The following is a 230686-nucleotide window of genomic DNA, read 5'->3' as shown; positions in this document are numbered from 1 at the left end:
AAGCTCGTCCCATCTGTAACGCAGTCCATGCCTTAAATGACTTTAGTTTGACTGCTCATATACGGAAGGTCGCTGGCTTCTTCGAGATTAATGATCAACTTCATCACTTCAACCATCCCCTCAGGCTTATCAAGTTCAATTTCCTTATGATAGGACTCGATCGAAGTGGTCCATTTCTCCATTAATTCCTGGTTCAACAACGTTTCCTTCATTTGTTGTTCAAATGGCCTTTTCTGATTAAGCTCGAATACAAGCTTTTGTTCATTTAAATACTTTAAATTAATTTCCTCCTGGCCGGGAAGCATGGAATGGACGAAAATCGGCAGCCTTTTTCGTAATGCTTCGCTTATGGTGACACCGCCCGGCTTCGTAACGATGGCATCAACCTCTTCATAAAGCTTATTCATTTCAACTCTTGATGAGATGTAGGATAAAGGCTTGATATGAGCCAAATTCCAAGATTGGATTTCATCATACAGTTTGTTGTTATTGCCACAAAGTACGAAGTAGTCGAACTCGGTCGACGTCTTTAATTGGGCAGCTATATTCAAGATCCCGCCCAGGCCGCTATTCCCCCCCGATATCAAAATTTTAGGGCGATCCGATGTTTTTGGTTCACTGGCGATTTTAGTGATGTCCTCATGGACGGGGATGCCGGTGACCATCATCTTTTGTTTTGGTATTTCACGCATGCTCATTAACTTTTCTTTTGCTTCTTGGCTAGGGAGAAAATGGGCATCTATCCCTTGTGTCCCCCACACATTATTAATGAAGTAGTCCGTGTATACATTAATGATGGGGATATTGCATTTCCCTTTTATCTTTAACTGGCTCAAAAGATAGGAAGGAAAACCATGTGTACATACGATTAAATCGGGTTTTTCCTCAGCTATCAATTGTTCCATCTTTCTTAAGAATATAGTTTGATACCATTTGAATGCCCATTCCTTCGATGTTGGAACATAGAAAAGGTTTTTATAGGCGAGGTTATAAGTTTCTGGTGCATACCTGATCCATTTTAGGTAACCAGTTGTCACCATTTTTTCTAAAGAATTATTTGTATAGCTTATCAAATCCACTTTTTTAAAAGCGATACCGTTTGAATGCTTCTTCAACATATCCATTAATGCCTCAGCAACTTGATGATGTCCTGACTGCATTCGAAAGAGAGGTAAAAACAAAATCTTTTTCATACGTGTCATCTCCTAAGAAATCATACTTTGAATACCATATTTCATATAGACAAATACTAGCAGGCTCGGAACGGAGATCCTGCTACAATAAATTATCATCTTTGCTGTACACGTTCTTGTTGTCGAGAATTCCAATGATAGTTCAAAGTATAATAAGTCTCCATTGATAAACTTATTTTCCAATAGGAAATCAGTGCTAACGCTTCATGGAAAAGAAGTGACTCTCAATTACTGGACTTTTGTTTCTTTCTTTTAATATATTTGAAAGTGCCATATAATACAAAAATAAATAAGAAAAAGACACCTAAATACGGAACATATTCAGGGTTTATATTGAATGCATTCCCCATATAATATCCAGCCACTATAAAGGGGACAGTCCAGAGGAAAGTGCCCAATAAGGAAAGAAAGAAAAATTTACGGAAAGGGATATTGGATATCCCAGCAAAATAAGGGCTAATTTGCCGCATCCCAGGTATATAAAATCCAAATACGATCGTCTTTTGGATATTTTCCATATAATTTATTTTTGCCTTTTCCCAACGCTCATTGGTAATCCCAACGTACTTACCATATTTATTTATAAATGGGTACCCCACATATTTCCCACAAACGTAAGCTACGAGCATCCCTATAAAAGCACCCAGAAAAGCAGATAATACCGATAGCCCAAAGGCGAGTTTATCTTGGACGATCAACACTCCAATTAAAAAAAGGAGCGATTCTTCAGGAGCGGGAATTCCAACGATACCGAGGAACAAAAAAAGAAAAATGATCAGGTATCCATATATATTAATGAAGTGTAAAATCGTATCGATATTCATGGTACCCCCAGAATTTATATGTCTCTTAACGTAACAAACTTCGTTCCCTTTTCTTTACTTTCGCGTAAATAAATTTCCAAGTTTTCAATCATATGCAGTGGTGCCTCCTTATCCGCTCCCAATGTTTCACCACAGTCATGCAGTAGTAAAATTTCGCCTTCATTGGAAGTTGTCCGTAATCTCTCAAGCAGGTTATTTCTGCAATTATCCACTTTCCAATCACCAAAGATGGCCGACCACATGATCACCCTATAGTTCTTGCTAAGAATAGGTGTGAAAATATTGAAATGTCCCCATGGAGGCCTATAAAAACCGACCTTTTCCTTCGTACATTCAGTTATTGCCTTTTCGGTCATACCCAATTGCTTCTTTAATTGAAATGGTGAAAGGACCCAACTTGAAACATGGTCAAAATGATGGATTCCAATCACATGCCCATCCTCATGCATTCGTTTAATGATTTCAGGATTCTTCTTCACCTTACTGCCAACCACAAAGAACGAAGCTTTTACTTCATACTTATTTAAAAGATCGAGCAATCTTATTGTATATTCAGGGTTGGGCCCATCATCAAAAGTTAATGCTACCCCGCCATTTTTCTTTATATTTTTGGTTATTCCCAATCCGAATCCACGGATAAGCACCGTAGGAACTAACGTATATAGTAGAAATAGAGCCAATAAAATAGTAAAACCGACCATCCATATAACCATCACGTAAAAAACCGATCCTCTCCATTTTCATATCCTTGCTTGAATTCACCTAATAAACTGCCACCTTTTCAATATAAAGGGATTGTAATGTAAATTCAATTAAACAATGAAACGATTTACATTTTCGTAAGGGCTCTGCCCACAGATCCATACTACTATCCTTTCCCCATCTTATTGTATTATTAACTTACTTCTATATTCGGGGAGATTGACGGCTCGTTTATCGAATATTGATACAAGAGGCTACCATTCCCTTTGATTAAAACATTATACCAGCCTTGTGCCTTAGTTTTAGCCGGCTTTTAGCCCCATTATTTATAACGGAGGTGGCCGGGCTTACATCCAGTCATGGATTAAGAGGCTCTATATGGGAAAATGATTACTATTAGGGATGACTGAAATGGAACATCTTAGCTGTAGGTAACTGGCACGATTGATAAATGCCGATTTTTTTCTGGAAAATTTAGTTCTGGGGACTGTGTTTAGGATATGCAGCTTTATGAGTAGAGGATAGGATTGTTGATCAGGTGAACTTAATTTGAAGTTTTCTATAAAAATCTGCTTCATTTGTCACAAAATTCTACATTTAATGTACCAATATCCCAAAAAGAAATTGAAGCGTTCCATTTTTGAAACAGGACAACAGCTTAACCATTTCAAGTTCAGCAGAAATGCTAACTTTGTATATTCCAGATAGTTAGTTACATGGATTTACTTACCTATTTTTTCCAATACAGCATATGGAATGACACATCTTTGACTCCCCCCTAATCGTTATCCGGTTTCGCTGCCTTGGATGGGGTGAGCACTATATACGTTTCGACGAATCTATTGATGTTTCATGTGCACAGGAAAGAAGTTGCTGGAAATTTGCTGATGAAAAAGAAAATGAAACCTTATAACAAGATTTCATTAATTCTCACAAAATCATATTAATAGGGAGTTAGTTTTCCTGGAATATATTACGTTTTATTTTCTTCTTCCAGTAAGCTCTTCATCACTTTTGCTGGATTACCTGCCACAACTGAGAATGGCGGCATACTTTTAGTGACGACGGCTCCAGCTCCAACTACGCAGCTCTCCCCAATTTCCACTCCAGGTAAAATGATGACCCTCGCTCCAATCCAACAATTATCCCTGATAATTACCGGTTGGATTGGACTGTAATCGTAAAATCTTCCCACGTCCTTGTGGAATTGCTTGTTTCTTGTATAAACTATGCAATCAGGAGCCAATTTAGAATTTTTGCCTATAACTGCATCTGCACCTACTAGGCAGTTAATTCCAACAGTGCATCCATCCTTCAATATAACCCCTTCCTGAAGATTAGCCCCTCTTTCGACGCTAATTCCTTTACCGAATTCCACAACAATCTGTCTCGCTACAAAGTTCCTGAAGTTCCTTCCTAGTATTTTACCGAAAGGATGATCCGATTGAGGCAATAAACCGCCTATATTTCTTAAAACCATTTTATTAAGTTTAATCCAATATTTTTTATAAAAACCATATTCCATGTACCCTTTTTCATTTCTATTCATGTTTTAAACTCCGTTTTCCAAATGAATTTTACCCCATATATCATATAAGCACAGTAAAGGGCATGGGCCATACCGTATTAGCTTCAAGATTCTATTAATATAAGTTAATAGAATCTGATATTTCACTCCTTTTTCTGTAAATGTTTAACGCCTTGCACGCTCATTAACCTTAGCAGTACCACGATTACATAGACTGCTTCAAACCCTAATTTATGGATAATCGCAGCAAGAATAATCACACTAGAAAAAACTATTTATAAGACCAATACTTCCTTTTCCTCATACCTCACGCAATAAACTTTGCATTTCCATAATCACATAATTGAGTTGGCTCATGATACAGGGACCTTCCAGTCTTGATGATTCCTTTCGTTGGGCTATATCACCCATTTTTCCGATAATAGACCATTGTTTGTTTTAATAAAAAGCTTTCTTTAAATCATTTTTTATCATCTGCCTGCTGTGGTGGATGTCTTTCCTGCTTGTGAAAAGCTGATTATTGTTGAGATTTTCTTCGTTCACTCCATTAATTGCCCCAATGATAAATTTCATGCCCTTTTACCTGCAGGAATAGGCAAACTCCAAAAGAATAGTTATATCTGTTTGCCACTTCTTGCATGATAGTTTTATAATACTGTTATTTTCAGAATTCGCGGTTCCAATTTTGAAATGACATTGACCAAAATTGATATGATCCTCTGGTTACTTCTACTTCTTAACTTGCCATTCTTGTTTATGATTCGTCCGTGCAGAGTTCACTGACGCAATTACATCATCTATCCAAAAAAAAAGGCCTTCATCAGAAGGCCTTTCAGTTTGTAGACAAAAGGGGTTCGGAATTAAAAAATTCCGAACCCCTTTTGAAATTCCTTTGAAATTTTAACCAAAGGTTACGAGATTTGGGCTCTTCGAGCCGCTATGTTAAGCCGTTTTAGGACCTTGCCATGTCCAAGTGGCCATCTTCTTTACATTCATGGCAGCGAAAGTAAGCATCGCCTGCATCGACAATTTTTTAAGTCCCCTTAAAGTAGTCCAACGCATACCATGCTTTTCTTTTGCATCTGCGAATACACGCTCAATCGTTTCTTTGCGTTTCGCATATATAGGTTTTACCTCTTGATGATGACGCAGATGATCTGCTTCTTCCACATATGCTTGCCAGATATGCCGTGTCACTACTTTTTGATGGTCTTTGCTTTCCGTACACCGTGATAAAAATGAGCATGTTGCACAAATTTGTTTGGGCGATTTGTACTCGCGATAGCCCTCTTTATTTGTTGTTGAGTACTTTAAAGTTTCTCCCGAAGGGCAAAGGTAACAATCAAAGTGTTCATCGTAAACATAGTCATGTTTGCGAAAGAATCCTTCTTTTGTACGAGGACGTGTATAGGGTAAAGCAGGTGTGATTTCTTTGTTAAATAGGTAGCTTGTAATCGCTGGTGTTTTATAAGCTGCATCTGCGGCAACTGCTTCTGGTTTTCCAACTTTCTCAATCACTTGCTCAACAAGTGGCTCCAAAATATGACTGTCATGTGTATTACCAGGTGTTACAATCGTTCCCAATACAAAACCGTTGCCGTCTGCGGCCGCATGGAATGAATAGGCAAACTGTTTTGTTCGTTCATCTTTCACATAGTAGCCACTCTCAGGATCCGTAGTACTTTCTTTAATTGCTTTGGTTTCTTCCTTATCAAATTTATCTGGTGGAAAAGGCTTCTTTCCATGGTTTTCACGATCTTGATTGATTTCTTCTTGAAGACGTCCTTGATACGCTCGTGTTTCTTTACGAACGATTTTCTTTTCAAATTTCCGTTTATTCGCACTGGCTTTCACATGTGTGGAATCCACGAAAACGTGTTCTACACTTATTACCTTTTTATTAGCAGCTGTCATTAAAATGCGACAGAAAATCTGTTCAAACAGGTCTGTATCTTTAAAGCGTCGCTCATAATTTTTTCCGAACGTAGAGAAATGAGGTACTTTATCATGGAAACCATAGCCTAAGAACCAACGGTAAGCCATATTGGTTTCAACTTCTTCAATCGTTTTACGCATGGAACGAATACCGAAGGTATATTGAATGAAAGTCAGTTTAACTAAAATAACTGGATCAATACTTGGGCGTCCTACCTCTGAGTACATATCTTTCACCAAGTCATAAATGAAAGTGAAGTCAATGGCAGCCTCCATTTTACGAACCAAATGGTTCGGTGGCACCAGTTGATCTAAAGTAATCATTTCAAGTTGATCTCGCTGAATAGAATCATGTTTAGAAAGCATCCTCATCACCTCAAGTTTTAATACTTCAATTTTAAAACAAAAATGACTCCAGTCAAAAGTGTTCTATCTAAAAGGTAAGACAAAATTGATTGGAACGGAAGGTACGAGACTCCTGCGGGAAAAGCGCGTCTAGGGGAGACCCCGCAGGCAAAGCCGAGGAGGCTCCCCGACCGCCCGCGGAAAGCGAGTGCCTGGAGTGGAAATCAACGTCTAAATTGTACAGGCCATAAAAATAGACAAACTCGATTTTCATCGAGTTTGTCTACAGTCTGAAAGGCCTTCATCAGAAGGCCTTTTTTGTTGGTTTCATAATTCCGCACCCTTTCCGTGAATGGCTGCCTAGCCTCCCGCCGCAATAATCTAGCGGGGTCCCTCAGTTTCTTGAATAATGCAGGAAAAATCATCTTCAGGGGTGGGATGGTATTACTTTAGTTCTCTTGCTTTTCTAGGTACTGCCTCATTTTTTGCATATACTCCGGTCCATCCATGGGGTCTTTCACGATCAGTTCGATCAAGCACAGTTTTTCACCGTTGAGATCCTGAGCATTTGAGATGGCATCATCCAATTCCCTGTTCGTCTCGACCCTGGCAGTGAAGGCTTCCTGGCCAAATGCTTCAGGCAATTTTGTATAATTCCACGCTGGTATCTCATTGTATTTCTGTTTTTCGATATCAACCTTGACGTTCAAGAATTTTTCGATCGTATAGCCGTCATTGTTGAGGATGAAAATGATAGGTTTACAGCCATTTTCCAGCATCGAACTTATTTCCTGTGCAGTAAGCTGTATCGAGCCGTCACCGGTAAACAATAGAACACGGCGGTTTTTATCCGCAATACAAGCGCCGAAAGCAGCAGGTGTGGCATACCCGATGCTTTGCCATCCTCCTTGCGCTATATAGGTCACACCCTTTGGCAGCCTAACCTGTGACATGCCATAAGAGAATGTTCCCGTTTCCGTGACCACAATGTCATCTTCCTTTAACATTTGCTGAATCCGGGGATAATAAGAAGCCGCATTCAGTGGTGCGGATGAGTCACCAGCCATTGTGTCATATGGGAACGCGATGGCTGTAACCGATTCCTCCTGCCTGAAGCCGATGTCCTTGAGTGCATCCAGGATATCCTCCGCCTTGACGTTCATATAACTGGCTGCACCCACTTTCAAGGAATCAGGTTGGATTTCGACCATTTTCAGCCGATCAAGCTTTGCTGTCTCTTTTGAGGTATTCGTGTCAGACCAAACCGGCCCAACGGCAATGATACAATCCGCTTCTTCAACGGTCTTGGTCACTTCCTGACTGCCGAACGCCCCGCCGTAAACACCGATATACTGAGGATGGCTCTCATCGAAACCGCTTTTCCCCTGCATTAGCGAAGCGACCGGTACATTAAACCGTTCAGCAAGCTCCTGCACAGATTCTCCAAGGTTATACCGCAGTGTTTTCATATCGACAAGCAGTGCAGCTTTCTTTACCGGCTCTAGCATTTTTTGTATCTGCTCGACTGCTGCCTGCAGCGCGACCTGGTTCGTTTTGGCCTCGTTTTCCAATGGCTCACTGTGAGAAAGCAACGGTTTTGTAACAAGATCGATAGCCACTACCATATAAACCGGCTTTTTCTTTGACTTCGCGATCCTGATGGCTGCCGGTATCTCCCTAGCAGCATTCTCGGGTGTAAGAACCACTGTATAGCCCGTGATATGCTCATATACTTTACGAAAAACATCAAAATCTCCATCCATTAACGTATGATGGGCAATCGCCTTCTTTTTTTGCATCATGGACTTTGGCGACCCCACGATATGAATGAGCGGCACATCCTCACTGTAGGCACCCGCCACTGCATTACATGCGCTCATTTCCCCAACACCAAAAGTGGTGATCAATGCCGAAATGCCCTTCACCCTGGCATAGGCGTCCGCTGCGTATCCAACATTGAGTTCATTTCTTCCATTAATGAATTCAATCCCCTCATATTCCTCCAGGGTATCTAGCAGTGAGAAGTTATAGTCTCCGGGCACACCAAAAATTTCCGTAATTCCTTCTCCTTTTAAACAATCGTATAAATACTGTCCCAAGGTTCTGTTTTCCATCAAATCAACACTCCTCCGAATTATTCATCTCTACTATATTTATACCCAAACATTAGTAGGTTAACCGTATAAGTGTCCAGGTAATGAAGACAAGCCTTGCTACTCTATTACTCTCTGGAAACTTGTAAGCAAACCTTACGGGGCAGAGACTATAGTAGGAAATGATTCATTTCCAAATCAAAATAACTGAAAATTCTTGATTTACCTCGCTTTTTTAATTTATATTTGAATTAATGGAAAGAAGGACTAGGAGGAACATGATGAATGATCATAACGTAAAAAGAATTTTGGAAAGCATCATCAGCACTTCCAATAACAATATCACCGTGACAGATGAAAAGGGATTCATTTTATTTACTAATCCAAACCATTGGTGGATCTATGGAATTGAACCTGACCATTATCTTGGAAAATCCGTTTATCAGCTTGAAACGGAGGGGATCCTCTCACCTTCAATTTCCGCAATGGTCTTGAAAGAAAAAACACCTGTCCAAATCATGCAGCATACAAAAACGGGAAAAATCGTCATGTCGACAGCTTACCCCATCTTTGATGATGATGGTGAACTGATTCGAGTCGTCAGTTATACCCAAGATCAAACGGAAATCAGGAAGCTCCAGGATCAATACGGCCAATTGGAGAAAAAGGTCCAAGAATATCAATCCGAGGTAGAAGAGCTTAGGGAACAGGAAGAGCTGATTTACCGAAGCAAAGAGATGCGGCAAATCGCCAAAACGATCCTGCGTGTTTCCAAAACGGATGCCACTGTCATGCTACTTGGCGAATCGGGGGTGGGAAAGAGCGTTTTTGCCCGAAGGCTCCATGATCAAAGTTATCGCAGGAAAGAGCCCTTCATCGAAGTCAATTGCAGTACCATACCAGAAAGCCTCTTTGAATCGGAAATGTTTGGGTATGAAGCAGGGTCCTTCACAGGGGCGCAAAAGCACGGGAAGGAAGGCTTGATTGAACAAGCTGATAACGGAACGCTTTTTTTGGATGAAATCGGCGAGCTGCCTCTGGATATGCAAGTGAAATTATTAAATGTACTGCAAGAGAAGACGTTTAAAAGAGTCGGCGGAAAAAAAGAGCATAAGATTGATTTCCGGCTTGTAACGGCAACCAATCAAAACCTTGAGGAAATGGTCGAAAAGGGTGCTTTCAGGCTCGATCTGTATTACCGCTTAAATGTGATTCCCGTCCAAATACCGCCTTTACGAGAAAGAAAAGAAGATATTGCTATCCTAATCAATCATAATCTCGAGATCATCAACAAGAAATACAACACAAATAAGAAATTGCATCCTTCCACATATGAAATCCTGATTCACCATAAATGGTCCGGGAACGTGCGAGAATTGGAAAACCTTATTGAACGGCTCATTTTGACCTCGGAAGACTCCATCATTTTCCCAGGCTTCCTCCCCGCTCAATTGCATGGACAGGATTCTTTTGGGAATCAAGATGATACCTTGATGCTCGATCAAATGCTGGTGGACGACAGTGACCTTAAGACTGCTCTTGAACAAGTGGAAAAGTGGATGTTGATGAAAGCGAGCAAACAATGTAACTCCACATATGAAATGGCAAAATCCTTAGGCATCAGTCAGCCGTCGGTCGTAAGGAAAATGAAGAAATATAAAGGTCAAGTGACGTGATACCAACAAACCATGTACATATTAATATGGGACTTTCATAAGAACTTCCCTTTCCTCTCGCCTGTCTGTCACAATATGTTGCCTTTTTTCTTCCACGTTGCTGCCATAAAAATCGGGTAAGCCCGATCTGCCCAGCCGCACAGGGAAAAGAGCTATCCCTTAACTGTCATTAGGATAACTCCGGTAATTACAGGATGTGAACCCCAACTTGGATCTTCCGGCTTATGCTTGATTCAAGTTGAGTTTCTCATCGATTGAATTTCTTTGACAAAGCGCTCGGTAAACCCCGACTGAATGCGCTTTAAAGCCTATCGGCGGTGTTGACATTCCCTTCGGGGATGACTGGTAGATGAAAATCTCCACGGCATTAGCACGAATCCCAACGGGCCCGCCTCTTTTTGCGGCATCTGCCATTCGTTTCATATTATCAGATCCACATAATGGTTACCCTTCTATAGCCTGACAAGATACAACTAACCCTTTTTTGATTGTTGTTAACATGTCCCTCCCCCTCTCCTATCAATTTGTAAGACCATTCCACATTCAAACATTCGATTCCAAGGTGCGAATGTGGTGATTTTTTCAAGTTTGATTCCTTTAAAACTATGTAAAATCATTTCATGGTAACGCCTTATTAATCGATTATCTCTCTCTCTATTTACAACTCCCGCTTCATTGTTCAGATTAAAGTACGTGAGATTATAATTGGGGAGAAAATCGGCTACCATGTCCATTCGAACTTCCGTTTGGTAAAAATAGTCATCTAGTAAATGATACATGATATTTTCCTCGATGATGTCCGCCTTGCCATTTAGAGCGACAACACCTTGACAAATGGTTGAACCAAGTGTGTTACAATTCGTATTCCATCCTTTATAGGACAACAATTTATCCAGTATTCGTTCTTCATCCAAAAGTGTGATCAACTCCCGATCTCCCCCGTTCGCATAGGCAGCATCGGCAACCACCACTTTTTTTCCGGATTCTATAAACGTCCTGATAGAATCAACAAAGGTTAACATATTTCGAAAACTTGTGTATGTAATATCTTTTTTATGTTGATCCCATGCCTCTTGCATAATACGGCCTGGCGTATTATAAGCAAGTATTAAATCCGCATCTTCAGCGCTCGTTACTAATTGACAGCCTGCCGCTAGTACATGTGATTTTAAACTTTCAGCGTAAGGGCGATCCTCATACATGGGAATCAATTGGGGCCCAAGCGAACTACTCCAAATCGGATAAATCTTTGGCCTTTTCCCCATCCATTCATTATATACACGCGCCAATAAAGTCGCTCCCACCTCGTCCGCTCCAGGATACATATGCACTTGCTTATACAAGCGTAATTGTTCTATCTTCTCAGCAACCTTTTGTTGGTCCATTGCCGTGTATCCATATTCTGCGCTATCATCTTGAGGAATTGATAAGAATGTAATTACACCTTCCTTGACAAGCTCTAACATACTCGTGTTTATCATGGAATTGAATGCTCGTCTCGATTCATAGTCTTGTATGTATGACTTGGGCAACAAGGATACAATCTCTTGTAGCTGTCTCTGTTCTTCTTCAGACAACTTCTCGCGAATTTTTTTATCTGATAAGTAGGCACGCATGAAAATTTCACGGCCCCACTTTTCATAATAGTCGGGTTCTTCATCACTTGAGCTGTATTTTGGCGTACGCATAATTAAATTGGAGGCATAAATGGGCACGTGTGGATATGCTTTATGTAGGGTTCGCATTCGTTCCATCCACATAGTCACAGTATCTATTGATAAATCATGCAAACGGGAAGGCAGTAAACCTCCATACACCAACATATCGATGCTTAAAATCATAGCATCTGCGTTACTCGCAGCTTTAGTCAACCAATTCCATAACTGGCTCGTATTAGCTGCAACTTTTTTGGCCCCGAGTAATTCTTCACTTGGGAGGATTACTTCCATATTTGATGAAGAACGGGCAATGTTTTTTATGTAATCAACATTACATGGTCGCTCATCGATGGGTACGTAGACAATTTTCATGCGATTACTCCTTTTTAAACTTCTTTCTTGAAGCGATGAATTGAAGTTTCCTTTCTACGTGTATAGCTGGTAGCTCATGTCCAAATTCTGGATATACTTGGATGTGCATCTCACCGCCTAAATGATGATATAAGGCAAATCCGCTGGAAGGCGGGCACACCCTATCTTCCAATCCTACTCCGATTAATGAAGGGCACGAAACAAAACTCGCTAGATTCATACAATCGACATAGCTCAAAGCGTCAAAAACTGCTGAACGGTTTTTCTGTAAGGGATCATGCAGTTTAAAATAATGATTAACTTCCCGATAAGGACCTTCTGTTGATAGTTGAATGGATCGTTTAAAATGAGTAAGAAAAGGAACATCAGCTAGTAAGTACGAGATGCCTTCTTGCAAGGCAGCTGTCGCAACTGCTAGAGCGCCCCCCTGACTTCCTCCCTCTACAAAAACATCCGTCTTTCCTGATAATTCCCTTATAACATCAACGCTTCTATAACAATCCATATACACATAACTGAAGTAATAGTTATCCGGATCTGTAATTCCAAGTGTCATCCAACCAGAGGAACCTCCATTCTTGTATGGATTGTGATCGGGTGAACGAACATTTTGCCCTCTGACATCGACTAACATCACGGGAATACCTTGAATTAAATATTTGAATGCGTAGTGCGGCTGAAGAGTGTTCCAATTATATCCGTGAAAGATTACAGCTGCAGGCGATTTTGGATGAACATCTTTCTCAGGTTTTAAATAGGACGCATGTATACGTGAATTTCTGAACCCATTGAAGGTCACATCATACAGTTCTACGCCTGGAACATAATAGGAAACTGGTTCTATAACAATATTTAAACCTTGCAGGGCACTTTCATTCTTCCGATTATTCCAAAACTCTTCAAAATCTTTTTTCTTTGTTTGTTCAGGTCGATACATCTGCAGTTGCTCAAGTGATAAATCAATGAGATTCAACGTGATTCCTCCATAAGCAGGTGACCAGTATTTCAGTAGGTGTTGTGGAATGGTACGGCATTCGGCTTCATCACTTCTTTTACATAATATTTTTTTGGCTGATCACTTCACCATTATTTTGCATTTCCTTTAACAGGACATCCAGTAAGTAAAATGCACACACTTCACTAGCTGAATGACTATATCCTTGTATATCATCAGTGGCAGGAACGAGCAGGTGAATATCAGAAACAAGCGCGACAGGAGAGTCTTGTTGACTCGTAATTCCAATGGTCGTTGAGCCCATATTCTTAGCGCTTTCCATCATGTTCACTATATGGGCATCATAGCCTGATGTACTTAGACCGATTACAACCGTTTCTCGATCTAGTACGTGCGTAGATATCTCCATTTGGTAGAGATCTGAGAATGCGTCTGCTTCCATACCAAGTTTCATTAGCTTATATTTTAATTGCTTGGCAACAAGGGTCATTTCGCCTGCACCGTATAGAAAAACTTTTTTTGCTGACACTAATCGATCTTTAAATTGCTTAATATCTTCTAACTCATTGAGCGTATCGAATTTGTTGAACATTCTCGTATAAGCTTGTTTCACTGAACTCAAGCTCGTGTTTTCTGTTTGTTCGTATAATCGAGTGCTCACAATGGCTTCTTTCGCCATTAATCGCAGTTTATTGTAAGACCCGATTTCTAGCTTCTTGCAAAATCTTGTAATCGTCGCCTCTGACAAATTTAATTGACGTGACATCTCGGATATCGTTTTGTTTGGCATGCTTTCTAAATTTAAAATGATGAATTTGGCGATATTTTGCTCGTGTTTCGTTAATTTATGTGTATTGGATTCGATAATCGTCGTGATGCTTTTTAACGGTTTTAAAGACTCTTGGAGCAAAAAGTGACGAAGCGCTCCGATCATGCCTGCATCATTAAGATTCCGGGCGATTTCAATTTGCACTTTATCTAACACGGCAGGCATGATATCTTTTTCCAACTGTGCCATGATAAGGGGATATAAATACTCTTTTTGTGCTGTAATCCCCCCGCCAATTATGATCATTTCTGGATTCATCATATAAGCGATGGTTGTGATTCCTTTGGCCAAATAGTAAACGAGACGATTGATTTCCTGGATGCAAATCTCATCATCCAACTGTGCAAGAGCAAAAATTTCTTTCCCATCAATCTCACTTTCAGGTATTCCCTTACGCTTGGCAACATTTCTCACTAATATTCTTGTTGAAGCTAAATCTTGAAATTGACTTCCTTCTATTGGGATGTAACCGATCTCGCCAGCACTAAAGCTGTGTCCAGCCTGCAATTTATTGTCAATGATATAACTGCCGCCGATACCGGTCCCTATCGTTAGACAAAACAAACTTTTCGCATCCCTGCCAGTACCAATCCACGACTCCGCTAACCCTGCGCAGTTCACGTCATTTTCAACTTCAACTGGTAATTGAAAAAATGTTTCTAGTTCTTTTTTCAATGGGGTACCTGTATAATCCGGAATGAAGGAAGAGGCATATAAAATCTCCCCTTTATTCGAATCCACTTGGCCGGCCGTGCTAATGCAAATACCGCTAATCGTATGCTGATTAATGAGGGTCTCCCCTAATCGTTTTACCTTATCAAGAATCGCCGGGCCACCCAAATATGCTTCAGTTAGGCATTCATATTTCTCTACAAATGTCCCTTCTTCAGTTAGCACACCGTATTTGAGTATGGTTCCCCCGATATCAAATGCTAAAAATCTCCTCAAAATTCTCACCTTCATTTCTAAGAAAAGAGCAATCGTTGGTCGTTAATTCCCTTTCCTTTTCACGCGAATCGTTTTTATTTGTTTAGGATTAAATGCTATCGTTATTTGTGCTGATGTTTCATATTTTTCAGCTAATATTCCTGTAAAATCCACTTCATAAATGGAGCTTGGTTCAAACCCAAGATTTAATCGTGTCAATTGCCGTTCATTAGTTGGATTAAACATGCGAATATCAAATGTATTCTCTTCTTTTTGTATGAAAGAAGAGAATGCAATGGTAGAGGAAGATTGATTGAACAACTTCCCTCCCTCTTTCAATACATATGATTGTTGGGTCAAGATTTGCTGACGCATTACTTTTGCAGTATTCAATGACTGATGACTTGTCCCTAAAACCAAGCCATATTCAAATTCATACGTCCCTAAACACTGAGCACCTGGCGTTTCGAATCCAGGTGCTGCACCATTTCCACGGGTACGCAAATCTCGTCTTGATAACCAACCAACACTTCTTACCATCGTTAGGAATATGAAATCATTTCCTTGAAAATGATCCACTTCATACTCTTGCAAACCCCTATGCACAAGTTGATGCTCCATTGCCAATACAGTTGAAAGGGTTGGATATTGGTTCATGACCGCTTCTTTATTTTTAGGCATATCCCATACCTTTTCCCTAATCGTTTGCCGTTTTACTAAATCAAAAGCTGTATCCCCATAGCTTTCATCTGCTTTTGATGTTGCAAAGCCAATTCGAAGCTTTTGGTCTTTTGCCTGATTATGAATTACTGTTTTGAATGATATAAATCGTCGACCTTGATGAAGTGTGATTGTCGTCGTCATTTTATTCACAACATATTCTTCGCTTGGACCTGTTCGATTTTCATTCAAGGAAGCTGGTAACTTCATTTCATAATGAAGCGTCATGGATTGATATGATTTCCCTTTTACAATATCGCTAACACCCTTTACAATCGCCAGACTGTATGGATCATTGACAGGCGGCGAATAGTTATACGCATCCCCCGCATCTAACGAGGAAAGAAACTGATGCTGATTTTCATAAACTTTATTTGTTTCTAAATCTGTTATGATTATTCCATTATTGCTGCATTGAATATGATAAAATTCATTGTCAATTTCACTTTCATCCACGATTTTGATTCCCTCAGCTTCCATGCAAACCCGCTCGATCCGAATTCTTTTGGTCTCCACTCCATCAAAGGGTAAGACGAAAGAAACATCATATATTACGTATTCAGCATAATGAGGCTCAGCTAAAATATGGCGTAAAAACACTTCCCGTTTTTCTTTTTTTATAAGATCAATCGCTATTTCTTCATCCTCGTAAATGAGGGTGATTCCGCCTAGATCGAGAGCCGCTGGAATGAGAATCTGGGTTTTCACAGGATAGATGCCTGCAACAGGTGTGTTATTCATTACATAAAGATAGTCATTTTCTATCTTGTCATTCAAGTATTCAAAAGGATATTCATTATTCAATGTGTCTTTAGAAAATTGACGAATCGCACTTAATACTTTTTGTGTCCTCGTTTCCATCTCAGTATGAACTTCATCTACACTACAACCACAAATACTATCATGTGGCTGGTTTTGTAAAATGAGTTTCCACACGTATTCGATGAATTGGGATGAATTCGTATTCCCGTTTGTCCACACATTCAACGCTTCCAATGTACCGATGGCTTGATCCTCACACATTTGATTTTGGTTTTTCAGATAAGAACGTGTTGAATATACACCAGGTAAAATAAATATTTTTGAAGGGTCCCGTTGCTCACCAACGATTGTTTCTACCGGTTCTTTTCCTGAGAATGATTGCACATAATGGGACATTAATGATTGCTTAAATTCAATTTCCTTATAGCAGGCATTTAATTCATTGATCCGTTCATTTATATCTGGACATGTATAGGTATGATCCGCTCCGTTCATGACTAATGCACGTCCATACGTCAAATATGGGGAATTGCTTTCTAAATAGGTTTTTGTCTTTTCAACATAGTCATCATGCTTCAAGAAGGTCTGATAATATCCTTCAAAAAGAGGCAGCACAAATGTAAAGACCTTACTTCCATCTGCACCTTCCCACGTATTTTCGAATGCACTTGAAATGGCCCCTCGCCATACGATGGCCGTATCAATGTTGTATCCCTTGAAAATTTGGGGCATTTGGCTGTTATGGCCAAACGTATCTGGCAAATATCCAATATTATAGGCAGATTGATAGGCCTTTGATTTTTTGATGCCAATTTCCAAGTTCTTTAAGATCGATTCACCGGAAACGAGAAACTCATCAGCTAACAAGTACCACGGTCCGACTTCAATCTTCCCTTCTTTAATGAATGTTACAAGACGCTCATATTCATCTTGGCTTACAATTTCTTGATAGTCCTCTAAAACGATGGTTTGTCCATCCAGAAAAAAATTATCAAGATTTCCAGAATCCAATAACCCTTGGACATAACACAGCCCATTTCGTAATTTATAACGGAATTCTTCAAACGTTTCGTACCATTCACGATCCCAATGTGTATGATTTAACACATGTACCTCTTTAATGTTTTTCATATTTCACTCCCCCATCTCAACAAGCTGTTGCTTAAGGAATGCGCCATCGATTTTATTGAGATCTACATTATGTGTAATGGAGTATGCGCACGCTAGCCCCGCTGCTTGTGCCATATCCCGAATGGTCGGTTGGATACGCAGCGACGCCTGCATGAGAAATGTGCTTGAAACATGGCGGCCGACAATGATCAAGTTATTCACTTCATGGGTAATCAATGATCTGTATGGTATTTCGTAATACTCACCACGAGAGAACCGAGCCTTTTCCACCTTTTCTTCACTGACGCTATGCACGTCAATATACCAATCGCCCCTTGCGATACCGTCATTAAATCGGGCGCGGTTCACATAGTCCGTTTCCGATAAAACGTATTGGCCGATAATTCGGTACGATTCGCGAATGCCCAGTTGAGTTGCTTCCTTCAATAAGTAAGCATGCTTAAATCCAGGGATATAATTCGTTAAGAAGTTTGATAATCTGCGAATCATCATGCGCCCTTTCGAAACTGCTTCCGAACGAAGAACAGGATCTGTCGTTTGATAAATATCCGGGATATGAGGGCAATTAAAAGACATGACTGTAGGTTTTCCAGGTTGGGTGAATGCTTGGAAATAGCGTAAATCTTCTTCCTCTAAATCGCCATTAAGCAAGCCCTTTTGAAAAAACGATTCCAACACATGACCGTTTCCTGGAACCATTACGATTTCGAAGAACATGGGGTTTTTAATTTGGCAAAACTTTTCGTTTCGAGATAAGATGAATTCCCGTAAAGCGGCTATATCAATGCCACCCATTTCGAACCGGAACGATATTTGCTGGTTTTGTCCGTCTTGGTTACCCGATTCAACTGGGACTGCAGCTGTTCTCGATAGAACCGCATCTGCTGTTGCATCGACAAATGTCTTTCCCTTGATCGCCACTAATCCGTTGCATGTGTTTACGATGATATGGGTAATTTGTTTGCCTTCTTTTAGACAATCTACATAATTGGCATCATATAATAGATGCCCACCACGCTCAATAATCAACTGCTCCAATACATAGCTTAACGTTTCAACGTTAAACCAACTACAGGCAGTGGTCCCATCAAACGTATCGATTTGCTCTTTATGTAACCGCTCGATGATTAATTGATTCACACGCTGTCCTTTTACAAAAGTCGGCATCATCGGAGAAACTAACGCATTCGTTTGAGTACCTCCTAAAGAAATCGTTTTCTCTATGACAAGTGTCTGTATGCCTTCGTCTAAAGCGGCGATCGCTGTTGCCGCCCCGCCTGTTCCTCCTCCAACCACAACGCAATCAATATCCCAAATAATCGGCAATTCCCGACCAAAAAATGAGATTGTTCCCACCTTCACTCACCTCTTCCATTTAGAATTCGTGTCGTTTTTTTTAGACAGTTCAGCATCAATTTACCTATTAAATCATTACAATTATCCCTTTACCGCACCGTCCGTTGCCCCGGAAATAAAGTATTTTTGCAGCCAGATAAAAATTAATAAAGTAGGAATTGTCGTTAATATCGAAGCCGCACTTATTAACTTTAGATTTGAGCCATCGAAATTTTGTGAAAGCTGAGCTAAACCAATCGACAGGGTATACATGCTGCTTTCCGTGGAATTAAGCAACGGCCATAAATAATCCCCCCACGTACCCATGAAGGTGAAGATGGCCAGTGTAACCAAAGTAGGTTTCACTAGTGGTAAGGCAACTAAATACCACACTTTAAATTTATTCGCACCGTCCAGATAGGCTGACTCTTCAAGCTCTTTTGGGATTCTTAAAAAGGCTTGGCGCATCAAGAATATACCAAAGGCCGTTGATACTTGCATGACGACCAAGCCAATATGTGTATTTTGTAAGCCAAGGCTACCGGCAAGTTGGAATAAAGGCGCCATATACAGTTGAAAAGGCACCATCATCGTGGAAATGATTATTGCCAACACAACACTTCTCCCCCTAAAGTCCATACGTGCTAGCGGGTAGGCAGCCAAACTGCAAAATAACAAATTTAGTGGAATCGCTATTACCGTTACCACCAGGGTGTTTAAAAAGTACCTACCGAAATTGGCTTTATCAAAAGCGGTTACGAAGTTTTCTAGAGTAGGGGAAGCTGGAAGTATACTGCTGTAAATCCCTTCATTTGCTGCTTTTAATGACATGAACAAGGTAATCAAAAAAGGACCTACAGTGAGAATCGTGATAAAGATCATTAGAGTATAGAGCCACATTCTTTGATTGAATCGCTTCGATTTCATCATGTTCTCTCCTATCTATTTACGCTCTTAAATCATCTTCGCGGCTACTAGTTAATTTCATTTGAAGTAAGGATGCCCCAATAGCGAGAACTAATAAGACTATTCCTGCTGCCGAAGCGATGCTGACATCTAAATTCATGAATTTTTTGTATATATACATAACAAGAGTGGTCGTCGCACCAGAAGGCCCGCCACCTGTGGTTAAGGCAATTTCTTCAAACACCTTCATACCGGCGATGATTGTCATGACAGATACCAATGTAACAGACGGTGCAAGCATGGGAATGGTAATGTTCCTAAATTGTTGGAAAACGGAAGCACCATCGATACTGGCAGATTCATACACATCCTTTGGGATGGATTGCAGACCTGCTAAATAGATGATCATATAATATCCAAGCCCTTTCCAAACCGTGATCATCGATACTGCGAATAACGCTGTGGAAGATTGAATGAGTAGGTTTGTTGGAGAATCAAAGAGACCTAGCTTAACTAAAATCCCTGAAATGATTCCACTTTGTGAGTACAGCATTTTCCACATCAATGCCGCTACAACCATTGGTGTTACAACGGGCAAATAGTAGAGAATGCGGAACGTGGAAACGCCCCTGATCTTTTGGTTCACCAACACCGCCAAAATCATCGGTAAAAAGACATTCAGTGGCAGCACGATGATTAAGAAAATGAACGTGTTCAATAACGCCATCCAAAAATTAGCATCCGTAAAAATCTCTTTAAAGTTACTTAATCCAACGAATTCACCCGTACCCGCAATGATTTTATAGTCCAATAAACTCCATTGAAAGGCTTCTAAGATGGGTATGATGAGGAATGTTCCCAAAATTAAAAGTGATGGTATTAAAAAGAACCACGGTGCCACATGTCGCATACTTAGTCTACTTTTCTTTTGCGTGCCGACTTTCACTTTAGCATTTGGAAGTACAACAGGTCCCCTGCTCATGTTTCTCTCTCCTTTTAAAAAAGAAGATAGCTTTTTTTACAAAGCTATCCGCTTTTCCCTTCATTAAAATGTCACTTTTTCATCTGACTTTTCAAATGCTTTATTCCATTCTGATGATAGTTGTTTGACAGCTTCTTCAGGTGTTAGCTTGCCTTGTAAGTTTTTAACAAAAATATTCTTAGTCGATTCACGTAATTCAGCGCTACTTTCCGTTGGTGGAATTAGTACCTTTGCACGCTCTAAAGACTCCGATGCCTGCAGCATACCAAGTGCCTTCGGTGATTCCCCAGGATTTTTAAAGTAATCATCCTCTAAAGAATCTTTCGTAGCAGGTAATACTGTTCCTGCCGTTTTCGAAAATTCCAATTGGTTCTCTGCATTGGTAACAAATTCAGCCAGTGCAACAGCCGCTTCTTTGTTTTTTGTTTTTGCCGGTACTGCGAAGTTCATGACCGCAACGTTCACTGGTGCACTTTCAGACTCTAACGGTTGACCGGCTTTGGATGCTTTATATACGTCTGGCGCACCAGATTCTATTGGTCCTAAAAACGTTACGCCACCTTCCAGGAATGATGTATTACCCGCCATGAACAGCTCTTGGCCCGTTTTTAACGATCCTTCCGCTGTTTCTTGAGGAATTAATCCTTCCTTATACATCTTTTGTGTATAGGTGAAATAGTCGATAATGTCTTTGTTAGTTTCAAACACTGCTTTTCCATCTTTCACCATCGATTTTCCGTTTGAAAGGGAAACCATTTTTTCCATAATCGTATTTCCGTCATTGATTACTGGATAATAAGAAGGTTTTCCTGTTTTGTCCGTTATAGCCTTTGCCGTATCATAGATGCCTTTTATCGTTGTCGGCAAATCTTCAATTCCTGCTTGGTCGAAATGATCTCCGTTATACCAAGAAATTGTTGTCGTTAAATACCATGGCAATGCGTACAACTTATCTTCATATATACCTGATTTGTATGGGCCTTCTACGAACGAATTTTTCGTTTTATCGCTTACCATATCCGTTAAGTCCAATAAACCGCCTTGAGCTGCAATATTAGACATATAGTGTGGATTTAAGTTGACCACATCCGGAACATCTTTACCCGTAAGCGATGTTAGTACTTTTTGTTCCATTTCATTTTGGGGAATGTCCTCTATCGTGACATCCAAATCAGGATGAAGCTTTTCAAATTTTTTCTCAAGCTCATCAAAATATGTATCAAATGGCTCCCCTGCCAATGATGCCGTCCATAATGTTACCTCACCGCTCAACTCTCCAGATTTCGATGTGCTCGTCTTCTCGGCCCCTTCCTTATTACACCCTGCCAATAAACTCATTGAAAGTGCAGCCGCCAAAGTACCAGTAACGACCTTATTAATCTGTTTTCCCATTTCCAGTCCCCCTTTTAATCTACTTGAAAACGTTTTCTTATCAATAATAATAAAAGAGAATTAATTCCATTTCAACGGTTTTCGAAAATTAATTTTTAAAATTTATAAATATTGAAAATAATTTTCATTTTGATCTTTCTTATTGAATCCCTCGTTTAATTCGGTCCAAGCCTTTTGTATCGAAGACCATCTCAAAACTATACTTACACTTCGCAGAGTCCGCATCAAACTGGCCTGTTATTTAAAGGCTGTTATTCACCAAGTAATGCAATGTGGATGATTGCCCCTCCCTTGAACGTTTTTTCATTAATGAAAATTAATTTCATAAAAATGAATAAAAGAAAAATTATTTAAAAATCCAGTTGTTAAATATGTAAACTTTGTTTATAGTTTCCTTGAAAGCGTTTTCTTATAATTCCGCCTATGATACCCACTTTGCCTTTCATCCGTTTGTCCACCTAGAACTAACTACAGCAGGGTAACCAATAAAACGAAAAGGAGCACATATTATGAGTAGAAAATTGAGAGTGATCAATAGCTCTATTTTTGCTTCAAGCCTAGTTTTATCATCTTTCGGATCGGGGAGCAGCGTTACAGCCCAACATCCAAGCACTTCTGTCGATATATTGACCATCAAGGATCATTCTGGGGATCACATGATCATTGGCGGGACGAACCAACTTGCCAACGAAAACAAATTGATCGTTTTTAATGACACCTTCAGCTATTACACGGAAACAAAGAAAGGCAGTAAAGAAGTCATCCTTGAAAAGAAGGGATTAAATACATATCGGGTGAAAGCTAAGACCGATGGTGATAGCCCGATTCCCCGGAATGGCCTTGTTCTTTCAACCGGTGCTAAGACAACTGCCGAGATAGATTCCTTCCTATCACAATTAGAAAGCGGAGAAACAGTTACCTTATTGGAACCTGTCGTGAAGAAGGAAGAAAAAGTCGCTAATGCAATCGACCCTACAGCGGCATCCAATCCAGCCGGAGCACCATTCGATGGATTTAGAGGCCCTGATCAATTGATTGTATATCACCCATCTTTTGGAGAAACAACTAAAACCAATGCATATGGTTACGAGATTACCGTTGAAAATGGGTTCGTTACGAAATTAGGAGGCGGAGGTTCCCGGATTCCGGCAAACGGATATGTTGTGAGCGGACATGGGATAGCAGCGAAATGGCTTACATCCCATTCGATTATAGGCTCTAAAGTCACTGTAGATGAAAATGGCTCTGTAAAAATCATTCAAGATGTTGATAGTTATGCATATCAAAGTAAGCAAGCCATTAAACAAGCTAAAGCATCTATGGAAAAATCCAAAACTATTTATTTGGATGTTGCTATGAATAAAGCGAAGAAGTCGATCTCCAATTCTGAAAAACTATTAATTGAAGCAGAGACTATAAAAGAAAGAGACCCCGTTAAAGCACTTGACCTCACACGGCAAGCGACCCAGTCTGTTTATGACGCCTACTATTATTCTTTGCCATCGAATGTAGCGGAACAACGCGCCATTTGGTATCGTCCGGAGGAAACGACACTTGAGGGAGTCAAACAAGTACTTGACCGTATGGAAGAGGCGGGTTTCAATTCAGTCTATCTTGAAACTACATTCCATGGCTATACGATTTATCCGAGTAAAGTGATGGAGCAGTATGGTATGCCAGGACAGCACCCAAGGTTTCAGAATGGCGAATACGGTCGTTATGGTAACGATTTGTTAGCTGCCTATGTGAAAGAAGGAAGAAAGCGAGGGCTTACGGTTCAAGCATGGACAGATGGCTTTATGGTCGGTGAAAGCAGCTTAGGAACTCCCCCAGCATTTAAAAACCACCCTGAATGGGCAGCCGTCCAACGACAAAACAATACAGGAGAACCACTCCCTGATACATCAAGCAAATACTATTGGTTGGATATCGCACAACCAGAAGTACAGAAATTCATGCTAGCCATATACAAGGAAATGCAGCTAAACTACGATATAAAAGGTTTGAATATAGATTATATGCGCTATCCGCATCATGATTTCGAGAAAAGCTACGGCTTTAGCACAAAAGTTCGTGCTTTGTATAAGGAACGGACTGGTAGTGATCCATTCACCCTCAACCCAGCGACAAACCCAGAACAATGGGAAGATTGGACAACTTGGTTGCGTACAAAAGAAAATGAATTCGTTGAGAAGTTGCATGATCAATCTAAAGATATTAACCAGAAATTCATGATGACAGCAACACCTGAACCAGGGCCAGAAGCGGTATTGATCAGCGATTGGAAAGATGATATAGATGGTGTCATCCCACAGGCGTATGGGCATGACTTCAATAGTATTCAAAAAACCGTTCAAGACAGCAAAGAGCTAATGCCTGATGGGACGATGTACTATACGGGAATATATTCTTTCTACCATCACCTTGATGAAATGATGAATGTGGATGATGTCCTATCTGCAAAACATGGTACGTCTGGAGCGAATATGTTCGCTTTCGGACAAGCCAGTGCCCCTTCAGTTGATGCATTAGGGAAAGGACCGTGGCGTGAAAAGGCTCTAAACCCTGGCGAAGAACCGATTTTGGCTGCTCAAACCGTATTAACAGAAATCGAAAGACAAATAAGTGACGTATATTTGGAGCAAGGAGCTCTCGATAAAAAAGAAGGTAAGGCTTTAAAACAATCTCTCAATCGATTAAATAAAGCCATTGATAAAAATCCAGAACACATGGATAAAGAGTTCAATTCAGTCATGGAACTAATCGATAAGTTAATGGACAAAAATAAGCTTAAACCAGTTGTAGGAGATAGGATAAAAAAACAACTCGGAGAAGCAAAAGAATGGATGGACTACTCATTGAACCATCAAAATCCTTCAAATTGAAGCGTATAAGCATCTTTTTTCCCTTTCATTGGAAATCCACTTATAATGAGTAAGAGGAACATATTAACATGGGTATCCATGACAAATTAACACGTGGAGGTAATGCAGATGAAAGTTGTCGCAATAGTGGGAAGTATTCGTAAAGAGTCTTATAACCTAAAGCTTGCCAAATATATTCAAACAAGATATCAAGATCGGTTCGATCTCGAAATCTTAAACATTCGTGATTTGCCTTTTTATGATCAAGATATTGAAAACGATCCTCCTGCCGTCGTGAAAGAGTTCAAAGGCAAAGTGGCCGATGCAGACGCAGTTCTTTGGGTAACACCTGAATACAATGGGACGATTCCCGGCGTATTGGGCAATGCCATCGATTGGTTATCACGTGTGGATAAAGTCTTGATTGGCAAACCATCATGGATCATGGGTGCGTCAATGGGGCAGCTAGGAACGGTTAAAGCCCAACTGCATTTACGTGATATCTTATTCGCACTAGGTATCTCCTCACCACTCCTACCAGGAAATGAAGTGTATGTAGGAGCCGTGCATGATAAGATCGACAGTGACGGAAGCCTTACACACGAATCGACTGTCCAATTCATCGATACCGTCGTAGATAACTTCATAGACTGGTATAATCATCATACTCGTTGAGGAATTTCAAATAAGATAACCGTTTATTTTGAGAATTAGAAAAAACACCTAAACTTACCTGCCTCCCATATATTGGGGACAGGTAGTTTACCTTTGCCTGAATGCTTATATCGATACATGGAGTGAGTTGGAATTTGCACTACTTTAGAATTGAAGTCTAGGTAAGGTATGAGATAAATATTGCTGTAAAATAAGCCAAAAAAACACCCCGTAAACGTTAGGTAAAAGTCTAACATTTACGGGCCAGTTCAAGTTTGCCTACATTAAATTTTCCAGTATTAATTTTGTCTGAAGAGTTCTATGTTTTTAGTATTTTTGGTAACTTATTGCACGGTTGTTGTGACAGAACCATGAGTATATTGGCCGGATTCACTAATATCTTTGGCTAAAACTGTGACAATATCCCCTTTATTTAAATTTGGAACTTGTACTGAATATACATCCGGGGAGTATTTATTTTTTTTGACGGTAGTAACCCACTTCCCATTTACATATATGTCATAAGTCGAGGCTATCTCCATTGTTTCACCTTCAATGGTGACGCTGTTTCCAGCTTTAAGGTTATTAACAGTTACTTTATCTTCAGGTCTACTCATATCACTTACACTGAATTCTTTTCCTTTAGTTACTTGGCCGGACGAATCTTTTGTATCCACTCGCAAAATATCGCCTGGCTTTAATCCTTCGCCTGGATAAGTGAAACTTGCTCTATTACCCCAAGCTTTATAATAGAAATAATAGATATTAGCTGATCCTTCATATTTGTCATTACGGTAAAAGTTGAGAGTTAGATCTTCCGCTGGATGTTCAACTTTTATTGTATTTTCTCCTGCATATGCTTCTAGAATAGTAATTTTACTATGGACTGAAGGACTAGATTCAGGAGTGGGATTTGAGTCTGGATCATCTGGCAGATGGCCTATTGCACTTCCGTTATTGTTCTCAGCCACTTCCTCCTGTTTTGGTTTCTCTTCCGGTTTAATTCCTGAAGTGGGATTTGAATCTGGATCATTTGGCAGGTATCCTACTGCACTCCTTGCATCTGCGGTGCTGTAAGCAAACCCCGATACTAACATGGTCACTACTGGTAAAGCTACGAATATTTTTTTCATTTTAATTCCCCCTTATTCATATTCAATATTTAGTTTATATGGTAATCATTAATAATCTTGTCATTTATCATGAACTTTATTTAACAAGTTAAAAGAGTTCCGGAAAGTTGAAAGCTTGCAATGATACTTTCCTTTGAGCGTTGACTCCTTCCGAAGGCTTTAGAGAGGAAGACGAATGAAAGGATTCGATGCCCTGCTTCTTGAGCTAAGTTCTAATAAAGCATACGAAATATAAACTGATCCTTGATCACTGTGAAGCATCAATCCTTCTGGTTTACCCAGCTCAATAGCTTCTTTCTACTACCTTTACAACCACCTTCGGCTCCAACTCCTTTGGATCTCCCGGTACTTTTTTGGATTCCAATTAAGCTTTTATCAAAATAGTACTTGGTTCCTATCTTTTTTCATTCTTAATTGCCTCCCACTTTATTTCTTCTTTATGCGTAATGCAAAACTCTTGCCCAAAGAAAAACATCACTAGATGAGGTTCCATGTTTTTGGGTGTTTTAGTAACTTATTGCACTATAGTTGTAACAGAACCATGGACGTACCGGCTAGTTGCATCCATATAACTGGCATAAACTGTTACAATATCTCCTTTATTTAAATTTGAAACTTTTGTTGAATATACTTTAGGGTTAACTTTATCTTTTACAGTAAATATAACCGGCTTTTCATTTACATATATTTCATAATAGGGGGCCATCTCCATTGTATTACCTTCAATTGTGACGTTATTTCCAGCTTTAAGGTTATTAACAGTTACTTTATCTTCAGCTACTTCTTCCTGTTTTGGTTCCTCTTCCGGTTTAACTTCTGAAGTGGTATTTGATTCTGGATTACTTGGCAGATGGCCTACTGCACTCCCATTATTGTTTTTAACTACTTCTTCCTGTTTTGGTTCCTCTTCCGGTTTTACTTCTGAAGTGAGATTGGATTCTGGATTATCTGTTAGATGGCCTACTGCACTCCTTGCATCTGTGGTGCTGTAAGTAAACCCCGATACTAACATGGTCATGACTGGTAAAGCTACGAATATTTTTTTCATTTTTATTTCCTCCCTATCTATATTCAATATTTAGTTTATATGGTAATCATTAACATTCTATTAATAGAAGATTAATAAATTTGTAATTTAATATTAACTTTATTTAACAAGTAAAAAGAGTTCTGGAAAGCTAAAGGCTTGCACGGATACTCTCCTTTGAGCATTGAAGCTCACGTACCTTTTATAAATTAGAAATTCCAACGTATGCAAGGCGCTTTCAAGAATATTGAAGGATAAAAAGGTTCCGGAATAGGTATCATTCCGAAACCATCTGTTGAGTATTTGCTGTTGGCGCTTGTTTTATCCTCTTCCAGCTTGGAACGAAGGATATTTTGTCATCCCGCCATCGGCGAACAACGTGATGCCCGTTACATAACTGGATTCGGAGGAAGCCAGCCATACAGCAACAGCGGCAATTTCCTCTGGCTTTCCGATGTACCCCATCGGAATCATGCTTTCGAGGTCTTTTTTCTTTTCGGGATCTTCCAGTTTTTCTGCATTTATTGGCGTGGCGATGGCACCTGGACCTATGCTGTTGACCCGAATTCCTTTTGGCGCATATTCAAGGGCCAAGGTTTCCGTAAGCAATTTTACGCCTCCCTTGCTTGCTGCATAGTGAACGAATAGAGGCCATGGAATCATTTCATGTACACTGGACATGTTTATCACATTGCCTTTTACATCATTCTCGACATAATATTTGATTGCTTCACGGCAGCCGAGGAAGTTGCCGGTCAAATTGGTGTTTATCACCCTATTCCAATCGCTTAACGGCATCTCATGAGATGGAACGGGATTTTCTATTCCTGCATTATTGATGAATACATCAAGCTTTCCGAACTTCTTTACTGCTGATTCAACAAGATTAATTACATCACCTTCAACGGTGACATCCCCTTTCACTGCTATCGCTTCCCCGCCGTCTGCTTTTATTTCTTCCAATACACTATCCGCTTCCTCCGGTTTCGAGCGATAATTAACCACGACCTTTGCCTTTTCCTGAGCAAAGCGAATGGCCATCGCTTTCCCCAAACCAGTTGACGAGCCTGTTATCACAACGACCTTGCCTTCTAAATCCTTATACATTCCATCACCCTCCAATTAACTTTTTGCCAATCCAAGCATGACCCCTGCTATGATGATCAATATTATTCCGATAACGATTCCAATTAGTTGGTGTTTCGTTTTCTTCTCGCGCAATATGATGATTCCGCCTAGCGTCGAGATGACAATGCCCATTTGTGACAGCGAAAAACTTGTAGCGACTCCCACTCGAGGCTGGGAAATGAATAAAAACATGTTTCCAGCAGCCCATATCAATCCGGGAATGATATTTCGAATGGCATATTTGTTAAACGGTTTATGTTTAAACGTCAATAATAGTCCACCTATCACCATCCCTATCGCTTGAGGGAATAGTGCTGACCAGCCATCTACATCAAAGAGCCGGGCCACGACCACATAAACCAAGTAACCGAAGGTGGAGATGAGGAGAATCATGATTCCTTTTTTCAAGTTTCCCGATTTCCCCTCTTTTGATTCTTTATCTTCCAAAGAGGTCAGGACAATTCCGATAATGATGAAAACTAGTGCCAAAACGCCTAAAATGACCGCCTTCATCGTCGACCACTCATGGAAAACGATGACCCCGAATAACGTGGTCGAAATGAGCTGCAACCCAGTTGATATCGGCATCGTTTTGGAGACCCCCATTAAATCGATGCTCTTTAGCTGATTGGCTTGTCCAACCGCCCAAAACAGACCAGACACGACGCCGACGCCAAATACCAAAAGGGAAAGCTTGATATCGGCAAAAATATAAACGCCGATTGAGAATATCAAGGCCCCGATCGTTGTTCCCAGTGTCTGACTATAAGGTCCGCCTCCCAGCTTCACATTAAATAAAACGATGCTTCCCCAAAACACTGCCGGCAAGAGCGCTAATACTATATCCATCTTCAACCCCCATATATGTATGTCCAAACTAAAGCAGGAAAATTTCACTTAGTCTTTTTCTTAATATGTTCTCACTCCGTGAATTGAGCCTTGGTAATTTTTAGTTTGGTCATTAATCGATAGGGATCGATATCTTTTTCGGAGATATAAGTGCAGTTTTCATTGATATATCTCTATTTTCGGAGATATAAATGCAGTTTTCATTGATATATCTCTGTTTTTCGGAGAAATAACTGTTTATAAGGGCAGTTTTTATTTTTTTGAATGAAGTGCAAAAAAAAACTGCAGACAAAAAGTAAGAAGCAACCCTGAGTTGGGTTGCTTCTATCATGATATGACAATTATTTCTTCAAATGATACGGAACGGTCGTAACCACTACATTCCTTCTATAAAGTAAATACGCACGAATCAGTAAACTAGATTGGTTATGGAGAATGTTGTGCCAGCCCTTCTTCGGAATGAATTGGGGGATGATCACGGTTACTTGATAATTGGATTCACTGGCCTTATGCTCAACCGTATCCACAAATTTAGTCAAGGGCTGAATGATGCTCCGGTAGTAGGAATGAAGCGTGACAAGCCTGATATCAGGCTGCCATTTCTTCCATTTTTCTTCGAATTTCTTTTCATCTTCCCTTTCAAAGGAGATGTATACGGCAATGATTTGATCTGCCGAAAGGGACTTGGCATAATTCAAGGAATTCTCAACTACATGAGTGATACCGGCAACAGGAACGATGATAACATTTCCTTGGATGGGCAGGGTCTGCTCACAGGTAGTGATGCGCAATTGATCGCCTACCGCATCATAATGTCTCCTTATGCGATGGAACATGAAAATGATGATCGGCAGGAAGATCAAAACAGGCCATACATGAACGAATTTTGTTAAAAAGAAAATGATCGTGACAATAAAGCTAATCATTGCCCCAATGGAATTAATCGTTAACTTCACGATCCAGCCTTTTGGCTTTTCCCGGATCCATTTAACCATCATCCCCGACTGCGACAAGGTGAATGGAATGAAAACACCTACTGCATAAAGGGGAATGAGATTCTCGGTATGCCCTCCAAAAGCGACGATCAGGATAATCGATGCAAGTCCAAGGATGATGATTCCATTGGAATAACCTAGGCGGTCTCCCCTTATCGTAAACATCCTTGGAATGAACTTATCCTTGGCTAAATTGACCGCTAGCAACGGGAAAGCGGAATACCCCGTATTGGCAGCAAGAATCAGGATCAATGCCGTCGTGCCTTGAATGAAGAAATACATGAAATTCCGTCCAAATATTTCTTCGGCGATTTGGGATACCACCGTTACTTCTGCGCTTGGAACAATGCTTAAATAATAGGCCAAAAATACAATCCCCGTAAATAAGACAGCTAGTAACGAGCCCATCGCTATTAAGGTTTTGGCTGCATTATTCGGTGCTGGATCTTTAAAGTTGGGGATTGCATTGGAAATCGCTTCGACGCCGGTCAAGGCGGAGCTGCCTGATGCAAATGCCCTCAGCAGGATGAATAAACTGATGCCCGCGACTGGGGTTCCGATCGAAGCATGCAATTCAGGTGAGACATCCCCAGTCAGGATTTTGTATAGTCCCACCCCAATCAGGATGAATAATGCTAAAACGAACAGATAGACAGGATAGGCCAATACAGAAGCCGACTCTGTCACCCCTCTTAAGTTAAGGATGGTAAGCAGGATCACAAAAATGATGGCAATGCCGACATTATAAGCATGCAGGCTGGGAAAAGCGGACGTGATGGCATCCGTGCCTGCAGAAACGCTCACGGCCACCGTCAATATATAATCCACCAATAAGGATCCGCCAGCGATCAGCCCTGGATTTATGCCCAAATTGTTTTTTGAAACGACATAGGCGCCTCCGCCATGCGGGTAAGCAAAAATGATTTGCCTATAGGACAAGATAAGCGCCGTTAACAGGATCAAGACCCCGATGGCAATCGGTATGGAATACCAAAATGCCGCAGCACCAACCGTGATCAAGACGATCAATATTTGTTCCGGACCATATGCGACTGAGGACAGAGCATCAGAAGATAGAATGGCCAACGCTTTTGTTTTGTTAAGCTTTTGATCACCCAGTGCATTTGATTTTAAGGGTCTTCCTATCAAGAACCTCTTTATTGATGATAACATCAAAAATTCACCCGCCATGTTTTTTAGTAATAAGTTTAGGTTACCCTGCTAAAGCAAAAAAACAGAAAAAAATAAAAATGCCTGCAAGTCATAACTAAATAGACCTGCAGACATCAATTTTTTTGTCTAACAAGCTCCACCTTCCTTCTCATATAACGCTTACGAGGTTAGCTGTCGGATTCGGACCTAAGAGTAGCCCTACCTTGGAAGGATTCACCCCTTGGATTATACAATAATCCCTATAACGGGTCCCCCGCACCAAATGGTTTAAGCGATTTAGAAATATGAAACTGTTGATTATCATACTCCCGTGAACTGGAAAAGTAAATGAAAATTTTCCTTGTAAAAAGAATATTTTTTTGCAACTAAGGTTATGTTGATAATCTATGCTTCCTACGAGATCCAAGCCCAGCAAATTCAGAAAGGATGACCGTGATTCGTATGGCTAAAAATACAATGAAACCGATCCTATCGGATGAATTTTTAGATGAAGTGGTTAAAGAAATCAATGAACAATTTGGCGGGCCCCTAAATGAAAATAAGCATCACCTCCAGCATCCGGACGATGAAGAAAGAAGCTGAATTTCCCCTATCCTACTGGATGTTTCGTACTTATCCATAGCGCTATAAAAAAACTCCGGTTAATTCAACCGGAGTTTCAGACTGTAGACAAACTCGATGAAAATCGAGTTTGTCTATTTTTATGGCCTGTACAATTTAGACGTTGATTTCCACTCCAGGCACTCGCTTTCCGCGGGCGGTCGGGGAGCCTCCTCGGCTTTGCCTGCGGGGTCTCCCCTAGACGCGCTTTTCCCGCAGGAGTCTCGTACCTTCCGTTCCAATCAACTTTGTCTTACCTTTTAGATAGAACACTTTTGACTGGAGTCATTTTTGTTTTAAAATTGAAGGATTAAAACTTGAGGTGATGAGGATGCTTTCTAAACATGATTCTATTCAGCGAGATCAACTTGAAATGATTACTTTAGATCAACTGGTGCCACCGAACCATTTGGTTCGTAAAATGGAGGCTGCCATTGACTTCACTTTCATTTATGACTTGGTGAAAGATATGTACTCAGAGGTAGGACGCCCAAGTATTGATCCAGTTATTTTAGTTAAACTGACTTTCATTCAATATACCTTCGGTATTCGTTCCATGCGTAAAACGATTGAAGAAGTTGAAACCAATATGGCTTACCGTTGGTTCTTAGGCTATGGTTTCCATGATAAAGTACCTCATTTCTCTACGTTCGGAAAAAATTATGAGCGACGCTTTAAAGATACAGACCTGTTTGAACAGATTTTCTGTCGCATTTTAATGACAGCTGCTAATAAAAAGTTAATAAGTGTAGAACACGTTTTCGTGAATTCCACACATGTGAAAGCCAGTGCGAATAAACGGAAATTTGAAAAGAAAATCGTTCGTAAAGAAACACGAGCGTATCAAGGACGTCTTCAAGAAGAAATCAATCAAGATCGTGAAAACCATGGAAAGAAGCCTTTTCCACCAGATAAATTTGATAAGGAAGAAACCAAAGCAATTAAAGAAAGTACTACGGATCCTGAGAGTGGCTACTATGTGAAAGATGAACGAACAAAACAGTTTGCCTATTCATTCCATGCGGCCGCAGACGGCAACGGTTTTGTATTGGGAACGATTGTAACACCTGGTAATACACATGACAGTCATATTTTGGAGCCACTTGTTGAGCAAGTGATTGAGAAAGTTGGAAAACCAGAAGCAGTTGCCGCAGATGCAGCTTATAAAACACCAGCGATTACAAGCTACCTATTTAACAAAGAAATCACACCTGCTTTACCCTATACACGTCCTCGTACAAAAGAAGGATTCTTTCGCAAACATGACTATGTTTACGATGAACACTTTGATTGTTACCTTTGCCCTTCGGGAGAAACTTTAAAGTACTCAACAACAAATAAAGAGGGCTATCGCGAGTACAAATCGCCCAAACAAATTTGTGCAACATGCTCATTTTTATCACGGTGTACGGAAAGCAAAGACCATCAAAAAGTAGTGACACGGCATATCTGGCAAGCATATGTGGAAGAAGCAGATCATCTGCGTCATCATCAAGAGGTAAAACCTATATATGCGAAACGCAAAGAAACGATTGAGCGTGTATTCGCAGATGCAAAAGAAAAGCATGGTATGCGTTGGACTACTTTAAGGGGACTTAAAAAATTGTCGATGCAGGCGATGCTTACTTTCGCTGCCATGAATGTAAAGAAGATGGCCACTTGGACATGGCAAGGTCCTAAAACGGCTTAACATAGTGGCTCGAAGAGCCCAAATCTCGTAACCTTTGGTCAAAATTTCAAAGGAATTTCAAAAGGGGTTCGGAATTTTTTAATTCCGAACCCCTTTTGTCTACAAACTGAAACTCCGGTTAATTCAACCGGAGTTTTTTTGGCTGCCCTGCCTTTCTTTGACGACTCGTCCAAACCGTTTTAGCTTATCCTCATAGAATGATAAAGTAGTCATCACCAAAAGCAGCAAGAAACTAACCTTAAACAGCAATGATGATACTACTTGATTTAAGTCTTGAATAAGGTAAGCATGTTTTTTCCACTTCATGGGCTTATAGGTGCGTTAGCCTTAGATGACAAGCCAGCGTATCCATATTCCCCCCGCCAATTTCCCACCAGGTCCATACCGTAGTCCACTTTTTCACTCCTTCCGTCCCTGGGGCTTAATGTTTGGGTTGATGAAACCCAATGGGAAGACTTATTGACGTCCTTACTTTTAGGGTTATCTTAATTTCAAAAGGAGGGATGAAAAATGTATATGCATCATTCACCCAGAATGGGTATCATTCACACAGAATTGCCATATCTAGGGATGGCCGCGCAAGTATACACCGGATTTTTAGAATTTCAAAAGGATGTTGAGACTGTGCAAGAAACTGAAAACAGACAGTCGCTTTCCGCTCCTATAGATAAGTTTGAATGATCTCATGGCATTAACTGCCCCCATCATTCTTCATAGATACGATCTGAACCGACCTATTAAAGGCCGGTTTTTATTATTCAGCATACACACGCGTCCCATCAAAAGATGTTTAATTACAGATAAGAATTCCACATAATAAAGTTGCCTGAGTGGAATAAATTTACTTTTTTACGAATCATGATATATTAATATAGTTTTTTAGCACTTAAAGCGTTCAATTAAAAAAGATTGGTTTGTATACATAACCATGGAAGGGCCTTTATCAAATGGAAAAGACGCATCATTTGCCAAGGCATGTCCAGTTTATGGCCTTGGTCGGACTGATTGGAACAGGGATCTTCAAGGGAAGTTCCGATTCATTGAATATGGCCGGTCCAAGTGTCGTGATAGCCTATTTAGAAGCCCCGAATGAAATTCAGGGCTTCTAAATATTATCCACTTATCCCCAAAAATTGAAATTCCCGAAGATTTTATCCTGATAATCCTGCCTTTTTATTATATTTTCACCATACATATGTTAAAATATCCAATGAACCAATCATCCTACAAATTTGAGGTGTATTTGTTGTCCATATCCAAAGCAAATCGTTTATCACTTGTCGAACAGGTCGTTTCCCAAATCGAGACATTAATCGAATCCGGCGAATGGGAGATTGGAAGTCAGATTCCGCCTGAAATGGATTTGATCAAACAATTCGATGTAAGCAGAAATACATTAAGAGAAGCGATACGATCTCTTGTTTATGCAGGACTTTTAATTACGCAACAAGGAAAAGGAACATTCGTCAAATCAGCAAGTGCCTTGGGCGCCGCATTTCAAAGAAGGATCCAACGATCAAGTTTATTTGAAACGTTAGAGGTGCGTCATGCCCTTGAAAGGCAAGGAGCCCAATTGGCCGCTGCTAGACGCGATCAAGAAGATATCGAAAAATTACGGCTGCACCTAACAGCCTGCAGCAAAGCGGCAGAAGCCAAAGACCTCAAGGCATATGAGGAAGCGGATATACAGTTGCATAAAACGATCATGGCTTCCTCACATAATGGCTTATTGATTGACTTGTACGAACATATGGAGGATTCCTTGCATGATTCGATCCATCAAATCGCTGGGATGAGTCCTGATGCGAATTTACACTTAAGCATCCATTGCAATCTAGTTGAAGCCATCATCGACCAGGATGTGGAGCGGGCAATCGATTCGGTGAATGGATACATTGCACATTTCAAAAAATTCATAGACTAAGTACGGAGGAATATTATGGCCATGCAACAAGCGGTAAATCAGCTAGAACAAAACAAACTGAATAGTAATACCAAACTTGGACTGCTCATCATCGGAATTATCCTACTCGCAGCCAATCTAAGGGCTCCCCTTACATCAGTCGGTCCCCTTGTAACATCGATCCGCGATGCATTGGGAATCACCAATGCACTATCTGGTTCTTTAACGACTTTGCCTTTGCTCTCTTTCGCTTTATTATCTCCATTTGCACCTAGGATAGCCCGGCGTTTCGGGATGGAGCTCACCTTATTTGCATCTTTGATATTATTAACGGTCGGAATTGCAATACGCTCACTTGGCGGTGTCCCGACATTGTTCATCGGAACGATTTTAATCGGGCTTGCCATCGCAATTGGCAATGTTTTGTTACCTAGCCTGATCAAGCATAACTTTGCAAGAAATATCGGTTTGATGACCGGAGTTTATGCCGTTTCCATGAATTTATGCGGGGCCATGGCATCCGGCATCAGTATCCCCATTGCATCTTCATCGAGCATGGGTTGGGCTGGTGCCCTCGGATGCTGGGGCATCCTATCGCTCATCACCATTTTCTTCTGGATGCCGCAATTAAGACGGCCATTTAAAGGGGAAAGAAACGTACAAACCGTTAACAAACAAAAAAACACGAATCTGTGGCGTTCAGGGTTAGCATGGCAAATTACGTTTTTCATGGGCTTACAATCCTTCATCTTCTATACAGTCATAACCTGGATGCCTGAAATCCTCGAGCAAAAAGGGCTTAACGCCGATGAAGCCGGCTGGATGCTATCCATCATGCAGCTTGCCGTCATTCCCATCACCTTCATTGTGCCGATTTTAGCCGGGCGTCTCCAGAGCCAGCGTATATTGGTGGTCCCGCCTGCCGTCTTCCTTGTTGCGGGGATTTTCGGCATCCTATATGGAAGCGAGCTATTGATCCCGGTATGCATGATGCTGATTGGGATTGGAGTCGGAACCATATTCAGCTTATCGATGATGTTTTTTAGTCTGCGCACACGAAGTACCCATGAAGCGACGGAATTGTCAGGTATGGCCCAATCATTCGGGTACCTCCTAGCTGCCGTTGGACCCGTGTTATTCGGCTGGCTGCATGACATGACACATAGCTGGACCATTCCATTATTAATGCTAGTGATCATATCTGCCCTAATTTTCATCGTTGGGATGCGTGCAGGGAAAAATGAATATGTAACAGCTCATTAACTACATAAAAAAATGATCCCAGTATAATATTGGGATCATTTTCTTTAGTTAGGTATTCACTGTGGCAAGATGCTTTCCACCAAAACTAAACTGAAGGATGGCCGTGTTCCTGTAGGGGCACACCTCTAGCTCGATCATTCATTTTTTCAGCTACCAAAGTAGTATCCTGAAAGAGTACCAGAAAGTCAGCAATTTTCGTTTGTGATTTTGATTTTGTGTTTTGTGTTAGGAAGTAGCTACAGGCATCCTCTAAATGGCCATGAATTTATGGTGGATTGTATTCGCCTTAAAACTTCTGTCAGCAAAGCAAGATGACTCATTAACCATCTTGAGTGAACAAAGTAATGATCTGAATGAACTGACGAGGTAGTCTATTCGTAGCATACTGTAATTTATAAACTTTTCATATTTAGAGGCAGAAAGTAGAAGATCTTGGCTCATTGCGTTAACGAGGTAAGGCATCATGCTTGATTTTTTTGAATCACGTTTGGGAACGGACCGATTCAAACATGAAAAAATTTCACTAGGTCAAACAATGTCATCTTCAAAAGGGTATAAGATATTGGGGTTTAAACCATACCTATCAATAAAATTCTTTCTGGTAAATATCTTGATTTCTTTTAATTCGGAAGGTGTTGGAAATGATGACACTTTGTATATTGGAATGTGCTCTATATTAATCAATTGCCCTAAGTCAGTAGTTATTAATATATCGAATCCATTTTTTCTAAAGAGTGAATCTATATCAGAAAAGTCCATTACATAGATATTCAGCCGGTTTCCAAAATGATGTTTTAAGACTTCACGAATATAATCTTTCTCGACATATGAACGGCAAACTAAAGCCGCTTCGATAACCATCTGATTTTTTTTCCTTAATATAGAAGCTTGGACCAACATGAATATTTCCAAAATTTCGATATCTTCAAAATATATAGAGAACTTTCTCGAAATATCTTCTGCTATTTTTCCAATCATCCCAAATAGAGGGTTTTTTTCGAAATACGGAACGAATTGCAAGATATTATTTATTCTCGTATCTGTCTTTAATATCAAATCAAAAGTGATTCCGCGAAGTGTTTGCGCAAATTGGTACATGAAGATGTCGTCCTGGGAAACATCCAAGCCAATTTCTTTTGATAAATTATCAAGAAAATGATTTAAAGGCCTGCCACTGTCCGAATTAAGCTTGGAACGTATGTACCGGAGTTCCTGTGTACGATTTAAAGACATTTCTTCACTCATTAAATATAAAGAAAAAAAGAATATTTCTTGAATTTGTGTCTCCCTATTCGGGATTTTTTCCATGAAGTTGAATAATTTCTTTGATATTTCAAACACTCTCGATCCTTCGTTTTCATCGATAACCGCTTGCGGGATGGTTACAAAGCAACTATGGGCTATGCGAATGTTAGAGATATGAAGGATTATCGCCAATCTTTGGATTGCCCCCATATGTAAGGAGGTCCTATGCTCCTTCAAAAGCTTCAATACTTGTTCTTGAAACTCTTTAAGATCGAAGGATGTAATGAATTCATTTAAGTTCCCTGACATATACTCAACATACTGCATAATGAAGCGCCTGATCTTTTTTTCATCACCAACGATTTTATACGGACTATAAGTTAATTGAACTCCGGCACTTTTCACTACTTCTTCTATCTTCTCAAGCTGCCTGTACACTGTGGAACGGCTGATATGAACATGTTGTGTAATGTAATTTATGGTCACTCCATTATTAAGAAGAATTAATTCCAAGGTTTGAAAATAGGTATTTTCACTTTTAAGATGAAACCAAAGCTCTTCTATGGTACCGTTTTTCGGTTTAATTAGTCTTACACCTTGAACTTCATTTTTTTCAATTTTCCATTCTGGCGGAAGTGTTGAACCAGTATGTAATAAATCCCTCCATAATGTACTTTTTGAATAACCTGTTTTTTTTGAGAGCTCGTTTAAACTGCACCAGGTATCTTCATAAAATAAATGATACATAAGTTCTGAATAACGATCATTAAATCGATTCATACTATCACCTTTAACTTTACTAATTTTCATATCTACTAAACAAGCTTTCGACACAGGTACTTAAGTACCAAAACTCCCTTCATCATAAAAAAAATTAACATACTCACTACTTACAACCCAAATTTATCACATTTTCTACCTGATGTCGTTTCATATGCAACACATGAAATTCAAATATTGAAACTTGACAAGTCTTTACCCGTTCATTAAAATTTCAAAAAAAACACTTAAGTTTACATTATCCTATTGGATTGTTCCCGCTTCATAGGACAAAGATCTCCTTGTTACATCAATAATGGCCTAGTATAAGCAAAGTAAAGGAGCAGGTAATCAAGAAGATAGTTATCTTATCTTTCAAAAAATGAAATACACAACAAACAAGCATTAGTATTCCAAAATTGAAACAATGTATTTCATTTTAGACACAAGCCTATTACTTTAGCATCACTATTTTGAGGTCTCCACTTATTTACACAGTTACGGTCTTCACAAAATAAAAACACCGGTTTGCAGAAATGATAAAAGAAAACGCAGATGGAGTTTCCCTAAAAAACACTACTCCATCTGCAACTTCCTGGATATGCCACATTTATGATCGTTGGAAAGACCGCTTTATCATGACACTTTCCTGATGCGTGATCAGTTCTCGAATTTCCGGAAAGAAAAAGACTGCGGAGGGTTATCTCCCATACAGTCTGGTCATAGCGGCGTTTCACCTCCATGGCTTTCTTACTGGAAAATACAACGCCCATCAATATTCGTAATGGACCAATCTCTTAGGGAGAATCTTTACAGACTGCAGATCGACCTTTTGCAAATGAGATATAGGGGCTAATTCAAACTTTCCATGCTTACCGTCAAGTGAAAGAAGCTCGGCTGTTAAATCATTTCCATAGATGTAAATAATTTTATATTGTCTTGATTTATAGATCACCTTATCACCAATCTTCATAAGCGCCCTCGTTTCTATTGCAGAATAAAACAGCCTTCCAAAAATGAAATGAGGCTCAATTCCATTTTTGGAAGGGGAAGATTAAAAATATTCATGCGGAATCTTCATTATTTACTACAATGGAATGAAGTTCTATCGCTTTTATATTTTCCACTAACCTTTTTCTTGTACTTTCTATCTCTCTTCCATATAAACCCTTTTGTTTACTTGAAAGATACACCAATTTGTCAATATCTCGATAAATCTTTTTAAACGTCATTCTCATATCCGGCATGCCTCCTTTTATTTGGTAAGGAAGGTTCTTTCCTGATTGTTCCGGGACTTTTATATCTTGATATATGGCTTAGTCCGAAATCTCATTGGGTCATTTTGGATGGTGCTGCAATTTCCTTTACAATCGCCGCTATACGATCCTGGTCTTCTTTTGTCATGGCGGAGCCGGATGGCAGGCAAAGACCTTGTTCAAATAACCTGCTTGAAACACCGATATCGTCCGCGGCGGTGAAAAATGCTGAACCTTTAAAGATAGGCTGTAAGTGCAAGGGTTTCCACAACGGTCTTGATTCTATATTTTCCGCTTCCAGTGCATGGATGATATCAATCGGCCGTGTACCGGTAACTTTTTCATCTATGATTACTGCCGTAAGCCAGCGGTTCCCCCTCGTATCCTTCAACTCAGGCATGAATGCGATTCCTGGTATAGCTCCCAATGACTTTTGATACCGATCAAAAACTCCTCTTCGTGCGCTGACACGATCGTCCAACACTTCCAATTGGGCCCGGCCGACTCCAGCTAATATGTTACTCAGGCGATAATTATAGCCTACCGAGCTATGTTCATAGTGAATGGCCGGATCACGCGCCTGAGTGGATAGAAAAAGTGCTTTATCCAAATAATCTTCATTATCAGAAACGAGCATCCCACCTCCAGATGCTGTAATGATCTTATTTCCGTTTAACGAATAAATTCCCATATCACCGAACGATCCCGTTTGTTTTCCCTTAAAAGTGCTTCCAAGCGATTCAGCTGCGTCCTCGATCAAGGCAACCTTATATTTCCTGCAAATGCTCTGAATTTCCTCCACCTTTGCACTTTGACCAAACAGATGGACTAAAATGACCGCTTTAGGAATCCTGCGTTTCTTCTTGGCTGTATCCAATGCTATTTCCAATGCTTGAGGAGACATATTCCATGTATCGAATTCAGAATCAATGAAGACTGGTTCCGCTCCTTGGTAAACAATTGGATTCGCACTTGCTATGAAAGTAAAGGAAGAACAAAATACGGTATCTCCCCTGCTTACTCCCAATACTTTCAGGGCCAAATGGATTGCGGAGGTACCGGAGCTTACCGCCAATGCCCCATTAGTGCCGGCATATTGCGCAAAGCCTTCTTCCAAAGCCTTTACGTTCGGCCCTAGAGGTGCAATCCAATTCGTCTCGAAGGCTTGTTCAACATAATATTGCTCATTCCCACTCATATGAGGCGGTGAAAGAAAAACTCTTTTTTGCACCATTCCATCCCCTCCTTAGTTAGTGATCCTTGCTGGTGAACCCACGGCAGTTAATTCATCTTGCATGTCTTCAATAACAGTCGAACCGGCACCAACCGTACACCATTCACCGATCTTGATGCTTGGTATCACCGCGGCTCCCGCACCTAACAAGGTTCCAGTTCCTATCCTTACAGCCCCCGTAACCGTTGCATTTGGCGCTATATGAACAAAATCCTTTAGATGTGCATCATGTTCTATGACTGAGGAGGTGTTAAGGATAACCTGGTTCCCGACTTTTGCCCCTGCATTCAAAACGACATTGGGCATGATGACCGTTCCACTGCCAATCATGACATCTTGACCTATGACAGCTGTCGGGTGAATGACCGTCTCGTAATCCATTGGATCCAAATTCAGTTCGTTCACGAGTTTCATTCTTATATCGTTCTTGCCTATTGCAATAATTAACTTACATTCAAAATGGATGAACAAGTCCTTGAAGCTTGAGATCGGACCGAAATACAGTTCCCCCTTTTTTTTCAACACTTTAAATTCATCATCCAATATGGCCATGAGCCGATGTCCATCCAGAGCTCGGATGATGTCTTGGACTACTTTTGAATGTCCTCCTGCTCCGATAATAACGATTTTCTTCAATTCATATCACTTCTCATATCTTTAAAGTTTAGCGGTTCCTTAAGCGGAAAAACATTTAGGAACCCCGTGGTTGGTTTTTAGCATGAACCTTTCACCCAACGAACTTGCGGGTCGTGACATGACCCTCTTGCGTAATGGCCTCTTGTTTACATACCTTGATCAAAGTAAGATATATGATTTTCATATCCAACAAGAAGGATTGATTTTCGACGTACCAAACATCAAGCTCAAATTTTTTCTCCCATGATATCGCATTGCGGCCATTTACTTGGGCCCACCCTGTCATTCCTGGACGGACATCATGCCTCTTTGCTTGTTCTGGGGTATATAACGGGATATATTCCATCAATAGCGGCCTAGGCCCTACAAAACTGATATCTCCCTTGATGATATTTATTAATTGCGGTAGTTCGTCCAAACTTAGTCTCCTAAGAAATCTGCCAAAATTAGTCAACCTCTTTTCGTCGGAAATTAAATTCCCATCCTCGTCCTTTTCATCTGTCATCGTCCTGAATTTATATAGATCAAATGGAATGCCATTAAGACCTGGACGCTGCTGCTTAAATATTACGGGTGAGCCCAATTTTAAGCGGATAAGGATGAAGATGAGCAGCATGGGCAGCGAACACGAAAGGATCGCCAGACTAGATATCAATAACTCGAAAGACCTTTTCATTTTTTCCTCCCTATTTCTTCATGCCTAGCTAGGATATTGTTTAATAGGATACATAATGGTTACTTGCTGTAAGCCTACTTCTATTTATAGAAAGTCCATTCTCGGGTTCATGCATTCATTACGATACGTGAATTTCATTGCCTACCCTATTATTTGCCAAACACAGCATTCTTTCTTTTAACGTTTCTTCGCTCATGACATCATAAGTGCTGATAATATCCTGAATGGCATGCCAATTTACATCCCTTGGTTTCCCAATATGGATTTTCGGATAGACCTGCTCTTCATAGACTTCATCTGCTCCAAGCAGTTCTTCAAATAATTTTTCCCCAGGCCGGATTCCTGTAAAGGTTAGCCCAATGTCTTCAACCTTGTAACCGGAAAGTTGGATGAGTTTCTTAGCGAAATCGACGATTTTGACCGGTTCGCCCATATCCAGCACAAATACCTCTCCTCCTTTTGCCAAAACCCCTGCCTGAATGACCAATCTCGAAGCTTCTGGAATGGTCATGAAATAACGTACCATTTCTGGGTGTGTGACGGTCAGAGGTCCGCCCTTTTTTATTTGCTTTTTAAAAAGGGGAATGACACTGCCATTGCTGCCAAGAACATTTCCAAATCGAACCGTTACGAATTTTGTATGACTTGATGAACTTTTGTATGAAATCATCATCTCGGCTATACATTTTGAAGCGCCCATGATGCTTGTCGGATTCACGGCCTTATCGGACGAAACCATGACAAAAGTGTTCACGCCACTCCCTTCCGCTGCATCCGCTACATTCCTCGTACCTAGGATGTTATTTTTCAACGCTTCTTTAGGATTGGACTCCATAAGCGGGACATGTTTATGGGCAGCTGCATGATATACGATCTTGGGTCGATGGTGGTCCATTACTTCAAACATCCTCCTTCGGTCCTGGATATCAGCAATTTCCGTGACAATCTCTATCTTGTCTTCATAAATCTCCAGCAATTCCATCTCAATCGCATAAATGCTGTTTTCACCATGTCCAAGCAAAACGATTTTAGCTGGGTTATATTTCATGATCTGCCGACATATTTCCGATCCAATCGAACCTCCTGCCCCTGTTACCAGTATCGTACTTTCAACGATCGTTTCTAATATCCCTTTATCGTCCAATTGAACGGGAGAACGCCCCAATAAATCCTCCATTTGTATATCTTGCAATTCATTTATCGGAACGTTCCCATGTACGATTTCTTCAAGACTTGGGACGATTTGGGTCTTTACGGTTGTCTTCGTGCATTCGGACAAAATGGTATTCATATCTTCTCTTTTCAAGGAAGGAATCGCAATGACGATATGCTCAATCTTATATTCCTCCACCACTTGTGAAATATCGTTTGTTGTTGCCACTACTGGTATATTGAAAATCTCCAAGCCCAGCTTCGTTTTATCATCATCAACAAATGCAACTGGCACTAATTTTATATGATTGGATTTCAACAATCTGCTCGTTATCATCGTCCCTGCTGATCCAGCGCCGACAATCAAGGTTCGTTTGTTATCGGATGGCCGCTTGATTTTAGGATTAAAGTATACCCGCCATGCCAGGCGGGAGTATCCGATCATGACCATATAGAGGATCCCTGTAATAAAAAGCTCCCTCAAATAAAGATAATGGGTAAAGTACAGCTGGCAGATGGATGTACTGATCAGGGCAAATGCCATCGCCCTGAACAAATGGAACATTTCACTGGCAGTGACGTATTCCCAAGCCTTTTTATACTGTTTCAAAAAAGCCGTATAGAAATAATGAAACAAAAGCAAAACTAGCCCACCAATAAGTGCGAATGCTGGTATTTCATCAAGTGGATTCAATAACCAATAACTTAAAAAGACAGCTGTCACAACAATCATCGCGTCAAATAAGACTAATGTGATAAGCCGGTTATAATATGTCAAATCTACTTCTCCTCATTAAATATTTTTAATCAAAGAAACGATTCCTTGACTTTCATCCCATACAAAACATTTTCCGCATTTACATGAAAGGCATTCACCACTGCTTGTCCCATGTTCTTTTCAACCAACTTATATGCTTCCCTGATTTGAAAACCTCTGTTTCCTACATTGTGGGCATCCGATGCAATGAAATGAGTAAGACCCGAGTGAATTAAATATTTGGAAAATCTTCTTGTTCTCCATCCGAATTTACCTGTGATGCTCCCAGCAGTTAATTGTGAATACGCCCCCTTCCAGATCAGTTCTTCTAAAAGGTGTGGATTTCTTATTATTTCTAAATTCCGCTCTGGGTGAGCAATGATTGGCGTGATTCTTTTCATTTGCAGATCATAGATCAATCGCTCCGTATATCTTGGCACATGGTTTGAAGGAAGTTCGAGAAGCATGTATTGCGAACCATTCAAGGCCATGACACTATTATTATCGTAATCTTCCAGAAGCTCATCCGATATCCTAATTTCCTGCCCCGGCCATACTTTAAGCGGGATGTCGAGTTCATCTAGCACTCGATTTAATTGCCATGTCTTGCGCTCGACCTTTTCTTTATCGTTATCATATTTCCCCTTATAGTAATGGGGAGTTGCAATGATGTCGGTAATTCCTTGTTCAACCGCTTTTCTCGCCATTTCGACACTTTCCTTAATATTTCCAGCGCCATCATCCAACTCTGGTAATATGTGACTATGAATATCAATCATTGTTAGTTTCCTTCCTTAAACCCAACAAAAAGATGAATTTCTTATTTACCATAGTAATAATATTCGTCTGAGTACTTTTGTTTTTTCTTATTCAGGATTGCTCCTAAAAGCTTGGCGTCGGCTTTCTGAAGCAACTCCTTCGCTTTTTTTGCTTGCTGTATTTCCGTACTTCCGCTGCTAACCACCAAAACAACTCCATCTGTCATATTCGCCAGGATTTGAGCATCTGTAACGGCATTGACCGGAGGCGTATCCAGAATAACCAAATCATAATTCATTTTTGCTTCTTCCAATAAATTCTCCATTCCATTCGACCCAAGCAATTCCGATGGGTTCGGAGGAATAGGGCCACTTGTCAACACATCCAAATTTGGGTAAATGGAAGATTGTATAGCTTCCTGCAATTGATTTTGCTTTGTTATGATATTCGTTAATCCCAAGAAGTTCTCCATGTTAAAGTTCGTATGGACACTGGGTTTCCTCAAATCTGCATCGATGATGAGGATGCGTTTTCCCTGCTGTGCAAAAACAGCTGCAACATTTATAGAAGTGGTTGATTTCCCTTCACCAGGGTTTGCCGAAGTGAAAATCATCGACCTTATGTCTTTTTCCACTGCAGAAAATTGAAGATTCGTCCGGATTGTCCTATATTGCTCCACAACCGGAGATTTCGATTTCAACATGGAAATACTGCTTCTTTTTTTAGCATCTGTCATTTTATGCCGTTCGTTGCGTGTCAAGCTATTCACCTCTTGAGGTTGTGATTGCAATACAAATCCATCATTTCCATTTCTTTTTGTTTTCCATTAAATTAACGATGCCAAGCATCGGCATCTCTAGATGTTCTTCAATATCAGACTCAACCTTGATGGTATTGTCTAAAAATTCGATTAGGAATGTAACTACTAAACTGATAACCACACCTGCAAAAAATGCTTGAATCATGTTGATGATCGGATTCGGTTTTATAGGTGCGGTATTATCTCCAACATTTCCTTTCGATAAGACATTGACATTGTCCACATTCATAAGCGTTTTTATTTCCTCTTGGAATATGACCGGTATTGTATTGACGATATCTACAGCAAGTTTGGGATCGCTGGCTTCAACTTTTATCGTAAACAATTGTGAATTACCCTTACTGACGATTTCGATTTGTTCCGATAACGCAGAATTTGAAATGTTAAGATTCAGTCGGTCTTTAACCTTTTCAAGCATCATTGGACTTTTTATGATTTCGCTGTACGTTTCAATCAATTGAATATTAGTTTGAATCTCACCTACCTTGTAAAGGTCTGTATTATCTTTGGATTGATTGACCAGGATTTGTGCAGATGCCTGGTATACAGGTGAAAGGATAAAAAGGCTAACGGCTCCTGTTATCACAGTTATTAGGGTTGTGATGATAAAAATGAGTGCTATGCGTTTTTTTACCATTTGAAAAAGATCTTTTATACTTAGTTTCTCCCTCATTCAATCAACTCCAATCCTTCTAAAAATCTTTCCGTTTGTCTCATTCATGTTCTTGATATCTATAACTTTGAAATCTTTTCTGATATCAAGCCATTTTCCTCCATCACATTTTTGGAATCGAAAATCAATGGAGCATGTTCATGGATGCTTTTCCAGTCAAAACAGCTGTGCGGTGTTCCGATGACCACAATATCGGCGCTTCGAAGAATGGCAGCATCGTATTCCGCTACCGGTTGGATTTGTCCATTGATCATGATTTCTTTGGCATAAGGTTCAATGACGGTAAGGTTCCGGACCTTGTCTTGTAACCGTTCAAGCAAGTGAACGACCGGACTTTCCCTTAAATCACCGATGTCACTTTTATAAGCAACACCTAAAACCACAATATGTGAGTATTTCATGAGCTTGTCTTTGGCTGCAAGCAGTTCAAGGATGCGGGTGTATGAATAGTGGAGCATTCCGTCGTTAATTTCCCCAGCCAGTTCAATCATTTTTGCTCGATGACCATGTTCTTTTGCTTTATATAGCAAGTAGTATGGATCGACCGGTATACAATGTCCTCCCACGCCAATTCCAGGGGTGAATTTCATGAACCCGTATGGCTTTGAGGAAGCGGCATTAATCGTTTCCCATACGTCAATTTCCAACTCTTTGCATAGAACGGTCATTTCATTGACCAAAGCCATGTTGATCCACCGGAATGTGTTCTCAAAGATCTTGCTTAATTCGGCTACACGGATGCCATTGACCCGATGAGCGGTTTTTCCGATAAACAGGCACGCTAAATCCGTACAGCTTTCCGTTATCCCACCGACAACCTTTGGCGTGTTACTTAAATTAAAGTTTTTATTTCCTGGATCGATTCTTTCCGGAGAATAAGCTGCAAAGACGTTTTCCCCAATTACATATCCTTTTTCAATTAATGGGGCACAAATATATTCTTCTGTTGTTCCTGGATATGTTGTACTTTCTAAAATGACCATTGTACCTTTCTTCACATGTTCAGCAATGACTTGCCCTACATCCTTGACAAATGAAATATCAGGTTCTTTCGTTTTATTGATAGGAGTCGGGACACAAATCAAAATAACATCCATCTCTCCCAGGAGGTCCATATTCGTTGTTGCTGAAAATCTTTTCTTTTTGATCAATCCTGTTAACTCCGCACTATCTACATCATTGATATAGTTAATTCCGTCATTTAGGTTCCCCACTTTTGTCTTGGAAACGTCGAAGCCAGTCACATTATAGCCTTTGGACGCGTAATGGCAGGCCGTCGGAAGGCCGACATACCCCAATCCAATCACTCCAACTTTAGCCGTTTTATCCACTATTTTTCTCCGCAGAACCTCATTTAATGAATAATGGACATTATCCATATGCCCGTCTACTTCTTGGATTACCTCTGTTATCATGGTTCCCTCTCCTCCATTTTTTCCTTTTTAATTTAAAACTGTAACGCCTGAGGAATCAGGACATTACACTCGAATGAATCATGCAGGAAAACTCACACTTTAGACCCACAACAAAGGAATGTACGTGTACCCTATAAAAAATCAGGTTGTTATACTCACCAGTGACTCGATTGAGCATCCACTTTGTATGTTTTTCGGTAAACATTTTTCGTTCGCAGTAATAAGGTAACATAATTATTTTCAATGGCAGTTTCAGTTTTCGAATGCGCCGTTCTATTTTTGATACGCCTTCAAGTCGAAACGGTTATTTTCATTTCCGTCCTGCCCCACATTGATGATTGGCAGCAATTTATTAAAGCTTTGGTGTAAGTTTTCTACTTGATATAATTAAATCCGCTGCTGCAAGAACCAGTTAATTATGATGAAATTTTTTTAAGGATAGGAAATCCCCCGATTGTTTGGCCTTGGTCACAAGTGCCTGTTTTTTCGGGGGATTTCTCCATTGTGCCTAGTTATTAACGTAAAGGACTATTTCTTTTCAGAAGCTTTCGCAGTCATATCTGTCCATTTATCAATCAGCCATTCCTGCTTTTCTTTAGTGTCCGTATTTTCATACTCCACCCTGAAAGGTCCCTTCCCTTCCAATACATAATATCCATTTCCTTTTACACTTTTTCCAGGTGCAAGTTTTGTCCCCAAATTATCCCCTGGATAGATCTTCAGCTTTTTATTGTCTTGATTCCATACCGACATTTCAAAAGCATCCACATGCCGTTCTTCTGCCGTTTTATTTGTTGCCTTCAGCTGTATCTGTAAAACCTGCTTGTCTTTCTTATCTGGATGTTTAAGCTTCAAAGCCTTTTCTATCTCTATGCTTACGCCAGATACGGTTTTCTCTTGCCCTGTTTCTTTTTTATCCGTTTCGTCGTTAGTGGAAGCATTCGTTTGCTTATGCATTTCTTTCTGTTCATCCCGGGCTTCCTTTTCTCCTGAAATGCAGCCTGTCAAAAATATGGTTAAAGTCAATATACAAATCCAAATGCTTGGGAAGCTTCTCTTCAATCCCATCAATTCACCCCTTTTAAAAAACGAAGAAATACCTGACCCATTAAGAAGGCTTTCAAGTATGTAAGAAGGACCCAGCTCCTATAGGAGAGTCCTTCTTATTCCTTTGATTATTCAACTATTGTTTTTGCGACTTCTCGTCCAACTACGAGAGGACCATTATCAACTTCAATGACATCTCCGGCTTGCAGCCTCCGAGTCACCCCATTTTCATCCTCAATAAATCGGCTGTAAATACGGTAACTTCCATCCGGATTGATGACTCCTGCTCCAGTTTGAGTAAGAGAAACTGTTCTCAGTGGCTTTCCGTTAACTATCAAACGGAGATTCTGGGTCCCTTCCGGTGCTATGCCCGTAACATAATCTGCATTAGGGGCCACAGGATTCACCTGCAGTTTAACTGCTTCCTTGACTACCGTAATATTGGCTTGCAAGTTCGACGGAGTCCGTAGACCGTAATCAACCGTAACGATATCGCCTGCTTGTAAGGTTATATTATTTCCATTCTCGTCCACCCCAACATATCTGCTGTAAATACTGAATGTTCCATCTTGATTGACAGGTGCCGTACGCAATGGTACACCATTTATCAGTAAGCGTACGACCGTTGCTCCTTCCGGCGCAGTTCCAGTTATCGTTTGGGCATCTGGATACACAGGATCAATCTTTACAGGTTCACTAGGCATGAACTGCACGACTCTAACAGATGAGCTCTTGCTGACATTCCCTGCCGCGTCTGTCAGGGTGACTGATATGATCGTATTGACAGGCTGATTGGGAATCGCAACCTTGAATTTTCCGTCTGGACCCACTACCCCCGTATAATTATTGGAATTAATGGTGACCGTGACATTTGCTTCGGGTTCACCGCTTCCTGTCACTTCTTTACTGTTTGTTGTCACTTCATCCAGTCTCGGTGCATTCGGAGCCGTTATATCCTTATCCAATAAATCTTTTGCTTTGTTCAGTAAATCTTGCAGGCGGTCTTTTTCGGCACCTCCCGGAAGCTTATTGACCGCTTCTTGGGCTGTGTCAATCGCCCCTTGATTCGTTGTCTCTTTCAATGTGTTGAACTTATCATCCGTGAACAGATCTTCGACTTTGTTCTTCGCATCGTTCAAGTCTTTTTCGACTTGTTCGTTCTTGTTCAATAAATCTTGGGCGTTATTCAGGAGCTCTTCCAAACGCTCTTTTTCCGGGCCGGCTGGCAATTTATCGACTGCTTCTTTCGCTTCGTCTATCGCTCCTTGATCCGTACTTCCTTTCAATGTGTCGAACTTATCATCCGTGAACAAATCTTCGACTTTGTTCTTCGCATCGTTCAAGTCTTTTTCGGCTTGTTCGTTCTTGTTCAATAAATCTTGGGCGTTATTCAGGAGCTCTTCCAGTCGCTCTTTTTCCGGGCCGGCTGGCAATTTATCGACTGCTTCTTTCGCTTCGTCTATCGCTCCTTGATTCGTACTTCCTTTCAATGTGTCGAACTTATCATCCGTGAACAGATCTTCGACTTTGTTCTTCGCATCGTTCAACTCTTTTTCGGCTTGTTCGTTCTTGTTCAATAAATCTTTCGCTTTGTTCACTAAATCTTGTAATCGATTTTTTTCCGAACCGGCTGGTAATTTATTGACTGCATTTTGGGCTTCGTCAATCGCCGCTTGATTCGTCGAACCTTTCAATGTGTCGAACTTACCGTCGGTAAAGAGATTTTCCACTTTATTCTTCGCTTCAGCTAGTTCTCTATTTGCTTGACCTTCAACATCCCTTCCCAGTTCAATAGACTTTGTTTTTCCAAGTTCAATATTGAAGACGGGGTTTAAGTTTTGTGAACTTACAATACTACCTGGGGTGGCTACGTCATAGCGATAATTAGCATTCCAAGTGAAATCCTTGCCATCCGTACTCACATAACTGTTAGACGTATTCGCCAATAGCTTGACCATGCCCGTATCGATATTCATCGTCAGGGAGGTAGACAAATTATCTATGGCTTGACCATTAATCGATGATAAAATGACTTTCTCCGGCTTCTTAAAATTCATTTTCCCTACATTTACCACTTGTATAGCATGTCCATTTTCCGTACTCACTTGAAGCTCTGAGTTTTCATTGATCTCAGTTGCTCCATAAGCTAAAATCATTGGCGCTGTCTCTGTACCCGTTCTATTCATCTCGACTTCTGCACCTGATTCAATAATAAATGATTTCAGAATCCCTTTGCCTGTAACTCCCTTTAGTCCATCAAAGTTCACCTTTGCATTTTTTCCAATCGTGAAATCCCCATTACCCTCTGTTGGATAAAAGATCCCATACCCACTTTTGCCTGTTTTGATTTCTACATTAGCGTCAGGTGCAATCTTGAATTGAGGAGTTTTTGAAATTGACCAAATGAGGGCATAGCCATTATTATGAAAAATTTTAGTATCACCTTCAATATCAATACTTCCAACTTCCGCCATCTCTTGGGCAGGTGATGACCCTGGCATTATGTCATTAGTAATACTAATCACATTAGTTCCTTTAAAAATTGCTTTCCCGTAACGGTTCCAAATCATTTGTGGTCCTAAATACGATACATTTTCGAATACTTGTTCGACATTTTTTGATGCATCGTCTATTGTAATGAATCCATAATAATTTTTTCCTTTAATTTTAAGGTCCTTTACAGTGACATTCCGCAATATATTACCCTTTCCATAGTAGAGCCCTCCTGTTTATCCATTCGCTCCTGTTTCCGATAATGTAAAGTTATTTCCTTCAATCAATATGTTTGATTTTTTCGCTTGAATGTTAATGGGACCGCTTATATCGATGTTTTGTCCAAGTATGATTGTCGTAATTCCATTATCAGCTTCCAGCGCAGCCTTTAATTGTGCGAAGTTGGTAACGACGGCTTCATTGGCCGCCCTAGCTGTTGCCGCTTTACTATCTGATTGGGGTTCCTTTGTTTGTGTACGCGATTCCTGACCTTTGGCCTCAGACTCTTGTTCATTCATAACTTCCTTATTTGGTGTAGATGATTCCTCCGCAAATCCTACTGTTGGCATTACTAGTGAACTTGCTAACAAAAATGATGTGGTCATGACGTTAATAGGTTTTAACACTTTACTTTTTTTCATATGGATTTTCCCTCCTAAAATGGTAATTTTGGTAGATGACAAATTTATAATACTATTTTTAGGCAAACACATTGTTCCAATAATGGTGAATAAAAATTCATTTTTGAAACTGCATGTATGCGTAAAAACTTATATATAGTGATTTTGTTTTATATAAAGGTGAAAGATGAAAAATAGAAGGTCGAGGTTCCACTACTTCTGCAAAAAAAAGCACAGCTACATATTAAGTAGCTTGTGCTCATCATTGGCATGAATTGTGTTCTATTACCTAAACACATTTGTATCTTAAGTTTGAAAAAAACATTGGCATATTGGATATTGAATGCATGTGTGAGCGAATCGAACCTTACGTTTTCGCTATTTCCATTCCTTTATTTTTCCCTCCTCACCCATACCCTTTATTTCCTGTGGGCACTTATAAGGAAGCAGAGTGAAGTAACGATAATGAGAGTAATTTTCAACGCATTAATTTCTTGTTTATTCAATAGTAGGTACATTAAAAATAGGACTAAAAAGGCTTGGATGAAATACATCCGATTTTTTATAAGGAATGCCCCTGCTTGTGACATCCATAATAATAAAAAGGCAAATGGCTTCGACATAATCTTGCTCCTTTTATTTGATGGCAACCATATACATACACGCATGAGTTGAATTTTGAATACTAACGAAACTTTACAACACTGATTGGCTGAAACTCACATGCTACATAGGAAAAACTTAAACGGCCTGTCCCCAATAAATCAAGGAACAGGCCGTTTAAGTGTGTTGATCCAAGCCTCAAGGCCTTGAATCCATCCAGCACGAGGGTAATGCATCTTCTTTTAACAATGGGATTAGGGGAAGTGTTTCCGCACTTCTATTATAGTCTAATATATTTTGCCAAACCCATCGTTCCAAAAATGAAACGGTTTGATTTACATTTCAAATTCTGCTTATTTTTCTGCGCTGCTTTACTGGTGGATATCGACGTATCGTGTCACTTTAAATAAATAGAGTGAAATAGGAATGTATTTCCAGGTATGAAATGGCAAAAAAAAAAAGATCGTAGAGAAAAACCCCTACAATCGTAGAGGAAGGCGGAACGGCCTTCCCCTGTAACCTTATGCGAATTTCTTCTGTTCTTCGTCCTTAAAAAAGCTCTTCATCGCGTGGAAAACATCCGCCTTTTGCTTTAAGATGAAATATCTGAACTTTTCATTATCGATATTCTTATAGGCTGTCATTAATGTAGAATGGCGATTGTATTGATTGACTTCGCCATACCCGAACATATTGGAAAGCTTCATGAGTTCCTCCACAAGCTTGACGCATCTAACATTGTCTGATGTGAGATTGTCACCATCGGAAAAGTGAAATGGATAGATATTGAATTTCGCAGGGTCATACTTATGATCAATAAGTTCTAATGCTTTTCGATATACGGACGAACAAATCGTACCGCCGCTTTCCCCTTTTGAAAAGAAATCCTCTTCCGGAACGACTTTCGCTTCCGTATGATGGGCAATGAATTCGATTTCAACCGTTTCATATTTCGTTCTCAGGAATCGGTTCATCCAAAAGAAAAAGCTCCGCGCCATATACTTTTCCCATAGCCCCATACTTCCGGAAGTATCCATCATTGCCAGCACAACAGCTTTGGAATCCGGCTTTTCGATTTCATTCCACGTCTTGAATTTAAAATCTTCCTTATAAATCGGATGAAAGCCCGGGTCGCCGCTTAACGCATTCCGTTTAAAAGCGGATATCATCGTTTTCTTCTTATCGATATTCCCCATTAAGCCTGTCTTGCGGATGTCGTTGAATTCGATTTGTTCAAGCGTATGCTCCGCCTGCTCTTTTTTCTGGAGATTAGGCAGTTCCAGCTGACTGAACAGTGCTTCCTCCAATTCCATCATCGAGACCTCTGCTTCATAATAATCCTCGCCCGCCTTGTCACCTGCTCCTTGCCCTTTACCTGCTCCTGAGTCGGATGGGGAGCCGTCCCTTGCGACCACGTCTCCCACCTTACTATCTCCATCCCCTTGACCTACATGTTTGTTCTTATCATAATTGTAACGGATCTTGTATTCATCCAAGGAGCGAATGGGAATCTTGATGACATCCCGGCCGTTTGACATGACGATACTTTCTTCGGAAATTAAATCAGGTAAATTATTCTTGATCGCTTCCTGCACCTTTTCCTGATGACGCTGTTGATCATCATAGCCTTTTCGATGGAGGGACCAGTTTTCCTGTGAGATAACATATTGTTGATTATTCTCTTCCGACATTCTCTTCCCCCCTTAAAAATGTTTGCACGCTTTTCATCATTCCTTCATATACTAAATTAGTGTGAGAAAACCCAAAGCATCCCGGTTTTAATTTACAGAAAATAACAGTCGATAAAAACATACTAAAAGAAAAGAAATGTATTACTCTATCATATGCAGGGTTGCCGGATAATTTACAACAAAATTCAATAATGGATGTTTGCCTACAATCTGGACAAGTCACGTCCTGCTTAATTAGGCGCTTTAAGCGTAAATTTGTGATTCAAGAGACTTCAGTTGGTTTATTTCATCGCTGAGGATATACGAAAGAGGAAAACGGAAGCAGCTTTACATATAAGGATAGAGCCTCCGAATCATTTAAGCAGCTAAAAGGCTCCACAACAAAAGGATGCTCCATTAACATCCTGGACCATCCTTTACCTTGGAAAAATTACGATCGTAGTGCTATGCGTCAATCTTTATCTACCTCCACCTCATGCTGAACCGTGCCAGGGCGTTTATCCCACTCTTTCAATTCTTCATTGGTCCTTTGATTTTCCATCTGCTTTCCAAGTTCTTTCATTTCTTCATAATCCTTGGCCATTGAGCTGTTTTCCGGAACATGCTCTTTTTTCAGTTCTTCTTTACTCATTTTGACATCACCTCTACTTTATTGATACCCAATATTTCCAAAATCAAAACGTAACATATCTAACATGAAGATGGGGTATAGATAAGACAGAATAGCAAATCCAAGGAGGTGCAAGTATATGCAAACAACTACACTTTATGTAAAAGAAGCGACATCCGAAGGCCCCATTTTGAATTTGGAATCGATCCTTTTGAAAACGGAAGGTGTGGAGCGTGCGATCATCGATGTCGATGATGGCGAAATAAAAGTCGATCACAGTGAAGACACACTTTCATCAGACCAACTCGTCACTCTTATCGAACAATACGGCTTGAATGTAACTAAATGAATAGTTCTATGGACTATGTCTTGAACATACTGGGCTAATCAATATGGGCCCAGTATTTTTTTGCAAGTTCTTCGCAAGAAAATGATTAACCCCTACCCAATATTGAGGGTAGGGGCAGGATTGATTACCGATTTAACAGGCTGCCGACATAACGCAGTAAATCATTGGCTGAAGTGGAATTATACCCATGCTCATCGATAAGTCTGGTAATGACTTCGTTCACCTTCTTCAATTGCCTTTCATCCGGTGTCTTCGTTGAAGTCGTGATTTTTACGACATCCTTTAGATCTGCGAATAGCTTTTTCTGAATGGCTTCTCGTAAGCGATCATGTGAATTATAATCGAATCGTTTTCCTTTCCGCGCATAGGCAGAAATACGGATCAATATTTCTTCTCGGAATGCTTTTTTGGCATTCTCGGAGATACCGATTTGTTCTTCAATCGAGCGCATCAATTTTTCATCCGGGTTAATTTCTTCCCCCGTCAACGGATCGCGCAGCCTTGATTTATTGCAGTATGCCTCGACATTGTCCAAGTAGTTATCCATCAGGATCTTAGCCGACTCTTCATAGGAATAGACAAATGCTTTTTGCACTTCGTTTTTGGCAATTGCATCATATTCTTTCCGGGCGAGTGAAATGAAATTCAAATAACGCTCCCGAAGTTCATTCGATATGGACGGATGCTGGTCAAGGCCTGCTTTCAATGACATAAGTACATCCAAGGCGTTAATGGACGGATTTTCCTTCCGGATGATCGTAGACGATATCCGGTTGATCACGTACCGAGGATCGATTCCGCTCATGCCCTCGTCCTGATATTCTTTTTTCAGCTCATTGATGTCAGCGGAATTGAAGCCCTCCACATTTTCCCCATCATACAGCCTCATTTTTTTCACTAAATCGATATCACCCTTTTTCGGATCCTTCAGGCGGGTCATGATGCTGAAGATCGCCGCCACCCTGAGTGTATGGGGGGCAATGTGAACATTGGAAACATCGCTCTCATGAATCATTTTTTCGTAAATCTTTTCTTCCTCGGTAACCTTCAGATTATATGGAATCGGCATGACGATGATCCTGGAGTGCAGGGCTTCATTTTTCTTGTTGGAAATGAACGCCTTATACTCCGTTTCATTCGTATGGGCCACAATGAGCTCATCCGCACTGATGAGTGCAAATCGTCCAGCCTTGAAATTCCCTTCCTGGGTCAATGAAAGCAAATGCCATAAAAACTTTTCATCACATTTCAGCATCTCCTGAAACTCCATCATCCCTCTGTTCGCTTTGTTTAACTCGCCATCAAAACGATAAGCCCTCGGATCGGATTCAGATCCATATTCGGCAATGGTTGAAAAGTCGATCGAGCCCGTCAAATCAGCAATATCCTGTGACTTGGGATCGGATGGACTGAAAGTCCCAATCCCTACACGCTTATCCTCTGAAAGGAAGATACGTTCGACGATCACATCTTCAATCCGGTTTCCATACTCCGTTTCAAGCCTCATTACATTCAGCGGCGATAGGTTTCCTTCAATCCTAATGCCATATTCCTCATAAAAATCATTCCGTAAATATTGTGGGATGAGATGCAGCGGGTCTTCATGCATCGGGCATCCTTTTATTGCGTATATCGCACCTGTTTCTTTTAATGAATAATTTTCAAGCCCGCGCTTCAGCAAAGAAACGAGCGTGGACTTCCCTCCTGAAACGGGGCCCATGAGCAGCAAGATCCGTTTTCGCACATCCAGCCGCTTTGCTGCCGGATGAAAATATTCCTCGATGAGCCTTTCGAGTGAATCTTCGAGGCCAAACAACTGACCGCTGAAAAAATTGTATTTCTTTGAACCATTTACTTCCTCTATCCCTGCATCTCTGATCATGTTGTATACACGTGAATGAGCAGATTGAGCAACTAATGGCGTTTCTTTCAATATGTCTAAGTACTCTGCGAAGGTGCCTTCCCACTTGAGCTTCTGTTCATCTTCTCTAAATTTTTCAATTTTCTTTAATATATCCATTTAAGGAACCTCCCCCTGTCACTTTCAGAGAATACTTAAATCTATGCTCCAAGTCTGACAAACATGTCAGACTTTAAAAAGTCACAGGGCATGTTTCCGATGTCCCCTCACATTTTAATTAAAGGAAAAGGCTTGATCCTTGAACAATCGATGACAAATCCGCCCGCAAGAAAAATTGTGTGCACTCCTGCTAAAAATTAGGGTATACTAAGCCTATACTAAAGTGGGACAATTTGGGTAAAGGGAGGTCACAGCATGGGCACAGTTATTATCGTTGCAGTAGCTCTTACATTTTTAGCCGCTATCTTCACTGCTGGGTATGACGATAAACCAGGTGTGAAGTAAAGGAATAACACCCTATTTTTTAATATTCCCAGCAAAGGGGCCTGATCATTGGTTGATCAGGCCCCTTTGTTTATTAGAGGATTTACGGCTATCTTTAAACAGACAAATTGTGGCAAAGCAAAAAATCCCTTGAAAAAACCAAGGGATTTTAAACTGCAATTATTTTTTCAGCAATAAATACATGAAATAAGGGGCACCGATCAAGGCAACCATGATGCCTGCAGGAATTCCCTCTGGTTCGACTATATTACGTCCTATTGTGTCGGCAAGGAGCAATAGCCATCCGCCGATCAATACGGCAATCGGAATGAACAATTGATTTCGAGGTCCGACCAAGGATTTCGCTATATGAGGTGCCATAAGTCCGATGAAGGCTATTCCGCCCGTAACGGAAACGGCAGCAGCAGCAAGTGCGACAGCTGTTATGAGCAAGACGACCCGTTCCTTTTCAATCGATACTCCCACTCCGATAGCGACCGGTTCGCTTAAACCAAGCAGATTCAACCGATTCGCTTTGTATAAAGTGAATGGAATGAGGACGATCAACCAAGGAAGGACTGCCCAAATGAACGGCCAATCCGCTCCCCAAATATTTCCGGCCAGCCACTTCACTATGAAATCGACCTTGGCCCGTTCCGCTGAAGATATGAGAACGATCATCAAGCCAGAAAGCGCCATGGAAAAACCAACCCCGATCAATACGAGCCGAACCGGTTCAAGGCCAACCCTTCGCCTATATGAAAGAAGATAAATGATACAGGCTGTCAGCATCGCACCGATAAACCCGACTATTGGAACCATATAAACAAATGAACCTGCATCTATAGGGTAAAACAGAAAGAAAACGGCAATGGCTACACCTGCTCCGGAGTTAATCCCGATAATTCCTGGGTCGGCTAGATCATTACGGGTAATTCCCTGTAAAATCGCTCCTGATAGTGCGAGAGCCATTCCTGCCAATAGGGTGATGATGATCCGTGGCAACCGGACGGAAAATAAAATGAATTCCTCTTTAAAGGTCCCTTGTCCAAGAAGCGTCGGAATCAGCCGCCCTATGGAAAGATTCGAATAGCCTAAACACGTACCGATGATGATGGTAATGATGATGAGTGCGGTTAAGGCACCGATTAGCCAACGCTGTTTTTTGATTAAAGCTGAAGAGATCATGAAAATGCTTTCCCTCCTTTTCGTACGATTAGGAGGAAGAAGGGCAAACCTATCAACGCAACAATCGCGACCACTGGTGTTTCATACGGAGAATTGATTGTACGGCCGATCGTATCGGCCAAAAGCATGAAAGCAGCTCCTAAAACGGCGGACATCGGGAGGATGAATCGATAATCCGTACCTACGATGGCCCGGACCATGTGTGGAATCATCAACCCGATGAAAACCATATTTCCGACTAACGCAACCGCAGCACCTGCAAGCAGAATGACGACGACGAAAAGAACCGCTTTGATTTGTGCCGTCTTTTGACCTAACCCCACCGCCACTTCTTCACTGAGACTAAGGATGGTGAGCTGTCTGGAAAAAATGAAGGAGACCAGGATGCCTATTATGATAAACGGAACGATTACCTGAAGCTGCCCCCAAGATGTTCCAATATTCCCGCCGGCAGTCCACATCGATACATCTTTTGATATTTTGAAATAAATGCCGACCCCTTCCGCTACGGCAAATAGGAAGGCTGAGACCGCTGCACCGGCCAATACGATTCGTAATGGGGAGAAACCGCCCTTCTTCATCGCAGCAATACCAAAAACCATGAGTGTCCCGACAGCGGCACCAATAAAGCATGCACCCATGATACCTAAGTTATTAGCTGATGGAACGAGTGCCAGCGTTATCGCCAGGGCTGCATTTGCCCCTGCCGTCAATCCAAGCAGTCCGGGATCAGCAAGCGGATTCCTCGTAATTCCTTGCATGATGGCGCCTGAAACGGCAAGTGCCGAGCCGACGAAGATTGCCCCCACCTCACGAGGAAGGCGGATTTCCCGAATGATGGAAATCTTCTCACCGGTAGCATTCGATGTCAGGGCTTGCCATACATCCTTGATGGTCGCATCCGCTGCACCAAATACCATCGCTATGATGAACATGCCGATAAAAGCAACGATCGCTATGATCAGTTTATATGTAAATGGGATGAAACGTTGATTATCATTAGTCATCTGTCTCTCTCATCTCTTTTTTTATAGAATAAAAGGAGAGGGTTCAGACTCCCTCTCCCTCGCTGTATCATTTACCAAGAAAGCTTTTTGAAAAGAAGTCCAATTGGTAATCTAATGTTATTGGATCATTGAAGTAGAATTTTTTTGCATCAGCTTCAAATAGTTTATTGTTTTTAACCGCAGGTATGTTTTTGAACGTATCAGTTTGTTGAAATGAATTATCTTGATCTTTGTTATTGCTCAAAATGACATAATCACCGGCATAGTCTTTCAGGACTTCCAATGACAAGGCAAAATACCCATCCTTCAATGCCGTTTCTTTTACCTTTTCAGGCATGCCCAATTTCATTTCCTGATAAAGGATTTCCGTTCCACGGCCCCAATTATCGCCGTATACATAGAACTGCTTGTCAAACTTTTCAAAGACGGAAACGGTGGCATCTTCACCAATTTTAGCCTTGATTTCATCGCCAGTGGTTTTTGCCCGTTTTTTGAAATCATCCACCCATGCTTGAGCTTCTTTTTCTTTATTCAATAGCTTGCCAATTTCGACATGCTGTGTTAAATAGTCCACTTTCCCGTATGTATAAGTTACGGTCGGAGCAATTTCTTTTAATTTATCGACATTTTTAATCGTGGATAGACCAATGATCAGATCCGGATTCAAATCGATGATTTTCTCCAGATTATCGTCCGTTACTTCCTCGACGTCATCCAGCTTGAAATTCGGGTTCATTTTGGACCATGAGTCAACCCCGACAAGGTTAACATCCAAAGCCAATACGCTGCCTGCGAATGAAGATAGCACGACTACACGCTTAGGATTCGCAGGCACTTCGATGGGACCATTTTCAGATTGATAGGTGATGGTGCCCGATTTTTCCTTTTTCGTATCCGAGATTTTCTCTTTTTCCGTTGACTCATTATTACCACAAGCACTAATAATTAACACTAACAGCAGGATAAACGGGATCAGAATCTTTTTCATTTGGTGTTGAATCTCCTTTTAATAAATTGTAGGTGCTGCACATTGGTTTGTTCGTTCGTTGATCTCGTCCGATTACCGCATCAATATGGAATACATCCTTAAGCACTTCATGCGTGATGACCTCTTCACAATCTCCTGCTTTCACGACTTCCCCGTCTTTTAAGGCAATGATATAGTCGGCAAAGCGGGCCGCTTGGTTTAAATCATGAAGGACCATGACGATCGTACGTCCCTGTTCTACATTCAGCTTCTGTAAAAGCTCCAAAACTTCTAGTTGATGTGCCATGTCCAAATATGTGGTCGGCTCATCAAGAAAGATGATTTCCGTTTCCTGAGCCAATGCCATCGCAATCCAAACACGCTGCCGTTGACCTCCCGAGAGAGCATCCACCGGACGGAACTTGAATTCCTTCGTACTAGTGACTTCAAGAGCCCAATCAATCACATCGTAATCTTTTTGGGTCAGCCGCCCGAATCCTTTTTGATAAGGGAAGCGGCCGTATGAGACAAGCTCTCCGACTGTCAATCCGCTTGCACTTTCGGGCGTTTGCGGAAGGATGGCCATTTTTCTTGCAAGGATCTTTGTGCTTTCTTTGGAGATATTCACACCATCCAATACAACCGTCCCTGCTTGATTGGGGATGATACGGGTGATCGCTTTCAAAAGTGTGGATTTTCCGCACCCATTTGAACCGATGATCGTTGTGATTTTTTTATCTGGAATTTCCACACTGAGATCTTTTACAATTAAACGTTCACCATACCCAATGTTTAATTCCTCTGTATATAGGCGAACCATTATTTCAACCTCCAATTACTGAAAAATAGGTAAGTAAAAACACGAGTGAAAATGATTATCATTATCCATTACTTAATTACTATAATTCTATCCAAATATATTGTCAATAGCATTTCATGGGTATTTAAGAAGAAAGTTAAAGAGGATGAATAAACTGAAATTCCTTTTACCAATTAACCGAAAAAAAACAGAAAGATCCAGGAAAATTCCGGGATCTTTCTTGATTGAGTCACGCCATTTTCATTTAGCTAGATTACTAACTTATTGAAAAGGCAAAAAATACGCATTAGGTCTTAACGATCACTTAATGTTTTTTGAATCCTTGCTTCTCCACGTAATCTTTCATATATAGTCGGCTTTTCTTTTCAAGCATACCGGCCATTTGTCCTGTCCAGGTATCTTTACGTTTCCCATTGGTCCTTTGCTCGTAATAATCGGAAATCGTTGCGTTGTAGCCGCCAAGCTGATTGATGAATTCCTGCTTATCCTCTTGATAGCCATTTTCATGATAAATATTGGACTGCGGCAATCGCGGCTTTTTATCAGACCAGTTCTTAGGATATCCGACAACAAGTGCAAATAAAGGAATGACACGATGCGGTATATTCAATATATCGGATACTTCTTGAAGATGATTCCGGATGCCTCCGATATAGCAAATGCCAAGATCCATCGATTCAGCCGCCAATGCTGCATTTTGAGCTGCCAGGGCAGCATCGATACAAGCGACCATGAATTTTTCGGTACTTTCAAGTGATTCGGTCACGTCCGTGCCTTCCATCTCTGAAACGATATCCTGCCGATATAAATCGGCGCAAAAAACGAAAAGATGACCATTCTCTTCCACATAAGATTGCGGCCCGGCCAGTTCAGCAAGCTTGGCCTTCTTTTCCGCATCGGTTACACCGATGATGGAATACGCTTGTATGTAACTGGACGTGGATGCAGCCTGGGCGCACTCCACAATCGTATGAATTTGTTCCTCCGACAAGGGCCTATCCTCAAAAGAACGAATGGAACGGTGATCTAGAATCTTCTCAATAATCGTATTCATTATTCCCACCCCTTATAAATATGTAAACAAACATCCACCAGCGGAGCTGATATCCCCGATGATGGATGACGGTGACATTCAGTCTTTTGTTTTCAGATCCAATTCACGGTAGTTCTGCTGCCTCAATGCTTCATATACCAAGATCGCCGCTGTATTCGATAAATTCAGGGACCGTACTTTATCGGTCATTGGAATCCGCAGGCAACGATCCATATTCTCCTGGATCAGGTCTTTTGGAAGCCCTGTCGTTTCACGGCCAAAAATGAAGAAAATTTCACTGTCCTGATCACTGTAATCAAAGCTTGAGTGCGGCTGTTCCCCGAATTTCGTCAAGTAATAAAATTCACCGCCGGCATTCTTTTCGAAAAACTCTTCTAATGAATCATAATAATGGATCTTCACATTCTCCCAATAATCCAGTCCTGCCCTTTTGAGCTGCTTGTCATCGGTCGAAAAACCGAGCGGACGAATGAGGTGCAAGGACGTATCAGTCCCTGCACATGTTCTTGCGATATTGCCTGTATTTGCTGGAATCTGTGGTTGATATAAAACTACATGTATGGCCACTTCATTTTCACCTCTAGTTTAAACTTCACCTTAATTATACCATTAAACAAAAAAGACTAAAAATCAATCAGCCTCCATCCAAAATCACAAAAAATTTATAAACGATGTTCGGTGTATATCTGGTCGAGTCCTCATACGTCCAATACCGATGACGGCTGTTCATCGTATGGGCGTTAACGAGCGGCATCCCATCCTGATCCTTCGCCGTCACGATCAGGTTATGGTCGAACCGTCCGTCCCCTTCGAAATCAATACAAAGGATATCACCTAAATTCAATTCCCGTGCCGACTCCACTTGCTTCGTCCTGATGACATTTCCCGCTTTTAGCAGATGATATAAAGCATTTGCCGTCGTCCATGTGTAACTCCAGCTTTTCCCCCTGATCCACCACCCCTTATTTTTGTTTGGGGCCCCCCACATCGGAATACCCCCCGCATGTAAGCATTGTGAAATGAAATTCGTACAGTCATCGGTGAATTTGTAATAATCGGGATTGAATTCATTCCACCAACGCTCGGCATATTGAACTGCCCTCATCCGCTCATACTTATAGGCAAGACGCTCGGCTCCCGCATCCCATTTTGGCTGTCCCCCTTCCGTTTCGAAAATCGGGACCAATTCACGTTCATCGACCAGATACCCATTTCGAAACCTGGCTTCCCTTTCTTCCATTTCTTCTTCGATATAAAATGAATCCTCCTGTTTCAATAAATATTGCAGATGCACTTGATAAGTCAGGACTGTATCACTGTCTTCCTTTTTCTTCGAATGAACTTTGCCTGCAGCGTTCACCCTGACAATTTCCGCCTCACGGCTCCTCATCAATTCCTTTTTCAAATGGTATTTCCGTTCACTGCGTTCCTGATTATCGGAAGTATAAAACTCGATCCTTTCCTGTAGAAGCCGTTGCAATTGTTTCCTCAAGTTCATGCCCTCCTTCTTACCTTCTATGCTAATGTGTATGTATGAAGGCATGGACAAAAACACAACTTCGTAATTGTTAAGAACCCATTTTGTCAGCACCATCGAAAAAAAAGCCGCCCCCATAATGGAGCGGCTTCTTCATATATCATTGCGTTTCCAAAGTAAACTGCAGTCCCTTCTCGATTTCGTCCAGAACCTCTGCATCCATTTCCTTCATTCTCGCCTCTTCCAGTACGGAAACAGCCTCTTCGCGGCCAATTTTCCCCACTGCCCAAGCTGCCGTTCCCCGTATGACCGGACGCGGATCTTCCTTCAGGACCTTGATCAATAAGGGCAAAGCCGTTACATCCTTGAAGTGTGCCAAAGCTAATATCGCATTTCGTTGAATGGGTTTTTTACCGCGCCAAGAACCGGATACATGTCCATACGTCTCTTTGAAATCCCGATTAGAAATCGTCAGCAGCGGTTTCAACAGCGGCTTGGCCAATTCCGGGTCAGGTTCCATTTCTTCATGTAAATGAAAATCGATTCCTTTATTCTTTGGACAGACAGTCTGGCATGTGTCGCATCCATACAAACGATTGCCTATTTTCGTCCTGAATTCGTCCGGAAGGAACCCTTTTGTCTGGGTTAAAAAGGCAATGCAGCGCTTGGCATTCAGTTGCCCTCCCTGAACGAGCGCACCTGTCGGACAAACATCAACACATTTATTGCATGTCCCGCATTGATCTTCCATCGGCTGATCAGGCTCAAAGGGCAGATTGGTAATCAAGTCCCCCAAATATACATAAGACCCGAATTCCGGTGTAATGATCATGCTATTTTTCGCACTCCAGCCAACCCCGGCGCGCTCCGCCACCGCCCGATCGGATAATTCACCCGTATCAACCATCGATTTCGAGACTGCTCCGGGCGCTTTATCAGTAATGAAATCCTCCAGTAACTGTAATTTTTTTCTCAGCACGGCATGATAATCCGTTCCCCAGGAAGCCCGGCAGAAAATCCCCCGCCGTTCACCTTTTTTACTTTGAGGAGCATTCTTCAATTTCGAAGGATAGGCCAGTGCAATCGAAATGATGGATTGCGGTTTATCGAATATCAATTCCGGCCTGACTCTTTTTTCGATATCCGGTTCCTCAAACCCGGATTGATACCCCAACTCTTGTTGACGAATGAGCCGACTTTTCAACTCGGTAAAGGTGGTAGCCGATGCAAAACCGATTTTATCGATACCGATCTCTTTACTATATAAAATCACTTCTTGCTTGAAAGTATTCATATCCATGATTATCACCTACGTTCATTAAGTATTCCCGTCGAATCTTGCATTCATTTCAAACCATTGCTATCTATGATAAACTAATTGCAATCATTTTTGGAGGTGAAACGCTTGGAAATTAACATATCCGCTGATCTGAGCAATAAAATCCCTGGATTCAAAGTAGGGATCATCACATATGACAATATCGAAGTAGGCCCCTCGCCACAAATGGTGAAAGGGAGACTGCAATTATTTCAGGAGGCTCTCTTCTTCGACCTTGAAGAAAAGGAATTGAGCGATTTTTCCGGCATTAAAGAGTGGCGAGCGATTTTCAAGGCGACAGGAACAAACCCATCACGTTATCGCCCTTCCGTGGAAGCCCTATATCGCCGCGTCAAAAAACAGAATTACTTGGCGCCCATCCATTCGGCTATCGATTTAAATACCTTTTTCTCCCTTTTATATGAGGTGCCGATCGGTATTTATGATGCGGATAAATTGGCGGGAAAAATCTCGATTAAAATCGGCGAGAGTGCCGATGGCTATGTCGATTTGAACGGCCGCTTGAATTCACTGGATAATATGATCGCTTCAGCCGATCATGAAGGTCCATTCGGCAGTCCTTACGTTGATTCAGAGCGAACGAAAGTCACCGAGGAAACGAAAAGAGCCCTCCAAATCATTTATTTACAACCTAAGACACCAATCGAGGAAGCCCGTCAACTAACGAAATCGCTGATGGACATGTTCCTTGAAATACATGGCGGTGAAGGAACTTACTCGATTATAGAAGGATAGCCAACATTCAACAGACATAACCCCTGCCGATATCGGAAGGGGTCTTTTTGAGTCATTCAGAAAAGACTTTTAGACAGAAACCATAAAAAAATCCCACTGTAAACAGTAGAATTCTCATGATAATATTTAAACGCAAAGCTTCGTTCTCCAGGTAACGAAACCCTACGTTATGAGTATGTATTGGAGCGGGTGAAGGGAATCGAACCCTCATCATCAGCTTGGAAGGCTGAGGTTTTACCACTAAACTACACCCGCATGTGTTTGTAGAACTTTGTCGAATCACCAACAAAATCAATTATATAGTGTAATGCGAATAAATGCAATAGTTCTTTTTAAAATTATTAATATTTATGACAGGTACCGATCCTATATTCTTTGATTCTAGTAAAGATGATAAAAAGTCCCCTGAATCAGTGAACTTTTTCTATCATCCCCATTGAGAGCTTAAGACCAAATCACTTCCATTAGCCGCGGGTAAACCTGCTGCGCCGTTTCCAATAGCATGATTAACTTCCTGAACGCAAGATCCGGGATGAACTCACCTTCGATCGAGTATGAATAACGGATGGAAATGGTCCCGTTTTCTTCATACAGCTTTGAATACCTGAAGTTCGCATTATATTCATTTAACAAAGTATGTACAGCCTGCTTCTTATCGGGATTTTTCAACTCGGCGACATTAAAGCAAAATAAGTCGGCCACATTTTCATCTTGATTGAAGGCAAATACTAGCAGGACCTTCCAGCCATCCTTTAACTTTTGCTCCGCTCTAAAAAAGGTCGTGCCATCTTCATTCAGTTCATTCATATAGATTTTCTCACTAGTTAAAAAATCACGAAATTCAGCAACGTTTGACATGGTTCATCACCTTTCTGTATGTATGTACATTTTATACTGAAAATTGGCATTTTTACAGTCTTTTCTAAAAATCTAATCTAAAGGCTCATGCATGTTAAGCAAAACGGGCCTCTTTCGATTCGATACCGAAAAAGGCCCGTTTTCCTCAAGCTTAATCTGAAAACCGATAAAATTTTTATAGCTTAGCGAACATGGGCTCCGCGACTTTTACAAGCTGCTTACCGAGGTTCGTTCCTTTAAATAAGCCTAAAAATGCATCAGGCGTATTTTCAAATCCTTCAATAATCGTTTCCTCATACTTCAGTTTTCCTTCTTGAACCCATTTCCCTAATTCCGTCGCACCTTCTTTGAAGCGGGAAGCATAATTTCCGACGGTGAACCCTTTCATGGTGGCACTTGTTTTGATCATGGCCGATTGCAGACGAGGCCCTACATCTTTCCCTTCTGCATTATATGAAGAAATCGCCCCGCATAGCGGGATTCTGGCATTTGTATTCAATAGAGTGAACACGGCATCTGTGACTTCTCCGCCCACATTATCGAAATACACATCGACTCCATCAGGAACAGCTCGTTTTAAATCATCCACAAAACTATCTTTTTTATAATTAACGGCTCCATCGAAGCCTAGCTCATTCGTCAAGTACTCTAGTTTTTCATCCGATCCGGCGATGCCGACGACCTTCGCGCCTTTAATCTTGGCTATTTGTCCAACAGCCGAACCAACGGCACCTGCCGCTCCGGAAACCACGACCGTTTCACCTTCTTTTGGATTACCGATATCAAGCAAACCGAAGTAAGCTGTCAACCCTGTCATTCCAAGAATCCCCAAATAGGTTGTGACTGGAGCAACTTTTGGATCGATTACGCGGATTTCCTTTTCCGTGACGATTGTATATTCCGCCCAGTCGATATTGCCAACAACCACATCTCCCTTTTTGAAGGAGTCCGATTTAGACTCCACCACTTCGGCCACGACGCCGCCAGTAATGGGCTTATTCAATTCAAATGGTGCAATATATGATTTGGTATCTTGCATTCTTCCTCTCATATAGGGATCTACCGATAAATAAAGCGTCCGTACTAAAATCTCTTGGCCTTTTGGTGTGGGAACATCACTCTCCACAAATTTAAAATCTTCTTTCGTGGGCATACCTTTTGGACGATTTGCCAGGGTGATTTTTTGTTGTTTGGATTGTGTCATCATTCGTTCCTCCTTGATTTATAAATACGTATTATCAAAAAAAGCGTATCACCGATAAAGTTCCTTAGTCAAAGGATATGACTTCCTAATGCTTCCATTCCACTTCACGTAAGCTCTTCCTGTTTTTTTGGTCTTACGTCCCTTTGGGGAAGAATATCGATACATCATCCGCAGCCCGTACCTTATTCGCTTTTGGTATCTCTCACATGTCCCTTACTATTTCCTTTTGCTGTGCCAGTCATTCGTACTAGTGATTCTGTATAGAAAATAGGCATCCACATTAGTTCATTTTCAACTATTTCACATAAAATATCATGACTTAATTTAAATGGAGGTTTAGAAATGAAAAATAATAACTCATGGCAACAGCCAAACTGGGGTCAATGTCCACCACAACATTGCCCGCCGCAATATTGTCCGCCCAACGTTAGTCCTACTCAATATGACCCGCCGCAGGTTTCACCAACAAAGCAATACGTTAATACAAACGTCTCGAACACGGTAATACCTGTAATCCATCCATCTCATACCAAAACGGTGAACAAACATATCAACACGTATAAACATTATTTCCCGCATACTCAATCTGTAGTGAATGAGTGCTGCACGCAAAACCTCATTTGTGAAATGCCGCATAATCCTTGCCCTCCGCATCCTTGTCCGCCAAACTCTTGGCACTCCCCAATGCCCTATCGGTTCTGACCATTAAAAAGCCCCTATAAGGGGTTTTTCTAATCCCTTCTTTTCCCTTACGACATCGAACTTCTGAAATACTGAACCGAAAAGATCAAGGGGAATGGTAGATGACTGTATAGTATCTTGTATAATCCTGACAATCGATATTTGTGGTGACATTTCCTTTTTCAAATATTATTGCATCCGTTATTTCGTTACTTTCAACCACTTACTGACTTCTTGCTTTCATACTGAATTCGTCGAACCAGGGGAGGTTTAGCATTAAACGATCGTCAATATACATATTTTCCTACAGCTGAAACATGAAAAAGGTCTCGGAAAGAAAACCATTCCGAAACCTTTTTGTTATCCCAATTTAACAACTTCCCTTACATGTTTGTTTGAGATTCTCCTTCTTTTTTAGGTCCCGGTTTTAGGGCAGAAGCCCATAAAACCGTAAGTCCGCCTATGCCAATGCCTACTAAAACAGCAGTAGGATGATTCCAGCTTAGCCCCTTGTCAAAGAAAAATAACTCACGCAATCCATCAACCATGAAGCGCATCGGCAGCCAGGAATAGATCCAGTTAGTATAAAAAGAAGACATCAGCTCTGGGGCCATCGACAGTAGCGGGGCTCCAAAGAAGAGGATAATGACGAATAACGGCAATCCCTTCATCCCCAGCCAAGAAAGGGCAGCCGAAATCATTAAGAAGAAGCTGAAATAAGCAATGGATAGGAACCAAGCAATGCTAGTGAAATGGGGAATATGCATCCCCACTGCATCAGCCATCCACGTCAAACCAAAGCCTACCAAAATGGCGAGCACAGCACCTATGAGCACCTGTACCAATTGATTCGCCAATTTTTCTCTCCGGTTTGCAAACGGAAGTTTATTCAGCATGATAGTAAGGAAAGCGGCACCAGCTATGCACGCCATCCAAAGCGGCTGGAATAGCGACACGGGCGCATTCCCATTGGCGCTATGTGTTCCTGTTTCATTTACATTGGTTACATTCTTTGTAATCGGTGTTGCTAACGCAGCAGCTTGCTTTGTCGTTAGTGTACCTTCTTGTTTTTCGAATCCGGTTAGAATCTGGCTGCGGATATTGGTATTCATATTGTCCACGATTCCATTTAGCATTTGTCCCGCAAGAGTGGATGCCATCGTGTTCATTCCTTGGTTCACCAAAATTTGAATTTCAGGTGATGAAGGCTTTGGAGTCTGAAGAGATGCCTGCTTTTGACTGAAGTCTTTTGGAATGACCAATGCCGCGTAATATTCCCGCTTGTCTAAACCTTGCTTAACTTCTTTATAGTTTTTTACGGTAACCCAATCCACAACGGGTTCTTCATCTGATTTAGGTTCAGCTGAAGTTTTAATCATGTCAGCCATTTTCTCACCCATATTTACCTTTGTTTGATCGGGAAGTGTCACTCCTTGATCTTCATTAACAAAAGCAATGGGCAGGTTTTTTGGTGTTGGATTCACCGACGGAATCAACGTCAGGCTAAATATAAGAACAACTGCCAATGCAATTATGGGTGCTAAAAACACCATTTTATTTTTTACCATTTTCATAAATTTATCTCCTTTTTCCTTTTCTTTAACCATCCAGCACTCCTTGTTCCAAAGTAATGCACACAGTGTTGTTTTATTATCACTATGTAAATTATAATTAAATAAGGGATTTACGCAATAAACAATATCGAAGCTTACGTCCATTACTTAACACAAAGTCATATATTGTTCATTATTATTGAAAAAAAGAATGAAAGTTGGTAGTTTGCCCATGTCTGATCAAAAAACGGATAGACGCATAATCCGGACAAAAAGAATGATACGAGACGCCCTCACACATTTAATGGAAGAAAAGGGATTTGAACGAATTACGGTCAGAGATCTAACGGAAAAGGCCGATATTAATCGCGGGACTTTTTATTTACACTACCAGGATAAATACGATCTATTGAAAAAGAGCGAAGACGAAATCATTCAAGAAATGAAAGAATTTTTCAAAGAATTAAAACCAAAAATGCTCGTTGATTCCCAATTACTGAACGATCCGATACCTTTAGTGAAGTTATTTGAGTATATAAAAGAAAATGCCCAATTCATGAAATTAATTTTAGGTCCAAAAGGAGATCCTGCCTTTCAAGTGAGAATAAAACAATTTATGAGAACCAACTTTCTTGAAAAAGCGATGAAAAACCTGAATCATGAGTCACTCTTAGTTCCCATTGAGCACCTGATGGCGTATGTCACTTCTGCCCATCTTGGTGTCATTCAATACTGGTTGGAAAACGGCATGCAGCAGCCCCCTCAAGAAATGGCCTCAACACTAATAAAGATATCGTACTATGGTCCGGTATATGTGGCTGGTCTTAAGGAGGAATTAAAACCTCAGATTGACGGCGGCAGTGGCGAAGCAACTTAACCAGATTAATCGCCTATATTCAATCAAACAAAAGAGCGTGTTTTAAAACCCACTAAAACACGCTTTCAATACAATTGAATAAGAATGCTTTTCCCCCGTACAAGCTTATATATGAGACTACCTGACCATATTTCCTCCCTTTTTGTCTATACCTTCATGTTCATTCAACTTTTAGTCGATTTCTCCAGTAATAAAAAATTGACTTCCTTTCATCACGAACCTAATATGGGTAAGTCAGCTTTATGGAAGGTGGTTAATGATGAACGTTCAGGCCCTTTTGCAAATGAATACGATATTTATTAGCATCCTAATTGAATCCCTTCCCTTCATTCTATTGGGGGTCCTTATCTCTGGAATCATTCAAATCTTTGTGTCGGAAGAGATGATTGCAAAGATCATACCGAAGAATCCGATTTTATCTGTTTTATCCGCAATAGGAGCAGGGATTTTCTTTCTTGCATGCGAGTGTGGGATCGTCCCGATTACCCGCCGCTTGATTGCTAAAGGCGTTCCTCTTTCAGCAGCGATCGCCTTTATGCTTTCTGCACCTATATTGAATCCGATTGTTCTGTTTTCAACCTATATCGCATTTGGAAATGATTGGAGCATGGTTTTCTATCGTGGCGGCACTGCACTATTGGTTGTGCTACTCATTGCTTTCATCATTTCTTTCCAATTCAAGACCAATCAGCTAAAAACTGAACACATCGTGCATACACATCAGCATTCCCTTACTGTCAAAGGCAAGATTACAGGAATGTTCAAGCATTCGATCGAAGAGTTCTTCTCTGTAGGAAAGTATTTAATCATCGGTGCACTCTTGGCCGCTGCCATACAGACCTTTCTGAAAACATCCGTATTGCTTGATATCGGTCATGGAAATCTATCCGGGAATGTGGTCATGATGGCTTTGTCTTATGTGATGTCCCTCTGTTCTCAAGCAGACGCTTTTGTGGCAAGTTCTTTTAGAAGTACCTTCTCCCCTTCTTCTCTTGTTGCTTTTCTTGTGTTCGGGGCCATGTTCGATATTAAAAATACCATCATGCTTTTAGGTACCTTCAAAACAAAGTTCGTTTTATGTTTGTTGGCTTATATTTTCATCGGGGTACTAGGTTTAACCTTATTGTTTATTTCTTAAAGAGGGTGTTTTTATATGGGAAGATTATTCATATTACTTGGACTGACTTTTTTATTCATGCACTTACACGCCTCAGGGAATATATCGAAATACATTAATATGGAGTATTCTTATGTTTCACAGATCGCGATCTATATACTGGCCCTTTTCACGATAATGGGGGCCTACTTATTTTTCAAAGAAGAGGATCAGGATCATTGTGATGATTGCCAGTGCGGCCATGATCACAACCAGGATAACAAGAAATGGAAAAAGGCCGTGACATATACCCTCTTTTCACTTCCCATCTTCACTGGACTCTTTTTGCCCGTTGCCACAATGGATTCCAATATCGTGGAAAAAAAGGGGTTCCACTTCCCTGTGTATGATGACTCGGATGAATATAGCCAGCATCAATTCCTGCAGCCAGACACCAGCCTTTATTACGGCAAGGATGACTATTTAACCTTAATGGATCAATCGCTCAAAAGCTTAGGCAAGCATGATAGCCTTCGGCTGACCGATCAAAACTACCTTACCGACTTGGAAGCGATCTATTACTCTCCGGGCAAGTTCACCGGTAAGAAAATTACGTTGACAGGATTTTCGTATCATTCAGATGATCTAGCCAAGAACCAGGTATTCCTGTTTCGCTTTGGGGTCATTCATTGTGTCGCTGACTCTGGGGTATTCGGCATGCTGATCGAATTTCCTGAAGGGATGGATCCTAAAAATGATGAGTGGTATTCTGTGACAGGTGAGGTGGAGACCATGTATTATCAACCTTTCAAGAAGACCATCCCCGTTCTTAAAGTATCATCACACAGCAAAGTGGCTGAACCCGATGACCCCTATGTATACAGACAATATTAAGACAAATTCAAAAAGGGAAGGAGCATGCCCCTTCCCCCAAACTGGAGGCAAAACTCAACGGAAATCGAGTTTGCCTCCAGTTTTTTTAGTTTTATAAAATCAAATAATTCCCTCCCGATGCATGCGCTTAGCTTTACAGGGGCGTTCAGGGTGCCATCTGCGCTCGATGTCTTGTCTGGACACGCATTTGTTAGGCGGGAACACGGACACTCGTTCATTTCTAGCCAAGGTCACGTCTCTTGATCAAGCTCACACTAATTCTTTTCAAGCTCATCCAGCCATTGCTTTGTCGCCGTGGCCATTTCCCTTTGCTGTTCAATAGCGGAAATCTTTGCTTCCTTATCTCCTTTTTGTTTTCCGTACATTCCAAACTGGGCGTGGTTCCCCCCCTTTATTTTATGCATGGTCGTTTCTTTTGAAAGCAAGTGTTCATTTTCTTTAATTTTTTCGACCGTTGACAGCCCGTCGTATTCAGCGTACAAGGAAAGGATCGGCATGTCGATGTCGGTAAAGTCACTTGACTTACTAGGATAGGATCCGAGGAAGATAATCCCTTCCACCTCATCCTGATGCTTATAAGCGTAGGAAGCGGCTGCCACTCCTCCTAGAGAATGTCCCCCGATATACCATTGTTTCATTTGCGGGAATAACTTTTTGGCATCCGCTGCCTTATTCACGTCCAATAGGGCAAAATGGAAGGCAACGTCCGCAATCAGAACCGTGTACCCTTTTGCTGCCAATTGTTTCGAATAATAGGCATAGGCTTCAGGCTCTACTTTAGCTCCTGGATATAGGACAATCCCAGTCCCATTGCTCTTCTTAGGTTCAATCACGACAAACCCGTCTTGAACCTTCCATTCCTTCTCGTTGACTAAAGCATGCAACTGCTTGGTTGGTTTATATGTTTGTTCAGACCAAATATAGAACCCCCCAAAAGCAATCAATAAGACAGCAATCAGACTTATAAGACCATATTTTATTATTTTCTTCATCATTACCTCACCTTAACCATTCATTTTAACTACAATTCTAATCATACCCATCAGCGATTATAAATCAAGGAACATCCTCATTTCACAAAATGGATTATAGGCACCATGAAAAATGCCTAGGGCGGATTGTGACCGATGGGAATATTCAAAAGGGAATTGGTTATATTAACCTAAAAAGAATATAAGGGGAAACACCATGAAGAGCGTAGAGAATTTATCGGATTCCCTAAAAATTAATATAGCTTCCATACAGAAATCCTTCCATTCGAATAAGGAATTGATCGTTCGAACGATTTCCCCACCTCTACTAGAAGTGAGGAAGGAAATTTGTATGGTTTATTTAGATACCATCGTGGATAAGGCTGCCATACAGGAGCATATTTTGCGCCCATTGTTGCATATGAACGTAATTTCTGCTGCTCATCCACTCAATGACATTACCAATACCATCGAAATATCCAATATCCATGTGATTAATACGAAGACTGAACTCATCAGTCACCTGACGAACGGAAAGACGATTGTCCTGATTGACGGGATCGATCGATGCATATCCGCTGATACAGAAGACTGGAAGGACAGGGCATTTACTTTTCCACAGTCCCAGCGGGTCTTGAAAGGGCCACAAATCGGGTTTACGGAACTTGCTAAAAATAATATCTCCTTAATAAAAAGAGGACTGAAAAATGAAGACCTCGTGATAGAGGAACAAACAATTGGAGAGGAAACGAATACAAGCATCTCCCTTATGTATCTTGCGGATAAGGTCGATCAGGAAATATTGGAAACGCTCAGGAAAAGGGTACAATCGATCGAGCTTTCATCCATCTTGGATTCTTCCTATATAGAAGAAAGCATCAGCGGCGATCAGATAACATCTTTTCCCTTGGTATTCACCACGGAGCGTCCGGATGTTACCTCTGGTCATTTATTGGAGGGGAAGATTGCGATAATTTGTGACGGATCTCCAAACGTCCTCATCGTTCCTGCTCTATTTATTCAATTCTTGCAATCACCTGAAGACTATTATGAAAAATCATTGTTCGAAATGACCCGATTGATAAGGATCTTTTCTTTCATCGTATCCATTTATTTAATCCCGTTATACATTGCCCTTACCTTGTTCCACCAGGAGCTGATCCCAAGTGAACTATTAATCAATTTGGCGGCCCAGCGCCAAATCGTTCCTTTGCCTGTCGTGCTGGAAGTGATTGTGTTCATGTTATTATTTCAAGTGGTTTTAGAGAGTTCGATACGCTTGCCCACGGGAATCACGTTGGCCTTTTCCATCATCGGAACATTGATATTAGGGCAATCTGCCGCTGATGCAGGATTGGTCCAGCTTGCTTCATTGGTCGTCGTTTCAGCTACATATGTATTGAATTTCGCTGTACCGATCCACCCCTTTGCCAATAGCGTTAAAATGATCCGGTTTATTTTCGTGTTTTTAGCAAGTATATTCGGCATATATGGAATCATGCTCGGCACATTTGTCCTGGTAAATCATTTATGCAGTTTAAACAGTTTTGGGGTGCCTTACTTATCCCCCATCGCTCCAGTGAAAACTGTCGATTTAAAAGACACATTTGTCCGGCTTCCATTAAAAAAAATCATCAACACGACAAAAAAATACAGCAAAGATGACCTGATCAAAAATCATAAAAAATGAGGGAAATGAATGAAATACCTCTATTTAATTTTTATCATTTTATCCGTTGCATCCATTTTCTTCTCTCAAGAGGACAAGCATGAATTGAATCAATCGTCTTTCTCATTTGCACTTGGGATTGACTATGAAAAAGAAGGCTATGTCGTGTCTTTACAACTCATCAATCCAGGAGAGATTTCCGGTGAAAAACTATTGAATAACTCTCCTTACATCGTGTATAAGGCAAAAGGGAAAACGATAGATACCGCATTGGAAAAGATATCGATGAATACATCCAGGTATGTGGACTTAAAACAAGAGCAGATCATCGTGTTGGGGGAAGAATTGGCACGTAAAGGCAGAACGAAGGAAATAGTTGAATATATCCTCCATTCCCCTGATATACCGGCCAATGCACTGATCATTACCACTAAAGGCAACAAGGCCAGTGAACTACTGGAGATTTTTTCACCTGTCGAAGGCTATTCAGCACTTGAAATTACGAATACACTGAATAAATTAGGAAAACATGTCCTGCAAAATGCGAGCGAAATAAAAGTGGATTTATTAGAAGAGGGAAAAGATAGTTCATTGCCTTATATCGTATTAAAGGGCGATCTCCAAAAAGGAATGAGCCGCGATAATCTCGATACGACAAACCCTGCCCACATTGTATTTGGCGGGTTTGGATTATTTAAAGATGAGTATCTGAAAAAGTACCTGGATTACAGGGATTCTTTATTTCTCCAATTGCTTAACGGAAAATCATCAGGATTCATAATAGAATCAACTTGTCCGGAAGGTCCAGAAAAGTTCGCCTTCAAATTATTTAATGGTCATGTCAAGAACAGGGAATATAAGAGGGTCGAAAATAATTACCTTTTTCAATACACCCTTAATCTATCAGGAGACATACGTCAGTACAACTGCCATGGGAATCTGAATGATCCCGACACGATCGAACAGCTCGAAAAGCAAATAAATAAAACGATACAGAAAAAAGAAAACAAGATCCTTTCCATTGCCCAAGGCTATGAAATAGATCCATTTGGCTTAGGTCATTTCATTAAAAATAAGAATCCCAAGTTATGGAACACCCTTGAAGAAGAGTGGTCAACAAGCATCAAGACTGCCCAAATAGAGATCCATTCTAATATCACCATACAGAATGTCGGAAATTACAAGTCAAGAGGTGACTAATATGAGCGGAAAACCCATAGTTGGAATGATAGAAATGCAGTTCGTCATGCTGCTATTTCTCCTTGGAAGCGCCATTATTTTAGGACTGGGGCTTGATGCAGGTGAATATTCATGGCTGGCGAATGTACTGGCAGGCATTACCGGCCTGCTTTTATTCAATCTGTATGTTTATATCTGGAATGAAAATCACCATCAGGGTCTTAATCCTATACTTACTGCTCAATTCGGCAAGCATCTTGGATTTATCATATCCGCTGTCTATGCGGTCTATTTTGCCTACATAGCATCAAGGGTGTTAAATGATATCGTCCATTTCATCAATAGTACATTGTTGCACAATATGCACCCCTTCTTCATTAAATTCACCATATTCTTACTCATTATTTATACGTATTCAAAAGGACTCGAGCCATTTGTACGGTCGGCTGTGATTTTCGGGTCGGTCACCCTTTTATTTCTCTTACTCATTCCTTTTTTCATTGTATTAAGCAGCAATTTTCACATTGATTATATCATGCCCTTCCATTCATTAGACGTTACGAAGATTGTTAAGACCGTCTTCCCTACACTAATTACCTTCCCTTATGGTGAATTGGTTGTTTCTTTAGCGTTGCTTCCTTTCTTGAAGGAAAAAAAATCATTGTCAAAAGGCGGCAGCATCGTCATTGTCATTTCAACCTTTTTACTATCCATTTTTTCTTTTCTAACGATCGGCGTATTACACCCTGATTTAGCTAAGTCTTATTCTTATCCGCTTGTTACGACCATAGAACATATTGGGTTGATCGGTTTTTTCCAGCGCTTGGATATATTGGCTGTCATCATTTTCATGATTGGCTGTTATTTTAAAATAACCGTATTCACATTTGCATCGATATTCGTTGCTAAAGATTGTATGAATAAATGGAAAGTGAATAATAATAGCCTTGTTTCCACGGTCTTCCTTGCCATTATCGCCTTCTCATATTTATATTCCGACAATAACTCCCTCCATGTAAAAATCGGCCTTGAACTTGTACCATTCCTTTTGCATGTACCTCTTCAAATCGTTGTGCCTCTATTGATTCTCATGATCACTTTTGTAAGAGGAAAATTCGCCAAGCTCCCCAGCAAATAAATAAACTGAATGATTGCAATAGTATGAAATAATATTTTATTCGGATTACCATGGTTTTTCCTTCCTATACCTTTATAATTATAAATGCTACATATTTATTTACCACATCAGGAGGAACTTTCCTAAATGAACAATTCGAAAAACTCTATCATTCTTGCGGGAACCATTGTCGGGACCTTATTCGCGAGCAGTTCAGCTTATGCCAGTACTTATCAAGTTAAATCAGGGGATACCCTTGATAAAATTTCCAAAGCCAATCAGACAACCGTCCTGAAACTTAAAGCCGCCAACCACTTGACGGGAAGCCTCATTTATCCCGGGCAGGTCTTGAAGATCGATGGCCTTAACAAGACAACGAAGAAAAGTAGTGATACAACGAAGAAATACGTAGTTAAACTTGGGGATACTCTATCTACGATCGCCAAAAGACATAACCTTTCCCTTAATGCCTTGCTTAAATTAAACCCCGCGATTTCCAATTCAGATCGCATTTATATTGGCCAAGCAATCCGTGTTTCCGGACAAGCCATTTCGACTGGCACGAATGCCAGCAAAAGCAATTCAAGCGACACTTATACAGTCAAACCTGGGGATACTCTTGGCCAAATTGCCAAAGCAAAAAATATGACACTCCAGCAATTAAAATCGGTAAATCGCTTGAGTGGATCACTGATATTCCCAGGACAAGTCTTGAAGATCACGACCACTGCCATTAACAATGGCAACAATGTAAATAAGCAGGCTGTCGAAAAACATGTGGTCAAGCTGGGGGATAGTTTATCTTCCATTGCCAAAAAATATAACCTATCGCTAAATGCCTTACTTAAGTTAAACCCTGCGATCACCAATTCGAATCGCATTAAAATCGGCCAAACCATCAATGTTTCCGGAAAGACTGCATCCTCGGCAGCTAACAAACCTTCCATATCAACGACGAAATCCGCCAAGGCTAATCAAGTTTTGACTACTGGTGCAAAATATATGGGGGCTAAATATGTGTACGGCGCGAGCACATCACGCACTGATGTTTTTGATTGTTCTTCATTCACATTAAAAGCATTTCAGGCTGCAGGCATCTCCTTGCCCCGCACTTCATTGGCCCAATCACGGGCAGGTGCATCCGTATCTTCGAACAACCTTCAAAAAGGCGATTTAGTGTTTTTTGATACAAATGGTGATGGCGTAATCAACCATGTTGGCATTTATGCCGGTAACGGACAAATGCTCAATGCTTCCACATCCAACGGCGTTTCTTATGCAAACATCAATAGTTCCTACTGGGGACCCCGTTTCATAAAAGCGGTACGTGTATTAAACTAACCTATCAAGATACAACTCTATGAACCTAAAAAGGAAAGCGTTCTCGATTTTGGTCCGGGACGCTTTTCCTGTTTCGCTTGATTTCTAATGTTAGCCCTTAAGTTAATTGTCGCTCAGACCTGCTTCCGAACTCAAGTTAAGGGCAGGCACAACTACTGATTGATAATATAGCGAAAATTCTCCATGGATTGATCCTTCACCCTCCCCACACGTCTTCCATGATCATAAAAACTAAAAGGAAATTTAAAGATATGTCCAAAATCCCAACGATTCCTGCTATGGTCTTTTGTCCAATACCCGCACTCCGTTGGCAGCCATTCCGATCGCACCGCCTTTTGCAGCGGCAAATGATCAACGGGTGAGAATATCTTTATCGCATCCCCTATTTTGACATCCCGGCTGCCCCGAAGAGCTTTAACCAGTTTGAGCAAAGGCTGCAGACCTCTATTGAACAAGGAAACATGGCCAGCATCAAATAAAATGTTCAATGCATGAGAAAAAGTGATCATATGTCCTATTAAGTCATGGTGTGATTCCGCTCGATATATGATTGGAAATTGCGCCAATTCTTCCAGCACGAAATGGGAAAGGTCATTTGCGTTCTCAATCTTTGGCAGGCCATCTTCTTTTGTCATTTCGATTCTTTTGACTTCAGAAGCCGAAAAACCGATCCATGAGCGTCCTGGAATCGAGTTTTCGAATGAGAGAATGAGATCTGCTATCCCAGAAAGGCCGACGCCAGAAACGGCCCCGCTTTCTTTCAAGTCACGAAGTGCCAATAAACTAATGGCGCCATAAATGACGTTATGTCCAACCCAGTGGAGTCGATCGATCGTTTTATCAAGTGATTGAAGAATATTGTGTTCAGCCTTTTCCATATCCCATTCACCTATAGGATCAAATTGTTTCCTATCCGTACACTGGCTCTCGATCATTGATTTCACCTGCGAAATTACAAGTTGAGCCAGATTTCCAGTCAGTTCATTATCCTTCACGAAAAAGTGACCAGCAATGGCCGCCGCACCAAAATGCGCTTGCCAAATGTCGCCCGTTTCCTGTTTACATTGGGAAATGATCGATAGCCCTTCCTTCAACATTCCATTATTCATTTTCATTTATCTTCCCTTCCATCCTTCCTATATAGTATGATGCAAAGAACCGTTTTCCAAGTAAAATGGTTTTGACGGACCATGGGAAAAAGCCGTCCATAGACAGCTTGTTGTTTTCAGAAAGGCATACTCATTTCCCCATACAATTCATGATTGCGTGCAATTGCACGTATTGTAATTGCCGAGCATTACTCTCGGTAGTGATGATCAATGGCATGTATCTTACCCGTTTAGAACTTGGTTAAAGAATTTATCCACCGTATCCCCCGTTACCTCTGAAACATGTTTGTATTCATACTTCGGCGAATGGTCTCGATCGATGAGGATGGATCGCACACCTTCATAGAAGTCTCCATGCCGCAAAAAGTTCTTGGCTAGCAAAAGATCGGTTTCGAAGCATTGTTTCAATGTTTTATTTTTGCCGTCGGTCAATTGCTTTAACGTGATCTTCAATGAAAATGCGGATTTGGCAAGAAGCTGCTCTTTCGTTTTCGTGCAAAAATCGCTGCCCTCCCTGTCGAGCGACTCAAGGATCGCTTCAACTGTTACAAACCCAAAGTGTCGATCGATTTCTTTTTGAAAAGAAGCAAGCCTGCTCACTTGAGATGGCTGTGTTCGATATTCATCGATCAGCTGATCAAGCTTTTCATCAATTTTCCCCTCGGACCAATCCGTATGCTCCACTTTTTCATTAAAAAGCTGCATGGTGTCACTTTCCATAAATATGTCTGCACCGTTCATATAGAGTACATCGGGTGCTTGTATAACAGACGCAGTTAAAGCGAGATAACGCCCTAAGTGTCCAGGAGCTTTGTTTAAAAAATAAGCTCCTCCCACATCAGGAAAAAAGCCAATATTCATTTCTGGCATGGCCCACTTCGTCCGCTCCGTTACAATCCGGTGACTCGCACCGTATGTCAGCCCGACGCCTCCCCCCATCACGATTCCATCTAAAAAAGCGATGATCGGCTTTGGAAATTGGTAGATGGACAGATCCGTCTCGTATTCCACCTCGAAAAAACCCTCCGCTTTTCGCATCGCTGACTCAGATGATCGTGCTTCATAGAGTGTCTTGATATCACCGCCCGCACAAAACCCTTTTGTGCCTGCGCCCTTTATGATAACGATCGATACGTTACGGTCTGTCTTCCATTTCATTAATTTTTCACCGATGGCGCGCACCATCTCATGAGATAATGAATTGAGCGCTTTCGGGCGGTTTAAAATAATCATTGCCACGCCATTTTGCTTAATGGAAAACACCACTTCGGCAGACATCCCATCCACTCCTTTTTAGAAATGTTTAAAGTCTGGTTGTCGTTTCTCGACGAATGCGTGAATTCCCTCTTTGGCATCAGCTGTCAGAAACAGTTCGGCAAACCGTTTTCGTTCCCGTTCCAACCCTTGCTCCATGCTGTCGTTGCCTCCTTGAACGATACATTCCACAGCTCGCATCACACTGGTCATGCTTTTTCCTTCTACAAACGACGTTGCCATTGCTCTAGCCGTTTTTAACAATTCAGCTTCTTTTACAGCTACCTGGGCAATCCCACGTTCAACGGCTTCACCTGCAAAAAGGGAACGTCCCGTAAGGATAAGTTCCAATGCCGTTGCCGTATCCGTTATCTTGCGGAGCCGCTGTGTGCCGCCAAAAGTAGGGATAAGTCCAAGCTTTAATTCCGGCAGACCTAGCGTCGCTTGATCGGATAAGATCCTGAAGTGACAGCTCATCGCCAGCTCCAGCCCTCCGCCAAGTGCCGGCCCATTTATTGCAGCAATGACTGGCTTCTTAAGAGCTTCGATTTCATTACAAAGCGCCTGGCCCCCTTCAGCAAGCGCCAACCCTTGTTCCTGATCGCCCAATTTTGAGACGAATTCTTTTATGTCCGCCCCCGCCACAAAGAACCGGCCCGCTCCTGTCATGATGATGACTCTTGTTTCTTCATCGCGCCCAAGCTCCTGCATTAAGGTTCGCAATTCAGCGATACAGGAAGAAGATAGTGCATTTGCGGGTGGATTGTTCAATGTGACCAACGTAATGAAATTTTCTTTTTCGATCTTTGCATATTTGTAGTTCAAAGTTTACCCCTCCCATGATCGCTGTTAAATAGGAAAGACCCCTCCATTGGTTTCTTTATGCCGCAAACAGGTCTTTTGTTGGTTAGTCAGAGTTAAAACCAGCGTTCGGTTACCACTTTTTTTCGTGTGTAAAATTGGACCCCATCTTTTCCGTTCGTTCCAAGATCTCCATAAAAGGAGGCTTTGTTCCCAGCGAAGGAGAAGAACGCCATCGGAGCTGGAACGTTGACATTCACACCGATCATTCCGGCATCAATCTTGTCGCGAAACTGCTGGACGCTTTTGCCGCTCGCCGTATAGATGACAGCGCCGTTGGCAAATCTCGACTGATTGGTGAGTTTGATTCCTTCATCAAGGTCTTTGACTCGTACAACACTCAATACCGGAGCGAAAATTTCATCCTGCCATATTTTCATGTCCGGTTTCACATGATCGAAAATGGTAGCTCCGACATAATATCCTTCCTCAACTTCCGGATTTCTCCCGTCAACCAGTAATGCAGCCCCTTCCTTTACTCCGCTATCAATATAATGGACCACTCGATTTTTGTGGACTTCACGGATCAGCGGACCAACAAAGTTATCTTCCGATTTGCCTTCTCCTGTTTTCAGTTTACGAGTTTCAGAAACGAGCAACTCCATGAATTCATCGGCGATCTCATCGACCACCGCTACGACCGAGCAGGCCATGCAGCGTTCTCCACTGCTGCCGAACGCCGCTCCGATAATGCCTTGAACCGACTTTTCAAGATGGCAATCCGCTAGGACAACGGCATGGTTTTTGGCACCAGCAAGTGCTTGAACACGTTTGCCGTTAGCTGTACCCGTTTGGTATACATGCTTGGCCACAGGCTCGGAACCGACGAATGATATCGCTTTGATGTCATCGCTTTCCAGTAAGCCGTTCACGACATCTTTTGCACCATGCACAAGGTTGAGGACACCCTTCGGGAAACCAGATTCATAGAAAAGCTCCACTAGTTTCTCGGCGAGGATTGGTGTTCTTTCTGAAGCTTTTAGGACAAACGTGTTGCCGCAGGCGATTGCGAGCGGAAACATCCAAAGCGGTACCATCATCGGGAAGTTGAAAGGGGTAATGCCCGCAACCACTCCCAATGGATAGCGCCAGATCGATCCATCGATCCCCTCAGCAATGCCAGGCAGGGATTCACCCATCATTAGTGTCGGAGCTGCAGTCGCAATCTCCACAACTTCAATTCCCCGCTGTACCTCACCGCGGGCATCTTTTAACGTTTTCCCATTTTCCATCGTTATGATTTCGGCCAATTGTTCTTTCTGCTCTTGAAGCAGATGAAGGTAATTGTATAGAAGTCTTGCCCGGTTCGGCACAGGTACCAATGACCAAGTTTGATACGTATGTTGAGCGGCCTGTACGGCTTGATCGACATCCCTTTTCACCGATAGAGGTACATAGGCAATTATTTTTCCGTTGGCTGGATTAATTACTTCTTCGACATCCGTACCGTTGGAATCCACCCATTCTCCGTTGATGTTGTTCTTCATTCTTTTTATATTCGTTGTAATCATCTGCTCCCTCACCTCTCCTTAAAGAATCTTCGTCGCCTGCTCACTTATTTTTTTATAGAGGATGGACATGTCTTTATCACCATACCCGTTCTCCACTGCTTCTTCATACAGATCAAAAAGGATTTTGCTTATTGGCAGTTCCAGATCATTCTTTGCTGCAAGCCCAAGTGCGAAGCCGAGATCTTTTCTTAGCAGCTCTAAAGCAAAACCGGGTTCGTAATTATCGTTTGCGATGAAGCTTTTGTAGTTTCGCTCGTAGATTCGACTCTGACCATAGCTTACGTTCAGCATCTCGAACAACCTTTCAAGATCAAGATTGCTATTCTTTGCAAGGTGAAGAGCTTCACTTACCCCTGCCGTATAAAATCCGATCAAGAGATTGTTGATCAGCTTTGTATTCGTACCGCTGTCGATTTGATCATTCACATGAAAAATATTCTCGCCCATTGCGTCAAACAAAGGCCTGGCCTTATCGAAGACATTCTTTGAACCGCCTACCATGAAGGTGAGCGTTCGGTTTACCGCCCCTATCACGCCGCCACTGACGGGTGCCGCGAGAAAATCAACACCCTTTTTCTTGGCAGCCTCTTCGATGCGGATATTCAATTCAGGGGCTACCGTACTCGTATCGATCAGCATAACAGCGGAATCGACGAGATAAACGAGTCCTTTTTCTCCTAGAAAAACTTCTTCCACTGCCTGAGAGGATGGAAGACTTGTAAGGATCACATCACATTGTTTCACCATAGTTTCAATCGATACGCCAATCGTTCCTCCTGATTGATGAAAGGACATTTCAGCTTCTTTGTTCAAATCCATTCCATACACTGTAAAATTGGAAAGTAGTAAACTTTGCGACATAGGCAGACCCATATTGCCCAACCCGATAAACCCGATTTTTTTCATTAGGCTTCACTCCGTTCACACCTTATATTTTTCTTGATCAGCCATTCTTTCTGCAATTTCACGTTTTTGTATAAACAGATTCCTAAAGAGTGGAACAGCAAGGCTGCGAACTTCTTCCAATAATACTTTTCTGCTTGCTTCACCCGATTCCGTTCCCGTTAAAATCAACACGGCCATCTCTTCAACTCTGCGATACCCCTCTTCACAGATAACGTTCGTCATATTCTCTTTCAGCCGCTCTTTTTCCATCCCGTTCTTTTGTATCGCTTTTTCCGTGCGAATGACCGATGATTCCATCACATGAATTTCCTTCACCATGTCTGCAAGCAAACGGGAATATTCTTGTTCCTGTTGAATGTTGATATTGGCATGTATCAATGCTTTCAAAGATTTGTGAAGAAGCATGTTAGAAAACTGGATGTATTGCCGGTTTCGGTTCACCTCCTCATCAAATAAAGGGTTCAACCATGTGCCGCCGTTTTGAAACCCCTTTTTCATCAATAATTTGGCAATGGTCAGACGGTTTATTTCATTCGTTCCTTCAAAAATCCGGCTAATCCGGGCATCCCGATATAATCGTTCCACTTCGTACTCTTGCATGTAGCCATAACCCCCATGAATTTGTAAAGCCTCATCCACGATTCGATCAAGGATCTCGGAGCAATGAACTTTATTGATCGCACATTCGGCTGCATAGTTTGCCAGTTTTCCCAATTGTTCATCGAGAGGTTCGTCCGTTTCGAATACGTTGTCCAAGCTATCAGCCGTTCTGTAGGCCGCACTTTCCGCTCCATAAATCGCAATCGCCATATTCGCAATCTTTTCTTGTATCATCGAAAAACCGATGATCGTCCGGTTAAATTGTTTACGCTGTTTCGCGTAGTTAACGGCAAGCTCCAATGCTTGCTTGGATGCTCCGATGTTAGAAAAGGAGAGCTTCAATCGCGCCATGTTTAGAATATTCAATGCTACATGATGGCCTTGCCCGACTTTTCCCAGAACATTCTGCGCCGGTACACTGACATCTTCCAAAATTAAAGTGGCTGTCGAAGACCCTTTTATCCCCATTTTCTTCTCTTCGGGACCGACGGAAACCCCTTTGAACATTCTGTCTACAATGAATGCAGTCATGCTGTCATTTGTTTTGGCAAAGACAACATATACATCGGCTACTTGTGCGTTCGTGATCCACTGTTTTTCACCATTTAATAGCCAGGCTGTCCCCTGCTCATTTAAGACCGCCGTCGTTTTGGCGTTAAGCGCGTCTGATCCCGCGTTATTTTCCGTTAAGGCATAAGCACCAATCCATTCTCCTGATGCAAGTTTTGGCAAGTATTTTTGCTTTTGCTCTTCTGTCCCGTAATAAACGTACGGGAGGGTCCCTACACCTGCATGTATATTAAAGGAGACGCTGAAAGAACCGCCAAATCCCATCTTCTCGGCCACAAGCCCTGAAAGCTTTTTATTCAGGGACAATCCGCCATACGACTCTGGAACCTCTACGCTGAGTAAGCCGAGCTCTCCCGCTTCTTGAAACAATTTTTTCACCTTGCCGTGATCATGCCGATCGATCGAATCCAGCAGGGGCATTATTTCGTTTTTGACAAAGAGCTCTGTAGTCTTTGATATGAGATGATCTTCCTCATTAAAATCCTCTGGTGTAAATCCTGCCGTGTCCAGTTTATGAGGAAATAAAGGTTCGTTACATTGAAGTTCACCCATTTCTTTCCTCCTCATTTCAACTCATCGCCCTCTTCTCTCGGGCAGGCTTCCCAGTTTATTGTAAGCCCTTTCAACATTGCTCACATACACTACTTTTTCTGCACAGCTCCTGATGATGATCTTAAAATAAAAAAACAACTTCCAATAAAGAAGTTGTTAAGTTCGAATTGATACGTAAATAAACATGTTTTCCCATGATAAAATAAAAACATGCAGATCAATCGCTCGCACTTAACACCCCCTATCCTCGTAGGTATAGATGTGTGCTGAAACAGGCAGGTCTCCTGGCTTATGATCATCACTCCCCGAACCTTCCCATCTTCATGTTTCTGAAGACAGTGGTTTATCCGGATCGCTCCCAAATACAGTTGCGGGACAGCGTCGGGCTCTAACCGACTTCCCTATTATGTAGATGAAAAAATATCAATCTACACCCGTTTCTACACGTATGAAGTTTTCCAATCAAACATATCAAATATTTAGTAAATTTACAAATATTTGATATGTTTGATTTAATCTATCATTTATAACGGCTTAAGATTCATCCGAATGCACTTAATCTTAATGCCTCGTCCCTCATCAGCCTTCACTGAACGAAAAAGGCTCCATTCTTTCTTCACCAGAGAACATATCTTTAATTTTAATTTGATTATTTTTCACCTCGTTCTCTCCTATGATGATGACATTACGAAATTTCTCTTTATTTGCTTTATCTAAGGCTTTACCGAGCCTTTTCTTTCCCATTTCATATTCCACCTTATATCCTTTATCCCTTAGGTGCCTTGCGACTACTAATGCTTGCTTTTCAGTATTTATCGGGATCACATAAAAATCCACATCATGATTTTCCACGATATTTTCCTTCGAAGATAGTAAGGCCGTATAAATAACATCCAGACCCAATGAAATCCCCACCGTTGAAAAGCTTTCATTCGTCCCGATCAGTCCACCAATGGCATTGTCATACCTTCCGCCACTGCCAATACTTGATTTAATGCTTTTATCAGATAAAAATATCTCATAAATCGTTCCAGTATATATCTCCAGCCCTCTTGCTAAAAATGGATTGAATGTACATTGCTTATCGACACCAAGGAATTCGAGATAAGATTCCAGCTCTTTTAATTCTGCTACTCCCTGCTTAATTTGTTGATTCCGTTCACTGAGAGGCTCGAAATAGCCCGAACTGGCATTATCCTCGGCGGTTATAAAGCGATTAATCGAATTGATGGTTGAAGGCAGCAGCCCTTGTTCCCTTAGCTCCACCGTAACAGCCTCCGATCCGACTTTTTCAAGTTTATCAAGTATCAATATCACTTTATTGATCTTTTCATCTGTTGTTCCAAAAGCCTCAAGCATTCCAGCTAATAATTTTCGATTATTATATTGGATGCTTACCTTTAAACCAAGCTTCCGGAATGCATCCAATGCCATCGTCATTAATTCCGCTTCAGCAACTTGAGATTCTATACCCACTATATCGACGTCACATTGTGTAAATTCACGAAGCCTTCCCGTTTTTATCGGTCCATCCCTGAAAACTTTACCTATCTCATATCTTTTAAAAGGTCTCCTTATGCTTGGATTCATTGCAACTACTTTTGCAAAGGGAATAGTGAGGTCGTATCGCAGCGCCAAATCTCTTTCTCCCCTGTCTGTTAAGGTATACATTTCCTCTAATATTTCGGCACCCCCGCCATACTTGGAAGCTAGCAATTCCGTGTAATTTAATATCGGTGTTTCCAATGGCTTACATCCGTATTGGATAAAAACGTCTTCTATTGTCCTTCTGATGCCTCTTCGTATCACTTCTGTATCCGGTAAATAATCTTGAGTGCCCTTTACGTTTTGGTAATCCATTTTTCTCATCATTCATTCCTCCAATTTTTATTAAAATAAAAAAACCGCACGAGATTTAAGTTTTATAACTTAATCCATGCGGTTTAATGATAAATAGCCTTCCTATATGCCGATTTTTAAAAATCGAATAGCAAGACTACTTTATAGGATGATGTAATTGTGACAGGGAAATGCTCTTCTTAACGGACTGCATATGGGTTCACCTCAAATTTCCATTTAATGTATCATACTGGAAGGGATATATCAATTCTTTTTTATTTCGTTAGTATCGTTGCCGCTGTCGGATGTCATTATTGCAAGTCCTATATCAAAAGACTCGTCACATCAAGCCATAACCCAACATCCAAATGGAGCAGCTGGATGCTTATCTGGATTACAGGTGCACATTGAATATGCCGAAACTCGTAACGAATAGCAAAAATTCGAAGTTATATGGACTGTTTTAGGTTGTGCTATATACAAAATAGCCCCATCAAGGTTTTGATGAGGCTATCTGGATAGAAGTTTGTGCACTAGAAACATATGACTTTAAGACGTTCTTTTTAGTTTTGGACGGCTTTCGTAGAATAATATTCTTCAAGGGTAATTTCGTGGCCCATGATGGTTTGGGCAATTGGTTTGCCTACATAACGAAGGTGCCATGGTTCATATTTATAACCAGTAACCGATTCCTTGCCTTTAGGGTATCGGATTATGAAGCCATGATCCGCGGCATGTGCCTGCAGCCATTTTGCTTCTTTAGTACCTCCAAAGCAATCCTCCGCCGCGCATTTACCATTTCCTCCTGTCACATCAATGGCAAGGCCCGTTTCATGCTCACTTGTTCCAGGTAATGCACTGTACGTAATTGCTTTGGCATACCCATCCCTTTTTACATAATAATCAAACAGGGCAACTTGTGTAGCATGTGATCTGTAAGCAGATACACCGAGAAGACTTATCCCCTGCCTCTTGGATTCCGCAAATAATTCACTAATGGCAACTGCTGCTTCACTGCGCATTTTTCTCTTTTCTGTCTTTTCTATGAAAGTGAACGGTATCGTCGTATACACTAAGTCTTTAGGAACATAGTTTTCTGGTAACTTATTTTTTTTATTGACTAGCACTGGTATGCTTTCAGGCTTTGCAACAACCTGAATGGCGTCAGATGAAGGATTTGATACCTTCACATATTTGCTGTTAACATAACCTGTTTGACCTTTTATGCTAACCTTTAGCCATCCGTTTGCCTCTTTCCCGATAACTTTTAGCTTTGTGCCCTGACTAACGGTGGTTATGATTTTATTGGCAGTAGATGGACCTGTGCGGACATTCAGGTTTGCACTTGCTGTATATATTTTAGTTGCTGAAGAGTTTGATATTTTCACATATTGGCTGCTGACATAGCCTGTTTGACCTTTTAAGCTTACTTTTAGCCATCCGTTTGCCTCTTTTCCCATTACCGTTAGCTTTGTGCCTTGTTTTACGGTCGTTATGATTTTATTGGCAGTGGAAGGACCTGTGCGGACGTTCAGGTTTGCACTTGCTGTATAGGTTACAGTGGCTGCTTTGGCTACACTTGGGGCTAACTCCTTAATGGTTGCCTGGTTAAAGCCAATTAAACCGACAAATAAAACAATGAAAGTAAGACATATTACTTTATTTCGTTTTGTCATATAGAACACCTCAACATCAGGTTATATTTTTAAGCGAAAAATGTCACTGGTATATTGTACTATTTAATTATGTTGGTTAATAAATACAATTTCCCGCATTATCGTCTGCCAACTAGAACATCAACCCTAAATATCATTCTATATAATCGCTCTATTCTGCCCATCATTTCTGCCTGGCTGTTAACACCCATATGGTCCATCCGTTACTTTGATATTCTTCGAGATCTCATGAAAAGTCATGGGATGGGATGCAGCTTGTATGGTATGGAGTTCTGTCTAAATCGTTACCTTACCCATTCTTTGTTACAAGCCGCTTTCTATATGGTAGCCCAAATGTGAGTCCACTCAGTTATATGCCAATGTGGTTATCCTTGTTCCTTAACCTTTCCCTTTATACCATAAGAAAAGGAGCTGATGATCAGCTCCCGAGATTGATATGGATCACTCTTTAGTTGAGAAGGTTATCCTTCAATTAGTCATTACCTTCTAATTTTGCCCACGCGATCTTAGCTTCCATTTGGATGTAATTGATATTGGTCCAATCCTGTTTCTAGGTAGCTTACTTCGCAATGAGCTAATGAATGAAATGATCATTTCATTCATTAGCTCTATATAAACTTTATACTATACTCAGACTGGAAAGTTTCTCCAACTCCAAGCCTATTCACGCCAAACTTCTCCTTCAAATTCCCCGATGTATTATGCGTGTCCGCAATGCCATACCACGGCTCAATGCAAACAAACGGTGCCATAGTACCATCTGAATCGACATGTTTTGACCAAATCCCTACAAAAGGAAAGTCATTGTGACTTACTTGGACGCCATGACCCGATTTATTGGATGTGAGTGTCGTGAGATCCATATTGCTGTATACAAGCGCATCATTTGCAAATAAGGACCTTGTGAGCGGTATCGTTTCAGTATTGTTAACAGCAGCTTTTTCGTGGATAAGAGAATCTTTTAACTCGTATTCAAGCGGATTCTTGTTCTTAGCTGAGGTCAACTTAAGACTGTAGTCATGAATCGTTTCATTCTCTAAGAGCGGAATCTTAAATGCCGGATGCGCTCCAATGGAAAAATACATTTCTTCCTTGCTTTTATTCTCTATCTTCCAACGAACGCTGAGTGAATCCTCTTTAAGTGAATAATGAATAGTGGATTTAAATTCGTATGGATAAACATCGATGAAACGTCCAGCAGACTCAAACACAAAAGACGCGCTATCTGTTGTCAGCTTTTCAACCATGAACTTAACGTCTCGCAGAAAGCCATGCTGTGACATCTTGTAGGTCAGACCATCAAGGTGATACTGATCTTCCTTTAAACGCCCTACTATCGGAAATAGAACCGGAGACACGCGTCCCCAGTATGTGCTATCCCCTGTCCACATGTAGTTTAGTTCATTTTTCTTATGCTTCACTTCACGTACCTCTGCACCGTTGCTTACTATTCCTACCTCTAACCAATCATTTTCAATTACAATCATGTCTAATCCCTCTCATCTTTCTGGATTTCGTTCTATGTAATCCAAAGTGACTGGAAAACGCCATCCAAATGATGACGGCGTTTCCTCTAATTATGGTGCATACATTCATAGAAAATGATGCACTTTTTAAATCCGCTGCTGTCGAAAGTTGGAGAAGTACTTCATTATCTACTATTGTATAAATTTATTCTTCCATATACAATTCTTCCCCCCTTATTTTAGGCTTTAGCTGTATAACGGGGGCATTAGAGAATTTCAGCAGCTTCTTCATCAAGTAATAAAAAAGAATTTTCGTGTTTTTTTAAAATGGTTCCAGGTAATGCTGTTGTAACTGACTTTTCAATTAGCTTTTTTACTATCTCTCTTTTTCTACTGCCATTTACTTGGAGCATCACTAATTTAGCATCTAAAAATTGCCGGCAGCCTAATGTAATCCCTTTTGAGAGTTCTTTAGCTTCAGTGAAATACTTCTGACCTACTGCCTTCGTAGTATTATCAAGGTCTACAACATGGCTAGACAATTCGAATGATATGCCTGGCTCGTTCAAGGCAAGGTGACCGTTCATGCCTAAGCCTAAAATACATACATTGATCGGACCATGCTCTTCTATATATTTATCTGTTTTTTTGCATTCTCCTTCTAAGTCTTCTGCTTTAGCATCGAAAAAATGAATATTTTCCTGATTAATATTCAAAACATCGAAAAATTCTGAATATAGATAATGCTGGCAACTTCCTTCGTCATGGCGATCCATACCTACCCATTCATCGAGCCCGACAAATTTGCAATTAGAAAAATCAACTCTTTTATGTTTTGCTTCCTGAACTAAATAGCGCAATGTTCCAGTTGGCGTACTTCCAGCGGCAATACACAATAATGCATCCGGTTTTTCGTTCACTGCTTTAATGATCATCTCTGCAGATTGCTTGGACATTTCACTATAATCTTTAAATACACAAACTTCCATTATTAATTTCCTCCTAAAGAATAATCATAGTTTCTGAACGGTCATATGCTCACTTACGCTTTAGTTATTGATTCCCTTTGAAAGAATTGGGGAAGGAATTGTTTATGTGCTTCCAACATCTCATCCAATATTTGTTTGGCAACTGTGTCGGATGGCACGAGTGGATTGATCGTCATTGCCAGAAGAGCTGTTTGATAGTTTCCGGTAATGGCCGCTTCACACGCTATTCTTTCGAATGATTTAATTTGTTGAACAAGTCCTCTTACTTGTATTGGTAGGTCACCTACTGTTAGTGGAACAGGGCCATGCTTCGTAATAACACAGTTTATCTCAACAGCAGACTCATCGGGAATGCTCGATAAGGCACCATTATTTCGGACATTTACCGTTTGGATATCACGCTTATCCGTGTGAATGGAGTGAATCAGCTGGACAGCTGCCTCACTATAGTATGCACCTCCACGGCCCTCCAATTGTTTCGGTTTAACAGCTAAGCTCTCATCTTTATATAACTCGAAAAGCTCGCTTTCAAGTTTTCGGACCACTTCTGCGCGTGTCCCCTCATGTTTAGCATCGTCCAGAAGTTGTCGAAGCATTTTATCCGTTTGATAATAATATCGATGGTATCCACTTGGGACGACACCAAGTCTTTCAATGAAATCAGGTTCCCAAGAAAGCGCAGCTATATTTTTCGGGGTTATCCCATCCTTTTCCCTTCCCCCCAGCATACTCATCACTTCTTTGGTTACTTCTTCACCATCGACATAAGCATGAAGACCAAATACCATATGGTTCAGGCCTGCATATTCGACATAGACTCTTTCAGAATCAACCTCTAACATTTTGGCAAGACCTTTAGTTGTACCGATCGGTCCGTTACAAAGTCCGACTACCTTCTTGATGTTGCTGTATCGAAGAACGGCCTCCGTTACCATACCTGCAGGATTCGTGAAATTAATTAACCAGGCATCCGGACATAAACACTCCATTTCCTTACATATTTCTAAAATTACTGGAATTGTACGCATTCCTTTGAATAAGCCGCCAGGACCATTTGTTTCTTGCCCGATCACACCATACTTTAATGGAATAGCCTCATCTTTCATGCGTGCGTCCAGCATCCCTACTCGCATTTGTGTCGTAACGAAATCGGCATCCTTTAACGCTTCTTTTCGATCTAATGTCAAATGGATTTCAATGGCTACACCCGCCTTTTCAACCATCCGTTTTGCTAAATTTCCGACAATTTCAAGCTTGGCTTTGCCTTCTTCTATATCTGCAAGCCAGATTTCGGTTACAGGCAATTCGTTATGTCGCTTAATAAATCCTTCAATTAATTCGGGCGTGTAGCTAGAACCTCCACCGATTGTTGCAATTTTGATTCCTTGTTTCATAAAGTCATCTCCACATCACGATTGATTTTTTCGTTCATATCGCTTTCTTCTCTATATTTTTGCTTATCCCAAATCCTAAAAAAAGGATAATATATGACTAAAGCTATTAAAATATTCACAATCTGCATAACGGCTCCTGAAATTTTACCACCTGTAGCTAAGTACCCGCTGATGATAGGAGGAGTGGTCCAAGGTAACGCAATGCCTACAGGTCGTGCAACCAACCCTGTCTTCATGGCAAAATACGTAACAATAACCAATATGATCGGTGTCATGAAAAATGGAATGAATAGATACGGGTTCAACACGATTGGTACACCGAAAATTACAGGCTCGCTTATATTGAATACACTTGCTGGTGCGGCAACCCTGCCCAATTCCTTCATTTGTTGACTTTTGCTTCTCCAAAGCATCAGCATGACAATGGAAAACAGTGCGCCGGTACCTCCTATACAAATAAATAACTCATAAAATTGCTGAGTGAAAATATTCGGAATTTCTTTACCTACCTGAAATGCAGCTCGGTTCTCATCCATATTCTTAAGCCATATCGGAGTAGTGAAAGCACTTAAAATGGCATCGCCATGCAGTCCAACAGACCATAAAACACCAATTACCGATACGATTACAATCATCCCAAGCAAAGTTCCCCCGACATACTGCATAGGGATGCCTATTATGATAGAAACGATATTATTCATGCTTTCAAAAGGCGTAACTTCAATTAATAATCTAAGTCCCCAGATGACTAAGATCGTTATCGTTCCAGGAATTAGTGCCGAAAATGACTTCCATACAGCAGGAGGAACACTATCAGGCATCTTGATAACAAAATCTTTTTCATAGAAGAAACGATAAATTTCTGTGGAAAGAATACTAATAACTATGGCAACAAATAATCCTTGGCTGCCCAACTGAGCTGTAGGAAGAACTCCTCCAACTTCCAAAGCCTTTTGTGACCCTTCTGGCGTAAACATAACATGCTGCGGTACAGTTAACGCGAAGCAGACCATCGAAAAGACTCCGGTCATTACTGCATCGATGGTTCCGTACTTTTCAGCCAAACGGTATGCTATGCCAAACGAGACCAATAATGCCATAATGTCGTAGGTAACGCTTACAGGATAGGTTAATTTTGTCTGCCAGTTGCCTCCAAACATGTTCTCCATAAATTCTGGATAACCCGAAATAGGCAAGTAGGCGAGAATCAAGAAAAAAGATCCAATGATTAATAGTGGCATGGCCATAATCAGACCGTCTCTTACTGAAGAAAGATGACGTTGATTGGATATTTTGGAAGCGACAGGAGTGATTTTTTCATCCATGAAATTGTAAACATTCCTCATATATAGAACTCCCCTCATTCTTTTTTTATTAGGTTACTACTAACCTTTCAGCTTGTTTCAACACTTCTTCTCCGTTACACATGGCGTAATGCATTTGATTAATCAACTCTACTGGAATACCAACTTTTTCTCCTTTGGCTTTGAATTTGGTTAACATATAGCGGATTTGGGGACCCACTAAAACAACATCATATTTCTCGAATTCCTTCTCCGCCTTTTCTATATCCAAGGCTATGATTTCATAGTCCTTTCCCTGAGCTGCAGCAGCATCTTGCATTTTTTTTACGATGATACTGGTTGACATTCCAGCCGCACAAGATAATAAAATGTTCATTTCAAGTCACTCCCAATTTTAATTTTTATCTTTCTTTCATTTCTTTCAATTCTTTGTAAAGATAAATAAATTCTTCCGCTAAGTCTTTTACTGTGATAGCATTCATTAAATGATCTTGAGCATGAATCAGAATTAGAGAAATTTCAGTATTATTCCCCCCTGCTTCGTTTTGTATGAGATTTGTTTGTATTCGATGAGCAAGTGTTAACTCTTCTTTCGCTTTTTGAAGACTCTTTTTTGCTTGTTCGATCTCACCCGACTTTGCAAATTGAAGCGCTTCCATCGAATGACTCCGTGAATTGCCACCATGCAGGATCATTTGAAAACTAATCGGTAAACTTGCTTCCACATTGACTCAACCTTTCTCTTTAACGGAACATTTCTTGTTCCAAACTTGTTCTTCCATGTATCTACCCTACCAAGAAAACGTTTTCATCCATACACAAAAAACTTCCGTTATAATACGGAAGTTTCAGTTTGTAGACAAAAGGGGTTCGGAATTAAAAAATTCCGAACCCCTTTTGAAATTCCTTTGAAATTTTGACCAAAGGTTACGAGATTTGGGCTCTTCGAGCCACTATGTTAAGCCATTTTAGGACCTTGCCATGTCCAAGTGGCCATCTTCTTTACATTCATGGCAGCGAAAGTAAGCATCGCCTGCATCGACAATTTTTTAAGTCCCCTTAAAGTAGTCCAACGCATACCATGCTTTTCTTTTGCATCTGCGAATACACGCTCAATCGTTTCTTTGCGTTTCGCATATATAGGTTTTACCTCTTGATGATGACGCAGATGATCTGCTTCTTCCACATATGCTTGCCAGATATGCCGTGTCACTACTTTTTGATGGTCTTTGCTTTCCGTACACCGTGATAAAAATGAGCATGTTGCACAAATTTGTTTGGGCGATTTGTATTCGCGATAGCCCTCTTTATTTGTTGTTGAGTACTTTAAAGTTTCTCCCGAAGGGCAAAGGTAACAATCAAAGTGTTCATCGTAAACATAGTCATGTTTGCGAAAGAATCCTTCTTTTGTACGAGGACGTGTATAGGGTAAAGCAGGTGTGATTTCTTTGTTAAATAGGTAGCTTGTAATCGCTGGTGTTTTATAAGCTGCATCTGCGGCAACTGCTTCTGGTTTTCCAACTTTCTCAATCACTTGCTCAACAAGTGGCTCCAAAATATGACTGTCATGTGTATTACCAGGTGTTACAATCGTTCCCAATACAAAACCGTTGCCGTCTGCGGCCGCATGGAATGAATAGGCAAACTGTTTTGTTCGTTCATCTTTCACATAGTAGCCACTCTCAGGATCCGTAGTACTTTCTTTAATTGCTTTGGTTTCTTCCTTATCAAATTTATCTGGTGGAAAAGGCTTCTTTCCGTGGTTTTCACGATCTTGATTGATTTCTTCTTGAAGACGTCCTTGATACGCTCGTGTTTCTTTACGAACGATTTTCTTTTCAAATTTCCGTTTATTCGCACTGGCTTTCACATGTGTGGAATCCACGAAAACGTGTTCTACACTTATTAACTTTTTATTAGCAGCTGTCATTAAAATGCGACAGAAAATCTGTTCAAACAGGTCTGTATCTTTAAAGCGTCGCTCATAATTTTTTCCGAACGTAGAGAAATGAGGCACTTTATCATGGAAACCATAGCCTAAGAACCAACGATAAGCCATATTGGTTTCAACTTCTTCAATCGTTTTACGCATGGAACGAATACCGAAGGTATATTGAATGAAAGTCAGTTTAACTAAAATAACTGGATCAATACTTGGGCGTCCTACCTCTGAGTACATATCTTTCACCAAGTCATAAATGAAAGTGAAGTCAATGGCAGCCTCCATTTTACGAACCAAATGGTTCGGTGGCACCAGTTGATCTAAAGTAATCATTTCAAGTTGATCTCGCTGAATAGAATCATGTTTAGAAAGCATCCTCATCACCTCAAGTTTTAATCCTTCAATTTTAAAACAAAAATGACTCCAGTCAAAAGTGTTCTATCTAAAAGGTAAGACAAAGTTGATTGGAACGGAAGGTACGAGACTCCTGCGGGAAAAGCGCGTCTAGGGGAGACCCCGCAGGCAAAGCCGAGGAGGCTCCCCGACCGCCCGCGGAAAGCGAGTGCCTGGAGTGGAAATCAACGTCTAAATTGTACAGGCCATAAAAATAGACAAACTCGATTTTCATCGAGTTTGTCTACAGTCTGAAACTTCCGTTATAATACGGAAGTTTCAGTTTGTAGACAAAAGGGGGACGCCTGAATTTAAGAGATTAGAACTTTACGAGCCCACTATGTTGTACCGTGTTTTGGACCTTGCCCTGTCCAATAGTCCATCTTCTTTACAATCAAGGCAACGAATATTTTATTTCCAAGCGGTCCAACGCATACCATGCTTTACTTTTGAACCTTCCGAACACACGCTCAATCGTTTCGTTGCATAGACAAATTTCACCTCTTCCAGCTTCCCGTATATTATTTTATGATATGAATCTTGTTACTTTTGTCCTGACTGTATAAAAGTGCCGAAAATTCAGGCACAGTCCGGCAATTTGTTAATTTTTCAACAATATTTTTATCATTGATCATGGTATAGAGAAACTCATATAAGACTTGTAAATCCATTTCATTATTTTTCTTTATATTAAAAAAACAGATTAACTGAACCATTTCATTTCCCCATTTGATCGGTTTTTTTAGTGTACAAAAAGCTAAAAAGGTTTCATAACTAATATGTTTTAATGGGTGGGGGATCGCAATTAAATTACCATACGAAGTTGGTGAAGCCATCTCCCTTTCGATAACTAATTTCGTAATATCCGGGGAAGCGAGTTGTTTAGTAATAATTGTTTGACATATGGACTCAATTACTTCTTCTGGGCTGCTGAGCTCCATCTGTAGAAAAATTAAATCTTCTTTAATAAACTGTGCTATTTCACAATGATTTTTCGTATGGATTGCTTTCAATTTATTTTTAATGGCAATTATATCTTGTTCAGATAATATTGGACTTACCTTTATAAATGGGATCGGAAGCGCAGCATCAATTTGGATGGTGCTAACTATTAAATCGATCGTTTTCAAATCCATTTGTGATAGGGCATAATAACTTTGAACGCCTATAATCGTTAATCGGTCTCCTAAATGTTTATTTAGTCCATACTTCAACAACTGGGCGCTTCCAGTACCTGTAGAGCAAACCACTAAACATCGTATACGTGTGACATTGGCGTCCATACGCTGTAAGGCACCCTCTAAATGAATAGCCAGAAACCCTATTTCTTCGTCATTTATTTCAATTTTTAAACTATTATCAAGAGATTGGGCTGCTATTAGTGCCATCTCAAAGGAGAAAGGGTATTTTTCTTTAATCTCTTTCAGTATCGGGTTTCGTATATTCAATCCATACTCTAAGCGGTTTAACATCACTTTTATATGATTAAATAAACTAGTCCTTAATTCTGGATCTTCCCGAAAATCAATATTCATTTCCAAAAAAATTGCACAAAGCATATCGTCTATCACTTTGTTCATTTCCCTAATAGAGGACGTATCATTTTTTAACTCATTAGGAATGATCTTCTTTCCTAGTAAAAGAAGACATAGATATATACGTTCCGGCTCAGGTATTGTCACATTGAAAATCGATTCTATTTCTTTTAATAAATCAATCACGACGGAACTTGCAAGGGCCAGGGGAATTTCCCTGCTCTTCAGTTCATCTTTTCTAATATAAAGACCCTCGTTAATCCGCTTAATAGCAACAAGAAAATGAATCAGTACATCTTCAAAATCTCTGTCTGAAATATGTATGTTTCTATTAGGAGCGGCATTTAACACTAGATTTTTTAAGTCCCTAATTTGTTTCTCCGTAAAAGATTCTTTAAGTAATGTCTGCTTTGCCATGAAAGAATGGTTTATGTCTCTAATGAAACAATATTCAGAAATACAGGAACGATAATTAAACTCATCTCCCTCAATCTTAAGTCCAAAACTTGACTTGCTTGGTAGGGTCAACTTGTACACAGCCAGCTTTTCCCTTACATCCTTCATTAGTTTTTGAATGGTTGATTTACTGACATACATTTCCTCAGCTAAATCATCCTGCTTTACATAACCTTCAGCAAGAAGTAATCTCCTTAATAAAAAAAGAACTCTTTCTTCGGTATCACCTGGGACTTCCGTTTCCACTCCTTGCCTCTTTTGCTCTTCTTTGATAAACAGGTAGAACGTTTCAGGATCATTAATCTCCAACTTGTAACCAACGCTCCGAATAGAATGGATACATGCTCCATACTGTTTCACTATATCATTGAGCATCTTTATATCTTTCTGAATCGTTCTTGCCGAGACATTTGTTAATTTGGCAAGATGGTGACCAATGATTACATCGTCGTCCCGTTGCATCATGGATCTCAATATTTTGTATGACCTTGAATGCAAGTACATTACCTCCCTATCAATAAATTCCTGACTAAATTCTATTATAGTGATAAATAATTTTATATGACCTTAGAGGCCTAGTTTAACTTTTATATCTATATTGCGTAAAATAGCAAATAAAGGAATCTTCTGCTGGACAATCCAAAAAACCTAATCCGTAATTGGATTAGGTTTTTTACAAGTTGTTTGCTTCTTCTCTAGCTTAATTGGGGAACCAGCCAATCGGTTTTACATCGAGATTAATGTTGATTTGTTTAATTTCTTGGTATTCGTCTAAGCCGTATTTTCCTAAACTGCGTCCAATCCCGCTCTGTTTGTAACCGCCCCATGGGGCCTCGACAAATGTTGGATGATAATCATTTACCCATGTAATGCCCGCTCGTATTTTCTTGATTACACGCAGTGCTTTTGCCCCGTCGTTAGAGAAGACGCCTCCTGCTAGCCCGTAGTCTGTATCATTTGCCAGTTTAATAGCCTCTTCTTCATCTTTAAACTTTTGGATGACAACAACTGGACCAAAGATTTCCTCTTGAACGATGCGCATGTCAGTTGTTACATTGGTGAAGACAGTCGGTGCAAGGAAGAATCCTTTGTCAAGACCGTCATCAACGAGCCGGTAACCTCCTGTTGCAAGTGTCGCACCTTCCTGTTTGCCTATTTCAATATAATTTAAAATACTCTTCATTTGTGCTTCGCTTACTATCGCTCCCATATGGCTTCCTTGTGCAAGACCAGGTCCAACTTTAATTTTACTTGCGCGTTCCACAAAGCATTTTACATATTCAGCATACATGCTTTCTTCAACAAGAATGCGGCTACCTGACGAACATACTTGTCCTGCACCGAAGAAGATACCGAACAATCCGTAATCGACCGCTGTTTCTAAATCCGCATCCGCAAAAACGATGTTAGGTGATTTACCGCCAAGCTCAAGGGAAATTTTCTTTAAATTGCCTGCTGCCGCTTTCATGATCGAGCGGCCAACGTCTGTACTTCCTGTAAATGAAACCATGTCAACATCCTTGCTTTCGGCAATTGTTTGGCCTACGACAGTCCCGCGGCCCATCACCATATTGGCGACTCCTTTTGGGATGCCCGCTTCCTCTAAGATTTCAAACAGCTTCGTTGCTGTAACAGGTGTCACTTCTGCCGGTTTATACACTATCGTATTACCTGCCGCAAGGGCAGGTGCGATTTTCCATACACTCATTAGAAGAGGGAAGTTCCAAGGTACAATCAAACCAGCTACACCTACAGGCTCGCGAACGACCATAGCTTGTACGGGAGCGGGAACTTGGTATGTTTCCCCTTCTGGATGTTGAACCAAGCCGGCGTAGTAACGAAAACACGAAGCTGCATCGGCAATATCGAAAGCCGCCTCTGCTTTAAGTTTCCCGTTATCCATTGTTTCAAGAATCGTTAACTCTTCCGCACGTTCATCAATTTTATCTGCGATTTTATATAAATAGGAAGCACGCTCTTGTGCTGTAAGTCCTGACCAGACTCCGCTTTTGAATGTGTCTTTCGCAGCTGAGATGGCTAGTTCCGTTTCTTCCTTGGTCGCTCGCGGTGCCCTAGCGATGATTTCCTGTGTCGCAGGATTAATGACCGGAATTACTTCATTTGAAGATGAAGACTGCCACTCACCATTAATGTAATTTTTCAGTTCTAAAACTGCCGTTTCTATAATTGTCATGTTTTAGCCTCCGATTCATTTTTTTACCTTGTATTGAAGTATTAAAGTTTTAAAGCAAGTCTGTCTCCCTTCGCCCGTGAGCAGCATGTCAGGATTGAGTTGCGTGATTGGCGGTTTTCTTCGCTAAGGAAGAAATCACGGTGGTCCACTTCCCCATCATCGACAGCTACCTCACAGCTTCCGCACCCGCCGACTTTACATGAATACGGTGCATCAATTCCTTCCCTTAAAAGGGCTTCAAGCAGTGTTTCTCCTTCATGAACCGAGATGGACCGATCGCTATCTGTAAGGTCAACAAAGAAAGGATCTTTGGGCCCATCATTTTTTGCGGCGAATAATTCGAGGTGAATCGCATGTTCGGGATACCCATATGAACTGGCTGCCTCACGATACTGTTGCACCATCTCGAGCGGTCCGCAAAAATAAACATGTGTGCCAATACGATGATCCATCATCGTCGCAGGTGTCATTCTGCTTTTCGCTTCTGCCTGCGAAAAATAAAAAGTGCATTGATCCGGATATTTAGCTTTCAACAGATCATAAAAAGCACATAATTCCGGTGTGCGTGCTGCATAATGGAGTTCAAAGGTTTGGCCTTCAGCAGCCATGTCTTCCATCATCGCCAAAAATGGAGTGATGCCTATTCCAGCTGCATAAAACGCATGATGCTTCGCTCGAAAGCTGAGAGGGAAGTTGTTTTTAGGAAAGCTGACTTCCAGCCTAGTATCTTCCTTTACATAATCATGCCAGTATGCAGAGCCTCCGCGAGACGCCTCGTCACGACGGATTGAAATGGCATATTTCTTACGGTCTCTCGGATGGCTGATAATGGAGTATTCCCTCTCGAAAATCGTTTCTCCGGCCGGCATGAATGTAGTTACATGCGAACCTCCAGTAAAAGCAGGCAATGGGTTTCCATCAACCGGAATCAACTCGAACTGTCTCACGAGTGGAGTTTCTTGAATGATCCTATTTACTTTCATTTGAATATTTCCCACTAATCGCATGATGATCAACTCCCTGCTACTTTTTCTTTGTCGACTGGGATGAATGGGTAACCAATATAACCTTCCCGTACGATTGAATAAAAAGGACCGATTTCAAGACTGGCTCTACAATGGTCACATTCTGCAATCGCTGCTTCTACTGAGACTTCCGAAACTTCGAAGCATTTCATGCAATAAACGTAGCGGCGTTTGGGCCCGATAATCATTGTCTGGATCTCATCTTCAGATAGACCCGCCTCTACCCCAAGCGAGAAGACCATAACAGCATTGTTCCACTCAGCCGCAATATAACATTGCGTCCCCATCTTCTGTGACAAGAAGAATCTCTTAACCTTCTCTTTATCTTCCACACTGTTAATAGTAAGGCACTCGAAAGGCACTGTACCTAATATTTCAGAAGTGAAATTCTTCGCCTTTTCGTACCCGGCTTGATCCGTTATGACGACAAATTTTCTCCGTTCTTTCCGAGGAGTGAATTGATTTACGATTGTAACAGATTTATCAAATAATACTGGACTATTGTACAAGGCACTATCCTCCTTATTTTCTTTGTTCGCTTTACCGTTTTTCATCAATGCGTCTCAAATATTCGACCGATTGTGGAAGAAATGGAGCTATCCCTTTGTATTCAGCCATAGGTTCCGGAATATCCTGGAGCACGCTATATGTCAGATCAAACCACTCCTGGCGCAATGTCAAATCTTCAAGTGGCAGGAACTGGGTGTTCAATACGAATAGAATCGCGTTGCTTCGTGGCATGCGATAAAATTTTTGTTCTTCAACTCGTAAACGAACTAGCTTTCCTGCACTTTCGGGCGTTATCTCAGAACGCTGCGGTTCCCACACATCCATCGTTTCATAATTGACATCCCAACGGTCTGCCATCAGGTTCCAGTTAATCCGAGTCCATGGCTTTCCTGGCTCAATGGATAATAAAAACTTACGAACGCGCTCTGCTAGCTCATCGCCTTTTCGCGATACAAATGGGACAGGTGCATGAATCTCATCGAAAGACATCCCTTTATTCCAGTTGGCTGAAAAAAGGGCTGCATAGGAGACCTGCCCCACTTCCAAATAGAAGTTACTATCGCGATGAACCATTAAGACAAAGTCATTGTGGAAATGACGGCCAATATAATCAAGCGGCTCATTTGGTAGCGTACTGGCATCACCAAACACGAATGATTCTGACTCTCCTAAGATGTGGTTCTTGAACGTCCAGCTGCCTTCATCTTTAATGACCTCGAAATGCTCCGGGTAGCGATCAGTTGCCATGTCGATAAGCATTTCAAGTACTTCCCATTGCATCTCTAATGTGTGTGGAAACGATTGAAACCTTATATGCGGCTGCTCTTGAAGAAGACGCCGCTTCGCTTCCACTTGGAGTCTGTATTCTGGTGTAACTTCAATACAGTTAATGTTTGAGAGTGTTTTCAAATCGTTTGAATAGCGATAGTTACCAGAAGTGAATGGAAACGGAAATGTATCTAAATCAGTGGTCTTGAAATCCAATCTTTGTGTGAACATTGAACAATCTCCTCTCGTTATCAAAATTCTTTATAGTACGTTTTTTTCTATTTGGTTTCCTTTTAATTCAACAGATGAGCGAACTCTATCAACTTCATAACGGAAAATGTATTTAGCTGAAACATAGTAAGTGCCTAACGCGACAAAGTATGTTGGAATGCCTGCTGCTGTATAAAGGAAAAAGTTACTTGATTCAAAAGTCAATGGATTATAAAGTGCCCAGTAAACAATCGTCCCAATAACCACCGTAAAAACGGAAGAGGGGTTAATTCCTTTCCAATAGGTGTAACAGCCTTGTGTGTCATACAGATCTCTTAAAGAAAGGCGTTGGCGCTTAACGAAGAAGTAATCTGAAACGACAATGCCGCCAAGAACAGCCATAATAAAGGAAATGACAGCAATGAATGAACCAAATGCATCGTAAAACGTAGAGCTTAAAAGCAAGAAAATAGCTGGTACCGTTGTTCCCATAGCAATCATCCATGACTTTTTTGGGAATACCGTTTTAAAGCTGACCGCTTGTGAGTACATAAGGAAAATGGCTGCACCAACATTCCCTACCGAAAGCAGAATCAAGCCAATGAAACCTCCCCAGCTACCTGCAATTGAAAACATCCAGTCGGAAGGATTAAGCGACCCGGCAACTAATGCAGCGAGTGCCCCAACTAAAGCAGCGATACAGACGATAATTCCATAGCTATAGAAGCCCGCTTTGAATGCCCCCCCTTCCGTTTTGGATAAACGGCTGTATTGGCCAAGGTATGGAAGCCATGAGAAGCCGAGTCCGATGTTTAATTCCAGGGCGGTCGCGAACGAACGTGAAGTCGTTTCAAACGGTTCGGAAGGAAGTATAGTAGCAACATTCGTGAATCCCTGTCCGAACAAGACTATTGAGAGAAGGCCAAACATGAGAACCAAAAAAGCAGGAACGGCTACTGTCGTATATTTCTGAATAGCTATCGGTCCCCTCACCGTTACCAGAAATGCACAGATAAAGAGTACTATCGCGAAAAACGGCGCTCCCGTTGTTTGGCTTGAGAAAAAGCCAGGCATCCTTATCCAATTAGCAGCCTCTGCCAAAGCCTGGCCAGACATAAAAAGCGCAATCGAAATATAGCCGAGAGTTAAAATAAGAAAAACAAAGAAAAAAATATTGGATCCTAGATAGCCTAGTGAACTTCGAAACCCGACAAAGGTGTCTATGCCGTAGCGCGCAAAATACAAGGTAATGGGAACGATCAACAACATCGGGAAGGCATTACCGAATAAAATCGCTGCCAGTGAGTGCTTTAAATCAAGCATTGTACCTGTATATCCCCCAGTTAACAGCCCAAAAGATGAGAGACCAATAACAACCTGAACTAAAATTAAATCCCTAAGGTTAAAAATCCGGTCACTTTTACTTGCCGGTAAAAACCCAAAGGCCACATCCTTCGAAATGGAGGAATTCTCTTTACTCACACGCTTCTCTCCCAACTATAGATATATTGATTGAATGGAATGGAATTACGGCTGTTCATGTAATAGACAATGTAAAAGTACACTACCTTAAACAAGTACATAGACTAAATAGACAATGATTAAAAGCATGAAAAAAATAGAACCGGTCGCATCCCTCCATTTCATTTTGTCGACTTTCACAGCATCTTCCTGCTCATACGCATCGATCCGTTCATTCAAATCTGAATATAGACTTTTGATGAAGGGATTTTCTGAATGGATATTCTGTTGAAACAGATTCACTTTATTCAAAATGGCTTCTCCCCCCTTTGCCTTCTCTTGTTTAGTCCCTCACTTTTCTTAAATGCAATAACCATGCCAACTAGAAAGGGCCATTATTAAAGCGTTTTCAATAGGAATAATATTCATTTTCGAAACTATTGAACAGTTGTGAAATTTCTGTCATATTGAATCTAGGAGTTTAATGAAAGGCAGGTAGACATTAATGGATTACTTCACCTCTGCACTCTTGTCTATTTATGATCAGCTTATCGTGACAGATAAAAAAGGCATCATATTGAAATCGAACGGAACGAGAAATTCCTTATTCCATACAATTAAATCTGCTAGTGCAGGCGGTTCTATCAAGGATGTCGAACAAGATCTATTTTCTACGAGCCTGGCAGAAGAGGTTATGGCCAAACATGAAAAAAAAACGTTCATGCAATCCTCATGGCAAGGGCTTGAGATGCTGGTGACGGCATACCCGATTGAATCAGGAGAATGGGTTTGGGCCTACAAAGAAATTAACGACTCTTATCCAGATAATTCAGGAAATCAATCCGGGCCAGTCGCAGAATCGAAAAAACCATCTTTTCCATTTGTGATCCGAAGTAATTCCATGCTTGAAGTTCTTCATAAAATGCAAATGGTTTGTGATGTTAGCGCAACAGTCCTTTTATTAGGCGAATCCGGTGTAGGAAAGGAAATGGCTGCCAGGGCCATACATAACATGGGTAAAAGAAGCGAAGGACCGTTCATACCAGTCAATTGCGGCGCTATCCCGGAAAACTTGATTGAAAGCGAACTGTTTGGCTACGTAGAAGGGGCTTTTACCAGTGCAAGAAAAGGCGGAGCCATGGGAAAATTCACACTTGCTCATAAGGGGATCTTATTCTTGGATGAAGTGGGAGAATTACCGCTTAACGTACAGGTCAAACTGCTTCGGGTTCTTCAAGAACGCATTGTCACACCAATTGGCAGTTCCACCTCCCACCCTGTTGACATTCAAGTGATTGCAGCGACCAATAAATCACTTGAAAAAATGGTGAAGAAAGGGGAATTCAGAGAAGACTTATATTATCGCCTTCATGTCGTGCCGATCCACCTTCCGCCGCTTAGAGATCGTGTAGATGAGATCCCCTATCTGGTTCAATTTTTCTTACAAAAGTACAATACACTGTACAATCGAATGATAGCTTTCACCCCGGATGCGATCGACATGCTATGTATCCATCAATGGCCAGGTAACGTACGTGAACTTGAAAATATCGTGGAAAGGCTTACAATTACGAGCAGAACACCTGAAGTGGATGTTACGATGATTAAAGAGGTCCTTCCTATTAAAGAGCCCAAACGGACTTCAACACCTGTTATCGATTTTCTAATGCCATTGCAAGAAGCAGTAGACCTTGTGGAGGAACAACTGATTAACATGGCAATGGAACAATACAAGTCATTGAAATTAGCGGCGAAGGTATTGGAAGTTAGCCAGCCCACTATGAGTAGAAAATATAAAAAAATCCGTGATAAAATCGAAGAGGCACGACTATCACCAGTAAATAAACGGACCATCTTAGAAGAGCAAATAAATAAACGGCTCCGCTCCATTGCCGTTGTGACTGCAGCAATCATTCCCGCTGAGGAGGTTATTCGCCTACAACAAAACACCAACCTCTCAAATTCCTACTCTCAAAAATTGAAACAAAAGCTTACCTTGATCCAAGAAAAAGAAGGCGTAATTGAATGGGTTTTTATATTTAGCATGACGGATGATGGACGTCTGATTCACCTCGTTGCAGACAAAGGCTTTGTAATTGAGCCGATGGAAGAATATATCGGTCCGCCAGAAATGATGAACATTGCTTACCAAGCGTTTAATGGTAAAGCAGGTGTTACCCCCATATACGAAGACAAGTACGGTGAGTGGAAAACAAGCCTAGCACCCATTATTGATGATGATGGCAATATCGTTGCCATTGTCGGATGTGATTATAGCAAATCTTATATTAATTCGGAAATGCAACGTCTCAGTAAGCAACTCAAAATCCTAATTTAAGTTTACATTGCAGGAACTGACCGGGATTGTTCAAACTGGCTGATTGCTATCTGAATTAAATGAAAAAAGCTATTACAGGAGCGCCTTAAGAATAAGCTTTTGTAATTAGCTTTTTTATTAATCGCACATATACGTTATGCCTACAATAAAAAAAGAAAAAACAATATCGCGTTATACATTCCTTATCTAAATTCCATGAGCAAAGCACCGATTCACTAGTAAATAAAACGCGAATTTCACGAGTATAAGCACGAAACTCACGTAGTCATGCACCTTTTTGGGCTGTAGTATTCATAACACAGCCTAGTTTTTTAACTAGATGATACTGTCACTTCTTGCCACTAAAAAATTCAAATCATCCTTAATATCAAGCATATTCTTAGTCTCAAAAGATATCCCATATCCATTATTTTCAGGAAAGCCGTATAAAAAGAGACTACTTTTCCATCTTTCAGAAATACAATTTGATTCATGCATTCATTTACAGTTTCGTTGATGTTCTCCCATTTATAAACGACCGTTTCATTTATCTCTTCTTTCGGGGTATATGGGGTGAAGTCATATACGGTATCCCATTCGAACGGTGTAACATCCGGCAAATGTATTGTTTCAACGGCATGTCCAATTGCTAACACTTCTTCTCTTAGCAACTTTTTGTTTACTTCCTACATTCTTATTAATTTTCATATTTATACCTCACCTTGATCAGCAACATTCCATATATCTGAATTGGCAATTTAGCAGCCTTCTATTGCCAAAGTAACCGCTATCATATATAATAAAATTCTCAGAGGATTGTTACTGTTCGGCAGGCAAAACCTGGATCAATTCAAGTTATGGCAGGGAAATCTGTCTGTAATTTGTTTTGATCCAGGTTTTTTCATTTCAAAATTATTGAAGGATATGTGATAATTTATGAAAATTAAAAAAATATTTAATAATAATGTCGCTTTAACAGAAGATTCAAATCAAACTGAGATGGTCGTCATGGGGAGAGGTCTCGCCTTCCAGAAAAAAAATGGCGATGAAATCGATCCAGTAAATATCGAGAAAACCTTTATTACCCCTTCTAAAGCCTTCGCTGACAAATTATCTGATTTGCTCGATGAAATTCCATATGAAATGATGGAGCTCTCAAAAGATATTATCGAGATGGCAAATGGGGACCTGCAGACAGAGTTGAATGACTCACTTTATTTAACTTTATCCGATCATATTCACTTTGCTGTCACAAGAACAAAGAACGGGGTTCCTATAAAGAATGCGCTTATGTGGGAAGTGCAAAAGTTCTATAAAGCCGAGTACCGTGCTGCCTTTAAAGCATTGAATATGATAAAAGCGGAAACAGGAGTAAGCATGCCTGAGGATGAAGCAGCATCCATTGCCTTGCATCTTTTCAATGCACGGCAAGATGGCTCTGGTATGGAAGAGACAATGGCGATGACGAATATCGTCAATGATGTGACCAATATCGTTAAATATCATTATGGTTTTGATTTTAATGAAGAATCGATGAATTACAGCCGGTTCATCACCCATCTCCGTTATTTCGCATATAGGATTCTGCGCGGTGAGTTAAATGACGACAATAATGATGGTTTATATCAGCAAGTGAAGCTGCAATACCCTCAAGCCGACCAATGTACGAAGAAAGTGCAGGCTTATTTGAAAAAGCAATATGAAATGGAAATGACCACCGATGAGTTAGCCTATTTTATCATTCATATCCAGCGGGTTTCGAATCGGGAAAAAAAATAATGCATTCCTATAGGATTGTTACTGCTCGGCAGGCAAAACCTGGGAAGAATACGAAGTAGATCTTAATCTATTTGTATTCTTTCAGGTTTTTTATTTTATCAAAGGAGAGGGAACCATGGATAATAAACAGTTAGGCAATCGAATCGTCCAATTGGTGGGCGGCGAAGAAAATATCAATTCCCTCGTACATTGTGCCACACGATTAAGGTTCAAGCTGAATGATCGCCAAAAAGCTGACAAAGAAGCATTGAGCACAATCCCTGATGTTCTAACCGTTGTCGAAAAAGGCGGTCAATTCCAGGTGGTTATTGGCAATAAAGTAGGGAAAGTGTATACAGAGATCATGAATAACCATCCTATTCATCATCAAGATCCTTCCAATGAAAATGAAAGCAATGAAAAAGTGGGCATCATCTCAAAAATCTTTGAATATATTTCCGGGACATTTTCTCCATTGGTGCCCGCACTGGCAGGAGCGGGCATGATCAAAGCGCTGCTTGCAATCCTTAATATTTTGAATCTAATTGATATAAATGGAACAACCTATTCCGTATTGAATGCTGCATCAAGCGGTCTCTTTTATTTCTTGCCAATCTTCGTAGCCATTTCCGCCGCTAAGAAATTGAAAGCAAACCCGTTCGTTGGCGGCGCCATCGGGGCAGGCTTACTCGATCCCAATTTCACGGCCATGCTAAAAGCCGACGGGCAAGTAAGTTTCATGAATATTCCGCTGATCGTGACGGATTATTCATCAACCGTTTTTCCCTTGTTAATTGCGATGGCTGTTTTTGCTCCTTTAGAACGCTTCGTAAAAAAACGCACACCGGATACGATTCAATTGTTCTTTGTTCCAATGGTGGGTATTTTGGTCATGGTTCCATTAACGGCCTTAGTGTTCGGACCGTTTGCACAATACATTAGTTTAGCGATCGGGGCTGCCGTTACTTACTTGGTAGCTAAATCAGCAATCTTGACCGGTATCATCATTGCCTGCATTTGGCCAATACTGGTCATCCTAGGTGTGCATTGGGGCGTCGTACCGATCATGATCGATAATTTCTCACGTGGCGGAGATATAATTGGACCCATTACAGCTGCCTCTACATTTGCGCAGATGGGGATCGCCTTTGGTATCTTTTTACGCGCCAGGAAAAATAAAGAATTACGTTCCCTTTCATTTGCGGGTACGTTATCTGGATTGTTCGCAGGGATAACGGAACCGATTCTTTACGGGATAGTATTAAGATATAAAAAGTTAATACCATTATTATTGATAGCCGGTTCGATTGGCGGCGCCATCGTCGCAACATTCAATGTAAGGTTATTTGGATTTGCTTTCAATAGTCTTCTGACCATCCCGGCCTATTCACCTACAATCGGCTATATTAGTGGAATCGGCGCCGCATTCCTATCTGCAGCCGTTCTAGCGTTCCTTTTTGGTACAGAAGGAAAGAAAAAGACTGGTGACGTTAATGCTGGAAAAGCGCCAAAAGACACTGCCTCTCAATCAGAAGCTGGCTCGAACAAAACCTATGAATTATCTGCACCATTAAAAGGTGAGATGATACCTTTGGAAAACGTGGATGATGCCGTATTTTCAAGCGGGGCAATGGGTAAGGGGGTGGCAATCGAACCAGCTGAGGGGATGGTTTCAGCCCCATTCGATGGAAAGGTAGTGACGCTATTCCCAACAAAACATGCAATTGGCTTAATCAGTGATGATGGGATTGAAGTATTGATCCATATCGGACTTGATACAGTTCAATTGGGCGGCAAACACTTTGACGCACATGTTGAAGCTGGTTCAGTCGTTAATAAAGGAGACAAACTGGTAACCTTCGATATGAAAGGTATTAAAGAGGCTGGCTATCAAGCTACAACACCCGTGATCATCACTAACACGGCAGAGTATTTAGATGTTGTACCAACAAAATCAAGACCCGTTACTTTAGAAGATACAATATTAACTATTGTAAAATAATCAAACTAAAAGGAGAGTTCACTATGACACAATTCGAAGCAAAATTCCCGAAAAATTTTTATTGGGGAGGCGCAACTGCCGCCAACCAAATTGAAGGCGGATTTGATGAAGGTGGTAAAGGATTATCCGCGGCTGACTTTGTTGAGTATATTCCTAAAGATCAAAGAACGAAAGATAACGCAATGGAAATCACCTCTGAACAAATTCGAAAAGCACTAAGTGGTGAATCGACGGCACGTTATCCTAAACGTGAGGGCATTGATTTCTATCACCGCTATAAAGAAGATATCGCTTTACTTGCTGAGATGGGCTTTACGGCATTCCGGCTTTCCATTCATTGGGCAAGGATTTTCCCTAATGGCTACGATGAAGTGCCAAATGAAGCAGGCTTACAATTTTATGACAACGTATTTGCGGAATTAAAGAAATATAATATTGAGCCAATCGTTACATTATCACATTATGAAACACCTTATGGCTTGACGGATAAATATAATGGCTGGGTCGGTCGTGAGGTAATCAATCATTTTGTACATTATGCAGAAACGGTTTTTACACGTTATAAAAATATGGTGAAATATTGGATTTCATTTAACGAAATCAATATGATCACCATCAGCCCTTTTACCGGCGGAGGCGTCATATCAGATAAGGAAGCAAACTCCATGCAGGCAAGATATCAAGGTTTGCACCATCAATTTGTCGCAAGTGCACTGGCCACAAAAAAATTACATGAAATCATCCCTGATGGAAAAATGGGGTGCATGCTGGCAAGGATGAGCCATTATCCAAACACACCCAATCCTGCAGATGTCATAAAGGCGCAAAAGGATAATCAGGAAAATCTCTTCTTTACAGATGTGCATGTTCGTGGTGAGTATCCTAAATATATGGATCGTTTCTTCATTGAAAATAATATTGAGATCATCAAAGGAACTGGGGATGACGAGATCCTTAAGCAGCATCCAGTGGATTACATCACCATTAGTTATTACATGTCCATGTTATCCTCCGCTTCCCCAGAAGGAGAGCGAACAGAAGGAAACTTGATGAATTCATTAAAAAACCCTTATTTAGAAGCGTCTGAATGGGGATGGCAAATTGATCCGATCGGGCTGCGTGTCGTATTGAATGAGATGTATGATCGCTATCAAGTGCCCATCTTCATGGTTGAAAATGGATTGGGTGCCTATGATCAGGTCGAAGAAGACGGTTCGATCCATGATCACTATCGGATTGATTACTTAAGGAAACATATCGAGCAAATGAAAGAAGCTGTCGGTGATGGAGTTGAATTGATGGGGTACCTGGCCTGGGGACCTATCGACTTAGTTTCCATGTCAACAAGTGAGATGTCGAAACGGTACGGCTTCATTTATGTCGATAAAGATGACGAAGGCAATGGAAGTTTGGAAAGAAGCCGTAAAGATTCTTTCTACTGGTATAAAAAAACGATAGAAAGTAATGGTGAAGCACTATAAATTGAATGTCGATCGTGTACCGCTCCCCTTCCCTACCGATCCCTAAGCGGGAGCTCGCTGCCCGAGGTAAACATTAAAGGAAAATAGGCCAAGGTGTTAAACGCTTGAGGAAAAACAAGCGTTTAACGCCTTTTTTCTTTTGATCACATGATGTACAGTGATACAACTTACCTGCTTCTTTAATATTGTTGCCAACGAGCTTGGCATGTCTCAAAGTCATGGCTTCTAGACATTCAAGAACAGCTCGCTATCAACGATTAAGTTGGAAATACCTTGCTTGTTTTAGTCTGGTTGTACCTTTGATATTGAATCTTCTTTTGACTTCACTATTTATTCGAAATGCCGGTGTTTGTTATACGGATCTTCATATGAAATTTAATCGGAACCGTCGGGTATCGTTGGTCCCAGGCTTTTTTATCGAAGTTCCGAAAATGGCTCCGCGCCTTTTCTGTGATACCAAGCGGATCAACCTCCAGCTCTTGAAATTTATTCATCATCTTGGTTGCCCTTACCGTCGCTCCTTTACTCCATGCCTGCTCCATTTCCTTCAATGTGCCCTTCCCTACCGATATGCTTGGCGCATCTTTAACCTCTCCTAAAAACGAGACATGAACGTCGACCCGCGGATCATCTTGACTGCCGGACACCTTATATTTCACTTTCGAGCGGATATTTTGAATGGCTATGTATTTTTTGTTCTTCAGGCTGAATTGATCTGTACCTGTTTTGGTCTTTTCGTAAAGAAGTTTAAATAAATAACTTTCCTTATTGGACAACTCCCCTACGTAGTGATCATTTTTAAAAAGAGCAAGGCCCTTATATCGAATATGGTCATGCTTTTTTTCAATAATGGGCAGAAAGGGATCTTGTACAAAGCCGTTATACTGATCCAGGAAGACATGAACCGTCGGTTTCGGGATCATGTCTTTCAAATTTCTCTCCATGAAATCGGAAAGATATTCTGCAGATGTCGGTGCATTAGGATACTTAAAGGTCAACAGGTCCTCTACACTCCCGTCGACTACCGCCATGTACACATCTCTGCCTATATCAGTTGATCGCCCGAGCGGATCGGTAAGCTCAGCTACTCCGTGTTTTGCCAGTTCTTTACTAATTAAAAAATTTTGCAAACGCCCCGTGACGAGCTTTCGTTGGGACTCCAGCTGCTGCTTTTGCAAGATGTCCAGAAAGGTATGGCCAACCGCCGTAAAAAAAGCATCGAGCGGCTGAACATCTATGCCGGCAGGATAGAATGGAGCGGCGGCCGTTCCCTTCATCCGGTGCTCGTCCACATAGTCATAACCAATGGCAGACACATGCTGGATATCTTCAAGTATCTTCGTTTCAATTGAATTATAGAGCAGCAGGATAAGCATAAAAATGCACCAAAAAAGGTATTTTTTCATGACGTTCTCCTCGATTTCCCTTTAATCATTTGATAAAAAAAGATAAACGGAATATACGCATACATGACGTAAAGACTCACCAACCCCATTACAGAATTTAGCTGATCGATTTGCTCGCGGGTTTTCAAAAAAGTAGCCGCCACAGCTGTCATGAAGAGAATGACGATAAGACTATGTTTTTGCTTCAAGCTAAACAGCTGCTTCAAACCTCTAGTGCCTGCCCAAATATACAAACAAACACTATTCACGACGCTAAACAGCCAGAAAGAAAGCCCTAGGAACTCAAACCTTTCAAGGAAAGGAAAATCGGCGATTTGCCAAATGGTTAATGTAGGCCAAATCGACTCAAGTAATTGATTCTTGGAAAAGTACATAAGGGAAACAATCATTATGACTAAATAGCTGATTGTACTATAAGCCGTTCCATAATGCCCCCATTTTTGCGATCGTGGTGCATCTTTTATAAAAGGATAAAAGAAAAAAATCGTTTCAAATCCGGTCAAGCTATATGTCATTGTTTTGGAGGCGGATAACAACTCTGCCGCGGAATGATCGAAAATAGGAAAAAGATGAGATATTTGCATATGCCGTAAAGGGAAACCTAACATGATAAAAAAAATAGGCGTAGTAAATATGAAACTAAGGAAACAAATTCCAACGATGATTCGAAAGCCCCCTATGACATAGACATACACGAGCACTGAGAGAATCAAGGCCATATACCATGTTTCCAATTGCGGGAAAATCCAAACTTGAATCAATTCGGTATAACTGCGAACGACGGAGATGGCCAAAGTCAACAAATAAACGATCAAAGCCAAACTAAGCATCCCGCCAAGCCATTTTCCAAATAATTCCTTGTGGATGACAGTAATATCGTTCGTTCCTTTATTTAAGATTTGATATATCATCCACAAGACAACGTGTATCGAGATACCGGCGATAAAAACAGCGATCCATGCATCATTTCCCACAACTTTAACAATTTCCCGTTGAAAACTGAAAACCCCCAGACCGAATTGCGCAGCGACGATAAGATAAAAAACAAAGAAAGGAGAGACTTTCCGGTTCTCGGATGGTAAGGGCAGCATACAGCACCTCCAAAGGTAAATTAGTCGTCAATATCCCAATCTTTTTTTTGTGAAGCCTCCTGCTGAAATCTCTGACGATCTTGCGCCCTTATTTGCAGAGGACGGAGTGCTTGCTTGCTGAATGGCAGCCGGATGATCGAGTCCTTGAAGTCCTCCACGCGCAATGGATAGATGGGCTCAAGGAATGGGCGGCCGAGAGAAGTTAGCTTTAATAAATGAGAAATAAGCAAAGCAAAGCAGACGGCGACTCCGACAAGGCCCAGCAGATGAGCAAACAAGATAAATGGAAAGCGAATGAGGCGGATCACGCTACTGACCTGGTAGATAGGTGTAGTGAAGGAAGCAAGCGCACCCGTAGCCACGACAATAAGCAGTACATTGCTCGTCAAGCCTGCTTGAACAGCCGCTGTTCCGAGCACTATACCGCCGACAATACCAATTGTTTGGCCAATCTTTGTCGGCAGCCGCGCACCAGCTTCCCGCAAAAGCTCAATCGCCAATTCAAGAAGGATCGCTTCCAAAAAAGGCGGAAAAGGAATGGTTCCCCGTGATGTTATCAGCAAGCTCAGTACATCACGGGGGATCATTTCATAATGATAAGTTAATATGGCTACATAAGATGATGTGGCTAAAATGGAGAACAGAACCGCAAAAATCCTAAGCAGCCGGAAAGCGGAAGCGACATTCCAAATGGAGAGGTAATCCTCAAATGCCGTGAAATAAGTTATTAGTGAAACGGGACCCGATATCGCAGTGGGCGACCCATCCGAAAAAATGCCAACCTTCCCTTCTGCGAGTACGGCCGCAAGCCGATCTGGCCTCTCTGTATCAATTAACTGCGGGAATGGCGAGTTTTTATTATCAGCAATCATTTGGCTAAGAAACGAAGTATCGGCGATTTCATCATAGTCGATTCCATTAATCCGCTGGATGACCGTTTTCACATTTTCAGGGTCGGCGATACCTTTCACATAGACGACTGCGACCCGGGTTTTCGATAGCTTTCCGACCACCAGTTCCTTTACCTGCAGTTCGGGAATAGGCAAGCGTTTACGAACAAGATTTAAATTCGTATCAAGTGATTCCACAAAAGCTTCCTTCGGTCCGGCAACCGTATATTCCGTTTCCGGGGTTGTTACTTGCCGCTTTTCAACGGAAGGCACCGGAACCACCAGGCAGTCCGGTTTCCCTTCTTTTATGTAAAAAATCAAGCTTCCGGTCATTAATTTATTTTGTATATCGGTAATATTGTCCGTTATAGAAACATCATCGATTGGCAATATTGCTTTTATTTCCTCCAAAGCAGAAGGATTCTTTGCTTTAAAGCAAGCAAGGACATCATGATGAATGATCTCAGGTTTCACCAACGTTTTAAAATAGGCAATGAAAAAGGGCGAGTCATGAAGCCTAAAAGTAAGAAAGTCTGCCGACTCTTCACACGCTTGTAAAAGCTTGGCAAGCTCGCTTTTTTGAAAAGCTGAATCAGTTTTCAGCATTCGAAATTCAACCTCTCTTTGTTATTGCCACATTAGGGGAACGGTTAATTCAATAATTTTAATATGGGTATAGCAGACACGCCTTATACACTATTGCCTATTTTTTTCATTAGGCTTGTGACAACGAAATATCTTTAAACGAAAAAAAACTGGAGACTCTCCTCCAGTTTTCAGTTTGTAGACAAAAGGGGTTCGGAATTAAAAAATTCCGAACCCCTTTTGAAATTCCTTTGAAATTTTGACCAAAGGTTACGAGATTTGGGCTCTTCGAGCCGCTATGTTAAGCCGTTTTAGGACCTTGCCATGTCCAAGTGGCCATCTTCTTTAAATTCATGGCAGCGAAAGTAAGCATCGCCTGCATCGACAATTTTTTAAGTCCCCTTAAAGTAGTCCAACGCATACCATGCTTTTCTTTTGCATCTGCGAATACACGCTCAATCGTTTCTTTGCGTTTCGCATATATAGGTTTTACCTCTTGATGATGACGCAGATGATCTGCTTCTTCCACATATGCTTGCCAGATATGCCGTGTCACTACTTTTTGATGGTCTTTGCTTTCCGTACACCGTGATAAAAATGAGCATGTTGCACAAATTTGTTTGGGCGATTTGTACTCGCGATAGCCCTCTTTATTTGTTGTTGAGTACTTTAAAGTTTCTCCCGAAGGGCAAAGGTAACAATCAAAGTGTTCATCGTAAACATAGTCATGTTTGCGAAAGAATCCTTCTTTTGTACGAGGACGTGTATAGGGTAAAGCAGGTGTGATTTCTTTGTTAAATAGGTAGCTTGTAATCGCTGGTGTTTTATAAGCTGCATCTGCGGCAACTGCTTCTGGTTTTCCAACTTTCTCAATCACTTGCTCAACAAGTGGCTCCAAAATATGACTGTCATGTGTATTACCAGGTGTTACAATCGTTCCCAATACAAAACCGTTGCCGTCTGCGGCCGCATGGAATGAATAGGCAAACTGTTTTGTTCGTTCATCTTTCACATAGTAGCCACTCTCAGGATCCGTAGTACTTTCTTTAATTGCTTTGGTTTCTTCCTTATCAAATTTATCTGGTGGAAAAGGCTTCTTTCCGTGGTTTTCACGATCTTGATTGATTTCTTCTTGAAGACGTCCTTGATACGCTCGTGTTTCTTTACGAACGATTTTCTTTTCAAATTTCCGTTTATTCGCACTGGCTTTCACATGTGTGGAATCCACGAAAACGTGTTCTACACTTATTAACTTTTTATTAGCAGCTGTCATTAAAATGCGACAGAAAATCTGTTCAAACAGGTCTGTATCTTTAAAGCGTCGCTCATAATTTTTTCCGAACGTAGAGAAATGAGGCACTTTATCATGGAAACCATAGCCTAAGAACCAACGATAAGCCATATTGGTTTCAACTTCTTCAATCGTTTTACGCATGGAACGAATACCGAAGGTATATTGAATGAAAGTCAGTTTAACTAAAATAACTGGATCAATACTTGGGCGTCCTACCTCTGAGTACATATCTTTCACCAAGTCATAAATGAAAGTGAAGTCAATGGCAGCCTCCATTTTACGAACCAAATGGTTCGGTGGCACCAGTTGATCTAAAGTAATCATTTCAAGTTGATCTCGCTGAATAGAATCATGTTTAGAAAGCATCCTCATCACCTCAAGTTTTAATCCTTCAATTTTAAAACAAAAATGACTCCAGTCAAAAGTGTTCTATCTAAAAGGTAAGACAAAGTTGATTGGAACGGAAGGTACGAGACTCCTGCGGGAAAAGCGCGTCTAGGGGAGACCCCGCAGGCAAAGCCGAGGAGGCTCCCCGACCGCCCGCGGAAAGCGAGTGCCTGGAGTGGAAATCAACGTCTAAATTGTACAGGCCATAAAAATAGACAAACTCGATTTTCATCGAGTTTGTCTACAGTCTGAAAACTGGAGACTCTCCTCCAGTTTTTTTTTCATTTTAATCACTCTTATGATTTTCCATGGTATAAAAGCATCACTGCCCATTTCTTTTGAATGGTGCCAGGTCCAAGCTTGCCCTCCCTTTATTGTTATTCTTTATAGCAGACTTCAATAAAAAATGCTTACGTGAATAATCGTTGCAGCTGATTCATGATGATTCGTTAGCTCGACATGTACAAATAGGCATACAAGTACACTTTATATATGGCCTTGCCATCATATTCCATGGAAGTTCCCACCTATATAAACCGATAATCATACCATGATTGCCTAATGTGGACATTTCAGAAAAACGGTGAACGAATTACAATCACACAGTATAATACAGAATAGGAACAAGAAAGAAAAATAAAGAGGTGTAAACATGTTATTAAACGACTTTATGAGTCAAAATTTCCCGAACTTAGAACTGAGACCTCCCTTGTTTTATAATTGGAAAGTCGGTATCCGTTTTGAATTGGGTGTGGACTATGATAGTGATGATGCTCATGAAAATAGCCCCTATATACAAGGCGTATATAACAGGGCCATCACTTTATTTAAGTCTTTGCATAATCTTGACGATGATATTTTTATCGTTGCTGACGCAGACGATTTTGCAGATGGTTATAAACATAGAACAAGAGTTTTTTCTCGTTATCTGAAAGATAAATCGTTCTTATATCGATTGAACCTTACAACAATTCCATATCATTTTCCTGAAGATGATGATGAAGAAATATATAAAACATATCGATTCACCTTAAAATGCAAAACGTCTGACTTCAGGTACATTTCGATGATAAAAGCCATCTGCAATCAGGATATGGGTATAAAACCCAGTATTTTCAATAGGATCTATTTTATAAATATTAGCAGGAAAACTATATTTTACATATATGATGATAGAGGTTGTGATTTATTGGCGACCACGCCCGAAACTGTAAAAGAAGTTTATCAAAAATACAACGATTGGTTATTGGATTACGACAGAATTGCTATAGACGAGATATTCAAGTAAGGGATTACCTTTACATCACGAAGTCTCGGAAGGAATAATTTTATGTACTTGTACTTACATCGTCCCATTCTTCTTCCATATAATTTACTAACCAATTAAGAGTGTAATGTCTTTCATAGACTACACCTGCCTCTAGCGATGATGGGGTTACCCAATCATTTAATTGTGCCTCTCTGACAGCCCAATGTGCCCTGTAGGTAAAATCAAGAATATCCAATATTTCACCGACGGGCTTTATAGCGGATTTTTCCAGCAGCTCTTGTTTCGAACTAAGTAGAACGGTTTCAAAAACAAAGTCAGCATCACACGTACCCGCTGGTGCATCCAGGTCGGAAATTAGATTTACGGACCAAAGTAGAAGCCATATGCATTCGAGTTTCCAAGAGTACTGAATCCGCTCATTCTCGATGATAGGGTTTGTTGATAAAAACTTTTGCTCCTCTTTCGTGAATAATCCATTGGCATGATACTTCTCAATGAAATCTTCAATTTTTTCTGGCGGAGCCTCCATAGCTTTCGCTGCAGCTATCGATAATGGAATGATTCGGTTTATTATCTCTTCTTTCGTTCTAAGAGAAACTGCTGCTTCATCTACAATTATGGGTAAATGTTTATTTATCGGCACCCTTAGGGATTTTAAAATTTTTTCAGAAGCTTTTTTCCTTTTTTTCGAGCTCTTCATTCCGCACCTCACAAATTGAAAATCTATCCATTCACTATATCAAAAGAGCTACTTTCTCTCAACTGCTCGGCCCGTTTATGCCCCCCATCCCCTCAGTCCCTTCCTCTTTTCCCCAAAAAAAAGCTGCCTTAAAGGCAGCTCTGACTTCGACACATAGGAATAGCTATCTTCATGCAAATCAAGACACTGCCCACTATATTGTTTATATAGATTGGCCCATCTATGGAATAAGGAAGAATGCTAGGCTAGTATTACCTATTGAACATTATTACTCAACTGACCGATATTCTCGACTTCCACAACGATTTCATCCCCAGATTGGACTGGGCAGCTGCCGGATGGTGAGCCTGTTGCCAAAATGTCACCGGGCTCCAGTGTCATTACCTGTGAAAGCCAGCTGATTAGATACGGAATGCTCAGAGACATTTCATTCGTATTGCCGTCTTGGACAACACGGCCGTTTAGAGTGGTCACGATCCGTAAGTTTGTCGGATCTACACCCGTTACGATGCACGGCCCTAGAGGCCCGAACGTATCAAATCCTTTACCCCGCGTAAACTGTGGATCTTTTTTTGTTAGATCTCTTGCTGTGACATCATTGAAAATCGTGCAGCCAAACACATAATCAAGCGCATCTTCTTCTTTTATGTTTTTTCCGCGCTTCCCAATGATCAAGGCCACTTCGCCTTCAAGTTCCACTTGGTTGGTTAATTCGGCTGGAGGAAGCACAATCGTTTCCTTGTCTGCAATAAGTGAAGATAATGGCTTTAAGAATAAAAATGGTTCAACAAGGTTTGCCTCTCCCCCTGTTTCCTTTGCATGCCCTGCATATGTCCACCCGAAATTGACCACTTTGGAAGGTTTTACAGGTTCCAGAATTTTAACATCGCTATATTTCACCTTAACCCCGTCATACTTAATTTCCTTGTTGACTAGTTCGGCGAAACTGCTCGATAATTGTAATATTGAATCATCCTCAACAATTCCGTAATGTATATTGCCTTCTTGATTTTGATAGCGTACTATTTTTTGTGTTTTTTGTAAGACTTGCATTATGAATGAACTCCTTTGATGATAAGATGTACTTACTTCCGTTAATAAAAAATCCGGCTATGCTATACTATATTAACATACCTGTTCTTTCAGGTGAAAAAAGAAATGTCATCGCAACTCCATCTTCAAATAAAGTGGGAAATCAATTTTTGGTCATGATTCCCGACTGTATTTAAGTGGAATCAGCTCACTGATTTTCGTTTTCTGTAACTCTCCTTCCATTTCCAAAACAATAAAACAATCTGGTGAATAATCGGAAATTAATTCCCGGCACATTCCGCACGGACTTACTACTTTTAACCTTCTATTCTTTTCATCAGAATAGGGATGTCTTACTGCAACAATCGTATCAAAGTATTTTTCTCCGTTCGAAATTGCCTTTCCAATCGCGATAGCTTCAGCACATACTGAAACCCGCCCGATATATGCTTCCATATGTACCGCTGAAACAATATCCCCCGACTTTGTTTTTAATGCTGCTCCCACATGATGTCTATCATCTTCATAGAGGGTTGTAATTACTTTTTTAGCTTCATCTATTAATGCAAAATCACTTTCTGTTAAAGGATACGTTTTCATTTCTGTTCCTTCACTCTCCTTTTATGTTTATCGCGTCATAGTGGTCGTATAGACTCTTTTTCCGTGAAAACATGAAACTATTTACCACTTCTCAATGGCCACTGGACAAAACATGGAAAGATTGCCGGTTATTTTTTCACCTACACGAAGGAACAAGCCACTAGCTTCTCCTCCAATTAAGAAAGAACCTACAAGCATTTTGCCGCTATATTCTCCGTCCCAAGTATTCACCGTTTTATTGGGCATCTCTACATATTGTTGATAAACCTTTTGCCATTCTGCGTAATAATCTTCTTCATCTTTTTCGACTAACTTGGAAAAGCTGTCAAAAATCTCTACACTTCCGCCTTCGCGCCCGTAAATTGGCTTTGCTACATACGCTTCATTCTCAAAAGGAAAATCACCTTTTAAATAAGTGGGCAAAAAATGATTACGGATGCTTTCTCTTTCTTCAAAGCTGAAAATCCCGCTATCATCCCGCAGAGACCATATCAATGCTAAAACCGCTTTAGACTGCATAAGGAAGGCGCCGGGCGGATTTATTAATATCACCCTACCATCAGCAATATGTTGTAAAAAAGAGAGACCAATTTCCCTTCCGGCAGAATCTTTATCATCAACTAAGTATTCAAGCGGATACAGTCGATACAAGAAGTTAATCCTATCCCCTTCTTGGTCGAACAGCCCCTCATCCGAAACGATGATATCTTCAATAGCTATGAATTTAGTGTTATGTAATCCGCTATTATTTAAATTGAATAGCACAGTTTCACGGTCTTCATCATGCCAGCCGTAGGAGGTAAAATGAACGGTATCATCATTTGATAGATTATATTGTTTGCTGATGATTGCCCACGTTCTTTTGATATTTTCCTCAAGTTTATTCGGAGATACAAATCCATATTCTTCACATATGATTTGATTAACGATGGATGATTCTATGTATCCTGTCGGTGTATCACAATTCACTTCAACCAGCTTGATTTCATCTTCATTAACAATGAAATCCATTCTTGTAAAGTAGCTAAAAAAATCACTGGGAACATTGGCAGCATCCCAGGTATGGACAGGCAAACCCAGTTGGGACTTCCAGACGTTACTTTCTTGAGAGCCGTCCAGCAGTTTGTGATACATTTTATTGTATACATTCCCTATTTTATTGGTAACACGATTAATCCTGTCTATTTCCCGTTGAGAATATGTATGTATATCATATGACATATATTGGTGCCAATCTTCATCTTCTTCTACACTGCCCCAGGTAAAGCCCTTTTTGACCAGTTTATCGTTAAGTTCAATCCACTTTAACAGATAGTGTGCTTCATCCTTTTTTTCCATATCGTTCTCTCCTTAGATGCATTTTGAAATGGCGATTTAACTGCTTGCCCCACCTTTTCCGCTTCCAATACCGGTGGAACCTTTACTCGATCCACTGACGGCATCATTTTTCGTTGTCTTGGAACCAGTTACCGGAGGAACCACTGTATGATTGCTTGAATTTGTATTGGTATGGGAGCTAGATCCCGAGCCCGAACCTGAACCTGAGCTTGATTCATCTTGTTCTTCGTCTTCCTTGTATTTTTCAGCATTTTTATTAACAGAAGGAGCAGATCCGCAACCTGCTAAAACAGAGCTGGTTAACCCTAAAGTCGCTATCAATGAGGCTAATTTTTGCTTATTCATTTTCATTTAACATTCACCATTTTTCAGTTGTATTTTTTCGAGTATCAGCGATGCATAAGTTAGCTATCCAAAGGTTCTCTATATTCTACGGTTGAAAAGCCCCAATAGTTTCATAATATTTCCTTATTGAAACAACTCTGTCCCTTTCGTTCCAAAAGAAAAAACTGCCTAGAAGGCAGCTCAAGTACTACTCCGGTTTCTTATGTAAAAAAATGGAGTCCCACAGCCAAAGGACAACAGCAGTAGAAAGGCTTAATTTATAGTACTGTTTCATTTTTACTATATCATGGCAGCGTTAATGAGAAAATAGTGTACAACAATAAGTAAAGCAAGTTAAATTTCCTTGGATACTTATTGAGAATAACCTGTTAGGACACTTCAAATGGCGCCACGTATAAATCTTGATCAAAAACTCATCTCGTCTCTTTATGACATGATCTATCTTCAGGAAGTAAAACCTTTCTTTTGGAAACGTAAAGAAACAAGATGGCATGTGTTTGTTAGGCAAAAACAAAAGCACGGTAAGCGTTGGACTACTTTAAAGGCCCTTGGCCAGTTCTTGTAAGAGTGAACCAAAATGTGCAGCCTGCCTTGTCGTTCCGTTCGACTCCTATTTCACCATCATGCAGTTCGATAATGGACTTGGCTATTGCCAGCCCTAGCCCGGATCCACCTGTTTCTCTATTTCTGGATTTCTCCACACGATATAAGCGTTCGAAAACATAAGGCATATCTTCTTCTGGTATCCCCTCGCCTTCATCGGTTATGGATATTTTTATATATCCGTTCTTGTATCTTCTTCCTGTGATTTTCATGGTACCATTCATTGGGGAGTATCGAATTGCATTTTCCAATAAATTGATGACAGCTTGTTTCATTTTTGATGGGGATATTAAAACCGGTTCCGATTGTTCTGGTAAGTCCACTTCTATATTGAGCTTCTTTTCTTCAATTTGAAACAACTGATTTTGGAGTGTCTCAAGGATCAGCTGATCTATATGGTATGGTTGTTTCTCAAGAGTGATCCCATCTGCATCAAGCTGAGACAGTTGAAAGAGTTCGTCTATTAATTCGCTAAGCCGTTGGGTTTCAAGACCTAGTGTCCTTAAATATTGCTTGAAGGTTTCTTTGTCTTCTACGACACCATCTTCAAGCGCTTCGGAAAAGGCCTTGATGGAAGCGATCGGTGTTCGTAGATCGTGTGATATATTTGCAACCAATTGCTTTCTTGAGGCTTCGGATTTAGACAGATTTTCAAAACTTTTTAGTAATTGCTCATTCATATCATTAAAATTCGAGGCCATTGTGTTTAACTCAATAATATTACTTCCGTTTATCCTGCAATTAAAGTCCCCTTCCCGAATTTTCTCGACACCGGCTGATATATCCTGAATGGATTTTAAAATGGGCTTAGTCAGGTACAAATGTACCAGGATGGATATTACTGTAGCAATTAACGTAATGATGACTAACAAATTAAAAATCGTCGGGGGCAGTACCATTTCAACATAACTGAAGATCAAGAAAATCACAATTACCCCAATGCTTGCGATGTTAGCCAAAAGGAGCTGGGTTCTTATTTTCATTCTTCATCCCCGCTTTCAAACTTGTAACCCACTCCCCAAACCGTCTTAAGCATTTGAGGGTTGGATGGATCACGCTCCAGTTTCTCACGCAATCGCCTCATATGGACAGTCACCGTTGTTGTATCTCCCTCAAACTCCATATTCCAAACTTTATCCAATAGTTGGGAGCGGGAGAAAACTTGCTTTGGATGGTTAATCAAGAGCCAGAGGATGTCAAACTCCTTCATGGTCAATTCAACTGGATTTTGACTGAGATAAACCGTTCTTGTTACTTCATTAACCTCTAGCTCCCCGTATTGGACCAGTTTAACTTTGTCTTCCCTATTTTCCGTGTGTAACGGATTTCTTCCCAGCAGGCGGAAGATCGATTTAACCCGCAATATGAGTTCCCTCGGGCTAAACGGTTTGGTAACATAGTCTTCTGCTCCATTTGTCAGTCCCATCAGCCTATCCTGCTCTTCCCCTCTTGCCGTTAACATGATGATCGGTACATCATCCACCTCACGTATTTCCTGGCACACTTCCCATCCAGTTTTATAAGGCATCATTAAATCCAGAATAACCAAATCTGGCTTTTGTTTTTTCCATTTGGCAATGGCCTCCTCGCCATCACTCGCTTCAATGGTGAGGTAGCCCTCCCTTTGTAAATACCTTTTACAAACATCTCTTATGCTGCTTTCATCATCTACAATCAATATCTTTTTTGTCATGATTTCACCTCTCCCTATTAAAAATAATCCTCATGCAATATTGCGCAAGGGGAATATATTGAACGTTCAACAAAAGTGTTTGCAGCGAGTGTTGCGAAACCCTCAAAAAACTATAGACAAACTCGATTCAGATCGAGCATGTCTATAGTTCGAGGGATACCTTATGTATCTTCTCCCATACAACTTGTAAACTAGCTTAGCTTCCGTGATATGTGCTGTAGCCTCCAGGTGCGGCTACAATTGGTACATGGTAATGTTGTTTAGAATCAGTCACTTTAAAACGAAGTGGAACTTCGTCCAGGAATTCATCTGCACCCTTTGAGCCTTGTTTATCAAAGTAGTCGCCTATAAAGAAGTGGATTTCATACGTACCTTGTTTCATTTCCTTTGGTGTAAGCAGTGAACCAACGCGCCCCTCTTTATCCGTTTTTGCCGTGTGTAAGTATTTCATCTTGCCCTCTTCATTCACGCGATATACTTTAACTTTTACATTTGGTGCAGGTTTTCCTTTTACTTCGTCAAGTACGTGTGTTGAAAGCCCCCCCATTGGTTTTGCTGGAGTCGTCGTTTCCTTCGTATCTTTAACCGGACTTTCGTTACTTGCTGCATGTGCTACCTGATCATTCCCTTGATTCTGTTGTACCTGCTCTAATTGACCAAATCCCAGAAATCCTGCACATGATAGGACAGCGGCACCCGCTATACTTGCTACGTATTTTTTCATTCATAACTCCTCCTTATTCTGTCAATATGTATACAATACCTCCCATATGTTATGAAACTCTAACGAAACTATTAATTTTTCCTTAACTGCCCACTTATTTTGCGACCACCTTCAGAAATATTTCTTTGAAAATGAGAAAAAGGCTGCCGCAGCAACCTCCCTTATAAAAATTCTTATATTTTCGTAAAAGTATGGTTGCCCTAAAATAAGTCCCGCGTTAGCTTTTTCGATATATAGTCGAGCTGATTTACCATATGGTTATCGTCAACTTGCACTGCATGATCAGCGTTAAAGAGCTGAAGCTTCTTCAGCCTATAGTAATCCAATAATAATTGATGAAGTGTCAGACCGTTCAGCATTAGGAATTTAGCATCTATCATGGACCGGACCAATACATCATCTTGTAGAAAAATAAGCTTTTCATTAACTGTATTGAATATGCCTTTTTCTTTTCCCTCTTCATAAAAAACCGTCATTTTTTCTTCTCTTCTTTGCATCGCATCCCGCAGTTGATCGTGTAAATATGGATACATGATTTGAAGCTCATTCAAAAATACATCCGAGATATAGGCGGCAAGTAAAATCGATTGTTCGAATGACTGTTGAAAACCCTTTGTAAACGATTCGACCGTATTATTCGATTCGACAACAAGTTCATTTAAATAGTCAACGAAACTATTGACAGACCCTTGGATAACATCTTCTTTGGAAGTGAAATATTTGTACATGGTCGCTTTACTTACATCCATGTATTTCGCCATATCATCCATTCGAATGGATTGGAAGCCATTCTTCCTTATAATGGGGATGATTTTAGTAAGTAATCTTGTTCTCATGTCATTTTGAGAACTTTGATTTTGTTCGTTGTTCGCAGTCAAGTCGTTCTCCTCCTTCACTTTCTTCATTATTACATAAAAAAATAGGGAAATAAACACAGTGAACAAAGTAAACTATTTTAACTATTTTAGTTTACTTAGTTCGTTGTTGGTGTTATTCTATTTTTGATATAACAAACGAAGGGAGCTGCTAATGATATGAGAACACGAAAATTAGGAAATAGTGACTTACAAGTGTCAGCTATGGGCCTTGGGTTGATGGGGATGTCTGGAACATATGGTGCAACTGATGACAAAGAATCCACTCGGACCATCCACCGTGCGCTGGAGTTAGGTGTGACATTGTTAGATACAGCCGATATTTATGGAAATGGACATAATGAAGTGCTTCTTGGAAAAGCATTAAAAGGACGGCGGGAACAAGCCATTATTGCTTCCAAGTTTGGTTTCTTACCTGACTACAGCGTGAGTGGGCACCCGGATTATGTAAAAAAATCAATAGAAGAAAGTCTTCGTCGATTGGATGTAGACTACATTGACCTTTATTATCAGCATCGCGTAGACCCTAATGTCCCGATTGAAGAAACAGTAGGAGCGATATCCGATTTAATAACGGCCGGTAAAGTTCGTTATCTTGGTTTATCGGAAGCCGGTGCTGAAACGATTAAACGCGCTCATGCCATTCACCCAATTTCCGCTTTACAAACCGAATACTCCCTTTGGAGCCGGGATATTGAAGATGAAATCTTGCCGGTTGTGAAAGAATTAGGTATTACCCATGTGGCATACAGTCCACTAAGCCGCGGGATGATCTCTGGGGAATTACGTAAGTTTGAAGATCTTGCTGAAGACGATATTCGCAGATGGTTACCACGTTACCAAGGAGACAACTTCCAAAAGAATCTGGATGTTCTGGAAGAAATAAAAAAAATCGCAGAGGAGAAAAATGTTACACCCTCTCAATTAGCTCTAGCATGGACAATGGCAAACGATGCCTTGCCGATTCCTGGTACAAAGCGCATCAGCTATTTAGAAGAAAATGCAGCTGCCGTTCAAATTCCCTTAACAGCTGAAGATTTGGAGCGTATCGAAGCAGTGAGTCCAAAGGATTTGGTACATGGAGAGCGGATGCAAAGCGAGCAAATGAAACAGACTAATTTATAAAACGGAAATGATTTATCCACGAATATAATATAAAAAATCATGAGGTGTCAGGGAGGATAAGCAGAATGAGACAAGAACGATCTTTAGAAGAAAGAATTCAATATCTTGAGGATATTGAAAGCATCAAGAAGCTACAAGCCACATATGGACATTATGTAGATAAAGGCTGGAATGGCAAGGAAGTGGATTTTGAAAGCCTTCCTGCTCTTTTTACTGAAGACGCCACTTGGAAATGTGCAGCTATGGGTGTCGATTCGAAAGGAGTCAATAATATTATCGATATGTTGAAAGAAGCGACTGCCGACGGTGAACTTGGCATGCATAGCTTCACTAACCCGATCATTAACATTAAAGGAGATCAAGCGACCGGAAAATACTTGTTATGGGTTGGTGTAAAAGGTAACGGTGTAACAAACCTCGTTTATCAAAGTGAGGATGTTGAATACCTACGCACAGATGAAGGATGGAAAATTACCTCTATCAATCTTCATTTTGCTCAATTATTGAATTCTTAACCACAATAAGCCCTCCTGCAGATTGAATGGAATGCAGGAGGGCTTGTTCATTTACGTGAACCGCCATGTTTTGTCACTGCTTGGTTAGCCAGACAACGTAAAACCATACCCAGATATAAACTGTTCCAAGGAAGGTCTAATTTCACTTTCTCACAGTTGACCTCTAGCTCCCGTTACCTGCACCATGAAGAAACCCACCAATCAACTCATCGTCTTCCATATCATATAGAGAACAAGCCATGCAAAAAGAAGAAGCATTATTTACATTTACGTATAAAACCGGATAATGTTTGCACCCACTTTTCAGAGGAATACTATACACTAAAAATAATACCTTAAATGAACCAACCAGACCTCGAGCTGTATCTGACAAAGCGCTCATTTTTATGATTTCAATATGCCCATGATAATAGCTAATAAGAACATACTGTAGAAAACGGCGGCCATATCTCCTCGATTCAATTTTTTTGACAGCATTAAGCGATTTCTAAAAATCACAAAAAACCTTGATATATCAGGGTTTACCCTGGTGTAACCCATAGGTTGCACGGCAATGCGCCCAATACTCGCTTTACTTTAAAGGTGCCAGCTCACCATACTAGGAAACAAGAAAGGAAAGGAATTATTCATGATACTTAGCGAACGATTGAAACAAGAACGGGAAAAGCGGAATTGGTCACAGAATGATCTTGCAGAGAAGATTCATGTGAGTCGGCAATCTGTGTCAAAATGGGAAACAGGAAAAAATTATCCGAGCATCGAAGTAATCATTCATTTGAGTGACTTATTTCATATTACGATTGATGAATTATTAAGGAGTGACGAGGAATTGAAAGAAAAAATAATACGGGATAGTAAGCAATTGGCATTTCCAAATAGAAAGGTATTCTTTGATAGTGTGTTTTTACTTGGATCATTTTTATTAATATCCAAACTCATCATTTTGGGCCTTAACAAATTTGCTGGCACAGACATTACGTTTTTAGAAGGTATGCCAGCTGTGTCGAATTTCCTGCCATTGGCGCTGATGCTTATCGGTGGTATCGGCTCGGATCATTTGAAAGATAAATATGCCCCTTGAATGGAGCGCTGTCTCAATGTCGGGCGGATACATGAATTGATTTTCCCCTTCGGAAACGGGCGCCTGAGGACCTTGAAGGTACCCTAGTCGCCTTACTCGAAGACTCGGAAATGCAATCCGAACGGCCTTACTCCATATTAACTTCGACCTCGAAATTCACCTTCAGTTCGGGAAAATATTCATCCCTCCAGTTTTTTAGTTCATTATAAGAAATAAACTGTTGAAATTCTTGGCCAAAGCCAAATATATCGGCATGGCTTTCCTGCATTCTCTTAAGTACTTGAAAAAACCGCTTTTCAATAACTCTTTCAAGTTCTTCAATGATTTTTTTATTTGTGACTCCATCATTTCTCTCTAAAACGTTTATTTTTATATTCAAGTTGCTAGACAATGACGGTTTATTATTTTTCAACGATGGTGTCAGTCGAATTGAACTGTTTGAAACCATAATACTGGCAAAACCTAAACTCTCTATTTTCCCTTTTTCATTTTTGTTTTGCAGCACACGAATTAATTGGATTTCTTCCGGTCTGAATCTATCCATTAATTCGCCTTTTTTCAAGATATCCGAGCCTTCGAAGATTAATACTGTATTCTTTCCTGAACGGATGACAGGAACGGCGATATCTTTAGTGGAAGAAAACAGGCTCCGATACACTTCCCAAACAGGGGTACTAAAGATCTCTGGAGCCCAGTCAGCCCCTTTATTAAAAAAGTCATAGATGGAAGAAGCATGGACACCCAATTTATCGTTAATGCTTGATAATACATCCTCGACATTTTCATCTGTAATGGCTATTAACGACCTGGACGGAATCTCTTCTGAGCCCATTAAAAATTTTACAATGGCCGATAATTCCTTTTGATTATGCGCCAAGTTGTTTTGAACGACAATTAATCTTATTTGTGTGTAATCAACAGCATTTTCCGAGTTTGTCCTGATTTTCCCAAGTGCACTTGTAATCGATTCGCCTTTCCCTGTTACGACCTTCGATACTTGGCTTTCATTTTTGAGTACAGGTATTTGTAATGTCACTTTATACTGTCCTCCCTGTTCCTTGGAAATGCCCAAGACTAACGGAATGGTGCGCTTATTAATATCTTTGATATCCCAACATCCGCTGAGAAGGATGATCGTCATACATACGATAGAAAGTTTAAATAGTCTATTTTTCTTCATGCCCCCTAACACCTCTATTCGACCAGGATCCATAGATAAATATGGTTATTGGAATGATAATCATGAAAAAAGCTTGAGCACCTGAGCTCCACAAAAAATATTTTTCCAGCAAATATTTGTTTGGAACAACTAACGCGAAAATAAATGCGATGAAAGCACAAGCAATAATCCAATACGAAGAATGCCATTTGAATATTTTTTGCATGATTGTTCCTATCATCCAAAATAAAACTGAATTCGTCAGTATCACTAATCCGACCAGCAACACACCGAAGAATATGGCTTGTCGATTGAATGAAAACCAGCTAATGTCTATTGAGTCCATTGCTTCCAGGAAAGGATTTTTCAGCGTAACGACCGTATCTTGTCCGAAAATGAATAAGGGGATATACACGACTGATAGGAATAATAGCGTTACAATCACCCATGCTCCAAAAAGTTGGCGAAATATCAATTTTGTTTTGGAAGTCATGAACCCCAAAAACAAAAATGAGGAAAATCCTAATAGGTAAAAAAATTTAATATCCACCAAGAACTTGGGTGGAAGATTCAAACCAGGCGTCACATTATGTATATTAAAATTTATTACGGAAGAGAAAATATTCAAAACCACCAAAGGAATAACAAACAGGAAAATGAAAATGGCGGAACGCAAAATTGTTCCTAAACCTTTTAAAGCTGTATATATCGAAATGAAAAATAGCAGCATCAATATTGCCCAATAAGGGGTTCGAGGCAAAAAAATCGAAATGATGACTTCCGTGTGGATGCGAATGTTGAGGGAAGCTAGCGCAATCAAGTTGATCACAAACGGAGTAAGGAAAACAATTGCCGCCCACCTTCCCATTTTCAAATATATATCAATGACATTATGTGTCGGAAAGTAATGTAATCCTTTAATGTAGACCCAAATCAACATTAATTGCAGAAGAGCTTGGCAGATGATGACTTCCCAATGAGCTGTTTTCGTTAACATATATATGAGGTTAGGATATACAACATAGCCAAAGCTTAAATGTATGATAATGAAAACTGCTTCGATTTGTATCCGTTGCGTCACTTTGTTGCTCCTTCTTTTTTAATACGGAACGTCATATAAGGAATGTCGACCGATGTTAAACTTGCCAAGTATATTATGGTGAAAATAAAACCCGTACATACCCCTAAAATACCGAAAAGTGATGCCAATATTAAAATCGGATATTTCAGCAAGCGAATGTACAAAGAATTCTGCATGCCGATGACCGACGAACTTGCAATCACGACAGCCGTGATCACAATCACCAACAAGTTACTGACTAATTTGGCCTCCACCATCGCCTGTCCCAATATGATTCCTCCAACCATTGTAATGGCCGGTCCGACGCTTTTGGGAAGTCTTACAATCGCTTCTAGTATCAAATCAACCAACACGACCATGGCGATCGTTTCCAGAAAGGCCGTTAACGGAATGCCCTCCCTGCTCTTGGCGACAAACAACGCAAGATCCAACTTAAATACCTCCGGATTCACCGACACCAAAGCAACATATAACGCAGGGAGGATCAGCGTGGCCACAAGCCCTATCACTCTAAAAAACCGAAGCATAAATGAAAGGATCGAAGGGAAATTGCGGTCATTTATACTAACTAACATGTCCCAAAGGAGGTTAGGAAAAACAAGCGCAAACGGACAATTATCCAAAAAAAGCACGATTTTGTTCTCTTTTAATGAATGTATGGCCGAAATCGGCAGTTCGGTGGCGAAAAGATGACTGACAGGACTCAACCTGCGTTTACCAAATTGCAAATTGAGGTCATCAATTGTATCAATATCTGATTTAATCCCTTTTAACTGCTGGTCGACCTTGTCAATAAGGGCATTTGGGGTCCTGCCTTTAATATAGAGCATGGATAACTTTCGCTTTTCCAGGTCTCCGACTTCATAGGAACAATGGCATAGACTTGCAGTGGTAAGCCTTTTTCTGATCATCCCGACGTTCGTATTGATATCATCTCCAAAGGCATCCGTAGATGATTGAATCGGACTTTCATTTTTAGGCTCGGAAACGCTGCTCCTCAAACTTTGAACGATGGGATTAACGATGGCATTTTGTTTGCCGTCTTCTGAAACGATCACTAAATTGCCTTCTAAAATCCCTTTAATCAGCTGTTTTGCATCAACGTTCACCCGGTCATTAAGATTTATGAACAAAGCTTTTACTGACGTGTTCGAATCTGCCATTTGCTGAACATATAATTTCGACTTCGTTAAATCGACCAGCGTTTTGAACCCTATTAGAAAGATTTTTGTTTGATCTACTAGTTCTTCTTCAATGAAAAAATCGCCTTGATTGGAAAACGTGGCCTCAATTTCTTTTACTATTTTATTCCTCATTAAATTGCCCCTTAACAACTGGTAATAGATAGATTATTTGCATTAAAGACCGTTTTTATTCGATAAATGCCGACGGACTCAAAGACAGTCATCCTCTGTTTTTTTCAAAAATCTCATGCATCTAAACTGTTTTAGTTCGATAAAAATAGCTGCCTTCTTGGCAGCTCAGTTTGTCTATTTTTATATGTTTTACAATGTTGTGCCTGGAGCGCCTCACGAAGACGCGCATTTCCCGATATCGCCTTGCATAAAAAAACCGTCTTAAAGGCTGCTCCGCGCTTCAGCCTACTTACTGTTAGTTGATTACATCGAATTCAACTATCGTTTAAAGTGAGGAAATCAGCCTCTAAGGTCCAGTTTTCTTAAATCCCCTCGACATTGCTTCCCGGTCGGATGACAACAAAAAAGCCGCCCATTAGCAGCCCTGAACTTTACCACTAATCGTATGCCTGCTTAACAAAAACAAGCAAAGCATCATTTGGTCACCTACTATGCAAAAAGGCGGACGCCGAAGCGATCCCTGTTAGTCATTCTTTCTTATCCTTTTCAAGTAATTCAATTATTCTATCAAGTTTTTGTTCCATATTGCCGGACTTGCTTGGTTGTTTAGCGGCACGTGCTCGAACAACGTAATAAACAGCGTAAAATATTCCTACTAGGACAATCATGATAAAAAACTGATAAATCATGTCGCCAGAATTGATAAACAAGAAATCACTCCTTTACATAATCAAATGATTATACCACAATTTTCAATTTTTTAACTCCGCAGGAAAAGGCGATCCTTCCAAATGGAAGGATCGCCTCAGACTGTAGACAAACTCGATGAAAATCGAGTTTGTCTATTTTTATGGCCTGTACAATTTAGACGTTGATTTCCACTCCAGGCACTCGCTTTCCGCGGGCGGTCGGGGAGCCTCCTCGGCTTTGCCTGCGGGGTCTCCCCTAGACGCGCTTTTCCCGCAGGAGTCTCGTACCTTCCGTTCCAATCAACTTTGTCTTACCTTTTAGATAGAACACTTTTGACTGGAGTCATTTTTGTTTTAAAATTGAAGGATTAAAACTTGAGGTGATGAGGATGCTTTCTAAACATGATTCTATTCAGCGAGATCAACTTGAAATGATTACTTTAGATCAACTGGTGCCACCGAACCATTTGGTTCGTAAAATGGAGGCTGCCATTGACTTCACTTTCATTTATGACTTGGTGAAAGATATGTACTCAGAGGTAGGACGCCCAAGTATTGATCCAGTTATTTTAGTTAAACTGACTTTCATTCAATATACCTTCGGTATTCGTTCCATGCGTAAAACGATTGAAGAAGTTGAAACCAATATGGCTTATCGTTGGTTCTTAGGCTATGGTTTCCATGATAAAGTGCCTCATTTCTCTACGTTCGGAAAAAATTATGAGCGACGCTTTAAAGATACAGACCTGTTTGAACAGATTTTCTGTCGCATTTTAATGACAGCTGCTAATAAAAAGGTAATAAGTGTAGAACACGTTTTCGTGGATTCCACACATGTGAAAGCCAGTGCGAATAAACGGAAATTTGAAAAGAAAATCGTTCGTAAAGAAACACGAGCGTATCAAGGACGTCTTCAAGAAGAAATCAATCAAGATCGTGAAAACCACGGAAAGAAGCCTTTTCCACCAGATAAATTTGATAAGGAAGAAACCAAAGCAATTAAAGAAAGTACTACGGATCCTGAGAGTGGCTACTATGTGAAAGATGAACGAACAAAACAGTTTGCCTATTCATTCCATGCGGCCGCAGACGGCAACGGTTTTGTATTGGGAACGATTGTAACACCTGGTAATACACATGACAGTCATATTTTGGAGCCACTTGTTGAGCAAGTGATTGAGAAAGTTGGAAAACCAGAAGCAGTTGCCGCAGATGCAGCTTATAAAACACCAGCGATTACAAGCTACCTATTTAACAAAGAAATCACACCTGCTTTACCCTATACACGTCCTCGTACAAAAGAAGGATTCTTTCGCAAACATGACTATGTTTACGATGAACACTTTGATTGTTACCTTTGCCCTTCGGGAGAAACTTTAAAGTACTCAACAACAAATAAAGAGGGCTATCGCGAATACAAATCGCCAAAACAAATTTGTGCAACATGCTCATTTTTATCACGGTGTACGGAAAGCAAAGACCATCAAAAAGTAGTGACACGGCATATCTGGCAAGCATATGTGGAAGAAGCAGATCATCTGCGTCATCATCAAGAGGTAAAACCTATATATGCGAAACGCAAAGAAACGATTGAGCGTGTATTCGCAGATGCAAAAGAAAAGCATGGTATGCGTTGGACTACTTTAAGGGGACTTAAAAAATTGTCGATGCAGGCGATGCTTACTTTCGCTGCCATGAATGTAAAGAAGATGGCCACTTGGACATGGCAAGGTCCTAAAACGGCTTAACATAGTGGCTCGAAGAGCCCAAATCTCGTAACCTTTGGTCAAAATTTCAAAGGAATTTCAAAAGGGGTTCGGAATTTTTTAATTCCGAACCCCTTTTGTCTACAAACAGAGGCGATTCTTCCAAATGGAAGGATCGCCTCTGTTTTTATTGGTTTTTCTCATGTCAATTCTTAGAATTTCTTCAACGCTTCAATCATAAAACTCCAAAAGCCTTCGACGTCCAGTTCCAATCCATACTTGGCATTTACTTTTCTTCCCGTAACCCCATGCAAATCAATTAAAGTCGTACCTGCCGTAAACTCTCCTTTCGTTTCCACTGTTATATTCACTTCTTTCATTTTGAACAATTCTGGTGCAACACAGTAGGCGACAGTTAAGACATCGTGTACCGGTGCCCCTGCAAAGTTGAACATTTCTTTGTATGTCGAGGCGAAGAATACTAATAATTCTCCTACTATTTTGGCCACATGATTATCAATTTTTTGCACTTGATCGATGACTTCTTTTGTAGCCAGAGCTTGATGAGTGATATCCAGTCCCATGACCGCTATTGGAATGCCGCTATCAAATACTTTTTTCGCCGCTTCCGGATCTGCCCAAATATTAAATTCTGCAGTTGGCGTCCAGTTTCCAAACGTTCCGCCGCCCATAAGGACAATCTCTTCTATATTGTCCTTGATCGCTGGGGCTTTTAATAAAGCCAAAGCAATATTTGTCAAAGGTCCTGTCGGAAGAATCGTAACAGGTACTTTTGACTCTTTTACAAGGCGTATGATCGTATCGCAGCCATGTTCATCACTCCAGCTTCGAGAAGGTTCAGGCAGCTCCGGACCATCAAGACCTGTATCACCATGAATACCTGGTGCCGTTTCTCGTAAGCGAATCAACGGTTCACTTGCCCCTTTTGACACCGCAACACCGGATAAAGATACTAAATCACAGATTTTCAACGCATTTATCGTCGTTTTTTCAATTTCCGCATTCCCGGAAACCGTCGTAATTGCCAAAATCTCCAGCGATGGTTGTGAAGCGGCCAAAATAATTGAAATCGCGTCATCATGCCCTGGATCACAATCCAAAATGATCTTTTTCGTTTGCATCATACCCTCTCCTTTATAGGAATTACATGACAATCCCCATGATCGTTCCGGAAATTACGGAAGCTAATGTAGCACCCAGCAAAAGTTTCAAAGCGAATTTGGAAACATGATTGCCCTGTTTTTCACTAATGGACTTGATTGAACCTGAAACAATGCCTACCGTTCCAAAATTCGCGAAGCTAACCAAATAAACCGATACAATGGCAATCGTTTTATCAGAAAGGTTTTTTGATATTTCACCAAAATTCAGCATCGCAACGAATTCGTTGGTAACAAGCTTTGTAGCCATTATTCCGCCTGCCTTTACAGCTTCTGGCCACGGAATCCCCATTAAAAAAGCGATTGGTGCAAACAGATACCCGATAACCGATTGGAAGGAAAAATGAAAAACACTGAGAAAGATTACATTGATCAATTCCATCAAGGCAATGAATCCCAATAACATCGCCGCAACCGTGATAACGATTTTAAAGCCATCCATTACACTATCCCCAACCATCTGGAAGAAAGGAACTCTTTGATTCTCTTCCAATTGAATCAAATCCTCATGGTCGTCCAAGTCATATGGATTGATGATATTAGCAATGATAAGAGCACTGAAAATATTCAAGACAACAGCGGTAACAACATACTTCGGTTCCAGCATCGTCATATATGCCCCAACCATCGCCATACTTACCGCACTCATTGCCGAGGTACAGATCGTATATAGCCTTTTTGAAGATAAATGTGGAATTTGTTTAATAATTGTAAGAAATACCTCTGGCTGACCAAGGACAGCTGTAGATACCGCAAAATAACTTTCCAGCTTCCCCATTCCCGTTATTTTACTTAATATCAAACCTAAATATTTGATTAGGAATGGCAATATTTTTATATAATTCAATATTCCAATTAACACCGACATGAACACCAAGGGTAATAGAGCTACAAAGAAAAACGTTGTTGCCCCTTTATTTACCATCCCGCCAAATACAAATTGAATTCCGGAATCTGCGACCGCCATTAGTTTTTCAAAAAATTGGCCTACGCTGGTAATCGCAATCAGGCCAATGCTAGTATTCATCATCGTGTACACTAAAAGGATTTGCACGGCCAACATGATCAGAATTCGTTTATATTTTATTTTCTTCCGGTTATTACTGAATAAAAAAGCGATGATAAAAACAAACAGGATCCCTGTTAGCAAGAATATAAAGTCCATTCGACCATCCCCCTAGAGTGTTAACGCTTTCAACCTTATATAAAAAAACAACTTCTATAAGTCTAGTTGTCTAGTATAACAACAGGGTGAGCTTATAGAAGTGGTGTTGGTGATGCTTACACTCTCAGTTTATTATCACTTAGCTTCTCATTGAAACTTACTGCTATTTGGGTTCCCACTTTAGCATTATGCTTTACTAATTCGATATTGGCTTCAAGGCTTTTACCGCCTGTTAATTCTTTGATTTTCCCAAGTAAGAATGGCGTACTATCTTTACCGATGATATGGTTTTCTTCTGCTTCCCGTATTGCTTGAGTGATGATTCCATTGATGTAATCTTGATCCATCGCATATTGTTCCGGTATTGGATTAGTAATGACAGCCCCGCCCTTTAGGCTTAATTCCCATTTGGTTTTTAATGTTTCAGCAATGACATCTATTGAATCCGTAAAGAAGTTTAATTTATGCTCACTTTCCCTAGTGTAAAACGCTGGAAGGCATTCCGTTTCATACCCTATTACGGGAACCCCTTTTGTTTCAAGGTATTCAAGAGTAAGGGCCAAGTCCAGGATCGATTTAGCTCCTGCACATATTACAGCTACATCGGTTTGAGCCAATTCCTCGAGGTCGGCTGATATATCCATAGTCGTTTCCGCTCCTTTATGAACACCGCCAATACCGCCTGTTACAAAAACTTTGATGTCGGCTAACTCTGCGCAGATCATCGTTGTCGCAACAGTTGTTGCCCCTAGTTGTTTGGTAGCGATAATTTGCGCCAAATCACGTCTCGATACCTTGGCCACATATGGGCTTTTCCCAAAAATCTCTAGTTCTTCATCTGTTAATCCGATTTTGATTTTCCCGTCAATGATGGCGATTGTTGCAGGAACCGCACCGTTATCACGAACAATTTGTTCAACTTCACGAGCCATTTTGACGTTTTGAGGATAAGGCATACCATGAGAAATGATGGTGGATTCTAAAGCAACTACCGCTTTGCCTGACGCTTTTGCTTCTTGCACTTCTGAAGACAGTTCAATATATTTTTTCATTTGTAAATTCCTCCATATCCAATTTAAATTGAGTTTGTGACAATTCTTGCCTAACTGTATATTTTGACATGATCGTTTTATGAGAATTGACCAAGCCCGATTTGATGACAGATTCAAAATCCTTCTTTTGTAACCAAGAATAAATGACACCTGAACAAAATGAATCTCCTGCACCTGTGACATCCGCCACTATGGGCGTTTCAACAGATGGGAAATGCTGTATATAACCGTTGGCACCTCCAGTCATGACCCCTTTTGATCCGTTGGTGACAATAACATTTCTTACTCCTAGCTTCAGCCACTCTTTCACCGAATTTTCCCAATCTTCCCTATCGTTGATTTTGACATTCAAATAAGTTTCCGTTTCATCTTTATTGACAATCAGCCAACTCACTGCGTGCATCTTTTTAGGAAGCCCACTCATTTTTTGAGATGAAACAGGGATAATGACTAAAGGAATATGATGTTTAGCAGTGAACAATCCTAGATATTCTATTGTTTCACTTGGACAATTCAAGTCCACTACAATACATTTGGCGATAAGGAGAAGATCGATATTTTTCAAAAGCAATGCGGGTGTAATATAATCAAACACCTTCATATCGGCCAGGGCTAAAGATAAATCGCCGTTTTTGTCAATAACGGCCGTATAGGAGCCCGTTGATATGCCGTCAATTTTAATGACATGATCCAAATTCATAAAAGGCGAAGAAGATTGATAAATATCAAACCAATCCGCATCATTTCCTCGTGCTGAAAGCAAGATAACTTCTTCCCCTAAACGTCCTAAGTTTTCAGCAATATTTCTCGCAACCCCCCCAACCGTTCTAGAAGATCCTATGACAGGATTGGAGGTTTTTTTAACAATTTCATTTTTGGTATATAATTTTTTATCAATATTCGCTCCCCCTATACAAATAATGGGGGACTTTTGTTTTCCCGCATTAAAAGCAATAGCCAAAATCAACACCCCCTTTTTAAACATTTGTTCCTTTGTTAAACATATGTTTAGTATACGCTTACATTTTAACTTGTCAATAAATTTTAAAAATTTAATTAAATGCTTTTTCCTTATTTTTATTTCCCAGCATACGCTTTCCACTTAACGTCGATATAAAAATCCCCAAAATTATGATTACTACTCCCAACATTTGCAACAAAGTCACCATTTCATTTAACAAAATTACCGAGACCATCATTGCGACTGGCAACTCAACTGCACTCAATATTGACGATTTACTTAATCCTATTTTCGGAATGGATATGCTGAACAGATAAACGGGAAGAATCATTCCAAATAAACCCAATGCCAGACCATATATCCAGAGACCATCACTAAATAGAGTGCCGTCCCAGACTATTTGTGGAGTTTGGAAGACAGCTGTCGTTATGAAAGCAAAGAAAGAAACCATGACTAATCGATTGGATGTTGTCATGGTTGGATTTGCTTTGCCATTAAAAAATAAAAATAGAGAATAGCAAACGGCTGCTCCCAGCCCCCATAGCCACCCTTGAAGAGGTACCTTCGTTAAGTCGACATCCATTAGGCCAGCTGCTGGAATGGTTCCGACAAATAATAATAGTATGGAGATGTATTCAGCTCGCCCAGGAAATTGCCGTTTTGCAATACAAGAAATCAGCATGCCGATCCATGTAAACTGAAATAAAAGAACAACAGCTAAAGATGCAGGCAAATAATTCAAGGAAAGACCATACGAAATATTGGTCATCCCTGTCAAGATTCCCACAGGAATCATATTTTTGATTCCACTGATTTTCAATTTTTTTCTTTGAACGGCAAATATACAAACTGCTAGCATAAAGCCCATGACAAATTGGCTTGTAACTGCTTCCGAGGCTGAAAAACCATCAAGCATAGATAGTTTTATGATTGTTGAAACTACGCCGTAGCTGCATGCCCCAATAACCACAAACAAAGGATAAAAGTACAGTTTACTCATTGGATCTTTCTCCTTTCATATCTCACTACCGAATATATAGGCAATAATGAGTTTTAAAACAAAAGTTTATCACGAAGACAAATGTTTAGTAAATACAGAAAAAGTTAAATTTCACACAAAAAAACCGTAAATTTTCTTGAAACAAGAAATTTTACGGTTTTTTTATAATTTGTTCTAAAATTACACGTAAATCGCTCTGCTTATTGGTTTCATGGAACTGAAGTCAACGTTATCCTTGCCATCAATCCGTATCATCCTTGTAGCCTTCTTCAGCAAGTTCATAAAGAAGCTCATCTGTAATATCTGCATTGGTGTTCCAAGTTTGCAAGGTGATGGAGGAAGCTGCCATGCCAAATCGTAAAGATCGTTCGAAGGATTCATTTTGATTCATGCCGAATAAAATGCCTCCTATCAATGCTTCATCGACTCCATTGTTACACTGAAAATTGTCTTGTAGAGGAAGCAAATGCTCTTGCCTTCCATCATTAGCTGCCCAAAAAATCCCCTGCCTGTCCAAGGTGATGATAACCTGACTGACTCCTCTTTGAATGATTTGCTCGGCTGCTTTCTTACAATCTTCAATCGTAACGACTTCCAGATTGGACATTATCGATATTTCACCACGATTGGCAATCAACAAATCTATGCCCTGTAAATTAGTTGGCATTCTCGATGCCTTAGGCGCCGAAACGGGATTAATCCATAAGGTCAATTTTTCTTTTTCACATCTTTTAATAAGATAAGTCAAGGTTTCTTCCGGAAGGTTGGAATCTGCAAATATTATATTGGAAGAGGCAAGATGCGACCAACGTGCTTCAATCAACTCAATGTTAAACTGGTCATAGATTTGCATATCAGCCACCGCTAAAATCATTTCACCTGAATCATCAAGAATGGATGTATATGTACCTGTCTTTTCCATATTCAATGCCAAGCATTGACTAACATCCACTCCGTATCTTTTTGTTTCTTCCATTAACCATTTTCCTTCTTGGTCATCCCCGATCAAAGTAATCAATGATACTTGGCAGCCTAACCTTCCGAGGTTCTCTGATACATTTCGGGAAATACCGCCACAGGACTGTCTAACCGCTGCCGGGTTGGACGTACCATACTGAATGGGCTTCAAGGTTTGTGACATACGATCAATATTGGCGCCACCAATGCAAGTAATTCGTGACTCTTCCCGCACGATATAGGCTCGCCCTAATATTTCTCCCTTTTTCGTCAGAGTTGAAATATAACCAGCCACTGCTGATCTTGATAGTCCAAGTTTTACTGATAATTCTTGTTGAGATATAAAAGGATTCTCTCTGATTAATGCCAAAATATACTGATCCTTCACCTTATTTCCCTTCCTTCTCTAACATCTGTTGTATGAGTATTTGTGAGTTTATGTATATATAATGCTTGACCCATCCTTCAATACTTATATTTTATAAAATATTTGTGTTAATGTGAAATTGAATCAGTCCTTCTCCTGATTTTATATACTCAATCACATGAATAGAATCCGTTGACTTGCTTCATTCCGATCTTATTTATCCGGTCTTCAAAATAAGCATCACTGTATCGATTTCACCAAAGTCTTCATGATGCGCATCATTGCCCTTCAAAAATTTCGCTCACGCACATTGTTATATAAGAATAGGAACAACAAGTTTGCTTCCTTCCTCCTATTAAAAAAAGTGCCAATTTCTTTTCGATAGAAACCGGCACTCCGTATATCCGCTACATGTTACCGAGCCGCTTTAGGCGGTTGGCATACGTCACATTTACGTTGGTTATTATTTTTGAATTTCTTGAATGTTTTTTCAAAGTTGCTGCCGCAGGTACATTTAAATAGTAACTTTTGCGAAAAACCGTGATATTCCGTCGTTAGCAACTTACTTTCCGAATTGCCCTCAACGAATTCTTTAATTTTGCCAATGGTCCATTGTTTGTTCACTCTCTTACACCTCCAGTTTTTGTATCGCTAAGCGGAGGCTTTTTCTTGGCATCCGTTCAATTATAATCATCCTAAGTTAACCATTATAACATGAATTGATAGGCATTTAATAGCTTGAACTATGTTATGAACTGTACTCGAACCCGCCTCCAAAGATTGTTTTTCTTCGTGGTCATTAAATCATGCCGGCTACCCACTTCAGGCAATCGCCCTAAGGAGCCTCGCACACCCGCTCCCTGAAATATATTGACCAAGCGGGGACTGTGAAACAATTAGTTCGTAAAATGGAGGATTCCATGGACCTCGCCTTCATTCATGAAAGAAAATAACATCCTCTTTTTATTGGAACTAAAAAAGGAATCGGAATTTTTCAATTCCCATCCCGTTTTTTCTACAAACTGAGCGATTAGCAATCGCTTATTGAGGGTGGATTTCACTTTCGATCCAATCAAGCTCTGTTGTTTTTTTCAAACATATCTTTGCATTTGGACTCCAAAAGTTCATTAACGTTTCATGGACATGTTCAATAATGCGGGGAGCTGATAGGTGATTTGCATCATTCGTTGTGTGGGCATCACCGATAAGGGTGACATCATAGCCTAAATCAAAGGCTCCCCTACATGTGGAATCAACACAGTATTCCGTCTGTGCTCCACAAATGTAGAGCTGCGTGACACCTAGCTTGTCAAGTGTTTGTTGTAATGGGGTGTGGCTAAACGAATTCGGCACGCTTTTAAAGAGGGTCACCTCTTGAAGGAGTGGTTTCTCAAGCCTTGGGTGAAACTGCCACCCAGGTTCGCCTTTTTTCAATGGACCTTCTGGCGACTCGTGCTGAATATAGATAATCGGTATTTGCAGTCCTCTTGCAGATTGAATTAAATGGTTGATGTTGTCAATTACCTTATCGCGTTTATAGCCTTCTTCCACGACGGCCGTTTGCATATCAATGATCATTAATGCTTTCTTTTCCACCCGTAAGCACCTCCGTTTTTCACTCGTTTCAATCATAACAAAACTCTGACTTTTTATACACATGAACAAAAAAATATTGATTTTCATGTATATCCAGCAAAGGCGTAAAATTTTAGTTCGAAAGCAATCCTTGAACGTATTGTTTCCCTCCTCATTATTTATAATTTTATTGGTGTGGCTTCACTTTTTCGTGTTGAGGAGCGGAACTTAGGAAGACGAAGATGGTAAGAGGACAAGAAACACAAAAAGATGAGCCAGGAAATGTATCTACTGGCTCATCTTTTTTATGTTTTCCTGGCACATCTCGACAAAACTTGTACCTGAATATTGAAAGTTGCTCTCTCGTTTATTACTTTAATTTGAATGTATGATAAGTGTTAAAAGGCCGCCAATTGGCTGCTTTATCAAGGCGTTAACGACTCGTTAGTTAAAGTTGGAATTTGTTTAATTATTTTCATCTGGATAACCATGTTTGCTGTTAACTAATTTTTCCAATTTTCCCCGATATAGAGAGTCTTTTATTTCTTTCACCCTAAAAGGAATGAGCGGAGAAAGGTATGGGACTCCAACGGATTTTAAACTGATCATATGCATTAATATAAGAGTAGCACCGATAATGATACCAAGATAACCGAAGTAGTAAGCCAAGATAATGATGATAAATCTTAAGGTACTAAATGCTGCTGTGAGTCCTGAATTGCCAAACAGGGTTCCCGTAATGAACGTTAACCCGACGATGATAAGACCTACGGGATGGATCAAGTTTGCTGTAATGGCTGTTTCACCAATTAAGATAGGTCCAATCAGTGCTATCAAGATCACCAGGTTCTTAGGTATCCTGTTACAAGCATCTATAACGACACGAAATAAAATAATGAGTATGATGACTTCCCAAATTGTGGGTAATAGTTCGTTTTTTGTGACTAAGGATTCATAAACCTTTTTGGATAGACGGTCACCTCCGTACTTATCGAGTGCAACATAAATTCCTGAAAGGAATATTGTTGTTAAAAAGGCAAAAAGACGTATGATTCTGATGGAAAACCTTCCATAATTGGTCGTATAATCATCCGGTGCTTGTAAAAAATCCGTGAACATCGACGGGAAGATCATTACTTGTGGATTACCATCTACCATCAATATTACACGTCCTTCCAAAATGCCGGAAGCTATTACATCAGGTCGTTCTGAATTCAAGGTTAAAGGAAAGAGTGTTTGTTTCCCATCCACTATTTCTTGGACCACTCTTCCTTGCATGATATATTTAACATCGACTTTTTCCAATCGTTTTCTCACTTCTTTTAATATACCATTGTCAACAGTATCATGGAGGAACAGGAGATATACATCCGTTTTAGCTACAGACCCGAAATTCATCTTTTGTACGTAAAATTGTTCTGATTTAACCATTCCCCTTAACACGTTTATATTGGTTTGAGCATTTTCCGAAAAGCCAAAAACCATACCATTTGGAGTTCTTTCTCCAGAAGACTCTTCCAGTGCCCTCTCTTTCCATTTGGCAGTATCTGCAATGATGACTTCTAAAAACCCATCAAATACCAAAACGGTTTTACCTTGAATTATTGCATCAAGTACATCTTGATATGAATTGGTGATTTTAATACTTGCTGCGGAAAGTATACTATTGGCTACGTTATTTATAAACTCCTTATTGATTAAAGGTTTATCTATGTTTAAGGTATCCATGATTCGAAGTATCACTGAATTCTGAAGGTAGTCCGTATCAACCAAACCACCTAAAAAAACAACATTCAACTTCATTTTTTTATTGATCCCAAATTTGATTTCTCTAATACTTAAATCAAAAGTATTGTTAAAGTCCATTTTTATATTGTTAATATTATTCTCTAAATCCTCCTGCAAAGTATAGGACATTGTTCAACCTACCACCTAAAATATTTTATGCTTTTAGTATGTTCATAAAAGCAAGAATGTATTTTCAGTTATTGTGATCGACTAAAGATTGTTCAACTAACATGCCACGTTCGTTGCATAAAGAAAAAACGTGCCTAAGCGGTCACGTTTTTCGTATGAAGGAAATACCTTTACTTCTATATTATTTTAATTGGCATACAAGCGGTATTGATCGCTTAAAGTATCTCCATTACCATAAATATAGGCTTTAGATCCGGATGTGTAGGAGGAATCATCGTACTGCCATTTGATTCTGAGCCCCATATTTCCACCTGCTCCAAAGGTGTTCTTGCCGCTTTTCTTAATATATTGCGAAAAACTGTCCCACGTCCTGGGACCAACCACACCATCCACTTTCAGGTTGTTTTCTTTTTGATATTTCCTTACACCCGCTTCCGTTTTCGGTCCGAATATCCCATCGACGTCAACAACCGCTGAATCGGTATAAAATCCCATTACATTCAGGATATACTGCATATTTCTGACTTCCACCCCAAGGGTGTCCTTACGCAAAATAGAATTTTTATCCCAGCTATCAGGATGGTGAAATCCTCCGGCGGATGCGAAAGCGGTGGAAAAAGTTATCCCTAGGCCCATTGTCAATACTACCAAGCTGGTGAGTAATCTCTTCAAAAAACCATCTCCCTCTTTTTTATGCATCTTAACCACCTTGACTATTTCCCCTCAACCCTTATATTCCCCTTCCGACCAATGTCCTGTTTTGAGAGAATTCCAAATATCCCCTGAAGGGACGATGGGTTCATATATCATATTTCCTAAAGCTTCTTTCCTCCCCTTTACACGGTTCCTCGATAATTACGAATAGTACTGCAATCATGATGGTCATAATAAAAGCAATCTAGACGCATACCCAAATGGTATCAATGAAAGGAGGAAAAAAATATTCCTAGAGTTAATAAAGGATCGATTGTGTTTGGTACGATCATCATTCAAATAGGTTTGGGCACGATTTACACGTGGAGCTTATTCAATCAGCCCTTGGCAGACAAATTCGGCTGGAAACTGAGTTCCGTCGCCATCACCTTTTCCATAACGAGCTTCGCTTTGGCAGTTGCGACGCTCTTTGCCGGAAGATTGCAGGAAAAATGGGGCCTCCGTCGGCTGATCGCTTTAGCCGGGATCGTTCTTGGAGCTGGATTGATCGCAAGTTCATTCGTTTCAAAATTATTGGTTTTATACATCACCGCAGGGGTGGTTGTCGGATTCGCGGATGGCCTGGCCTACATTACCACTTTGTCCAATCTTATAAAATGGTTTCCGGACCGCAAGGGGCTGATTTCAGGAATTTCCGTTTCCGCTTACGGGATGGGGAGCCTGCTATTCAAATTCATCAACACATGGTTAATAAATAATGTCGGTCCTTCACAAACATTTATGTATTGGGGAATCATTGTAATGGCCATGGTGCTTATTGGATCGCGTTTTATACGGGAGGCACCGGAAGCGGCTGGTGATGCATCCGCTCTTACAGACTCGAACAATTATACAGTCAAGGAAATGATGAGGACGAAAGAGGTATATCTATTGTTCGTCATGTTTTTTACCGCTTGCATGAGCGGGCTTTACTTAATCAGCATCGCCAAGGATGCAGGTGTCCAATTGGCTGGATTGGATGCGGTCACTGCCGCGAATGCCGTAGCCATGATTGCCATCTTCAACACGATCGGACGTCTGATCCTGGGAGCCCTTTCGGATAAAATCAGCCGGATGAAGGTGATTGCCTTCAGCTTCCTCGTCACCGCTGCAGCAGTTCTTGTTTTGACCCTGGGGAATATTAGCTTCGGTCTCTTTTTTGCGTGTGTGGCGGGCATCGCCTTTTGCTTTGGAGGTAATATTACCGTCTTTCCCGCAATCGTTGGTGATTTTTTCGGTTTAAAAAACCACAGCAAAAATTATAGTATCGTCTATCAAGGCTTCGGCCTTGGTGCCCTTTCCGGATCGTTCATTGCTGCCATCATCAATGGATTCAGGCCGACCTTCATGATCATAGCCGTATTATGCGTCGTGTCCTTCATCATTGCTCTAAGAGTGAAGCCCCCAAAAGCTCGCAGGGGAAATCCTTTATGACCATTGCATCTCCCAATTAGGAAGCATCTATTATCATCATGAAGATCAAGGAGGAAAAGAATGAAGCAAACAATCGCAGACCTATTAATTGACTCATTATTGCAAGCAGGTGTGAAAAGGATTTATGGAATTGTTGGAGACTCCTTGAATGCTGTCCTCGATTCCATCAGACGCTCTGGCAAGATCGAGTGGATCGGGGTCCGTCACGAAGAAGTCGCAGCATTTGCCGCAGGCTCGGATTCCCTGTTGAGCGGCAGCATCGCCGTTTGCGCAGGCAGCAGCGGCCCTGGGAACCTTCATCTTATCAATGGCTTGTATGATTGCCATCGCAGCCGGATTCCCGTCTTGGCTATCGCGGCCCATATTCCAAGCAATGAAATTGGCGGCGAGTATTTCCAACAGACCCACCCTGAACAGCTTTTCAAGGAATGCAGCCACTTCAGTGAACTGGTGTCGAAACCTGAGCATATGCCTCGTATGGTCACAATCGCCATGCAGCATGCGGTTTCAAGAAAAGGCGTCGCCGTTTTGGTTCTTCCGGGTGATGTAGCTGCAATGCCTGACAGTGAAGCCGTCCCTGAGAAGGTCGTCCATGTGACGGAACCCGTTGTCCGCCCATCCGATGCCGAATTGCAAAGGCTGGCGGAATATTTAAATGATGGCAAGCGAATTACATTATTATGCGGTGCAGGCTGTGAAGGCGCCCATCCCCAGCTGATGGAACTCTGTGACCGGTTGAAGTCACCGATGGTCATCGCCCTACGTGGGAAGGAGCATCTTGAATATGATAATCCATACTCTGTAGGTCTTACAGGTCTGATTGGCTACTCTTCAGGATATCACGCCATGATGGATTGTGATGTATTGCTGATGCTCGGAACCGACTTCCCATACCGACAATTCTTCCCCAAGAAAGCCCAAATCCTTCAGGTTGACCTCAGGGCTGAGCACCTTGGGCGACGGGCAAATTTAACATTGGGCCTATGCGGTGATGTCAAGAATACGATTGAAGCATTGCTTCCTTATCTAACAGAAAAGCATGGCCAGCGACACTTGAATAAATTTGTCGATCATTATAAAAATGTCCGCGAAGGGCTTGATGAACTAGCAGTAGGCAAACCAGGCCATACACCCATCCACCCTCAATACTTAACGAAAATGGTCAGTGACCTTGCCAGCGAGGATGCGATCTTCACCTGTGACGTAGGGACACCTACCTTGTGGGCAGCCAGGTACCTTGAAATGAATGGAAAAAGGAGATTATTGGGATCCTTCAATCACGGTTCGATGGCAAATGCCTTGCCGCAAGCAATCGGGGCGCAGTGCATCGATTCAGGCAGGCAGGTCATTGCCCTTTCAGGCGATGGGGGCCTTTCCATGTTAATGGGAGATATGCTGACCCTGCGACAGCATAATCTGCCCGTAAAGATCATCGTATTCAACAACAGTGCGCTTAGCTTTGTCGAATTGGAGATGAAGGCAGCAGGCTATTTGGAAACCGGTACAGAGCTTAAAAACCCGAACCTGGCAGCCGTTGCCGAAGCAATGGGAATTATGGGGATACGTGTAGAAGATCCAGCAGACCTCCAGGATTCACTGAAGCGGGCTTTTGAACATGATGGACCCGTATTATTGGATGTACTCGTGAATCGCCAGGAAATATCCCTTCCGCCAAGAATAGAATTTGACCAAGCACATGGTTTTACATTATGGATGGTCAAGGCAGTGCTCAATGGTGATGGCAATAAATTAATCGAACTTGCCAAAACAAATCTCCTGCGCTAGTCAGGTGAATTAAAAAGGGATCCCCTTTGGATCCCTTTTCATTTTATGGCTTCCTAACAGAGTGAGCCCTCCCCTGATCGAGGCTTATTGGATATAAAATCAACGCAAAAGCGAAAAGTAAGATTAACATATCCAGTTGTCCAGGTATCAGCCAAGCCGCTCTCCAAATGGACTGCAAAGTATGTCTTGCCGTGACAAACTTCGTATAGTCTTCATATCGGACTTCCCTGTTCATTGATTCCAAATCGGCCAACAGCCTTTGAATTTTCGCTTCCATTACTCCCCACTCAATCGGGACCCATTCATGATGGAGACAATTATAGGTTCCTGTCCAATAAAAGTCCCAATTGTTCTGCGACGACTTGAGGCGGATCAGGTATATCTTTCCTGAAATATGATTCGACTACGCCTACTACAGCGGATCCGAAGAACCTAAGAACGACTTCTTTACTTAATCCTTGATTTCCCCCTTCGTTTATATTCACATCAACGCTTAATTCCTCCATGACAAATTCCAGGAACTGACTCCGAAAAGCGGAAGCCCCCTTGCTCTTTAACATCGTCGAAAAGAATAAGAAATTTCTTTCAAAGTATTCGAACCAAATCAGATTCGCATCTATGAAATCCATTTCCGATGCTGATCGGCACAGTTTTCTTAGTTCGTTAATATGTTCTTCAATGAGCTTATCCAGTAAATCAAACTTATCGAGATAATGATGATATATTGTCCTTCTGCCTACATTTGCCCTGTCGGATATATCTTGTATCGTAATCTGGTCGAAATTTTTTTCAGACATCAGTTCGATGAAAGCTTTTTTAATCGCTTGTTGGGATTTGAGTATTCTTCTATCCACCGTGGACATTGAAGTCACCAAACTTTCTTTAAATTAGGTTCTTTTGTTGGTTTTAAAACGAAGCAATTCCAGGTTGATTGAAGGAGATTGCGAAACTCCTGCGGGAGCAGCTGGACAAGTGAAACTGACCAGGCGTTCATGCCGAGGAAGCAACCGCCCGCCCTCTGTAAAGCTTTCCATTGGAGGCGAAATCAACCACATCGCATTACTTGTTGAATCGCAACAAAGTAGCCAAAAACAACCTTATATTCTGCCACAATTTCAATGAACTCATGCTTCACCACTTCAAATTATACACAAACGCGCAATATCGCATCAATATGTATTTATTTATGAACAAAGCACCATCAAGCAGAGAATGTAGGAATTAGGTGATTTTTTTCGTAGTAAATTGTAAAATGGAATATATTAGTCGGAAGGGAGAGGGATTCATGAGCAAAAAAGAAGAGGAAAAAAACAGCCTAAAAAGACCTTCAATGGATAGAACAGGTCTTAGATCCTTTAGTGGAAATCCCGAAGAATTTGAATTATCTTTTTATGGAATATTCATGGCTTGCATCCCCATCTTCATTTTAGGAGGAATCGTTTGGTACAACTGGTAACGTTCATTTACAATGGCTTTTTAATTGTGTTTTGGCTTCTTCCACGATCGTTGTAATTAATGCACCCTTAGTTAAACTTTCAATATTATCACCCTATTGAAGGACATGAATTTTTTCACTAATATCATACCAGACTGATAAACTTTCATTAGGGAAATGTTCACGGACGACGGTATATATCTCATCAGCGATTTCAAGAACATCTCCTTCACCATTTGAAATTTTCGTTAATAATATCTCCATATAATCATTTGTACATTCTTCGGGTAAAGGTTCCTGCAAACCTAATTCTCTTATAGATCTTTGAAAAATAATCTTCAACTTCAAAAATACTATCTTGTTCACAAAAAGAAGCTACAATCATTCATGACTGTGATGCACAATCATTCTCCAGTATGTGTACAGCCCATTTGACGTAGTCGATCGATTGTACATTTCCTTCAAATTTTATAAATTCCTTGAAAAAAATGCTTCCCTATGGTCAGTACCTTCTGCCATTTAAGTCACCAACCAAGCTGATCGTTCCTTATCTTCGGCGGTGCCGAAAAAATACAGCCCACTTAAAACCGATCCACACAGTACCCATCCTATACCTGAAGCTGTACCGAAACGTTTTTCAGAGGGTGTATGAATCGATAGATAACGGGAATGATCAGCTGATTATCGTGCATAAATCCATGTTTGGTTAACGGTCATAAAATTTGGCGTAGCGAAATTGGAGAAGCTAGTGATGACACTAGCGGGTACGGATTGGTTAGAACCTGCGAGCATAACAGATCGATGGACACTCGATGCGTCGTCTTAGCAAATGTGTTTTGGGTTTATTGAGTTAACGATTCATGCCAATTGGTGAATAAGTTCGTAATTTCTTTTCGTGTACACGTATCCTTCTAAGATGATCCTCGCTGTGCGGACAACTTTAATGGCGCGGATATGTCCTGCAAGGAAGTCAACCTTTGTTTCCATTATACCTGCGGGGTGGGCCAATCGGAGAATCTCGTTTCTAATTTTCACCATTTCAGATAAGATCGTTTCCTGTAAGTACGCTCCGGCAGTTGTGCAGATAGCCCCTGTAATGGCAAGCGCTTGATGAGGCTTTTGCATGGACATCATCCTGATCACCAAATCCATGTCGTCCGCTTTCCTTTCCGTTCCTGTTACATCTATATAATTCATAGGAGGGGCAATGATGGTCATTTTGGGCACAGCAGGAGATTTAATCGTTGCAGTTTTCCTATCGGAAAATTGACACATTTCCGCTGCAATGGCGCGGATTTCTTCCAGTTCATTTAGTTTTTCCTGTGAAAAGTCCGCAGGCAATTCACTTCCGACCAAGCCGATATCATGAGCTCTTACAAAAACAAGGGGATTTGCGACGTCAATAATCGAAACTGGGATCAACCGGTCTTTAGTTTTGATCATGTCAATTGGGTTTCCTGTAGGGAAAATCTTCCCGGTTACAGCCCCTTCTGCACGATTAAAAGACAGGTATACAGGTGACCCAGTCCCAGGAACGCCTGGAATGGAGCAGGCTCCCTCTGTTTTCACTTGTCCATTTTCAACTTCCACTTCTGCTGTAATCAATTTTTGTGTATTTTTATTAAAAATCCTTACCGTTGTAACAGGTTCGATGGCCGGAACTAATCCTTGCTCAATGGCGTATGGTCCTACCCCGGATGATATATTCCCACAATTCCCTTTAAAATCCACCATCTGATTATCTATGCTTATCTGGGCGAATGTGTACTCCACATCATAATCCAATGAATCAGACTTCTTGATGATCGCTGCTTTACTAGTCAATGAATTAGCTCCACCAAGACCATCAATCTGTCTATGATCGGGACTACCCATTACATCCAGTAAAAACGCTTCCCACTGTAACGGATCGGAAGGCATATGTTCATAATTGAAAAAGACCCCTTTACTTGTACCGCCACGCATCAATACTACTGGTATTTTCATTACATTAACCACCTTTAAAATAGTATTCCAGCACTACCAGTTCCTTTGAAAGTATAGTATGATAAATTGAATTATAAGTAAAATACATATTTTTTTTAAAAAAACAAAAAAAAATCTTATAATCAGTAAAGAGGTGTTTAGTATGGACGAAAAAGATTGGACAGCGATAAGGGTGCTTTATGAAGAAAAAAGCATCACTCGTGCCGCAGAGCGTTTATATATTTCTCAGCCTGCATTAACCTACCGACTTAAAAACTTGGAGAAAGAGTTTGGAACAAGTATTTTCTTTAAAATCAAGGGTGGTATCGAATTCACTTCCGAAGGGATACATTTAGCTGGTTATGCAGAGGAAATGGTCAAAAAACTGCAGCAAACCAAAGATTATATGTTGAATATGCAAAATGAGGTAAGAGGCACGTTACGGCTGGGGGTTTCCAGTAATTTCGCCCAATATAAGCTTCCAAAATTATTGAAAAGTTTTTCTACCCAATTTCCTCATGTCCAATTTAATGTCAATACAGGATGGAGTACGGAAATTATGCACCTTCTTGATTCTTCGAGTGTCCAATTGGGCATTTTACGGGGGAATTATGAATGGTATGGGATTAAAACGTTGCTGCATAAAGAAAGACTTTGCTTAATTTCTAAAAAACAGGTCGATTTGGATAATCTTCCGGAACTTCCGTTCATCAATTACAAAACTGATAGTTCGCTAAAAAACTTAATTAACGGCTGGTGGCACGACAGATTCTCGGAACCTCCGCTCGTTACCATGGAGACGGATCGGCAGGAAACGTGCAAAGAGATGGTTAAAAACGATCTTGGCGTTTCCATATTGCCGGAAATATGCATGCAGCCAGCCGATAACTTGCATACGTACGGATTATCCTATAAAAATGGAGAACCTGTATTAAGAAATACATGGTTAATGTATAACCAAGAAGCATTAAAGCTATCTTCCGTTAAAAACTTCATTGATTTTTTAAATAAAAACGCCACTCTCTGAACATATGGCACAATGAAAATGGTTCCCCATTTTCATTGTGCTTTTTATTTTTTGATTTTGGATTATAAGTTTTTTTTTATAAAAACAATAAAAATCATGTATTTTACTTATTTAAAATTTTGTAATATTCTAAAAAAAGAATGAGAGTTGGAAACTATAAGACTGGTTTACCTTTTGTAGCTGATTCATTTTGTAAGCGATTTCTTTATAGGAGGGGAATATCATACTTACTTTTCTTGGTGTTTCAATGGTCGTCATCTTCACTTACTTAATTATGTCCAAACGTTTGTCTCCGGTTACAGCCTTGACGATTGTCCCTATCATTTTTGCCCTCATTGGCGGTTTTGGTTCCAAACTTGGGGATATGATGCTTGAAGGGTTAAAAGTTGTTGCTCCTTCAGCTGCCTTACTATTGTTCGCCATCTTGTTTTTCGGAATCCTTATTGATGCAGGCCTATTCGATCCGCTTATCAAATCGATGTTGAAAATCGTGAAGGGAGATCCAGTGAAGATAGCAATAGGAACTGCCGTGATAGCCATGACCGTGGCTTTGGACGGTGATGGAACCACGACGCATATGATTACGGTTTCTGCCATGCTGCCGCTTTACTTGAGGCTTGGCATGAATCCCCTCATTCTTGCTACGATATCCATGCTTTCCGTAAGTATCATGAGTGGAATGACGCCTTGGGGAGGCCCTGCCACAAGAGCGATCGCCTCTTTAGGTTTACATGCAAATGAGTTCTTCATTCCGATCATCCCAACCATGCTGGCCGGTATGGCTGCCATTCTTTTTACTGCCTATGTACTTGGAAAACAGGAGCGTAAGAAGCTTGGCATCGTTCAAATCCATTACGCTCCAGGAATGAAAGTAGCTCTTGATGAGGCAGCGGTCACTTCCGTCATGCCTGATGATGTAAAGCGGCCAAAATTAATTTGGATCAACCTTATCTTAACGCTTGCGGTCATGGTCGTCCTGGTAATGGGATTAATACCGGTACCTGTTTTATTCCTGATTGGTTTTGTTCTTGCTTCAATCATCAATTATCCTAATTTGGAGCAGCAAAGGGAACGGGTCATGGCCCATGCTGGCAACGCCATAACGGTAGTAACATTGGTCTTTGCGGCTGGGATTTTCACGGGGATATTTTCAGGCACTAAAATGGTTAATGCGATCGCAAATTCACTAGTCGCCATCATTCCAGATTCTTTAGGCTCATTTTTCCCTTTGGTCGTTGCCTTGACCAGCATGCCCTTTACATTCGTCTTATCCAATGATGCTTATTACTTTGGGGTTCTCCCCATCCTTGCTGAAGCAGGTGCTGCATATGGAGTGAATCCATTGGAAGTTGCCCGGGCTTCCGTACTGGGCCAGCCGATACATTTTTTAAGTCCGCTCGTTGCTTCGACGCTTCTAATAGTAGGTATGGTAAAAACGGATATCGGTGAACTGCAGCGGTTTGCATTTAAATGGGCCCTTATTTGTTCATTAATTCTCATCATTGTTGCTATTTTGACGGGAGCTATCACATAATCATCCAACTTTCTAGGAAAACGGGACTGCCGCATAAAACCCATTTGAAAAGATTCATGCGACAGCCCCGTCTACATTATAGGATCCTAATTAGATGCTTCAATGATTATGTTCACGATTCTTTTCGCCAAATTCATGACCGTGTATAGACGGGTATCATTTAAAAATTGCATCGTTGGCAACGGATCGATATAATTGACCATCCCCACGATATGAAAATCGCCCACTTCCGGCAAAATCTTTTTCAAGGCTTTTCCAGGTACAAGCGGTCCCTCTTTCAGGAAAACATCCCCCACTTGGTTTTGCTCGCCTAAACAGGCATCCACACTAAAAATAAGTGGCTTTTTGAATTTTTTATTGATTTCTTTTAATGTTTCCTCCAAATTAAATGCATGTACAGGTTTTTCCAAAGTGCCATAAACACGATACGGCACTTGATGTTCTTTAAGCATCGTTCCTACTAATGGGCCTAAAGAATCTCCTATGGAACGGTCGGAACCTATGCAGAGAAAGATGATATTCTCGTATGGATAACCGGAATTCCGAATTATCTCTTTCATATTTAATGCCAATCTATCTAATTTTCCATTGTGAAGTTCCACAGACCTCTGCTCCTTTTTATCGTGATTCTCTACAATTATACGGATAAATGAAAGCAAATGTATGCAGAATTAAGCAGATGTTTGGGAGTATATATTTTTTGCCTGACCCCAATGATTCAATAGCCGGAAGAATGGCGGCAATATAATGCAGACGATTATAATTCGGAGTACTTGCACCGCGATGATGAATGTAGAATCTGCACCCATCAGGATCGATGTGGTTGTCATTTCAGCAATGCCGCCAGGAGCGAATGCAAGAACAGTGGTAATAAGAGCGATTCCCGTTACTTTTGAAACGATAAAAGCACACATGATCATCGAAAAAATAAGACCTATCGTACTTAATAAAGCCACGATTATCGTCCGCTTCAACCCTATGAACATGTCTCTTTGGAATCGTCCGCCAATACTGGATGCAATGAACACTTGTGATACGATCATCACTGCATGCGGCCACCATGAAACGATATCATGCCCCATATAAAATGACGCCGATGATTGAAAGATGGCTACTCCGACCATGCTCCCGATTAACCAGGGGGCAGGAAATTTAAGATACTTGGCCAATTGATGCCCGCTGCATGCAACCACTATTAATAGCATTGTCCAAAGCAGCTTTCCCATTTCAAAAGGTGCGGCAGTCTGGGTGGGATAGACGACCTGATCGGCATGACTGCCGGGCCATGAAGAGACAATGAGCGGAATAATGAGGATAACCAAGAAAACACGCATGGTTTGAATGATGCTGACGACGGCAGTATTTGCCCCTACTTCTTCCGCAATGCCTGGCATGGCGGACAATCCGCCTGGAGCCGTTCCAAAAAAACTAGTCAGCATATCCGTTTTGCTATATTTCCATAGGATAAAACCAGAAAGTAAAGAAAAAATGATAGATATAAGAAGCATGAGGATAATGGTCATCCAATGCTCCCTGAAAATATGTAAAAACGACAAATTTATTTTCTGGCCAAGTTCAATTCCTAAAATGCACTGCCCTATTAACAGCCAGTATTTAGGAACTCCCCTTTTCTTTTCAGCATGATTCAATAATGATGGCCTTAAAAATGATAATAAGGCTGCCGCCAGAAACGTACCAATCATCCAGCCAATGGAGAGGCCTGTCAACGAGAGCAAAAATCCCCCCATGCTACTTAAGGCTATAAACCAAGCATTTAAAACAAAAGTATTCCATTTCATATAAACAGCCTTCTTTCATCCCTAATAAAGATTACACCGCTAAATCCAATTCACATTACAAATATAGTATAATCGTAGAAATAAATATAATATTGAATTATTATATTTAACCATAACCAAAAGTTATTTCTAATTCATTGGGGGAGAATTTTATGGATGAAAGGGACTGGATCGTTCTCCAAACTCTTTATAATGAGAAAAATATAACAAACGCAGCTAGAGTATTATATCTTTCACAGCCTGCTTTAACGAATCGATTGAAAGCGATGGAAAAGCATTTTGGAGTTCGGATCGTCAACAGAGGCCGCCGCGGCATTCAATTTACGCCGCAGGGAGAGTATTTGGTAAAAAGCGCTCAGGAGATGTTATGGCATATCCAAAGGATAAAAGAAACGGTTTTGAATATGGAGGATCAGGTTTCGGGAGTATTGAGATTAGGCGTTTCGACTTTCTTTACGGATTATAAACTTCCAGGGCTATTAAAGCTTTTTAAAGCTCAGTATCCTGATATCGAATTCAAGGTAACAACGGGATTGAGCAGCCGAATTACCCACTTGATGCATAATCAAGAGGTTCATATCGCCTTTGTAAAAGGAGATCACAGATGGAATGACCAAAAGAAATTGCTCTTTGAAGAAAGTATTTGCATCGCTTCTAAAGAAGCAATTGATATCCGCCTCCTTCCCACCTTGCCAAGAATCGATTACCAGACTGATCCATTGCTTAAGAATGATGTGGATAATTGGTGGGCAGAAAACTATTCCCAACCTCCGCTAGTCAGCATCAACGTCGACAAAGCTGATACATGCAAAAAAATGGTTGCGAATGGGCTAGGATACGCAATCATGCCTACCATGATATTGAATGATCTGGATGATATCCACAAAATTGACATCAAAACAAAAACTGGGGAAAAGATCATCCGAAAGACCTGGATGTATTACCATGAACAATCTTTGGAGTTGAATATTGTAAAAGCGTTCGTTGAATTCATAGACGGGATTGACTTGCAAACCATTTCATAATCCATGCTGCAAAATATCGATATAAACGGGAAAGATGGCAAGACAAACTGCACTGCCTCATCGCTTTCCTTACATCCCTTAATCGTTCTATGTAGGGCCGATAGCCAAGATCTTTGATGGAGCAGACATCACTTGGTTCATTGGCTTAGCTGCTATATCCAATTTCTCATTTTGAAGAAATTGAATGCAGCTTTACTTGACCGTACAAAAGATCGGCATCATGAATTCCTTAAAAGAAAACAAAATAAAAAAATGCCAAGTAATCTATAAAGGATTTTTTAAAAAAATAGAGAATGAACAAATGATCAAACGAGTAACAAGGAATACTTTATTACACTATGCCTTTTTAATGAAGACACACTCTTCATAAATTAAAAACTGCCCCAGCAAGTCCATCATTGAAGAAAGCAGCACCTGTTAGTAACTTTCATTTTTTCGTAAGATGGACTTTCTGAAGGTACACTCCTTTCTAGGTTAATAGCTAATCCAAGCAATAACCTGCCCTTCATGAAGCTACGGATGAACCTGCTTAAGAGCCCTTACTTCAAATAGTTTAGCAATCTAATAATTGTTATTGACAATGATTATCATTCCTATTAATATTTGAAGTAGTCTTTGAAAATGACTATCATTATTTTTCACAATTATTTGTAAGTTTTTACCTATACTAAAACCAGCAAGGAGAAAATCAATATGAAAAAGCTTTTCATCCCATTCTTACTGTTGTTCGTACTTATTCTCAGCGCTTGTGGGAACAACGAGAAAGCGAACGAAAATAAAGAAGACAAGTCTAAATCGAAAACGGTTACATATCAATCAGAGACAGGCCCTGTCAAGATTCCTGCTAATCCAAAAAGAATAATCGCTCTTTCCAATGGCCCTAATGTTCTGGCTTTAGATGGAAATATCGTCGGGATTGATCAATGGACGAATATGAACCCCCTTTTTAAAGATAAGCTAAAGGGAGTCGAAGTCGTATCAGAGGATAACCTGGAGAAGATCATTGAACTTGAACCAGACCTTATCATAGCTGGATCGGAAATGAAAAACATCAAAAAACTTAATGAAATTGCCCCTACTGTCGTATTCACGTGGGGAAAATTGGATTATTTATCACAGCAAGTCGAAATCGGAAAACTCTTAAACAAAGAAAAGGAAGCCAAAGATTGGGTTAATGATTTCAAAGAGCGTGCAAATTCTGCCGGAGAAAAGATCCGCGCAAAAATCGGTGAAGATGCAACCGTATCTGTCATTGAAAACGATGCTAAGGAATTCTATGTGTTTGGAAATAATTTTGCACGCGGAACGGAAATATTGTATCAAGCAATGAATTTGAAAATGCCTGAAAAAGTAAAAGAAAAAGCACTTAAACCAGGCGTTTATACCCTGTCATCCGAGGTGCTTCCTGAGTATACCGGAGATTATATCATTTTCAGTAAAAACCCTGATGTTGAAAATTCATTTGTGGGCACCGAAACATGGAAAAACATACCTGCAGTCAAAAACGGTCATATCTTTGAAATCAATAGTAAAGCGTCGACCTACAGTGATCCAATCACTTTAGATCACCTGCTAGAGTTTTTCGAAAAATCTTTTCTTAACAGCTAATATATAAAGAAGGAATTCTTATTAAAAGAATTCCTTCTTTCAGTTTGTAGACAAAAGGGGTTCGGAATTAAAAAATTCCGAACCCCTTTTGAAATTCCTTTGAAATTTTGACCAAAGGTTACGAGATTTGGGCTCTTCGAGCCACTATGTTAAGCCATTTTAGGACCTTGCCATGTCCAAGTGGCCATCTTCTTTACATTCATGGCAGCGAAAGTAAGCATCGCCTGCATCGACAATTTTTTAAGTCCCCTTAAAGTAGTCCAACGCATACCATGCTTTTCTTTTGCATCTGCGAATACACGCTCAATCGTTTCTTTGCGTTTCGCATATATAGGTTTTACCTCTTGATGATGACGCAGATGATCTGCTTCTTCCACATATGCTTGCCAGATATGCCGTGTCACTACTTTTTGATGGTCTTTGCTTTCCGTACACCGTGATAAAAATGAGCATGTTGCACAAATTTGTTTGGGCGATTTGTACTCGCGATAGCCCTCTTTATTTGTTGTTGAGTACTTTAAAGTTTCTCCCGAAGGGCAAAGGTAACAATCAAAGTGTTCATCGTAAACATAGTCATGTTTGCGAAAGAATCCTTCTTTTGTACGAGGACGTGTATAGGGTAAAGCAGGTGTGATTTCTTTGTTAAATAGGTAGCTTGTAATCGCTGGTGTTTTATAAGCTGCATCTGCGGCAACTGCTTCTGGTTTTCCAACTTTCTCAATCACTTGCTCAACAAGTGGCTCCAAAATATGACTGTCATGTGTATTACCAGGTGTTACAATCGTTCCCAATACAAAACCGTTGCCGTCTGCGGCCGCATGGAATGAATAGGCAAACTGTTTTGTTCGTTCATCTTTCACATAGTAGCCACTCTCAGGATCCGTAGTACTTTCTTTAATTGCTTTGGTTTCTTCCTTATCAAATTTATCTGGTGGAAAAGGCTTCTTTCCATGGTTTTCACGATCTTGATTGATTTCTTCTTGAAGACGTCCTTGATACGCTCGTGTTTCTTTACGAACGATTTTCTTTTCAAATTTCCGTTTATTCGCACTGGCTTTCACATGGGTGGAATCCACGAAAACGTGTTCTACACTTATTAACTTTTTATTAGCAGCTGTCATTAAAATGCGACAGAAAATCTGTTCAAACAGGTCTGTATCTTTAAAGCGTCGCTCATAATTTTTTCCGAACGTAGAGAAATGAGGTACTTTATCATGGAAACCATAGCCTAAGAACCAACGGTAAGCCATATTGGTTTCAACTTCTTCAATCGTTTTACGCATGGAACGAATACCGAAGGTATATTGAATGAAAGTCAGTTTAACTAAAATAACTGGATCAATACTTGGGCGTCCTACCTCTGAGTACATATCTTTCACCAAGTCATAAATGAAAGTGAAGTCAATGGCAGCCTCCATTTTACGAACCAAATGGTTCGGTGGCACCAGTTGATCTAAAGTAATCATTTCAAGTTGATCTCGCTGAATAGAATCATGTTTAGAAAGCATCCTCATCACCTCAAGTTTTAATACTTCAATTTTAAAACAAAAATGACTCCAGTCAAAAGTGTTCTATCTAAAAGGTAAGACAAAGTTGATTGGAACGGAAGGTACGAGACTCCTGCGGGAAAAGCGCGTCTAGGGGAGACCCCGCAGGCAAAGCCGAGGAGGCTCCCCGACCGCCCGCGGAAAGCGAGTGCCTGGAGTGGAAATCAACGTCTAAATTGTACAGGCCATAAAAATAGACAAACTCGATTTTCATCGAGTTTGTCTACAGTCTGAAAGAAGGAATTCTTATTAAAAGAATTCCTTCTTTATTTTTGTTTTCGTTACGATAGCTCTTTTATTTGTTTCGTAAGCTCTTTGAACCGGAGGTCAAGTTCGGCATAGTCTTTATTGTTTGGTGTCATGAAACTTAGCTTCCCTAAAACTTCCTGCCTTTCCGTTTCAAGCTGCAGGCGCATTTCTTCCTTATTATCTTGTTGCGGCGCCACTTCATTCAATTGTTTGTGCATTTCATTATTTTCAATGATGATTTTTGAAGTTGTGGTTTTTTCCAGGAAATAGCGATCATGCGATACGACCAATAGCGTACCATTGTATTGTGCTAACGTTTCTTCAAGCTGTTCACGTGAAGCTAAGTCAAGATGATTCGTTGGTTCATCCAAGATAAGGACATCCTTCTCTTCCAGAATATATTTCATTAGCTTACACTTCACACGTTCCCCCATGCTCATATTCATAATGGGCTCTGTCCATTGAGAAGCCATGAATCCTAAATGCTTCATTAAATTTTGAACGTGTCCCCTCTCTTCAAATGTTTCTTTATGAAATAATTGTTCAGGTGTTTGAGCAAGCGGCAAGTCGAAAACCTCTTGTGTTAAATAACCAATGTTTGCTGATGGTGAAATCCATATGTCCCCTGCTGCCTTTTCCTGCCCAACGATCAATTTCAAAAAAGTCGTTTTCCCGCTGCCATTCGCGCCAGAAATCGAAACCTTATCTCCATGCTGGATCGTAAAGTTGGAGGCTTTAAAAAGAGTTCGCCCATCAAATGATTTCGTTAAACTTTTCACTTCCAAAAAGCGTTTTCCCACTTTTTTATTTGCAGTCATTGAGAAGCGAACGGTATATTCTGATTCAAGGGGTTCGATTTTAATCTTTTCAAGTTCTTTTTCAAGCCTTTTTTGTTTCGACTTTACTTGTGCATCCATCCGCTTGGCCTTTACACGATAGAATTCTTTGGGGAATTCCTTTTTTGTCGATTGTGCGTGCGCTTTTTTAGACCAATTTGTGAGCTCATTCATTTGACCTTCAATGCGCTCAACCATTTTTTGCTGTTTGTCATATTCTCGTTGCTGTGTTTGCCTTTTCTGTTCACGGAATTTCATATAACTGGAATAATTCCCTTTGTGACTGATGAGCGTTTTATTTTCGATGGACCAGATTTTTGTTGCAACAGCATCCAAAAAATAACGATCATGTGATACAAGAATAACCGTACCTTTTAAAGCTTTTAACTGTTTTGTGAGGAGATCTAAGCTCTGTTCATCAAGATGATTTGTCGGTTCATCCAATAATAATAGGTCTGCATCTTGTGCGAATCCTCTTGCAAGTCGCGCTTTCAATTTTTCTCCGCCGCTTAACGTTTTGAAGTCAACATTTGGAACATGCCACTTTTCCAATAATTCCCCTTCCTTAGGAATGACGGCGTCAAAGGAATGCGACTCGGTTTCTTGTTCAACCATGGTGACTTTAAGATCGTTCACGATTTGTTTAATTTGGCCTTCAGTCGGTGAATCGTCATTGTTCAGCAACCGCAGCAAGGTGGTTTTTCCAGCACCGTTTTTTCCGATGATGCCAATGATATCACCTTGCTGCACCGTCACATTCACCTTTTCAAAAATCGTATGATCCTTTATTTCAAAACATATATTTTGTAATTGCATTAATTCTTTCATTCGAATCCACCCTTTTTGTAGGGAGAATAAAAAAATCCTCCCAATTATTTTGGAAGGATTAGTCTCATTTACCGCACTGAAATAAGCTATCTCGCTTTACAGCTCTAAATAGCTCAAGAGATGATGGAAAAATGGGCAGACTAATCCTATATTATTATCATTCGAAATATTACATTTCAAAATCTAAAAATAAGATTAGTTATCCATCGTCCACCCATCATCCCTTTCCATTTATAGTTAATTAAATTTTAACACTTATGAACAAATATCGCAATGAACCAATGACAGGGAATTCGCCTTTTTTATGAATCGGCGGGACTCCCAAACTGATTGCACCATAAAAAAACGTTTTAAGCCTGGAATCGTTCTTCGCGAATTTCTTTTTGAACGCTGATTCTTCTCACGATAAAGATGAGGACAAAAGCTCCCAATAAGCAGGTTGCCCCTCCTGCTCCCATCAAGACAAAAGAAACTCCGAGCCACTTGGCGAGAAGTGATCCCAAAGCAGGGGCAATAAGCATGGAGAAGGTTTGTACTGAGGTGGACGCAGCTGAGACTCTTCCCATCATTTGCTTAGGTGTCTCCGATTGTAAAATAAATCCATAGGGGACAGACTCACCTGAACCCATGAAACCAAGGAAGAATGCGCCAATCACCCAGGCTAAAACGGGAAGCTGTACAATTTCCATACCACCAAGGCCCATTATGATGATTAATGATCCGCTAAAAAGAAATGCAATTGACATCAAATGAATCGGTTTTCTTTTCCAATGAGTCCAGCTGCCCATTAATAAAGAGCCTGCCACACTTCCTAAACCTACAGCACTGATCAGCAATCCAAAATTCCCTTTCGTGAAACCTAGATTTTGCGCAATAAATACAAACAGTCCGTCGTACAGGAAAATGATAAAAAATGCTACAGAGGAGAGGATAACTGAGCTTTTTAATATTGGGGTATGTGAAATGTGCTTAATGCCCTCCAATAGTTCTTTCCAATAATGTCCGTCATCCCTTTTTTTATTTTCAGCAAGATGTTCTTTTTCATCCATGTTGGGAAGAGTTAATAAAAACAAAATGGCGATGAAAAAACCTGCAGCTTCAAATAAAAATGGACTTTTTGTTCCAAACAAAAATATGAGGCCTCCCCCTAATGCAGGACCAATGATTTTCATCGAATTAACGGAAAGCTGGCTAAGTGTTACCGCCTCAGGAAGAAAGTCGTCAGGTACCGTAAACCTAATCACACTTTGTCTCGCAGGATCGTAAATGGCCGAGACCGTTCCTTTCAAGAATACAAATATTAAAAGCATAGAAAGGTTAGGGGCAAGAAACATCCCTCCGACAAACGTGATTCTTAAAAACAAACAAATGATCATCATTTGCTTTTTGGGTAGGCGATCGACAAATACACTTGCAAAGGGACCTATTATGACCCAAGGAAGCCCCAATGTAATGATCACTGCGGCGATGGCTGTTTCATCCAGCCCCCAATGATAAGCAACAATGACTTGTAAAGCAATAAAATCAAGCCAGTTACCCAGATCCGAAAATAGCTGAGCTCCGAATAATGATCGAAATGGACGAAATTTCAAAGGCTCAAATACCCCAGCTTTCATATGTTACTTCCCCTTTACGCTTTGGCCTCTTCGTCTTGCTAGCAGTTTTTCAGTGTTTCCATTTGGATCCTGACCTTTTGGAAGGTGATTATTTTCCAATGCATGTATGGATTCTTCTATCCACTTTAACTCAGCCTCAAGCCGTAATTCAGAATAGCGAATGGACAACATGCCAACATCACTGATGTAAGAAATACCATTAGTGGGCCAATCTTTTACAAATCCAAGCAAATCTTCGGTCTTCTCTTTTCTTTTTAGGAGATGACTGATTAATATTGAGCTTTCCATATCTTCATGCCAAGTGGACATCTTCATTAACAATTCATCTCTTATAATGGGATAGGCAGGCGGGAGCTGCAGCCAGTTTTCAAACTCCTGCCACCCTTTTGCGGTAAGTTCATAAAGTTTCTTTTTTCGTCCCCCTTCTTCTTGTTCAATGGGATGAACAAGCCCTTCTTCTTCTAACTTCTTTAATTTCGGATAAATACTCCCATAACTCATTCCCCAGTATAGGCCGGCAGCTTTATGCTCAAATTCTGCTTTAATATTGTATCCTGTGCTGGGCCAAAAGCTTAATACAGCAAGAATCGATTGCTCAATTGACAACTCAACCCACCCTTTCCTCATATAACCATGATATATCAATATGATATGTCTATTTAGAGAGATAATCAACCGTATAATAAAATATTTCAACCAATTCGCTTGTATATCCCTGCCTTGTTTACTCAAGTCACTTCATCATCCATGTAAGGCTTTTACTAATAATCAACTATTTCTGGAAATGACGTTAATGCAAAAAAAGAACCTTCAATCCACTTACGATTGAAGGTTCCGGTATTTATTTCCAAAAATTAACTATAAGCTAATTCTTTTTTTTTGCTTAGTCCAAGCGCCTCGGCTGTTGAAGAATGAACCTCATTCAGAAGCTCTGGATTATCCATAAGTGACATTCCATAAGAAGGAATCATTTCTTTTAGTTTTGGCTCCCACTCTTCGATATGTTGCGGGAAGCATTTTTTGAATACCTCAAGCATGACGTGCACGGCAGTGGAAGCACCTGGAGAAGCTCCCAATAATGCTGCAATCGATCCATCAGCGGCACTAACGACCTCCGTACCGAATTGAAGCGTCCCTTTGCCGCCTTCAGCAGTGTCTTTGATGACCTGCACACGTTGTCCAGCGACCACTAAATCCCAATCCTCGCTTTTGGCATTCGGAATGAATTCTTTTAACTCTTCCATGCGCTGTTCTTTCGATAACATGACTTGCTGGATCAGGTATTTTGTCAATGACATTTCTTTTGCGCCTGCTGCCAGCATGGTTAAAAGATTATTTGGTTTAACCGATGTGACTAAATCGAGCATGGAACCTGTTTTTAGGAACTTCGGAGAGAAGCCGGCAAATGGTCCAAATAGCAACGATTTTTTATTGTCGATAAAGCGTGTATCCAGATGCGGAACAGACATTGGCGGAGCACCGACCTTAGCTTTTCCGTAAACTTTTGCATTATGCTGTGCAACAACTTCTGGATTATTGCAAACCATGAAAATGCCGCTTACCGGGAATCCGCCGATGTGTTTTCCTTCAGGAATGCCGGATTTTTGCAGTAAATGCAGGCTTCCGCCCCCGCCGCCGATAAAGACGAACTTGGCCGTATGGTGTTCGACGTTGCCGTTATCGACATTACGCACTTTTAATTCCCATGAGCCATCGTCAGTCCGTTTCATATTATCCACACTATGTTTATATTTGATATCGACGTTTTTCGTCTTTAAGTGATCGAACAGCATATTCGTCAAAGCGCCAAAGTTGACATCCGTTCCAGTGTCGATCTTCGTTGCCGCTATCGCTTCTTTCGATTGACGATCTTGCATGATAAGCGGAATCCATTCCATCAGCTTTGCTGGGTCTTCGGAAAATTCCATTCCTTTGAACAATGGATTGTTTGATAATGCTTCAAAACGTTTCTTTAAGAACGTTATATCTTTATCTCCTTGTACCATACTCATATGTGGCAATGGCATGATAAAGTCCTCTGGATTTTTTATCAGCTTCCGGTTAACAAGATACGACCAAAACTGGGTTGAAAGCTGAAATTGTTCATTGATTTTAATGGCTTTGCTAATATCTATAGATCCGTCCGGTCTTTCAGTTGTGTAGTTTAGCTCACACAGGGCTGCGTGCCCCGTTCCCGCATTGTTCCACTCGTTAGAGCTTTCCTCTCCCGCGCTTTCAAGCTTCTCAAACACTTTGATATCCCATGCCGGTACTAATTCTTTCAGAAGTGTCCCCAAAGTGGCACTCATGATTCCGGCGCCAATTAAGATGACGTCTGTTTTAGTTTCTCTGTTGCTCATTTTAACCTTCCTCACTCCCTATTTTTGCAGAAAGGATGTAGGCGCTCCTGCATAGGCGTCACACCAAGTCAAGGCGTGACTTAGTCACACACCTTTTCTGTCTCAATTATACCCCTATAATAGTGTAATACAATTGTTAATAGAATAAAATAACTACTATTACTATATTGCTAAAATTTAGTTTGATGAGGTAATGAATTTAAGCAAGAAAAAACTGCCTTACACATTGCCGCACTCCCTAAAACTCAAGCGCCGCCAGTCCGTGAAAGATCTTATTGAAATGCATTTTCTTTCAATCGGTTTCCTTACCTTAATATATATTACCATTATGCACCAATTTTAAACTTTCTCGATGGAACCGATCTAGCCAAATCCTGATACATTTCAGTTGCTCCTCGAGTTTCCTTCGCTTGATTTGTACCCGTTACGCGAGCTTTCTTTGTATCAACATACGTGTTCGATTCATAAATCCATGAATCTGATTACTATTATAACATTTTTATTTAAGAAAACGGATACAATCGCACATTCAAAAGGCCACCATCTGGCGGCCCTTTATTAATACTAACACAGCAAACCAATTTCCAATCCTTTTGTGACATCCTATCCAATGTGCTATGAAATTGAGGTTGTCCGTGTGATATATCCAGGGATACACCGTCGTTCCATATTCCACCAAAAGGCTAAATTTCACCTCTTGTAAACGGAACATATTGGAGCCTTTTTTTATAAGCTCTGCCGGTTCTTCATCATCAACTGCGCTCAAGTATAGTAGCCACTTTTCTGCGGCCTCACCTTGTCAATCATGATTCTACTATCATTTTCAGGGGATTTACGTCAGAAGGTATAATTAACAAGATTTTTCCAGTTCAAGTTCGAACGTTCGAACAATGCTGTTTTGAAAGGCCCGCGACATATCGATCCTCTAAACCCCTTTTCTGCATAGTAAAAAGTATTTCTTCCTTCTCCGCCGCTATATTTGGTTTCGTTGCTGCCACTCCCGACACGTTTCCCCATTAATCCTTCACTTCCCAATTACGCCAAAATGATTCCTTTCTTAAAAACAAATACAATGCGGTTTAATCAAAGTAGATGGGTCGATCTGGTTTCCTTACACTCTTAAAAGCCATATCGATTTGTGCTTGTGTATTCCGCTCTATGGATAACACCGGTAGTGCATTTTCAGCAAAAAAACCGACTGCGCTTGTTTCCACACCCTCCCGTGGCTGACCGCCAATCACTTCACATTGAATGAATATTTTATAAACGTGATAAGGAGAGGGCGGATGCGGATGGCACTTCTTATCAAGGACCCCCAGCAGCCTAACGGCTTTTACATCAAATCCTGATTCTTCTTTCACTTCCTTAACTGCGACTTCACCCGGAGTATACCCGATATCAGCCCAACCACCCGGTAATGCCCAACGATCATCGGTTTTTTCCCTTACCATTAATATTTTATTATCCTTGAAGACCGCAGCCCTGATGTCCACTTTTGGAGTTGCATAACCCGTTTCGTTTGCGAACAGATCCTTTATTACGGCCATATCCAATTCCGTTTGCTGCGACAATATTTCAATGCTTATATTTCTTAATGCTTCGAATCTCTCCAAATCATAAACATCTTTTGAATACGCTAATCCCGCCTGGGCAATCGATTGAAGCTGTTTCGCCCATTCAAGCCATTTCGGTTCCATCCGTCATCACCGCCAATTATTAATCAATCACTAAAGGTACCCCCATGCATCTCAACTGGCGGTTCCATTAATCCAGATGACTGGTACTGTTTATAAACCTTATAAGCTTATATGGATGTTCCGTATATTCAAGAAGATGTATGCCTGTATTATTGGAAACGAACCATATATCATTCATTTCGTGTGGTACTTGCAGAAACCTTGCAATCAAGTTTGTTATCATTCCTCCGTGGGAAATGACAGCAATCCTTTTATAGTTTGCACGGTTCTCTTTAATAACGGATAAGACACGTTGAGCCCGCATTGTGAAATCAACTTCACTCTCCGCCTCTTGCCTTTCTCTTAAATCGTCCAGAAATGACACCGGACATTTAATGGTATCGGATAACATTTCTGCAGTCTCACTAGCACGAAGCAAGGTACTTGACCATACGAAATCGGGTGGAAACTCAACAGATACGCGTCTGCACATTTTTTTCACTTGTTCAATTCCATTGGAGGTTAAGGGTAAATCTGTCGTTCCTTGATGATCTTCTTCAAGGAAATCGTCTTCTGACTCACCATGTCTAATTAATAATAGCTGCAAGCTTACACCTCATTTTTTGTTTAATCCATCCCTTTTAATCATTCGATTTACCATCAATAAAACCTGCATAAAAATAAAATTGCAATTCACTAAAACATCAGGAATGCAGGTGAATAGGACAAACTCTCTTTGTCATACCTTTTAGAAAAAGAGTAGGATGTGACATTGCTGGATATGGGGAAGGATAGTCAAATCGTCTTTTATGTAATAACTGGCTCAACAATAAAAAGGTTTTTCCTACTGGACCTGATTGTTGGGACCGGAATTTATTTCACAGTCAAGTTCATTTCATCCAGCGTATTGATCGCGAGCATTGGCAGTTTCATCGGAACGGAAGGAATCAAGAAGGCGCCGAAATATCTTAAAAAAATGCAATGGAATTGATATTTTTTTGATCCCATAAAAAAAAGGTGTGCATAGGATCATCATCCTCTTTGGATGATGATCCTATGCACAACTCCTGCTTCTCTATATACACTCCACGTTCTCTTTCTATGGCATATCTTTAACTAGCAATGGATTTAGAATCTTGTCCTTTTTTATAGGTAGGTAATTTAGAGTCCAATGACATCAATCGGCTTCCATTCAAGACTAAGTGAAGGGCAATCACCATGAGGACAAGGTCCATTTCGAATCCCGCCCCTTCCTCATTCCCCATAAAACCTGCCGGAAGTTTCACATAAATAATTGCACCCGCCATGATGAAAACAAGGAGAACAGAGATTACTCTTGTGCCAAGCCCTGCAATTAAAGCTAACCCCCCAGCCAATTCAATTGTAGCAACTACATAAGCCATAAATCCCGGAATGCCGATACTTTGAAACCATCCTGAGATGTTATCCAATCCACCTTGGAATTTTGACAGACCATGCATAAAAAAAGTAGCACCCAGCATTACTCTTAATAAAAACGTACCGATTTCTTGTTTATTCATGTGACATCTCCTTTATCTCAATTTACACTACGAAGTGTAGTGTAATAATCCAAAAAAATCAAGTGAAAGTCATCAGACAATCACTATCGTCATACCCAACAGTATAAGCAAAACATATATAGATACAAAAATCGTAGTGAAATCAGCCCTCAATGGAATGGTTTCATGCGGATCGACTAGTTGCATGAGCCGATAATTGACTGCTTCATTGGAAAAGTGAACACGGACAGGAGCGGTATTATCAGCGCAGCAATATTTGATTAACTTCAACAATGCTGCACTTATGCTTAATTCTGTCCCCATTTTATTTATCGCATGTTCATCAGCTAATAATTCACTCATTATTTTGTAATTCTTATAACACCATTTTGTCAGTGGGACGAACCATAATGCTTGAGAAATCAACTGCAGGATAAAGATTACTAATGGGTGATAATATTTTTGGTGAAAGGATTCGTGTTCCACCACCGCTTCTAGCTCGTCAACGTCCAATAATGCCAATAAACCGGTACTGAAAACAATGAACGGATGTCTGAATCCAACCGTAAAGGCAAGAGGTTCATCTGTGTTCACCACTAAGATTTTGTTGTTGACGTGTTTGAATTTCTCATTCATCGACGTTGTCTTTTCATCGTTTTTGGCGACGGATAGCTTTTGTATAAGCTTCCTCGATAGGAGAAACTGCTCTGCAATTTTGAATATCGTGTTCAAAACACTGTGGGCAATTACAATATTGAGCAAGGTGATGACAGCAAAATAGTATACTGTCCCTTCCTTGAATAGACTAAAGCAAAATTTAAAGAAATTTGCTTTAATATTCACCCCAAAAAGGATATGCACCAAAAACGCGCCCATTTGGCTCCAAACTGCACAGGCGATTAAAAGGCTCAGGCTTACGACGAAGTAAGACTTTTTCTTCCACATCATAATTTACCCTTTTTTAAAGATTGAATCTTCCGTTCCAATTTTTCAATTAGACTTGGATCGGCGTCTTCCATGGCATCAAGCATATGGCTTATGACCGCCCCTCCAAATTCATCAAGTAAATTTTCGGTCAGCTTCTTTGACTGCTCTTCTAAAAACTCTTCCTTTGACTGCACAGGATGAAATAATGAAAGCCTTCCTTCAGACCTCTTTTCAAGAACCCCTTTTTCAACCAGCCGGTTCATGACTGTCATCACAGTATTGAAATTGAGGGGCTTGTCTTTCTCCAAGCACTGCTGGACCGCTTTAATACTAAGCTCATTCTTCTGCCATAAACATTCCATTATACTCGCTTCCAATGGTCCGAAAAAACGATTCAGGCCAACTTCGTCATATTTAAAATTTTTAATATCCATCTTTTACCCTCCACTACAAATTGTAGTGGAAAAATTTGATGGAATCAAGTTTCACTTGTAAGATTTTTTGGAACGGCTTCCAAACCATATTCCGAATGAGCTATCCAACTTGAACGAATATATAAAGATCGAACGATAAATCAGCAAAAAAAGGCTGCGGCGGCAGCCCCCGTTATTGAAGTGAAAACTTATTCATGGCTCATTCGAATACAGGGCGCATGAAGCTTCTCTCATAGCTAATGATGCACTTCGTTTCCTCTGCGTATTTAAATGCCGCTTGACACTCTGCATCCAAGCCCATTTTTACCCGGTATTCTTCATAGGCCGCTAGACTCGGAAAAGTGAATAATGCATAAGCAATATTATTGGCACCCTCATGCGGAAGGAAATAACCTTGATGTGAACCGCCTAGTTTATTCACCAAGCGGATCCACATCTTACCGTACTCTTCGAACTCAGTTGCTTTGTATGCGTCGATCACGTATTTCAGATAGCATGTAACCAATGTCCATTCCTCCTTTCTATACCTATTTCCCTATCATGTTTGCTCATTCCTTCCATTTAAAAAATATCCTTCAATTTTTTGCTTGCTGTCCAAGATGACGATGACCTTGTCAGGCTCATTCCTTCGAATCTCAGCAAATCTGTTTTTCATGCTTTTCTTGCGAGAATGGTAGGTTGTAATGATGAATTTAAGGAACGGCCAGTCCAGTTTTTCTTCACACCCTTCACACATATCAGGTCTTGTTTTTCCACTATTGATCAAGCGGCGCTTTAAAACACGATACAGGCACACGTGTAGGGGGAGTTCTAAATAAAAAATCGTGTCGGCATGCTTCAAGCGTAAATCGATGGAATGACTATAGTTGCCTTCCATGATCCACTGATCTTGAGTCAATACTTCCTGCTGGGCAGCTAAGAAATCCTCTAGCGGAGCCTCGACCCAATCAGGTCTCCAGTAAAATGTATCCAAATGATGGACATCCATATCCAACATGTCCCCAAGCCTTCTTGCAAAAGTGGATTTACCGACACCCGCGGATACACCCATTATCATGATCCGTTCCATTTCCTGCCTCCCTTGCATGTTGAAATCATTAGCGGGATAAGCAATATTGCTTACCCTTCAGTCACATCAGAAAAGGCGATTCCCCTGAAATGGAGAATCGCAAATGGAAAGGGGCACTTATGAAACGCCTGCTCCGTTCCTATTTTTCTATTAGACCAATTGAGCTAAATGTTGCTTTGCTTCGTACTCAACAAGTTCTTCATCCTGCTTGATCTTTGTCAGGTAATCAGGGTTGGCGATGAGCGGACGGCCTATTGCCGCAACATCGATGATTCCTCTTTCCAAAGCGGCTTCCGCTGTTTTAGGATCAAATCCACCGACACCCACTATCACTCCATCCCAGTGTCTGCGCACCAATTCATGCAAAGTCGCTCCTTTGGCAATCGGTTTGGTGAATTCCATCGTGGACGGATGAATCATTTTGACTCCCGTTTCTTTAAATGCTTTAATAAATATTTTTATTGCTTCCTCTGGATCTTCCCACATATATGTTGGCTGATCTATTTTAAAAGCGGAAAAACGGATAAGGGTCCGGTCCGCTCCTACTTCATCGATGATTGCATTCAGCACTTCCTTCATGAAAGTCAGGCGCTCTTTTAAATCACCGCCATACCGGTCGGTTCTTTTATTGGACGTGTCGGAATTAAACTGGTCGATTAAATAGCCATGCGCACCATGGATCTCAACGCCGTCAAAGCCAGCTTCGATTGCATTTCTTGCCGCTTGTTTGTATTGGTTCACTACTTGTGCAATATCATTTTCAGTCATTTCCTCAGGTACATCGAATGGCTTTCCGAATCGTGAAACTTTTCCTTCGGCAGCGATGGGCGATGGGGCCTGCGGAGGAAGCCCTCCAGCAATTTCATGGTGGCTTGCACGGCCGACATGCCAAATTTGCGCAATGATCGTTCCGCCTTCAGCGTGCACAGCTTCCGTCACCTTTTTCCATCCATCGATTTGCTCTTGCGTATACAGCCCAGGAACACCAGGATTTCCCTTTGCCCTTGGTGATATCACTACACCTTCTGTAATGATGAGCCCGATGCCATCTTGGGCGCGCTTTCTGTAATATTCTACGATTAGGTCATTCACAACACCCGTTTCGTTTTCGGCAAACGACCGTGTCATGGGAGCCATCGCTGTTCTTGTTCTTAAACTCCAAGCACCAATCGTTACAGGCTCAAAAATTTTGGTCAGTAATTGATTCATTTGAATTCCTCCTGTTAAGCGCTTTGTTTTTAATAATAGCTGCTACAAGTACCTTTCATTGTGTAAGATTATCCGAAAAGGGCTTAATATTCAAATAATTCACTCTAGTTTCCGCACATTTGATAAAATATGGGAGTAAGGATCAATGAAATACATTTATTCCGGCATAAGCAAGAGATGTTTGTCATCGTTGATATTGTCCAAATCATGAAATTTGAAAGTTCATAAGGAGGGTATTAAATGTGGAAGCGTCGAATGATTGAAACGGCACGCGGTAAGTTCGAGGTATTTGTTCAAGGCGAAGGTGAACCAGTTTGCATCACTCATTTATATAGCGAATTCAATGATCTTGGTTACTATTTTGCTGATGCATTTGTAGATGATTTCGAAGTGTATCTTGTGAATTTGAAGGGGGCAGGAAGCTCTACCAAACCGGCGATGGAAACAGAAATGAGCATGAAAGAATCTGTAAGGGATTTAGAAGGAATTAGGGAAGCATTGGATTTGGAGCAATGGGGTTTTGCTGGGCATTCAACTGGGGGCATGCTCGGTTTGGTCTATGCAACCAGCTTTCCTGATTCCCTCTCCAAGGTAATGGTTGGAGGAGCGACCGCTACAAACAAATATTTGGAGCATGAAGGAAGTATCTACAGCCCAAGCAGTCCGCTTAATGAGAGGTGGAAAGAGATATTCTCTATTTTGGCATCTTCCGCACAAACGATCGATAAAAAAAGAGCCGCCAGAAGAGAATGGACGGATCTGTCACTATACAATAAAGGGAACCGAGAACAATATTTCCAAAAACCTTCCAGCGGAAAGATAGTTCAAAAGAGGTTAGATTACTTTTCCTTTAATGACTTGCCTCATTTTGATATACAAGACGAACTAACTGAGGTTGGTATTCCTGCTATCGTTTATTGTGGCCGGCATGATGCACAATGCCCTCCCATTTTCTCTGAAGACATCGATGCCCGATTGAAGAATTCGAAACTTTATATTTTTGAAGAAAGCAACCACTTTCCTTATCTCGAAGAAAATGATAGGTTTATCGCCATGATATCGGACTTTAGGAGAATGAAATGATTCAAAGTCCCAGATTATTTTGAGTCCATAAAGCGGGAGCTCACTTATCAGGGATCTCCCCTGGACCTTGTTTCCGCGGAAGACCCACATTGCAGAAAGGGCAGCTCATTTACCATGGCTAAGGCCATATAACAAAAAAAGATGCCGCCTGCAAAATACAGACAGCATCTCCTTCAAGTTGCCTAGCTTTCCTATGAAACATCCTTAGATTCGTGCTTGTTCTTCTTCTTCGCGTGCCGTTTTGATAAAGAACGAAAGTATCAAACCGGCAATGGCAAGGGCAAGACCGAAAATGAAGGCATCCTGAACTCCTGCCGTCAAAGAACCGCTAATGGCTGAAGGATCCAATGGATCTTTCACATTGGCGATATAGTTTTTTTGGGAGGCTGACATAATGGTAATGGCAACCGTCGTACCAATGGCGCCCGATACTTGCTGCAACGTATTCATGAGCGCCGTGCCGTCGGGATATAGATTTTTCGGCAGTTGATTCAGCCCGTTAGTCTGGGCAGGCATCATGACCATCGAAACACCAATCATGAGGAAGGTATGCATGGCGACTACCCAGATGATGGACGTTTCAGTCGTTACGTTCGTCAAGGCCCATAACATGGCGATCATGATAATGAAGCCTGGAATCACTAAGCCTCTTGGGCCGAACTTATCAAAAATCCGGCCTGTTATCGGTGACATGATACCATTAAGCACACCGCCCGGTAAAAGTACAAGCCCGGCGGCAAATGCGGCTAACGCCAGCCCGGTTTGCAGATATAGCGGTAAAAGGATCATCGAAGACATGATGATCATGAATGTAATGAAAACGGTCAATACCCCTAATGTGAACATGGGATACTTAAACACGCGCAAGTCGATCATCGGTTTATCCATGTTGAATTGTCTTACGGCAAACAAAAATAAGGATATAAGACCTGCAATGAGCGAGGAAAGGACGATAACATCCCTCCAGCCTTGATCTCCTACAATACTAAAACCATAAACGATCCCCCCAAAACCGATTGTCGATAAAATTATCGAAGGAACATCGATTTTCGGCTTGGTGATGGTGGAAACGTTTTGCATATACTTGAGACCAAAGAGCAATGCTATTACAAAAAACGGTAAAGATACCCAGAATATATAGTTCCATTTCAAATTTTCGATGATCAAGCCTGAAACCGTCGGACCGATGGCTGGTGCAAACATGATCACTAGCCCCATCAATCCCATCGTTGCTCCCCGTTTATGAATTGGGAATATCACCAAAATGGTATTGAACATGAGCGGCAATAAAAGGCCGGTCCCGATCGCTTGAATGACACGTGCGAGCATCAGGATGCCGAAGCCAGGTGCTAACGCTGCAATGAACGTCCCGATGATGGAGAACACCATGGCTGCAATGAATAACTGCCGTGTACTGAACCATTGAATCAAGAGCCCGGAAACCGGAACCAATATCCCCAAGGTCAATAAGTAACCCGTTGTCAGCCATTGCACGGTGGAAGGGCTGATGGTGAACTCCTGTATTAAGTCCCCGAGCGCCATATTCAAGGCGGTCTCACTGAATAACCCGATGAATCCTGCAATTAAAAAGGATATTAAAATGGGGGTCGTCCTTATGGCGGGACGCTGCTGCTGTGTTGCATTTGTGGACATAAAATGAATTCCTCCGATTGTTGACAGTATTACCTAAGCTGATTATTTTTCTTATGACTTATTTAGTTACCAACAATAATGGGATTTGTTCGGCTATCGCTTTTAGCGGTTCCCCATTTTTCGCCGTTAAAGAAAGAAGGATGCCACCTTCAATTAAGGCATTAATGACGATACTCAATTCCTTTGATCGTTTCTCACTGTAGTTCGCCTCAAGTAATTTCTGCACATAAATGGCTTGCCAATCCTCCATCGCCTCTTGGCAGGCTGTTCTTATCGGCTCGCTTGTCGTAAATGTTTCCGCCGCTATCGTCCCGATCGGCAGTCCCAATAGATTTTCCGTTTCGCCAAAAAGACCGGATAAATGAATGATATGAGCCTGGATCGCTTCAATCGGGTCTTTAAACTCCCCAAATCCACGTTCAATTTCATCTATGACAATTTCTTTTGTATGATTGACCGCTTCAATCGCCAATTGCTCCTTGCCTTTCGGGAAATAATGATAAAGAGAACCTTTAGGAATCCCACTTTCCTCTATGATGTCTTTAAGTCCAACACCATAATATCCGCGTATTCGAAAAAGTCGTGAAGCAACCTCAATAAGAATGTCTTTTGAGTTTTTTTTGCCTTCCATAGCTGGATCACTCCTAAAAAAATTATATCAACCGGTCTATAGGACTATACGGATATATCACCGTTTTGTCAAAGCTGAAAGCTTGAGAAACGCTTGGAATGGCGACAAAAAAAGAACACCTCATATTGGTGTCCTCTTTACATGTAAGTGAATGAACGTTTTTCAATGACGTCAAGGATTCTTGTCATGATTTTTAAAATCAAGAATAGCAATTACAAACATGCCAAAGCTAAGCATCAGGGAAATAACTTCGAAAGTACCCATTCATACATCGCCTCCTTACATCAAGCTTTTCCTGATCGGAGATTGTCCTATACAAGAAAAACATGAAGCGGCGGCGATTACACAAAATAAATTTTTTTAATAAACGCTGCACCTATCCAAGTTATTACAAGGGTTAGGCGTTTTACCGATATGAGATGGATATAGTTTTGTATCTTCCATGTTGATTAATGGATTAAGCTTTAAAAGCGAAGGAGCGGCATTCTTCTTATGAAACCTCCCCAGAATCCTTTTTGCCATTGATTATCTATTAATCATCCATCCCAACTGGATCATTCCAATAAGTCCGGCTGCTCATTTCTGATTTTATCCCAAAGGGGCTGAAAACTAAGCCACCCCTCGTATTCCGTCCCCGTTTGTTCTGCTGTCAATCTTGCGTACTCCTCTTCAATGAAAATGGGCTTTCCTGCCGTTTCGGCCATGATTTGAGCTTGACATGATCGTTCCATCGTTATGAACCACCAAGCGGCTGAATCTACAGATTGACCAACCGTTAACAGCCCATGGTTGCGAAGGATGACCGCTTTATATTGTCCTAGCGCCTGAGCGATCCGTTTTCCTTCTTCAGTTGCATAGACTACACCGGTAAAATCATCGAATAACGCATGATCTCTATAAAATTGGCAGGAATCCTGGGTGATCGGGTCGAGCAATCTCCCTAGTGATGACCAAGTCTTTCCATAGATGGAATGAGCATGTGCCGCTGCAATCGCGTCCGGCCTCGCTTTATGAATTTCCGAATGAATTGCGAAAGCTGCGCCATTCACAGTATGTTCCCCCTCCACAATATCCCCTTTGTGATTCACCAAGATAAGATCTGAAACGGAAATTTGGCTAAAGTGCATCCCAAACGGATTGACCCAAAAATGGTCAGTATATTTCGGATCGCGTACCGTGATATGTCCTGCTATCCCTTCATCGAAGCCAAACTTTGAAAAAAGGCGGAAGGAAGCTGCCAGCCGTTCCTTCCGGTGATGGCGCTCTTCCTCCAGTGTGTTGAATGAAGCCGGTTGCAGGGTAATCGTCTTTGTCATTTTCCTTCCTCCCCATCATTTTTTTAAGGCCGTCCATCAATTGGCAATATCTATGTCTTTCCCCTTTATATCACCTTTAGGTAAGGTTTCATTTTTGGGACTTAGCAACGTAAGGGCAGTGATGACGACCAAACTGGTAGCAAGTCCATATAAGATCGGTCCAGTCGAGGACGGCCCGGTTATGACCAATCCGACGATGATGACGATCATGCTGGCCAAAATGGAGTAGAATGCAGCATTAGCCGTGACCCTCTTCCAAAAGAAGCCAAGAATGATCGGAAAGAACACGGCACCCGATAAGATTGCGTAGGCTACATCCAATGCCACTAAAATATCTTGAATCCAAATTGAAACGATGATGGCCATAACACCAATCGTTAACGTGGTGATTCGAGATGTTTTTAAAAATTGACGTTCGCTCATTCCTGGACCGATATATTTTTTTATGAGGTCATTGACGACCAAAGTCGATGAAGCGAGCAATGTTCCCGATGCCGTGGACATCAGGGCGGAAACCACACTCGCAATGACCACTCCCAATAGCCCGGCAGGCAATGTTTCCATCGCAATGCTTGTAAACGCAGTTTGAGGGTCGCCTAAATCAGGAAGGATAATAAAAGCGCACATTCCAATGATACTTATTGCAATGGCATAAAAAATGCTGTATATCCCAGCCCCGACCGTTCCGCTGCGGGAGATGGCCTTCGTTCGAGCCGTAAAAAGACGCTGCCAAATATCTTGTCCCACGACCACCCCTAACGTAAATAATAAAAAATATTGAAAGATCGTCGCGCCGCCGATGTTTCCTAATTCAAAATGTGCTGCCGGGAGATTCTCTTGTAGTGAGCCCCACCCTCCTGCCTTGGAAATGCTCATCGGAAGCATGATAAGGAAGATACCGATTGTCATGATGACGAATTGGATCACATCCGTCATGGTTACCGACCACATTCCGCCTAATATTGTATAAAATAGAACGATCCCTCCTCCGACAATCATGGAAACCGTCAAATTCCAGCCCGCCAAAACATGTAATATCGTTCCCATCCCGATCACTTGGGTGACGGTCAGCATGAAGGTATAGATGACCGAGACCAAGGCGCTGAGCAAGCGTGTTTGAGAATTGTAACGCTTTTCAAGCATTTCACTGATTGTCAGCACTTTTAAATCAAAGATCTTATTCGTTAAAAACAGACCGATGGCAATAATGCCGAGCCCGATCATCACGACCAGCCAAATGCCGGATATCCCAAACTGATATCCTAATTTTGCCGTTCCTAAAGTAGAAGCTCCTCCTAATATCACAGCCGCTAAACAGGATAAATACATGAAATGACCTAGATTACGCCCTGCTACAATGAATTCATCCGCGGTTTTTGCTCGTTTGGATCCGATTACCCCTACAATGATTAAAACAGAAAAATATAGAATCATGATTGAAATATCCAAAATATCCATGTATACATCTCCTTTTGGGGTGGGTTTGTTTTAGATCGCTTGGTTCTTCCCGTTTTAATTAGTTGTTCAGCTGCTTCTCCAAATCTTGGATCATCCCCATTTTATCTCTTTTTCCTTTTTTCGCGAGTGCGATAAGCGTGATGAATTCATAGACAATGTTGGCCGCTGCGGCTGCGGTGACTTGTCCGTGATCGTACGAGGGTAAAACCTCGACAAGATCGAAGCCTACGAATTCTATATCCGTCAAGCCCCTGACAAACGCCAATGCATCATCAATGCTTGCCCCTGAAACCTCTGGCGTCCCTGTGCCAGGTGCATATACCGGATCTAAAAAATCAATATCGAATGATAAAAAGACCGGACCATCCGCTACACGCTCATGGATGATCTCCAGCATCTTTTCGACGCCGTTCCGTTTATAATCGTTTGTTGTATATACGGCCAAGCCCAAGTCCCGGGCATCCTGCAAATCCTCCGGACCGTACAAACCTCCCCTCATGCCAATTTGAAGGGAGCGGGATACATCGATGAGACCTTCTTCTATAGCGCGGCGAAAAACGGTTCCGTGATTATACTTTTGTTCGAAATAACTATCCCACGTATCGGAGTGAGCATCGAATTGCAGCAAGGCAACGGGTCCATGTTTTTTTACGATTGCACGCAGCTCCCCTAGCGTAATGGAATGGTCGCCTCCCAGTGATATCGGAACGATTCCTTTTTCAATGACTGGCGTAAGCTCATCTTCTATTTTTTTATATGTTTCAGATATATAGCCAGGAACAACGGGAATGTCCCCATAATCGATTCCTGATATATAATCAAAAATATTAATAGCCTGTTCTGGATTATACGGACGTAATAGAATGGAAAAATCACGAATGGCTCCTGGCCCGAATCTCGCCCCCGTCCTAAATGATTGGCCGGAATCAAATGGAATTCCCATAATGACAAAGTCCATATGTTCATCCACCTGCTCAACGAATGGAAGCCGCATAAACGTACGCACTCCACAAAAACGGGGTGATTGGAAAGAGTCTTTCGGTTGATATTTCATCATGTAACATCCTCCTAAGTTTTCTGCTATTTTTTTCATCTTACCTTTACTTAAGCAAGATTCGCGCCAACTTTTCAGGAGCCTTTCATGGGCGTTTTTACACTTCCTTTTAGATCTGTTGATTAAAAGATTAATCAAAACCGCCTTTTTTGATTTAAGTTTTGATTATTCAGACTTTTTGATTTATATTTTAATTAATCAAGATTCGGATACGAAAGGGAGTCGATATCATGAATGACGAAATGCTGGAGGAAGAATTACAAAAGATCATTGAAACCTCGAATAATAATATCCTCATCACCGATCAAGATGGAATCATTTTATATTCCAACCCAAAGCTGTGGGAGATTTACGGCATGAAAAGTGACTCTTATATCGGAACTTCCGTTCATCAATTAGAAAAAGAGGGCCTGCTCACACCTTCCATCAACGCGCTTGTATTAAAGGAAAAGAAGGCGAAACGGATCATGCAGCAAACAAAAACGGGTCATGTCGTCATGTCGACAGGCTATCCTATATTCAATAAGGAAGGCAGCCTCGCAAGGGTGATCAGCTATGGTCAAGATCAAACCGAGATCCTTCAATTGCAGGATCAATTTGAGCACTTGCAACGTAAAGTCAAAGGCTATCAGACGGAAGTCGAGGATTTAAGGGAAAAGGAACTCGATCACCATGATATGATCGCGAGGAGTAACGAAACGAAGCATATAGTAAAAACGCTTCATAATGTTGCGAAGACCGATGCCACGATTCTCTTATTGGGACCTTCAGGAGTAGGGAAAAGTACTTTCGCCCGTGCAATTCATGAGCAAAGTAACCGTAAGCAAGAGCCTTTCATTGAAGTCAATTGCAGCACGATACCTGATAGTTTGTTTGAATCGGAGATATTCGGCTATGAACCGGGAGCTTTTACAGGGGCAAGCAAGCAGGGGAGCCAGGGCCTGATTGAACAAGCTGACAGCGGAACCCTTTTCTTGGATGAAATCGGTGAACTTCCGCTTGCCATGCAAGCTAAATTACTGAAAGTGTTACAGGAAAAAAAGTTAAAGCGTCTTGGAGGGAAAAAGGAAAATCATATTAACTTCCGCCTTGTTGCCGCGACGAATCAAGATTTAAAGAAGATGGTAAGTGAAGGCAGGTTCAGGCTCGATTTGTTTTATCGATTGAATGTGATTCCCATCCAGATACCGGCATTGCATGAACGTAAAGAGGATATCCCTCTGTTAATACAGCATTACTTACGGAAAACCAATGCTAAATACCACAAATCCAAAAAAATACATCCATCAACCTATGAAGTGCTGACTCATTACGATTGGCCCGGAAATATACGTGAACTGGAAAATCTAATCGAACGACTGATCCTGACCATTGAGGAAACCAATATCTTTCCGGAACACTTGCCTCAATCCATCACAGGTCAAATCGAACAGCCTGAAGATTCCTCATTGCTGGAAATGAATCAGAAATGGGAAGAGAAATTCGATTTAAAGAAGACATTGGAAAAGATTGAAATCCAACTGCTAGCTAAAGCATTGAAGCAATGTAAAACCACTTATGAACTGGCAGATCACTTGGGCATCAGTCAGCCAACAGTCATCTATAAATTAAAGAAATACAAAAAATATTTTTCATGCTAAGAACCCACCAAGGTTTCCAGCATCAAGGCGAAGTCATATACCGCTAATGAACTTCATTTTTCATTTCATTATCTCCATTAAAGTCTGATCTGAATGACCAAAAAAGGGCACCCATAAATGGGAGCCTGAATTTTAGTGAAGGTAGTGCTATTGTATGTAAAAGGCGGCCATTCCGCTTCCAATAGTTTAAAAACACTTTTACATTCCGTTCTTTGGCTAATTAGATGGCATTCACATTAAAAGGGCAGGTAAAGAAATCATTTCACTGCCTTTTTAACTGCTTTCACTTCGTATAATGCCCCTTCTGAACTGACGATATATTCAGGTTTAGGCTTTCCAAGATTGGCCTTGTGGCCCGCGATATGGACTTCACTCTTTTCCCACTGCTTCCAGTGCTCTTCCGATTCCCAATTGATCATGATGATGACCTCTTCATCGCCTCGTCTTACCTTTTTCACCAATACGCTTAAATCAATGAACCCCTCCTGCTTTTCTATGACCCCTTCCGCACCGAATCGTTTTACCACTTGGTCGGAATTACCTTCTTTAACCACTGTTTTTCTCATTTGAACGAACACTATGAACAACTCCAATCGATATACGTATATGGTTTCATTTTAGTCGATAACGATTCTCATTGTCAATTATCGTGAAACAAAACAAAAATGAATCAGAAAGCCATACAGCACTCTCTGATTCATTTCATGGCTTATTTTTTATCTTTAAGACTTTTGGGAACATAGTCATTCAGTTTGTTAAATAAAGAAGTAATGTAGGAGTTGAGTTCAAACCGATCCTCCTGAACAAATTCAGCCAACGACACTCCATTCTTTTTCATTTCTTCTCCCCCTTTTAGGTTTCAACCTTTTTCATGAATTAGTATGACAAGCATACAAGAAAGCGCTTACAATGTAAAATGTGATAATTCTATAGATTGCTATTTCCTTAGACTGATTTAATCTAATTAAGTTTCGCTTTCATTATGCATATATTAACAAGCTTCACTGACTTCCATGCACGGTAGCTTTTCTATCATATTATAACTACTTGTCTTTTTCCCAGTGTGCGAAATTTCATGAAATGCTCTTCAGTAGTTCAGTTAAACGGATGAACTCATCTTTATCCCGATTCTTCAATGAGTCATCGATCGCTTTATCGATTTGCGCTTTCCTATAATCGCTTAAAGCCTTTTTTAATACCATTTCTGCCATCTCTTCAGGCTCCAGTGATGTTCCAGGCAATTGCTTCTCCATTCGAAACCAACTCCTTAACCTTTTTTCTATTATACTAAGTAACTTGGAGATTATTAATATTTATTTCAATGTTATCCTTTCTTCTTTTTTTATTTCCTTATCCACCATGATTCCCACATGGCCACTCTTCTATACATTAAGAATACTAAAAGATTTTAATGCCGTTGCTTTGCGACACGCAATTGTCCAGGTGATCTTTGATTTCGTATTTTATCCATACTTTTTTAATCAATGATATTCAATAGCAGGGTAAAAGGTTAAGTAAAACATGATGTCTTTTTGAAAAACCAGAAATATTTCAACGAATTTGTATAGCCCCTTCAAACCATTTGAATCATTCATTTTTTTACTTATATTCATTTACTGACGATTTTGTTCATGAATGTGCTTACATTTATCGATGATAAATTTTTTTCCATGTTCTCCTTCAAACCAGCATGATTCGTGAACAAGAAAAGTGGAAAACCCCTATCCAGTCCATATTGTTACAGACAGGATAGGGGTTTTTCATTATATGAACAAATTGATGATGAGTACACCGGCAAGTCCCACCAGTGAAATGATGGTGACCATCACGGACCATGTCTTAATGGTCTTTCCTATTGATAGATTAAAATATTCCTTGTAAATCCAAAAACCTGCATCATTTACATGGGAGAATGTTATGCTTCCTGCACCTGCAGCCAAAACCATAAGTTCTGGACTTACCCCTGTGGCCGCAACAAGAGGTGCCGCAATTCCGGCTGCCGTCATGCCGGCCACTGTAGCAGACCCTATGGCCACCCTTAGGATAGCCGCTATCAGCCAAGTAAGGATCAATGGTGAAAGCGTTGATTCGGCCATGATGCCAGCAATATATTGATCGATATGACTGTCTATCAATACTTGTTTGAACGCCCCGCCACCAGCTATGATTAATAGAATCATTGCAATTCCGCTGACGGACTCGGAAAAGGATTTCATGATTTCATTCATTTTCTTCCCTCGATTAAGACCAAAGGTGAAAATGGCAATAATGACAGAAATCAAAAGCGCCACAGCCGGATTGCCGATGAAATCAACAACCGGCATGATCGATGATTCAGGCATGAAAATTTCTACAGCTACTTTGACCGTTATCAATATTACTGGCATGAGGGAAGTAAGAAGACTTGTTGCAAACCGTGGCATTTCTTCCTCTTTAAACTCCTTAGGATTAAATAACTCTTTTGGAATGTCCGCTTCCAAGTCTTCTTTCTTAAACAACTTCGTGAATAATGGCCCGCCAATGATTATGGCTGGGATCGCGATGATGACCCCATATATTAAGGTCTTGCCCAAATTTGCATCAAACACACTGGCAACTGCCGTTGGCCCTGGATGTGGAGGAACAAATCCATGCATCGTGATAAGGGCGGCTATGACGGGCATGCCGATATACAATACTGGTACTCCTGCTGCCATAGCAATCGTAAATACCAATGGAATCAAAACGACGACTCCCGTTTCAAAGAAAAGGGCGATCCCTACGACGGAAGCCGTTAGAACAGCGGCTAGTTGTACTCGCTTTTTGCCAAATGCTTTGATTAGTGTCATTGCAATTCGTTGGGCCCCGCCTGAATCAGTCATCAACTTACCGAGTATGGCCCCAAACACGATGATTATCGTGAGATTTCCAAGCGTTCCACCCAAACCAGTTTGGATGGATTCAATTGCAGCAATTGGTGTCATTCCTTCCAAGATCCCTACTACCAAGGAAACGATAAGCAAGGATATGAAAGCGTTTAATTTCAAAGCAATCATTAATATTAGCAATAGGGCAACCCCTATACATATAGAAAGTATCGGCATTTTCATCCACCTTTTCTTTTAATGTGGGCTTGGCTTGAAATCTCAGTCCACTAACTTTTCTGACCCATCCAATTGTATTCGCTTACACCTGGACCCGAAGCGGCAAAATGCCGCTCCGATCATTGATGCATCAGTTCTGCCACTTCTTTTAAGGTTGCTTTTGATCCAACATTCCCAGGGAAAATCACATAAGCCATTCCCGGAAACTTGCTTTCGCCTCCTGTCAACCATACTGGAATTCCAGGCTTTACCTGACCAGCTACCGTCGCCCGCTTTACGCCAAGACCATTCGTCCCTATATCACTTGACGTGATGCCGCCTTTGGCAATAATAAAGCTTGGACGTACTTCAAGCTGCTTGACTATGCTTGTCACTGCATCGGATATCTTCACGGATAGTTTCAATTCTTCTTCTTTTTTGTTCTCCCCAAGGTCGAGGCGCTCCCGCTTCGTATATACGGTGACCGTTTTTCCTTTACGTATGAGTTGCTCGCTCGCTTCAATGACCCGTTGAATTTCCGCCTCAAACTTATTTGGATGCAGGACGAGGTGGACATCGAATTCAATGAACTCGATGAAATCACAGGTTTGAAGAGCTTCAAACTGTTCCGTTGTTTTTTTCACATGTGAGCCAATCATGATAAGACCGCCGTGACCGGAATCTTCTTTCATTAGCTCTTCTTTCGTTAGCAGGGGTTTATCATCTATCCCCCCGATGATTTTTGTTAACGCCGCTGCACTCCGGAACAAGAACTGTTTGCCTGCCTTTATAGCTCGGATCAATGCAATCACAACCACTTTTGCATCCACATATTCAACCGCATTAACAATGATTTTATTGAAATCTTCAACTGCCATTAACTGACTGACCAATTTATCAAAATCAAGATCACGGATACTTTCTAGAGACAGGTATACAGCATCATCCGCTTTAAATGTCCCGTTCGACTTTTCTTCTGCCCAGTCACCAAGATGTGATGCTTTGAAACCGAATGTCCGATCCTTCGCGAATTCGGTTTCACCAGCCGGCACTAACGCATCTTCATCCTGCACGTAATGAATGTTATTGATCGTGAAACGGCCGCCTTCTTTGAAAAAGGGCATGATGACTTCTCCATTAAACTTCATGTCTGAATGTGCTTCAAGCGTATTTTTCAATACTTCCGTTTCAAGAGGATAATGACCACGAAGTGTAGAATCCCCGCGACTGATGATGATGAATTCTTTGTTCTGCTTCTCCGCTGTTTCCTGGATGACCTTCGCTATTTCCTTATGTGCCCGTTCGGTTTCCGCTGCTGTAAACCCCCTTGAATTGGTCAAAACGAAAAACATCGAATTCCTCTCGGCGAATCCCGATTCAATACTTTCAGCTGACCAATCCGTATAAACGGATATACCGTGAACCGTTTGAACACCTGTTGGATCATCATCCAGGACGATGATTTTTTTATTGAAATCCAGCAATTCGTCAGCGAGCAGTTCATTAACAGCCCGTTCATCGGGAACTGCCGGCAGGCTGGCAAATGTAGCTTTTGCGGTTAGATTGCTTGAATGATTGATAGTCAATTTACACCCTCCTAACTTCGACGTTTGCCAGTTTTTCATAATACTGCACGATGCCTCCGTGATCATCCCCGGCTTTTCCATCCACTTTAAGTGCATGGAAGATTTCCAGCAGCTGGCTAGACAGCGGAAGGGGAACCCCGATTTCATGTGCTGTTTCCATTACATTCGTGATGTCCTTTAAATTAATATCGATCTTTCCTCCAGCTACGAAGTTTCTGTCCAAGATTAGAGGCACTTTTGCATCGAGTACAGCGCTTCCAGCGAGACCGCCGCGAATGGCCTGATACATTTTTTCCACATCAATTCCAGCTTTTGCTGCAAGAACAAGTGCTTCGGACATCGCCGCAATGTTTAAGTTGACAATAACTTGATTTGCCAGCTTCGCCGTGACACCGCTGCCATTCTTGCCAACCAACGTAACATCCGTACCTACGGAATGGAGAATATCAATAACTGATTCGAATACGCTTTCTTTTCCTCCGACCATAATGGCCAATGTCCCATCAATCGCTTTCGGCTCACCGCCGCTAACCGGAGCATCCATCATGTCAACACCCTGTTTAGCCGCTTCATTTGCAATTTCGACCGATATGACCGGTGAGATGGAGCTCATATCTATGATTACCGTCCCTTTTGCAGCCGTTTTCAAAATTCCATGCTCGCCAAGCACGACTTGTTTCACATGCTGTGACGCAGGCAGCATCGTGATGATGACGTCACATGTTTCACCCATTTCCATTGGTGTTCCTGCTTTCGCACCTGCCTCAACAAGTTCTTCTACTGTTTGTATATTAAGATCATTAACCGTTACTTCATAACCTGCTTTTAATAAGTTGGATGACATTGGTTTTCCCATGATGCCCAATCCAATAAATCCAATTTTTTTACCCAATTTCATTTCCTCCTTATTCACTTTCGTTTAGCTGGTATTGTTACCGTGCCCAAATTAACCTGTACTGCTATGAAAGGACCTTTTTCGAGTGCATGTCCTAATTTTGATTTATAAAGCGTTTTCACAACTTCACTTTAGATTGTACACATTTTTTAATATTTTGTATACAATTTTTAATTTAATGTATACAAAAATTACACTTTTAAATAATCATGCTTATACTTATACTTTAAGATAAGAATAAATCATGATTCGGGAGACGATTGAATTGGTAAAAAAGGAAAACGGTCATGCCTATGTACAAGCTTATGAATATATAAGAGACCGGATTTTGAACGGAGAATTGGAACGCGGTACGAAGCTCGTCGAAGAAAGACTGGCAGAAGAAATTGGAATTAGCCGGACGCCGGTGCGTGAATCCATTCGTAAGCTGGAACAGGAAGGGCTCATTAAGCAAAAACGTGTCGTGAACCCCAGTGATATGGACCTTCGTCACATATTTCAAGTGCGTATATTACTGGAAGGATTCGCAGCGCGCCATTGTGCCAGTTACATGACCGAAGAAGCTCTTGTGAAATTGAAAGAGTGTGTGGATATTGGCAGCACCGGGACTCCGGAAGAAGTCATGTCAGCGAACAATCAATTTCATGAGATTATTATAGGAGCTACTAACAATCCGATGATGATCGATATAATTGACAGGATGAGGTCCATTATCTATTTGTTCCGGAAAACGGTTGTCTACCACAAACGCCCGTTTTTGATTGAGGAACACCAAGAAATCTACCAGGCCATCCTTCATCATAACGGAGACGCAGCAGAGCAGTTAATGAAAGAGCATTTGCAGAATGATTTGGAATTTTGTTTAAATCGCATGGAGCAGAAGCAATAAAGTTCACTGATGCGCAACGGATAGTCAATCTATCTAAAAAACGCTTGCGTACGGATACGCAGGCGTTTCAAAATGTAGACACACTCGATTTTCATCGAGTGTGTCTACATTTTTTTGCTTGTACAATTTGTCCATCGATTGTAACGAAAGGCACGCCTGCGGGGGACTCATATACGCTCCGTTCAGCTTTGTTTTACCTTATAGATACAACCTTTTTACCCTGGCGAATTAGCCGGTACTGGTTAATATTCACTTTCATGTAGGACCTCCATCGTTTCAAGGATCCATTCCTGAAAGTTAGCTTGAATTGCTTTTCTTACTTTTTTTATTTTTGTTGCCGATGATAGCTATCAGCAATAATAGCAGCGGTATGAGCGTTTGAATCAAAGCTCCATAAAATGGGAACGCATTGACATTATAACGCTCCAGGTCCATTGAGTTGGATATGGACCAGAAGCCCGTAATCACAATGAGTATCCCCAATGGCCAGACAATGGGGCGATAATCGGAAAGGTTCAGCCACTGAGCGGTACCTAGGGCCGTAGCATAAAAAAATACGGATATTTTCACGAATGCACCGACAACCCAAATGGCCATGATGAACGACTCCATATGCTCGAAAAAATCAGCGAAGCTAATGTACCTAGCCACGTTCATCAATGGGTATACCTTGGACGGTGTGGTTGCTCCAAGAACGAAAAGGACAATAAGGTTTACGATCACTAATGTGGCCATTACTGCAAAAACGGTCATCATGCCATATCTCATCCCTTTTTTCTTATCCACCAAAAAGGGCAGGAGAAAGGAGATAAGGAAAAATTCAGTATACCAGCCGCCTGGGACAATCGAACCTTTGAGAGGCGGCATCACCCCTTTTGCCAGCACAGGGAAAATATTTTCAAACTCAAGATCTGGAAACACCAAAATGAACAAGATCATTTGAGGTATTAAGAATACAGGGATAAATAATAGAGCGGCCCTCCCCAAACCTTCTAAACCGCCATGCACGACAAAGGCACAAAGCAGGACCATCGAGGCCATGACCACAATGATCGGTGTATTGATCAGAAAGGAGTCCACGACAAATTCTGCGTACTCCCTGACGATAAGTCCCGTAACTTGTATATAGAATGACAGAAATAAAAAGCCGACGATTTTCCCGATCCACCGTCCAATGATTTGCTCGCTGTATTGGATAATCGTTTGTCCAGGATAAAGCATGTGGAGCTTTACGGCAAGATATACAGTCAAATATCCTATGAATGATGCAAATATCGGAGAAATCCAAAAATCGGTATTCGCAAATTTCGCTGTTACGCTCGGGATACCTAGAATGGCCGTTGCAACAATGGTTGGATACAACATGAAAGCCATTTGAAGAGAAGATATTTTACCTTTTTCCATGGGTCTCTCCTTTCCGTTCAGGAAATCAAATCCATCATCCCAGCCCTTACCTTTCCATGAACTCTCCAAGCGGCCTGAACAAAGCTTCAATCCAAGAAGTCGGCCCAGCCATCTCCTGAAGGTTGAACATGGATAGGAGCAAGCCGATAAGCAGCAGTGAAATTAATGCAAGCTTATCTTTAACAGGTTTTTGTTTCATTCTGGGCCATTCATATAAAGTGATCAGTATAATAATGAAAGCTGTACTTAAAAAAGCCGCCCATTTCACCTATCCTCCACCTCACTCTCTGCCAATCCAGCCGGTTTGTTAATATAACCCTGTCTGCGGATATGGGCAGTAACATCGACTTCCACTTCCATTTCTTTAAAAATTTCTTTCCAGTTACTTTCAGCTTCACTAAATTGCTTTGGGTATTTCCGATAAAATTCTTTCGCTAACCCTATGACGTCATCCCCATTACCCTGGAGGTGCAGAAAAGCTACCCTGATCCGCTTTTCAATATCTTTCTGATAAGCGCTTTCAACGATATTCAGTGATTCTGGAACGGAAAGGTTTAGTTTTGTCCCATTTTGTATGACCGTTCCTTCTGTATCGATCTTCACGGATGCCTTCCAATTGCCGTTTACTATTTGTGGAATGACGCTTACCTGGGTAGATATCGGATTAATGGATATCAGCCCTTTTATGCCTTCAGGGCTTAAAGTCACTGTATATGATTCCATTTCATCCTTTAACCACAATAAGCCCATTGTGTCCTTATCGGTCATCGTCCCAGTCATTTTATCTTTTTTAAACAAAGCTGTACCAAAGATATATGGAATGCCCTGTAATTTCGCTTCCCCTTTCGCTGGCGGTAAAATTTTTATGAAAGGGAGGGCAACCGCTTGAGATTTGCTTGTTAACATCTCATCCAGCTTATGCAGTGTGACACGCAAGCCCAAATGTAAATCCGATAATTCCTTGATCACTTCTCCCGAATAGTTTTCCAAAGGCGGCATCGATTCCAAGATGGACTTCCCTCTCCCTTTGCTGACAAACACATTCGCTCGTTCACGCGGCTGAGGATGGCGCAGTAAAAAATCCAGTTGCTCCTGAATTCCTTCCTTCGCCAACCGTTCCCCGAATACAAAAACTTTACAATGTCCCCAGAATACCTTTCTGGGTATCTTACCTTGAAGCTTGGACAAGGCTTCCGACAGATTGGATCCTACATCAGATTTCACCAAGGTAGTTGTCCCGCCACCGCCTTGACTTGGTCCGCCTTCTCCTCCTCCGCTACTTATGGATTTAGGGATGAAAACCTGGATTGACAGCTCAATGGAATCATCATCCTTTTTGTCGATGGAGGCGGCAGTGACAATCGCCAAATCATTGATTTCGACTCGATCCCAACAGCCGGTCATCAAAGGGATCGCCATCAGGAAGAGAAGAATGATACTTATGGATTTACTTCTTTTCGCTTTCTCTCTTACCGTAATTCGTCCCCTCTCCTTTTTCACTTTTCTTCACTTCCCCTGTTTGGTTTTGGTCCCTGTTCAGGAGACTGGCGGTAAGAATTGGCTTCGCCCGTTAGTCGCGGTCGTGAATCCATCATCCACCAAGGAGCCCTCCACAGCACATCTTTCAGCTCCCGGCTTTTCATCGGGGCTAACGGGGATAAGTAAGGAACCCCGAAAGAACGGAGATTGCATAAATGAATGGCAATGGCAATGACGCCCATCATGATGCCAAGCAGCCCTAACGTTCCTGCAAGCAGCATCATTGGAAACCGCAGCATCCTGATGGCGATTCCGGCAATATAGCGCGGCATCATGAAAGAAGAGATTCCCGTAATGGCCACGACAATGACCATTGGTGCTGATACCAACCCCGCTTGAACGGAAGCTTGTCCGATGACAAGAGCTCCAACGATACTTACAGCTGACCCTATCTGCTTGGGCAAACGGACACCTGCCTCCCTTAATGCCTCAAACGTTATTTCCATAATGAGCGCTTCCACTATGGCAGGAAACGGAACCGCTTCCCTTGATGCTGCCATGCTTAGCAATAATGCTGTCGGCACCGCTTCTGCATGGAAAGTCAGGATAGCGACGTACAGGGAAGGCAGTAACAGAGATAAAACCATGAACACATAGCGCAGCCATCTGATGACGGTTCCCACCATGAATCGTTGATAATAATCCTCCTGGGATTGAATCAATGAAAAGAAGGATACCGGGGCAATCAGCGTGAACGGAGTCCCATCGACAAGAATGAGGGCACGGCCCTCCAACAGGGATGAACTGGCGACATCCGGACGTTCTGTCGACATGATTTGCGGAAAAGGGGAAAATGGATTGTCCTCAATCATTTCCTCGATGTACCCGCTCTCTAAGATGCCATCCATCTTGATTCGTTCCAAACGAGCTGTAATTTCAGTGATCAAGGATTGATCCACCAATCCATCGACATAAGCAATCGCGACCGTCGTTTTGGTGTAATCGCCTATTTTCATGGACTGTATTTTAAGTGCAGGGCTTTTTATGATCCTTCTTAGCTGTGACGTATTGATGCCGAGCGATTCATTGAACCCCTCCCGCGAACCCCTGATTCCTCCTTCCGCGACGGGTTCCTCAATTGCCCTCTTTTCCCATTTGGACAATCCTATCGAAAATCCGTAACCTTCGCCATCATATAAAAGGAGTGGATTTCCAGTCGAAATCGATTCAATGCAATCCGCTAGCGTATTCACTCTTTTCAATTTGGAAACGGGCATTTTATGTTCAAGGAATTCATGTAATGGCTGTGAAGGAACCGTGGTTTCCTGCATGAGCGGGGAAAGTACATTTTCTTCAATTCCCCCAATATCCGAAAGTCCCTCAATGTAGATAAGCATGGCCTGTGTCTTACCGAAAAGTAGGAACTGGCGGAACATGACATCCGAACAATTATCATAAATGGAGCGGAACGTCTCCACGTTTCGGCTGAAATTCGCATCTAACTGATCCGCTGGCTTCGAACCTTGGTCAGGTTGTCGTATATCCGGTTTTTGTTTTCTTTTATCCAATAATTTGCCCACATTACGAATCAAGCTGGTTACCCCCATTTTTTGCAGGTCGCTCAAACTCCTTTTTTCTATGTTTCTTCACAAAAGGGTATTTTATACAAAATATCCTGGAACTCACAAACATAAATAGAACTATGGTAAACATCTGAAGGTCACCACTGAGGAAATGATTATCTTTAAGCGAATGAATGAGGATTATCGGATGGAAAGAAAGAAAAGGTCAAAAAACCTGGGAGTGGTACGTACGCATAATAAAGAGGTAAAGCCCTGGTCGCTTTACCTCTTGTCGTTCTTGTTATATCTTTCAAATTGTCATACTGCCAAATCCACCGTCCACTCGAATAAGTGTCCCAGTGACAAAGCTCGAAGCTTTTTCAGAGGCGAGCCACACGGCAGCACCTTGCAATTCCTCCGGAGTGCCAAAACGGTTCAATGGCGTATGCTCCATGATCGACACAATCCTTTCAGCGCTCAAGATTTTTCTATTTTGTTCTGCAGGAAAGAAACCAGGGATGATTGCATTGACACGGATGCCGTTCGGGGCGAATTCCCGCGCCAAAAACTGAGTCACGCTGTTAAGCCCTGCCTTTGAAACGGAATATGTAAATACCTTTGATAAGGGCGTCGTGGAAGAAACGGAAGAAATATTGATGATACTGCCTCGTCTTTCCTGATCGATCATTTTCTTCGCAAAGATCTGGCAGGTTAACACGATACCCTTCAAATTGACATCCATAATATCGTCCCATTCATCCATTTCCAGTTCAAAGAACGGTGTTGAACTATTTTTACCAGGCGCATTCAGAAGGATATCCCAGCCGCCGGACCACCGTTGAATTTGATCTGCCGCTTCCAATAAAGATTCACGGGAGCATACATCAGCCTGAAAAGCCTTTGCGCTTCCGCCGCCGTTTTCAATTTCCTTAACAACTTCTTTTGCTTTGTCAAGATTTCGTCCGACTATCGCTACCTTAGCACCCTGTGCAGCAAGTCCTTGAGAAATGGCAGAACCCAATACGCTATTTCCGCCAATCGCAACGGCGGTTTTTCCAGTTAAATCGAATAAATTTGTCATTCCGCTTCTCCTATCCTGCAAGGAAATCATTGGGGAGCAAATCAACTCTCGATATCTTGGTAAATTTACCCGTTACCCTTGATTCCATTGATAATCTATGGTCAGTGCCAATCGCTTTTCCTTATCGGATCAAAACCAGTCAGAATAACCTAGGCTCCTTAAGTGATCTGCAGAGGTTTTGAGGCAATCGAATGGATCTCGGCCGTATAAGTCATCTTGCTCAATGAGGAAGTACTGTGAACCGCTGTTCAAGCCTGCTTCGATGATCGCTTTGAGATCAAGACTTCCTTCACCAAGCTCTGCGAATTGAATTACGTTGTTGAAGGCTTGAAAAAACTTGTCTTGGTCAAAATCGTTTTTAAAACTGCTCATATCCAATTGCCCGATGCGATAGTCCTTTAAATGAATTAAAGCGATTCTTCCCTCGAATTTATTGATTACCGCAACCGGATCCAGTCCGCCCCTTTGAATCCAGTGGACGTCCAATTCAAAGCCTATCCTGCGCGTATTATCCTTGATGATATCCAATAAATATTCACCATCGTATTTTTGGAATTCTATATGGTGATTATGATAATACAACTCTATCTTATGCTCGGCCAATCTTTCCGCTGCTTCGTCCGCTTTTTTTACGAAACTAAGGATTTTATCTTTATCGCCTATAGTCGTAAAAGGAAGCATGCCAATTCGTAAAAAACTGCAATCCAATGTTTGGCAATCGTTTACGATTTTCTCGAAATCATCCGTTAGTGTTTCCCCTGCCATTCCTGGCAGCATCGGCTCTAACGCGGCTGATAGAGCGGCGATTTCTATATCAAAATCTTGGCTGGCCCTTTTTAACTCGGCAACATTTTCAGCAGTCATCGGAATTTGTGAAACTTCAACAGCATGAAAATCGAGCTCCTTGATTTTTCTCATCGTTTCATAGACGCCCAATTCCTCGACCTTCCCTTTAAGCATCATCATTTGCACACCAATTTTAGCTTTTCCCATTATATTGTCCCTCCATGAATATCGCTTTTTTCATTTGCGATGATTTTCGAATCGCTTCAATCATTTTGAGCGATGGAACGGCTTCCCAGGCATGAACGTAAGCTTGCGTGTCAGATAAAATGCTTTCATAGAAGGCATCGATTAATTTGGCATGGCTGGCACCATAATAGAACTTCGATCCGGTAAGCTTCGCGTCTTCCGCCAATCTTTCCTTATTTCCCGCTTCATCCACGCTAAAGAGAATACTGTCTTTAATGGTGAGTTTTCCCTTCTCCAAAAGCACCTGTAACTCCACACTATCATTATCCACATTGGCGATTGTAGCGAAAAACAGCCCCCGCGCCCCGCTGTCGAACGTAATATTTGCTATGGCTGTATCTTCCACTTCAATCTCATAATCCAGCAGTCTGGAAACCTCCCCTTTTATTGAAACCATTTTCCCACCAATCAGCTGCATCAAATCCAGTGTATGAAGGGCTTGATTGATCATGACCCCTCCTCCGGCTTGGTCCATTTTCCCGCGCCATGGCTTCACCTCATAATAGGATGGCGGCCTGCTCCAGGTTACTATTCCCTTCACGCCAAGCACCTTGCCGTGGATGCCGCTGTCCAGCAATTTTTGAAGCTTTTCAAAAGATTCATTGAAGCGGTTCTGTAAACATACACACAACCTTACATTCTTATGTTTTTCCTCTAGCTTCACAAGTGTTAGTCCTTCTTCGGTGTTCAAGCCCAAAGGTTTTTCCAGAAATACATGCACCCCTTGTTCCATACAATATTTCGCCACAGGATAATGAAGATGGTGAGGCAGACAAAGGTGGACACAATCGATTGCCTCCGTTTCAATCATCTCTTGGTAATATTCATAAAATTTAGCACCAGGTACAGAATCCTTTAAGGCTTCATCGATATCACAAACAGCGCACAGCTCAACCATCGGGTTTGCTTGTATGGCAAGAATGTGTATGGGAGAAATATCTCCGAGCCCGATAACTGCCGTTTTCAACATACTCCAATCTCCCCCCTCTAATGGATTTCTTTAACAGATAGTATTTCTGGGATTAATTACTTTACGATGTGACAGGCGCATTCTTTTCTTCCTCAATTCGCTTTTTCAATTGCAGCAAAAATAGTTCTTCATCGAATGGGATTTCGATTTCTTTATCCAACCAGCTTGATAGATGAATCGCATTCGCTAAGGTAACTCCATGAATACCGTCACTGCCAGGAGCAAGTATCGGGGACCCTTCCAATATCGCTGCAGCGAAGTTTTCCAATACGGCTATATGCTGTGCCCCCCATACACTTTCGAATTCCAGCACTTCCTCACTGTAAATATCAGATTGATTGCCGCCCATGAATATTTTCATGACATCCTGCATGCTCATGCTGTCACTCAATTCCGATTCTGGCTTCGAAAGTCTTTTGATCGTCAGTTTCTTGCTGTCATCGACAACGATTTTTCCTTTATCTCCTACTATTTCAAACCGATCTGTGCCAATCACATCATGGGTGCAGGTAATGAACACACCCGTGGCCCCATTCCCGTAATCAAGAAGAGCCGTGACTTCATCCTCGACTGCAATATTCCGCTGATATCCATATTTCACATTGGAGTATACCTTTTTGGGCATTCCGCATATCCATTGAAGCAAGTCAAGCTGATGTGGTGCCTGATTCACGAGAACCCCGCCGCCCTCTTCACCCCACGTTGCCCTCCATGCACTTGAATCGTAGTATCCCTGTGGCCTCCACCAGGTCGTGATCATCCAATTTGTTCGGCGTATTTGGCCAATCTCCCCATTATCGATGATTTCCTTCACCTTTTGATACAGTGGATTCATCCGTTGATTGAACACGATACCGAATGTTAAATGCGGTTTTTGGGCTGCATAATCATTGAGTTCCCTTACCTGCTTTGTATATACGCCAGCGGGCTTTTCGACCAAAGCATGAATCTCCCTCTTCAATGCTTCCACACCTATTTCCGGATGCAGATAATGTGGCACACAAGTAACGACCGCATCCACATCTCCGCTATCGAGCATATCCCTGTAATTCTCATAAAAAGGGACGTCTGGATATTTTTCTGCAGCCAATTCCTTCTTAGCAGGGTCAATATCACAAATCGCCCCGATCACCATGTTTTCCACTTTTCCATCAGCCAGAAATCCTGCATATAGCCCGCCTTGCGCACCTAGCCCAACTATCCCCAATCTCACTTTTTCCATGCCAATCTCTCCTCATTATCAATTTTCTCTAGAATCTTTAAGAGTGCCTCGTATTGAAGCTTATAGCCGCTTTTTCCATCAAGCCCTTTATTCTCGATAAACCACATAGCGTCTTCCAGCTCCAGATCCTTTAATGAATCAAACCGAGCAAGATGCGGCTCAAGGGTCAAGAAACCTTTGTAGCCTTCATCTATCAATCGAGAAAGGATTTCCGGTATTCTGCCATCTCCCGTTCCGCACAAAACATTTTGATTCCTTTTTGTGACGGCATCCTTGATATGGATATACATCACATCATCCTTCAGCAAGTTGTAGCAATCCTGGGTGTTTTCACCACACTGGACAAAGTTGGCAAAATCAAAAATCGCCTTAAAATTCTCCGAATCTACCTTTTCCAATATTTCCGCGCATCTTCGGCCGATATCTCCGTAGATATCCTTCTCATTTTCATGCAATAAAATAACATCGTATTTTTCGGCTATGGCCGTGAATTCTTTCAATTTCCTTACCACATCTTCTCCAAATCGGTCAGGCTCCTCCCCGTTTGGAATATAAAAACTGAAAACGCGGATATATTTGCAGTCAAGCAGGATGCTTATTTGACAAATAACCTCCAGCATCCGCCTTTGTTCCAAAAAACCTGCTTCATCATTTATAAAGATCTTTCCGATTGGCGATCCGATGGAAGATACACCTATGCCTGCTTTTTGGAGTCTAGGAAGTACCGTCCTTCTTATGTCTTCGATTGAAAAATCCCCTATGTTTCTCCCGTCAATGCCACGTAAAGAAATATACTTTATTCCAAGCTTTGCAACCGTTTCAAGCTGTATATCAAAATCCGATGAAATTTCATCGGAAAATCCTGATATCAATAGATTTGGATTCATTTAGATTTCCCCCTCCCCCTCAAGATATCCCAATGTTCAGTCTATTTTTACGATATTGTGATGGCGTCACGCCAGATTTTTCTTTAAAAAACCTGCTGAAGTGAGCAATACTTTCAAAACCCGTTGCCCGGGAGATCTCCCCAAGCGTTTGGTCAGGTTCCATTTCCAGCAAATACTTCACCTGGTTAAACCGGCAGCCCATCACATATTCCATGACGGTAAACCCAGTTACTTCCTTGAAAACGTGGGATGCGTAATACTTACTAAGATTCATTTCATTGGCCAGTCGATCCAAACTTACTTTTTCGGTATAGTGATCATTGATCCAAGAGGCAATTCCCTCAGCATGATGCTCCTTTTCGGTCCTTTTGTTGGAATGCTGAGCTAATTCTTTATGGCTCATTTTATAGATTTTCACCAGTAATTGAACAAGCTCCAGTTTTATTTCCGCTTCACTCGTGTTACTTTTTTTACCTTTTTGCTGCAGTTCTGCCTCTTGATTAGCAATAAGGCCGCTGATCCTTTTTAATCCTTCGTCCACACAAATCCCGGCTTCATCATAACCTGTCCGCAGCAAGCAATTGTTAAGCTTCTGAAAGGGATCAAGCAAATTTGGGGTGCCAAGGATAACTAACAACTCTTGCAGCCAAATTGGTGAAAAGTGAATCATGCTTCTTATGTAAGTACTTCCTGGCTGCGGATTAGGTTTATGCAAGGTCATGCCATCCAAAAGAATGATATCCCCCGGCTGTAAATCATAGATCCGGTTGTTGATTAAATACCGGCAATCCCCTGAATGAAAAAAGTAAATCTCATACTCATGATGTGAGTGAAAGTTGAATGGGTGCGCCTCCACCCCATGCACTCGGTAAAAGGAATTGATCCAATCCCCCATAGGCTGGCCTGGATAAAAAGATGGTAGATGATCATTCATTACACTAAACACCTCGCAAAGTAAGCGCTATCAATTCATTACTTTCCCTCCGTTTATTTTATCGGAGCCCTATTAAAAAAGCATTCTCCTAAAAAGCTGAATAATTCTTTATTTTTGACTGATATTGCTTTTTGCAAAATATTATCAGGCAAATGCTATCATTCTTGCACAAAAGCACCAGGGAATATCCTGATGCTTTCGAATTCACTTTTAAAGCCTGCTTCAACACTTGTTTCGCCCTTATTTCCCAGACAACTCCGGAAGTGCACCCACCTTATTTCTTATAGTGGAAATCAGGAATTTCCGTCCAGCGCCTGCGTAACTCATGAGCAGCATGCTTCGGTTTTCGCTCTCGGGTAAAGACTCCTTTTTTATTGCCTTGGACACGCATGATCCCTTGACTCGTTGCGAAGTCCGCGAAGTTCCAAACTTGTTCGCCGATAAAATTATTGAATTCATCAAAAACTTCATGATTGGCTTTTAAATATTCCACTTGGTATTCTTCGGTGAACATGACCGGATCTACATCATGGAAACCGGCCACTGTATCCGCTCCATACTCCGTCATCATAATTGGCTTTTCGGGACATCTTTCATTCCAGCCTTCAAATTCCTCACGCAGCTTCGCTTTTGCCGAATCAAGGTCCCCGCCGTCAATATACCAGCCGTAATAGCGATTCAATGCAAGGACATCAATCAAGTCAGCAACTTTGTCGGTTTTTGGCGTTGCACCTAGATGAGTAACGATTGTAACTGGCCTTCTTTGCGGGTCCAACTCCTTCGTTAAGTCGACTAACGGTTTAAAATATTCATATGCCCCCTCTTCCTCTGAAGCAGGTTCATTCGCGATACTCCACATCACGACTGAAGGATGATTCTTATCGCGTTCTATCAGCTCTCTCATAACGTCTTGATGATGCTCAAACGTTTTGATTGCTTGCCATGTGCTCTTCTTATTTGTTTGTCCGTTCAGTACTGCCATAAAGTTCAAATGGACACCAACGGCCGTCGATTCATCAATGACAACGATGCCTTCACGGTCGGCAAGACGCATCAATTCTTCAGAATAAGGATAATGGGAGGTCCGGAATGAATTGGCGCCCATCCATTTCATTAGCTTGAAATCCATTACATTTCCTGCTTCATTGAACCCCCTGCCATGGATCGGTGTATCTTCATGCTTACCAAAGCCTTTAAAATAAAAGGGCTTGTCGTTGATGAGGAATTTCCCATTTTGCACCTCAACTGTCCTGATCCCAAAGGGCTGTTCATATTGATCTACCATTTCTCCATCTTCGGATAGTTCTATATTCAACGTATATAAATAGGCATTCAACGGCTCCCAAAGCTTCGCATCCTTGACCATGATTGCATTTGAGGCACCAGCTGCCGTGCCAACAACTTCACCTGACTCATCCATCACGCTGACATTAATCTCCGATTTCCCTGCTGTCTTTACTGTATAGCTTATTTCTCCACTCAATTCTGTCACTATCGTTACATCTTTAATGTACGTGCGAGGTGTTGTATAGATCTTTACCGGACGTTGCAGCCCAGCGTAGTTGAAAAAGTCGAAATTAGGCATATTGCGGATTACTTTTCCAATGCCAGCAACTTCTTTTTCCGAATAAGTTCCGACCGGCAATGTGGTATGGTCGACAACATTGTTTACGGCGACCGTCAGCCGGTTTTTCCCAGGGGTTAAAAAGGGATTGATTTCTGCTTCAAACGGGAGGAATCCGCCTTTATGTTCAATTGCCAGCTCTCCATTTACATATACCTTTGCAACATGTGTTGCCGAACCGAATCTTACTATAATACGCTCCGACGCAAGGGAGACCGGTAAGGTAAATTCACGTTCATACCAGACCCAGCCAACGTGATTACGGATTTCACTTGTAACTCCTACATCATTGAAGGAAGCAGGGACGGCCATCGTCATTGTACCCAATAATTTTTCGTCTTTCCAATCCTCATGGAAGCCCGGATCCAATTTAAAGTTCCAAACACCATTAAGGTCGATGAGGTTTCTCGTCTCGGTTACGATTGGGTATAACATTTCCAACACTCCTTTATCATAAAAAACAGTATTCTTAAACTCCCGCGATCAATTAAATAAACCAACAAAGAGGAAAAACATCGCTATGTTTTTACCGTTTCGTAAAATATTTTTCGGCATTGTAATAACCGATATTCCTGACCATTTGTTCACGCAGCTCTTTATCATCCGGCATCAGTCCTTGCTCCGTCCAATCTCCTAGGATGTTGCAAAGAATCCTACGGAAATAATCATGGCGGGCATAAGAAAGGAAGCTTCGGGAATCAGTCAGCATACCAATAAAATGGCTCAGGAGTCCGACATTCGCCAGTTCCTTCATTTGTTTCTCCATTCCATCTATGTGGTCATTAAACCACCAGCCTGACCCAAATTGTACCTTTCCGGCAATCCCTTCTTCACAGAAGTTCCCGACCATTCCTGCAAGAATCGGATTATCTTTTGGGTTTAAGTTGAATAATACGGTTCTTGGCAGTGCCTCCTCTTGATCAAGTGCATCAAGAAAACGGGATAATCCTTCCGCCAAATTGGCCTCGCCGATCGAGTCGAACCCGCTGTCGGTGCCAACCCGTTCTTTCATCTTCGTGTTGTTATTCCTCATCGCCCCCATATGCAGCTGCATGACCCACTGCTTTTGGGCATACATTTTCCCGAGCTCCTTCATTAAGAAGGATCGGTAAGCATCCAGCTCTTCCGTTGATAGCTGCTGGCCATTCAACCGCTTCTTCAGGATGATATCCGCTTCTTCTTTAGTGGAATCTACATATACCATTTTCTGAATATCATGATCCGATCCCCTCCCACCGTTTTCATGAAAATAGTTGACCCGATGCTTAAGCGCATTTATTAGCTTTTCTATTGAATTCACTTCAATGCTCGTTACTTTTTCCAGTTTTTTAATCCAGCTATTAAAATCAGGACGTTCCACGAATAGCGCTCCATCAGGACGGAAAGTTGGAGCAATGGTTATATGAAAGGAATCATCCTCATTCAACGACTGATGAAATTCAAGCTCCGAGACAGGATCATCCGTCGTCCCGATAAATGTAACGTTCGATTTTTCGATAAATGATCTGGGCCTGAACTCTTGCCTGGAAAGCTTGTCATTACACTCATCATAAATTTCACGTGCAGTTTTTGGACTCAGGATTTTTTCGATGCCAAAAAACATTCTCAACTCCATATGCGCCCAATGATACAGAGGATTGCCTATTAAGTGAGGCATCGTTTCCGCCCATGCGGCAAACTTCTCCCAATCGCTGCAATCACCAGTAATATATCGCTCGCCAATGCCTTGCATGCGCATCGCCCGCCATTTATAATGGTCGCCACCCAGCCACAATTGCGTAATGCTTTCATACGGTTTATTTTCCCACACCTCTTGTGGGGACAGGTGACAGTGAAAATCAAAAATTGGCAAATCCACACCGGCATTTTTGTACAATTCAATGGCAGTGTCCGTATTTAACAAGAAATGTTCATCCAAAAAGGCTTTCATATATTTCCCTCCTGATCCATTCATAAAAGTTTAAGTACCATTCAATCTGTAAGCCCTTTCATTTAGCAACTCAGGAACTTCACGCAACTTATTTAATTCGTTTACTAAACTAATTAAATATATGAATAATTTATCATTTTTTCACTTTTCCGTCAATTAACTCTTTCTGTGTGCAAAAATCAAATCCTAAATGACGATCCCGAAACTGTTATAATGGTCATATATCCAAAAAGTTGTTGCCAAAATGGGAGGATTTTTATGATAACCGGTGATGCAGCATATATCAAAAAGATCAATCGCGCATTGATTATTAAGGAAATAATAAAGGAAGGCATGATATCGAGGGCCGATTTGTCCAAGGCTACGGATTTAACAAGGGCCACCATCTCAGCACAGGTTGCAGACTTATTGGAAGAAGACTTAATCGTGGAAACACAACTGGAATATACCGGCGTCGGCCGAAAACCCATCATGCTCTCCTTAAACGGCCAAGCAGGATATGCTCTCGGGATCGACATTGATTATGGGCGGATTTCCTTCACTTTAAGCGATCTGCTGGGGAATTGTATCACCTCCTCCATCCAAGAATTATCGACGACGGACTATTCGGAGGTTCTCCAAGTGGTAATTGAAACGATTAAGCAGCTCAAAGCGACCTATGCTGACAGTCGCTATGGCATCGTCGGGGTCGTCATTGCCATTCACGGCCTTGTAGGAAAAGATGAAATCATTCACTATGTCCCGCGCTTCAAATGGCATGATATCGATTTGAAAAGTGCGATTGAAACGGAATGTCAAATGGATGTCCATCTAGAAAACAATGCTAATTTAAGTGCTTTTGCCGAGCGGATATTCGTGCATCATGAAGCGAACAATCTGCTCAGCACAACATTTCATTCCGGAATTGGCCTTGGAATGATGATGAAGGATGATTTTTTTCGCGGACATGATGGATTCGCTGGGGAAATCGGCCATATGATCGTTGTTCCGGACGGCAAACCGTGCAATTGCGGCAATAAAGGCTGCTGGGAGAAGTATGCTTCGGAATCGAGTATATTTGAATATTTATCTGAAGAAAAAAAAATACCCAACCTAACATATGAGCATATTCAAAGGATGATTGATGAAGGCGATGCAGCGGTACATAAGGTTATGGACCGTTTCATTTACTATATATCGATTGGCATTAACAACCTCATCAATATGTATAATCCCGATGTCCTCGTATTGGACAGCGAGCTGCTGCGAATATATCCTGATTCCATAACCAAAATCAGCAATAATCTTACCTCCTCCATTAGCCATTACCGTGAAATCACTTTATCGGCAATGGGTAAAAAATCCTGTGTCATGGGTGCATGTGCCTTGGCGATTAAAAAATTCCTTGATGTTCCGATCCTGAATCTATCTTACGAAATCAGCCAGCAGAATAAGTCCTGAAAAAAAACTCCCCTTTCGATGTTGCCAGAAAGGGGAGTTTTTCATTATTCCATACCGCTTCTTCTCTCAGCCAAGTCTTCAGCCAATTGAAGGGTCCTTTTTTTGTTCAATGGATAAAGGAAGGCCAATATCAAGAAAACGACGATATAAATCACCGAGGGAGCCAATGTTGCCAATGCATGGATTCCATCAAGTGCTTGCTGTGTTTGTGCTTCGCGTGTTGCATCGTAACCGACCATTGCTATTGCAAAACCGCCAATTCCTCCTGCAATTGCCTGCCCTACTTTACGAGCGAAAGAATAGATCGAATAGACCGTTCCATCTTCGCGAAGCCCCGTCAAATATTCATGATAGTCGATTACATCCGTTACAAATGCCCACACCACGATATTAAAGAATCCAAAGCCAAACATCCCTATCGCAGATATGATGATGAATTGCATAGCGGATAGGTTCGGCAAGAAGTACAAAAGACCATATACTACTCCCGCAAGCAGCATTCCCATGGACGCCGTTTCTTTTTTACCGAACTTTGCCACGCATGGTTTTGCTATCGGCATGGCCAGGAATACGGCAGCGGTTTGAACGAAGCCGATAATGCTCAGGGCCCAAGCATTGCTGAAATAATCTTTAAATAAGTAAACGTTAATCGCTCCTATCAGCATCGTACAGATCATGAAAATCAAAGATGCACAAAGGATGGACAATAAAGGACCGTTTTTGACTATTCCTTTTACGGACTTCTTTAAAGAAGTTTTTTGCACTTGATTAATGGGGGCACTGAACCGTTCAGTCGATAATTTATAACAGGCCATATAACAAGTGATGGAAAGAATGCCAAAAATGATGGCTCCAAGCAGAAAACGGTTGGGTTCTGCCTTATTATCCACGAAAAGAATCAATGGTCCCGCTACGTTTATGATTAAACTGGCGAGCATCGCGCCCATTGTCCTGAAAGTGGATAATGATGTTCGCTCGACAGGGTCGCTTGTAATGACCGAAGCCATTGAGCCATATGGAATGTTAACCGTGCTATACAAAGTTCCCCACACAATGTAGGTGACAAAGGCCCAAGCCATATAAAAACCATCTGACATGCCTGGGATTTTCACGAACATCAATACTCCGGATACGACTAAAGGGAAGGACATCCGGAAAATCCAAGGTTTGAATTTCCCATGCCTGCTTGGCTTTCTTGTATCAATGAAACGGCCCCAGGTAACATCAGCAACCGCATCCCATAGCCGCGCTATCAAAAAAAGGATTCCTACCGTTGCAGCACTGATATGAAAAATATCAGTATAATAAACCATTAAAAAGGAGCTTACCAAGATAAAGAAAAAATCATTTCCAAAATCCCCGAATAAATAGCCGACCTTATCACGCATTCCGAATTTTCTGACTTCCCCGATCGCAGCATCTTTGCCAACGGACTCCAACCTTTCTAATTGACCCATCTCCATCCCCCCATACCAATAGAAATTACTGATTCATCAGGTTTTTTTTCTTGGAAGAAATAATCATGTATGGTGTAACCTAATAAAGCACCTTGCCATCCCCTTCTTTGAAAGCCCTTACAATCAAACGCAACCTTTTTTTAATTAGTTTAGTAAACTAACCAAATATTTCTATAATTAGAATATCACCTGACTTTTCATCCGTCAATACGTTTTGTAAGCGTTGACATTAAATATTTAGAATATTACGATTTATCACTGACTATGGAACGAAAAGGTACCGTGAAACATTTCAAACCAAGGTGAGCCGCTGAAAAAGTGGCTCACCTTGGTTTATCTAAATTTTGGTCTCTCCTTCATTTCCCTCTCTCATCCAATCCATCATTCAGCATTTTCACTTGATGGCGGAAATAAAGATAAAAAATAATCCAGATGATCCCATAGAAAGGCAGGAAAATCGCTATTCCAGTCATTAATCCTTTAAAAGAGAAGGGAATCCATCCGACAAAAAAGGAGAGCAGGAAATAAAGTACGGTGACAGTGAAGAAGTGCAGGATGGTCTGAAATAATAAGCTCCATTTTTCGACCTCGAAAATGATGGTTGCCGTGCTGAAAAACCAGCCACATAATAGACAGCCTATCGCATTTTTCACAAAGAGGTCACTGTCCAAAGCATCGACCCCTCCAAAGCCGATGACGCCAAAACATATCAGCACCATCACAAGCGCTCCAAAGCAAATCCCAACAAAGCTCCGGATCAATAGTGTTTTCATCATAATCCCTTCCTTTTCCATTGAAATGCTTTCTTGATTCCTTGAACGTAGTGCCGTGAAACATATTCCTTCTCCCCTGACCGAAAATATACACATAATGTTCCATTGAAGGACGCCTCGAATCTGCTTAACTCATCTAAGTTGGCAATCACTGACTTGGACAACCTCACAAACTGGTTACTTGGAAGTTCCCTTTCAAGCTCGTATAATCTCTCTCTCATTTCGAAAGTCCCTTGTTTTGTCCGTACCATAATCGAATCCTGTTCCGTGAACAAGCAGATGATTTCCTCCGTCCGGAATACATGCTGCATGTCTTCCTTCCTCCCAACAAAATACGGCCTTTTCCTTTCTTTTAAACGCTCCATCAATTGCTCCACTTCCTCATTCCAAGCATTGTTGCGGATAAGCACTTCTATCGCCTTGACCTCCTCATCTATCTCTACCTTTATCTTCATATGCGGTGCCTCCCTTTAGCTTATAGTTAAAGTATATTGAGAAATCCAAAAGTTAGTTTCCATTTTCCGGTAAGAGGTAACATTTGAACCTTAACCGGCTTGAAATGAGCACTTACATACACTAAATAACCGTCCAAAAAGTTGGACGGTCCCCTATCCTTCCATATAAAAGCCTTCATGCGTGAATCGTAAGGCTTCCCCTTGCGCTACCCTTTAGTTGTAAAAGTGCTTGGCATTACGACTGCCACAACCTCTCCGCGAGCGCAAATTGTATCATGTGCAAATACTTCGGTTTCGATTCTCCACTTCTTCGGGTGTATCTCATGAATGGTGCCAACGGCCATTAATCGGACATCGTTCGGGGTTGGCCTTACGAACTCCACATTCAGTGAAGCTGTCACAAACCTTGGAGGCTCGGTCCCGTCTCCTATATCATGGCCGTTTTTTCGATGCAGTGCCAAAGCAGCCGAACCAGTTCCATGACAGTCAATTAGCGAGGCAATCACGCCACCGTATACAAACCCGGGAATGGCCATATGCTCCGGAAGCGGCCGATATATCGTCCTGGTATGCTCGCCATGCCAGCCTGTCCGAAAATGATGGCCTTTTTCATTTAATCGGCCACATCCATAACACCAGGCAAAGTCGTCGGGATATTCATCTTGAATCGCTTTTTGCACAGTCTCCTCCATCATTTCTTCCCCCTTAATATTAGGTGAACCAGTAAAGCCATACTTCCTGTAGAATGGCAATGAACTTAACTGGGACGCACGCCATAAAGCTTCCATTCATGTGCAATTCCCTGTTGTTTTTATCCGTTTTATATAGCATCTTCTAAAAGTCTCCGTTTAGGGCCCATCCACAACCAGCGCTTTTTTGATCCGCATCATTCAACTCTACATATATTCTATTTCTTCAGAGAATTATCCTGCCGCTGATTGGAACGGAATCGATATTCAGGGAAATAAAAGGAAAATCCTCTTAAATGAACAGATTTTATAAATCAGCAGCAACATCCACTATTATCCTACTAGCTAGTCCAAACCATAACGAAAAAAAATCATACTATATGAAAAAGGAATCATCCCATCAAGGAGGGGCAACCTTACATGATACCCATAGACGATTGTAAATTGTTGATTTCATGCTGCAATCATAAAGGCGGTCTTTATTTAGTCGATATAAAACATCAACAATATGAAATGAAAAAGGTGTTAGACGTTGGATGCACAGGTATTACAAAATACGGCAGCTCTTTTGTCGTAATCTCAAATTTGCATGGAATCTTTATTTTGGATGAAAACTTAAAGGTAATAAAAAATAAACCTTTATCTACAGACTTAGATTTACATGGCATCGCCATAGACAACGACAAAGCTTATATTGTTGAAACTAAAACTAACTCAATTGGTATTTATAGTTTAAAAAATGACTTGGAAAGAATCGATGAAATTAGATTTTCACCGGAAAATGACGATGTTTCCCACGTCAACGATTTGTATATAGTGAATGAAACGTTATATGTATCCATGTTCTCGAATCCTCCAAAGAAAAAATTGACCTCCTTCGCAAGCTATTTCCCTCATAAAACAATCCCCAGAGGTGTGATTCTGGAATACTCTTTAGAGGAAAGAAAAGTGGTTAAAATATGTCATGATAAATTATTTCAACCTCACAGTGTTTTACATCATGATCATAATCTGTATTATTGTGTTTCAGGTGAATTCCTGGTAAAGAGGAATGAAGAAGAAATTTTTAAATGTCTTGGGTATACTCGCGGTTTAGCAGTTAATAATCAAATGATGGTTATCGGCCAAAGTGAAAGTAGACATATACCGATTTTATTAACAAAACATACGAACGTATTACTGGACTGCGGGATTTATGTTCATGATATCTCTTCGAAGCTTTCCTCGTTTATCCATATACCGTCTGAAGAAATCTATGGGATTTTGGTGATTTGAATATAATACTGACTGTGGACAAACCTTCGCTAGAAATCTGGTTAGTCCACAGTTCTTTTGATGGATTGTAAGGATTCGAACAGGAAAGATACTCAGGACAATCCTCTATATATTACGGAAAGGAACGAAAGCTGCTTTATTCAAGAACATAATGGAAAACCCATTCCTCGCCGGCTTCCCCGGTAAATCTGTTGCCCTTATCAACGAAACCGGCTTTCACGTATAAGTTTATTGCTGGAACATTCGTATGGTGCACCGTGAGAATGATCTCATTTTTATCCGGATGCTCTCGTTTTATTAACTCCGGCAATTTTTTCAAAGCAACAAATGCCAGCCCCTTTTTCTGGTGGCGTGAATCCAAGGAGAATGATTTAAGGAGAATGGCGTTCTCATTTCTTGTATATTGATTTCCCGCCTTATTTGTATATAGGGCAAAACACCCTACCAAATCATCATTCAACCAGATCATCTTCGGAAGATTATACGTATCCCTCCTGAAGTCTTCAATGACTTTCAAGGGCAGCGATGTATAGATTGCTTGTTCCAAAGGCAAACAATAATCGTTCAGCGCTGCAAGATCTTTTTCCCTGAAAGGCCTTATCTCTAGCCCCGTTCCCATAAAATCACCACCACATCCACCTTTAATATTTGACCATTTCATATTACCAGATATTAACGGGAACGCCGCAATCAATTTCCTTAGAACCTATTCACAAACAAAAGAATGGAATTGAAGGCGCAGGTCTTCCAAAGCCATTGCTTAGAGTCGAAAGCAACGGACATTACGAGAATGGGCAAACTCCTGGGAGTTTACTTACAGTCAAAAAAAGGAATGGCTTAAAGCCACTCCTCTCAGTTTGTAGACAAAAGGTTACGAGATTTAGGCTCTTCGAGCCACTATGTTAAGCCATTTTAGGACCTTGCCATGTCCAAGTGGCCATCTTCTTTACATTCATGGCAGCGAAAGTAAGCATCGCCTGCTTTTTAAGTCCCCTTAAAGTAGTCCAACGCATACCATGCTTTTCTTTTGCATCTGCGAATACACGCTCAATCGTTTCTTTGCGTTTCGCATATATAGGTTTTACCTCTTGATGATGACGCAGATGATCTGCTTCTTCCACATATGCTTGCCAGATATGCCGTGTCACTACTTTTTGATGGTCTTTGCTTTCCGTACACCGTGATAAAAATGAGCATGTTGCACAAATTTGTTTGGGCGATTTGTACTCGCGATAGCCCTCTTTATTTGTTGTTGAGTACTTTAAAGTTTCTCCCGAAGGGCAAAGGTAACAATCAAAGTGTTCATCGTAAACATAGTCATGTTTGCGAAAGAATCCTTCTTTTGTACGAGGACGTGTATAGGGTAAAGCAGGTGTGATTTCTTTGTTAAATAGGTAGCTTGTAATCGCTGGTGTTTTATAAGCGGCATCTGCGGCAGCATGGAATGAATAGGCAAACTGTTTTGTTCGTTCATCTTTCACATAGTAGCCACTCTCAGGATCCGTAGTACTTTCTTTAATTGCTTTGGTTTCTTCCTTATCAAATTTATCTGGTGGAAAAGGCTTCTTTCCATGGTTTTCACGATCTTGATTGATTTCTTCTTGAAGACGTCCTTGATACGCTCGTGTTTCTTTACGAACGATTTTCTTTTCAAATTTCCGTTTATTCGCACTGGCTTTCACATGTGTGGAATCCACGAAAACGTGTTCTACACTTATTACCTTTTTATTAGCAGCTGTCATTAAAATGCGACAGAAAATCTGTTCAAACAGGTCTGTATCTTTAAAGCGTCGCTCATAATTTTTTCCGAACGTAGAGAAATGAGGTACTTTATCATGGAAACCATAGCCTAAGAACCAACGGTAAGCCATATTGGTTTCAACTTCTTCAATCGTTTTACGCATGGAACGAATACCGAAGGTATATTGAATGAAAGTCAGTTTAACTAAAATAACTGGATCAATACTTGGGCGTCCTACCTCTGAGTACATATCTTTCACCAAGTCATAAATGAAAGTGAAGTCAATGGCAGCCTCCATTTTACGAACCAAATGGTTCGGTGGCACCAGTTGATCTAAAGTAATCATTTCAAGTTGATCTCGCTGAATAGAATCATGTTTAGAAAGCATCCTCATCACCTCAAGTTTTAATCCTTCAATTTTAAAACAAAAATGACTCCAGTCAAAAGTGTTCTATCTAAAAGGTAAGACAAAGTTGATTGGAGCGGGTGTTCGAGACTCCTGCGGGAAAAGCGCGTCTAGGGGAGACCCCGCAGGCAAAGCCGAGGAGGCTCCCCGACCGCCCGCGGAAAGCGAGTGCCTGGAGTGGAAATCAACGTCTAAATTGTACAGGCCATAAAAATAGACAAACTCGATTTTCATCGAGTTTGTCTACAGTCTGAGAGGAATGGCTTAAAGCCACTCCTCTTCTATATGAGCCGATGTATATCACTCAGCAGCCGATAACTCACTTTCCGTTACCCACTGATGGTTCTTCACTGTCTCTCCTCCCGAAGTCGGTGTGAAATCAACCATGTACACTGTCGTATTTTCTGCCGTTTCGATATGAGCGACCGCGCCATCCATCCCTTTCATATGAGAAGCCTTGATTATAACCTCCGCTCCCGGTTCATACGTTTCCTCGCCTGCACCTTCAATCTCTTCTTGAATGATCCATTTATGATTTTTGACCTTTTCCCCACCGGTTGTAGGTGTATACGATACAGCGTAAGCCGTCGTATCATAAGCGCCCACTATCGTTGCTTTTGCACCCTTCATGCTTTCCATATGACCGGTTTTGATAATCACTTGACTGCCAACTTCAAAAGTAGGATTTTCTTCAGCTTTTAATCCTTCAGGAACATCCCCTGATCCAGAATGGTCCATGTCCATTTCGCTATGGTCCACCTCTTCTTTATGTTCCGTTCCTTTATTTTCACTGTTATTGGAACAAGCACCAAGGACTAAGAGCAGAGCTGCCAATAACGATAAAACGATCGGCATTTTTGTTTTTACATTCAGCATGATAAAACCTCCTTAAGTATTTACATGACATCGTACCAATTAAATATGCAGAAATTATGGAGCGCACGCGTGATGAGAAAATGAAGCCAAACATCTTGTTATACTTCCTAGTTTTCCCCTTATATGAATTTGTCCAGACATATTTCTCATGAAATCCAGATAAATGAAGACGAATTTCCCTTTTTCACAATGGAAAAAATCGTCTCGCTGTTTAAACGTCAATCTTGCTGATTTTTGCTAACATTGTAATAGAATTCTCTCTTTCTCTTCAGCCACGCTATTATTCACTCAGAACAGGAGGACAGGGATCATATTAAGACCTTGTGTGAGTGGATTATGCAAACGCAATTTGATAAGGCTATGGGCTCTAAAATATCATTTTGCGCTTGCTCTAGACGTATGCAACTTATGATAATCTAAGATTATCCAGATTAACTAATTAAACCAGTACCTAATATTAAGAAAGTAGGAGGAATATGAGTAAAAAACGCATTGCTTTAAGTATCAGCATTTTATTGATAGGAGGTTTAGTTTTTACTTATTTTTCAGCATATTCAGAGAAATTGACAACATCTACAAACCTTTCCAACGAGTCCATTGGAGGTGTGAAAATCCACGAAAATATAAATAATAGTCGTTTTATGACACAGTATGACAAACGATTAAGTAAAGAAGATAATGACTTATATGATTATTATCATTGGAAAGGCGGATTAGAAACTGCTTCTATTAATTCTGGTAAAGATAAAGGTTCAATAATGCGGTTAATCATAACTGGTACGGATAAAAAAACATTTGATAATCCTCTCCACACCGCAAAAGGAATTAAATTAGGTGATACAAAAGAAAAAGTTCTTTCTTTATATGGAAACAAATATTACAAAAGTAATGAGCAAGGAGCCGATATTATCGGATATATTGACCACAAACAAGAGATAACTTTAGAGTTTTGGTGTATCAATAGTGGTAAAGTTGCTGAAATTCGGTTAGATGATTCAAGTGTTAACTAAAAGCAATGCCATTGCTGCATGTAAAGATTGTTAAGATACAAGATACAGGGGATTCTGTCTCATTTTGATTTTCTACCTAAATTTGGTACTTACTGTCATACTTATTAACGGGAAAATAAACAACACTAATCTTTAACAGAGCCCAAATATTAGAAACAATGTTCGAATCCAAATCCGGGGATCCCCATTCTTCCGGATAGAATGGGTGCAAGAAAAAAAGGACTGAACTCAGTCCTTCCAGTGTGTAGACAAAAGGGGTTCGGAATTATTAATTCCGAACCCCTTTTGAAATTCTCTTCGAATGTTCGCCTGAATTTTAAGATACGTGCCCCCTGTATGCGGCCGCGCGGAATGAATAGGGTAACTGTTTTGTTCGTTCATCTTTCACATAGTAGCCACTCTCACAATCTGTCGTACTTTCTTTTATTTCTTTGATTTCGTTCTTATCCAATATATCCGGTGGAAAAGGCTTCTATCTATGAATTAAAACAAAGTTGATTGGAGCGAGTGTTCGAGACTCGTGCGGGAAAAGCGTGTCTAGGGGAAACACCGTAGGCACAAAGCGCCGAAGAGGCTTCCCGACCGCCCGGGAAAGCGAGTGCCTGGAATAGAAATCAACGGCCACATTGTACAACTCATAAAAATAAACAAACTCGATTTTCATCGAGTTTGTCTAAAGTCTGAAAGGACTAAACTCAGTCCTTCTTGCTTGACAGTGGTCGTGATGGTTCCTTTCGTCAGGTCCATATAATTTTTTCCGGGTTCACTATTCCGAGGCTTGCGATTGCTCGATCTTTTTTGTGATATGCGCAAGATTCATGGACGAACGCTGTTTATAATCCCTGCCGATCGACTTGAATAACCCCTTCGCTATGCCCACCAATAAAATACTGATATGCTCGTTTGCTATCACCGATTTATATGGTAGCCTTGAATCAGCTTGGGCCCCTCCAATTTTATCTGCCATTTCTTTAATGAAGTCGATGACGGTCACTTCATGAAGTTTTCCTTCCATGCTCGTTTTAAAGATGACTTGATTTCTCCAGGATACTAGGTCGATTCTCTGTTTCGAATAGTCGAAGAGTTCTTCAGGAACTTCTGCAAGACCCGTTTTGCTGATTTGAATGCCGCCCTTCACAGGATACAATTTAGGATGAGGATTGATTTTCTTTATTAAGGATTGATCTATCGTGACTTTTTCCCTTTTTATTCGCGTATGCCTCGTTTCACCTAGCATTAGTTTTAGCTGGACGGCGATTACATGAGTGAATTCTTCCAATTCAAAGAGTTCAACCAGCATTACGCTATATTCCAATATCGAGATTGCTTCATCGAATTTTCGTTTCATGCCTGCATTCGATCTGGAGAATACCAACCTATTGTTTCTTTCCATGAACGCTCCCCCTATCTTTCGTACCATCTATCTCTATAACGCTTTCATTGCCGCTAGCTCTTCTGTTTCTTCATTCACCTAGTAGATGGGACAAAGCTGAGGTTCCTCTAATTTAATTCTCACCTAATTTTTACGATTGGATATTCATCCACTAAAGGACCGGCAAGTATCCTCGACAGTCTTTTAGTCAGCGTGGATCGGGACTCCATTGCTGCTATCTATCAAAGTGTTGTTTCAGCAGCTCTTTGAATCGTTTGCCATCTATGTCTTCTCTCGTCACTTTTCCATCAGCCCATTGTGTAAAGGATGTATCCGTTAAAGTGATGTTCCCGCTGTTTGTCAGACAGGTAATCAATGGATGCTTGTTAAAAGGTGATTGGGGATCTTCCTTGATGATCGTTTGAACCTCATTGAGTTCGGCTACATTTTCTACCGGCTTGGAGGAATCGAAAGCATACCCTATTTTCCAATCAGGATCTTTATATTTCAGCTTCAGCTCAAGAATATGATTTCCATGTTCGGTTTTTTCCTGTTTCACCCTAAATTCGCCGTTTTGGGAAATGACGGTTTCCCCAGTCAATGGAACTGGTTTTAGCGGCAGATTGCCTCCAAATCCCGTATCGACTAAATACGTTTGGCCGTCATGCTTCAAAAGTATGGCGACATGAGTCCTTCCGATTGTCATCCATCCTTGATTGTAGATGACGCCCCGGACCAAGGATACTTCGAAGCCATTTTCCATCAAGAAGAAATAAAGGGCTGCATTCAGTTCATAGCAAACTCCCCCTTCGTTTCTTACAAGGACTTTATTAATGATATTCTCTTTGTTGATGTCATGAAGATTGGAGGTGATGATAGATAAGTTTTCGAAAGGAATCGTTTTTCCTGTCTTTTCAAGAATATCATCCAATCCTTCAAACGCCAGTTTCTTCTCTCCCTTGATGCCTATTCGTTTCCTGAATAATGCATTCAGATCACTCATGCCGATTCCTCCCTTAAGTCAGCAACGCTCAAGCGTTTATGCTTCATAAATATTTATTAGCTTCGCCATCATTTCATTCAAGGAAACTTCCTTCATATATCAGTGATTATATCAGATTCCCATGAGTGAAGGCCTCCGCCATCCTTGCAGGAATCATTCATTTATCTTCAATATGATTTTACCTACGTTCTTATTCGCCTCCATATGTTCATGGGCCCTTTGAATATCTGCAAAAGGGAAGACGCGATCCACGATTGGCCTGATTTCATGGTTGAGGAAAAACGGCATCACACTTGAAACGAACTCCTCCGTCAACTCTTTTTTATACGCATCACTTCGGGGAGTCAATAAAGTTCCTTTTATTTGCACCCTTTTTAAAAGAAGTTCCATAAGGTTCACTTTTTCCACAACAGTTCCGCCAAGGATGCCGATCAATACCCAGCGTCCATCGGTATTGATGCTCTTAAGATTTTTCTCCCAGTAAGAAGCACCGATGAAATCGAGAATAACATCCGCTCCTAGATTATTGGTGGCCCTCAGCACTTCCTCATCGAAAGCTTGTTCTTTATAATTAATGCATATGTCTGCTCCCAGTGAGCGGCAGAAATCCAATTTTTCCTTTGACCCTGCAGTGGTGATGATTGTTGCTTTTGTCAATTTCTTAGCCAGTTGGATGGCTGCCGTGCCGACACCGCTTCCGCCTGCATGAATCAATACGGTATCTGCATCGGTTAATCCGCCTAACCAAAATAAAGTTTGGTAAGCGGTCAAGAATACTTCGGGAATAGCTGCCGCCTCTTCAAATGACAGGTTATCCGGTATTTTCATTGCCCTGTCTGCCGGCATCACAGCATATTCTGCATAACCGCCGCCATTCACAAGCCCCATTACCCTCGTCCCTAACTCTATGTTTGCCCCCGCACCTTTTTCCACTACTTCTCCAGATACCTCAATCCCTAATATTGGGTTGGCCATGTATCCCGATTTACCTTCCCGTGAAACGATATCGGTCCTATTGATTGCAGATGCTTTCACCTTTATTAAAATTTCTCCGTTTTCGACCTTAGGCTTTGAAAAATCTTGAAACTGCAACTGCTCTGGGCCACCCGGTTTTTTTACCACTACAGCTTTCATGCATCCCACTCCCTTATGATTAAATGGCTTTTCTTCTTTAAAATGGTTTGTCTTGAAGATGGAAACTATGCTACTCCAAAATATATCCACACGCAAATGATTCGGTCCGATCCTGCCAGAATCAAGCCATGAAGATGCCGTTCTATACGTCTCCATAAATAATGAAGCATAAAAGGTCCCTTTACCCTGTCTATTCCTTACAAAACAGGGTAAAGTAAAAGAACCATATTAAGGAAATCGATACACAATAAAGAAATTTAATTAACAGAGGAGGATAACCATATGGAATTCAAACCGAGGAATCAAAAGGATCATTCCATTGCCGAAATACGCTATGCTTACTCGGCCCGCAATTTATGGTCCGGCATTCTTTTTGGCATCGGGCTGATTGCCTTCATCGATGAGGCCATCTTCCATCAACTATTACATTGGCATCACTTCTATGACAAATCCACGTCCAGTATTGGGTTGGTCTCGGACGGCTTGTTTCATGCCCTCAGTTGGTTCGCAACAGTAGGGTCTTTGTTCATGTTTGCCGATCTTCGTCGCCGAAAAGGTTTATGGCTGAAAAGGTGGGCCGGGGGCGTATTGCTTGGGGCAGGCTTCTTTCAATTGTATGACGGCATCGTCCAGCACAAGCTCATGCGTCTCCATCAGATTCGTTACAATGTCGATATTCGCCCTTATGACTTGATTTGGAACATCGCAGCGTCTGCAATGATTTTGTTCGGCCTTGTCTTGATCATCCGGACACGGCGCAGCTTACTTAATGTGAAAGCGGACAACCATCATGCACAGTGACGGACATCTTCATGATGGCGGCGCTTGGTTTGAACCGATGCTGTTGGGATCATTCGCACTAGTTATCTTGATATATATAGGAGCTGCCTTATATTCAGGACGCCGATATAAAAAATGGCCATTATCGCGCACGTTGTTTTGGATTCTTGGCGTCATGAGTGCAGCCTCTGCAATAGTCGGCCCCATAGCCGCTCGGGCACATATGGACTTTACGGCACACATGGTCGGCCATTTATTGCTTGGAATGCTTGCACCCATTCTCTTGGTACTCGCCGCCCCCATTACACTTGCTCTTAGAACGTTGGATGTGCAATCGGCCCGCCGCCTATCTAGATTGTTGAAAAGCTGGCCATTGCGGATTATAAGCCACCCCATCTCTGCGTCCATTCTCAATATTGGCGGGCTATGGATCCTCTATACGACTGGCCTGTATGGGGCGATGCAGCACAATATCACGCTGCACGCATTGGTGCATTTCCATGTATTCGCAGCGGGCTATTTATTCACTGCCTCCATGATTTACATCGATCCGGCACCGCACCCGCTCACCTTCAAGTTCCGGATGATCGTGTTTGCCCTTTCATTGGCCGGACATGATATCCTTTCTAAATACATATATGCCCATCCACCTAGCGGAGTCATGAAGGAACAGGCAGAGAGTGGCGGAATGTTAATGTACTATGCAGGTGATGCCGTTGACCTTGTGCTTATCTGCATCCTTTGCTGCCAATGGTTCAAAGCTGCCCGTCCGAAGGAATCAATTGCCATTTAGCGACAAAAAGATCAATAATAAACTCCGATGTTTCTTGATTAATCAGGCTCCATTTGGCTCATACTAATTTTTGATGAATTAAACTTAGGATGGAGCTGAATGGAAAATGGAATTTGAAGCAAAGAATTCTACTGAAAATGCTCTTCATGATTATAAGGCTGGAATTGGTGCCTTTACGGAGAAAATGCCCGACCTTGCCGAGAAATTCAATTCCTTTACGGAAGAGTGCTTTAAAGAAGGTCAATTGACCAAAAAGGAAAAACAGCTTATCGCATTGGGAATCAGTTTGTACTCACAAGATGAATACTGCATCATCTATCATACTAAAGGGTGCCTGGATCAAGGCTGTTCGGAACAGGAAATCCTTGAAGCCGTTGGTGTTACAGCGGCATTCGGCGGAGGTGCGACCATGAGTCAGGCAGTGACCCTCGTCCAGGAGTGCATCCAGGAAATCAATCAGATGAAACAATAATAAAGATAGGGATAGGACTGGTCCTATCCCTTTTCCTTTCCCAATGAATAATCTCTACCAATGCAGACTTTCGATTAAGTGACATTTTATGCATTTTTGTATATAGTCTTTTTTTTCAAATTCATGCGTGCAATTTTCCCGAAGCATGTTCAGCTCTTTCTTCAGTTGCTCCAATTTTGCTTCCAGTACTTTCATTTCACCTTTTATTTGGATGACCCGATTCAGCGAATTCTGCCTCTCACCAATCATTGATAGATGGTTCCATCCGTTTTCCTGAACTCATTCGCTTTTTCTTTTAGTCCTTCGCCAATTACGGTTTCAAAACCGAGCCCCTTTTCTTTCGCTAAATCACGTATGTCCTGAGAAATTCTCATACTGCAGAATTTAGGTCCGCACATGGAGCAGAAGTGTGCCGTTTTGGCACCTTCAGCCGGCAGAGTTTCATCATGGTATTCGACAGCTCTTTCGGGATCGAGGGAAAGGTTGAATTGATCTCTCCACCGAAATTCGAACCTAGCCTTGGAGAGGGCATCGTCACGTTTTCGTGCATGCGGATGGCCCTTTGCAAGGTCAGCTGCGTGGGCGGCAATTTTGTAAGTAATGACACCGACTCGAACATCTTCCTTGTTCGGAAGGCCCAGATGCTCTTTAGGTGTTACGTAACAGAGCATGGCCGTTCCAAACCAGCCAATCATTGCAGCACCAATCGCCGATGTAATGTGATCGTAGCCAGGAGCTATGTCTGTTGTCAAAGGCCCTAAAGTATAGAACGGGGCTTCTTGACACACTTCCAGCTGCTTATCCATGTTTTCCTTGATCAAATGCATCGGCACATGTCCAGGACCTTCCACCATGACTTGAACATCATGCTTCCAAGCGATCTTCGTCAATTCCCCCAATGTTTCCAATTCTGCAAATTGTGCTTCATCGTTCGCATCTGCAATCGATCCGGGACGAAGCCCGTCTCCCAATGAGAATGAGATATCATATGCCTTCATGATTTTACAAATCTCTTCAAAATGAGTATAGAGAAAGCTTTCTTTGTGATGGGCCAGGCACCATCGAGCCATGATCGACCCGCCTCTGGATACGATCCCCGTTACCCGCTTTGCCGTTAGGGGGATATACCGCAAAAGCACACCAGCATGTATGGTGAAGTAATCGACTCCCTGCTCAGCCTGCTCGATTAACGTGTCCCGAAAGACCTCCCAATTTAAGTCTTCTGCAATTCCATTCACTTTTTCCAACGCTTGATAGATCGGGACCGTTCCAACTGGCACCGGCGAATTCCTGATGATCCATTCCCGTGTCGTATGGATATTCTTCCCTGTGGAAAGGTCCATGATGTTGTCTGCTCCCCACCTGGTCGCCCAAGTCATTTTCTCCACCTCGGCTTCAATCGATGAGCTGACGGCCGAGTTTCCAATATTGGCATTTATTTTCACGTGAAAATTACGTCCGATGATCATCGGCTCGCTTTCAGGGTGGTTAATATTTGCAGGAATGATCGCCCTTCCGCTCGCTACCTCTTCTCTCACGAACTCGGGGTCGACATTTTCCCTAATCGCGATGAACTCCATTTCAGGTGTAATGAGGCCTTTGCGTGCATAATGGAGCTGGGTAATATTTTTCCCCACCTTCGCCCGTAACGGATTCCGTTTCAATCCTGGAAAGATATCGGCATTGGATTGTGACCCTGTTTTTTTGTATCCATTATCCTCGGGTTTTATTTCCCGTCCATCATAGGCCTCGACGTCTTCACGCTCCAGGACCCAGCTGCGTCTGATCGGGTCGAGGCCTTTATGAATATCCACCGGATATGCCGTATCCGTATAGGGACCGCTCGTGTCATACACCCGTAAAGGCGGATTTCCCTCCTCACCGAAGGTCCCGGTAGTCGGACTTAGCGTAATTTCACGCATTGGTACTTTAATATCCGGTCTGGATCCCTCTACATACACTTTTTTACTTCCTGCAAAACTGGACATAATCGAAACGTTCAAGTCGTTTACTGAATTACCCATCATGATTTCATTTCTCCTTTTTAATTGATTTAAAAAGGACAAAATCCAATTCATTTTCGCACGAAAAAGCCAGATCTCCGATTCAAGACCTGGCTGACGTTAGTATGACTACAGAAATGACCCCATGTATCGTCATTGCTTAGTAGATTCTAACTTCCCCACGCTGGTATGAACCAGATCAGGTCCTGAGGGTTAAGAAGCTTTACGCGCTTCTCTCTCAGCCCAACGTTTATTGGACACCCCTAGTCTGAACAATATAATCGAACACAGGGTAACTATATCTCACCCGTTTCATTCTGTAAATCATTTTAAAGTCCTAATATTTCTATCATCCGCTCCCTGAATCATTAAGCAATCGAGATCAATGACTTAATCTTCCAGGCTCTCAAGAATAGGGAAGATCTCCTTCAAATGCTTGATTTCATAGGTTGGAACCACCTCAGTCCGTTCCTTATCCTCGCGATTTATCCAGACCGACTTTATACCCACTCTCGATGCCCCGAGGATGTCCGTCATCAAATTATCGCCGACCATCAATACTTCATCTTTATCCAGCTCCATGATTTTCAAAGCATGCTCAAAAATGGACGCATCCGGTTTACCGCGGCCAAACGCTCCTGAGATGACGATTCGATCAAAATAAGGGACCAGTTCCGGTGTGATTTCAAGTTTGGTATTCTGCAGTTCTGGTGAACCATTCGTCAGCAAAAGTAATTTGTACTTCCCCTTCAATTCATCCAGAACTTGGAAGGACTCTTCGTAGATAAACGGTTTTTTACGCCTTTCCGCTGGAAAACGTTCTGCCAGTTCAAGGCCGAATTCAGGGTCATCGATACCTAATGACTTCAAGCCCCTCGTCCAAGCTTCACTGCGATAAGCCGGTACAATCTCCGCCATCTTCCGGAATTGCTCATGATCATCGTTAAAATTTCCCCACAGTCCTTCAAAAGGGTTGATTCCGATCATTTGTGTAAATGCATATGTATCGTAAGAAGAGTAAAGCTCACGCGCTTCCTTTCGCACCGCGTCTTCAAGCTCGCCGACATTTAAATCATATTTCTCCCTAGCCGCTTCGCATGTGGCAACAAAAGCCTCTTTCACGCTTTTCTGATCCCATAGTAATGTATCATCCAAATCAAAAAAAACTGCCTTAATCAAAATATCCGACCTCTTTCCCCATTATGGAATTCGCTAAAATTACATTAGTACAATCATAAACTACAATCATGGGGAAATGAATAATTATTCGGAAAATGACAGTAACTTTCTGCTTTCCTGGTTGAGAAGCTTAAATGCTCATTCATCACCTTTCGAAAACATACAGCCTTCCATTGCTGGCAAGCTTGAATTGGGGACCGCCGAACCCCCGTCTTATCAACTCTTTCCTTAAAAAGACCATAAGTGCGGCATGACTCACGATCAAGACATCCCTTTCCCCCTTCGCAAAGATCTCGTCCAATGCTTTATTGATCCTCCGCTTTGCACGCTTTATTTCCGCTCTCGTTTGCTTGTTCATGACAGAGCAGCAGCGAATCCAAATGGCCCAAAGGATGAACGGCAGCTTCAACTCCCCTTTTAGGGGTGGGGAAGGGATTTCCCGCAGTTCTTCCATAAAATGAATCGTGCCAGGGAAAATATGTTCCGCTGTCTTGACCGCTCTCGGCATATCGCTGCAATAGCATTCCTCCCACTCCGCCTGACCTAATGAAGTCGATCCATAAATGATATCCGCAGCATCATAGTCGATGAACCACTGCTTCATGTCATCCGCCGACACGGATCTCCCGGTCGGGAATTCATGTGCCACCTTAAAATGCCTTACCAACCCAATTTTCATATGTACTCCTCTTCATCATGCAAATTCTTTTATTGATTGATTCAGTATGTATTTTATATAACCAAGACAAATGCATTGCCTCTATATTCCCTGTAAAGTGTCCCGCTATCATTTCTCGACCAAGCAAGACTTGATGATATTGCCGTGGACTTCTCTGCTTTACTACCCTTTCCGTCACTTTATCTAACAAAGGAGAAAATTTATCAAGAGAAGGAAAAAAGAGAAAGCATTTGCCTTCTCCATTGATCTATCAATCTATGAATTGAAGCTCGGTGATCGTACATCTTTTCCTGAATTTATATTTTCCGCTTAAATCACTGAATTGATAATCATTTAGGGCTTTTCCGAGCTGTTCCTTAAGCTTATTCTCTGTGATTGAGGCATCCACTATCTCATTCCAATTTTCCTTGCCGATTATCTCATCGAATGGAATGACGGCCAGCACTTCATCATAGATCTCGATGCTTTGATCAATGCCAAAGCTGCCATAGATGCTTCCATTTTCATCAGCAAAGATATGCTCCGATTCCAATTCTTCCACCAGCACTTCAAGATACCCCTGTGACTTAACGGGCTTGATGGAAATCTCTGCCTCCGCCTTTACAGGTCCCAATCTCTTATCGACTATTTCCATCGTCAATTGAACGTGAATGGAAGGATACACTTGTTCAATCCCCTCACAAAGTTCCGCTGCCGAATTATATACCATCTAAAACACCCTCCTATTGTCACTAACATTATATAATACTTCTTTTCCTTACCAAAAACATTTATTTAAGCTCATTTGAAACCCTTTGTGCAACCTACCAAAAGCACATTTTTTACGCCAGCATTCACTACACACGGATATGCGGTCGGCGGTCGGCAGTATGTCGGACATGAGCTGGAGCGCCTCATCTTCTGGTTCATGAAACTATGGGATGACAAACGGCATGAAGTTCCGAATATGCTCTAAGTAAATAAAAAAAGTCCAAATTCCCAGGACTTAAATGGAGGAATTGGACTTTTATCGTTACTATGGATTTTTTTCCCGAATTAATAACCTACAGTCTCCAAAGACTACGATCGCTGCTTCCAAAGCTTCATTGGATTGTTTTGCCCTTCAGTTAATGGCATTTGTATCATCGAAAGTGAGCGTTCTGCTTTAGTCTTTTGCAAATCCTCATATATACTCTTAGATTTCCCTAAACCCACTTCTTCTGCATCCTCGACTGAAGCACAATAAAAAACCTTCTTGATTCCGGCAAAGTACATTGCCGTTAGACACATCGGACAAGGCTCCCCACTTGCATACATGGTATAACCGGATAGATCATTCGTTTGAAATTCCTCTTGGGCGCGCCGGATGGCAAGTAATTCCGCATGCCCGCTAATATCATAAGTTTTATGCAGCTCATTGACGCCTTCAGCTACAAGCTGGTTATGATTCACAAGTACTGCACCAAAAGGTTGACCACCCTCACGAACATTTCCTATCGCTAGTTCTACTGCTCGTTCCATGAATTTATCCATTTCAAAACCTCCATCAATGTTTTAATTAAGGCTGTTTCCGCAGCTATTCACCCATGCGAAAACAGCCTTGATCAAAAGATCGTTAAAGTAATTATAGGGCATTGTCCATGACATTGCTTAATTTGAATATGGTTCACTTTCCTTTTTTCTTGCATGAAAACAAAAAGGGAACGGAGAAACCATTCCCTTTTTGACTAGCTGCTAGTCTTACTTCATTTAGTGAATTTTGGTTTAAGATCACCTTTATAAGGTTCATGTTCAACGAATATAGTTATGTCCTTGCCATCGTTGTCTTTACCCATTCTTTTATACGTGAATTTATTTTCATTCAATTCGGTAAGCTCAAGAGCGGCACCATATTTATTATTTCCAATTGAAACATGAGCTCTTATTTTATTTTCGTGTACAATAGCGAAGTAGCCATAATCACCGCGGCTTTCGCCTGTTTCACCATTGAAAAACTCATATTTATTATTCTTGTCATTAAACTTTGCCAAGCTTATAAAATTCGAATTGGCCTTGGTTACATCATTACCGTCTTCATCTACTACCTTTGTTCCGTGCCAAAGGGTACTACCTAAGATCTTATCTCCATCAACGTCTTTAACAATATCCCCTGTAGTAGCGTCCAACTTCTTGTCCGGATCAGTGAAAGAGAGCTCTTTTTCTTTATATGGAATATGTTCAACGAATACCTCTACATCGTTGCCATTAGCATCTTTTCCCATTCTTTTATAAGTAAAAACATCTTTATCTATTTTTTCCATGTCAACCACTGCTTGATAATTCATTGATTCTGAAATTAATATTCTCTTCTTCCCATCATTAGTGATGAAGAATGTTCCTTTATCGCCACGACTTTCTCCTGTCTTTGCATCGAAAAATTCATATCTCCCTGACTTCGCATCATATTTAGCAAGGCCAATGAAATTAGCATTTTCTTTTGTTAAATCATTATTATCTTTGTCATACACTTTTGTACCCTGCCAATTTGTGCTACTAAGCGTGTTAGCCATTTCCTGGCCTTTAGTTAACTTATCTTCCTTGTCAGTTTTCTTATCGGCTTGTTCTTGCTTCTGTTCATTATCATTTTCTTTGGTGTTAGTGTTGCAGCCCGTTAAGAATAATGTGAATCCAAGCGCTAATGATGTTATTGCTTTTGCTTTTTTGTTCATTTTCATTTCTCCTCATTTCTTGATTGTGGTGTATGTTAGAATGTCCTACTATCTAAACAGTAATTCATTACTGGGAAGCTTATAAAATCTGACTATCTTGCTCCGTTGCCAACAACATCCTCCTTGTGTTCTGCCGCTTGAATTGATTGGGAATTGAAACGCACAAGATGCATTCAAAGAACCTTGTTACCACTACTATCATGATAGTCCCCAGTTATAAACTGCCTCTAAATAAATTCTTAAAAAAAGATAAACTTATTCTTAAAAATTCTTTGTATGTCACAATCGGAACTTCTTAAAGATAAACTTTGCTTCCTGTTCCAGCGATTTCGCTCATCATTTTATTTATCTCTCTTTCATTTACGCCCCTATTGAAATTGTGGCGCCAACTAAAAAAATCCAATGCATTAGCTGCATTGGATTTTTATCATCTATCATTATGGCTTTAACACCACTTTAATGCATTCGTCTTCATGATCGTTAAAGATTTGATAAGCTTCTCCCGCTTTTTCGAGAGGGACTCGATGGGATATGATTTCAGTAGGATCAAATTCCCCAGTTGTTATTTTGTCAAAAAGCATGGGCATATAATGAATGACCGGTGCTTGTCCCATTTTAATGTTGATGTTCCGTTCAAATAAATCGCCTAATGGGAACATATTATATTTGGATCCGTACACCCCAGTCAGCTGGAGCGTGCCGAATTTGCGAACAGCTTTAATCGCAATCTCTATTGCACTTAGCGTCCCGCCCTGAAGCTTCAGCTTTTGCTCGATAGCCTCAATCGCCGATTTCTTGCCATCCATTCCGACACAATCTATCACGACATCCGCCCCGCCTGAAGTGATTTCCTTAATATAGCCGCCCATATCGTTATATTCGTCGAAATTATATATCTCAACCTTATTCATCTGCTTCGCCCTATTGAGCCTATAAGGAAGATTGTCGATGGCAATGACTCGCTTTGCGCCTTTCATCCAGGCGAATTTCTGTGCCATCAAGCCAATCGGGCCACAGCCAAGTATCGCTACCGTATCCCCTTTTTTCACGCCGGCATTCTCTACACTCCAATAGGCGGTCGGCAGCACATCGGACATGAACAGAAGCGCCTCATCTTCAAGCTCACAAGACTCCGGGATGACAAAAGGCATGAAATTCCCGAATGGGACCCTTAAATATTCCGCCTGCCCGCCGGGATAGTTTCCATAACGTTCTGTAAAACCAAAGTATCCCCCTGTATCCACCGCTTCGTTTGGATTGGAATTATCACATTGACTCTCCATATCATGCTCACAATAATAACAATGCCCGCATGAAATATTGAAAGGCAGGACAACTCTGTCCCCTTTTTTCACCTTCGTTACTTCGGGTCCGACTTCTTCAACGATGCCCATCGGCTCATGACCTATGACATAATCTTTATGCGTCGGCAAAGCCCCCTGATAGATATGGAGATCGGATCCGCAGATTGCCGTTGAAGTAACTCGTACGATGATATCTTCCTTCTGCTGAAGCTTCGGATCCTCAACTTGCTTCACCTGAATATCTTTTGCCCCTTGAAAAGTAACTGCCTTCATGATCAGCCTCCTAAAAATTCTTAATAATCCTGCTATACCCGCTTACAAAGATTGGCAAGCCTTGTTATCCTAATTTTCCCCAATAATCAGACAGGATAATCGTGACTCACCAATGAAATCCTTCATTGTGGCTTATTATTTCTCCTTGTTAAGTCTATGATTATGTTTATACTCTCTTAAGACCTCGTTAAACACATCCGGATAATTCGTAAATACCCCCGTTGCCCCCCAGTCCAGTGCTTTTTTCATATCAGTCCTTTCATTGACTGTATAGGGATGAAATTGGAGGCCATGATTTCTGACCATTTTCACATATGTTCCGTCCACCATATTGAAGTTTGGGCCGACTCCCATTGCATATCGCTTAATGGATTGCAATTCCTTTTCAGAAATGGCTGCTTGAGTCTTATAAGAAAAAAGTTGCACTAGAGGTAACTTTGGATT

Annotated in this window: 205 protein-coding genes, 1 tRNA gene, 1 pseudogene and 3 riboswitches (1 of these 210 cut by a window edge); of the genes and pseudogenes, 45 read left to right on the top strand and 162 right to left on the bottom strand. The window is 41.1% G+C overall.

What is annotated here, in order from left to right; translation table 11 throughout:
* Positions 1-32 precede the first annotated feature (32 nt).
* The 6 genes from MHI53_RS05100 to MHI53_RS05075 all read right to left on the bottom strand — a co-directional run bounded on the left by MHI53_RS05100 (position 33) and on the right by MHI53_RS05075 (position 8641).
* Positions 33-1193 (bottom strand): galactosyldiacylglycerol synthase, encoded by a 1161-nt coding sequence (locus MHI53_RS05100; protein ID WP_061143270.1) that lies wholly within the window; start codon positions 1191-1193, stop codon positions 33-35.
* Between the two features lie 224 nt (positions 1194-1417).
* A complete protein-coding gene (locus tag MHI53_RS05095; RefSeq protein ID WP_061143271.1) occupies positions 1418-2017 on the bottom strand; it encodes a DedA family protein in 600 nt (199 codons plus the stop codon).
* Between the two features lie 14 nt (positions 2018-2031).
* Entirely contained in the window at positions 2032-2730 is a 699-nt protein-coding gene (locus tag MHI53_RS05090; protein WP_081092493.1) for a polysaccharide deacetylase family protein, read from the bottom strand.
* A gap of 962 nt (positions 2731-3692) precedes the next feature.
* Complete coding sequence (locus MHI53_RS05085) at positions 3693-4268, bottom strand: acyltransferase (protein ID WP_061143273.1); 576 nt, start codon at positions 4266-4268, stop codon at positions 3693-3695.
* 921 nt (positions 4269-5189) lie between these two features.
* Positions 5190-6548 (bottom strand): IS1182 family transposase, encoded by a 1359-nt coding sequence (locus MHI53_RS05080; RefSeq protein ID WP_340371732.1) that lies wholly within the window; start codon positions 6546-6548, stop codon positions 5190-5192.
* 428 nt (positions 6549-6976) lie between these two features.
* On the bottom strand, positions 6977-8641 hold the full coding sequence (locus tag MHI53_RS05075; RefSeq protein ID WP_340372921.1) for a thiamine pyrophosphate-binding protein: 1665 nt from the start codon (positions 8639-8641) through the stop codon (positions 6977-6979).
* A gap of 257 nt (positions 8642-8898) precedes the next feature.
* Between MHI53_RS05075 and MHI53_RS05070 the strand changes: the two genes are divergently transcribed.
* Positions 8899-10296, top strand: coding sequence for a sigma 54-interacting transcriptional regulator (locus MHI53_RS05070; RefSeq protein WP_340372920.1), 1398 nt, complete (start codon positions 8899-8901; stop codon positions 10294-10296).
* 222 nt (positions 10297-10518) lie between these two features.
* Here MHI53_RS05070 and MHI53_RS05065 read toward each other — a convergent pair whose 3' ends face one another.
* The 9 genes from MHI53_RS05065 to MHI53_RS05025 form a co-directional block, all read right to left on the bottom strand.
* Positions 10519-10719, bottom strand: a complete 201-nt coding sequence (locus MHI53_RS05065; protein WP_061143276.1) for a hypothetical protein — start codon at positions 10717-10719, stop codon at positions 10519-10521.
* Between the two features lie 71 nt (positions 10720-10790).
* Positions 10791-12326 (bottom strand): DUF4127 family protein, encoded by a 1536-nt coding sequence (locus tag MHI53_RS05060; RefSeq protein WP_340372919.1) that lies wholly within the window; start codon positions 12324-12326, stop codon positions 10791-10793.
* A gap of 4 nt (positions 12327-12330) precedes the next feature.
* On the bottom strand, positions 12331-13299 hold the full coding sequence (locus MHI53_RS05055) for an acetylxylan esterase (protein ID WP_340372918.1): 969 nt from the start codon (positions 13297-13299) through the stop codon (positions 12331-12333).
* Between the two features lie 79 nt (positions 13300-13378).
* Positions 13379-15058, bottom strand: coding sequence for an ROK family protein (locus MHI53_RS05050; RefSeq protein WP_340372917.1), 1680 nt, complete (start codon positions 15056-15058; stop codon positions 13379-13381).
* A 42-nt stretch (positions 15059-15100) separates the two neighbouring features.
* On the bottom strand, positions 15101-17650 hold the full coding sequence (locus MHI53_RS05045) for a glycoside hydrolase family 38 C-terminal domain-containing protein (protein WP_340372916.1): 2550 nt from the start codon (positions 17648-17650) through the stop codon (positions 15101-15103).
* A gap of 3 nt (positions 17651-17653) precedes the next feature.
* Positions 17654-19012 (bottom strand): FAD-dependent oxidoreductase, encoded by a 1359-nt coding sequence (locus MHI53_RS05040; protein ID WP_340372915.1) that lies wholly within the window; start codon positions 19010-19012, stop codon positions 17654-17656.
* Positions 19013-19087: 75 nt separating this feature from the next.
* Positions 19088-19912 carry a carbohydrate ABC transporter permease gene (locus MHI53_RS05035; RefSeq protein WP_061143281.1) on the bottom strand — a complete coding sequence of 275 codons (825 nt, stop codon included), beginning with the start codon at positions 19910-19912 and terminating at the stop codon, positions 19088-19090.
* Positions 19913-19931: 19 nt separating this feature from the next.
* The gene (locus tag MHI53_RS05030; RefSeq protein WP_061143282.1) at positions 19932-20873 is read right to left on the bottom strand and encodes a sugar ABC transporter permease; all 942 of its coding nucleotides are present in this window, start codon (positions 20871-20873) and stop codon (positions 19932-19934) included.
* Between the two features lie 63 nt (positions 20874-20936).
* A complete protein-coding gene (locus MHI53_RS05025) occupies positions 20937-22265 on the bottom strand; it encodes an ABC transporter substrate-binding protein (RefSeq protein ID WP_340372914.1) in 1329 nt (442 codons plus the stop codon).
* Positions 22266-22774: 509 nt separating this feature from the next.
* Between MHI53_RS05025 and MHI53_RS05020 the strand changes: the two genes are divergently transcribed.
* A complete protein-coding gene (locus MHI53_RS05020) occupies positions 22775-25150 on the top strand; it encodes a family 10 glycosylhydrolase (protein WP_340372913.1) in 2376 nt (791 codons plus the stop codon).
* A 108-nt stretch (positions 25151-25258) separates the two neighbouring features.
* Entirely contained in the window at positions 25259-25804 is a 546-nt protein-coding gene (locus MHI53_RS05015; protein ID WP_061143285.1) for an NAD(P)H-dependent oxidoreductase, read from the top strand.
* A 323-nt stretch (positions 25805-26127) separates the two neighbouring features.
* Here the strand turns inward: MHI53_RS05015 and MHI53_RS05010 are convergent, their stop codons facing one another.
* From MHI53_RS05010 to MHI53_RS04990, 5 genes are all read right to left on the bottom strand, one after another.
* A complete protein-coding gene (locus MHI53_RS05010; protein ID WP_340372912.1) occupies positions 26128-26916 on the bottom strand; it encodes a hypothetical protein in 789 nt (262 codons plus the stop codon).
* Positions 26917-27430: 514 nt separating this feature from the next.
* Positions 27431-27964, bottom strand: a complete 534-nt coding sequence (locus MHI53_RS05005; protein WP_340372911.1) for a hypothetical protein — start codon at positions 27962-27964, stop codon at positions 27431-27433.
* A 300-nt stretch (positions 27965-28264) separates the two neighbouring features.
* On the bottom strand, positions 28265-29050 hold the full coding sequence (locus tag MHI53_RS05000) for an SDR family oxidoreductase (protein ID WP_061143288.1): 786 nt from the start codon (positions 29048-29050) through the stop codon (positions 28265-28267).
* Positions 29051-29065: 15 nt separating this feature from the next.
* Positions 29066-29920, bottom strand: a complete 855-nt coding sequence (locus MHI53_RS04995) for a RhaT/GlcU family sugar-proton symporter (RefSeq protein WP_061143289.1) — start codon at positions 29918-29920, stop codon at positions 29066-29068.
* 341 nt (positions 29921-30261) lie between these two features.
* Entirely contained in the window at positions 30262-32088 is a 1827-nt protein-coding gene (locus MHI53_RS04990) for an APC family permease (protein ID WP_061143290.1), read from the bottom strand.
* A 140-nt stretch (positions 32089-32228) separates the two neighbouring features.
* Positions 32229-32372: riboswitch (cyclic di-AMP (ydaO/yuaA leader) on the bottom strand.
* Between the two features lie 157 nt (positions 32373-32529).
* Between MHI53_RS04990 and MHI53_RS04985 the strand changes: the two genes are divergently transcribed.
* From MHI53_RS04985 to MHI53_RS04960, 6 genes are all read left to right on the top strand, one after another.
* Positions 32530-32670: a hypothetical protein gene (locus MHI53_RS04985; protein ID WP_155645528.1), complete on the top strand. Its 141-nt coding sequence runs from the start codon at positions 32530-32532 to the stop codon at positions 32668-32670.
* Positions 32671-33019: 349 nt separating this feature from the next.
* Complete coding sequence (locus MHI53_RS04980) at positions 33020-34378, top strand: IS1182 family transposase (protein WP_340372910.1); 1359 nt, start codon at positions 33020-33022, stop codon at positions 34376-34378.
* A gap of 510 nt (positions 34379-34888) precedes the next feature.
* Positions 34889-35059, top strand: coding sequence for a hypothetical protein (locus MHI53_RS04975; RefSeq protein ID WP_155645529.1), 171 nt, complete (start codon positions 34889-34891; stop codon positions 35057-35059).
* Between the two features lie 266 nt (positions 35060-35325).
* Positions 35326-35487 (top strand): hypothetical protein, encoded by a 162-nt coding sequence (locus MHI53_RS04970; protein WP_340373727.1) that lies wholly within the window; start codon positions 35326-35328, stop codon positions 35485-35487.
* Positions 35488-35624: 137 nt separating this feature from the next.
* Positions 35625-36302 (top strand): FadR/GntR family transcriptional regulator, encoded by a 678-nt coding sequence (locus MHI53_RS04965; protein ID WP_340372909.1) that lies wholly within the window; start codon positions 35625-35627, stop codon positions 36300-36302.
* A gap of 15 nt (positions 36303-36317) precedes the next feature.
* Positions 36318-37544, top strand: coding sequence for an MFS transporter (locus MHI53_RS04960; RefSeq protein ID WP_340372908.1), 1227 nt, complete (start codon positions 36318-36320; stop codon positions 37542-37544).
* Positions 37545-38072: 528 nt separating this feature from the next.
* Here MHI53_RS04960 and MHI53_RS04955 read toward each other — a convergent pair.
* The 16 genes from MHI53_RS04955 to MHI53_RS04880 form a co-directional block, all read right to left on the bottom strand.
* Positions 38073-39569, bottom strand: a complete 1497-nt coding sequence (locus MHI53_RS04955) for a helix-turn-helix domain-containing protein (protein WP_061143293.1) — start codon at positions 39567-39569, stop codon at positions 38073-38075.
* A 751-nt stretch (positions 39570-40320) separates the two neighbouring features.
* On the bottom strand, positions 40321-40521 hold the full coding sequence (locus MHI53_RS04950) for a hypothetical protein (protein WP_061143294.1): 201 nt from the start codon (positions 40519-40521) through the stop codon (positions 40321-40323).
* 91 nt (positions 40522-40612) lie between these two features.
* On the bottom strand, positions 40613-40786 hold the full coding sequence (locus tag MHI53_RS04945) for a hypothetical protein (protein WP_155645531.1): 174 nt from the start codon (positions 40784-40786) through the stop codon (positions 40613-40615).
* Positions 40787-40877: 91 nt separating this feature from the next.
* A complete protein-coding gene (locus MHI53_RS04940) occupies positions 40878-42038 on the bottom strand; it encodes an aminotransferase class I/II-fold pyridoxal phosphate-dependent enzyme (RefSeq protein WP_061143295.1) in 1161 nt (386 codons plus the stop codon).
* A gap of 12 nt (positions 42039-42050) precedes the next feature.
* Positions 42051-42674: an acetyltransferase gene (locus MHI53_RS04935; RefSeq protein ID WP_061143296.1), complete on the bottom strand. Its 624-nt coding sequence runs from the start codon at positions 42672-42674 to the stop codon at positions 42051-42053.
* 91 nt (positions 42675-42765) lie between these two features.
* A complete protein-coding gene (locus MHI53_RS04930; protein WP_061143297.1) occupies positions 42766-43350 on the bottom strand; it encodes a sugar transferase in 585 nt (194 codons plus the stop codon).
* A 118-nt stretch (positions 43351-43468) separates the two neighbouring features.
* Complete coding sequence (locus MHI53_RS04925; RefSeq protein WP_061143298.1) at positions 43469-45280, bottom strand: nucleoside-diphosphate sugar epimerase/dehydratase; 1812 nt, start codon at positions 45278-45280, stop codon at positions 43469-43471.
* 29 nt (positions 45281-45309) lie between these two features.
* Positions 45310-46038: a CpsB/CapC family capsule biosynthesis tyrosine phosphatase gene (locus MHI53_RS04920; RefSeq protein WP_061143299.1), complete on the bottom strand. Its 729-nt coding sequence runs from the start codon at positions 46036-46038 to the stop codon at positions 45310-45312.
* A 41-nt stretch (positions 46039-46079) separates the two neighbouring features.
* Complete coding sequence (locus tag MHI53_RS04915; protein WP_340373646.1) at positions 46080-46787, bottom strand: CpsD/CapB family tyrosine-protein kinase; 708 nt, start codon at positions 46785-46787, stop codon at positions 46080-46082.
* Positions 46788-46818: 31 nt separating this feature from the next.
* Positions 46819-47511, bottom strand: coding sequence for a Wzz/FepE/Etk N-terminal domain-containing protein (locus MHI53_RS04910; protein WP_340372907.1), 693 nt, complete (start codon positions 47509-47511; stop codon positions 46819-46821).
* Positions 47512-47570: 59 nt separating this feature from the next.
* Positions 47571-48926 carry a nucleotide sugar dehydrogenase gene (locus MHI53_RS04905; protein ID WP_340372906.1) on the bottom strand — a complete coding sequence of 452 codons (1356 nt, stop codon included), beginning with the start codon at positions 48924-48926 and terminating at the stop codon, positions 47571-47573.
* A 528-nt stretch (positions 48927-49454) separates the two neighbouring features.
* A complete protein-coding gene (locus MHI53_RS04900; RefSeq protein ID WP_340372905.1) occupies positions 49455-49994 on the bottom strand; it encodes a DUF5067 domain-containing protein in 540 nt (179 codons plus the stop codon).
* Between the two features lie 107 nt (positions 49995-50101).
* Positions 50102-52669 (bottom strand): toxin Cry1Ac domain D-VI-related protein, encoded by a 2568-nt coding sequence (locus MHI53_RS04895; RefSeq protein ID WP_340372904.1) that lies wholly within the window; start codon positions 52667-52669, stop codon positions 50102-50104.
* Between the two features lie 33 nt (positions 52670-52702).
* Positions 52703-53107 carry a pectate lyase-like adhesive domain-containing protein gene (locus tag MHI53_RS04890; protein WP_340372903.1) on the bottom strand — a complete coding sequence of 135 codons (405 nt, stop codon included), beginning with the start codon at positions 53105-53107 and terminating at the stop codon, positions 52703-52705.
* Between the two features lie 1103 nt (positions 53108-54210).
* Positions 54211-55380, bottom strand: a complete 1170-nt coding sequence (gene yhbH / locus MHI53_RS04885) for a sporulation protein YhbH (RefSeq protein ID WP_340372902.1) — start codon at positions 55378-55380, stop codon at positions 54211-54213.
* A 451-nt stretch (positions 55381-55831) separates the two neighbouring features.
* Complete coding sequence (locus MHI53_RS04880; RefSeq protein ID WP_061143305.1) at positions 55832-56011, bottom strand: hypothetical protein; 180 nt, start codon at positions 56009-56011, stop codon at positions 55832-55834.
* 118 nt (positions 56012-56129) lie between these two features.
* Between MHI53_RS04880 and MHI53_RS04875 the strand changes: the two genes are divergently transcribed.
* Positions 56130-56339, top strand: a complete 210-nt coding sequence (locus tag MHI53_RS04875; RefSeq protein WP_061143306.1) for a hypothetical protein — start codon at positions 56130-56132, stop codon at positions 56337-56339.
* A gap of 124 nt (positions 56340-56463) precedes the next feature.
* Here the strand turns inward: MHI53_RS04875 and MHI53_RS04870 are convergent, their stop codons facing one another.
* From MHI53_RS04870 to queG, 9 genes are all read right to left on the bottom strand, one after another.
* Complete coding sequence (locus MHI53_RS04870) at positions 56464-58359, bottom strand: PrkA family serine protein kinase (protein ID WP_061143307.1); 1896 nt, start codon at positions 58357-58359, stop codon at positions 56464-56466.
* A gap of 504 nt (positions 58360-58863) precedes the next feature.
* Positions 58864-59871, bottom strand: coding sequence for an iron ABC transporter permease (locus MHI53_RS04865; RefSeq protein WP_340372901.1), 1008 nt, complete (start codon positions 59869-59871; stop codon positions 58864-58866).
* Positions 59868-60878, bottom strand: a complete 1011-nt coding sequence (locus MHI53_RS04860; RefSeq protein ID WP_061143309.1) for an iron ABC transporter permease — start codon at positions 60876-60878, stop codon at positions 59868-59870. Before MHI53_RS04860 ends, MHI53_RS04865 begins: the two co-directional genes overlap by 4 nt.
* Positions 60879-60945: 67 nt before the next feature.
* Complete coding sequence (locus tag MHI53_RS04855) at positions 60946-61866, bottom strand: iron-hydroxamate ABC transporter substrate-binding protein (protein ID WP_340372900.1); 921 nt, start codon at positions 61864-61866, stop codon at positions 60946-60948.
* Positions 61817-62665, bottom strand: a complete 849-nt coding sequence (locus MHI53_RS04850) for an ABC transporter ATP-binding protein (protein ID WP_340372899.1) — start codon at positions 62663-62665, stop codon at positions 61817-61819. Before MHI53_RS04850 ends, MHI53_RS04855 begins: the two co-directional genes overlap by 50 nt.
* Positions 62666-62969: 304 nt before the next feature.
* A complete protein-coding gene (gene nfsA, locus MHI53_RS04845) occupies positions 62970-63719 on the bottom strand; it encodes an oxygen-insensitive NADPH nitroreductase (protein WP_061143312.1) in 750 nt (249 codons plus the stop codon).
* Between the two features lie 78 nt (positions 63720-63797).
* Positions 63798-64286 (bottom strand): tRNA (uridine(34)/cytosine(34)/5-carboxymethylaminomethyluridine(34)-2'-O)-methyltransferase TrmL, encoded by a 489-nt coding sequence (gene trmL, locus MHI53_RS04840; RefSeq protein ID WP_061143313.1) that lies wholly within the window; start codon positions 64284-64286, stop codon positions 63798-63800.
* 67 nt (positions 64287-64353) lie between these two features.
* Complete coding sequence (locus MHI53_RS04835; RefSeq protein ID WP_311316485.1) at positions 64354-65217, bottom strand: amidase domain-containing protein; 864 nt, start codon at positions 65215-65217, stop codon at positions 64354-64356.
* Between the two features lie 139 nt (positions 65218-65356).
* Complete coding sequence (queG, locus tag MHI53_RS04830; RefSeq protein WP_061143314.1) at positions 65357-66496, bottom strand: tRNA epoxyqueuosine(34) reductase QueG; 1140 nt, start codon at positions 66494-66496, stop codon at positions 65357-65359.
* Between the two features lie 105 nt (positions 66497-66601).
* Between queG and MHI53_RS04825 the strand changes: the two genes are divergently transcribed.
* Entirely contained in the window at positions 66602-67270 is a 669-nt protein-coding gene (locus MHI53_RS04825) for a phenylalanine--tRNA ligase beta subunit-related protein (protein WP_340372898.1), read from the top strand.
* 181 nt (positions 67271-67451) lie between these two features.
* Here the strand turns inward: MHI53_RS04825 and MHI53_RS04820 are convergent.
* From MHI53_RS04820 to MHI53_RS04810, 3 genes are all read right to left on the bottom strand, one after another.
* A tRNA-Gly gene (locus MHI53_RS04820) sits at positions 67452-67525 on the bottom strand.
* Between the two features lie 189 nt (positions 67526-67714).
* Positions 67715-68128, bottom strand: a complete 414-nt coding sequence (locus tag MHI53_RS04815; RefSeq protein WP_061143316.1) for a YbjN domain-containing protein — start codon at positions 68126-68128, stop codon at positions 67715-67717.
* 175 nt (positions 68129-68303) lie between these two features.
* Positions 68304-69332: an NADP-dependent oxidoreductase gene (locus MHI53_RS04810; RefSeq protein ID WP_061143317.1), complete on the bottom strand. Its 1029-nt coding sequence runs from the start codon at positions 69330-69332 to the stop codon at positions 68304-68306.
* 342 nt (positions 69333-69674) lie between these two features.
* On the opposite strand from MHI53_RS04810, the pseudogene MHI53_RS04805 reads away from it, so the two are divergent.
* Positions 69675-69911, top strand: a pseudogene (locus MHI53_RS04805) (CotD family spore coat protein); the annotation flags it as partial.
* A gap of 485 nt (positions 69912-70396) precedes the next feature.
* On the opposite strand, the gene MHI53_RS04800 reads toward MHI53_RS04805, so the two are convergent.
* Positions 70397-71581 carry a DUF3533 domain-containing protein gene (locus MHI53_RS04800; RefSeq protein WP_340373645.1) on the bottom strand — a complete coding sequence of 395 codons (1185 nt, stop codon included), beginning with the start codon at positions 71579-71581 and terminating at the stop codon, positions 70397-70399.
* 217 nt (positions 71582-71798) lie between these two features.
* Here MHI53_RS04800 and MHI53_RS04795 point away from each other — a divergent pair, with 217 nt between their 5' ends.
* The 3 genes from MHI53_RS04795 (at position 71799) to MHI53_RS04785 (ending at position 74433) form a co-directional block, all read left to right on the top strand.
* Positions 71799-72443 carry a TetR/AcrR family transcriptional regulator C-terminal domain-containing protein gene (locus MHI53_RS04795; RefSeq protein ID WP_340372897.1) on the top strand — a complete coding sequence of 215 codons (645 nt, stop codon included), beginning with the start codon at positions 71799-71801 and terminating at the stop codon, positions 72441-72443.
* Positions 72444-72702: 259 nt separating this feature from the next.
* Positions 72703-73581: a permease gene (locus MHI53_RS04790; protein ID WP_340373644.1), complete on the top strand. Its 879-nt coding sequence runs from the start codon at positions 72703-72705 to the stop codon at positions 73579-73581.
* Positions 73582-73596: 15 nt separating this feature from the next.
* Complete coding sequence (locus MHI53_RS04785; protein WP_340372896.1) at positions 73597-74433, top strand: TIGR03943 family protein; 837 nt, start codon at positions 73597-73599, stop codon at positions 74431-74433.
* A gap of 254 nt (positions 74434-74687) precedes the next feature.
* Here the strand turns inward: MHI53_RS04785 and MHI53_RS04780 are convergent, their stop codons facing one another.
* On the bottom strand, positions 74688-75425 hold the full coding sequence (locus MHI53_RS04780) for an alpha/beta fold hydrolase (RefSeq protein ID WP_061143321.1): 738 nt from the start codon (positions 75423-75425) through the stop codon (positions 74688-74690).
* A 196-nt stretch (positions 75426-75621) separates the two neighbouring features.
* Between MHI53_RS04780 and MHI53_RS04775 the strand changes: the two genes are divergently transcribed.
* The 4 genes from MHI53_RS04775 (at position 75622) to MHI53_RS04760 (ending at position 80710) form a co-directional block, all read left to right on the top strand.
* Positions 75622-77094 carry a spore germination protein gene (locus MHI53_RS04775; protein WP_061143322.1) on the top strand — a complete coding sequence of 491 codons (1473 nt, stop codon included), beginning with the start codon at positions 75622-75624 and terminating at the stop codon, positions 77092-77094.
* Positions 77095-77103: 9 nt separating this feature from the next.
* Complete coding sequence (locus MHI53_RS04770; protein ID WP_340372895.1) at positions 77104-78273, top strand: Ger(x)C family spore germination protein; 1170 nt, start codon at positions 77104-77106, stop codon at positions 78271-78273.
* A gap of 1 nt (position 78274) precedes the next feature.
* Entirely contained in the window at positions 78275-79390 is a 1116-nt protein-coding gene (locus MHI53_RS04765; RefSeq protein ID WP_340372894.1) for a GerAB/ArcD/ProY family transporter, read from the top strand.
* Between the two features lie 126 nt (positions 79391-79516).
* Positions 79517-80710: a C40 family peptidase gene (locus tag MHI53_RS04760; protein WP_081092498.1), complete on the top strand. Its 1194-nt coding sequence runs from the start codon at positions 79517-79519 to the stop codon at positions 80708-80710.
* A gap of 152 nt (positions 80711-80862) precedes the next feature.
* Here MHI53_RS04760 and MHI53_RS04755 read toward each other — a convergent pair whose 3' ends face one another.
* The 22 genes from MHI53_RS04755 to MHI53_RS04650 form a co-directional block, all read right to left on the bottom strand.
* Positions 80863-81825, bottom strand: coding sequence for a hypothetical protein (locus tag MHI53_RS04755; RefSeq protein ID WP_340372893.1), 963 nt, complete (start codon positions 81823-81825; stop codon positions 80863-80865).
* 216 nt (positions 81826-82041) lie between these two features.
* On the bottom strand, positions 82042-83097 hold the full coding sequence (locus MHI53_RS04750) for an enoyl-CoA hydratase/isomerase family protein (RefSeq protein WP_061143326.1): 1056 nt from the start codon (positions 83095-83097) through the stop codon (positions 82042-82044).
* Between the two features lie 15 nt (positions 83098-83112).
* Positions 83113-83898: an enoyl-CoA hydratase-related protein gene (locus tag MHI53_RS04745; protein ID WP_340372892.1), complete on the bottom strand. Its 786-nt coding sequence runs from the start codon at positions 83896-83898 to the stop codon at positions 83113-83115.
* A gap of 92 nt (positions 83899-83990) precedes the next feature.
* The gene (locus tag MHI53_RS04740) at positions 83991-85445 is read right to left on the bottom strand and encodes a CoA-acylating methylmalonate-semialdehyde dehydrogenase (RefSeq protein WP_061143328.1); all 1455 of its coding nucleotides are present in this window, start codon (positions 85443-85445) and stop codon (positions 83991-83993) included.
* An 18-nt stretch (positions 85446-85463) separates the two neighbouring features.
* Positions 85464-86351: an NAD(P)-dependent oxidoreductase gene (locus MHI53_RS04735; protein ID WP_340372891.1), complete on the bottom strand. Its 888-nt coding sequence runs from the start codon at positions 86349-86351 to the stop codon at positions 85464-85466.
* A gap of 15 nt (positions 86352-86366) precedes the next feature.
* A complete protein-coding gene (locus tag MHI53_RS04730; protein ID WP_340372890.1) occupies positions 86367-88073 on the bottom strand; it encodes an acyl-CoA dehydrogenase family protein in 1707 nt (568 codons plus the stop codon).
* Between the two features lie 256 nt (positions 88074-88329).
* Positions 88330-88526, bottom strand: a riboswitch (cobalamin riboswitch).
* A 126-nt stretch (positions 88527-88652) separates the two neighbouring features.
* Positions 88653-89942, bottom strand: a complete 1290-nt coding sequence (locus tag MHI53_RS04725) for a histidine--tRNA ligase (protein WP_340372889.1) — start codon at positions 89940-89942, stop codon at positions 88653-88655.
* Between the two features lie 533 nt (positions 89943-90475).
* Positions 90476-91588 carry a D-alanyl-D-alanine carboxypeptidase family protein gene (locus MHI53_RS04720; protein ID WP_061143332.1) on the bottom strand — a complete coding sequence of 371 codons (1113 nt, stop codon included), beginning with the start codon at positions 91586-91588 and terminating at the stop codon, positions 90476-90478.
* 608 nt (positions 91589-92196) lie between these two features.
* Positions 92197-93075 carry an aldose 1-epimerase family protein gene (locus MHI53_RS04715; RefSeq protein WP_340372888.1) on the bottom strand — a complete coding sequence of 293 codons (879 nt, stop codon included), beginning with the start codon at positions 93073-93075 and terminating at the stop codon, positions 92197-92199.
* A gap of 245 nt (positions 93076-93320) precedes the next feature.
* Positions 93321-94043 (bottom strand): glucosamine-6-phosphate deaminase, encoded by a 723-nt coding sequence (locus MHI53_RS04710; RefSeq protein ID WP_340372887.1) that lies wholly within the window; start codon positions 94041-94043, stop codon positions 93321-93323.
* A gap of 53 nt (positions 94044-94096) precedes the next feature.
* Positions 94097-95437: a 6-phospho-beta-glucosidase gene (locus tag MHI53_RS04705; RefSeq protein ID WP_061143335.1), complete on the bottom strand. Its 1341-nt coding sequence runs from the start codon at positions 95435-95437 to the stop codon at positions 94097-94099.
* Positions 95434-96762 (bottom strand): PTS cellobiose transporter subunit IIC, encoded by a 1329-nt coding sequence (gene celB / locus MHI53_RS04700; protein ID WP_311316486.1) that lies wholly within the window; start codon positions 96760-96762, stop codon positions 95434-95436. Before celB ends, MHI53_RS04705 begins: the two co-directional genes overlap by 4 nt.
* Before the next feature lie 49 nt (positions 96763-96811).
* On the bottom strand, positions 96812-97117 hold the full coding sequence (locus tag MHI53_RS04695; RefSeq protein WP_061143337.1) for a PTS sugar transporter subunit IIB: 306 nt from the start codon (positions 97115-97117) through the stop codon (positions 96812-96814).
* Positions 97118-97142: 25 nt separating this feature from the next.
* Positions 97143-97436: a PTS lactose/cellobiose transporter subunit IIA gene (locus MHI53_RS04690; RefSeq protein WP_155645533.1), complete on the bottom strand. Its 294-nt coding sequence runs from the start codon at positions 97434-97436 to the stop codon at positions 97143-97145.
* Positions 97437-97699: 263 nt separating this feature from the next.
* Positions 97700-99058, bottom strand: a complete 1359-nt coding sequence (locus MHI53_RS04685; protein WP_340371729.1) for an IS1182 family transposase — start codon at positions 99056-99058, stop codon at positions 97700-97702.
* A 539-nt stretch (positions 99059-99597) separates the two neighbouring features.
* On the bottom strand, positions 99598-101571 hold the full coding sequence (locus MHI53_RS04680; protein WP_340372886.1) for a BglG family transcription antiterminator: 1974 nt from the start codon (positions 101569-101571) through the stop codon (positions 99598-99600).
* Positions 101572-101767: 196 nt separating this feature from the next.
* Complete coding sequence (locus tag MHI53_RS04675; RefSeq protein WP_100532656.1) at positions 101768-103261, bottom strand: aldehyde dehydrogenase family protein; 1494 nt, start codon at positions 103259-103261, stop codon at positions 101768-101770.
* Positions 103262-103302: 41 nt separating this feature from the next.
* Complete coding sequence (locus MHI53_RS04670; protein WP_340372885.1) at positions 103303-104268, bottom strand: PDR/VanB family oxidoreductase; 966 nt, start codon at positions 104266-104268, stop codon at positions 103303-103305.
* Positions 104269-104273: 5 nt separating this feature from the next.
* The gene (locus tag MHI53_RS04665; protein ID WP_155645598.1) at positions 104274-104795 is read right to left on the bottom strand and encodes a hypothetical protein; all 522 of its coding nucleotides are present in this window, start codon (positions 104793-104795) and stop codon (positions 104274-104276) included.
* A 31-nt stretch (positions 104796-104826) separates the two neighbouring features.
* Positions 104827-105795 (bottom strand): DUF3445 domain-containing protein, encoded by a 969-nt coding sequence (locus MHI53_RS04660; RefSeq protein ID WP_061144516.1) that lies wholly within the window; start codon positions 105793-105795, stop codon positions 104827-104829.
* Positions 105796-105825: 30 nt separating this feature from the next.
* A complete protein-coding gene (locus MHI53_RS04655) occupies positions 105826-107256 on the bottom strand; it encodes a cytosine permease (protein ID WP_340372884.1) in 1431 nt (476 codons plus the stop codon).
* Positions 107257-107343: 87 nt separating this feature from the next.
* Positions 107344-107547, bottom strand: coding sequence for a hypothetical protein (locus MHI53_RS04650; protein ID WP_061144518.1), 204 nt, complete (start codon positions 107545-107547; stop codon positions 107344-107346).
* 193 nt (positions 107548-107740) lie between these two features.
* Here MHI53_RS04650 and MHI53_RS04645 point away from each other — a divergent pair, with 193 nt between their 5' ends.
* Positions 107741-109573 carry a sigma 54-interacting transcriptional regulator gene (locus MHI53_RS04645; RefSeq protein WP_061144519.1) on the top strand — a complete coding sequence of 611 codons (1833 nt, stop codon included), beginning with the start codon at positions 107741-107743 and terminating at the stop codon, positions 109571-109573.
* Positions 109574-109923: 350 nt separating this feature from the next.
* On the opposite strand, the gene MHI53_RS04640 is transcribed toward MHI53_RS04645, so the two are convergent.
* Positions 109924-110223, bottom strand: coding sequence for a hypothetical protein (locus tag MHI53_RS04640; protein ID WP_340372883.1), 300 nt, complete (start codon positions 110221-110223; stop codon positions 109924-109926).
* A gap of 265 nt (positions 110224-110488) precedes the next feature.
* Between MHI53_RS04640 and MHI53_RS04635 the strand changes: the two genes are divergently transcribed.
* The 3 genes from MHI53_RS04635 to MHI53_RS04625 all read left to right on the top strand — a co-directional run bounded on the left by MHI53_RS04635 (position 110489) and on the right by MHI53_RS04625 (position 114793).
* Entirely contained in the window at positions 110489-111331 is an 843-nt protein-coding gene (locus MHI53_RS04635; protein ID WP_340372882.1) for a PRD domain-containing protein, read from the top strand.
* A 115-nt stretch (positions 111332-111446) separates the two neighbouring features.
* Positions 111447-113312 (top strand): beta-glucoside-specific PTS transporter subunit IIABC, encoded by a 1866-nt coding sequence (locus tag MHI53_RS04630; RefSeq protein WP_340372881.1) that lies wholly within the window; start codon positions 111447-111449, stop codon positions 113310-113312.
* A 23-nt stretch (positions 113313-113335) separates the two neighbouring features.
* Complete coding sequence (locus MHI53_RS04625) at positions 113336-114793, top strand: glycoside hydrolase family 1 protein (protein ID WP_340372880.1); 1458 nt, start codon at positions 113336-113338, stop codon at positions 114791-114793.
* Positions 114794-115119: 326 nt separating this feature from the next.
* Here MHI53_RS04625 and MHI53_RS04620 read toward each other — a convergent pair whose 3' ends face one another.
* From MHI53_RS04620 to MHI53_RS04605, 4 genes are all read right to left on the bottom strand, one after another.
* The gene (locus MHI53_RS04620) at positions 115120-116199 is read right to left on the bottom strand and encodes a Ger(x)C family spore germination protein (protein WP_061144524.1); all 1080 of its coding nucleotides are present in this window, start codon (positions 116197-116199) and stop codon (positions 115120-115122) included.
* Entirely contained in the window at positions 116196-117290 is a 1095-nt protein-coding gene (locus MHI53_RS04615; RefSeq protein WP_061144525.1) for a GerAB/ArcD/ProY family transporter, read from the bottom strand. The genes MHI53_RS04620 and MHI53_RS04615 overlap by 4 nt, the downstream gene beginning before the upstream one ends.
* A 20-nt stretch (positions 117291-117310) precedes the next feature.
* Positions 117311-118786 carry a spore germination protein gene (locus tag MHI53_RS04610; RefSeq protein WP_340372879.1) on the bottom strand — a complete coding sequence of 492 codons (1476 nt, stop codon included), beginning with the start codon at positions 118784-118786 and terminating at the stop codon, positions 117311-117313.
* Positions 118787-119066: 280 nt separating this feature from the next.
* Positions 119067-120425, bottom strand: coding sequence for an IS1182 family transposase (locus MHI53_RS04605; protein WP_340372878.1), 1359 nt, complete (start codon positions 120423-120425; stop codon positions 119067-119069).
* Between the two features lie 673 nt (positions 120426-121098).
* On the opposite strand from MHI53_RS04605, the gene MHI53_RS04600 reads away from it, so the two are divergent.
* Entirely contained in the window at positions 121099-121734 is a 636-nt protein-coding gene (locus MHI53_RS04600) for a DUF3885 domain-containing protein (protein WP_340372877.1), read from the top strand.
* 40 nt (positions 121735-121774) lie between these two features.
* Here the strand turns inward: MHI53_RS04600 and MHI53_RS04595 are convergent, their stop codons facing one another.
* The 9 genes from MHI53_RS04595 to MHI53_RS04555 all read right to left on the bottom strand — a co-directional run bounded on the left by MHI53_RS04595 (position 121775) and on the right by MHI53_RS04555 (position 129629).
* Complete coding sequence (locus MHI53_RS04595; protein WP_061142529.1) at positions 121775-122416, bottom strand: DUF4272 domain-containing protein; 642 nt, start codon at positions 122414-122416, stop codon at positions 121775-121777.
* A gap of 255 nt (positions 122417-122671) precedes the next feature.
* Positions 122672-123469 carry a fumarylacetoacetate hydrolase family protein gene (locus MHI53_RS04590; protein ID WP_061142530.1) on the bottom strand — a complete coding sequence of 266 codons (798 nt, stop codon included), beginning with the start codon at positions 123467-123469 and terminating at the stop codon, positions 122672-122674.
* Positions 123470-123622: 153 nt separating this feature from the next.
* Positions 123623-124048, bottom strand: a complete 426-nt coding sequence (locus MHI53_RS04585) for a cytidine deaminase (RefSeq protein WP_340372876.1) — start codon at positions 124046-124048, stop codon at positions 123623-123625.
* Positions 124049-124129: 81 nt separating this feature from the next.
* Positions 124130-125386: a glutathionylspermidine synthase family protein gene (locus MHI53_RS04580; RefSeq protein WP_340372875.1), complete on the bottom strand. Its 1257-nt coding sequence runs from the start codon at positions 125384-125386 to the stop codon at positions 124130-124132.
* A gap of 36 nt (positions 125387-125422) precedes the next feature.
* Positions 125423-125737, bottom strand: a complete 315-nt coding sequence (locus tag MHI53_RS04575; protein ID WP_061142532.1) for a hypothetical protein — start codon at positions 125735-125737, stop codon at positions 125423-125425.
* A 527-nt stretch (positions 125738-126264) separates the two neighbouring features.
* On the bottom strand, positions 126265-127317 hold the full coding sequence (locus MHI53_RS04570; RefSeq protein ID WP_061142533.1) for an ATP-binding protein: 1053 nt from the start codon (positions 127315-127317) through the stop codon (positions 126265-126267).
* Complete coding sequence (locus MHI53_RS04565) at positions 127314-128027, bottom strand: response regulator transcription factor (protein WP_340372874.1); 714 nt, start codon at positions 128025-128027, stop codon at positions 127314-127316. Before MHI53_RS04565 ends, MHI53_RS04570 begins: the two co-directional genes overlap by 4 nt.
* Positions 128028-128223: 196 nt before the next feature.
* A complete protein-coding gene (gene uraH / locus MHI53_RS04560; RefSeq protein ID WP_061142535.1) occupies positions 128224-128751 on the bottom strand; it encodes a hydroxyisourate hydrolase in 528 nt (175 codons plus the stop codon).
* Positions 128752-128951: 200 nt separating this feature from the next.
* Positions 128952-129629, bottom strand: a complete 678-nt coding sequence (locus tag MHI53_RS04555) for a TetR/AcrR family transcriptional regulator (protein ID WP_061142536.1) — start codon at positions 129627-129629, stop codon at positions 128952-128954.
* Between the two features lie 156 nt (positions 129630-129785).
* Here MHI53_RS04555 and MHI53_RS04550 point away from each other — a divergent pair, with 156 nt between their 5' ends.
* The 3 genes from MHI53_RS04550 (at position 129786) to MHI53_RS04540 (ending at position 132347) form a co-directional block, all read left to right on the top strand.
* Positions 129786-130751 carry an aldo/keto reductase gene (locus tag MHI53_RS04550; RefSeq protein ID WP_061142537.1) on the top strand — a complete coding sequence of 322 codons (966 nt, stop codon included), beginning with the start codon at positions 129786-129788 and terminating at the stop codon, positions 130749-130751.
* Positions 130752-130816: 65 nt separating this feature from the next.
* Positions 130817-131266 carry a nuclear transport factor 2 family protein gene (locus MHI53_RS04545; protein WP_061142538.1) on the top strand — a complete coding sequence of 150 codons (450 nt, stop codon included), beginning with the start codon at positions 130817-130819 and terminating at the stop codon, positions 131264-131266.
* Between the two features lie 628 nt (positions 131267-131894).
* Positions 131895-132347 (top strand): helix-turn-helix transcriptional regulator, encoded by a 453-nt coding sequence (locus MHI53_RS04540; protein ID WP_061142539.1) that lies wholly within the window; start codon positions 131895-131897, stop codon positions 132345-132347.
* 127 nt (positions 132348-132474) lie between these two features.
* Here the strand turns inward: MHI53_RS04540 and MHI53_RS04535 are convergent, their stop codons facing one another.
* The 4 genes from MHI53_RS04535 to MHI53_RS04520 all read right to left on the bottom strand — a co-directional run bounded on the left by MHI53_RS04535 (position 132475) and on the right by MHI53_RS04520 (position 136613).
* A complete protein-coding gene (locus MHI53_RS04535) occupies positions 132475-133527 on the bottom strand; it encodes a Ger(x)C family spore germination protein (RefSeq protein WP_061142540.1) in 1053 nt (350 codons plus the stop codon).
* Positions 133514-134587: a GerAB/ArcD/ProY family transporter gene (locus MHI53_RS04530; protein WP_340372873.1), complete on the bottom strand. Its 1074-nt coding sequence runs from the start codon at positions 134585-134587 to the stop codon at positions 133514-133516. Before MHI53_RS04530 ends, MHI53_RS04535 begins: the two co-directional genes overlap by 14 nt.
* The gene (locus MHI53_RS04525) at positions 134584-135903 is read right to left on the bottom strand and encodes a spore germination protein (RefSeq protein WP_340372872.1); all 1320 of its coding nucleotides are present in this window, start codon (positions 135901-135903) and stop codon (positions 134584-134586) included. The genes MHI53_RS04530 and MHI53_RS04525 overlap by 4 nt, the downstream gene beginning before the upstream one ends.
* 527 nt (positions 135904-136430) lie before the next feature.
* The gene (locus tag MHI53_RS04520) at positions 136431-136613 is read right to left on the bottom strand and encodes a DUF4083 domain-containing protein (RefSeq protein ID WP_061142543.1); all 183 of its coding nucleotides are present in this window, start codon (positions 136611-136613) and stop codon (positions 136431-136433) included.
* A 368-nt stretch (positions 136614-136981) separates the two neighbouring features.
* On the opposite strand from MHI53_RS04520, the gene MHI53_RS04515 reads away from it, so the two are divergent.
* Positions 136982-138340 (top strand): IS1182 family transposase, encoded by a 1359-nt coding sequence (locus tag MHI53_RS04515; protein ID WP_340371732.1) that lies wholly within the window; start codon positions 136982-136984, stop codon positions 138338-138340.
* Between the two features lie 170 nt (positions 138341-138510).
* On the opposite strand, the gene MHI53_RS04510 is transcribed toward MHI53_RS04515, so the two are convergent.
* The 10 genes from MHI53_RS04510 to MHI53_RS04465 all read right to left on the bottom strand — a co-directional run bounded on the left by MHI53_RS04510 (position 138511) and on the right by MHI53_RS04465 (position 149172).
* Positions 138511-139440: a nucleoside hydrolase gene (locus MHI53_RS04510; RefSeq protein ID WP_061140227.1), complete on the bottom strand. Its 930-nt coding sequence runs from the start codon at positions 139438-139440 to the stop codon at positions 138511-138513.
* Positions 139441-139462: 22 nt separating this feature from the next.
* A complete protein-coding gene (locus tag MHI53_RS04505; protein ID WP_340372871.1) occupies positions 139463-140644 on the bottom strand; it encodes a nucleoside transporter C-terminal domain-containing protein in 1182 nt (393 codons plus the stop codon).
* Positions 140645-140760: 116 nt separating this feature from the next.
* Positions 140761-141696 carry a pseudouridine-5'-phosphate glycosidase gene (locus MHI53_RS04500; RefSeq protein WP_061140225.1) on the bottom strand — a complete coding sequence of 312 codons (936 nt, stop codon included), beginning with the start codon at positions 141694-141696 and terminating at the stop codon, positions 140761-140763.
* On the bottom strand, positions 141680-142657 hold the full coding sequence (locus MHI53_RS04495) for a carbohydrate kinase family protein (RefSeq protein WP_260320059.1): 978 nt from the start codon (positions 142655-142657) through the stop codon (positions 141680-141682). The genes MHI53_RS04500 and MHI53_RS04495 overlap by 17 nt, the downstream gene beginning before the upstream one ends.
* Before the next feature lie 91 nt (positions 142658-142748).
* Positions 142749-143657, bottom strand: a complete 909-nt coding sequence (locus MHI53_RS04490; protein ID WP_340372870.1) for a DMT family transporter — start codon at positions 143655-143657, stop codon at positions 142749-142751.
* A gap of 241 nt (positions 143658-143898) precedes the next feature.
* Positions 143899-145002, bottom strand: coding sequence for a carbohydrate kinase (locus MHI53_RS04485; RefSeq protein WP_061140223.1), 1104 nt, complete (start codon positions 145000-145002; stop codon positions 143899-143901).
* A gap of 393 nt (positions 145003-145395) precedes the next feature.
* The gene (locus MHI53_RS04480; protein ID WP_061140222.1) at positions 145396-145605 is read right to left on the bottom strand and encodes a hypothetical protein; all 210 of its coding nucleotides are present in this window, start codon (positions 145603-145605) and stop codon (positions 145396-145398) included.
* A 417-nt stretch (positions 145606-146022) separates the two neighbouring features.
* Complete coding sequence (locus MHI53_RS04475) at positions 146023-146577, bottom strand: cysteine hydrolase family protein (protein ID WP_340372869.1); 555 nt, start codon at positions 146575-146577, stop codon at positions 146023-146025.
* A gap of 444 nt (positions 146578-147021) precedes the next feature.
* Positions 147022-148473, bottom strand: a complete 1452-nt coding sequence (locus MHI53_RS04470; RefSeq protein WP_340372868.1) for a spore germination protein — start codon at positions 148471-148473, stop codon at positions 147022-147024.
* Between the two features lie 186 nt (positions 148474-148659).
* The gene (locus MHI53_RS04465) at positions 148660-149172 is read right to left on the bottom strand and encodes a peptidoglycan-binding domain-containing protein (protein WP_061140219.1); all 513 of its coding nucleotides are present in this window, start codon (positions 149170-149172) and stop codon (positions 148660-148662) included.
* Positions 149173-149439: 267 nt separating this feature from the next.
* Between MHI53_RS04465 and MHI53_RS04460 the strand changes: the two genes are divergently transcribed.
* On the top strand, positions 149440-150600 hold the full coding sequence (locus tag MHI53_RS04460) for an OFA family MFS transporter (RefSeq protein ID WP_340373643.1): 1161 nt from the start codon (positions 149440-149442) through the stop codon (positions 150598-150600).
* Between the two features lie 60 nt (positions 150601-150660).
* A complete protein-coding gene (gene poxB / locus MHI53_RS04455; RefSeq protein WP_340372867.1) occupies positions 150661-152385 on the top strand; it encodes a ubiquinone-dependent pyruvate dehydrogenase in 1725 nt (574 codons plus the stop codon).
* Positions 152386-152428: 43 nt separating this feature from the next.
* Here poxB and MHI53_RS04450 read toward each other — a convergent pair whose 3' ends face one another.
* Both MHI53_RS04450 and MHI53_RS04445 read right to left on the bottom strand, forming a co-directional pair.
* Entirely contained in the window at positions 152429-152662 is a 234-nt protein-coding gene (locus MHI53_RS04450) for a hypothetical protein (RefSeq protein ID WP_340372866.1), read from the bottom strand.
* Between the two features lie 40 nt (positions 152663-152702).
* Positions 152703-153248: a TetR/AcrR family transcriptional regulator gene (locus MHI53_RS04445; RefSeq protein WP_340372865.1), complete on the bottom strand. Its 546-nt coding sequence runs from the start codon at positions 153246-153248 to the stop codon at positions 152703-152705.
* Positions 153249-153670: 422 nt separating this feature from the next.
* Between MHI53_RS04445 and MHI53_RS04440 the strand changes: the two genes are divergently transcribed.
* Positions 153671-153841, top strand: coding sequence for a hypothetical protein (locus MHI53_RS04440; protein ID WP_340372864.1), 171 nt, complete (start codon positions 153671-153673; stop codon positions 153839-153841).
* Positions 153842-153934: 93 nt separating this feature from the next.
* On the opposite strand, the gene MHI53_RS04435 is transcribed toward MHI53_RS04440, so the two are convergent.
* Both MHI53_RS04435 and MHI53_RS04430 read right to left on the bottom strand, forming a co-directional pair.
* Complete coding sequence (locus MHI53_RS04435; protein ID WP_061140214.1) at positions 153935-154123, bottom strand: hypothetical protein; 189 nt, start codon at positions 154121-154123, stop codon at positions 153935-153937.
* Positions 154124-154678: 555 nt separating this feature from the next.
* Positions 154679-155806, bottom strand: coding sequence for a PrpF domain-containing protein (locus tag MHI53_RS04430; RefSeq protein ID WP_061140213.1), 1128 nt, complete (start codon positions 155804-155806; stop codon positions 154679-154681).
* Positions 155807-155948: 142 nt separating this feature from the next.
* Between MHI53_RS04430 and MHI53_RS04425 the strand changes: the two genes are divergently transcribed.
* Positions 155949-156812, top strand: a complete 864-nt coding sequence (locus MHI53_RS04425; protein WP_100532692.1) for a LysR family transcriptional regulator — start codon at positions 155949-155951, stop codon at positions 156810-156812.
* Positions 156813-157035: 223 nt separating this feature from the next.
* The gene (locus MHI53_RS04420) at positions 157036-158346 is read left to right on the top strand and encodes a citrate:proton symporter (RefSeq protein ID WP_061140211.1); all 1311 of its coding nucleotides are present in this window, start codon (positions 157036-157038) and stop codon (positions 158344-158346) included.
* A gap of 86 nt (positions 158347-158432) precedes the next feature.
* Here the strand turns inward: MHI53_RS04420 and yyaC are convergent, their stop codons facing one another.
* Together yyaC and MHI53_RS04410 are read right to left on the bottom strand one after the other, a co-directional pair.
* The gene (gene yyaC, locus MHI53_RS04415) at positions 158433-158948 is read right to left on the bottom strand and encodes a spore protease YyaC (RefSeq protein ID WP_340372863.1); all 516 of its coding nucleotides are present in this window, start codon (positions 158946-158948) and stop codon (positions 158433-158435) included.
* Positions 158949-159017: 69 nt separating this feature from the next.
* Positions 159018-160145, bottom strand: a complete 1128-nt coding sequence (locus tag MHI53_RS04410; RefSeq protein WP_340372862.1) for an AbrB family transcriptional regulator — start codon at positions 160143-160145, stop codon at positions 159018-159020.
* Positions 160146-160297: 152 nt separating this feature from the next.
* Between MHI53_RS04410 and MHI53_RS04405 the strand changes: the two genes are divergently transcribed.
* Both MHI53_RS04405 and MHI53_RS04400 read left to right on the top strand, forming a co-directional pair.
* Positions 160298-161170, top strand: a complete 873-nt coding sequence (locus tag MHI53_RS04405; RefSeq protein WP_061140209.1) for a LysR family transcriptional regulator — start codon at positions 160298-160300, stop codon at positions 161168-161170.
* A gap of 693 nt (positions 161171-161863) precedes the next feature.
* Positions 161864-162778 (top strand): iron-hydroxamate ABC transporter substrate-binding protein, encoded by a 915-nt coding sequence (locus tag MHI53_RS04400; RefSeq protein ID WP_340372861.1) that lies wholly within the window; start codon positions 161864-161866, stop codon positions 162776-162778.
* A 149-nt stretch (positions 162779-162927) separates the two neighbouring features.
* On the opposite strand, the gene MHI53_RS04395 is transcribed toward MHI53_RS04400, so the two are convergent.
* The 8 genes from MHI53_RS04395 to MHI53_RS04360 all read right to left on the bottom strand — a co-directional run bounded on the left by MHI53_RS04395 (position 162928) and on the right by MHI53_RS04360 (position 172497).
* On the bottom strand, positions 162928-164286 hold the full coding sequence (locus MHI53_RS04395; protein ID WP_340371729.1) for an IS1182 family transposase: 1359 nt from the start codon (positions 164284-164286) through the stop codon (positions 162928-162930).
* A 320-nt stretch (positions 164287-164606) separates the two neighbouring features.
* On the bottom strand, positions 164607-166238 hold the full coding sequence (gene abc-f / locus MHI53_RS04390; protein ID WP_340372860.1) for an ABC-F type ribosomal protection protein: 1632 nt from the start codon (positions 166236-166238) through the stop codon (positions 164607-164609).
* 350 nt (positions 166239-166588) lie between these two features.
* On the bottom strand, positions 166589-167854 hold the full coding sequence (locus MHI53_RS04385; RefSeq protein ID WP_340372859.1) for an MFS transporter: 1266 nt from the start codon (positions 167852-167854) through the stop codon (positions 166589-166591).
* Between the two features lie 3 nt (positions 167855-167857).
* The gene (locus MHI53_RS04380; RefSeq protein WP_340372858.1) at positions 167858-168586 is read right to left on the bottom strand and encodes a PadR family transcriptional regulator; all 729 of its coding nucleotides are present in this window, start codon (positions 168584-168586) and stop codon (positions 167858-167860) included.
* Positions 168587-168708: 122 nt separating this feature from the next.
* Positions 168709-170214, bottom strand: coding sequence for a malate:quinone oxidoreductase (locus MHI53_RS04375; protein ID WP_340372857.1), 1506 nt, complete (start codon positions 170212-170214; stop codon positions 168709-168711).
* A 529-nt stretch (positions 170215-170743) separates the two neighbouring features.
* Positions 170744-170980 carry a hypothetical protein gene (locus MHI53_RS04370; RefSeq protein WP_340372856.1) on the bottom strand — a complete coding sequence of 79 codons (237 nt, stop codon included), beginning with the start codon at positions 170978-170980 and terminating at the stop codon, positions 170744-170746.
* A 313-nt stretch (positions 170981-171293) separates the two neighbouring features.
* Entirely contained in the window at positions 171294-171911 is a 618-nt protein-coding gene (locus MHI53_RS04365) for an NUDIX hydrolase (RefSeq protein WP_340372855.1), read from the bottom strand.
* Positions 171912-171978: 67 nt separating this feature from the next.
* Positions 171979-172497, bottom strand: coding sequence for a histidine phosphatase family protein (locus tag MHI53_RS04360; protein ID WP_340372854.1), 519 nt, complete (start codon positions 172495-172497; stop codon positions 171979-171981).
* Between the two features lie 174 nt (positions 172498-172671).
* On the opposite strand from MHI53_RS04360, the gene MHI53_RS04355 reads away from it, so the two are divergent.
* Complete coding sequence (locus tag MHI53_RS04355; protein ID WP_100532763.1) at positions 172672-172881, top strand: hypothetical protein; 210 nt, start codon at positions 172672-172674, stop codon at positions 172879-172881.
* A gap of 121 nt (positions 172882-173002) precedes the next feature.
* On the opposite strand, the gene MHI53_RS04350 is transcribed toward MHI53_RS04355, so the two are convergent.
* The 6 genes from MHI53_RS04350 to MHI53_RS04325 form a co-directional block, all read right to left on the bottom strand.
* Positions 173003-173431 carry a DoxX family protein gene (locus MHI53_RS04350; protein ID WP_340372853.1) on the bottom strand — a complete coding sequence of 143 codons (429 nt, stop codon included), beginning with the start codon at positions 173429-173431 and terminating at the stop codon, positions 173003-173005.
* Positions 173432-173503: 72 nt separating this feature from the next.
* Complete coding sequence (locus MHI53_RS04345; protein ID WP_340372852.1) at positions 173504-174355, bottom strand: M56 family metallopeptidase; 852 nt, start codon at positions 174353-174355, stop codon at positions 173504-173506.
* Positions 174355-174771, bottom strand: coding sequence for a BlaI/MecI/CopY family transcriptional regulator (locus tag MHI53_RS04340; protein WP_061140198.1), 417 nt, complete (start codon positions 174769-174771; stop codon positions 174355-174357). Before MHI53_RS04340 ends, MHI53_RS04345 begins: the two co-directional genes overlap by 1 nt.
* A 199-nt stretch (positions 174772-174970) precedes the next feature.
* Positions 174971-175276 carry an NIPSNAP family protein gene (locus tag MHI53_RS04335; RefSeq protein WP_340372851.1) on the bottom strand — a complete coding sequence of 102 codons (306 nt, stop codon included), beginning with the start codon at positions 175274-175276 and terminating at the stop codon, positions 174971-174973.
* A 33-nt stretch (positions 175277-175309) separates the two neighbouring features.
* Positions 175310-175840, bottom strand: coding sequence for a topology modulation protein (locus MHI53_RS04330; protein WP_340372850.1), 531 nt, complete (start codon positions 175838-175840; stop codon positions 175310-175312).
* Positions 175841-175990: 150 nt separating this feature from the next.
* On the bottom strand, positions 175991-177049 hold the full coding sequence (locus tag MHI53_RS04325; protein ID WP_340372849.1) for an alkene reductase: 1059 nt from the start codon (positions 177047-177049) through the stop codon (positions 175991-175993).
* A 240-nt stretch (positions 177050-177289) separates the two neighbouring features.
* On the opposite strand from MHI53_RS04325, the gene MHI53_RS04320 reads away from it, so the two are divergent.
* Positions 177290-178132, top strand: a complete 843-nt coding sequence (locus MHI53_RS04320; RefSeq protein WP_340372848.1) for an alpha/beta hydrolase — start codon at positions 177290-177292, stop codon at positions 178130-178132.
* Positions 178133-178336: 204 nt separating this feature from the next.
* On the opposite strand, the gene MHI53_RS04315 is transcribed toward MHI53_RS04320, so the two are convergent.
* From MHI53_RS04315 to speB, 6 genes are all read right to left on the bottom strand, one after another.
* Positions 178337-179785: an MDR family MFS transporter gene (locus tag MHI53_RS04315; protein WP_340372847.1), complete on the bottom strand. Its 1449-nt coding sequence runs from the start codon at positions 179783-179785 to the stop codon at positions 178337-178339.
* Between the two features lie 58 nt (positions 179786-179843).
* Positions 179844-180416 carry a TetR/AcrR family transcriptional regulator gene (locus MHI53_RS04310; protein ID WP_340372846.1) on the bottom strand — a complete coding sequence of 191 codons (573 nt, stop codon included), beginning with the start codon at positions 180414-180416 and terminating at the stop codon, positions 179844-179846.
* 171 nt (positions 180417-180587) lie between these two features.
* On the bottom strand, positions 180588-180680 hold the full coding sequence (locus tag MHI53_RS04305) for a putative holin-like toxin (protein WP_220126990.1): 93 nt from the start codon (positions 180678-180680) through the stop codon (positions 180588-180590).
* 290 nt (positions 180681-180970) lie between these two features.
* Complete coding sequence (locus tag MHI53_RS04300; RefSeq protein WP_340372845.1) at positions 180971-181732, bottom strand: class II aldolase/adducin family protein; 762 nt, start codon at positions 181730-181732, stop codon at positions 180971-180973.
* 36 nt (positions 181733-181768) lie between these two features.
* Complete coding sequence (locus tag MHI53_RS04295) at positions 181769-183190, bottom strand: sodium:solute symporter (RefSeq protein ID WP_340372844.1); 1422 nt, start codon at positions 183188-183190, stop codon at positions 181769-181771.
* Positions 183191-183248: 58 nt separating this feature from the next.
* Positions 183249-184247, bottom strand: coding sequence for an agmatinase (gene speB / locus MHI53_RS04290; protein ID WP_061140189.1), 999 nt, complete (start codon positions 184245-184247; stop codon positions 183249-183251).
* 227 nt (positions 184248-184474) lie between these two features.
* On the opposite strand from speB, the gene MHI53_RS04285 reads away from it, so the two are divergent.
* Entirely contained in the window at positions 184475-185884 is a 1410-nt protein-coding gene (locus tag MHI53_RS04285) for a sigma 54-interacting transcriptional regulator (protein WP_340372843.1), read from the top strand.
* A 257-nt stretch (positions 185885-186141) separates the two neighbouring features.
* On the opposite strand, the gene MHI53_RS04280 is transcribed toward MHI53_RS04285, so the two are convergent.
* The 6 genes from MHI53_RS04280 to garR form a co-directional block, all read right to left on the bottom strand.
* Positions 186142-186462 (bottom strand): antibiotic biosynthesis monooxygenase, encoded by a 321-nt coding sequence (locus MHI53_RS04280; protein WP_100532715.1) that lies wholly within the window; start codon positions 186460-186462, stop codon positions 186142-186144.
* Positions 186463-186593: 131 nt separating this feature from the next.
* A complete protein-coding gene (locus MHI53_RS04275) occupies positions 186594-186722 on the bottom strand; it encodes a hypothetical protein (RefSeq protein WP_257390695.1) in 129 nt (42 codons plus the stop codon).
* Positions 186723-186957: 235 nt separating this feature from the next.
* Positions 186958-187137, bottom strand: coding sequence for an IDEAL domain-containing protein (locus tag MHI53_RS04270; protein WP_100532716.1), 180 nt, complete (start codon positions 187135-187137; stop codon positions 186958-186960).
* 510 nt (positions 187138-187647) lie between these two features.
* A complete protein-coding gene (locus MHI53_RS04265) occupies positions 187648-188967 on the bottom strand; it encodes a gluconate:H+ symporter (protein ID WP_340372842.1) in 1320 nt (439 codons plus the stop codon).
* Between the two features lie 119 nt (positions 188968-189086).
* Complete coding sequence (locus MHI53_RS04260; RefSeq protein ID WP_340373642.1) at positions 189087-190481, bottom strand: four-carbon acid sugar kinase family protein; 1395 nt, start codon at positions 190479-190481, stop codon at positions 189087-189089.
* Between the two features lie 52 nt (positions 190482-190533).
* Entirely contained in the window at positions 190534-191424 is an 891-nt protein-coding gene (gene garR / locus MHI53_RS04255; RefSeq protein ID WP_340372841.1) for a 2-hydroxy-3-oxopropionate reductase, read from the bottom strand.
* A gap of 247 nt (positions 191425-191671) precedes the next feature.
* Between garR and MHI53_RS04250 the strand changes: the two genes are divergently transcribed.
* Entirely contained in the window at positions 191672-192316 is a 645-nt protein-coding gene (locus MHI53_RS04250) for a GntR family transcriptional regulator (protein ID WP_340372840.1), read from the top strand.
* A 297-nt stretch (positions 192317-192613) separates the two neighbouring features.
* Here the strand turns inward: MHI53_RS04250 and MHI53_RS04245 are convergent, their stop codons facing one another.
* From MHI53_RS04245 to uxaC, 12 genes are all read right to left on the bottom strand, one after another.
* A complete protein-coding gene (locus MHI53_RS04245; RefSeq protein WP_340372839.1) occupies positions 192614-193720 on the bottom strand; it encodes an endospore germination permease in 1107 nt (368 codons plus the stop codon).
* A 46-nt stretch (positions 193721-193766) separates the two neighbouring features.
* Positions 193767-193988: a hypothetical protein gene (locus tag MHI53_RS04240; protein ID WP_340372838.1), complete on the bottom strand. Its 222-nt coding sequence runs from the start codon at positions 193986-193988 to the stop codon at positions 193767-193769.
* Complete coding sequence (locus tag MHI53_RS04235; RefSeq protein WP_340372837.1) at positions 193985-195220, bottom strand: Ger(x)C family spore germination protein; 1236 nt, start codon at positions 195218-195220, stop codon at positions 193985-193987. Before MHI53_RS04235 ends, MHI53_RS04240 begins: the two co-directional genes overlap by 4 nt.
* Complete coding sequence (locus MHI53_RS04230; protein ID WP_340373641.1) at positions 195217-196740, bottom strand: spore germination protein; 1524 nt, start codon at positions 196738-196740, stop codon at positions 195217-195219. Before MHI53_RS04230 ends, MHI53_RS04235 begins: the two co-directional genes overlap by 4 nt.
* Before the next feature lie 331 nt (positions 196741-197071).
* Positions 197072-197842: an SDR family oxidoreductase gene (locus MHI53_RS04225; RefSeq protein WP_340372836.1), complete on the bottom strand. Its 771-nt coding sequence runs from the start codon at positions 197840-197842 to the stop codon at positions 197072-197074.
* Between the two features lie 129 nt (positions 197843-197971).
* Positions 197972-198835 (bottom strand): sugar phosphate isomerase/epimerase, encoded by an 864-nt coding sequence (locus MHI53_RS04220; RefSeq protein ID WP_340372835.1) that lies wholly within the window; start codon positions 198833-198835, stop codon positions 197972-197974.
* The gene (locus MHI53_RS04215; RefSeq protein WP_340372834.1) at positions 198822-199844 is read right to left on the bottom strand and encodes a Gfo/Idh/MocA family oxidoreductase; all 1023 of its coding nucleotides are present in this window, start codon (positions 199842-199844) and stop codon (positions 198822-198824) included. The genes MHI53_RS04220 and MHI53_RS04215 overlap by 14 nt, the downstream gene beginning before the upstream one ends.
* 61 nt (positions 199845-199905) lie before the next feature.
* Positions 199906-201066 (bottom strand): Gfo/Idh/MocA family oxidoreductase, encoded by a 1161-nt coding sequence (locus tag MHI53_RS04210; RefSeq protein WP_340372833.1) that lies wholly within the window; start codon positions 201064-201066, stop codon positions 199906-199908.
* A complete protein-coding gene (locus tag MHI53_RS04205; RefSeq protein ID WP_340372832.1) occupies positions 201054-201953 on the bottom strand; it encodes a sugar phosphate isomerase/epimerase family protein in 900 nt (299 codons plus the stop codon). The genes MHI53_RS04210 and MHI53_RS04205 overlap by 13 nt, the downstream gene beginning before the upstream one ends.
* 19 nt (positions 201954-201972) lie before the next feature.
* The gene (locus tag MHI53_RS04200) at positions 201973-202887 is read right to left on the bottom strand and encodes an AraC family transcriptional regulator (protein WP_340372831.1); all 915 of its coding nucleotides are present in this window, start codon (positions 202885-202887) and stop codon (positions 201973-201975) included.
* A 274-nt stretch (positions 202888-203161) separates the two neighbouring features.
* A complete protein-coding gene (gene uidA / locus MHI53_RS04195; protein WP_340372830.1) occupies positions 203162-204946 on the bottom strand; it encodes a beta-glucuronidase in 1785 nt (594 codons plus the stop codon).
* A gap of 91 nt (positions 204947-205037) precedes the next feature.
* Positions 205038-206441, bottom strand: coding sequence for a glucuronate isomerase (gene uxaC, locus MHI53_RS04190; RefSeq protein WP_340372829.1), 1404 nt, complete (start codon positions 206439-206441; stop codon positions 205038-205040).
* A 258-nt stretch (positions 206442-206699) separates the two neighbouring features.
* On the opposite strand from uxaC, the gene MHI53_RS04185 reads away from it, so the two are divergent.
* Positions 206700-207881 carry an ROK family transcriptional regulator gene (locus tag MHI53_RS04185; protein WP_061140171.1) on the top strand — a complete coding sequence of 394 codons (1182 nt, stop codon included), beginning with the start codon at positions 206700-206702 and terminating at the stop codon, positions 207879-207881.
* Between the two features lie 44 nt (positions 207882-207925).
* On the opposite strand, the gene MHI53_RS04180 is transcribed toward MHI53_RS04185, so the two are convergent.
* The 4 genes from MHI53_RS04180 to MHI53_RS04165 all read right to left on the bottom strand — a co-directional run bounded on the left by MHI53_RS04180 (position 207926) and on the right by MHI53_RS04165 (position 211258).
* A complete protein-coding gene (locus tag MHI53_RS04180) occupies positions 207926-209338 on the bottom strand; it encodes a glycoside-pentoside-hexuronide (GPH):cation symporter (RefSeq protein WP_061140170.1) in 1413 nt (470 codons plus the stop codon).
* Between the two features lie 356 nt (positions 209339-209694).
* The gene (locus MHI53_RS04175) at positions 209695-210111 is read right to left on the bottom strand and encodes a DUF3021 domain-containing protein (RefSeq protein ID WP_061140169.1); all 417 of its coding nucleotides are present in this window, start codon (positions 210109-210111) and stop codon (positions 209695-209697) included.
* Entirely contained in the window at positions 210111-210566 is a 456-nt protein-coding gene (locus tag MHI53_RS04170) for a LytTR family DNA-binding domain-containing protein (RefSeq protein WP_340372828.1), read from the bottom strand. Before MHI53_RS04170 ends, MHI53_RS04175 begins: the two co-directional genes overlap by 1 nt.
* A gap of 206 nt (positions 210567-210772) precedes the next feature.
* A complete protein-coding gene (locus MHI53_RS04165; RefSeq protein ID WP_061140167.1) occupies positions 210773-211258 on the bottom strand; it encodes a PaaI family thioesterase in 486 nt (161 codons plus the stop codon).
* 417 nt (positions 211259-211675) lie between these two features.
* On the opposite strand from MHI53_RS04165, the gene MHI53_RS04160 reads away from it, so the two are divergent.
* On the top strand, positions 211676-212530 hold the full coding sequence (locus tag MHI53_RS04160) for a DUF4915 domain-containing protein (protein WP_061140166.1): 855 nt from the start codon (positions 211676-211678) through the stop codon (positions 212528-212530).
* A 136-nt stretch (positions 212531-212666) separates the two neighbouring features.
* Here MHI53_RS04160 and MHI53_RS04155 read toward each other — a convergent pair whose 3' ends face one another.
* From MHI53_RS04155 to MHI53_RS04145, 3 genes are all read right to left on the bottom strand, one after another.
* A complete protein-coding gene (locus MHI53_RS04155; RefSeq protein WP_340372827.1) occupies positions 212667-213149 on the bottom strand; it encodes a GNAT family N-acetyltransferase in 483 nt (160 codons plus the stop codon).
* A gap of 283 nt (positions 213150-213432) precedes the next feature.
* Positions 213433-214659, bottom strand: coding sequence for an IS1182 family transposase (locus MHI53_RS04150; protein WP_340372826.1), 1227 nt, complete (start codon positions 214657-214659; stop codon positions 213433-213435).
* A 318-nt stretch (positions 214660-214977) separates the two neighbouring features.
* Positions 214978-215553, bottom strand: coding sequence for a YdhK family protein (locus MHI53_RS04145; RefSeq protein WP_340372825.1), 576 nt, complete (start codon positions 215551-215553; stop codon positions 214978-214980).
* Between the two features lie 476 nt (positions 215554-216029).
* Here MHI53_RS04145 and MHI53_RS04140 point away from each other — a divergent pair, with 476 nt between their 5' ends.
* A complete protein-coding gene (locus MHI53_RS04140; protein WP_061143852.1) occupies positions 216030-216563 on the top strand; it encodes a hypothetical protein in 534 nt (177 codons plus the stop codon).
* 766 nt (positions 216564-217329) lie between these two features.
* Here MHI53_RS04140 and MHI53_RS04135 read toward each other — a convergent pair.
* From MHI53_RS04135 to MHI53_RS04125, 3 genes are all read right to left on the bottom strand, one after another.
* Positions 217330-217956 (bottom strand): hypothetical protein, encoded by a 627-nt coding sequence (locus tag MHI53_RS04135; RefSeq protein ID WP_061143853.1) that lies wholly within the window; start codon positions 217954-217956, stop codon positions 217330-217332.
* Between the two features lie 214 nt (positions 217957-218170).
* Complete coding sequence (locus MHI53_RS04130; RefSeq protein WP_061143854.1) at positions 218171-218938, bottom strand: arylamine N-acetyltransferase; 768 nt, start codon at positions 218936-218938, stop codon at positions 218171-218173.
* Between the two features lie 153 nt (positions 218939-219091).
* Positions 219092-220072, bottom strand: coding sequence for an NAD(P)H-quinone oxidoreductase (locus MHI53_RS04125; RefSeq protein ID WP_340372824.1), 981 nt, complete (start codon positions 220070-220072; stop codon positions 219092-219094).
* Positions 220073-220354: 282 nt separating this feature from the next.
* On the opposite strand from MHI53_RS04125, the gene MHI53_RS04120 reads away from it, so the two are divergent.
* The 3 genes from MHI53_RS04120 (at position 220355) to MHI53_RS04110 (ending at position 222117) form a co-directional block, all read left to right on the top strand.
* Positions 220355-220873 carry a DUF2243 domain-containing protein gene (locus MHI53_RS04120; RefSeq protein ID WP_340372823.1) on the top strand — a complete coding sequence of 173 codons (519 nt, stop codon included), beginning with the start codon at positions 220355-220357 and terminating at the stop codon, positions 220871-220873.
* A gap of 37 nt (positions 220874-220910) precedes the next feature.
* Positions 220911-221645 carry a cytochrome c oxidase assembly protein gene (locus tag MHI53_RS04115; protein WP_340373640.1) on the top strand — a complete coding sequence of 245 codons (735 nt, stop codon included), beginning with the start codon at positions 220911-220913 and terminating at the stop codon, positions 221643-221645.
* Between the two features lie 106 nt (positions 221646-221751).
* A complete protein-coding gene (locus MHI53_RS04110; RefSeq protein ID WP_061143858.1) occupies positions 221752-222117 on the top strand; it encodes a carboxymuconolactone decarboxylase family protein in 366 nt (121 codons plus the stop codon).
* Positions 222118-222362: 245 nt separating this feature from the next.
* Here MHI53_RS04110 and thiC read toward each other — a convergent pair whose 3' ends face one another.
* The 8 genes from thiC to MHI53_RS04070 all read right to left on the bottom strand — a co-directional run.
* Positions 222363-224144, bottom strand: coding sequence for a phosphomethylpyrimidine synthase ThiC (gene thiC, locus MHI53_RS04105; RefSeq protein WP_340372822.1), 1782 nt, complete (start codon positions 224142-224144; stop codon positions 222363-222365).
* A gap of 135 nt (positions 224145-224279) precedes the next feature.
* A riboswitch (TPP riboswitch) is annotated at positions 224280-224395 on the bottom strand.
* Between the two features lie 115 nt (positions 224396-224510).
* Positions 224511-225299 carry an HAD family hydrolase gene (locus MHI53_RS04100; RefSeq protein WP_340372821.1) on the bottom strand — a complete coding sequence of 263 codons (789 nt, stop codon included), beginning with the start codon at positions 225297-225299 and terminating at the stop codon, positions 224511-224513.
* Positions 225300-225444: 145 nt separating this feature from the next.
* On the bottom strand, positions 225445-225978 hold the full coding sequence (locus tag MHI53_RS04095) for a histidine phosphatase family protein (protein WP_340372820.1): 534 nt from the start codon (positions 225976-225978) through the stop codon (positions 225445-225447).
* Positions 225979-226228: 250 nt separating this feature from the next.
* The gene (locus MHI53_RS04090) at positions 226229-226687 is read right to left on the bottom strand and encodes a hypothetical protein (protein WP_340372819.1); all 459 of its coding nucleotides are present in this window, start codon (positions 226685-226687) and stop codon (positions 226229-226231) included.
* Positions 226688-227037: 350 nt separating this feature from the next.
* On the bottom strand, positions 227038-227490 hold the full coding sequence (locus MHI53_RS04085) for a nucleoside deaminase (protein WP_061143864.1): 453 nt from the start codon (positions 227488-227490) through the stop codon (positions 227038-227040).
* A gap of 212 nt (positions 227491-227702) precedes the next feature.
* The gene (locus MHI53_RS04080) at positions 227703-228665 is read right to left on the bottom strand and encodes a DUF4822 domain-containing protein (protein WP_340372818.1); all 963 of its coding nucleotides are present in this window, start codon (positions 228663-228665) and stop codon (positions 227703-227705) included.
* A 437-nt stretch (positions 228666-229102) separates the two neighbouring features.
* Positions 229103-230242 (bottom strand): zinc-dependent alcohol dehydrogenase, encoded by a 1140-nt coding sequence (locus MHI53_RS04075; protein WP_061143866.1) that lies wholly within the window; start codon positions 230240-230242, stop codon positions 229103-229105.
* Positions 230243-230377: 135 nt separating this feature from the next.
* Positions 230378-230686: the end of a glycerophosphodiester phosphodiesterase gene (locus MHI53_RS04070; protein WP_061143867.1), read on the bottom strand. 618 nt of this gene lie beyond the right edge of the window; only the last 309 of its 927 coding nucleotides appear in the window; the start codon falls outside the window, past its right edge; the stop codon is at positions 230378-230380.

This window comes from Peribacillus sp. FSL E2-0218, from assembly GCF_037992945.1.
Taxonomy (GTDB): Bacteria; Bacillota; Bacilli; order Bacillales; family DSM-1321; genus Peribacillus; species Peribacillus simplex_B.
The sequence above is the reverse complement of the archived record's forward strand: the minus strand, read 5'-3'. Positions and strand labels throughout refer to the sequence as shown.

Coding starts and splice junctions, on each gene's coding strand:
- MHI53_RS05100 (WP_061143270.1), bottom strand. CDS start 1,193: ATGAAAAAGATTTTGTTTTTACCTCTCTTTCGAATGCAGTCAGGACAT.
- MHI53_RS05095 (WP_061143271.1), bottom strand. CDS start 2,017: ATGAATATCGATACGATTTTACACTTCATTAATATATATGGATACCTG.
- MHI53_RS05090 (WP_081092493.1), bottom strand. CDS start 2,730: ATGGTTATATGGATGGTCGGTTTTACTATTTTATTGGCTCTATTTCTA.
- MHI53_RS05085 (WP_061143273.1), bottom strand. CDS start 4,268: ATGAATAGAAATGAAAAAGGGTACATGGAATATGGTTTTTATAAAAAA.
- MHI53_RS05080 (WP_340371732.1), bottom strand. CDS start 6,548: ATGCTTTCTAAACATGATTCTATTCAGCGAGATCAACTTGAAATGATT.
- MHI53_RS05075 (WP_340372921.1), bottom strand. CDS start 8,641: ATGGAAAACAGAACCTTGGGACAGTATTTATACGATTGTTTAAAAGGA.
- MHI53_RS05070 (WP_340372920.1), top strand. CDS start 8,899: ATGATGAATGATCATAACGTAAAAAGAATTTTGGAAAGCATCATCAGC.
- MHI53_RS05065 (WP_061143276.1), bottom strand. CDS start 10,719: ATGAAACGAATGGCAGATGCCGCAAAAAGAGGCGGGCCCGTTGGGATT.
- MHI53_RS05060 (WP_340372919.1), bottom strand. CDS start 12,326: ATGAAAATTGTCTACGTACCCATCGATGAGCGACCATGTAATGTTGAT.
- MHI53_RS05045 (WP_340372916.1), bottom strand. CDS start 17,650: ATGAAAAACATTAAAGAGGTACATGTGTTAAATCATACACATTGGGAT.
- MHI53_RS05035 (WP_061143281.1), bottom strand. CDS start 19,912: ATGAAATCGAAGCGATTCAATCAAAGAATGTGGCTCTATACTCTAATG.
- MHI53_RS05030 (WP_061143282.1), bottom strand. CDS start 20,873: ATGAGCAGGGGACCTGTTGTACTTCCAAATGCTAAAGTGAAAGTCGGC.
- MHI53_RS05025 (WP_340372914.1), bottom strand. CDS start 22,265: ATGGGAAAACAGATTAATAAGGTCGTTACTGGTACTTTGGCGGCTGCA.
- MHI53_RS05020 (WP_340372913.1), top strand. CDS start 22,775: ATGAGTAGAAAATTGAGAGTGATCAATAGCTCTATTTTTGCTTCAAGC.
- MHI53_RS05015 (WP_061143285.1), top strand. CDS start 25,259: ATGAAAGTTGTCGCAATAGTGGGAAGTATTCGTAAAGAGTCTTATAAC.
- MHI53_RS05010 (WP_340372912.1), bottom strand. CDS start 26,916: ATGAAAAAAATATTCGTAGCTTTACCAGTAGTGACCATGTTAGTATCG.
- MHI53_RS05005 (WP_340372911.1), bottom strand. CDS start 27,964: ATGAAAAAAATATTCGTAGCTTTACCAGTCATGACCATGTTAGTATCG.
- MHI53_RS05000 (WP_061143288.1), bottom strand. CDS start 29,050: ATGTATAAGGATTTAGAAGGCAAGGTCGTTGTGATAACAGGCTCGTCA.
- MHI53_RS04995 (WP_061143289.1), bottom strand. CDS start 29,920: ATGGATATAGTATTAGCGCTCTTGCCGGCAGTGTTTTGGGGAAGCATC.
- MHI53_RS04990 (WP_061143290.1), bottom strand. CDS start 32,088: ATGTTATCATCAATAAAGAGGTTCTTGATAGGAAGACCCTTAAAATCA.
- MHI53_RS04985 (WP_155645528.1), top strand. CDS start 32,530: ATGGCTAAAAATACAATGAAACCGATCCTATCGGATGAATTTTTAGAT.
- MHI53_RS04980 (WP_340372910.1), top strand. CDS start 33,020: ATGCTTTCTAAACATGATTCTATTCAGCGAGATCAACTTGAAATGATT.
- MHI53_RS04975 (WP_155645529.1), top strand. CDS start 34,889: ATGTATATGCATCATTCACCCAGAATGGGTATCATTCACACAGAATTG.
- MHI53_RS04970 (WP_340373727.1), top strand. CDS start 35,326: ATGGAAAAGACGCATCATTTGCCAAGGCATGTCCAGTTTATGGCCTTG.
- MHI53_RS04960 (WP_340372908.1), top strand. CDS start 36,318: ATGGCCATGCAACAAGCGGTAAATCAGCTAGAACAAAACAAACTGAAT.
- MHI53_RS04955 (WP_061143293.1), bottom strand. CDS start 39,569: ATGAATCGATTTAATGATCGTTATTCAGAACTTATGTATCATTTATTT.
- MHI53_RS04950 (WP_061143294.1), bottom strand. CDS start 40,521: ATGAAGATTGGTGATAAGGTGATCTATAAATCAAGACAATATAAAATT.
- MHI53_RS04945 (WP_155645531.1), bottom strand. CDS start 40,786: ATGAGAATGACGTTTAAAAAGATTTATCGAGATATTGACAAATTGGTG.
- MHI53_RS04940 (WP_061143295.1), bottom strand. CDS start 42,038: ATGGTGCAAAAAAGAGTTTTTCTTTCACCGCCTCATATGAGTGGGAAT.
- MHI53_RS04930 (WP_061143297.1), bottom strand. CDS start 43,350: ATGAAAAGGTCTTTCGAGTTATTGATATCTAGTCTGGCGATCCTTTCG.
- MHI53_RS04920 (WP_061143299.1), bottom strand. CDS start 46,038: ATGATTGATATTCATAGTCACATATTACCAGAGTTGGATGATGGCGCT.
- MHI53_RS04910 (WP_340372907.1), bottom strand. CDS start 47,511: ATGAGGGAGAAACTAAGTATAAAAGATCTTTTTCAAATGGTAAAAAAA.
- MHI53_RS04905 (WP_340372906.1), bottom strand. CDS start 48,926: ATGATAACAGAGGTAATCCAAGAAGTAGACGGGCATATGGATAATGTC.
- MHI53_RS04900 (WP_340372905.1), bottom strand. CDS start 49,994: ATGGGATTGAAGAGAAGCTTCCCAAGCATTTGGATTTGTATATTGACT.
- MHI53_RS04890 (WP_340372903.1), bottom strand. CDS start 53,107: ATGAAAAAAAGTAAAGTGTTAAAACCTATTAACGTCATGACCACATCA.
- yhbH (WP_340372902.1), bottom strand. CDS start 55,380: ATGTCGGAAGAGAATAATCAACAATATGTTATCTCACAGGAAAACTGG.
- MHI53_RS04880 (WP_061143305.1), bottom strand. CDS start 56,011: ATGAGTAAAGAAGAACTGAAAAAAGAGCATGTTCCGGAAAACAGCTCA.
- MHI53_RS04875 (WP_061143306.1), top strand. CDS start 56,130: ATGCAAACAACTACACTTTATGTAAAAGAAGCGACATCCGAAGGCCCC.
- MHI53_RS04870 (WP_061143307.1), bottom strand. CDS start 58,359: ATGGATATATTAAAGAAAATTGAAAAATTTAGAGAAGATGAACAGAAG.
- MHI53_RS04865 (WP_340372901.1), bottom strand. CDS start 59,871: ATGATCTCTTCAGCTTTAATCAAAAAACAGCGTTGGCTAATCGGTGCC.
- MHI53_RS04860 (WP_061143309.1), bottom strand. CDS start 60,878: ATGACTAATGATAATCAACGTTTCATCCCATTTACATATAAACTGATC.
- MHI53_RS04855 (WP_340372900.1), bottom strand. CDS start 61,866: ATGAAAAAGATTCTGATCCCGTTTATCCTGCTGTTAGTGTTAATTATT.
- MHI53_RS04850 (WP_340372899.1), bottom strand. CDS start 62,665: ATGGTTCGCCTATATACAGAGGAATTAAACATTGGGTATGGTGAACGT.
- nfsA (WP_061143312.1), bottom strand. CDS start 63,719: ATGAATACGATTATTGAGAAGATTCTAGATCACCGTTCCATTCGTTCT.
- MHI53_RS04835 (WP_311316485.1), bottom strand. CDS start 65,217: ATGAACTTGAGGAAACAATTGCAACGGCTTCTACAGGAAAGGATCGAG.
- queG (WP_061143314.1), bottom strand. CDS start 66,496: ATGGATATGAATACTTTCAAGCAAGAAGTGATTTTATATAGTAAAGAG.
- MHI53_RS04815 (WP_061143316.1), bottom strand. CDS start 68,128: ATGTCAAACGTTGCTGAATTTCGTGATTTTTTAACTAGTGAGAAAATC.
- MHI53_RS04810 (WP_061143317.1), bottom strand. CDS start 69,332: ATGACACAATCCAAACAACAAAAAATCACCCTGGCAAATCGTCCAAAA.
- MHI53_RS04800 (WP_340373645.1), bottom strand. CDS start 71,581: ATGGTAAAAAATAAAATGGTGTTTTTAGCACCCATAATTGCATTGGCA.
- MHI53_RS04795 (WP_340372897.1), top strand. CDS start 71,799: ATGTCTGATCAAAAAACGGATAGACGCATAATCCGGACAAAAAGAATG.
- MHI53_RS04790 (WP_340373644.1), top strand. CDS start 72,703: ATGAACGTTCAGGCCCTTTTGCAAATGAATACGATATTTATTAGCATC.
- MHI53_RS04785 (WP_340372896.1), top strand. CDS start 73,597: ATGGGAAGATTATTCATATTACTTGGACTGACTTTTTTATTCATGCAC.
- MHI53_RS04780 (WP_061143321.1), bottom strand. CDS start 75,425: ATGAAGAAAATAATAAAATATGGTCTTATAAGTCTGATTGCTGTCTTA.
- MHI53_RS04775 (WP_061143322.1), top strand. CDS start 75,622: ATGAAGAGCGTAGAGAATTTATCGGATTCCCTAAAAATTAATATAGCT.
- MHI53_RS04770 (WP_340372895.1), top strand. CDS start 77,104: ATGAAATACCTCTATTTAATTTTTATCATTTTATCCGTTGCATCCATT.
- MHI53_RS04765 (WP_340372894.1), top strand. CDS start 78,275: ATGAGCGGAAAACCCATAGTTGGAATGATAGAAATGCAGTTCGTCATG.
- MHI53_RS04760 (WP_081092498.1), top strand. CDS start 79,517: ATGAACAATTCGAAAAACTCTATCATTCTTGCGGGAACCATTGTCGGG.
- MHI53_RS04755 (WP_340372893.1), bottom strand. CDS start 81,825: ATGAAAATGAATAATGGAATGTTGAAGGAAGGGCTATCGATCATTTCC.
- MHI53_RS04750 (WP_061143326.1), bottom strand. CDS start 83,097: ATGTCTGCCGAAGTGGTGTTTTCCATTAAGCAAAATGGCGTGGCAATG.
- MHI53_RS04740 (WP_061143328.1), bottom strand. CDS start 85,445: ATGATTACAACGAATATAAAAAGAATGAAGAACAACATCAACGGAGAA.
- MHI53_RS04735 (WP_340372891.1), bottom strand. CDS start 86,351: ATGAAAAAAATCGGGTTTATCGGGTTGGGCAATATGGGTCTGCCTATG.
- MHI53_RS04730 (WP_340372890.1), bottom strand. CDS start 88,073: ATGGGTGAACTTCAATGTAACGAACCTTTATTTCCTCATAAACTGGAC.
- MHI53_RS04725 (WP_340372889.1), bottom strand. CDS start 89,942: ATGAGAAAAATGGATTACCAAAACGTAAAGGGCACTCAAGATTATTTA.
- MHI53_RS04720 (WP_061143332.1), bottom strand. CDS start 91,588: ATGACAAAACGAAATAAAGTAATATGTCTTACTTTCATTGTTTTATTT.
- MHI53_RS04715 (WP_340372888.1), bottom strand. CDS start 93,075: ATGATTGTAATTGAAAATGATTGGTTAGAGGTAGGAATAGTAAGCAAC.
- MHI53_RS04710 (WP_340372887.1), bottom strand. CDS start 94,043: ATGGAAGTTTGTGTATTTAAAGATTATAGTGAAATGTCCAAGCAATCT.
- MHI53_RS04705 (WP_061143335.1), bottom strand. CDS start 95,437: ATGAAACAAGGAATCAAAATTGCAACAATCGGTGGAGGTTCTAGCTAC.
- celB (WP_311316486.1), bottom strand. CDS start 96,762: ATGGATGAAAAAATCACTCCTGTCGCTTCCAAAATATCCAATCAACGT.
- MHI53_RS04695 (WP_061143337.1), bottom strand. CDS start 97,117: ATGAACATTTTATTATCTTGTGCGGCTGGAATGTCAACCAGTATCATC.
- MHI53_RS04690 (WP_155645533.1), bottom strand. CDS start 97,436: ATGATCCTGCATGGTGGCAATTCACGGAGTCATTCGATGGAAGCGCTT.
- MHI53_RS04685 (WP_340371729.1), bottom strand. CDS start 99,058: ATGCTTTCTAAACATGATTCTATTCAGCGAGATCAACTTGAAATGATT.
- MHI53_RS04680 (WP_340372886.1), bottom strand. CDS start 101,571: ATGTACTTGCATTCAAGGTCATACAAAATATTGAGATCCATGATGCAA.
- MHI53_RS04675 (WP_100532656.1), bottom strand. CDS start 103,261: ATGACAATTATAGAAACGGCAGTTTTAGAACTGAAAAATTACATTAAT.
- MHI53_RS04670 (WP_340372885.1), bottom strand. CDS start 104,268: ATGCGATTAGTGGGAAATATTCAAATGAAAGTAAATAGGATCATTCAA.
- MHI53_RS04660 (WP_061144516.1), bottom strand. CDS start 105,795: ATGTTCACACAAAGATTGGATTTCAAGACCACTGATTTAGATACATTT.
- MHI53_RS04645 (WP_061144519.1), top strand. CDS start 107,741: ATGGATTACTTCACCTCTGCACTCTTGTCTATTTATGATCAGCTTATC.
- MHI53_RS04635 (WP_340372882.1), top strand. CDS start 110,489: ATGAAAATTAAAAAAATATTTAATAATAATGTCGCTTTAACAGAAGAT.
- MHI53_RS04630 (WP_340372881.1), top strand. CDS start 111,447: ATGGATAATAAACAGTTAGGCAATCGAATCGTCCAATTGGTGGGCGGC.
- MHI53_RS04625 (WP_340372880.1), top strand. CDS start 113,336: ATGACACAATTCGAAGCAAAATTCCCGAAAAATTTTTATTGGGGAGGC.
- MHI53_RS04620 (WP_061144524.1), bottom strand. CDS start 116,199: ATGAAAAAATACCTTTTTTGGTGCATTTTTATGCTTATCCTGCTGCTC.
- MHI53_RS04615 (WP_061144525.1), bottom strand. CDS start 117,290: ATGCTGCCCTTACCATCCGAGAACCGGAAAGTCTCTCCTTTCTTTGTT.
- MHI53_RS04610 (WP_340372879.1), bottom strand. CDS start 118,786: ATGCTGAAAACTGATTCAGCTTTTCAAAAAAGCGAGCTTGCCAAGCTT.
- MHI53_RS04605 (WP_340372878.1), bottom strand. CDS start 120,425: ATGCTTTCTAAACATGATTCTATTCAGCGAGATCAACTTGAAATGATT.
- MHI53_RS04600 (WP_340372877.1), top strand. CDS start 121,099: ATGTTATTAAACGACTTTATGAGTCAAAATTTCCCGAACTTAGAACTG.
- MHI53_RS04595 (WP_061142529.1), bottom strand. CDS start 122,416: ATGAAGAGCTCGAAAAAAAGGAAAAAAGCTTCTGAAAAAATTTTAAAA.
- MHI53_RS04590 (WP_061142530.1), bottom strand. CDS start 123,469: ATGCAAGTCTTACAAAAAACACAAAAAATAGTACGCTATCAAAATCAA.
- MHI53_RS04585 (WP_340372876.1), bottom strand. CDS start 124,048: ATGAAAACGTATCCTTTAACAGAAAGTGATTTTGCATTAATAGATGAA.
- MHI53_RS04580 (WP_340372875.1), bottom strand. CDS start 125,386: ATGGAAAAAAAGGATGAAGCACACTATCTGTTAAAGTGGATTGAACTT.
- MHI53_RS04575 (WP_061142532.1), bottom strand. CDS start 125,737: ATGAAAATGAATAAGCAAAAATTAGCCTCATTGATAGCGACTTTAGGG.
- MHI53_RS04570 (WP_061142533.1), bottom strand. CDS start 127,317: ATGAAAATAAGAACCCAGCTCCTTTTGGCTAACATCGCAAGCATTGGG.
- MHI53_RS04565 (WP_340372874.1), bottom strand. CDS start 128,027: ATGACAAAAAAGATATTGATTGTAGATGATGAAAGCAGCATAAGAGAT.
- uraH (WP_061142535.1), bottom strand. CDS start 128,751: ATGAAAAAATACGTAGCAAGTATAGCGGGTGCCGCTGTCCTATCATGT.
- MHI53_RS04550 (WP_061142537.1), top strand. CDS start 129,786: ATGAGAACACGAAAATTAGGAAATAGTGACTTACAAGTGTCAGCTATG.
- MHI53_RS04545 (WP_061142538.1), top strand. CDS start 130,817: ATGAGACAAGAACGATCTTTAGAAGAAAGAATTCAATATCTTGAGGAT.
- MHI53_RS04540 (WP_061142539.1), top strand. CDS start 131,895: ATGATACTTAGCGAACGATTGAAACAAGAACGGGAAAAGCGGAATTGG.
- MHI53_RS04535 (WP_061142540.1), bottom strand. CDS start 133,527: ATGAAGAAAAATAGACTATTTAAACTTTCTATCGTATGTATGACGATC.
- MHI53_RS04525 (WP_340372872.1), bottom strand. CDS start 135,903: ATGAGGAATAAAATAGTAAAAGAAATTGAGGCCACGTTTTCCAATCAA.
- MHI53_RS04515 (WP_340371732.1), top strand. CDS start 136,982: ATGCTTTCTAAACATGATTCTATTCAGCGAGATCAACTTGAAATGATT.
- MHI53_RS04510 (WP_061140227.1), bottom strand. CDS start 139,440: ATGCAAACGAAAAAGATCATTTTGGATTGTGATCCAGGGCATGATGAC.
- MHI53_RS04505 (WP_340372871.1), bottom strand. CDS start 140,644: ATGGACTTTATATTCTTGCTAACAGGGATCCTGTTTGTTTTTATCATC.
- MHI53_RS04500 (WP_061140225.1), bottom strand. CDS start 141,696: ATGAAAAAATATATTGAACTGTCTTCAGAAGTGCAAGAAGCAAAAGCG.
- MHI53_RS04490 (WP_340372870.1), bottom strand. CDS start 143,657: ATGAGTAAACTGTACTTTTATCCTTTGTTTGTGGTTATTGGGGCATGC.
- MHI53_RS04470 (WP_340372868.1), bottom strand. CDS start 148,473: ATGTCCTATACTTTGCAGGAGGATTTAGAGAATAATATTAACAATATA.
- MHI53_RS04465 (WP_061140219.1), bottom strand. CDS start 149,172: ATGCATAAAAAAGAGGGAGATGGTTTTTTGAAGAGATTACTCACCAGC.
- poxB (WP_340372867.1), top strand. CDS start 150,661: ATGAAGCAAACAATCGCAGACCTATTAATTGACTCATTATTGCAAGCA.
- MHI53_RS04450 (WP_340372866.1), bottom strand. CDS start 152,662: ATGGAAGCGAAAATTCAAAGGCTGTTGGCCGATTTGGAATCAATGAAC.
- MHI53_RS04445 (WP_340372865.1), bottom strand. CDS start 153,248: ATGTCCACGGTGGATAGAAGAATACTCAAATCCCAACAAGCGATTAAA.
- MHI53_RS04440 (WP_340372864.1), top strand. CDS start 153,671: ATGAGCAAAAAAGAAGAGGAAAAAAACAGCCTAAAAAGACCTTCAATG.
- MHI53_RS04430 (WP_061140213.1), bottom strand. CDS start 155,806: ATGAAAATACCAGTAGTATTGATGCGTGGCGGTACAAGTAAAGGGGTC.
- MHI53_RS04425 (WP_100532692.1), top strand. CDS start 155,949: ATGGACGAAAAAGATTGGACAGCGATAAGGGTGCTTTATGAAGAAAAA.
- MHI53_RS04410 (WP_340372862.1), bottom strand. CDS start 160,145: ATGAAATGGAATACTTTTGTTTTAAATGCTTGGTTTATAGCCTTAAGT.
- MHI53_RS04405 (WP_061140209.1), top strand. CDS start 160,298: ATGGATGAAAGGGACTGGATCGTTCTCCAAACTCTTTATAATGAGAAA.
- MHI53_RS04400 (WP_340372861.1), top strand. CDS start 161,864: ATGAAAAAGCTTTTCATCCCATTCTTACTGTTGTTCGTACTTATTCTC.
- MHI53_RS04395 (WP_340371729.1), bottom strand. CDS start 164,286: ATGCTTTCTAAACATGATTCTATTCAGCGAGATCAACTTGAAATGATT.
- abc-f (WP_340372860.1), bottom strand. CDS start 166,238: ATGAAAGAATTAATGCAATTACAAAATATATGTTTTGAAATAAAGGAT.
- MHI53_RS04385 (WP_340372859.1), bottom strand. CDS start 167,854: ATGAAAGCTGGGGTATTTGAGCCTTTGAAATTTCGTCCATTTCGATCA.
- MHI53_RS04375 (WP_340372857.1), bottom strand. CDS start 170,214: ATGAGCAACAGAGAAACTAAAACAGACGTCATCTTAATTGGCGCCGGA.
- MHI53_RS04365 (WP_340372855.1), bottom strand. CDS start 171,911: ATGGAACCGAAATGGCTTGAATGGGCGAAACAGCTTCAATCGATTGCC.
- MHI53_RS04355 (WP_100532763.1), top strand. CDS start 172,672: ATGGGGAAGGATAGTCAAATCGTCTTTTATGTAATAACTGGCTCAACA.
- MHI53_RS04350 (WP_340372853.1), bottom strand. CDS start 173,431: ATGAATAAACAAGAAATCGGTACGTTTTTATTAAGAGTAATGCTGGGT.
- MHI53_RS04345 (WP_340372852.1), bottom strand. CDS start 174,355: ATGTGGAAGAAAAAGTCTTACTTCGTCGTAAGCCTGAGCCTTTTAATC.
- MHI53_RS04340 (WP_061140198.1), bottom strand. CDS start 174,771: ATGGATATTAAAAATTTTAAATATGACGAAGTTGGCCTGAATCGTTTT.
- MHI53_RS04330 (WP_340372850.1), bottom strand. CDS start 175,840: ATGGAACGGATCATGATAATGGGTGTATCCGCGGGTGTCGGTAAATCC.
- MHI53_RS04325 (WP_340372849.1), bottom strand. CDS start 177,049: ATGAATCAATTACTGACCAAAATTTTTGAGCCTGTAACGATTGGTGCT.
- MHI53_RS04320 (WP_340372848.1), top strand. CDS start 177,290: ATGTGGAAGCGTCGAATGATTGAAACGGCACGCGGTAAGTTCGAGGTA.
- MHI53_RS04315 (WP_340372847.1), bottom strand. CDS start 179,785: ATGTCCACAAATGCAACACAGCAGCAGCGTCCCGCCATAAGGACGACC.
- MHI53_RS04310 (WP_340372846.1), bottom strand. CDS start 180,416: ATGGAAGGCAAAAAAAACTCAAAAGACATTCTTATTGAGGTTGCTTCA.
- MHI53_RS04305 (WP_220126990.1), bottom strand. CDS start 180,680: ATGGGTACTTTCGAAGTTATTTCCCTGATGCTTAGCTTTGGCATGTTT.
- MHI53_RS04300 (WP_340372845.1), bottom strand. CDS start 181,732: ATGACAAAGACGATTACCCTGCAACCGGCTTCATTCAACACACTGGAG.
- MHI53_RS04295 (WP_340372844.1), bottom strand. CDS start 183,190: ATGGATATTTTGGATATTTCAATCATGATTCTATATTTTTCTGTTTTA.
- speB (WP_061140189.1), bottom strand. CDS start 184,247: ATGATGAAATATCAACCGAAAGACTCTTTCCAATCACCCCGTTTTTGT.
- MHI53_RS04285 (WP_340372843.1), top strand. CDS start 184,475: ATGAATGACGAAATGCTGGAGGAAGAATTACAAAAGATCATTGAAACC.
- MHI53_RS04275 (WP_257390695.1), bottom strand. CDS start 186,722: ATGAAAAAGAATGGAGTGTCGTTGGCTGAATTTGTTCAGGAGGATCGG.
- MHI53_RS04270 (WP_100532716.1), bottom strand. CDS start 187,137: ATGGAGAAGCAATTGCCTGGAACATCACTGGAGCCTGAAGAGATGGCA.
- MHI53_RS04265 (WP_340372842.1), bottom strand. CDS start 188,967: ATGCCGATACTTTCTATATGTATAGGGGTTGCCCTATTGCTAATATTA.
- MHI53_RS04250 (WP_340372840.1), top strand. CDS start 191,672: ATGATTCGGGAGACGATTGAATTGGTAAAAAAGGAAAACGGTCATGCC.
- MHI53_RS04245 (WP_340372839.1), bottom strand. CDS start 193,720: ATGGAAAAAGGTAAAATATCTTCTCTTCAAATGGCTTTCATGTTGTAT.
- MHI53_RS04225 (WP_340372836.1), bottom strand. CDS start 197,842: ATGACAAATTTATTCGATTTAACTGGAAAAACCGCCGTTGCGATTGGC.
- MHI53_RS04220 (WP_340372835.1), bottom strand. CDS start 198,835: ATGGGAAAAGCTAAAATTGGTGTGCAAATGATGATGCTTAAAGGGAAG.
- MHI53_RS04215 (WP_340372834.1), bottom strand. CDS start 199,844: ATGTTGAAAACGGCAGTTATCGGGCTCGGAGATATTTCTCCCATACAC.
- MHI53_RS04210 (WP_340372833.1), bottom strand. CDS start 201,066: ATGGAAAAAGTGAGATTGGGGATAGTTGGGCTAGGTGCGCAAGGCGGG.
- MHI53_RS04205 (WP_340372832.1), bottom strand. CDS start 201,953: ATGAATCCAAATCTATTGATATCAGGATTTTCCGATGAAATTTCATCG.
- MHI53_RS04200 (WP_340372831.1), bottom strand. CDS start 202,887: ATGAATGATCATCTACCATCTTTTTATCCAGGCCAGCCTATGGGGGAT.
- uidA (WP_340372830.1), bottom strand. CDS start 204,946: ATGTTATACCCAATCGTAACCGAGACGAGAAACCTCATCGACCTTAAT.
- uxaC (WP_340372829.1), bottom strand. CDS start 206,441: ATGAAAGCCTTTTTGGATGAACATTTCTTGTTAAATACGGACACTGCC.
- MHI53_RS04185 (WP_061140171.1), top strand. CDS start 206,700: ATGATAACCGGTGATGCAGCATATATCAAAAAGATCAATCGCGCATTG.
- MHI53_RS04180 (WP_061140170.1), bottom strand. CDS start 209,338: ATGGGTCAATTAGAAAGGTTGGAGTCCGTTGGCAAAGATGCTGCGATC.
- MHI53_RS04175 (WP_061140169.1), bottom strand. CDS start 210,111: ATGAAAACACTATTGATCCGGAGCTTTGTTGGGATTTGCTTTGGAGCG.
- MHI53_RS04170 (WP_340372828.1), bottom strand. CDS start 210,566: ATGAAGATAAAGGTAGAGATAGATGAGGAGGTCAAGGCGATAGAAGTG.
- MHI53_RS04165 (WP_061140167.1), bottom strand. CDS start 211,258: ATGGAGGAGACTGTGCAAAAAGCGATTCAAGATGAATATCCCGACGAC.
- MHI53_RS04160 (WP_061140166.1), top strand. CDS start 211,676: ATGATACCCATAGACGATTGTAAATTGTTGATTTCATGCTGCAATCAT.
- MHI53_RS04155 (WP_340372827.1), bottom strand. CDS start 213,149: ATGGGAACGGGGCTAGAGATAAGGCCTTTCAGGGAAAAAGATCTTGCA.
- MHI53_RS04150 (WP_340372826.1), bottom strand. CDS start 214,659: ATGCTTTCTAAACATGATTCTATTCAGCGAGATCAACTTGAAATGATT.
- MHI53_RS04145 (WP_340372825.1), bottom strand. CDS start 215,553: ATGCTGAATGTAAAAACAAAAATGCCGATCGTTTTATCGTTATTGGCA.
- MHI53_RS04140 (WP_061143852.1), top strand. CDS start 216,030: ATGAGTAAAAAACGCATTGCTTTAAGTATCAGCATTTTATTGATAGGA.
- MHI53_RS04135 (WP_061143853.1), bottom strand. CDS start 217,956: ATGGAAAGAAACAATAGGTTGGTATTCTCCAGATCGAATGCAGGCATG.
- MHI53_RS04130 (WP_061143854.1), bottom strand. CDS start 218,938: ATGAGTGATCTGAATGCATTATTCAGGAAACGAATAGGCATCAAGGGA.
- MHI53_RS04125 (WP_340372824.1), bottom strand. CDS start 220,072: ATGAAAGCTGTAGTGGTAAAAAAACCGGGTGGCCCAGAGCAGTTGCAG.
- MHI53_RS04120 (WP_340372823.1), top strand. CDS start 220,355: ATGGAATTCAAACCGAGGAATCAAAAGGATCATTCCATTGCCGAAATA.
- MHI53_RS04115 (WP_340373640.1), top strand. CDS start 220,911: ATGCTGTTGGGATCATTCGCACTAGTTATCTTGATATATATAGGAGCT.
- MHI53_RS04110 (WP_061143858.1), top strand. CDS start 221,752: ATGGAATTTGAAGCAAAGAATTCTACTGAAAATGCTCTTCATGATTAT.
- thiC (WP_340372822.1), bottom strand. CDS start 224,144: ATGATGGGTAATTCAGTAAACGACTTGAACGTTTCGATTATGTCCAGT.
- MHI53_RS04095 (WP_340372820.1), bottom strand. CDS start 225,978: ATGAAAATTGGGTTGGTAAGGCATTTTAAGGTGGCACATGAATTCCCG.
- MHI53_RS04090 (WP_340372819.1), bottom strand. CDS start 226,687: ATGGTATATAATTCGGCAGCGGAACTTTGTGAGGGGATTGAACAAGTG.
- MHI53_RS04085 (WP_061143864.1), bottom strand. CDS start 227,490: ATGGATAAATTCATGGAACGAGCAGTAGAACTAGCGATAGGAAATGTT.
- MHI53_RS04080 (WP_340372818.1), bottom strand. CDS start 228,665: ATGAACAAAAAAGCAAAAGCAATAACATCATTAGCGCTTGGATTCACA.
- MHI53_RS04075 (WP_061143866.1), bottom strand. CDS start 230,242: ATGAAGGCAGTTACTTTTCAAGGGGCAAAAGATATTCAGGTGAAGCAA.